The following is a 226,681-nucleotide window of genomic DNA, read 5'->3' on the forward strand; positions in this document are numbered from 1 at the left end:
GGGCCCTCATGTCCGAACCCAAGCTGGTCTTGCTGGACGAGCCGTCCATGGGGCTGTCCCCCAAGCTCGTCGAGGAGGTCCTCGCGAGCCTGCAACGCCTCTCCGAGGCCGGCCTCGGGCTGCTGCTGGTCGAGCAGAACGCGAAGCTCACCTTCGAGGCCACCGAAACCTGCCTGGTCATGGAGAACGGCCAGGTGGCGATGACCGGCAGCTCCGCGGACCTCAGCCACGACCCGCTGGTCCGGCAGATCTACCTCGGCCTCTGACAAGCTCACCCCACGAGAGAGGGCCCCGGCTTCGTCGAAGCCGGGGCCCTCTCTCGTGATCAGCGGCAGAACGGCGCCGCGCCCGCAGCGGACTTGATCCCGCCCACGATCAGCGACTGGAAGTACCGCGCGCCGTCGGAGGTGGTCGAGTTGGTGTAAGCCCAGTCCTCGTGACCGAGCGTCGTCACCCACGACCTGCCACCGTCGTAGTACTGGCACCAGGCCACCGGGTGGTTGGTCCCGTGGCCGGGGTGCCCCATCGAGCCCTTCACGCCCTCGGCCAGGCTCGACTCGTCCACCTTCGCGAGGAAGCGGACGTTGCTGGGGAAGGGATCCAGGTTGTACCACTCGTCGGTGAAGGCCCAGCGGTTCGGCAGGTTCTTCGTCGAGACGTCGTTGCGCTCCACCGTCTGCACGGTGCCGGCCTGCGCGGGGCCGTGATCGTAGTAGTTGGTCCCGCCCAGCAGTCCTTCGTACCAGGGCCAGTTGTACTCGGTGCCGAAGGCGTTGTGGATGGCCACGAAACCACCGCCGCCGCGGATGTACTGGCGCAGTGACGTCTGGGCCGAGTCGTCGAGCGCGTCACGGCTGGTGCTGAGGAAGATCACGGCGTTGTACTTGAACAACGTGTTCGGGCTCGCCAGCTGGGTGACGTCCTCGGTCCAGTCGACCGCGAAACCGTTCTGCTGCCCGAGCTTCACCAGCGCCTTCTGCGCGACGTTGGCGTCGGCCAGCGGCGGATTCATACCGGGGCCGAGCGCGGGGCCGAGGTTGGCGTGGCGTGGCCCCGCCGTGCGCGAGTAGACGAGGACCTTGATCCCCTTGGAGAGGTCGAAGTTGCCCCAGTTGTGGTAGCAGCTGGAGTCGAGGCCGCGGCACACCCCGTACTGGGGATCGCCCAGTTGTTGCGCACCCGTCTTGCCACTGCCGTCGTGGGCCGACGCGGGCATTCCGAAGGCGAGCACGGTCGCGAGTGCGGCGGCGGACGCGCTCGCCAGAGCTGTCAGCACCGTTGCCGAACGTCTCTTCATGGTTCTCCATCCTGTTCTGGACACAGTGGACCTGCCGTCGAAGCCGGCAGGGGAATCGGATTCAGAGTTCGAGCAGTTGCCCGTCGAACGCCACAGCGGCGTTCACCTCCGCCAGCGCGGACGCCTCGTGGGCGTTGGGAAGCACCAGCGGATTGGTGTTGTTGAGGTGGGTGAACAGGTACCGGGGTCCGGGATGCCCGGCGAGGAAAGGCAGAGCCTCGGTGATGGCCAGGTGCCCCATGCCCGACGCCGGACGTCCGGGCCCCATCTCTTCCTCGGTGAGGAAAGTACCGTCGAGCGCGACGACGTCCGCACCGTCGATCACCGTGGCGAACTCGTCGGTCCACGCGGCGAGGCCCGGCGCGTAGACGAAGGCTCGCGTGCCGGGGCCGGAATCGAAGCGGCACGCGCTGACCCACTCGCCCGACGGCGCCGTGCCCGCGTACCTGGGCCTCTTGCTGCTCAGCACGGTCAAGGTGACGCGGAGCCCGCCTTCGAGCTCCACCGGCGTTCCGGGTGCGAGGTGGTGTTCCCGAAGCTGCGTGTACGAGCCGATCGTGGTCTCGATCGGAAACCCGGATCGCAATGCCTTGTGGACGGTCGCGGTGGCGTAGACGTCCAGGCCGCCGGCTTCGCGGAGGGTGAGCAGCCCGAGGGTGTGGTCGAGTTCGGCGCTGGTGAAGACCACCCCGCGGACGGGTGATTCGCGCGATCCCGCGGCCGGTGCCAGCTCCGGTGTCGCGAGCAGTTGCGTCCGCAGGTCGGGCGAGGCGTTGGTGAGGTACCACGACTCGCCGTCACCGCTGACGGCCAGGCAATCCTGGGTGCGCGACACCCCGGCTCGGCGCGCCCGCACACAGGTTGCGCAGCCGCAGTTCCATTGCGGGGCACCACCTCCCGCCGCGGTGCCGAGGAAGCGGACCTTCATCGCATCCGCCGGGGCACGGCCGGCGCCAGACCCGGGTCCTCGACCTGGTCGAGAACCACCTGGTGGTACTCCGAGAGGTCGCAGACCGGATCGGTCGCCGCGGCGTCGCCGGTGACCTGGTACGCCTGGCAGCGACAGCCACCGAAGTCGACTTCCTTGAGCACGCAGCTCCGGCAGGGATCCGGCATCCAGTCAGTACCGCGGAACCGGCGGAACGCCGGCGAGTCGTACCAGATCGAGGCCAGCGCTTCGGTGCGGACCGAGGGCACCTGAAGGTCCGGCAAGGTCTCCGCCGCCAGGCACGGCAGCACCCCGCCGACGGGATTCACCACGAGCTGGCGCGAGCCCCAGCCGTAGTTGCAGGGCTTGGGCCGGGGACTGTAGTAGTCGGCCGCGACGTGCACGATCTCGAGCCCGGCCCCGAACCGGGCCCGCACTTCGGCGACGTCGGCGGCGGCACGCTCCACCTGCTCCCGGCTAGGCAGAAGAGCGCCGCGATTGCGCAGGGCCCAGCCGTAGAACTGGGTGTGCGCCAGCTCCAGCCGATCCGCGCCGAGGTCCACCGCGAGCGCGGCGATCGCCGGGATCCGCCCGACGTTCCCCCTGTGCAGCACCACGTTGATCGTCAACGGGAGTCCGGCTTCGCGCACGGCCCCGGCGACGGCGAGCTTGCGCTCGTGTGCCCGACGCCCCGCGATCGCGTTCGCCGGTGCGGCTTCCGCATCCTGCAAGGACAGCTGGAAGTGGTCCAGTCCCGCCTCGGCGAGCTGCCCGATCCGCGCGGCGTTCATCGAGACGCCGCTGGTGACCAGGTTGAGGTAGAACCCGAGGTCGTGCCCCGTCGCCACCAGCTCGACCAGGTCCTTCCGGAGACCGGGTTCCCCTCCCGACAGGTGCAGCTGCAGCACACCGAGAGCCCTCGCCTGCGCGAACACGTCCTGCCAGCCGGCAGTGTCGAGCTCGTCGCGGTAGTCGCCGAGGTTCAGCGGGTTGGCGCAATAGGTGCACTGCAGCGGGCACCGGTAGGTCAGCTCCGCGAGCAGCCCGAGGGGCGCCGGTGATCGTGGCGCGGCCGCCGTCACCGGCTTTCCGGCGGGTACCGGACGCGCCGCGCGCACGTCCGGCCCGGTGCCCACCAGCCCGCGGGTCTCCAGGTCGGCCAGCGCCCGCAGCACCGAACCATTCGTGACGCCGGAGTACCGCTCGCCCAGACAGGCCACGATCTCCGCCACGGTGCGCCGGGTGTCGCAGAGCTCGACCACGGCGGCCGCGGTGTCGTTGAGCACCAGAACCCCTTCGGGGAACAGGAGAACCCGGCTCTGCCGCACCAGGTCGAGCTCCAGGCGCACGCCCGCGCGCACCCCGGGCCTGCTGCCCGTATCCAGCGTCATGAGCACCTCGCATAGTCCACTGCGTCGAGCACACTCCAGAGGACGTCGCACTTGAACGACAGCGCCCGGATCGCGGCTTCCTGTTCCGCACGGGTGCGGCAATGCGTCAGCACCAGCTCGAGGGTGAACGCGCTGTCGTCGCGAGCGGCCGGAATGCGCCGGTCGAAGTACGCGAACCCGTCCGGCTCAATCCAGCCGTAGTGGCGGCGCCACGCGTCCATGCGGTCGCTCATGTGGTCCGGGGAGAACAGCTCCGTCAGCGCGGCCGCCACGCTTTCCTTCCACGGCCGGGTGCGACAGAAGTCGAGGTAACCGTCGACCGCGAACCGCACCCCGGGCAGCACGTGCCGTTCGTCGAGCACCTCCGCCCTGCTCAGCCCCACCGCTTGCGCCAGCCGCAGCCACTCGTGCATGCCACCTTCGTGCTCGTGCTCCCCGTCGTGGAACACGATGCGGCCCACCCACGCGCGGCGAACCTCGGGCAGCGGGCAGTTCGCGACGATCGCCGCGTTCTTGCGCGACAGGCACTTCTGGTAGTACCAGCGGTTCGCCACCCAGCGGCGCAGGTCCGCCGGCTCGCAGCCCCCGTCGTGCAGACGAAGGTGGAACGGGTGGTGCGCCCAGTAGCGTTTGGACAGACCGAGCAGGGCGTCGGTGAACTCCGCCCTGGTCAGCGGGCGTTCCACGGCCCGCTCTCAAGCGCGTAGGCCGTCACCTCCGGCCGCGTTTCGTATCCCTCCAGCACCGGGTCGGTCCACGTGGGCAGGGCGGACTCGACGAGCTTGGTGCTGGGCGTTTCCGGTACAGCGGACATGGCTTCGCTCCTCTTCACAACAGTGGGACAGAGAAACCAACAGGTCCATGTAGCGGACCGATTGGCCCACCTGGCGCTCCGGACAGTACCTCCTGAACCCAAGGTCGAACAAGAGGCGACTTGGCCGCCGCGCAGTCTTGTGGACCACTCCGGAAGCCTTTAAGCTCAACCGACCAACGGACTTGATGGACCACCAGGTGGACCACGTCCTTCGAGTTGAGTCACTCCTCGCAGCGCTTTTCCTCAATGAAGAGAGGGCAACCGATGGATCGACGCAGATTTCTGTCCGGTGCGGCCACCACTGCGGGCGCGGCGGTGGTGGGCACAGTGCTCGGCGCGGCGCCGGCGTCGGCAGGGGCCCCGGACACGCCGAAGCAACCCGATGCCTTCGGTGCCACCGGTGCGGATTTCCCGAAGGTCGGCGGAAACCTCGCCAACCAGAACCACTCACCGCTCAAGCAGATCAACCGCCACACCCTCGACCGGCTCGGCGGCGCCTGGCACGTGAACCTCGAGGGCGGCGACACCTCCCGCGCGCAGCAGAGCACGATCGTCGCGCAGGACGGCGTGCTCTACGTCCAGACCACCCAGCAGAACGTGTTCGCCGTCGACGGAAAGACCGGCGCCATCCGGTGGAAGTCGAACGTCGGTTCCGAAACCACCAACATGCGCGGCGTCGCACTCGGCCAGGGCAAGGTCTTCTCGACGTCGGGCGCGAACATCGTGTATGCGCTGAACCAGAAAACGGGCGCGATGATGTGGAAGCGCCAGCTGCTGACCGAAGACCCGACCCAGGGCACGCCGGAAGAGTGCGACCCGGCCAACGGACAGTGCGGCGGCGCGACCGGGACGCTCGCGGGCGCCATCGTCTACTGGGACGGGCTCATCTACGTCGGAATGCAGGGCAGCACCGCCGGCGCGCGCGGGCGCGCGTATGCCCTCGATGCGGCAACCGGCAAGATCGCCTGGACGTTCTGGTCCGTGCCGGGCCCCGGCGATTTCGGCAACGACACCTGGGAAGGCGAAAGCTGGAAGACCGGTGGGGCCGTGCCGTGGATCCACCCCGCGGTCGACCCCGACCTCGGGCTCGTCTACTGGACCTTCGGCAACCCCTACCCGCGTACCAACGGATCCACCCGCGGCGGCGACAACCTCTTCGCCAACTCGCTCGTGGCCATCGACGCCAAGACGGGCAAGCGACGCTGGCACTTCCAGTCGGTCCACCACGACATCTGGGACTACGACAACGTGATGGCGCCGGTGCTGATCGACCTGCGCATCGACGGGAAGCTGCGCAAGGTCGTCGTCTACGGCTCCAAAGTCGGCATGTACTACATCCTCGACCGCACCAACGGAAAGCCCGTGCAGGGTGTCAAAGAGCGCCCCGTGCCGCAGGACCCGCGACACAAGACCTCGCCGACCCAGCCGTTCCCGAAGGGCGACCCGTTCGTTCCCCAGGAACCCCGCCTGGACAACTCCACCCGGCCGGTGCCGTTTTACCCCAACGGCGGGCTCTTCGCCACGCACTGGGACCGCGCCACCATCATATTCCCGGGCGCGGGCGGCGGCGCCGACTGGGCGCACGTCTCGTTCAACCCCGAGACCGGCTACGTCTACGTCGGCTACGGCCTCGTCAACTCCGCGTACTCCAACACCACCGGAGGCCGGGTCAACACCGCCCGCCCCTACGGCGAGTACTTCGCGGGCGGCCTCGCGGCGATCGACCCCCGCACGAACAAGCTGGTGTGGAGCAAGGACAGCGAGTGGTCGCTGGCGCACGGCAACGGCATCCTCACCACCGCGGGCGGCGTGATGTTCCAGGGCGGCCCCGACGGCGTCCTACTCGGCATGGACGACACCGACGCCAAGGAACTGTGGCGATTCCAATGTGGAGCGGGCGTGCACACCAGCCCGGTCACCTATGAGATCGACGGCCAGCAGTACCTCGCCGTGTTCGCCGGCGGCAACGGCCTGCCCTACCCCGACATCCCGAAGGGCGACCACCTGTGGGCGTTCAAGCTCGGCGGACGGGTCGCCCCCGCCACCGCGCCCACTCCCCCGTCGAAGCGCAACCAGATTCGCACAGCGGCGGTCACCGCCGCGGCGGCCGGCTACACCGTCACGCTCGGCCGGATCTGGGACGCCGGCGCGGGCACGCCGGGTGCCCAGGAGAACACGGTGGCGCAGAACGCGATGTCACCGCAGAACCTGACCGTCCCGGTCGGCACCGAGATCACCTTCGTCAACCCGGTGGGCAACGCCACCGCGCACGGCGCGGTCTCGTTCTTCGAGTACGAGTTCGACAGCGGGACCCTCATGCCGGGGCAATCCTTCAAGCACACATTCGCGAAGAAGGGCGAGTACTTCTACAACGACCCGATCTACCCGCAGAACACCGGCAAGATCGTCGTGATCTGACCACTCCGCCGCGGCCTCCCGGCGCCATTCAGGGAGACCGCGGCGGAGCCTCATCAGAAGGGACCACAGCGTGCCTGACGAGCGATGGGACCACGAGGTCGACCTGCTGGTACTCGGCTCCGGCGCGGCGGGGCTGTGCGCGGCAACGGTCGGCGCGCACGAGGGGCTGTCCGCCCTGGTGCTGGAGAAAACCGAGTGGCTGGGCGGGACCACCGCCCGCTCCGCCGGGACCTGCTGGATTCCGGGGCACCAGTTCCAAGACGACCCCGTCGCCGATACCGAGGCCGCGGCGTCCTATCTCGACGCGCTGGTCGGTGCCCGCGCAGCCCGTGAACTCCGGGAAACATATCTCTCGCACGGCCCCACTGCGATCGACTACCTGGACCGCATCGGAGTGCGGTTCCGGCATTCCGCGACCGTCGTCGACTACCATCCCGAACTCCCCGGATCCGGCGTGGGCCGAGCACTCGAGCCGCACGTCTTCGACGGCCGGCGGCTGGGCAAGCGCGCCTTCGCCCGGATCCGCCCGCCGATCCCGGAACTCGCGCTCTTCGGCGGCACCCTGATGGTCCGCCGCCTCGAGGTCGACCAGCTCCTCACGATCTTCGATGGTTCGGTGCGGGGCGTGGCCGTCGCGCTGCGTCTCGGCCTGCGCTGGGCGATCGACCGGCTCCGTTATCCACGCGGCACCCGGCTGGTCATGGGCAACGCCCTCGTCGCGAGCCTGTACCACCAGCTGCTTCTGGGTTCGGGCGAGGTTTGGTTCACCGCACACACCACCGACCTCGTCACCGACGACGCCGGCCGCGTCCTCGGCGCAGTAGTCCTTCATCGCGGCCGCACGACCCGGATCGCCGCACGTCGCGGAGTCGTCCTCGCCGGCGGTGGCTTCCCCGCCGACCCGGAGCTGCGAGCTCGGCACCTGCCCCGGCCGACGCCACAGTTCACACCGGCAGCCGAGGGCGCGACCGGCGACACGATCGCCCTCGCCCAAGCAGTCGGCGGCGCGCTCGGCGAACCTCGCGACGACAACGCATGGTGGTTCCCCAGCTCGATCGGCCGTCGCCGAGACGGGTCGACCGCGGTGTTCCCGCACATCTGGGACCGCGCCAAGCCCGGCGTCCTCGCCGTCAACGCCGCCGGACGCCGGTTCGTCGACGAATCCGTTTCCTACCACCGCTTCACCCGCGCGATGTACAACTCGCACCAGTCCGTGCCGACCATCCCCGCGTGGCTCGTGCTCGACTCCCGGACTCTCTCCCGGTACGGGCTCGGCATGATCCGCCCGCACGCGCCCAAGACTGTGCTCCGGCGGCACACCGCCGCCGGCTACCTCCACACCGCACCGACGGTACGGGAGCTCGCCACCATGATCGGCGTCGATCCGGACGGCCTCGAGCGCACAGTCGCGGCCGCCGACCGGCACGCGCGGACCGGCGTCGACGACGAGTTCGGAAAAGGACGAAGCCCTTTCGGGCAGCGTAGCGGCGACCCCCGCCACACACCGAACGCCAACCTCGGCCCTGTTCGAACGGCCCCGTTCCACGCAATCGCCGTCGTTCCCACCCCGCTGGCCACCTCACTGGGCCTGCGGACCGATCCCGACGCGAGAGTCCTCGACGAGCAGGGGACCCCGATCCCGGGCTTGTACGCCTGCGGCAACGACGCGGACTCCCCCATGGCTTCCGAATACCCCGGCGCCGGATGCCAGGTGAGCGCGGGCCTGATCTTCGGCTACCTCGCGGCCCGCCACGCCACAACTTAGACGCTCTGCTACTCACATCCGTTTGGCAGTACCGCGACCAGATCGCGACATCAGCTGTCCGAGCACCGCTTTCTGACCCTCTTTCCGGCCAACTGCCCGTCAGGCAGCTTGTTTCCAGTTCTTCCCCGCTGGCCATCCCCCGTCTTTCCCTATACGAGTAGCACCCCCGCCGATCGTGCTCTCCGAGCTGAAGAGCACTGCCGGTGTTGCCGGAGGTGCTCACTTGGCAAGCACTCTGGCGCACCGAACGTTCTGACGGCCGCTGTCGACCTCGCGCCGGCCTACCTGGGCAGCATGGAAGCGACCGATCTGGTCTTCCTGGCCAACGGCCAGGGCTGGTCCGTGTGGAGCAACGCCCTCAGTTCGGAGCAGGCTGTTCCAATGGTCGACCCGGGCGCAGCGACTGGTCATCTCAGGCCGGCGATACGCCCGAATCGACCACGACGCGAAGTGCCGGGTCGTGGTGGACGAGCGGCCCTGGCACGAGGAATTGACACCGGCTATCGCATCGGTCCTGGCCGCAACGCGGCAGGCGGCGCCGAGACGGTGCTGGCGGTGGATGGGCGCATCAGCTTCAGTGATCGGTTCGCTCTGGAACGTCATGAGCTATGGACAGAGGATGACCCGGCCGGCTGGACGTTGCTCTGACCCTTTCAGTCGGTGGATTCTATGACCTGGCGGTCGTGTTTCCGCTGGCGCGTTGTGTTGTGGTCGGCGGCTATCCGCGCGTGGTGCTTGACCTGTAGCCGGGTGTGGTGCCGAGATCCCGCGTCACGGAGTCATCACTGGGTGGGGTGCAGGAGCAGTTCGGCGATCGTTCGCACGCGGGCACGGGTGATGCCGGTGCGTTGTTCGACTGCCAGTGGGTGGTCGGTGGGCTCGAGTTCCACGGTTGGCCGGACGCCGACGGGCTGGCTGTGCAGGTTGGTTTTCAGGTTCAGAGTTGCAGGCTCGTAAGTGGGCAGTTCGGTGGCGAGCCAGCCGAAGTAGGGTGGCTCCTGCACTCGCTCGGGCTTGTCCCACAGTTCGGTGACGCGGGCGAAGTTGGGCTCGCTGAGCGACACCCACACGCCCCATTCGAAGTCGTCGCCGGCATCCAGGGTCGGCAGGACCAGGCGAGCCCTGATGAAGAAGTGCTTTCCATCGATCACGCATTGCTCGTCACCGAGGATGCTGTCGGGTTTGCCGGCCAGGCCGTCGTGCCAGTAGGCAGGTGCGAATGTGCCATAGCCCAAGGGGAGCTCGTCATGGTGCCGGCCGCAGCAGGAACAGTCGAACCCCAGGTCGATCGTCATGGCGCACAGCATAGGCATGCCTCGCGCGGCCTTGATCGATCAGTCTCGGACTGGCTGAGCTGCGGCCGCGGAGCCGGTTCTCGTGCCGGCTATACGCGAGGTAGTACCCGTAGGCGTGGTGGACGCCAGGCCGACGATGATTGCGCGGACCCGGTCAAGGCTGGCCACCTCGTCACTCGACGTCCGCTGAGCACCGAGGACAGGCGAAGGGCCGCGTGGCCGACGTGTTCGCCCAGAGGAATATCGTGCCCAGGAAGGAGCGTCAACTGTGGAACTCAGCTCAGATCCCGTTTTCGGAGAAGTGGATATCACCGCGACCGCGAGAGAACTGGCGTGCTTGGCAAGCGCGATCGCCGAAGGGACCGGGTTCATCAGCGCCGCGTCCGCTTCTTCACCCAACGGCCACACCCTGACGGGGATCGAAGTCAAGGCGACAACCGACTCCGCCGTCTGCATCCGCCTCGATGCCCCGACGCAGGTCCTCGTGATCAGCGGCAATGCCGATTCCAGGGCCGTCCTGGCCGAAAATGTGCATGCCATAGCCACTGCCGATGACGGCGGCCATCTTCACGTCGACTACTTTCCCGGGCACCCCTACCTGGCTGACGGATCCCTACCCTTGGTGATCAACAGCCCGCACGGAGGAATGCCGACCCGGTGAACGCTCTCGTGTTCCGCGAGCGCGGACGTCTTCGCGTAGCAGCCGACGTGCTGTGGATCTTGCTTTCGGGGGCCGAATGCAGCACCGAAAAAACGATCACATTGAGCTACGCGTTGTCGGTCAGGTATTCGGTGGGGGTGCAGCCGGTGAGGCTGCGGAAATCGCGGTTGAGGTGGGACTGGTCCGCGTAACCGCAGCGGATCGCGAGGTCCGCCCATGAACGTGCCGAGGGGAGGAGGGACACCGCGAGGTGCAGGCGGGCGATCCGCCCGACAGTCTTGGGCGAGAGGCCGATGTCTTCGCGGAACCGGGCCGTCAGGTGCTGCCGCGTCCAGCCGATCTCGGACGCCACCTCGTCGACCCGGACCGGGCCGGACGTCAGCCGCTGCCACGCCGCCTGCACCGACCGGGGTAGGGCCGGGCCGGCCAGCACCCGGGGCCGGAGGAAGTCGTCGAGCAGGTTGAACCGCGCGGACCAGCCGGAGGTCGCGGCGAGCCGTTCGGTCAGCAGGCCCACGTCCCGGCCGAGCAGGTCGGTCGCGCTGACGCTCGCGTTGGCCAGCAGGCGCAGCGGCATCCCGAACAACGCGTGCGCCGCGAACGGTGTCAGTGCGATCGTGATCCCCCGCGCACGTCCGCCTTGCGACACGAGCAGGGGGCGGTCGCGCAGCCCGAGGACCGGCGACGGCGGCAGCGTCCGCACCGGCGCCTCGAGGTCGAGGACCACCGTGATCGCACCCAACGGCGTCACCCGCCACGGCATTGCGTCCGCGTCGGGGAAGTCGTGAGCCGCGTACGTCAAGACTCCCGGGACGCGCGAAGCCCCGAAGACGTGCCGCCCCTGCGCTCTCGTGACCTCCCCGCGTGGCACGACGAGCGACCACTCCGTCATGCCGCCATCTTACTTTCGTCCAAGACTGCCGGGGCCTCGCGAAATAGCGTCCCCGTCATGAAGGGCATCGGCAGGTTCAAGAATCCCGAAGCGCAGCGGCGCTACTTCGACGTCTACGAGCGCGCGATGCGGCAAAATCCGCCACCGGACGAGGTGTACGACGTCCCGTGCCGCCACGGCACCACCCGAGTCTACCGCTTCGGCGCCGGCGAACACCCGATCGTGCTCCTGCCGAGCCTCATGGGCACCTCCGCCTGCTACGCACCGCTGATCCCCGGACTCGCGCAACACGGCCCGGTCTACGCCGTCGACACGCTCGGCGAGGCCGGGCGCAGCGTGCAGACCGCGCCGTTCACGAGCATCGGCGATCGCGCCCGGGGCCTCGACGACGTCCTGACCGCGCTCGGACTGCGCGAGGTCCACCTCGTCGGAGGATCGACCGGCGGCTGGCACGCGGTCAACCAAGCCATCCACGCCCCGGCCCGGCTCGCCGCGATCTCCCTCCTCGACCCCACCACCGTCAGCGCCAAATTCTCGCCCGCCGTCCAGTGGCGCGGCCTCACCTCGGCGGTATTGAACCGCGACAGCGCCTGGCGACGCTTCCTGATCTGGTCGGCGGGACAGGACATCTTCGACCAGCCCGCCGCACAAGTCATCGTCGCCGGGATCCGCGCCTACCGCGCCCAGATCCCGTTCCAGACCTGCCCGAGGGAGGAAGACCTGCGAGCGATCCAGGTGCCGGTGGTGGCGCTGTTCGGCGGTCGCAGCGTCGTCCACGATCCGGCCGCCGCCGCGGCGAACCTCCGGAGACTCCTCCCCCATGCCGAGGTCGACGTCCTACCCGAAGCCGGGCACTACCTGTACCTCGGGCCCAACGATCGGCAGCGGATTCTCGAAGTGATCAACACTGCCCGCCTTCGATGACCAGCAGTCCGGCGTGTCGCGCTGCGGATGGCCGCAGAAACCGACGAGTGACGCGGTGGGCATCGACACGAGCGGCACCGCCGAGCGATCCCGAGCCCGGACGTTCGCCGTGCTCGCCGAGGACCGGCGAAAGTCCCTCCGCCTGGGGAACTCGGACTCTCCAGCGGGGCGGCACGCGAGTGGCAGGGTCAAGCCGACTACTTCACGACTCGACCAGGCAGGCCCGCCATGGAACGTGGACTTCCCGACGACTTCACCGTCAAAGCCGCGGTGGCGATGGCCATTCGCGCGCCATCGGTGCACAACTCCCAGCCGTGGTGGTGGGCGGTGGGCGCCCGGTCGCTGCACCTGTATGCCGATCCGTCCCGGCAGCTCGCGCAAACCGACCCGGACGGACGCGACCTTCTCATCGGCTGCGGTGCCGCCTTGCACCACCTGCGAATCGGCTTCGCCGCGCTCGGCTGGCAGGCCGACGTGCACCGGCTTCCCAATCCCGCCGAACCCGACCACCTCGCCGCGGTCGAGTTCCGGCGGAGCGAGCCCAGCGCATCGGAGGTCGCGCTCGCCGCGGCCATCCCGCGGCGCCGTACCGACCGCCGCCGCCACAGCGCGTGGGAAGTCCCGCGCGGGTACCTCGAGTCGATCGCCGAGGCCGTGGCCGACGAGGGCGTCGTCCTGCGCGTCGCCGAGAACGCCGAGCGCCACTACCTGGTCGCCGCGATCAGCGAAGCGAACCGACGCCACCAAGCCGATCCCGCATACCGGGTCGAACTCGCCGCCTGGAGCGGCCGGCGGGCAGCCCCCGACGGCGTCCCGTCGAGAAACACGCCGGTCCCTGACGTCACGCCGGGGACGCTGCCTACCCGGCGGTTCGCCGACCCCGAGCTCGCCGAACCGGTCGGCGCCACCGGCGAGGACGACGGGACCGTGCTCCTGGTGCTGAGCACGGCATCCGACGACCGGATGTCCCGCCTGCGCGCGGGGGAAGCGACCAGTGCGGCCCTGCTGACGGCGACCCGACTCGGGCTCGCCACCTGCCCGCTGACGGAGCCGCTCGAACTGCCCGACGTCCGGCGCACGGTGGAGAACAAGGTCTCGTCCGGCACGATCCCGCAGATGGTCGTGCGCCTCGGCTGGGCGCCCGTGAACGCGGACCCGCTGCCCGCTGCCCCCCGCCGCGACCTGCGGGACGTGCTGATTCCTCTCGGTACGGCCGAAGCGCCCTTCGGCGCCGGCCACTAGGAGCACTGATCTGAGCGAGGTGGACAAAATGCCGTACTGGCATTACGGATCGACAGCCGGCTGGGTCGTTCCGGCGCTGGTCATCGTCGGGCTGCTCGTGGTGCTGGCCGCCGCCGCGATCGTTGCCGCGCTGCTGATCCGGCGCACTCCGAAGACCACATCGGTCGAAGACCGCGCCATGAGCATCCTGCGCGAGCGATTCGCGCGTGGGGAAATCGATCAGGAGGAATACGAGCGCCGCCGCACGGCGCTCGGGCCCTGACGCCCGGGGCGGAACAGGTCACCGTCGTGAAGGGACTTCCCATGACCGTACGAGGCGGTCGCAGAGCACCTCGCCGCCGTCGCCCGCAAAGTGATCGTCTCCGCGCCGGGCAAGGGCGTGGACGCGCCGATCGTGCTCGGCGTCGACGAAGGCACCTACGATCCGGAAGCGCACCACGTGATCCACACCGCCAAGGTATTCGGCTGGTACGACAACGAATGGGGCTACGCGTGCCGCACCCTCGAGCTCGCCGAGCTGGTGGGCCGTGAACTCACCCGGCGCTGACCGCGCCCGCGGCCGCAAGTGGGCCGATCTCTCCGCCGCCGAACGCCGCGTCGTCGCCGGCGCGGCCGTGGTCCAGGCCACGCTGGCCACGACGGCGTGGTGGGACCTCGCGCACCGGCCGGCGGATCAGGTTCGCGGGCCGAAAGCGTTGTGGGCGGCGGTGATCGCCGTCAACTTCGCCGGGCCGCTCGCGTACTTCGGATGGGGCCGGCTGCCAAGGACCTCCGCGGAGAGGACCTTCGGCTCCAGAGTCATCCACCGTCGCGCACGACACTCGGAGTGATCGACGAACGGAGAGATCATGTCCATCAAACCCGAGCACGAAAAGCCTTCCGACACAAAGGTTCCCACGCCTCACGAGCCTCGGCGGCCCGCGCCGCCCCGCCACCGCCGGGCCGGCGGCGGCCGTGCTCTGGCCCTGCTGCGGATCGCCATGGGCCTCGTCTTCCTGTGGGCCTTCGCCGACAAGCTGTTCGGCCTCGGCTACTCCACTGCCGCCGCGGGTGCGTGGATCCGCGGCGGCTCCCCCACCCGCGGCTTCCTGGGCTCCGTCGACGTGGGTCCGCTCGCCTCGACGTTCCACGCCTGGGCCGGCGCGTGGTGGGCCGACTGGCTCTTCGTGGCCGGCCTGCTCGGCATCGGCATCGCGTTGCTGGCCGGGATTACGCTGCGGATCACCGCCGTCGCGGGCACGGTCCTGCTTCTGCTGATGTGGGCCGCCGAATGGCCTCCGGCGCGGTTCACCGTCGCCGGTGAGGCGACACACTCGACCCACCCGTTCCTCGACTACCACATCGTCTACGCACTCGTCCTCGTCGCACTCGCCACGACGCTCGCCGGCAACACCTGGGGGTTCGGCCACCGCTGGGCCGCCTTCACCGGCGACCGCGCCTGGCTGCGCTGACCCGTCCACCGCGAGGAGGTGCCGGCGACGAGGTCCCCGACCGTGATAACCGAAGCTCTCACGCCGGCGCTGTTCTTGGATTGAGCCCCGCTTTCGCACGGCATCACCACGCGAAGCACGACGGCCACCGTCCGATCAGGACGATGGCCGTCAGCGGCGATGGTTGTCAGCAGCGGGGGTCAGGGGCGGTACGGCGACCGCCTGCCGAACCAGCCGCCGGCCACTGGCTCGTCCGGATGGATGTCGCGATCGTCGCGCTCGGACTTGAGATGCCCGCGCACTTCGACGACCCCGTCAACGCGGCGGACGGGCGCCTCGACAAGCGAAATCATGCCGTACCGCTCGACCGTACCGCTGAGCGACACGATCCCGTCCTGCACCGCGACGTACAGCGACCGAGGCTCCATGCACATCTCCTTCGCGAGCACCTCGTCGCAGACCTCCTCGCGGATGTCCTCGTCCGGGCGTCTTGAACGGGGCACCGAGCGGGACGCTCACGACGTCCGTCGTCATGACGGCACTCACCTTGCGCTGTCCGGTCATCGTCGGCTCCTCACAACAGCGGGCCGGGCTGGTAGGTCGCGACCGTGTCCGCCTCCGGAACCGGTCCCCGTTCCTCCGCCGTGCGCACCGGCACGACGACAACAGGGCAGCGGGACTCCTTGAGGCAGTACGCGGACACGGACCCGACGAGCAGCCGCAGCAAGCGGCCGTGGCCGTGGCTCCCGACGACGAGCATCGCCGCGTTCTGCGAGACTCGTACGAGGACCGGGCCGGGGGCACCATCGACCGGTTCCGCGCGGACCGGCACCGGGTCGGCGCCGGCGAGTGCGTCGGCGACGGACCGCTCCAGCTGCTGCCGATACCGGATTTCCATGCCCGGCAGCGACTGCGTCGCCGCCGACTCCAGATCGGCGGTCGGGTCGAAGCTCCACGCTCTGACTGCCACGACGCGGCGGCCGCTCGCCCTCGCCTCGGCCATGGCCCAGCGCAGTGCCGCGGCGCTGCCCGCCGAGCCGTCGACGCCGACGACGATGTCGTCCTGGTCTGCCGTGGTCACGGTGTTCTCCTCTCCCGACGGGAAACGACGGCGCCGGCGCGCACCTCGCCCCTCGTGCCATCGACCGCCACCAGAGTCCGGTCCGCGAGCACGCGGGTGGCGTCACCGGTCCCGACCACGCAGGGCACGCGCAGCTCGCGCGCGACCACCGCCGCGTGGCAAGTCATCCCGCCTCCGTCGGTCACGAGCGCGGCCGACCGGCGAATGGCGGGCACCAGTCCGGGTTCGTCATCGGCGCGGCCAGCACGTCGCCTTCGAGCAGCTGCGCGGCTTCGGCCGGAGCGAGCGTGCGGATCAGGCCGACCTCGCCGTCGGCCGGCAGCGCCCTCACGGACGGGTTCGCGGTCATGATTCTCCTCCGAAAACGTGATGGCGGGCGCGGCCGCCGCTCGGGCGATGTTCGGCAACGTCGTCCGGTAACCGATGCCGTGACGTCGTCCACGCGGCGCGCCCGGAGAACGGACTGCCTCCACAAGCGACACAGGCCGCGAAGATCGGGTGCGACAGGGCCGAGACGTCGCTTCACGAACCCGAACGGGCATGACCGCGGCTCTTCGGGACTCGTCCTGTCATCGCCGGCCCTGTCGCTCCACGGGCGCCGTGGCCAGCTCGCCGGCGATGGTCCGCGCCCAGGCCCGGATCATCGGCCAGTCACGGTTGTCGCCGTCCGGTACTCGTAACGCGGCGACCACGGCCCGCTCGGGGAAGCGCAGCTTCGCGCGCTCGATCCGGCCACCGAAAAGCCGGTGCTCGCGGGCGCCCGAAGCGACCAGCACATCGGAGACGTCCACCGGATCCTCGCCCGGGTGCGCCTGCTCCCCCGCCGGCCCGCTGGAAAACAGCCACACGGGGACGCGGCGCAGTTCCCCCTGGCGCTCGTGCACGAGGCGACGTGCGCTGTCGAGCCAATGCCCGAAGTAGACCGCGCTGCCGAGCACCACCGCGTCGTACCCCACGAACGACGTGACGTGCTCGGCATCGCGCACCTCGGTCTCCGCCGCGACACCGGTTTCCTCGAGCGAAGCCGCGGCCGTCGCGGCGATCTGCTCGGCGATTTCTCTCGTGGCCCCGTGTCTGGTCGCCACCACGACGAGAATCCTCATGGCAAGCCCCCTTTCGATCGACACTCCTCACCGTCGCGTCCCACCACAGCCCGCGGCAGGGCACGAAGTCACTTCCGGCGATGACGAAATCAGCCACGCACATACCGTCCGCTCCTAGCGCACGCGTTGGGGCGCGCCCAGCCTGGAAACTCCACACCCGCCCGAAGAGGAGGCACCATGACGGATTCCCACCCGCAGGCACCCGATCTGCTCGTCGACCGGTTCGCCCCGCACCCCCACTTCTCATTGGTGCGCCACGAGATCGTCGACGCACCGGTCAAAGAGACGTACGCGGCGGCACGCGACCTCGACCTGACGGATATCCACAGTGGTCTTCTGACGATCGCGGAGCGGCTTCGCGAGCTGCCCGCTCGCTGGCGCGACCGGCGGCATGGGCCGCCACGGCAGCCCACCCGCCTGACGGTCGACGACCTCGACAGCGGTTCCGACTGGGCGCTTCTTGGCGAGCACCCGGGCACCGAGTTCGCCGTCGGCGTCGCAGGGAAGTTCTGGCGCCCGGTCATCACCTGGCGCCGGGTCGACCCGGACGACTTCGCGGCTTTTTCCGAACCCGGATACGGAAAGCTGGTGATCACGTTCGGCGTGCGGCCTTACGGACTCCATCACAGCCTGCTGACCGTCGACTCCCGAGTGCAGATGACGGACCCGCAGAGCTGGCTGAAGTTCCGCCGGTACTGGCGAATCGCCCGCCCCTTCGCCCGGGCGGCCCACACCACGCTGGTGCGGACGATCTCCCGAGAGGCACGGGACCGGGCTCTGGCCGCCTACAGCCGGCCGGAATGAACGGCCGCTCGAGCCGTGTCCCGCCGCGACTCCGGGAACCGGCTCGGGGTCGCCCGTCAGCATCCGGACTCGGGTGCTGATTCGGGCACCACGTCCTTCTCGTTCTCCTCGATCGCGCGCCGTTCACCCACCAGCAGGTACCGGCGGATCGTAGTAGTGCGCCGGCCACGCGCGGAGACCTCGCGCCGCGCGTCTTCCTCGATCAATGCCTGTTCCTTCTCGTCCACGATGCTCCTCCTTCCCACTGCCGGAGACCTTCCCCCGAGGTTGGAAGCGGCCGTGATCGCGGCGCTGCGGCCGTACGTCGGCGGGCCCGGAGTCTTTGGTCCCTCCCTCCGGTGCGGTGCGGCCCTGCTCCGGGCAAGGCGCACAGCCGCACACTCGGGCGATGACCCACGCGCCGCTCCCGCTCGGCGGCGTACGCGTAGGCGCGGCGCCTTGCGGTTCCGGCCGGTTTCGCCGGCGTGATCGCCGTAGTGTGCTTCCACCGCCCGACCGAAGCGCCCATCGGTGCTCCTGCGGACCGGTGACGGGAGCGCCCGGGGACGCCGGACCTCAGCCGCGGCCGGACCCGGTCCGCCGGGCCTGGGCAAGGGACTCGCCCCACTCCCGAGCTCGTGCTCGTTCTCCGTCCACCAGCCGTGTTTCGCCGTCCACCACCTCGACGAAGAAGCTCGTCGCCGGAACCACCGGAGGATGGCCGAGGCGGCGCAAGAACTTGCCGGCCGCCCTCGCGGCGGAGCCGGTCAGCCATACCGGTTTGCGGAGCCTGGTGTCGAACGCGGCCGTGGTCGTTCCCGGAGGCAGGACGTGAAACCCGCCCAGCCACTCGCGCATCCCCGGCTCGTGCGTGCGAGTCCCGCCGGGAGCCTGCTCCACCGCCGCCTTGCGCGTCGACGGCCGGCTCAGGCCGTGGACGTGCGTCGGCGCGCCGACCACGAGCAGGTCGCACCCCATCAGATTGCGTGGCGCGAGGTCAACGGGGACGACCTCCGCCGAATCCAGCCCCTCCGCCACCGCTCGGGCGACCTCTTCGGTGTCGCCGAACATGGACTCGTACACGACGATCGCGTGCATCCCGGCCACCTCCTCACCTGTCGAGCCGAGCAGGCTCGTGGGTGATGCCTTCGATGTCCTCGGCGGCGACGTCCAGCAGCCGGTGCGCGAGCGCGCTCAGGGCCCGGGCGGCGGCGAGCTCGTCCCCGATCTCCGGGACGTCACGGTCAACCGGGTTGAGCCGCGCGGTGCCTGCCGCGTCGAGCGTCGCACCTGACCCGGTGTCCAGCCGGGCCGTGGCGTTCGTCCGCCCTTCGTTCTCGCTGAGGAACACTTCGACGTGCCATTGCCTGGTGTGCATGACTACCTCCTGTTCCACGCACAGTCCGGCCACGATCCTCGAACCCGCGTCGGCACGGGGTCGTCGATCGGTCGCCCCGAGCTCACGAGCGCGCTTTCCTGCTCACGAAGGCGAACCACTCCTGCTGCCACTTCCCCCTGCGGTAGCGGTTCAGTGCGAAGACAGCGATCCCGTAGACCAGCGCCAGTCCGAGGCACACCGCGAACAACAGCCCGGCCGCGGCCGCGGTCGCGTTCACGACGGCGGCGACGGCGCTCAGCGGCGGTTCGACCACGACGCCGGTGTGATCCACCCAGATCTGCACGGTATCGCCACGGTGGGAACCTCCGTTCGCTCCCACTTTCCCGACGTGACGGACGCCGTCGGCGGAGTCCCACGTCGCGTCGGTCGGCATCGGGCTGCCGACTGCGCCGCTGCGGCCACTCACGGAAATCGGCGGGCCATCCGCGAGGAGCATCGCCGTCACCGGCGCGCGCTCGGCGAGTTCCCGCACCGAGACCGCCTTCTGCGAAGCGTAGACCGACGAGCCGACGGCCGCCGAGAACGGGACCGCGGCGAGGGCCACGAGGATCACCACGAGCACCAGACCGGCCTGCAGCCGGTCCGAAGTCCGCGCGACGGAGCCGCGAGTGGGAACGAGCAGGTGCCACCACCGCGGCAAGCGGTTCGCCGACGGAACCATGTCTCGCGCCTTTCGTTTCGACGGACCGGTCCGCTCTTCAGCATGGGCCGCGCGCCGGCTGGTCCGAAGAGGCCTTCTGCCCGATTCGCCGGGTCACCGGTCCTCGGCGCGCGCCCCGCCCGGCGGCCGGCCGGGGACCAAAGACCCTTGGCCCGCCCGGGCCGCCGGCATCAAGGTCGGACGAGGCACCCACACCCGGCCGCCGGAACGGAGAACGCCATGCGAACGCGTGACATCATGACGACCCCCGTGATCAGCGTGACTTTCGACGCTTCGCTCGCCGAGGCCGCTCACCTGATGACGCGACAGGGCTTCACCACCCTGCCCGTGGTCACCCGTTCGGCCAAGCTCGTGGGCCTGATCAGCGAACGGGACCTCGTCCAGGCCGGCTTCCCCGGCGACTCGGCCACCGGGGACCCTGACACGGGCGTCCTGCTCGGCCGCCACCGCACCGTGTCCGCGGTCATGCGCACCCCGGCCCCGACCGCGACCCCAGACCTCGACGCCAACGCGCTCGCGCACCGCATGACCGAATCAGGTGTGCGCGCGCTGCCCGTGGTCGACGACAACGGATCGCTGGTGGGCATCGTGACGTATCAGGACCTGCTGCGCGTCCTGCCCGCCGAGGAGCGGTCTTCATAAGACACCGAGTCCGCACCAGGTGGTCAGCGAGCAGGCACATCAGGGGCGCGCACGGTCGTCACCTCCGCCACCGGACACCGCGCCGTCGTCCGCGCCGGCAAGCCGTGACCGAGACGCGGCAACGTATGCGGCCGGCCGGTGCCGCGGAAGAGGTCGAGCAACGGCGCCCGGGTGCCCCGCGCCTCGAACGGCTGCGACACGAACGACGTGGCGAGGCCTTCCGCGGTCGCGGTCAGCAGGACTCGTTGCTGCCGGGGATGTCCGGCGGCGGGCCGAAGGCGATCGCCGGCACCCCGTCCTGGCTGTCCGGATCACGGCCCGTCCGCTGAGCGGCTTCAGCGCGGAACTCGGCGTCGAGCGACTGTTCGGCCTCCGCTCAGCGAACCAGCGCGGTCACCTTCGGGTATCGGCCTGACGCGTTGAGGAACTCCAGCACGCCCCCCTCACCGCGCGCGGCGGACTTGAGCCGGGCCCGTGCGACCGGCCTGCTCGACGAACGGGGGAAAAGCGCTGTGGTCATCATGGTCTCCTGGTCGAGCCGGCCCGGTTCAGTCCGGAAGCAGATCGGCGAGGAGGCGGCGAGGCGAAGGTGGCACGGGATCCACCGGGTGTCCGTAGCGGAAGATCACCTGTGGCAGTCCGGGCAGTTCCAACCGCTCGGCGAGCAGCTCGCGGAAGCCGCACAGGTGCAGCGGCTGGGTGAGGACCGACCCGGCGAGACCGCGCGCGGTCGCTTCCAGCCACGTCCGGGCGCACCCGGCGCCGGCGGCGAGGTGCTCGCGCCGGTTGTCCCCCTCGGTGCAGAAGACCAGGAGGTGCTCTGCTTCGAGCCGCGCGGTGAGCCTGGCGTCGTCCGGCACCGGCGTTTCGCGGCGCACCAGCCCCGCGGCAGGCAGCGATTCGGGGCCGAGCGCCGCCTCGGGCACGCCGTCCTCGGCGCCCGACGCGTGGGCACCGCTCGTACTCGCGGTCCACGCGCGCAGCTCACGCTGGTAGGCCGGGTCCGCCCGGAAGACCCGGGTGGCGAAACCGAGCATCGCTCCCAGTTCGCCGAGATGCCGTGGCACCACCGCGCGCACGCACGCCTCGCCGCCCGCCGCGGACACCGCCGCCTGGTCCACTTCGGACACAGGCTCGGCCGAGAACCAGCGGCGGTGGGTGCGCCGGCGCCCGATGGCGTGGTAGCGCGCGAGCTCGGCGTGGTCGGGGCTCAAGCCCGGCTCGGCGTGGATGGTGGCCACGACCGCACCATCTGCGGGGTACGACGTGGTGGCCGCCCGGCACAGCACCCGCGCGGCCACCTGCAGGTGCGCGAGCGCCGCGCCGCAGGACACCATGCGGTCGCGGCCCTCGGGATCGTGGTTCGGCAACGCCACGGAGGCTAGCTCGATCAGGTCGATGTCGCTGCTCCGGACGCGCATGCGCCAGGGTTGCGTGTTGTGGACCGACGGAGCCCGACTCATCGCCCGTGCGAGCACCACGATCTCGGAAGCGGCGAGCGCCTCCGCCTGTGCCGAGGTCCGCATATTTCACTCCTGTACCCGGAGACGGTCACTCCGGCGAACTCCATGCTCGCCGTCGTGCGGTCCCGCCGATGCGGCCCAAAGTCACCGCGCCCACGGCAGACGTCCTCGCTCGCACCGGCGACCTCATGCCCTGGCCCCCGCACGACCTCCTCGATGCCGCTCGACCCGCAACCCGAGGAAAGGCGTGTGCGATGAATCCGGCGAACCCGGCTTCCGGCCGCGACGATCGGCAGTGGCGGCTCCCCTCAGAGCGATGCGGCGCCGCGCCGGGTGCTCGGCGTTGCCGCCCAGCCCGATGACTCCGTTCACGCCGTGCTGGTGCGGCCGACGTAAACCCTGTTGCCGGGAACGTCTTTCGCGCTGCAGCCGCACCGTCGGCATCCCGCCGGTGCGTACGCCCCGCACGACGACATCGCGCGCATCCGCGCGGAGTTCCCGTCCGCCGCGGACGTCACTCTCGACGCCGCGGGGCGATCCGGCCACGGAGCTGATCACCGCGTCCACCGACGCCGATCTCCTCGTCGTCGGCGCACGCGGCGCCGGCCGCACGCCGGAACTGCTGCTCGGCAGCGTTTCGCGCGACTCCGTGCGCTATTCGCGCTGCCCGGTCGTGGTCGTCACGCCCGGGGCCGTGCGCCGTCTGGCCCCGGGCGCGTCCGCCTGACCGCTGCGAGACTCCAGACTCGAGGCAACGGCGCAGCCACTGAACCCGCACACCGCGGCCAGGGTACGAATCGAACGTGAACGTGCCGCCTACCGACTCCGCGCGGTCGCGCAGGTTACTCAGCCCGCTCGGCGCGATATCCACCGGCAGGTCCGCTCCGGCGTCGGCCACCGAGAGCACCCGTGGGGCAGCCTCGTTCGTCGAACAGCTCTTTGGGCCGGTACGACCGCAACCAGGTCTCCAGCGCACTGAGGTGCTCGGGATCCTCGCGCCCATGCGCGAGCGGCACCCGGTGGGCACGCCTGGTGCCCTCGCCCGGCTTTCCGTCCACAGTGGCCGGTCCGGTTCAGCCTGGGGTGAGCGCAGCACGATCATCGGCCAGGGCCGCCGGCCGCGACTTCGTCGCAGCGCCGCCGGGTCGGCCACGACCGCGTCGAGAGCGGCCGAACCGGTCACGAACATCGCGTCCAGGGCGTGGGTGAGGATCGCATGGTCGAGGTGGGCATAGACGAAGGTCAGCCCCGGCGAGGTCCCGAGTGCCCGGGCAGGCGCGGCTTCGCCTGCCCGGGCACGAGCGGCTCACGCAGCAGCGTGTTGCTCATGAGGCAGATCTGGCCCACGGCCAGGTAGTTCGCCGCTCGCCACTGTGCGTCGACCTGGGCCGGCTCGACCGGCGAAAGCGTCGAGGCAGCGGCTTCGAGATCCGTCACCGCTTCGGCTCCGGCCGCACCACGAGCACGGGGCAGGACGAGTGGTGGATCAGCGCCTGGGCGGTCGAGCCGAGAAGCATGCCCGTGAAGCCGCCGCGGCCGTGGCTGCCGACCACCACCAGCTGTGCCCGGTCGGACTCAGCGAGCAGCGCGTGCCGCGGCCGGTCCTGGACCAGAGCCCGGCGGACCGCCACTTCGGGGAACTTCTCCTGCCAGCCCGCCAGCCGCTGGGCCAGCAACCGCTCCTCCGTCGGCTCGAGCGATTCCGGCTGGGGCATCAGGCGGGCCGTGCTGTCCGTGGAGTCGTACGTGACGTCGTTCCACGCGTGCACGGCCACGAGCGGCACACCGCGGAAACCCGCTTCCTCGAAGGCCGCCGCGATGGCGGCCTCGCTGTTCGGGGTGCAGTCCACGCCGACCACGACCGGCCCCTCCAGCGGAACCGGGCCATCGCCGTGCCGCCCACGGACCACCGCGACCGGGCACTCGGCATGGCTGGCCACGGTGGCGGCCGTGGAGCCGACCAGCATCCCGGCGAAGCCGCCGGTGCCGGTCCGGCCGACCACGATCAGCCGAACGCGCCTCGACAGGTCGAGCAGGGCGTTGGTTGAAGTCTCGAAGAGCACGCCGGTTCGCACGGTGAGCGACGCGTCCGCGGACAGAGCCAGCTCGCGAGCCGCGGTGACGAGGCGATCACCTTCCCGCCGAAATTGCTCGAACAGCTCGTCACTTCCGGCCAGGCCGCCACCGTAGTAGAGCGCAGCGCCCTGCAAGCAGTTCACGAGTTCCAGCTCGAGCCCCCGTCCGGACGCGAGCCGCGCAGCCCAGCGGACCGCCTCGTCCGCGCCTGCCGAACCGTCGACGCCGACCACCACGGTGTTGCTGTTGTGCGTTGTCATGACCACGGGTCCTCTCTCGACGAAACCGTCTCGGCACCGACGACGCCTGGCACAGCCAGGGCAAGCAGGCTCGCGACGTGGCGATCGGTCTCGTCGTCGTAGCGGTCGACGATCCGCACGACCCCCTCGTGGACCTCGACCTTCCAGCGACCGGTGCCGCCGTAGATCTCCAGCCGATGCCGCACGTCGGCGGAGATCGCACTGTCTTCCCGGGCGAGCACACGGACCACGTCACCACGCGTGACGATCCCGACCAGGCGGCTGCCGTCGACGATCGGCATCGCGCGGATCTTGGCGTCGACGAGGGCCTGGCAGAGATCGGCGACGTCGGTCCCCGACGACATCGCGGTGACCGGCGTGGTCATCACCTGCTCGACCGACGTCTCCGCCACCGAGGGGATTTCCGGGCGCTGATGGGCCGACCGCGCGTCGGCCGGGATGCGCCCGCGGATCAGGTCGGCTTCAGTGACGATGCCGATGAGGCGTTCGTCGTCGTCGACCACCGGCAGCGCGGTGAACCGATGTTCGGAAAGCACTGCGGCCGCCTCCTTCGCCGGTGCCCACGGGTGCACCGTCACCACCGGCGCGGACATCAGATCTCGTGCACGCATGGAGTTCGCCCCTTCCGTTCGCTGCACCGAAAGTAACCACCGGGCAAGGCCGGCGACGCCGGTCCGGAGTCACCACCGCGAAGGACCAACGTCACCGTCTGCGAGCCGATCCGAGTCCCCGGACCACGGCTTCCCGCACCGCCGGTACTGTGCCGGTTCCCGCCACGACTGTCCACAAGAGACGTTTCCCGCCGCACGGGTTCGTGGATCCCAATCACCGCGGACCGGACCGCACGCCGCCCTGAGGGCACGGCGCGAACACCGTCTCCGGCACGGCGAGCGCCCTGGGCGCCGTCGTGCTGCGACGGTTCATGACGGTCGTCTGCCCGGGCGGACGACCGCGACCGGGCACGCGGAGTGCACGAGCAGCGCTTGGCTGGTGGAGCCCAGCAACATCCCGGTGAACCCGCCGCGGCCACGGCTGCCCACCACGACGAGTTGCGCGTCCGCTCCGAGCTCCAGAAGAGTCCGGACCGGCCGTCCTCGGACGACCACGACGTCGATCGGGAGGTCGGGGAATTTTTCGCGCCAGGGCGCGAGCTGCTCGTCGACCCGCCGTCGTTCGGTTGCGGCGACGTCCTCCGGGCGCGTGCCCGCTGCCCGCAACTTTCCCTCCGGCGTGATCTCGTTCCAGGTGTGCACCGCCACGAGTGCGGTGCCGCGAGCCGCGGCTTCTTCGCACGCGTAACCCAGAGCGTCGTTGCTGTCGGGAGACCCGTCGAGCCCGACAAGCACTGGGCCGGCCACCGGCGGCGGGTCGTCCGGCCGACGCCCGCGCACCACGACGACCGGGCACGGTGCGTGGGCGGCGAGTGAGACCGCGGTCGAGCCGATCAGAAGCCCGGTGAACCCGCCCAGCCCGCGCGAGCCCAGCACCACCACTTCGGCGTCCGCACACTCTCGCAGCAGGACTCCCACCCGACCGCCCTCCACGACGGCCCGCTCGATCCGCACCGACGGCCACTTCGCCAGCACAGCCCCCTCTGCCTCGGCCACCCCCGACTCGGCGAGGGACTGGAAGCCTTCGCGCACGGCTGTCACAGCCATGCCCGAGACTCCCGGCGAGGGAACCACGTACGCCTGCACGAGTCTCAGCAACGCGCCCCGGCGCACAGCCACCTCGGCGGCCCAGACCGCAGCGTGCAGAGCCGAAGCCGAACCGTCCACGCCGGCCAGCACCACGCGGTCGTCACGCCGGGACACGGTGTGCACCTCCGCCCGACTGCCGCAGCGCCCGCAACCGCTCGAACCGCGCACGGTCCACTTCGTCACGCGCGGTGATCTCCGCTTCGGTCAGGACGATGGCGTCCGGGCCGGGGAACACGGTCGACACGTGGTCGTCGGCCGGCCAACGGACACTGAACGGAGGGGTGCCGTCCGGCCCTCCGACGGCGAAGATCCGGCCCCGCTGTTCGGGCAGGTCGACTCGAACTCCCTTCACTACGAGCCAGTCGCCTGGTCGTGCCTGCATCACTCCTCCTCGAGATCAGGTTCGGCGCCGGGAATCGCGGCCGCGCAATTCAGTTCTTGCCGGCAAGTTCCACCGCGGTGACGCCCTCGACCGTTTTCGCGAGAGCGGCGACGAGCCCTCGTTCGGCTTCGTCGGCGAAGATGCCCCGGACAGTCACCAGACCTGCAGTGACGGAGACAGACCACAGGTCGCGGTGCCCCGTGTAGTCCTTGAACAAGCCGCGGACCTGCGCGGCGATGGCGTCGTCGTGCCCCACGAGCGGGCGCAGCAGGTCTCGCCGGCTGACAATCCCCGCCAGACCGCCCGCGTCGACGACCGGGATGCTGCGCAGCCGGTCGACGAGCATGCGGGCGGCGATGTCGCTGACATCGGTGTCAAGCTCGACCACGACGACCAGCCTGGTCATCACGGATTCCACGAGCCGGCCCGGCGCGACCGGCTCTCCGGTCAGCACCCCGCTCAGCGCGTCGGCCTCGGTGAACGAACCGACGACGCGGTTTTCCTCGTCGACCACGGGCAACGCGGCGATGCCGTGCTCCATGAGCAGCACGATCGCCTCCCGCACCGGCGTCGCCGGCCCGACCACGACCACCGGCCGCGTCATGATGTCCCGTGCGCGCACGGCTCTCCTCCTGATGTCTCAATGAACGACGGCGACCGGGCACATCGCGTGAGCGAGCAACCGGTTCCCGGTCGAGCCGAGCAGACCGCCCGACACCGACCCCCGGCCGCGACTGCCGATCACGAGCAACTGGGCGTCCTCGAAACCCAGCAACGCGCGCGCAGCCGAGCTTTCGCGGATTGCCCGAGCCAGGATCGTGACACCGGGGCCGGTCCGGGCAAGGTCGTCGCCCCGGCGTCGGAGCGCTCGCTCTTCGCCCTCCGCGGCCGCTTTGACCAGTTCCGGATCATCGAGCAATCCCTCGTGCCACGCGTGCACCAAGATCAACGGCACCTGGCGGGCGCGGGCGGCCTCGACCGCGAACTGCAGCGTGCGACCGTCACCGTCACCGACAACACCCGCAACCACCGGCCCGCCCGGCTTCTCGCGGCCGCGCACGATCACCGCGGGGCAGCGCGCGCTCGCGGCGACTCGCAACGCCACCGACCCGATCGAGGCTCCCCGCAGCCCGCCGATTCCGTGCGAACCCAGCACGATCAGCGCTGCCTCGTCCGACAGCCCGACGAGCAAGTCGGCGGCGAGCCCGAGCCGGACCAGGTACTCGATACGCACGCCCGGCGCGGCCTCCTGCGCGACCTGCGCGACTGGATCCAGCGGCGGGCGCCCTCCAGCAGCAGCGGTTCTTCCCACGACCGTTCGCGGCCGCTGAGGTCGGCCGTGTCGAACAGCCCGGCGTGGAACAGCTGGAGCACGCTATCCCGGCGGACCGCTTCTTCCGCCGCCCACCGGGCGGCGGCCAAAGCCGCCTCCGATTCGTCGACACCGACCACCACCGCGGCGCGGGCTGTCGTTCCCGTCACGACGTGTCTCCGTTCCCGCCACCTCAGACCGGTGACTCACTCCACCGTCGCTCAGCCGCGATGAGCACGGTCAGGGGAGGAAGTCCCTTCCGGGCGGGACGAAAGCGCGGAGTGCTTCATCAGCGTCGCCGCGTAGTCGGGGACCTCGCGCTGCAACCGCCGGTCCGTCCGCGCGTACCCGCCGTCGCTCGGCCGCGGCGGAATGGTCACGGCTTCGCGCGGGATCTCGCGATACGGGACGCCGGCGAGCAGGTGCGCGATCATGTTGATCCGCCCGTGGCGCTTCTGGTCGCTGTCGACCACGTACCACGGTGCTTCGGGGATGTCGGTGTGCACGAACATGTCGTCCTTCGCCCGGGAGTAATCCTCCCACCGCGACACCGATTCCAGGTCCGTCGTGGACAGCTTCCAGCGCCGGAGCGGGTCGTCGATCCGCGCCCGGAACCGGCGCTCCTGCTCGTCACGGCTCACCGAGAACCAGTACTTGTGCAACAGGATGCCGTCGCCCACGAGCAGACGCTCGAAAATCGGGCACTGCTGCAAGAACCGGTGGTACTCGTCAGGTGTGCAGAACCCCAGCACCCGCTCCACGCCCGCGCGGTTGTACCAACTGCGGTCGAACAGCACGATCTCGCCGGCGGCGGGCAACAATTCCACGTACCGCTGGAAGTACCACTGCGTGCGCTCCCGCTCGGTCGGCTTCGGCAATGCCTCGACCCGCGCCACCCGGGGATTGAGGTGCTCGGTCAGCCGCTTGATCGTGCTGCCCTTCCCCGCCGCGTCACGGCCCTCGAACACCACGACGAGCCGCGCGCCCTCCGCGCGCACCCACTCCTGCAACTTCACCAGCTCGATCTGCAGCCGGGCGAGCTCCTTCTCGTAAACCGCGCGCGACAGCCGCGCCGCGGGGTGCTTTCCGGTCATCGGGTCACGTCGTCCCACACGAAGTCGAGGCCGTTGCACACCTCGACCACCCCGGACACCGCTTCGATGCGACTGGTCACGGACGCGATCTCGCTGCGCTGCTCGACCCGGCCCGCCACCGTCACCACACCGGAGTGGACCATCACCCGCGCACGATCCGGCCCGATCCGCAGGGATTCTCTCAGCAGGACCGTCACCTCGCGGGCGATCTCGGAGTCCGAGCGCGAGATCAACCCGACGAGGTCGCGCCGCGCGACAACGCCCACCGGCCGCCCGGCGGCGACAACGAAGAGCCGTCGCAGCCCCGATTCGGCCAGCCGCGCCGCGACGTCGGCAACCGGCGCACCGGCAGCCACGGTCAACGCCGGGCTCGTCATCACGTCCCGCGCCGTTCGCGGCGGCCACGCGTTGCGGCGCCACCAGCCGCGACGGCGATCCGAACGCAGCAGCGGCAGCAAGTCCCGTTCGGACACCACACCGGCGATCGCACCTTGGCGATCGACCACGGCCACCGCGCTGATCCCGCGGCGGACCAGGACGTCCGCGATCTCCTTGACCGGGGTGTCCAGCCTCGCGCACACCGGACTGGGCGTCATCACCGCGGCGACGGGTGTCGTGCTCGTGTTCATCGTTCCTCCCCTGTCGAGGTTTGTCCGTTCCGCTCCCTGCTGACCACCAGCACGGGGCAGTCGCCGTGGTGCAGCAACGCGTGGGTGGTGGAACCGAGCACCATGCCCGTGAAGCCGCCTCGCCCGCGGCTGCCCACGATCACGACGGCCGCGTCCTTGCCGTATTCGATCAGCCGGTCGCTCGGCCGGTCCCGCTCGACGACGAGCTCGACGTCGACGTCCGGAAAGCGTTCGCGCCGACCGGCCAGCCGCTGAGCGAGCGCGCGCTCTTCCGCTTCGCCGACGTCGATCAGTGGGGTCGCGCGGCTTTCCCCGAACGCTCGGCCGCTGCAGCTGTCCTGCCACGCGTGCAGGGCCACCAGCCGGGTGTGTCGCCGCGACGCCTCCTCGAACGCCCATCCGATCGCGGCGTCGCTCGTCGGGCTGCCGTCCACGCCGACGATGACCGGCCCGTCGACCCGCGTGGCGCCACTGCCGCGGACGATCGCCACCGGACAGCCGGCGCGGGCGATGAGGTCGGCATCAGGTGAACCCGCCAGCAAACCGGACAGTGTTCCGGTGGGCGGGCCCAGCACCAGCAACAGCGCGCTCTGGGAGGCCTGCCGCAAAGCGGCCTCGACGCCGACGCCGCTCGTCTCGGTGGTGATCGACACACCGGGCTCGGCCGCCGCCAGCTCGTCACGCGTCGTCCGCGCCACCTTCAGCGCGAGCGCCTCCTTGGCCGCGCGCCACTCGGCGCCACCGACGGACGGACCGTCGACCCCACTCACGGTGAGCACAGTCAGCGACGTGCGCCACCACGCGGCTTCCCGGGCAGCCCAGCGAGCAGCCACCGCGGCCGGTTCGCTGCCGTCGACACCCACGACCATGTGATCGATCACGACCCGCTCCCCCGCTGCCCGATCAGGACTTCACCCAGGCCCCTGCGGACGCTCGGCGGCGCGATGCGCGACGTACGGCCCAGCCGCATCAACGCCTGCGGGAAACCGGGCAAGCCGCGGTCCTCGCACAGCGCCGATCGCACCTCCGGCACGTGCAGCGGCTGCGTCAGCACCGCCACCGCCAGCCCGCGCGCGATCGCCTCGAGCCAGCACTGCTCCAGCGCGTAGCCCGCGTGGACGTGATCGGTGCGGCCGTCATCGGTGGTCAGGAAGAGCAGGAACGTCTCGCCCGCCAGCCTGGATCGCAAGACGGGCAGCTCCGGTAGGTCGGTGGTGCGTCGGACCAGCCCCGCCCACGGGAACTCCCCGCCCGGAACCACGGTGCGGCCGAGCCCCGCTCCGTGACGATGGCTCGCTTCGTCGCGAATCGTCCACAAGGCGATCTCACGTTGGTACGCGCCGTCGTCACGGATCGCGCGCGCAGCGTGGTCGAACAACGCCGCCAGCTCACCGGCGTCGGGCAGCGGCACCGCCTGGGCTCCGGTCGTCACCGCGGCCCGCGCCACCTGCTCGGCCAGCCTCCGCCCCACGGGCGTTCCGGTGAACCGTGCCCGCTGACTGCGCCGGGTAGTGGTGGCGGAAAACCGCTTCAGGTCCGCGTCGGACGGCTGCGCCGGGACTGTCGCATCGATGCGCGCCACCACTTCCGGATGGGCCGTGTCGGGCAGGATCGTGACGTCCGCCCGCCGGCCGAGCACCCGCACCGCCAGCTCGAGGTTCGCCAGTGCCGCCCCACACGACATCACCAGGTCGCGCCGATCGGGATCGTGCCGCGGCAACGCGACATCCGTCCGCTCGCGCAGCACGACCGCTCGCCCGACCGGCTCGACCGTCCAGGGCTGGGTCTTGTGCACTGACGGCGCGCGCAGCACCGCGCGGCCGAGTACCTCCACTTCGGCGCCCGTCCAGGCACCAGCCCGCGGTCCGGGTGCCGGATCGGCTTCGCTGGTCACGGCTTCTCCTGAAGGTGTCGACTGGCCCGACTCCTCAGCTAACCGCCGGCACCGCGTTCGGCGCGCCGGCCACAAGGCATCGCGGCGAAGGACCAACGTCACCGAAGCGGCGATCGAACCTCTCGACCCGCAGCGAAACTCGCGGGCTCTCGCTCCGCACCTCTCCGCCGCGCATACCTGCAGACCGCCGCACAGACCGATACGTCCCCAGCCAAAGGAGACGGTTCCTCGTGACATCGTCGGCCACCCGCACCGCAGATCACCGTGCGACCTCGGCCCTCGATCAGCGGTGTTCCTTCTACCGCAGCGAATGTCGGCTGTTCGCCGCCGTCGACGAGCCGACCCGACGGATCCTCACGCCGGTCGGTGGACTCGTCGGAGCCGTGGTCATGCCCCGCGAGTTCGGACACCGGGTGCCGCCGATGAGGCTGTGGCTGCCGGCGATCCAAAGCCAGGGTGCGTTCCAGGTGCCGCCGCCCATGGTCCAGTCGAGGCAGTTGCGGATGGCGTCGTCGTCGCGGTGGTGGGTCTCGTAGTCGTCGCGGATGCGGGCGGCGTCGGTGTCTGATCCGCCGAGGATGACGCTGGCGGACATCCGCACCCGGATCGTTCAGTTCTCGCGCGCGGCCGCGGCGGATTCGAACCCGGCGGCCTCAGCCGAGCGGAGCCCGAAAATCCCCAGTTTGAGGCCGGTGTCGGCGAATAGCGGCCCGCTCTCGTCGCAGGGCCTGCGGCAACGGCCTCCGACCGTTGACGGGAGCCGTCTGCACCCTCACCATCCGCGGCGGCCACTCCCCCAAGCATCCTCCTGCACCACCGCGACGGCAGCCGCGTCGCCGGCGGAGGCGGCTGACCCACCTCCTGCCCGCGGGCATTTTCCCACTCTGCAGCGTCCTGCCTGCCGCCGTCGCCGCAGACTTCTCGCTCTGGCGCGACATCCAACGCGAATGCGTCGCAGAACTCCTTTGCCACAAAGGGTTCGGCTGCACCTGCGCGGCGAGCGGTGGCACAGGTGCCGGAGGCCAGGACGGCGGCGAACGATGGTGGAGCCGGAATCGCCGATCCTGCCCGCGGCAGTCACGTCGCCGGCGGCAAGGGTGGTGACGGTGGCGCCGAAGGAGACGGCGGCGGCGGTGACCTGAGCTTGTCGTAGATGCGCGTGAGGTGGCTTTCGACGGTGCGGGGGCTGAGGAACAGCCGTTCGGCGATTTCGGGGTTGGTGTGGCCGTCCTGGACGAGGCGGGCGATCTGGGTTTCCTGGGCGGTCAGGGTGCTGTCGGTCTCGGTGCGGTGGGTGCGGACGGTCGCCCCGGTGGTGTGGAGTGCGCGGGCGGCGCGTTCGGCGAAGCCGGCCATCCCCATGGTGGTGAACAGGTCGTGCGCGGTGCGCAGCTGGTCGCGGGCGTCACCGCGGCGGCGTTCGTGGTGAAGCCACTCGCCGTAGAGCAGGTGCGCCCGGGCCAGTTCGGGCCGGACGCGGGTGCGGCCGAGATGTTCGATGGCGTCGCGGTAGGCGTGCTCTGCGCTAGGCCCGTCGGCCAGCAGCGCGCGCGAACGCGCCTCGACGCCCAGCGCCCAGTCGGTGCCGGCGGCCCGCAACAGGGGTGAGAACCAGGCCCATGTCTCGGCACCGGCGTCTCGCGTTCCGGTCCGGACGGCCGCCTCGATCAGCTCTGCCGCACCCCATTGGGAAACGAACCGCTGGCCCGGGTTGTCCGACTCGATGAGGCGCTGGGCTGCGCCGAGCGCGTCGTCGTAGCGGGCCAGCCCCAGATACAACACCACGCTCGTCCACGCCGTCGCGGCCAGCGCGATGCCCTCGCCCCGCGCGGCCGCGCCCGCGACGACCGGTTCGCTCAGGTCGTGGAACTCGGTCTCCCGCCCTTGCCAGGCCCTGAGCAGCAGGCCGCCGTAGGGCGGGAGCTCGATTCCGGTCGCCTCCGCGGCCGCTGCGCTCTCCTCGAGCAGCGGCGCGACCTCGGTCAGCTCGCCGTCGACCACCTGCGCGGACACGCGCGTTTGGAGGGCGAGGGGGAGCGCGGCGAGCGTGCCGGTGTCTCGGGCGATCTCAACGTGGCGGCGCGTGAGCACGTCGAATGTCTCGTCGTCCCACAGATTGCGGGCGGTGACCAGCGCGAACCACGTCCAGCGAAGGGCGTCCTCCGGGGCGAGGTCGGGGCTGCGAAACGCCACGAGCGCACGCTTCAGCGGCGCCACGGCGGCCGCGTATCCCTCCGTGATCTGCAGGATCAGACCGTCGAGCAACAGATCGAGCGGGCGCGGCGGCTCCGGGGCCGGGGGCGCACCCCGCGCGGCTTCCGCGACCTCCCGGATTCCCCCGCCGCTCGCCAGCGGGCCGGCGAAAGCCGCCGCCTCCAGTGCCCCAAGGAAGGTGTCGCGCGACAGGCGCGCGTCGAGTGGCGCGAGCCGGGTGGCGGCCTCGAGCAGCAGCCGCGGGGTGTCGCGGCCGCGCCTGGTGACCAACGCGATCTGGGCGCGCAGCAGCTCGCAGCGGGCACGGCGGAATTCGTCGGACGGACCCGCCTCGACAGTGGCCAGCAGTTCCAGCGCCGCGTCCGGCGCGCCGGCCTGCTGCTTGGCCTGCGCGGCGCCGAGCGCTCGCTCGGCCCGCTGGACGGGGTCGGGAGTCAGACGAGTGGCCCGCTCGAGAAACGCGGCAGCCGCGGCCATACCCCCGCGCGCCTGCGCCCGCCCGGCCGAGTTTTCCAGCTCGGCCGCGACCATCTCGTCCGGCCCCGCGGCAGCGTGGGCGCGGTGCCACGCCCGTCGATCCGGATCCTGCTCCGCGTCGGTGACCGCGCCCAGCGCGGCGTGTACGCGGCGCCGATCTTCGGAAGATGCGGCGCGGTAGACGGCCGAGCGCACCAGCGGATGCCGGAACCACGCTTGTGGATCGAAGCTGACCAGGCCCGTCTCCTTCGCCGGTGCCGCTGCCGTGATCCTGATGCCGAGCCGCTGGGCCGCGCGCCACAGCAGTACCGGTTCGCCGCTCTGCTCGGCGGCCGCGACCAGCAGCAGCAACCGCGTCTCGGCCGGCAGCGGCGCCAATCGCCGGTGAAAACTCTCCTCGATCCGGTTCGGCAGCCCCTCGATGCTCGGCAGCCCGAACCCACCCGCCAACTCGGCCGGGCTCAGCCCGCGCGGGAGTTCCAACAGCGCCAACGGATTCCCCCGCGTCTCGGCCACGACGCGGTCCCGCACCTCCGGGTCCAGCGGTCCCAGCGCTGAGCTCAGCAACTCCCGCGCCTCCTCGGCGGGAAGACCACCGACAACCAGGTCCGGAAGCCGCGCCAGCTCCCCGGTCTCCTGCGGCTCCCGCACGGCGAAGACCATGCCGACCGACTCCGCCGACAACCGCCGCGCCACGAACACCAGAGCCTGCACCGACGCCTGATCCAGCCACTGCATGTCGTCCACCAGACACACCAGCGGCCGCTCGTGGGCGGCCTCCGCCAGGAGGCTCAGCACGGCCAACCCGACCAGGAACCGATCCGGCGGCCTGTCGCTCCTCCCGATCCCCAGAACCGTTTCCAGCGCGACCCGCTGCGGCCCCGGCAATCGAGCCAGCCCGGCCAGCACCGGCGCGCACACCTGATGCAGGCCCGCGAAGGCCAACTCCGCCTCGGCCTGAGCCCCGGCCACGCGCATCACCCGACACCCCCGGGCGACCTCGGCGGCGTACTCCAGCAAGGCCGTCTTGCCCACGCCCGGCTCGCCACGCACCACCAGGACCCGGCTCTGGCCCGCGCGCACGTTTTCGACCAGCCGGTCGAATTCAACCCGCTCCCTGTGCCGGTCCCGCAGCATCTCGCACCACCGCTACCCGCTCCGTCGCCGCCCCCGCCGGCCTGATCGGACAGACCCCGCGGCGACCTCATCGGAGCCTCAAACATAACTCCGGCACCGCGCCCACGCCCGGTCGACCAGTTCCACGTTCACGACCGGGCGCTGTCTCAACGCGGACGTGAGCGCGTTGTCAACGAGCGGTAATCAGCCGACCGAGCGGATTTCGCGAGCATCGTCGAGATCCCACTCCAGTGCCTTATCGACATCGCCGGCCGCGCGGGTGCCGACTCCCACGCACTTGTTTATCGAAGGTCGGTGCGCGGGGGTGGAGCAGCAGAGCAGCGCCTGGCCTGCCGCCGACGACTCCAGCGGCAACGGCGCGTAGCCGACGGAGCCCGACAGGTCCGGCGTGCCGCACGTCTGGCACACGCCGGTGCGACAGCTCCAGCGCGCCGGCACGTCGCACGCGTCGGCGAGTCCCAGCAGCGTGCTGCCTGGGAACGGTGCCGAAATGCCGCTGCGGGCGAACGTGAGGACCGGCCCGGCGCCGGGCGGCCCGGCCGGTGGGTGCAGCGGCCGGGGTGATCCGCCCGACGAACCCGGGGATGATGGCGTCGAGCGCGCCGAACAGCTCTGTGTGGATGTGCGTGGAGTCGAGCCCGGCCGACGTCAACGCAGCGGTCATGTCGGTCACGAACGCGGCCCGGGCCCGCCGTGCGCGTGGCTGGTCGCTCCGAACAGCTGCGGTTCGGGTGGGCGCCCGCGAAACACGGCGGAAGCAACGTGCTTCGCGGTCGCCGAGTCCGGTCGGCGTCGGGGCGGCGGGTGGTCGAGATCGCCGCATGAAGCGGCGAAGGAGTCCGGCCCTCGCAGCGTTCGGCCTGCCGGGGTCAGAGGTGGGTCAGTTCAGTTTGCGCGTGTCCGAGGGCAGGCCGCCGCCCGCGTACACGTCCTCGGCGAGCTTCGCGAGGGCGGTGAGCGCCACATTCTGGCTCCACGGACCGTAGGACACCCGTGAGACGCCCAGTTCCTGCGCACGCGCCAACGGGATCGAGCCTGGGATGCCGATCAGGTTGACCTTGCGCTCGCCGAGTGCGTCGACCAGGCGGGCCACCTGGTCCTCGTCGAGCAGGCCGGGCACGAAGAAGTTCGACGCACCGGCCGCCAGGTAGGCGCGGCCGCGGGCGATGGCGTCGGCGAGCACCTCGTCGGGGTCGCGGTCGCCGGCCTTCACGAAGGCGTCGGTGCGGGCGTTGAGCACGAAGTCGACACCCGAGTTCTGGGCGGCGGCCACGGCGGCCTCGACAGCCTTCACCGAGTCGGCCAGCGGCTTCATCTGGTCCTCGAGGTTGCAGCCGACGGCGCCGACGTCGATCGCCCGCGCCACCGTGCCGCCCGGGTCGCCGTAGCCGGCCTCGAGGTCGGCGGTCACCGGCAGGTCGCCCGCGACTCGCACGATCAGGGCGACCTCGGCGATCATCTCGTCGCGCGGGATTTTCTCGCCGTCGGGGTAGCCGCGGGAAGCCGCGATCCCGTGGCTGGGTGTGGCCAGTGCCTTCGTCCCGGGCGTCTCGGCGACGACCTTCGCCGTGATCGCGTCCCAGACGTTGACGACGAGCAGCAGTTCCGGGGCCGCGTGCAGCTCCTGCAGCAGCGTGGCCTTGTCGCCGGTGGAAGTCATGCCGGTCAATCTATCCGGTCAATCCTCCGGCCGAACGGCAAGGACGATCCCGGCCGACGTTCACTGACTGGCATCAGGCATCGCGGGAGTCGCGCAGCGCCTGGCAGAGTCGGGTCGTCGCTGTCACGCTGCCCGTGGTCAACCGGGAACTGAGCTGGTGAGCACAGCCGACGCCGCTCCGCGAGGTGTCCCGGCGTGCGGGCGAACCTCGTGCTGCGGCCGAGTTCGAGACGGCCGACGCGTGCGCCGATCACATCCGCACGTACCGGGCGATGTCTTCCCGGAACTCGGTCAGGGCCTGTTCGGTGAGGGTGGGCCGGGTGTCGGTGATGGCGGCGAGGTAATCCTCAGTGCCGGCGGGGGCGCCGCGGCCGTGGACGACATCACGTTCGAACGCGGCCTGGGCACCTTTGCGAGCGGCGAACTCGATGTCGGCCGGGGTGAACATCTCGCTCGCCGCAACGAGCCGCTCCAGCTCGACACCTCCGGCAGCGGGGCCGAGGTACCGCCGCCAGATCGCCGCCCGGGCCGCCGGGTCCGGGGGACCGACCGGAAGAACGTAGTCGAACCGGCCCGGGCGCAGGAACGCCGGATCGAGAGAGCGGACGGAGTTAGTGGCGCAGATCAGCAGGCGGTCGTCGTGGTCGCGGAAGCCCGGGATCAGTTTGAGCAGCTCGTTGGTGACTCCGTGGCCAGGATCGACGGCCAGCCCGGACCGGACGCCGGCGATCTCCTCGACTTCGTCGATGAACAGCACAACGGTCTCGAGGTCGGCCAGGTCGGCGAACGTGTCCCGCAGCGAAGTGGCCAAACCTCCGGCTCCCGACGACGCGAGCCGGGAGGGGAACAGCTCCACGAACGGCCACTCCAGCCGGGAGGCGACCGCTTTGGCGAAGCTGGTCTTGCCCGTGCCCGGCGGGCCGAAGAGGATGACCGCCTTCGGCGGCACGACGCCGTACCGGTCCGCCAGCACGGGCTTGGCCAGCGGCAGCACGATCCGCCGCTCGATGGTTTCCTTCTCCCGCTCCATCCCGGCGAGATCGGTCCACAGTCCACGCGGGAGAACCCGCCCGCCGAGCTCCGCGAGCAGGCCCGCGTCGCTGGCGCCGAGGTGCTCGAGCTTTTCGTAGAAGATCAACCCGGGGCGAGCCGGATAGCCGGAGTTTTCCAGGGCCGCGGTTCCCGTCGCGCCGGGCGGGAGCAGCGCACTGATCCGGCGGATCCCGTGCTCCCTCAGCCGCCGCTCGAGTTCGCCGATCAGGGAGCTGCCGATCCCCCGGTTGCGCCACCGCCGCGCGAGCGACACCCCCGTGATCCAGGCCCGCTCCCCCTGGGCCTGCGCGACCGCCATCCCGACCAGGTCATCCCCGACCACCGCTACGACGACAACGCCGGTCCGGGTCGCAGCCATGACCTCCGAAATCGGAAACACCGGAGGCGAATCGTCCGCCTGCCGGTCCTGATCCCAGAGCTGGATGGCGCGGTCCAGATCGTCGTCGTGGAAATCCCGCAAACGCCACGTCGGCACCATCAGCACGGTACCGGCCACCGCGCCTGATGCGCGAGGCCGAACGTCCCGGAGCGGCGGGCTCGGCTGTCCGAACGCTCGCAACACCGCCGGCGCACCGGCAGGGGCGAACTTTCAAGGTACCCAGGCCAACGTCGGTTACCGATCGGTAGTCGTGGCCAAGGTGGGGCAGGACGTGACCCGGTTTCACTTCACCACGGCGTGAGAGCTCCACCGAATCGCCGCCGAGCGCAGGGGCCGACCCGCGGGTCGGGCCTGGTGCCGATCACTTCTCGAACCAACGAGACTTCCGAACGTACCCACGCTGAGGTGCCAGGTCAGGCGGGCATCGGCGTCAGCGGATCCGACCGAGACAACGTCTCCGACAGCGGCAGGCCATCTCTCTCGGCAACGATCCGACGCACCCGCAATTCGGCGCGGGTTCGCGGACGGTACTTAGACTCCTTGTCGCACCCGCATGCCGATCGCCCTTCGTAGCGCAACCCTTCGCCCAAGACCGCTGTCACCACAGACCATCCGCGGACATCACGCCTCGGCGGCGGGGCGAAGTCTCGACCGGCGCCCCTGAGGGGCCGGGCACAGTTCGGGCACAAGTGCTCCTGCCGCTGATCTGCGTGCTGCTTGAAGCTGACACGACACGAGACGCACGCGTAATGCAGCTTGTAGGACGTCTCACCGTAGAAGCACACCAGATCACCGTACTGAGTAGCTCCTCAAGCAGGCCAGGGGTTTCTCCTGGCTGACGGTGAGCGTTCAGAAGCGGCCTCTCAAGAGGGGACCATGCGAGCGGCGAGGGCCTGACGGCGCACGGAGTCGGCGGAGATGTCCCGGGACACGGCGCCGTCCCGTCGGGACAAATGGAGACCTCCCCGAAGGAGTGAGGTTTGAGTCATCAGATGGCGACGAAACGGCCCCGGCTCGCGAGCCGGGGCCGGCCAGCTCACTTGACCGCTTAGTCGAGCGGCAGGTCAGTGGTGAATTTCAACGTGAGGTTATGGCTCAGGTCCGTCTTCGGACACGGGCGATTCACGTCGCTGGTGACATGAACCCGCCCGATCGGCGTCAGGCGTGATCGTCCTGTACGGCGATGCATGGATCAGCGGAGAGGTGCTGGAGGTGTCGGCCCCATCGGGCGGCGGGGTTGGGGATGTGGTCCGGCGTCGGCGAGGCAGTAGCCGTAGGGCGGTCGGCCGCCGAGGTAGCGGCCTTGCTGGGTGGTTAGGTTGTGCATCGCCGCTAGGATTCGGTGCCGGGCGCGAAGGATCCTGCGTTGCAACTGGGTTGCCGGCAGCAAGATCAGTGCCCCGTGGTTGCGGTTGCCGAGATCGACCGGTCCGCCTGTTTCGGGGAGCCACACTTGGGTGCCGTGCCGGGTGCGCACGGTGGCTGCGTCCGAAAAGCGGCATTAACCCCGGGCACAGGCCTGACGTCGCGGCAGAAAGTGCCCCGGCGGCACTGGCCGGGGCACTCAGCCGTCGCACTCGTGACGCTTACCGCCGGCCACGTCGCTGCGCTGACTGCCGGGCGGCGCGCCAAAGACCAGCCGCTGCCGGGAAGCTCGCCAAGACGACGGCAGCGGCGGTTCGTGTCGACAGGAGGAGCACTAGCAGTTCGCCGCCGAACAGCACCGCGCCGCCGACGCAAACCCGCAACAGCACAGTCGCGTTTCGGGTCCGGCTCGCGGAACTAATGATCCACTGGAGCAACTGGGCGATCGAGGTTGGTTTCATGGTTCCAGCAGGCCACACCCTCTTTCGATGAGTCCAGAAGATCGAACACTCTGGAAACACCCCGAACTGAACCGAACGAAGCTGAACACCGCGACAGGTCGATCCAGCTAGCATCAGACGTGCACAGACCGGACGGAGCGCAGTGTCCCCTGATTCCAACGCCGGCGGCTTGTTCCACGACCTGGATCCTGCCCAGGCTCGGACACCCGAGGTTTTCACGCACCTGCTGAGGCAGGTCCGAAGTCGTGCGGGCCACTCATACGCGAGAATCGAAAGGTTCGGATCGCCAGATGTCCCTCTCTCGAAGGGAACCCTTTCCGGCATCTTCGGCGGTAAACGTCTGCCTTCGGTCGATCAGCTCGAGACGATCTTGACCGGCTGCGGCGTTCCGACGAACGAGATACCTGCCTGGATCAAGGTACTGGTGCACCTCAAGAGCACAGAACACGACCGGACCCGCGGCTACCCCGCTCAGGCTCAAATCGAATCGCGTCCAGAAGATGCCGAACGGCTCGCCGAGCGCCGAGCGGAACTGGGGCTCCTACTCAAAGCCGAAGAGGCCAAGGTCCGACATCTAAGCCAGTACGTCGACTTACTGCGCCAAGAGCCGAACCAGGCACAGACGGTGAAACAACTCGAGGCCCGACTCGATCGCGAACGTAGCCACCGCGCCGAGCTCGTAGCCGAGTTCGAGGCGGCGTCCGCGCACTTGGCGGCCATGGTGGATGACGGGCGCCACCTCGACGTGCGTGGCGCCCGGCGTTGTCCTCTGCCGCCGACGGACCGCATTTTCACCGGCCGTGACGCCTTGGTCAATTCCATCGGTACACCGGACTTGTTGTGGCTTTCCGGGCGGCCGGGCGCTGGAACTTCCCAAGTCGCCATCCACTGGGCGCACCAGGTCGCGTCTTCGTACCAGTACGTGCTCTACATGGACCTCCAAGGTATGAGTCCCGGTCGGCGAGTAAGCGCGAGGGAAGCGGCCCGAGAACTGATCGGTGCGCTAAGCCGAGGGCCCGTAGAGCAGGTGGACGACGACAAGCAGCTCTTCGAAATGCTTCAAGCTCGCTTGGGTTCGACGACGGCGCTCGTTGTCCTCGACAATGCTCGGAACGCCGCGCACGTCGAGCCCCTGTTGAAGGTGGCCGGCGCTGGCACCACGGTGGTCGTGACCTCCCGGCACCGGCGCCAGGCTTTCACCCAGGCCGCCATCCATGTACCTGTCCTGGCTCGTGCGGACGCGGTCACGATACTGGCGGGCTTCGCGCCCGGCGCCGAGACGGCAGTGCTCGACACCATCGCCGATCTGTGTGATGACCTGCCCCTCGCCCTGCGTATTGTCGCGGGGCTGATCGTGGGGAAACCGCAACTCGTCGCCGCCATCGCGCGCAACCTCGCAGATGAACGCGAGCGGTTGAACCATCTCACCACGGACCAGCAGGCGGTGCGCAGTGCGATCGTGCTGAGCTACCAGAGCTTGGACAACGGCGCGCAACGCGTCGCGCGCCGTTTGGCGGTGTCATTCGCTGCGATGAACGATGCCGCCGAAATGGCCGTAGGACTTGACACCGAAGAAATCCCTACGACCCTCGAACTGCTCCGCGTCGTTGACGCGAGTCTCGCAGAAGTCGCCGTCGATGGGGACCAGCTGACCTACTCGCTGCCGCCACTCATCTGGCTCGCGCTGGCCGAACGATCCTCAGGGGAAGACACGCCTGCGAGTGTCTCCAGTTATCGGATGCGCACTGCACGGTATGTCGCCGACCTAGCAATCAAGGTGGCCGAGGCCGCAGGAACGGTTGCTGATGTGGCTCGTGCGCGCGTCGTCCTAGAAGCAGCGGTTTCAAGCCAGTGGTGGGAGATCGCCGAAGATTTGGCACTCGCGCTTCGGCGACTGCTCGGAAGCGGGTATAGCCAGGAGCGGACCGAAATCACAGAGGTGCTCATCCGGATCTACCTGGCAGACGGCAGATCCGAGCTGGCTATCAATGCCTCCCTCGATATCGCAAAAGAGCTACAGGACGGCACATATGACCGAGTAGCAGCTCGTGAATGGGCGGAGCGCGCCGGGGCTTTTGCCGAGCACTACGAGCTGCCGCGCTCGCAGATCAAAGCAGGCATGGTACTCAGCCAGATCCTGGCAGGACAAAACGACTTCCAGGCCGCGCTTCGTGTCGCAGAGGGGCTGCTACCCCTTGCGGAACGCCACCTGGTACTCGGTGAACGACACAACCCGCTGTTCAACGTTGTCCGGTTGTATGCAATGTGCGGAAACCATATTGCGGCGAAGGAGTACCTTCAGCGCCTGGTCCGGATTTCTGAACTCGCGGGTGATTCCCAGAATCGGGCCGAAGCGTACTTCTACCTTGGCGACGCGCTCTTTAAACTGGACGAAGTCGCGAACGCCGGAATTTTGTATGGCAAAGCTGCGGAATATTGGGCGGCGACGGGTCAACACCAGAGCGCAGCTGTCGCACACGAGCGCATAGCCGATCTTACGACCGACCCAGACGAACGGATCGCGGCGCAGAAAGAAGCCGTCGCCAACTGGCGCATGACAGGCGACGGCGGTCGGCTTGTGGGCGCGCTGGTGGACCTCGGCGCGCTGTATTACGTAGCCGGACGGCTGGACGATGTCGAGCACGTGCTCGGTCACGCGGATGTTGCGACGGGGACCAGTCCGGAACTCGACCACGAGGTCACTGTCCGGATGGCAGCTCTGGCGATGCTACGTGGGCGTCCTAGCTCACCTCCGCCAGTCTGGACGTCGGCTCACGAATTGGTGGCCGATGCATGCTTGAGCATGAAAACCACGGACGACACGCTTTCCCCGGACCGGCTTTTGCGCCACCGTGTCTTGCACCCGGTGCCGGATAGTCCGTTTTGGCTCTACGACGACTCGTGGATGCCGAAGAACCTAAACGTCCTGGAAGCGTGAACGGTGTCGCTGACGGCGTCCGGCACCCGTGTCCGCCGACAAGATCCCGCTGCGTTGTCTCTGAACTGCACAAACAGCTCGGGAGTGACCCAATGCGCACGGGTTACGTCCTCAGCCGGTTGCTCAGAGTGCTCAGATAGTCGGGCCAGATACCCAGTAGACTGCTGTCGGCCGAGCCAGGCTGGCCGGCTGGCGAGTTCTGACTGTCGCGCCACCGACCGACTCAGCCGCTGCGCGGAGAGGCCGTCACATCGACGGCCTCGTATTGTGAGGTCCCGGTAGAGCTGAGCTAGCTTGGCCGGGTCGCCGCAGGGGAGGGCGGCCCCGAGTCACCGAGCGAGTCGACCATCGCGTAGACGTCTGCTTCGGAGAGCCCGGCTGGCGTGCCTGCCGCCGTTAGCTCGGATTGGGCGACCGCACGGTCAGCCTGTGCCTTGTTGATCCTCTCGACGAGCGCCACCGGGTGGACTCCCGAGGCGATGGCGTCCTGGAATCGTCGCAGCTCGGCTTCGGCAGCGTCCAGCTGCTTCCGGGTGGTTCCGCCGCTCGCCGAGAGGTGCCGGCGCGAAGTACCGGGCGAAGATTCGGCCCTGATCAGCGGCGAACTCGTCGGCCATGTCGCGTTCGAACCTCCGCGACGACCTCGTCGACGACCTGCCGGGCCCAATTCCTCGCGTTCGACCTGCTCCAGCTCAGCACCAGAATCCAGTCCGACGTGCCTACGACGACCGTCATAGCTAGCCGCTCGCGCTGCCGGTGCCCATCGTTTACCGGATCTCTGTGGTCCCCGGGACCACGTTCAACCAGCTCACGGCCAACTGCCAACCCCGACAGACCTGCACCTGCGTACAGGCGGAAGGCTTCCAGGACCTCTTGTAGCCAGACCGTTGGGCAGACCGATTGACCGGTACAACTCCGCCTTGTAAAGGACGCGCCGGCCGCCGCTTCGTCTTGTCTGGATCGTCAGATGTGAACTGCCGTGGCCGGGACCGTCGACAACCTCACCGCGAGCCGGCGAAATCCGGCCTGGCCACTCCTCGCCTCGGCGGGTCTGGCACGACCACCTGGAGGTCATCGAGGGTGCGTTGCACGGTTGGAACGACGATCCGTGCGCCAAGGAAACCTGGCCCCGGCGCACGGACGCCTACTCGACTTCACAAGCGAAGCTGCAGCGTCCGGAGGGCGTGGCCGGCAGCGATCTCGCCGACCTCCGGGCCGGCTTCGTCGATGGCGCCGTCGAAGAAGCCGGCCGGCGCGTGGCGCGGGAGATCACCGCCGACACTGGCGCACGTGCCCGGGGAAGCGGTGTCGGCTACGGAGCCCGATCGAAGACGTCGCAAGTGCCGGGGCCACGGTCCGATGTCTCTGACACCGAGATCGCCATCACCTGATCGAACGGGAGTCCGGTGAACGTGAACGTCGCCCCGGCGTCTTGCCCACCGATCGTCTTGTGCTGCGTGCTGGGGCGCTCATCGAAGGTCTCGGCGAAGACGGTCAAATTCGCGGGGCCCGGGTAGGTGACGTGGACATCGAACCCACCGGCGGTCGCCGTCGCGGTCGCCGTGTACGGGTCGCAGATCAGTTGCTCGAGGTTCTCGACGTGCGCGTGCAGCAGGCCGCCCGCACGCAGAATGGCCGCCTCGCCGGTGCCGCCGTCGGTTGCCGTTGCCGACGACGTCGCCGCATCGTGGGCAGCCGGGGAGGGCTGCAGACTCTCCGCTCGACGAGCGTTCGCGCCGACCCCGACTATCACGACGACCAGCACCGCCCCGAAGATCCACAGCCAGCGCCGCCTCGGTCCGGACGCTGGTTGTGGCGGGACCGACGGGTGTGAGTTGGACACTGGTGCTCCTTCGCTGACATCAACACGACATGGTCGGTCCGACCCCGCCCGGCGTTACCGGCCGCCGCCGGGAATTCGGCTCCCCACGACCAGGCGCCTCCCTCCGGCGAGCAGCGCGTCGGCAGCGGACAACACGAGGCGGCCGTCGTGCAGCCGCCGCCGGCGAACATCGGCGCTGGCTAGAGCACGTTCACGCCAACGGGCAGCACGCACTGACCGCGAGCCAGGCCGTAGACGGCGAGCCGGCGTCGAGTGAGCGGATTCACTGCGCGGTCTCGATCAAGAGGTGTGGCAGATTCGCCTACGCCGAGATTCTTCCCGGCGGCAAAGGCCGACCTGTGCTGCTTCCGCAACCGGACCCAGCCCGAATGGGCCTACCCCCAGGACTCGACGAGTCGCTCGGAGTCCGCTTCGGACATTGGCTGCACGATCTACCTCGGCACGTCACTGGATCACCGTGATGCCCGCGCAGTCGATGGTCGGGCTGACCCCCTTGGGCACGGCCGTCGGAACTCTGAGCGGGCCGGCTGAGAATCTGATCACCGGTGATCGAGGTCGTGTCGCCGGCCGCATCCTAGGAGATCAGCAGGTCGGAGACGGCATCCTGGGGGAAGGCGGCTGCCGTGCCGCAGTCGGCCGACACCGTCTTCTGTTCAGCCGGAACGATCGCAGCTGCTTGAGGCCGGAGATCGGCTGTGTGGCTGTGGCGGATGACGACCACGGATCGCCGATGGTGTCGGTCGAACTCGTCCCCCGCTCAGCGAGTACTACCGCGTCACGGCGCTCCGTTCCCCGGCGAACGCTCCTGCGGATGAGTGGCCAGTGCCTCGACGTTGACGTCCATCCACTTCCACATCGGCAGCGAGGTCAGCGCGTCGTGCAGGGCGGCCGGGTCTTCGGCCTCGTACAGGCCGATGGTCGCGTTGCGGCCCGGCACCCGCCACAGTCGTTTGAGCACACCGGCGGCGCGCAACTCGTGCGCGCGCTCGCGTTCGGCCTTGCGCAGCCGCTCGCGGAGCTCGTCGGGGGTCTCGGGCGGCAGCAGGTTCTCGGTGCGGACCAGGAATTCCACGGTTCCTCCGGTGGGCTACGACTTTGCGATGGCGAGCAGGCGGTCCGCGAGCTCGCCGGGCGCGGTCACCATGGCCTCGTGCCCGGTGGCGATCTCGTGCACGGGCCAGCCGCGGCTCGCGGCCCGCTCCGCGTGGGTCCGGAACACCCGCATCCAGTCCGTGCACTCGACGAACTCCGCGGGCACGCCCGCGCCCGCGCCGGTGAGACGCAGCGGCTCGGTGTAGGTGAGCCACGGCTGCGGCGTCAGGCGCGGGCCGAGCCACACCAGGTCGGCCTCGTCCGTCACGCCGAGCACAGTCAGGGACCGGACGGGGATGAGCCAGCCGAAACCCGGGCCGGCCACCGATTCGCGGTAGTGCCCGGCGACCTGCTCGGGCAGCAGATCGATGGCGGCTTCGCCGTCACCGCCGGCGAACGCGTCGAGGTACACCCGCTTCGCGAGCCGCTCCGGCACCCGATCGGCGACACCGGTGACCACCTGCCCGGCGTAGCTGTGCCCGACCAGCACGACGTCACGCAGGTCGTGCGCCTCGAGCAGGCTCACGACGTCCTGGATGTGCGTGCCGAGCCCCACCGCGGGGCTGAGCAGGTGGGCCCGGTCGCTGAGCCCGGTCAGCGTCGGCGCGAAGACCTCGTGGCCGGCCGAGCGCAGCGCGGGGGCCACCCGCTGCCAGGCCCAGCCCCCATGCCACGCTCCGTGCAGCAGGACGAAAGCGGTCATGCGGGTGCTCCCCCGTTCTCGAACAGCGCCAGCGCGGCCGCGGTGTTGGACGCCGGCACGTGGTAGGTCTCGTGGATCCGCGTGATCCGCTCGTCCATCGCGCCCCGCATCACCAGCCACATGATCAGCTCGATGCCCTCCGTGCCGGCCCGGGCGACGTACTCCTCCCGCGTGAGCCCCGTGAGGGCCTCCGGGTCGGTCTCGATCTTCTCCAGGAACATGCGGTCGAACGGCGTGTTGATCAAACCCGCGCGGGCACCGGCCAGCTGGTGCGACATGCCGCCGGTGCCGAACACCGCGACGTCGAGATCGTCCGGGAACGACCGGATCGCGCGTCCGATCGCCTGCCCCAGCGCGTAGCAGCGGGCGGCCGTGGGCTGCGGGTGCTGGATGACATTGACGAGCACAGGCACCACCGCGCACGGCCACTGCTCCCCCGGATCCGGGCAGTACACCGACAGCGGCACGGTGAGGCCGTGGTCGACGTCGAGGCCGTGGAAGGTCGCGATGTCGAAGGAGTCGTCGATGAGCCGGCGGACGAGATGCTCACTCAGCTCCGGCGCGCCGACGACCGGTGGCACCGGGCGGCGGCCCCAGCCCTCGTCGGCCACTTCGTAGGACTCCGCGGTGCCGACCGCGAAGGTCGGGACCAGGTCGAGGTCGAGCGCGTTGGCATGGTCGTTGTACACGATCACCGCGACGTCCGGCCGGTGCTCGGCCATCCACTCCCGGGCCGGGGCGTACCCGTCGAACAACGGTTTCCAGTACGGCTCGGCGATTTTGCGGTTGTCCATCGCCGCGCCGATCGACGGGACGTGCGACGTGGCGAGACCCCAGATCACCCTAGCCAAGTTTCCGCCCTCCCGATCGCAGCGCCTCGGCGAACTCCTCGGCCGTCATCCCGGTGAACACACCGCCGAGGTACTGCATGGACTTCCCGTCCAGCATCGCCAGTTTGTAGGTGTAGAACACGGAGCCGCCGAGTTCGAGCATCCCGGTCCAGTCCCGCTCAAGGATCGCCTTCTTCTGCTCCGGCGACAGCCCGAACTCGTCGCAGTAGGCCGATTCGTCCTCGGTGAACCGCCGCCGGTTCCGTTCGTCCTTCAGCGACAGGCACATCTTGTTCAGCGCGTACCCCCGCCGGCTCGCGCGCAGGTCGAGCAGGTAGTCGTCACGGGCCTTCGTCATCGCCACTCCCTTCCGTTCCCCGCCTAGAACACCACGGTGGTGGGGCCGTCCCGGACGACGCGGTCGTCGCAGTGCCACGCCACCGCGCGAGAGAGCACCAGCCGTTCGACGTCCGCCCCCTTGCGCTGCAGCTCGGGTACCGAGTCCCGGTGCGACACGCGGATCACGTCCTGCTCGATGATCGGCCCCTCGTCGAGGTCTTCGGTGACGTAGTGCGCGGTCGCGCCGACGAGCTTCACGCCGCGCTCCTTCGCCCGCTGGTACGGCCCGGCGCCGACGAACGCCGGCAGGAACGAATGGTGGATGTTGATCACCGGCACACCGAGCTCGGCGAGGAAATCGGCGGACAGGATCTGCATGTAGCGCGCCAGCACCACCACGTCGACGTTGCCCTTGAGCAGGTTCAGCTGTTCTTTCTCAGCGGCCGCCTTGTCCCCCTTGCCCACCGGCACGTGGAAGAACGGGATGTCGAAGCCGCGCACGTCGTCGCCCAGGTCAGGGTGGTTCGACACCACCATCGGCACCGTCATGTGCACCTCGCCGCGGCGCTGGCGCCACAACAGGTCGAGCAGGCAGTGGTCCGCTTTGGACACCAGGATCGCGGCCCGCTTACGCCGCCTCGCCTCCACCAGCCGGAACTCGAGCCCCAGCTGTTCGCCCAGGCGCGTTTCCAGCGTCGCGTTCAGATCGGCCAGCCGCGAAGGCAGATCCGCCAGGTGGAAAACCGTGCGCTGGAAGAACCGGCCGCCGGACGGATCGCTGGTCGACTGGTCGAGCGAGACGATGTTGGCGCCCTCATCCGTCAGCACGCCCGACACGGTCGCCACGATCCCCGGTCGGTCGGCGCCCTGCACGATCAGGCGCCCGTAGTCGTCGTCCTGGGTGGCCCCGGTCACGCGCGGCCGTCCTTTTCCTCGATCCGGACGAGCAGCTCCTGCCGCCACGCCTCGGTCTTCGCGAGCTCGTTGAACGTGAAGACATGCAGCCCGTGGACGTTGCCGCCGCGCGGCGCCTCGGCGGCGAGCTGCCTGGCCAGTTTCGTCGGTTCGTAGCCACGCGGCAGCAGCAACCGCCACATCAGGTTCTGCTGCTTGCTCAGGAACCGCGCCGACTGCCCCAGCCCGATCCCGGCCGAGATCCGCACGAGCTTCTGGCGGTTCACCGGACCCGGCAGTCCGATGTGGACCGGCAGGTCGATCCCGGAGGCGGAGATTCCCGCGGACCACGCGCCGGTGACCGCCGCGTCGAAGCAGATCTGGGTGATCACGCGGGTCGCGAGCGGAGCCTTCTGCCGCAACGCCCGCTCGAGCGCGGGGGCCGGGATCTTCGGGTGGCCCTCCGGGTAGCCACCGATACCGACGTCGGTGAACGGGTGGCCCAGGTCCTCGATCACCCGCAGCAAGGCGTACGCGTCGGCGAACTCGCCCGCCGGCTTCGGCGCGTCACCCCCGATGACGAATACCGACCGCACCCCGGCCTCGCGCAGGCGGGTTACCATGTCGGCGACGTGGGCGCGGTCGGTGAACTGCCGCGCCGGCAGGTGCGGAGCGACCTGGTAACCGTGACGCAGCAGACGTTCGGTCAGGTCCAGGGTGGTGTCGATACCCTTCGCGTCGGTGACGGTGACCGTCAACGGGACGGCGGTGGGCACGTGCTCGAGCACGGCCGACTCGGTGCCGCGAAACGGCATCACCTCGTAGCTCATGGTCCGCACCAGATCGGCCAGATCCGGCCGCCGGCGCCCCGAGCCCGCAACCTCCTGCTGGATGGTCATGCGCCGCCCTCGTCTCCTCGTACCGCAAGCGCTGCCTGCCGCGCCGACCGGCGCGGCATCGGCCGGCCACCAGTAGAACGGAACGCCGATCGTTTTTCGTCCGGCAGGGAGGCCTAGTTCACCGCGACAAATGACGGGGGCGTCCGCCCCGCGCGATCCGCCTAGGTCGAATGACGTAGCCGAGACCGGCCTGCGGGACCTCACGCTCGGCACCTCCGCGGGCCTACCGTCCAACGGGGCAGCCCAGGACCGGCGAGTGGCCCTCGGCCTTCCGGTGGCGTGCGACCGCCGCCGGAACCCAGACACCAGTCGCACGAGAACGGACCGCACATGAGCGCGAAAAGCCTGCAGGACGTGGTCGATCACGCGGGGAACACGGTGGACCTGCTCCGCAATTCCCAGCTCGGCGCCTACATCTACCCGGTCGTCCCGGCCGAGTTCACCAACTTCCGCCGCGAGGTGATCGCCTGGCGGTCCACGGCCGTGCTGTTCGACCAGACCCACCACATGGTCAACCTCTTCCTCTCGGGCCCCGACGCGCTGAAGCTGATCTCCGACACCGGCATCAACAGCGTCACGAAGTTCCCGGTCGACTCGGCCAAGCAGTTCGTCCCCGTCTCGCCCGATGGCGGGGTGATCGGCGACGGCATCCTGTTCCGGCTGGCCGAGGAGGAGTTCGTGTTCGTCGGCCGCGCCCCGGTGGCCAACTGGCTGACCTTCCACGCGAGCCAGGGCTACGACGTCGAGCTGCGGCTGGACCAGCGGTCGCCGTCGCGGCCGTACGGCAAGCCGGTGACCCGGGACCTGTGGCGCTTCCAGATCCAGGGCCCGAACGCCTGGCCCGTGATCGAGAAGGTCCACGGCGGCCCGGTGGATCAGGTCCGGTTCTTCCGGATGGGACACCTGAACGTCGCCGGCCGGCAGGTCCGGACCCTGCGCCACGGGATGGCGGGCGCGCCCGGCCTGGAGCTGTGGGGCCCGTACGAGACCTACGACGACGTGCGCGAAACCATCCTGGAAGCCGGCCGCGAGTTCGGGCTCGAGCCGGCCGGGGCGCGCGCGTACTCGTGCAACACGATGGAGTCCGGCTGGATCCCGTCGCCGTTGCCCGCGATCTACACCGGCGAGCAGCTGCGCCCGTACCGCGAATGGCTCGGCGCCGAAAGCTACGAGGCGACCAACGCGCTGGCCGGCAGCTTCGTGTCCGACCGGATCGAGGACTACTACCTCAACCCCTGGGAACTCGGCTACGGCTCGTTCGTCAAGTTCGACCACGACTTCATCGGCCGCGACGCGCTCGCCGCGATCGACCCCGCGAGCCAACGGCGCAAGGTCACCCTCGCGTGGAAGGCCGAAGACGTGGGCACCCTGCTCACCTCACCCGTCGATCCGGACGGTCCCGGTTACCAGTTCTTCGACCTGCCTAACGCCAACTACGGCTCGTCGAACTTCGACTCGGTGCTCGACGCCGACGGCAACCGGATCGGGTTGTCGCTGTTCACCGGCTACAGCGCGAACGAGCGCGCCGCCCTGTCACTGGCCACGGTCAACCCCGACGTGCCGCTCGGAGCGGAGGTCCGCGTGGTCTGGGGCGAGCCGGACGGCGGCTCCCGCAAGACCACCGTGCAGCCGCACGAACAGTTCTCCGTCCGGGCCATCGTCAGCCCGGCGCCGTACTCGGCGATGGCACGCGAGAGCTACCACCCCGGCTGGCGCTCGGCCGTGACGGTGTGAGCACGCCGTGACCGTGCTTTCGCCGCGCTGCCGAGGTCGCCAGGGGCGTAGTACGGTGTGCGAGGCCGTCGTCGTCCCCGGGACGGCCTGTTGGCAGGTGACCGCACGGTGGTGATCGCACGTGACCCGACGGGGCGTCGGCTCTCTGGCGAACATCGACCTGAACTTGCTCGTCATCCTGCGGGAGCTGCTGCGCGAGCAGAACGTGACCCGGGCGGCCCAGCGCGTCGGTGTGACCCAGCCCGCCGCCAGCGCCGCGCTGGGGAGGCTGCGCCGGCACTTCGGCGACGACCTGCTCGAACGCACGCGCTCGGGATTCGTCCTCACCCCGCTCGGGGAGCAGCTGGCCGCCGAAATAGAACCGGTGTACCTGGGCGTCGAACGGCTCTTCTCACCCGAACCGGAATTCCACCCTGAAGACACCGAGCGTGAATTCACCGTTCTGACGAACGATTACGTCATCGCCGCGTTCGGCGAATCGCTGTCGCGCGCACTCCACGCGGCAGCGCCTCGGGCGCGGTTGAGCGTGAAAGTGGCGAAAGGTGAGCTGCCCGCGGATCTGCCGGAAACCCTCCGCGGAATCGACGTGATCATTTCCGCGCCGAAGTCCGCGTTCAAGGTCGACGAAATCCGAGGTCGGGAATTGTTCCGCGACCACTGGTCGTGTGTGGTGGCGGCCGAAAACCCGGTGGGCGACCGGCCGCGTCTCGCGGACCTGGAGCGGATGCCGTGGGTGATCCCCAACCACCCCGACGACGGGTACCCGGCGAGTTCACCGCTCGCGCCGGTGCTCGCCCAACTGTCCACGCAGCCGCAGGTCGCCGTGCGGGTGGACAGCTACCAGGCGACGCCGTACTTCGTGGCGGGCACGGACCGGGTCGCGGTGATGCAGCACCGGCTCGCCCGGCAGTTCGCCGACCGCGGCGATCTGCGCATCCTGCCGTACCCGGGTGACGCGCCACCGATCGTCGAAGTTCTGTGGTGGCACCGGAAGAACACCGAGGAACGCACGCACGCGTGGCTGCGCTCGGTGGTCGAAGAGGCCGCGGACGGCCTTCGTGAGCCCGAACGGGGTATTCACGGCGGTTATGCGGCGGGTGCAGACGATTTATTACCGAACCCCGCTCCGTGAGCCACATACTGGCAATCTGCGAAACACGGTGAAGCACTCTGGCCCGAGCGCACAAAGGAGTGTGCCTTGTCGAATTCAACGACGAGCAGACCGATCATCGACGTACTCCCCCTGATCGAGAACCAGAAAGTGGGGAGGTTCTGGACCGCACTCTTCTCCGTATCCTGGCTGGTCGCGTTTCTGGACGGCTTCGACCTCCAAGTCATCTCTTTCGCGGGCCGCTATCTGAAACAATCGTTCGACCTGACCAACACCGAACTCGGCACGCTGGGCACCGTGGGTGTCGTCGGGACTCTGCTGGGCGGGATCGTCATCGGGTACCTGGGTGACCGGGTCGGCCGCAAGCCCGCCATCGTCGTTTCGGTCGCCGGGTTCGGGATCTTCATGGTCCTGGTCGCCTTCGCGCAGGACTACCCCCAACTGGTGCTCCTGCGCCTGATCACCGGGCTGTTCGTCGGTGGCGCGCTCCCGCCGGTGTGGGCGTTGGTCAGCGAGTTCGCTCCGATCCGGCTGCGGTCGACGTCCGTGGTGATCGTGATGGTCGGCTACAGCATCGGCAGCGCGTCGGGCGGCCCGCTCTCGAACCTGCTGATCCCGCGCTTCGGCTGGCAGTCGGTGTTCCTCGTCGGTGGCGCGGCGTCACTGGTCGTGCTCCTCGCGGTGGTGCCGGCGCTGCCGGAGTCGGTCAAGTTCCTGGCGCAGAAGGGCCTCGCCCCGGACCGGATCAAGCGCACTCTGCTGCGCGTGCGGCCCGGGCTCTCGCTGCCGGACAACGCGACTTACGTTGTCGGGACCGACGTCGTCGAGCGCAAGCACTTCACCCCGGTGGCCCTGTTCCGCGGGCGGCTGGCGGTGCTCACCACGCTCGTGTGGGCGTCCTACTTCTGCTCGGCGACGGTCGTGTTCTACCTGACGTTCTGGGGCCCGATCCTCAACGAGCAGATCGGCTTCAGTGTGTCGGCGGCCGCCACCCTCGCCGCGGGAACTTCCGCGGCGGGCGCACTGGGACAGGTCCTGATCGGCCGCTTCATCGACCGCCGCGGCGCCGGGACCATCGCGATCATGCCGCTGCTGGCGGTGCCGTGCCTGCTCGTGATCGGGTTCGTCCACCTCTCGGCGCTGGCGTATGTGTTCGTGCTGCTGCTGTCGAACGTGTTCATCATCGGCGGCCACGGTGGCGTGATCGGCATTTCGGGCATCTTCTACCGCCCCGCGATCCGAGCCAACGGCGCCGGCTGGGCGACCTCGGTGTCCAAGCTCGGTGCGATGCTCGGCCCGTGGCTCGCCGGGGTACTCCTGGATCACGGTCTCAGCGCGCAGAGCACCTTCTTCGTGTTCGCCGTGTTCCCCGTCGTGATGATGACCGCGCTCCTGGTGCTGGGCCGCTTCCAGCGCCGCCTCCCCGCCACCGCGGACGGTGCGCTGCGTCCCGTGGCCACGGCCACCGACGCGGCCCGGCCCACTCGCGAGGAGACCACCACATCCGGCTGAACCACCGGAAACCGTGGACAGCGGAGGGCTTCCCGCGCACTGGGGAAGCCCTCCGCTGCGACGAGGGATCCCCGCCGCAGCGGGGGAATCCCGGTGCCCGACCTCACCCGGGTGGCGGAGTCAGTCCCTCCCGGATCGCCAGCAGCGCCGCCTGCGTGCGTGACGAGAGCTGCAGCTTGCTCAGCACATTGCTGACGTGCGTACGCGCGGTGCGCTCGCTGATCACCAACGTGTCCGCGATGTCCCGGTTGGCGAAGCCCCGCGCCACGAGCACCAGGATCTCCCGCTCGCGCGCGGTCAGCGCCGAGAGCCCGACCCGTGGCGCGGCCATCCGCCGGGTGAGCTGCTTGGCCACGGCCGAGTCGAGGTGGACCTCACCGGCCGCGGCGGCGCGGATGGCCGTGGCGACCTCCTCGGGCTCGGCATCCTTGAGCAGGTAGCCGGCGGCACCGGCGGCGAGTGCGGTGTGCACGCGTTCGGCCTCGCCGAAGCTGGTCAGGACCACGACCTTCACCTCCGGGTGCTCCGCGAGGATCCTCCTGGTCGCCTCCGCGCCGTCCATCCGGGGCATCTGCAGGTCCATCAGCACCACATGGGGCAGCGGCCGCTCCAGCGTCCGCCACTCGCGCAACAGCTCGATCGCCTGCTCCCCGTCCCCCGCCTCGCCGACCACTTCGAGGGCCGGCTCGATCTCGACGAACGCCCGCAGCCCGCGTCGCACCACGACGTGGTCGTCGACGAGCACGATCCGGATCATTTCGGGGCTCATCCGGTGGCCTCTTCCCGCACTCGCCGCAGCGGCACCGCCGCCCGCACCGTCCAGCCCCCGCCGGGGCCCGGCCCCGCCGCGAACCGCCCACCCCAGCGCTCGGTGCGCTCGCGCATGGACACCAGGCCCAGCTGGTCGCGGCTGCCGAGGGGCTCGTCGCCACCGGCGCCGTCGTCCTGGATCCGCACGACGAGGTCGTCGGCCTCGACGCGGAGACCGACCTCGACGGTTGACGCACGGGCGTGCTTCACGACGTTGTGCACCGCCTCGCAGACGATCCGGTACAGGTCCTCCTGCACGTCGAGCGAGCCGGTCATTCCCAGCTCGTCGGCCGCGACCACGTCGATGACCAGCCCGGTCCGCACACGCACGCTCTCGGCGTGCGCGCGAACGGCGGCGACGAGGCCGTGTTCGGCGAGGTCCAGCGGTCGCAGCTCGAACACCAGCAGCCGCAGGTCGGTGAGGGCACCGGCGGACAGCTCGGCGAGCTCCTCGGCGATCGGGCGGATGTGCTCGATCGCGGCGTCGCGACCATCGAGCCGGCCGCGCAGTGCCTTGGCCTGCATGCGCATCGAGAAGAGCTGCTGGACCACCGAGTCGTGCAGATCGCGGGCCAGCCGGCGGCGTTCGTCCGACTGCGCGCGCGTGCGGGTCTGGGCCAGCAATGACGCCGTGTCGATCGCGACGGCGGCGTGGTCGGACATCGCCTGCAGGAACGCGAGCGAGCCCGCGCCCGGATCCTCCCCGGCGCGGTAATAGGCGTTGATCACGCCGACGGTGCGGGCGCGGACCACCATGGGCATCGCGACGAACCCGTCCCAGTCCGGCCGGTTCATGATCTCGTGCAGCGGCTCCCACGTCGGGTCGGCCATGATCGCGGCCTTGCGGTGCACCTGCACCACCGGCTCGCCGCCGACGAACGCGTCGAAGAACCGCACGTGCGCCCCGAGCCGCCGGCACGCGCTGAGCCGGTCGACGAAATCCGCGGCCGGACCAAACCCCGCCATGCCGAGGATGCGCAGGTCGGCGGCCGGATCGTCGAGCGCCAGGATCTGCACGGCGACGATGTTGGCCGTCATCACCATCTCGCGCGCCACCGCGTCGAGCGTGGCCCGCAGCGAAAACGCCCCGGCCACGCTGGACGCGGCCCGCGCGATCGCGGTGAGCCGCTCCTGCTGACGCCGGACATCCGTGCGGTCGCTGAACCAGACCGCCTGCCCGCCGTCGGACAACGGCGACAGCCGGTACTCGAGATCCAGGACCCGTCCGCCCGGCACCGGCCAGCGCGCGGTCTGCCGGCCACCGTCCGGTGCCACGGCGTCGGGCTTCACCGAGCCGTGCTCCACGGGGTCGGGCGCGAACGGCGCCGGCTCGCCGATCAGGTCGGCTGCGGCCGAACCGAGCAGGGCCGCGGCCGAGTCGTTGAGGGCGGCGAAACAACCCGCGGCGTCGAGCACGGCGAGCCCGTCGGCGGACACCGAAACCAGGGCGTGGAGAGCTTCCGACGGCAATTCCGGCCTGCTTCCGCTCGGACTCCGTTGCCCTGGCATGGCCCCATTATGCGTTGCCGCAGTGGAAATCACGCCGACGGCCGCACCGATGTCGCGGAACGGTCTTCCGTCAGGGTCGCGCGCCGGACGCTCAGCCCGATCGCAGCCACCAGGCTCACCAGCGACAGCGCGGCGACGTAGAGCGCGACGACGGTCGACGATCCGCTCGCCCCGAACAGCGCGGTCGCGACGATCGGCGTGACCGCGCCGCCGACCATCCCGCCGAGCTGGTAGGCGATCGAAATCCCGCTGTAGCGCACTCGCACATCGAAGATCTCGGTGAACAGCCCGCCCTGGGCCCCGGCCATGATGCCCTGAACGAGCGCGGCGACGGCGAAGGAGAGGAACGCCGGACCCGCGTCGCCGGTGTCCACCAGCAAGAACATCGGCACCGGCCACAGCACGGCGGTCACCGCGCCGAGCACGTACACCCGCCGGGAGCCGAACCGGTCGCTCGCAAGGGCGGACAGAATGATCGCGCCGATCCAGATCGCGGTCGAGGCCAGGATCAGCCAGAGCAGGGTGGTCCGGTCGAACCCGACCACGGTCGTCCCGTAGGTCAGCATGTAGACGGTCACGGTGTAGCCGATCGCGGGCGGAGCGATCGAGGCCAGGCTCGCCAGGACCAGCGTCACCGGCTGCCGGCGGACCAGCTCGGCGAACGGCGCCCGGCTCGTGGCCCGCTCCCGCTTGGCCTTCGTGAACTCCGGTGAGTCCTGCAGGCGGCTGCGCACCAGCAGCCCGCCCACCACGAGGACGACGCTGAGCAGGAACGGGATCCGCCAGCCCCACGCCAGGAAGTCATCGTCGGACAGGCCGGACACGGCCAGGAAGGCGAGGTTGGACGTGAGCACCCCGACCGGCACGCCGAACTGCGCGAAGCTGCCGTAGACCGCGCGGCGGCGAGGAGTGGCGTGCTCCGAGGCGATGAGGACCGCGCCGCCCCATTCCCCGCCGACCCCGAAGCCCTGCAGCACCCGCAGGAGGACGAGCAGCAGCGGAGCGCCGACGCCGATCGCGGCGTAGGTCGGCAGGACGCCGATGAGCGTGGTCGTGCCGCCGGTCAGCAGCAGGGTGAGCACCAGCATCGACCGACGCCCGATCCGGTCGCCGAAGTGCCCGATCACCGCACCCCCGAGCGGGCGGGCGACGAAGCCGACCGCGAACGTCGCCAAGGCCGCGAGCGTCCCCGCGGCGGAGGAGAATTTCGGGTAGAACACGGAGCCGAACGCCAGTGCCGCCGCGGTCCCGAAAATGTAGTAGTCGTACCACTCGATCGACGTGCCGACGAGGCTCGCGGCGAAGAGGGTCTTCTTCGACGGACGCGTCGACGGTGCTGGTTCGGCCATGGATCCGTACTCCTCGCAGGCGGTTCGGCACGGGTGGCGCACCGAGGAAAGCAGACAAAACCGCGCCGGGCACGGCCGCGGCGACCTGTTCGGCCTACGTCGTTTGTCTCGGTGCCCGCTGATCGGAACCGTCCTTTCAGGACAGTGGCCGGGCACCGGCTACGCCGATCGAGTGCGTATTCACGCCGTTGATGTCGCGTATCCCGAGTTTCTGCTTCCACCGCGGGGAAGCGGCTGCTTACAGTCCGAACCGTGAAGATAGTCGTTTCGCGACTCGACGAGTTCCCGCCGGGCGAGCGCCGGATCGTGCAGGCGGGGCGCAGGTCGATCGGCGTGTTCCGGGTCGGTGACCGCTTCTACGCGATCAACAACCACTGTCCGCACATGGGCGGGCCGCTGTGCCTCGGCCGCACGAAGCCGTGGGTCAGCTCCGCCGGGCCGGGCGAGTACGCGATGGCCGAGGAAGAGGCCCTGGTCGCCTGCCCGTGGCACGGCTGGGAGTACGACCTCGAGACCGGCCAGTCGTTCCTCGGCCCCGGTGAGCCGCGGGCCCGCACGTACACGGTGTCCGTGGAGCCTCGAGTCGAAGAGGGCACCGTCGCGGCCGATCAGATCTCGGCGCCTGAGCCCGGTGCAAAGGGCGGGCGCCGCCCCGGCCCGTACGTCACCGAGACCTACCCCGTCCACGTCGAGGACGCCTACGTGGTGGTCGAGACCAGCCCGCACCCGGCGGCCAAGCCGGGCACAGTCGGAGGTGCGTCATGACAAGCACGCTGCCCACCGGTGCGTCGTCGCCGGGCACCGCGGCCGCGCGGGCCGGGTACACGATCGTCGACACCGACATCCACCCGAGCGCACCGGCTGCGGACATCCGGGCACGGTTGAGCGGCGCGCACCGGGAACGCTGGGACGTGTTCGGCGGCCGGGTGCCGAACCCGCCCGAGTTCTACCCGCGCGTGCGCAACGCCGGCTTCCGGCTCGACTCGTGGCCCGAGGCGGGCGGCATCCCCGGCAGCGACCTGGGTACGACGCAGGCGCAACTGCTCGACGAGTTCGGTATCGACCACGGAGTCCTGATCCCCTTGCAGGGACACACTTTCGGCGCCGAGGAACCGCGGTACTCCGCGGCCCTCTGCGGCGCGCTCAACGGCTGGCTGGCAGAGGAGTGGCTCACGCCCGAACCGCGGTTGCGCAGCTCGATCGCGATCGCCACCGAGTCCCCCGACCTCGCCGCCGAGGAAATCGCGCGGCGCGCCGACGACCCGAGGTTCGTGCAGGTGCTCCTGCCCACCGGCGGCGAGACCGGGTTCGGCTCACGCCGTTACTGGCCGATCTACCGCGCCGCGGTGGAGGCGGGCCTCCCGGTCGCGGCGCACACCGGCGGGATCGAGCAGCACCGCGGCGCCGGGTGGCCGTCGTTCTACCTCGAAGAGCACGTCTGGAACGGCAACGTGATGGCGGCGCTGGTCACGAACCTGCTGTGCGAAGGCGTGTTCGAGGAGTTCCCGTCTCTGCAGGTGATCTGCGTGGAAGGCGGGATCGTCTGGGCCGCGCCGCTGATGTGGGCGCTCGACGAGGCGTGGCCGCGGCTGCGCACCGACGTGCCGCACCTGCGCAAGCCGCCTTCGGAGTACCTCCGCGAGCACCTCTGGTTCACCACACAGCCCATCGAAGAGCCGGACGACCCACGCCACCTCACCACCGCACTGGAGCACGTCGGGATGACCGATCGGATCATGTTCGCCTCGGACTACCCGCACTGGGACTTCGACTCCCCGCGGCTGGCGCCAAGGCTGTTCCCGTCCGACGCGCGGGAACAGATCATGGGGGCCAACGCCTGCCGGCTGTACGGGCTGCCGGCGCGAGCCACGGAGGGGACGCGATGAGCGTGTCGGCTGTGTCGGCTGTGCCGTCCCTGGAGACCGCGATCGGCACCGGCGCCGTCGACACCGACGTGCACTGCGCACCGGCGTCGCTGGCCGAGCTGGCCCCGTTCCTCGACGAGTACTGGCGCGAGTACCTCGTGGACGGTGGGCAGTCGCTGTCGCCGTCGCAGGGCGGGGCGTACCCGCCGCTCGCACCCACCAGTGCCACGCCCGCCGCGCGAGCCGCGGGTCTCCTGCCCGCGACCGAGGTCGAGCAGGTGCGCTCAGCGGTGCTGGACCCGGATTCGCTCAGGCTCGCCGTGCTGAACTGCACCACGTCGTTCCACTGCAATCGCAACCCGTACTACGAGGCCGCACTCACCCGCGCGGTCAACGACTGGCTCGTCGAGAAGTGGTTGAGCCGCGACGATCGGCTGCGGGCGAGCATGGTCGTGCCCACACTCGACCCCGCGGCCGCGGTCGCCGAGATCGAACGCCTCGGCAGCCATCCGCAGATCGTGCAGGTGCTGCTCCCGGTGCGCACCGACGCACCGTGGGGCAATACCCGCCACCGCCCGCTGCTTCGCGCCGCCGCCGAGCACGGTCTCGTCGTCGGCCTGCACGCGTGGGGGCGGATCGGCCAGGCGCCGACCCCGAGCGGGCTCACCCACACCTACCTCGAGGACTACCTCGCCAACTCGCAGATCCTCGTGCAGGCGCAGATCACCAGCCTGATCACCCAAGGCGCCTTCGCCGACCTGCCCGAGCTGCGGGTGACCTTGCTGGAATGCGGGTTCTCGTGGCTGCCGGCCCTGCTGTGGCGGTTCGACAAGGACTGGAAGGGCGTCTGGCGCGAAGTGCCCTGGCTGACCGGCAAACCTTCGGAGGTCGCGCGGCGGCACCTGCGACTCACCACGGCGCCGGCGCACCTGCCGCAGGACCCGCTCCAGGTCAGGCAGGCGCTCGACCTCTTCGACGCGGGCACCATGCTGATGTACGCGAGCGATCACCCCCACGACCACGGCCCCGGCGGGCAGCGGCTGCTGGCGGCACTGACCGACAGCGAACGGGAGCGGGTCCTGGCCGGCAACGCGGACGCCTGGTACTCGTTCGGCCCGTGATCCTCGAGGTATGGATCCCATAGCCGGTGCCGGTCCGTGTCGCAGGGTCAGGGAAGGGGTATGGCGAGCCGGACTGTTGTGCCGGAGTCCCGCGGACTGTGCAGCCACAGATGGCCGCCCAATGCTTCGACTCGGTCGGTGAGGCCTACCAGCCCTGAACCTCGGGAGGGGTCGGCTCCGCCCTGGCCGTCGTCCTGGACTGTGAGCCGCAGTGTGCCGTCATCAGAGGTGAGCAAGATGTCGATCACGGTCGCGTTCGCGTGTTTGGCCGTATTGGCGAGTGCTTCGGCGACGATGTAGTAGGCGGCGATCTCAACCGGTTCCGGGAACCGCGCCTGCGTGCGGATATCCAGATGGACCGGCAGAGCCGCGCGCCGGGCCAACGACTTCAAAGCCGGCTGCAGCCCGCCCTCCGCGAGAACAGCCGGGTGGACGCCACGGGAGATCTCACGGATCTCGTCGAGCACGCTGCCCAGCCCATCCACGACGCCGTCGAGCTGGTGAACCAGTTCGCCGGCGTTCGGCGGCGCGGCAAGCTGAGCTTCGCGCAGCAGAAGTGCCAGAGACACCAAGTGCTGCTGGACGCCGTCATGCAAGTCACGCTCAATGCGGCGGCGTGCGGTGTCGGCCGCGGTCACGATCCGTGCCCGAGATGCTCGCAACGCTGCTTGTGCCTCGGCTTTGGCCAGCGAGGTGCCGACCAGTTCGGTGAACGCGGTCAGGCGTTCCTCGGTGTTCGACGGCAAGCGCTCGGTCCCGGTGGTCGCCACACTGATGACGCCCCAGACCCGTTGTTCGACGTTGATCGGGACACCGACCGCCGAGCGCAATCCCGAGAGCCGTGCGAATGAGGCACCGGAGGCAGACTTGACTGTGTAATCGTCGATTCTCGCCTGCGCGTGAGTCTGGAAAACCTTGGTGCTCAGTGGGCCTTCGAACGTGAGTCGATCGCGTGCGGAGAAGGGCTCGTCGGGACGGGACCGCAACCAGCCGCCCACGACAGTCGCAGCGCCGTCGAGGTCGTACCGGCTCAGAACGGCAAGGTCCACCCCGAGCAACATCCCGACCTCGGTGGCAACGGCGGTGAACATCTCACCCTGCGGTGCGGCGCGAGCGACCAACGTCGCCACGCGACGCAGCGCGGCTTGCTCGTCGGCATACTGACGCAGTTCCAACCGGGCCAGCGTATCCGCCAGGGCTGTCGCGACCAGCTTGGTGAACGCGGTCAACCTACCTTCGGCGTCGGCAGGCAGTGACTGCTCGCGCGAGGACATCACGCTGATGCAACCCCACAGCCGGCCCTCGACGCTGATCGGTGCCCCGGCAGCGGACCGGATGCCGAGCTTCCGGATCAGGTCGGTGGCAGCGCCCGTAGCCTCCCAGTAGTCATCGATCCGGGCGGTTCGACCCGTTCGTGACACCAGAGTCGGAATGTTCGATCCGGCCAGGTCGTACCCGGTGCCGACGGTGGCCAGCCCGGTGCTGTCATCGGTCTGGCACCAGGCGCCGACGATCGTCGCACGATCGGCCGCGTCGAATCGGCTCAGAAACGTGAAGTCGACCTCCAAGACTCCGCCGACCTCCGCCGTGACCGCGGCGAACACGTCCTCAGGCGTCGCAGCACTCGCGACCAGCGTTGCCACCCGGCGCAGCGCGGCTTGCTCGTCGGCATACCGACGCAGTTCGACCCGTGCCTGCGTGTTCGCGATCGCCGTCGCGACGAGCTCGGTGAACCCGACCAGGCGCTCCTCGATGTCGTCTGGCAACGTTCGCGGTTGCAACGACAGAACGACTACGGCACCCCACGGCCTGCCCTCGACGCTGATCGGCACGCCCACCACGGAACCAAACTGCTTGCACGCCCCGGTGGTGGGCGTGTCGACGAGTTCGTTGACGTGGTCGATTCGCGCCGGTTGGGCCGTCTCGTGCACCAATTTCAATACGTCGGAGTCATCCACACTGAACCGGGTGCCAGGACGCGGCGAGTTCGTGGCAGTCCGTGTCCACACGCCGACCGCGACTGCGATTCGATCCGGACCGTAACGGTTTATCGTGATGACGTCCGTGCCCACCACACGCCCGATCTCGGCGGCAACCGCCGCGAACACCTCGCCCGGAGGCACGGCACTCGCCACCAACGCCGCCACTCGCCGCAGCGCCGCCCGCTCCTCAGCGATCCGCTCGTCCGTCCGGTCAGCCGTCAGATCCTCCGCAACGGCGGCGCCACACACTGGACGTCGCCGATACCCCACAGTGCGCCCGACCATGAACGCAGTCAAGGAACCAAGTGCCAGCTCGAGGTAAAAGCCCATCACGGCAGAGAAACGCAGCTCAGGGCCATTTCCGTCGATGTAGTCGGGTCCGAGTCGCCGCTCAAGACGTCGCCGCCGCGGCTCCGGCCGGGGCGGGGAAGCCTCCCACGGCTTGCTCGTAGGTGTGGGCGACGCGAAGGACGGTGGCGTCGTCGAACCGCTTGCCGATGATCATCATGCCGGCGGGCAGGCCGTCCACGAGGCCTGCGGGGACACTGCAGGCGGGGTGCCCGGTCACGTCGAAGGGCGCGGTGTTGCCGATCATCGACAGCGCCGTGTCCAGGTAGTCGGCAAGAGACACGTCCGGCGATGGCAGCTCCCGCGCGACGTAGGGCAGCGTCGGCATGACGAGGACGTCGTACTCAGCCAGTGCGGCGTCGTAGGCGTCGCGCAATTCGTACGAGAGGTTGCGGGCCATGGCGTAGTACTTGCCGCCGCCGAGTTCGAAGGTGTAGCGGCCCGAGAGGCCGACGAGCTGGACCGTCTTGGACAGGTCGCGACCGCGCGCGACCCGGCCCTGGGCGTAGTGCGCGATCAGCTCGGGGTCGTACTGGCCCCAGGTGCCCATTCCGTACCCGTGGCCGTCGATCATCTGGTAGGCGGCGCCTTCGGTCGCGATCACATTCCACACCGCCATGGCGTCGAGGTGCCACGGGACCGAGACCTCGTCCGCGGTCAGCCCCGCTGACCGCAGCACCTCCACCGCGCCCCGGACCGCGTCGTCGACGCCGGTCAGTGACACGGGTGTGCCGAATCCTTCCCGCACCACGCCGACCCGCAGACCAGAAGCGCTCTCGCGCAGAGCCGCGACGTAGTCGACCGGGTCGAGGACCGTCGGCTGGCGGGAGTCGTAGCCGTCGACACCGGCCAGCACGCTCAGCATCAGCGCCGCGTCGCCCACCGTGCGCGTCATCGGCCCGAGGTGGTCGATGGTCTGCTCGATCGGGAAGGCGCCGGTGTAGGGCACCAAGCCGTACGTCGGCTTGTGCCCCACGATGCCGGTGAACGACGCCGGGATCCGCACCGAGCCGCCCTGGTCCCCGCCCACCGCCAAGTCGACGTCGCCGCTCGCCACCAGTGCGGCGCTGCCGCTCGAGGAACCACCCGCGTTGCGCGAGAGGTCCCACGGGTTGCGCACCGGCCCCGGCCACGACGTGAAACTGCCCCCGGAGAAACACAGGTCTTCGCACGTCGACTTGCCGGAAATGGTGGCGCCCGCGGCCAGCAGCCGGCGCACGACCGTGGCGTCCCGCCTCGGCACGAAGCCGTCCATCGACGCCGAACCGTTGACCATCGGAACCCCGGCCACGGCGACGTTGTCCTTCACCACGACCGTCCGGCCCGCCAGCGAGCCTTCCGCCGTCTCGCTGATCGCGGTCCGCACCGACCAGGCGTTGAGCGGATTGTCCGCCGGCAGCGCGAACTCACGCACGGGTGCCTCGGGCGCAGACCTGCGGTAGAGCCGCTCGACCTCCTCCGACGCCGCCAGCGTCCCCTCGACCGCCGGGACGAACTCCCCGACCTCGGCCTGAGTCAAGTCGAATCCGTAGTGCTGCGACAGCGCCGCGAGCCTTACCGCATCGGGCACCGGAATGGCCATGACCGCTCCCTCGAGGTCGGCGATGGGGTCGAACCTAGGGACGATCGGTCAGCACGTCAACGCGTATCGAGCCGGCGCGGCCTGGGTGGGAGCCGGCTCGGGGTGTCGGCAATGGGTTCTGTTGCGGAGCAGGGCAGGCCTACAGAGCGTCGGATCCGCGTTCGCCGGTGCGGACGCGGACGACGGTTTCCACCGGGGTGATCCAGATCTTGCCGTCCCCGATCTTGCCGGTGTGGGCGGTCTCGCGCACCGTGCGCAGCACGGCCTCGACCTGGTCGTCGTCGAGGAGGATTTCCAGGCGGAGCTTCGTGATGAAGTCGATCGCGTACTCGGCGCCCCGGTAGATCTCGGTGTGGCCTTTCTGCCGGCCGTATCCGCGGACCTCGGTGACCGTCATGCCCGCGATGCCGAGTTCCTGCAGGGCCTCCCGGACGTCGTCGAGCACGAACGGTTTGACGACGGCGGTCAGCAGCTTCATCGAGTCTCCTCGCGTGCCGGCCGGTGCGATCCCGGAGCACCGGCGGGCACGCTGCCCCGGCGTCCGGATTGGACTGCCAGCTCGTACGCGCCTTCGGCGTGCTCGGCCTCGTCGACACCGTCGATCTCAGCCTCGCGGTCGAGCCGGAATCCCATGAACTTGTGCATGACCCAGCCGATCAGGAAGGTCACGACCAGCGAGTACCCTAGTACCGCGAACGTCCCGGCCGCTTGGCGCCACAGCTGGTCGAGTCCGCCGCCGTAGAACAGGCCGTCGACCCCCTGTGGATTCACGCTGACGGTCGCGAACAAGCCGATCAGCAGCGTCCCGATCAAGCCGCCGACGCCGTGCACCGCGACCACGTCCAGTGCGTCGTCGAACCCGAACCGGTACTTCAGGCCCACCGCGAACGAACACACCACCCCCGCCACCAGGCCGATCGCGATCGCGCCGAGCGGTTCGACGTAGGCACACCCGGGCGTGATCCCCACCAGCCCGGCCACCGCACCGGAGGCGGCGCCGAGGGTGGTCGGTTTCCCGTCGCGGAACTGCTCGACGAGCAACCAGCCCAATACCGCGACCGCCCCCGCGACGGTGGTGTTCAAGAACGACGTGGCAGCCAAGTTCTTCGCCGCCAGCGCGGAGCCGGCGTTGAAACCGAACCAGCCGAACCACAGCAGCCCGGCGCCGAACATCACGAAAGGCAGGTTGTGCGGCCGCGCGGCCTGCCTCGGCCAGCCGTGACGGCGACCGAGCACGATCGCCAGCGCCAGCGCGGCGGCACCGGAATTCACCTCGACGACGGTGCCGCCCGCGAAGTCCAGCACGTGCAGCTTGCTCGCGATCCACCCGTCGGGCGCGAAGACCCAGTGCGCGACCGGCAGGTACACGAGCGTGACCCACACGACGGAAAACACCGTCCAGGTCCAGAACCGGGCCCGCTCGGCGATCGCACCGGCCAGCAGCGCCACCGTGACGACCGCGAACATCATCTGGAAGGCGACGAACGCGAACAGCGGTACCTTGTTCCCCGCCGGCCCGATCGTCTGCTCCGCGATCCCGCGCAGACCGGCCAGCCGCAGATCGCCGAGCAGCCCGCCGAACCAATCGGCGCCGAACGCGAGCGAATACCCGTAGACCACCCAGACGAGGCCGACGGTCGCGAGACAGATGAACGTCATCGCCATCACGTTCAGCACACTCCGGGCGCGAACCATCCCGCCGTAGAACAACGCGAGGCCCGGCGTCATCAGCATCACCAGTGCCGCGCTGACGAGCAACCACGCCGTGCTTCCCGTATCCACCACGCCCGTACGTCTCCTCGTCTCGCCGACCCGCGGCAGGAAGCTAACCGGGCGGTATTACCGGCGTGTTTCCGCTGTGAGTCCGCCACCTACTCCTAATATGACAAAACGGTTGAAACGGACGAACGGAACCGGCGATCCGCCGTGGACTGTCCGGAAAGGACATACCGGAGGACACGCACGGGATTCCGGCCGCGTGGGCATCGGCCGCAGCCGTGAGGAGTACTTGCAGAACCCGCGTGCCGCAGAAGGTCACGCGGGTCAGGTCGACGATCAGCGCGCTCGGGCGCAACGCGAGCTCGTCGGCCGGCAGCCCGGACAGGCGCTCGGCGACGGCGCCGTCGAGGTCGCCGCCCGCGGCCACCACGGCCGACTCGCGAGTGGTGGTGACGACGAACGTCGCCGTGGTTCGGGGAAACGGGTCGGTCATGATTGTCGGCACCTCCGCGGCTCGCGACGCCCGGTCTGTGCGGGACCGGCGGCTGCTGAGCTGAACCGCGGGTTCGCCCCGAAGACACCCGGATCGGGCGGAGCTCAAGCGCGACCCGCCGTGTTTCGACGCCCGGCTCGTGCCGGTATCGCCGTGGCTCATCTGCCCGGCGCCGGCCGCCGCGTGGCGGCTGCCTCTTGTGCCTGTAACCCCGGGCCTGTTCGACACGGTGCTGCGGCTGCCCCTCCTGGACACGACGCGCGCGAGTCCGAACTGGACTGCGCCCCCGCCGAAACCCTTGGCGAGTTCCTCATCGGCCTGCGCGAAGGCACCGGCGGCGGCGCGCCACAGCTGACCGGCGAAGACCCGAGGGCGAGCGGGTTCACATTCGGTATCGGGCGACGAAGCTGAGTTTTCACTGGCTGGACCCCATTGCGCACAAACGGCCGCGACGATCCACTCGGCGGGGACACCCACTCCGTAAGGGGACTCCCCATGTCCGTCACCGACGAACTCCTGGCCAACAACGCCCGCTACGCCGAGCAGTTCTCCGGCCCCTTCCCCTACCACCGGCCAAACACGTCGCGGTGGTGGCGTGCATGGACGCGCGCATCAACGTCTACGGCGTGCTCGGCCTCAACGAGGGCGAGGCGCACGTGATCCGCAACGCCGGTGGTGTGATCACCGAGGACGAAATCCGCTCGCTCGCCATCAGCCAGCGCCTCCTCGGCACCGAGGAAATCATCCTCATCCACCAGACCGACTGCGGCATGCTCACCTTCACCGACGACCAGTTCAAGAACTCCATTCAGGACGACACCGGCCTCAAACCCGCGTGGGCCGCCGAAGCGTTCGCCGACCTGGACACCGACGTCCGCCAGTCGATCGCCCGCATCGAAAACTCCCTGTTCATCCCCAAGAAGCAGTCCGTGCGCGGGTTCGTGTTCGACGTCGCCACCGGAAAACTCGACGAAGTCCGGTGAATCCCGGCTCAGCCAAACTCGTCCGTCGCCTGATGCTCGGTACGGACGGCATCGACTCCGGGGAGGCGCGTTGCACCAGCCGGCCCGGGCCCGTGCTCGCCGTCCGGTCCCGGGAGGAACTGGAACTCGCCAGGGCCGCGGCGGGCGTGGGTTGATCACCACCCTTGCCTCGCGGTGAGCTGCCGTCAGCTCTCCGCGCGGCGGGCAAGCCGTTCCCGTTGCGGCACCACCACGTACTTTGGGTCCTTTGTGGACTCCACCCCGGCCGCGTACACCCCGAACCGCGTGCACAGCCCGGACGCAAGGTAAGCCGCCCCGGCGGCCACACCCGCAACACGGCTGCGGCGCGCGGCCAGCGACAGCACGGCGCCGACGGCGGTGAGCGACTTGGCCGCTTTGAGCAGCTTTCCCGCGCGGCCCGTGCGGTACGGCTCCGAGACCAGGCCCAGTCCGGTCTCCAGGTGGTGCTCGGCGAGCAGTTCCGCAGCGGCCGCGGCGAGGCCGGCGCGCACGACCGGGCCGTTCTCCGCCGGAGGCACCGAAATCAGAGCCGCCCCGGCGCCGCTGGTCACCGCGCTGCCCGCGAACAGGATCGGCAGCGTGCCGCGGGCCTCGTGCCACGACGGGGTCGCCGTGTCGGCCAGCAGCACGGCCGTGTAGGTGCACATCGCCGGGCCGAGTACGCCCGCGCCCGCCCCGGCGAGGCGACCGACGCGCGGCAGGATGCCGGTCACCCCCGAGAAGGCCGCCACGGCCGCGAGCCCGGAGAACGGGGAGAGGATCCACGACCCCACCGACAGCGGCGAGGTCGGCTTGAGCACGCGCAGCATGTGCAGGAACCGCGTCGGCTTGCCCAGGTCGTGGACCAGCGCCACGACGCTCGCGAGAGAGCCGCCCGAGGCGACCAGTCGGCCCACCCGGGCCAGTGCCGGGCGGCCGGTGAGGTCGGCCAGCGCGGCCATCGACGCCGAGGCTCCGGCGGCGCCGCCGAGGAACAGGTACAGCGGCACGTCCGGCTGCTTCCAGGCCGGTTCCTTCAGGATCGGGCGACCGTAGTACGAGCGGAACTCGACGGGTTCGACCATGGCGCGTTCGCGGCGGGGGCTCATCGGCGCCGGCCCAGGAACGACACGACCAGCGCGGCGGCCACCCCGGCCGCGGTCGTCGCGGCGCGTTTCCACATCGCCGGCAGATCGCGGGTCGTCACGACGGGGTCGGGTGGGAAGCCGTACACCTCGGGTTCGTCCAGCAGCAGGAAAAACGCGCCGTCGCCGCCGACGCCGTCGTCCGGATCGTGGCCGTAGAGGCGAGCTTCCGGCACCCCGTCCGCGTGCAGCGCGTCGACTCGCGACGCAGCCCGCGCGCGGAGCTCGGCCAGCTCCCCGAACTGGATGGAGTCGGTCGGGCAAGCCTTGGCGCACGCGGGTTCCAGGCCGGCGCCGAGCCGGTCGTAGCAGAGGGTGCACTTGAAAGCGCGGCCGTCGCTCTCGCGTTTTTCGATGACGCCGTACGGACAAGCGGGCACGCAGTAGCCGCAGCCGTTGCAGATGTCCTGCTGCACCACGACCGTGTCGAACTCGGTGCGGAACAACGCGCCCGTCGGGCAGACGTCGAGGCACGCGGCGTGGGTGCAGTGCTTGCAGACGTCGCTGGACATCAGCCAGCGCACACCGGGCTCCTGCTCAAGCTGTCGAGGCGCGCCGACCGTCGGCATCCCCAGGTCCACCGCGGGCTGCTCGATGAACGCGACGTGCCGCCAGGTGTTCGCGCCCAGGTCGCCGGTGTTGTCGTAGGACATCCCGAGCAGGTCCAGCCCACCGGACTCCGGGACGCCGTTCCACTCCTTGCAGGCGACCTCGCACGCCTTGCAGCCGATGCACACGGACGTGTCGGTGAAGAACCCCATGCGGGGCTGGGTGCCGTACTCAGCCATAGGCTCGCCTCCGGTAGTCGGCCACGAAGTCCAGGAGGGACGGCCCGCGCGGCCGCCGTCCCGGGCGGATGTCGCAGGTGGCCGCCTTGGCCTCCTGGATGTACACGTTCGGGTCCAGCACGATCGAGAGCAGGTCGTTGGCCGCGTCGCCGCGCGAGAGGCCGTTGGGACCCCAGTGGTAGGGCAGCCCGATCTGGTGGATGGTCCGGCCCCGGACCTTGAGCGGCTTGATCCGATCGGTGACGAGCACGCGGGCTTCGATCGCCGTGCGCGCCGAGACGATGGTCGCCCAGCCGCCGTTCTCCAGGCCGCGTTCGGCCGCGAGCGCCGGGGAGACCTCGCAGAAGAACTCCGGCTGCAGCTCCGCCAGGTGCGACAGCGTCCGGCTCATGCCGCCCGCCGTGTGGTGCTCGGTGAGCCGGTAGGTCGTGAACACGTACGGGTACACCGAACTGCGCGCCGGGTTGTACGGGTTCGACGGGCTGTCCAGCGTCTGGCGCGTCGGCGACTCCTGCCGGCTGTACAGGGCATTGCCGACCGGGCTCTCGAACGGCTCGTAGTGCGTCGGGAGCGGACCGTCGACCAGCCCCGCGGGCACGTAGAGCCAGGCCTTGCCGTCGGTCTGCATGATGAACGCATCTCTGCCGCTGAGCGCCGCCTGTGCCTTCGCCCCTTCGGGCGGGACGTAGTCCGGTGCCTTGGTGGGCTCGAAGTCCGGGACGTCGGGGCCGGTCCACTTGCCCTGCCCGGCGTCCCAGGAGAGCAGCTTTTTCCGTTCGCTCCAAGGCTTTCCGTCCGGGTCGGCCGAGGCGCGGTTGTAGAGGATCCGCCTGTTCGCGGGCCACGCCCAGGCCCAGCCGTTCGCCACCCAGTCCTGTTCGGACCCCGGCTGCCGGTTCGCCGCGTGGTTGTGTCCGTCGGCGCGGACTCCGCAGTAGATCCAGCAGCCACAGGAGGTCGAGCCGTCGTCCTTCAGCTCGGTGTAGGCCGACAGCGGGCCGCCGGGGCCGTGGCCGTTGATCTCCGCGAGCACCGATTCCGCGCTCGGGTCGGCCGTCGGCCCCTCGGTCGGGTAGCTCCAGGTGAGGTCGCGGATCGCCGCGTCACGCGGGTCGTCGCCCACGCGTTCCCGGATCAGGCGGCCCAGGTGGTAGTAGAACCACAGGTCGCTGCGGGCCTCGCCGGGCGGCTCAACGGCCTTGTGGTGCCACTGCAACAGGCGCTGGGTGTTGGTGAAGCTGCCGTCTTTCTCGGTGTGCGCGGCGGCGGGCAGGAAGAAGACCTCGGTGCCGATCTCCTCCGATTTCAGCTCGCCGGTCTCGATCTCCGGGCCGTCCTTCCAGAACGTCGCGCTCTCGATCATCTGCAGGTCCCGCACGACCAGCCAGTCGAGGTTGGCCATGCCGAGGCGCTGGAACTTCCCGTTGGCCGAGCCGACCGCCGGGTTCTCGCCGACCAGGAAGTAGCCCTTGCACTCCCCCTCGATCTGCTGCTGCACCGTTGCGTACGTGCCGTGGTCGCCGGTCAGCCGTGGCAGGTGACCGAACGCGAAGTCGTTGTGCGGCTGGGCGTGGTCACCCCAGTAGGCCTTCAGCAGGCTGACGGTGTAGGCCTGCATGTTGCCCCAGAAGCCGGTCTGGCCCGCGTCCGCCTCGACGAACTCCGCAAGGGTCTGGTGCTGGTGCGCGTGCGGCATCGGGATGTAGCCGGGCAGCAGGTTGAACAGCGTCGGGATGTCGGTGGAGCCCTGGATGCTGGCGTGCCCGCGCAACGCGAGGATGCCGCCGCCGGGCCGGCCGATGTTGCCCAGCAACGTCTGCAGGATCGACGCCGTGCGGATGTACTGCGCGCCGACGCTGTGGTGCGTCCACCCGACCGAGTACACCCACGCCGTGGTGCGCTCGCGCCCGGAGTTCGCGGTGACCGCCTCCGCGATCTCGGTGAACTGCGCGACCGGGATCCCGCAGATGTCGGCGACGGCTTCGGGTGTGTAGCGGGCGAAGTGCCGCTTGAGGACCTGGTAGACGCACCGCGGGTGCCGCAGCGTCTCGTCCGTCTTGGGCTTGGCGCCCACCGCCGCGCCGCCGCTGCCGTACGAGTCGGCGCGGGCGGTGCGCTGATGGCCCTTCCCGCTGTGGTGGGGCTCCGAACCGGGCTCGCCGGGCTGCTCCGGATCGGTCGACCCGGCCGCCGGCACCGTCGGAGCGCCCTCGTAGGCCCACGTCGTCATGTCGTACCGGCGCTTCTCGGGGTCGAATCCGGAGAAGAGACCGTCGAGGTCCTCGGTGTCGGCGAAGTCCTCACGCAGGATCGCGGCCGCGTTGGTGAAGGCCAGCACGTACTCACGGAAGTCGAGGTCGCGATCCAGCACGTACTTGATCAGCCCGCCGAGGAACGCGATGTCCGACCCGGCCCTCAGCGCCGCGTGGACGTGCGAGACCGCGCTGGTGCGCGTGAACCGCGGGTCGATGTGGATGATCTTCGCGCCGCGGGCCTTCGCCTCCATCACCCACTGGAACCCGACCGGGTGGCACTCGGCCATGTTCGAGCCCTGGATGACGATGCAGTCGGCGTTGGCGAGGTCTTGCTGGAACGTCGTGGCGCCCCCACGACCGAAGGAGGTCCCCAGACCGGGAACCGTGGCGGAGTGTCAAATACGCGCCTGATTCTCGATCTGGATCGCGCCGAGCGCGGTGTAGAGCTTCTTCATCAGGTAGTTCTCTTCGTTGTCCAGCGTCGCGCCGCCGAGGCTGGCGAGGCCGAGCGTGCGGTTGAGCTTGCGGCCCTGCTCGTCGACGTCCTGCCACGTGTCGGCGCGCGTCTTCAGCACGCGGTCGGCGATCATGTCCATCGCCTCGTCCAGCGGCAGGCGCTCCCACTCCGTGCCGTACGGGCGGCGGTAGAGGACCTCGGTGACGCGGCTCGGGCTGGTCACGAGCTGTTTGCTGGCCGAGCCCTTCGGGCACAGGCGGCCGCGCGAGATCGGCGAGTCCGGGTCGCCTTCGATCTGGGTGACGGCGCCGTCCTTGACGTACACCTTCTGGCCGCAGCCGACCGCGCAGTACGGGCAGATCGACCGGACGACCTTGTCGGCGTCTTCGGTGCGGGCGTGCCAGGTCTGCGAACCGGCGGACTTGGCCGCGGCGGCGCGGGCCATGCGGTCGGGACCGGTCAGCTGCCGGTACACCGGCCAGCCTTCGATCCACTGCCGCACGCCCATGCCTCGCACGCTAATCGCCGTACCCGGGATTCGCAGCCCCAACCACACTTCTGGTGCCGTCCGCCTTCCGTTCGGTGACGCCGAGGGTGTCCAGGTGTTCCAGCAGCGGGATCATCACGCGGCGGGTACTGTCCAGCGCCCGCCGGGCCTCGGACACGGTAAACGGTTTCCCCAGCGCGGCCAGCGCTTTTCCAGCGCGCCGCGGTGCGTGCGGGCCGAGCACCACGCCGTCCGCGACAGCACTGAGGCGGCCCAGTCGCACGGCGGCGGCCAGCTCGCGGGTGCCCAGGCCGAGCTCGCGCAGTTCGTCCGCTTCCGGCGCCTGGAACGGGTGCTCGGCGAAGCGCTTCTCGAGCACGGCGAGCGCGCGTTCGACGTCCGCGCTCAACCCCGCGCCCGGGCGCCGCACGAGTCCGCCGGCCGCGGCCAGGCCGTCCGCCAGGATCGCCGGGACCAGCTCCGCAGCCGGCAGGCCGAGCCGCTGCCGGAGCACATCGACCGGCATGCCCGCGGCGATCGGATGCTCGCGCGTCCATCCGGCCACCACCCGGGGCGCCTCCTCGCGCAGCCGGGCGAGGTGCGCCGGGTCGGCGTGCCAGTCGCCGAGCCGCTCGCCGGCCTCCGGGAGGCCCAGCGCGTGAAAGTCGTCGTGGCGCACGAACCGTTCGCGGCGCAGCAGATCCCAGCCGGGTTCCGGCGCCGCCAACGCCGTACCCCGCGCTCGCGCCGCGCCACGGCACGCCAGCGGCGGCGGCCGGACGTCGAGGACGTCGAACCCGGCCGGGATCCGGTGCTCCCCCGGGTCGCGCAGCAGTCCCCGATCGCCCACGCGCAGCGGCAACGGTTTCGCGAGCAGAAGCCGCGCGGTGTCCGGGCCGAGGGGGCGGGCACGGGCGGGCACGGCCGCGGAGCCGAGGTGCGCCACCAGGTGCCGGTGCAGCTCGGCGGCGGGTGTCCCGCGCAACCGCACGTCGAGCTCGGCCGTGGTGCGCCACGCGCCGGGCGTGACCAGGGCGTCGCCTCGCTCGGCGGCGTCGCGGGCCACGCCGCGCAGGTTCACGGCGACCCGGGCCACGGCGGACACGCTCTCGTGCGCTTCGCCGAGGGACTGCAGGCCGCGCACCCGGACGAGGGTCTCGCCGAGCGTCAGCTCGTCTCCGACACGCAGCGTGCCGGCCCCGAGGGTGCCGGTGACGACCGTGCCCGCGCCCTTGATCGTGAACGCTCGGTCGATCCAGAGCCGGACGTCCGCTCCCGGGTCGGGCGGCGGCAGGCCGGCGGCAAGCCCGGCCAGCCGGGTGCGCAGCTGGTCGAGGCCCGCACCGGTCGTCCCGCTGACGGCGACGGCGGGCACCTGGCCGAGCGACGTCTTCGCGATTTCCCGCAACGCCGCCGTCGTGGCCGCGGCGGGGTCCGCACGGTCGGCCTTGGTGACGACGAGCAGGCCGTGGCGGACCCCGAACGCGTCGAGCGCGGCCAGGTGTTCCGCCGACTGCGGCATCCAGCCCTCGTCCGCGGCGACCACGAACAGTACGGCCGGCACCGGGCCGATCCCGGCCAGCATGTTCGGCACGAACCGCCGGTGCCCGGGAACGTCGACGAACGCGAGCTCCTCGCCGGCCAGGCGCATCCAGGCGAAGCCGAGGTCGAGCGTCAGGCCACGGCGACGCTCCTCGGCCCACCGGTCCGGCTCCATGCCGGTGAGCCGGCGGATGAGCGTGGACTTCCCGTGGTCGACGTGCCCGGCCGTGGCGATCACCCACATCGGCGCACAGCCTCCCTCAGCATCACGTCCTCGGCCGGGCGCACCGTGCGCAGGTCGAGCAGGCACTTCTCGCGCACGATCCGGCCGACCACCGGAGGCTCACCCCGCCGCAGCGCCGCCGCGTAGCGGACGGGCAAGGAGACGGCCGAGCTCGGCAGTTCGACGCCCGGCGCCCCGCCGCCTCCGACGACCGCCACCGAGTCCACGGCCCGGGCGTCCACTCCGGCCGAGCGCAGAGCCGCGGCCAGCGTTTCGGCGCGCGTCCGGAGTTCTCCGAGATCGGCGCCGAGTGCCGCACGCACCGGTGGCTCCGGGCCGCGCAGGGTGGCTTCGAGCGCGGCGAGCGTGAGCTTGTCCACGCGCAGCGCCCGAGCGGCGGGATGCCGCCGAAGCCGTTCGATCAGCACCGCGTCTCCGAACAGCAGCCCGGCCTGCGGGCCGCCGAGGAGCTTGTCGCCGCTCGCGGTCACCACGGCGGCGCCGTCGGCCAGCGCGGTCGTGACGTCCGGCTCCGCGGGCAGCAACGGGTGCGGGGCCAGTAGTCCGGACCCCACGTCGGCGACCACCGGCACGCCGAGCCCGGCCAGCTCGGCGACGCTCGCTTCGGACGTGAAACCGGTAACGCGGTAGTTCGAGGGGTGGACTTTCAGCACGAACCCCGTGTCCGGGCCGACGGCAGCCGCGTAGTCGCGCGCAGAGGTGCGGTTGGTCGTGCCGACTTCGCGCAGCCGCGCGCCGGTCGACTCCAGCAGGTCGGGGATGCGGAAGCCGTCGCCGATCTCGACCAGCTCGCCGCGGCTGACCACGATCTCCTTGTCCTGCGCCAAAACCAGCGCGCACAACAGCAAGGCGGCCGCGTTGTTGTTCACCACGTGCACCGCCGCGCCCGGCACCGCGGCGGCCAAGGCCGCGAGGGCACCGCGGCCGCGTTTCGCACGCTCGCCGGTCCCGAGGTCGAACTCGACGTCGGTGGTCCCGGCCGCGGCGACGACCGCGTCGAGCGCGGCGGCGGACAGCGGCGCGCGGCCGAGGTTGGTGTGCACGAGAACGCCGGTCGCGTTCAGCACGGGACGCAGCGAAGACCCGGTGGCGGGCAGCCGGGCCAACACGTCGTCGACGACGTCGCCCGGCCCGATCTCCCCGGCTCTCGCCCGCTGCTGCGCCGCCACGACCAGCGACTTCACCAGGTCACGCCCGAGCGCGCCGGCCGCCTTCGCGAGCCGCGGTTCGGCGAGCACGGCGTCGGTGCGCGGGATCGCCCGGCGCGGGTCACCCATGGCGGAGGCGGACGGGAATCGAACCCGCCAGCGGCAGGACCTGCCGCTCAACGGTTTTGAAGACCGCGCCGGTCACCAGGCCGGAAACGCCTCCCTGGGGCATCCCGCCATCCTGCCAACACGGCGGCGCCCGCGCATGATGAGCGCCATGACCATCCGGCTGACCCAGTACGCGCACGGCGGCGGCTGCGCGTGCAAGATCCCGCCCGGTGAGCTCGAATCCGTCGTCGGCGGTCTCACCGGCGCCCGGCCCGTGAACGCGGCCGGTGAGCTGCTGGTCGGCCTGGACGCCGGTGACGACGCGGCGGCTGTCCGGATTTCCGGTGGGACAGCGCTCATCGCGACCACGGACTTTTTCACCCCGGTCGTCGACGACCCGTACGACTGGGGCCGGATCGCCGCGGCCAACGCACTGTCCGATGTGTATGCGATGGGCGGTACGCCTGTGGTCGCGGTGAATCTGCTGGGCTGGCCGCGCGAAGTCCTGCCGTTCGAGCTGGCCGCCGAGGTCCTGCACGGCGGGCTCGACGTGTGCGGCGAAGCGGGGTGCCACCTCGCGGGCGGCCACAGCGTCGACTCCCCGGAACCCCAGTACGGCCTCGCCGTCACCGGGACGGCGGACCCGGACCGGTTGCTGCGCAACGACTCCGGCCGCCCGGGCGTGCCCCTTACCCTGACCAAGCCGCTCGGCATCGGCGTGCTGAACTCCCGCCACAAGGCCACCGGCGAGCGGTTCGAGCACGCCATCGCCACGATGACCACGCTCAACCGCGACGCTTCGGTCGCCGCACTGGCCGCGGGCGCCGTGTGCGCGACGGACGTCACCGGGTTCGGGCTGCTCGGCCACCTCCACAAGCTGGCCCGCGCCAGCGGCGTCACCGCACGAATCGACCCGGCGGCCGTGCCCTACCTCGACGGCGCGCGCGAAGCGCTGCGTGACGGCTACGTCAGCGGCGGCACCCGGCGCAACCTCGACTGGGTCCGCCCGCACGCGGACCTGTCGCGGACCACCGAGACCGAAGCCCTGCTCCTGGCCGACGCCCAGACTTCCGGCGGACTGCTGGTCGCGGGCGAACTGCCCGGCCACCCGGTGATCGGCGAGCTCGTTTCGCGCTCGGACCACACCGTCGTGGCCGGCTGAGGGCCGCGTTTGCGCCGCGCGTCCGGCGGGTAGACCCCGAAATCGGTGACCCGGAAGATCAGCAGGTGTCGCGGTGTCCATGTTGACCGTCCTCTTCGGCGTCGCCGGGCTGCTCGCGCTCGCCGCGGCCGTACTGTCGAAGCTGGTCGCCGACCGGCCGTTCTCGACCCCGCTCGTGATGCTGGTCGCTGGCATCGGGCTCGGGCTGCTTGAGAAGCCGTGCAGCAGCCCGTCACCGAGGGCCACGCCGAGCCCCAGCCACGAAACCGTTTCCGTGCACGAGTTCCGCAACCGCGTACGGCAGGAACGCGAGAGCACCGCGACGCCGGCCATGAGCAGCTCGACGGGCCGTGTTCGTCGCCGCCGTCGCGGTGCGCGCGGAGGAACGGTCCCACGAGTACCGCGGGATGCTGCACGCCTTCGGCCGTCAGCTGGAACGGCTGTTCGTCGCGGCCTTTTGCGCGGTCGGCGCCCGCGTGGCGCGCCGGGCACTGGGCGGTTCGTGGCGCGTGACGGCGAGCTGGGTGACGTGGTCGGCGTGGGTCCCGTGGGCCGCGGTTCGCGAGTCCGCGGCTCCCCGAGCGCGAACCCGTCGGCGCACCGCACCAGGTCACGGACGAAACCGGCTGAACCGCGGACGACCACGCATAGCCTCGGCCCCGACGGGTACGCAGAAAGCAGACCACGTCCAGCCGACGTCGAGGAGTGGCCGCGATGTGCCCCGCGAGCGCCCCGCAGTACCGTCCCCCAGCCACGCTGCATCTCCACGAGCCCGCGCACGTGCCCCACGCGGCCACGCTGCGCCGGGCCGTCGCCCGCTGGGCCGGCGCCCGCGGCTTGGCGCCGCCGCTGGTCACCGACGTGGAACTCGCGGTCTACGAAGCCCTGAGCAACGCCGTCGAGCACGCCTACGCAGCGGGCTCCGCGAGCGGCGGGGTGGAATTGCGGGCCCACCACGAAGAGCGCAGCCTCCGCATCACGGTCACTGACGAAGGCCGATGGCAGCCACCACGCGGCCCCCACCTGTGCCACGGTCTCGGCCTGCCCCTCATCCGCGCCCTCGCCGACGACGTCGCCATCACGCCCACACCTCACGGCACCACAGTCACCATGACCTGGCACCTGACACCCGGTGGTGTCTACGACTGACACCCTGCGGTGCTGAGTCGTTCGGCAAGGAAGCGGGTAAACCTCGCTGCGGGCGCGGCCCGAGCCAAGGCCGCGATCTGATCCGGCCATCTCGTGTTCAACCTCGTCGCGACCGCGGTCTTCGCCGCCTCCTATCGCCGCACCGCCGTGGCGCGGCAGGGGCAAGTTGCTCGGTGTAGTCGGCCTGTTCGTCGTCGGTGTCGGTGGCGCGCTCGGCGGCCAGAGTCAGACGGGCACGGCTCCGGTCACGGTGAATTCGAGGCGTCTGGCCACCGACACGGTCTGGTCGCCGAAGCGCTCGTAGAACCGAGCCAGCAGGGCAGCGTTGGCTGCCGCGGCGGCGCCGCCTTTCCAGTCCTGGCTCGTGATCAGGTCGAGTACTTGAGCGTGCAGGTCGTCCACCGCCTGGTCGGCGTTGTCCAGCTCGGTGAACATGCCCGCGAACGGCGCCGCCATCATGTCCGCGAGCCGGTCGGCCATGCCCGCGGTGAGGTCGCCGAGGCGGCGAAACTTCTCTTCCAGCTCGGCGGAGTCGAGGTGGTCCGGGTGCTGGAAGCGCGCTGTGCCGGCGATGTGCGCGGCGAGGTCACCCATGCGCTCGAGTTTGTCGGCGCAGTACACCGCGGCGAGCACGAGTCGCAGCTCATGGGCGACGGGAGCCTGCAACGCCAGCAGCGCCTCAGCGTGCTCTTCGCACTCGGCGCGCTGCAGATCCAGCTCGACGTCGCTGCCGAGCACCTGCTCGGCCAGCTCCAAGTTCGCGGTGAGCAACGCCGCCGTGGCCTGCCGCATCGCCTCCGAGCACGCGACGCACATCGCCGTCATCTCGGCGCCGAGCCGAGCCAGTTCGTGATGAAATGCGTGTCGCATGGCCATCAAACCCAACCTCTCGCGCGCCTCCCGCCACCGCGTCAGCAAGCCCAGCCGGGCCCTGATCGACTCGTGACGCTGCGCCGCCGCCGGACCTCTGCAGTCGACGCCGGAGCAAACGAGTACCCGGAATGCAGCCGGATAAACGGCCGTGTGCCCACGCAGCGTCGCTACCGCAGCCGGCCATCGCGCCGGGATACTCGCGCTCCCCTGCCAGCACTCCAGAAGGATGAGACCGAGGGCCGGAAACCGAGACCCTCCGCACCGCCGACCTGCGGCAGCCCCGGCCGTCCCTTCTCCGACGCGCGGGCGACGGCGTCGGCCGATTCCACGAGCGCACGGGCACATCAGCACCCCACCACCATCACGCGTCCCACAGGTGGCTGGGTCGAACCACACTGATCTGCGCAGCGAGCCGTCTGACCACGCGATCGGCCTTTCCCGCGGTGGCCGGAGCACCGAAGTGCACCACGTCATCGACGGGAACGCCCACTCACCGGCGTTCGACCCGCTCGGCAACCGCGGCAGGAAACGCCCTAGCGGCCCCTGACCACCCCCGGCACCCGTACCTGTCCGAAGACCGTGCGGTGGCGCAGCCGGAAGCCGAGTGACTCGTACAGCCGGATCGCGTTGTGGTTGTGGGCCGCGGCGTGCATGAACGGGGTTTCGCCGCGGTCGCGGATCCCGGCCGCGACGGCGAGCACGAGCCGGGTTGCCAAGCCGCGGCCGCGGTGGGCGGGGTCGGTGCAGACGGCGCTGATCTCCGTCCAGCCGGGCGGGTGCAGGCGTTCCCCGGCCATCGCGATGAGGGCACCGCGGTGGCGCAGGCCGAGGTACGTGCCGAGCAGGACGGTGCGGGGCAGGAACGGGCCCGGTTGGGTGCGGGCGATGAGGTCGAGCATTTCGGGTACGTCGGCCTCGGTCAGCCGCACCGCCTCGGGATCGGGTTCGGCCGCTACGCCGTGGTCCACGAGTTGCACGCCCGCGGCCTCGCGCAGGACCTCCCAGCCGGGCGGTGGCGTGCCGGCCCGGGCGAGGAGCGGCACCACCGCGCCGGGGCCGGCGAGCGCGGCGAGGTCGCCCCACACCGGCCCGCTCGCCGTGGGATCGATGGCGAGGAACGGGGCCACGTCGACCGGGTACCGCACGATGCGGCCGCGGCGTTCGGCGAAGTGTGCGTGCGGGCCGGTGAGCGAGGCCCACGCGGGCTCGTCCAAAACGGACTCGTCCACAGTGGTCGCCGCGCCCGGCGGCTCGGTGGTGTCCGCTTCGGTCACGAGTTGTCCAGCGGGAGTCCGGGCGGGTTGACCGCGGCCTTTTCGACGGCCTCGTTCTCGAGCCCGTAGGCGGCGAGCCACTGTTTGTACTGGCCGTGCTGGATGAGGTAGTCGATGGCTTCCGACAGCGCCTCGACGAGCCCGTTGCCCTTTTTGGTGGTGGCCGCGATCAGGCCCTGCAGTGTCGCGCCGGCCCCGGAGTACTTGCCCGCGCTGCGCGTCGGGTTCGGCGTGCTCGCGGTCTGCGCGGCGTGGTAGGCGATGCCGGGGTTCGGCGCGAAGTAGGCGTCGATGCGGCCGGAGTCCAGAGCCAGGTAGGTGCTGTTCTTGTCGGCGAAGTTCCGCACGTCCAGCTTCTTGCCTTCGGACTCGAGCCGGTTCTTCCACTCCAGCAGGATCTTCTCCTGGTTGGTGCCGGAGTCGACGGCGACGGTCTTGCCGGCGAGGCTTTCGTAGTTGCCGTCGAAGTTCCACGCGCTGGTGCGCTTGACCTCGAAGCCCAGGTTGTCCTCTCGGTAGGCGGCGAAATCGAAGCCCTGCTGCTTGCGCTGCTCGGTCACGGTGATGTTGGAGAACCCGGCGTCGAATTGCCCGCTTTGCAGGCGCACGAACAGGTTCTGCCACGACGCGTTCTGCACGTCGGGCTCGAGCCCCAGCACGCCGGCCACCAGCCGGCCGAGGTCGGGCTCGGCGCCGGTGAGGGTCCGCTGGTCGGTGCCGACGTAGGCCAGCGGCGGGAAGCCCGAGGGCAGTGCGCCGACACCGATCACGAGCTTGCCGCGGTCGAGGATCGCCTTCGGCACCTTCGCGCGGATCTCGGCGACGGTCGGCACGGTCAGCGTGACCGGGTGCTCGTCGCTGGTGTTGGCGGCGACGTTGACGGTGTGGGTGCCGTCCGGGTTCGTCGCGGCTTGGGTGCTGCCGCCGCAGGCGCCGGCGAACAGGGCGACGGCCGTGACGGCGGCGAGGGGCAGCAAGGAGCGTCGTCTCATGGGATTCCTGCGCTTTCGGTGCGGGTGACCTTCCCGAGGAACTCCCGGGTGCGGTCGTGGCGGGGATGGTCGAGGACCTGCTCGGGCGGGCCCTCTTCGACGACACGGCCGGCGTCGAGGAACACGACGTGGCCGGCGATTTCACGGGCGAAGCGGATCTCGTGGGTGACGACGATCAACGTCGTCCCGGAGCGGGCGAGGTCCCGGATCACCGAGAGCACCTCGCCGACGAGTTCGGGGTCGAGCGCCGACGTGGGCTCGTCGAGCAGGATCAGCTTCGGCTCCAGCGCGAGGGCGCGGGCGATCGCGACGCGCTGCTGCTGGCCGCCGGAGAGCTGACGCGGATAGGCGGCTTCCTTGTCCGCCAAGCCGACGCGGGCCAGCAGCTCCTGCGCCCGGGCCTGGGCTGTCGCCCGGGCGACGCGCTGGGTGACGACCGGGGCTTCGATGACGTTGTCAAGGATCGTCAGGTGCGGGAACAGGTTGAACTGCTGGAACACGAACCCGATGCGGGAGCGCTGGCGCAGGATCGCGCGCTCGCTCAGCTCCTTGAACCGGTCGCCGTGCACCCGCACGCCGACCAGCTCGCCACCAACGCTCACGTACCCGCTGTCGAGGCGCTCCAGGTGGTTGATCGCCCGCAACAGCGTCGACTTCCCCGAACCGGACGGACCGAGCAGCACGGTCACCTCACCCGCGGGCGCGGTGAGGTCGACGTCATCGAGGACCCGCACGCCGCTGTAGGACTTCACCGCGTTGCGCACTCGCACTTCACTCACCGGGCCACCCCCAGCGAGCGCAGCCGGCGCCGGAACCGCTGCAACGGCGTCGGCGGCACCGTCCGCAGCGCGCCGCGGGAGAAGTAGCGCTCGACGTAGTACTGCACCACCGACAGCACGCTCGTGAGGATCACGTACCAGACGGTGCCGACCAGCAGCAGCGGGATGATCTGGCCGCTGTTGGTGCTCGCCTGCGTCTCGACCACGCCGAACAGCTCCAGCAGCGACGTGATGTACACGACCGAGGTGCCTTTCAGCAGGCCGATCAGCTGGTTCGCGTACGCGGGCACGATGGCGCGCGTGGCCTGCGGCAGGATGATCCGCCGGTACTGGCGCCACCGCGGCAGCCCCAGCGCGGCAGCCGCTTCCAGCTGCCCCTGGTCCACCGACAGCACCCCGGAGCGCACGATCTCCGCGGCATACGCGGCTTCGTTGAGACTCAACCCGAGTACGGCCACGACGAAGAAGCTCAGCAGGTCCGTCGCGCTGAAGTGCAGGAATGACGGCCCGAACGGGATGCCGAGGCTCAGCGTGCTGTAGAGCGCCGTGACATTGGCCAGGAACAGCAGCAGCACGATCAGCGGGATCGAGCGGAAGATCCAGACGTAGGCCCAGGAAACGGCCTGCAGCAACGGGTTTCGCGACAACCGCATCAACGCCAGCACGACCCCTCCCACCAAGCCGAACACCGCGGCCAGCCCGGTCAGCTCGAGGGTGAGCACCAGCCCGTCCAGGATCACCGGCCGGAAGAACCAGTAGCCGAACACATTCCACTGGAACACCGGGTTCGTCACGAGCGCGTGCACGAGTTGCGCCAGCACCACCAGCACGACAGCGGCCGCGATCCAGCGGCCGGGCCTGCGCAACGGCAGCACCCGCCGTGCGGCGAGCTCGCGCAGACGGGCTTCGTCGGTGGGCGGTCGGGACGACGGTGTCTCGAGGCGAGTGACCGGAGGAGAACTCACGAGTGACTCCGTGACACACAGGGAAGAAATCGACACGAGAGTTCTCTTGACGCTGCGCAAGCTCACCAGGCTCTCCTCGAACCCCGCACCGGCCTTTCACGCGGAAGCCGGAACGCGCCGCGCGGCCAATGACCAATGTCGTCACCCTAAAGCATGAAATTGCACGGAAACCGCGCTTCCAGCCAGTGGGACCGCCCCGTCTCGGCGTTGACTGAAGGAACTTCTTTGTGCCACAACACTTTTGTACCGGCACCTCCCGGGTACATCCCAACCCTTGAACGTCCTCAAAGGATTGTTCGGTCAGATCATCCGGACCGCCCTACGGCAGTGGGCCGCCCCTGACTGGAAGACTTCCAAGAGGGGCGGCCCACTGTCCACAGTAGATCTGACTTGCGCGATCAGCCGACCTCTGCGACCGGCACAGCACCTTCCGCGCGTCGAGCCGGTGGCAGTTCCAGGTGCTCGCGCAGTGTGGTTCCGGCGTATTCGGTGCGGTACAGACCGCGCTCCTGCAGTGCCGGAACGAGGGCGTCGACGATGTCGTCGAGACCGTCGGGCACCAAATAGGGCGAGACGTTGAAGCCGTCAAGCGCGCCCTCTCGGACGAAGCGGGCGAACTTTTCCGCCAACCCGGCGGGAGTGCCGACATGGCTGCGGGCGCGCTGCCCGAGCTCGATGACCGTCTGCCTCAGTGACCAGCCGTGGGCAGTGGCCTCCTCGCGCCACCGCGCGACGGTCGCGCGCGAGTCGGCCACGCGGGCGGCACCGAAGGCACCGCTGCCGTCCTGTTCGCGCGGTTCGATGGCGGGCAGCGGCCCGTCGGGGTCGTAGGCCGACAAGTCGACGTTCCACAGCAGCGTCGCCTGGGCCAGCGCAGTACCGGGGGTGATCTGCTGCTGCCGCACCCAGCGGGCCTTTTCTTCGGCATCGGCCTCGGTGTCGCCGATGATGATGGACGCACCGGGCAGGATGCGCAGTTCCTCGGGGCCGCGACCGGCCGCGGTGAGGCGTCGGCGGAGGTCATCGGCGAACGCGAGCGCGTCGTCGAAGTCGTAGCCATGAGCGGAGAAGATCACGTCGGCGTTGCGGGCGGCGAAGTCGCGCCCCTCCGACGAGTCGCCGGCCTGGAAGATCACCGGGTGACCCTGGCGGCTGCGCGGCAGCCCGCCGGTGAGCTCGATGTCGACCAGGTCGCTGTGGCGGACGACGGGCGCAATCGAGCCCTCCCGTGCCCACGAATCGGCGTCGGTCGAGGTGGCGAGGGCATCGTCGGCCCAGGAGTCCCAGAGCGCCCGCGCGGCGTCGAGCACTTCCTCGGCGCGCCGGTAGCGATCGGCGTGGTCGAGGTAGCCGCCGCGGCGGAAGTTCTCGCCTGTCCACGCGTTGTCGGTCGTGACGACGTTCCAGCCGGCGCGCCCGCCCGAGAGCAGGTCGAGCCCGGTGAAGCGGCGGGCCAGGTCGGCCGGGTCGTTGTAGGTGACGTTCGACGTCGAGACCAAGCCGATGTGCCGGGTGGCCGCGGCCAGCGCGGACAGCTGGGTGATGGCCTCGGGCCGGCCGGCCACGTCGAGGTCGTGCACCCGCCCGTTGATCTCGCGCAGGCGCAGTCCTTCACCGAGGAAGAAGGCATCGAACAGGCCCCGCTCGGCGGTTTGCGCGACCTGGCGGTAGGACTCGGGCGCGATCTGCGAGCCGCTGCGCGGGTCGGTCCAGATCGTCCAGTGGTTGACGCCCTGGAAGAACACGCCGAAGTGCAGCTTCGCGTGCGGGCGAGGAACGTCGTGCGGATCGGTGCGGGTCATCGGCTCAACCTTCGGTGGTGGCGAACGGGTTGGCGGGCGCGGCGAGGCCGAGCGTCGAGCGCAGCCACTGCCCGGGAACGGGTGCCACGGTGAGGCGTTCGGCGCGCAGCCGCGGCAAGACCGAACTCGCGAGCGTGGGGAGGTCCTCGTCGAGGACAAGCGGGTGAAGGCGCACGCCGTCGACGGTGCGGGCCAGGTCGGCCAGCAGCCGCACGAATCCCTGGGCGTCGCCGACGTAACGCAGGCGCCCGCGGTCGGCCCAGGGCGCGTGCCGCGCCAGGTCCGCGACCCGCTCGGCGCCACTGTGTGCTTCGGTGTCCAGAGCTACCTCGACCTCGGCGAACCGGCGCGGTGCGGCGCTCGCCCGGCTCGACGCCGCGGCCACCGCCCTGACGTCCCGGCCGGAGATCAGGGCGACGTCGGCGTCCGCCGGATCGACCAGCTCCGGCGCGGCGAACACGACCGGGTTGCCCTGCGGCGGCCGCGGCACGATCGCCGGTCCCTTGACCGAGTACGTCTCGCCTTCGAAGTCGATGTAGTGCAAGCGATCGCGGTCCAGGTAGCGGCTCGTGGCCACGTCGCGGACCACCGCGTCGTCCTCCCACGAGTCCCACAGGGCGCGCACCACCCGCAGGCTGTCGGCGGCCTCGCGCCGCAGCGCGGCCTCCCCCGTCACCGCGGGGCGGCTCCAGGCGAGCGCGGCCGCCGGGTTCTCGGTGCTGCCCACGACCCAGCCCGCCCGGCCGTAGCCGATGTGGTCCAACGCGGCGAGGGCGGACGAGACGTGGAACGGTTCGGTGTAGGTCGTCGACACGACCGGCACGAGCCCCAGCACACTCGTCACCTCGGCCAGGAACGCGGCGCGCTCCAGCGACCCGATACGGCCCGCGGGCGCCGGCGCGGGGCCGGGCAGCAAGTCGTCCTCCAGCGTCACCGCTGTGAAGCCGGAACGCTCGACGGTCTCCCCCAGCGCGCGCAGCCGCCCGGGATCGAAGTGCCTGGACGGTGGATGCGCTGCCCTGCGCCACGCCGCGGGATGCGCGCCCGCGCCGTCGATCTCCAGTGTCACCGCGAGGGATGTCATGGACCCGTCTCCTCTTCCCCGTGCGCTACGCGCACCATCTGCCGGACGGCGTCTGCAGCCGCCGCGACGATCGCGGTATTCCGGGTTTCACGGGGTAGGACGGGCGAGGCGAACAAAGTGAAGGCGGCACAAAGGCCCGGGGGGTCCAGGATCCGGGAAGGAACCCCGCGTGAGTGTGAGGGAACCGGGCACGGAATCCCGACGTCTCAGAACGGACGAGTGTTACATTACCGACACGGGATGTCACTCAGCTCGTCGGTGACTTCCGCCTGGCGAGCGGGACTGTGCGGAAGGAAGCTCTGTGGGGTTCGAGGTCGATGTCGAGAACATCAGCAACGCCGCGGCCAAGCTCGGCCAGGGGACGCCGCCGTCGCTCTCCGCGCCGGGGGCGCCGAACGTGGGCGGCACGGATCGGGCCGGTGGCTTCGCGGGCGACTACGAGGTCTGGCTGCTGACCCGGCAGGAAGATCTGCACGCGGCGCAGCAGCAGGTCGACAGTCTGGTCGAAACGATCGGCAACGCCGCGAAGAGTTACGACAGCAGCGACGACGAAGCACGCGGCGTGTTCCTGAAAGCGCTGGACAGCGGTTTCGCACGGATCGACCGGTGACGGCGGTGTTCGACAAGATCCGTGAGCTCGCCGGCAAAGTGGAGAAAGGCAGCACGACCGAACTGGATGATCGGGCCCGGGCGTGCAGAGCCACCAAGGACTCGGTCGAGGACGCCAAGTCGCTCGTGGAAAGCGTCCGCGCCCAGTTGAGCGAGGGCTGGCACGGCGGCGCCGGGGAGTCGGCCCTTTCCTCACTGGACGCCTTCAAGAAGAACCGCGAGGACCAGGCCGAGGACCTCGAAGAGTCGGCGAAATCGTTCGAAGTCGTGCGCGACGCGCTGGCGAAGGCGCAGTCCGACGCCAGGAGCAAACGCGAGGACGCCGAGAAACTGCAGGCGAAACTCGACAACGTGTGGAAGGACCTCTCGCACGGCAAGGGCAACATCGTGTTCGCCTGGGCGCAGGACAAGATCATCAAGGCCGAGGCCCTCGTCTTGCTCGCCGATCTGCAGCGGGTGGTCACGACCTACGACGCGGTCCTGCTCGCCGAGGGCTTGAAGCTCCGCAACAAAACGGGCCAGATTTGGGAGCTCGCCGGCTCCGAGAAGCGGAACCCGGCCGAGATCGCCGCGCTCATCCTGCGCGAGATTCCCGGTCTCGCCGCACTCGTCGCGAAGAACCCGAAGCTCGATCTCGCCCTGCTCAAAGGTGATTGGGACACGATCATGCGCGACCCCGAGGTCGCGCAGAAGATCTATGACTACTTCGGCTTCAAGTACGTCGAGGGCGGCGATTTCTACACCACCGGCGAGCACTCGGTGCAGAGCTACCTCGGCTGGCATGACATCTACGACAAGATGGAGAAGCTCATCGGCGCGGACCTCGACCGCACCAGCGCCCAGGGCGACAACATGGAGTTCACCGATCCCAAAACCGGGAAGCAGTACCGGCTGGAACTGTGGAAGGGCAGCTACGGGTTCGGCGGCGCGTTCGGCGGCGAAGTCGGGTTCTACGCCCGCGACGCCCAGTCCCAGGACCCGTCCGGCTACTTCTCGGCCGCGCAGGGCGACGACCAGATCAAGGTGACCCAGCAGATCTACGACAAGGAAAGCGGCAAGGTCTACTTCACCAACGACGGCCAGGGCGCCGACGGCAGCGACAAACGGCACTTCTGGAACCTGGCGATCCGCTCCGAGCCGGGCGTGCACCCCGACCAGCTCGGCCAGCGAGCCACGATCGAGGTGCGCGACACCGACATGCGCGACCGGATCTACAACGAGATGACGCGGTACGCCGCCGCGCACCCCGAAGAGAACCTCACCGTCACGAAGGTGTCCGACCACCCGCCCGCGCTCAGCTACGACTGGAAAAAGTGACCGGCGGGGTCACAACGAGGTCAGCGGCTTGAACTCCCACGGCTCGTCGTCGTCCTCGCGGCCCCCGCGGCTCCCACGGCCTTCGCGGCTCCGCCGTGCCGGAACCTCGCGGTCGGCGAGACCGGCGAACACCTCCGCGACGTCGATCATCCCGGCGACCTCGTCGGCGATGCCCGAGCCGTGCCGCCCGTCGATCTCTTCCAGCCCTTCGCGCAACACGGCGACCGCGGCGTTCCTGGCTCGGGCGCGCAACGTGCGGGCCAGCTCTTCCGACGTCTCGCCGGCACGTCTCGACTCAGTCATGGGCACACACTATCCGGCCAGGGCGGACGAAAAGGCCCATTTCGCGCGGCGGCCCATGCGGCCCCGCGGCCGAACGATCAGAACACCAGAACCGGCTTGACGGTCTTCCCGGACGCGGCGTCGGCGGCGGCCTGGTTGATCTCCTCGAAGCGGTAGCGGCGCTGGATGCGTTCCAGTGGCAGCGCGCCGCGACGGTAGGCATCGACGAGGAACGGAACGAACGTTTCCAGCTCGCTATCGCCGAGGGTCACGCCGCGGATCGTGCGTCCCGGCGGCAGACTCGGGACATCGAAGCTGCCGCGGCTGCCGGTGCGGGGCGCGCCGACGACGGCACAGCAGCCGCCGACGGCGAGGGCCCGACGAATTCGTCCAGCACCGGCACCACGCCCGTCGTCTCGACGACGTGGTCGGCTCCGCGGCCACCGGTGACGGTGCGCACGTCCTCGCCGAGATCACACCCTCGGGTGTCGATGATGTCGGTGGCGCCCAGTTCGAGCGCGATGTGAGCGCCGACAACGTTGGGGAGGGTGCACGAAATGCCCGATCGGGACGCGGAGAATGAGCTCGCCGTGCGGATGAGTCTGGCCGTTTGGACCGCAGAGGCAGGAAACCCCCAGGCCGCGGCGGAGCTCGCGGAGGCGATCCTGGCCGAACGCAGTCGCTTGTCGGGTCCGGATCACCCCGCCACGCTCTCGACCCGCAGCAACCTCGCCACCTGGGTCGGCGCGGCAGGAGACCTCGGTCGCGCGCGTGAACTGTTCGCCGACCTGCTCGTCGATCAGGCACGGACCCTGGGACCCACACACCAGTTCACCCTGATCACCCGCCACCAGCTCGCACGGCTGACCGGCGAGATCGGTCACGCGGCCGAGGCGCGCGACTTGTGCGTCGTTCTGCTGGCCGACCAGATCGACATCCTGGGCCCCGACCACGAGTGCACCCTGACCACCCGCTATAGCCTCGCGCACTGGACCGGCCGCCTCGGCGACCCCGCCAGGGCCTTCGAGATGTTCGCCGACCTCCTCGTCGACCAGGAACGCCTCACCGGGCCCGAGCACCGCGATACCCTGGCGCTGCGCAGGGAACTCGTCCACACGGCCGGCGAAGCCGGCGACCCGGTCGCCGCACTGGCGCTGGGTGAAGCCCTGCTCCCCGACCAGCTCCGTCTCCTCGGCGCCGACGATCCCGCCACGCTGCTCCTGCGGCACAACCTCGCCTCAGTCAGCGGAGATCTGGGCCGCCCCGGCGACGCCCGCGACCAGCTGGGATCGGTACTGGCGGACCGCGAGCGCGTGTTGGGGCCCGACCATCCCGACGCCCTGCACACTCGCTCCACGCTGGCGCACTGGCAAGGAGAAGCCGGGGACCCGGCCGGCGCCCTCGTCACCTCCGCCGACCTGCTGGCCGACACCCTGCGCGTCCTGGGCACCGACCACCCGCTGACCCTGTCGACGCGTGAACGCCTGGCCCACTGGACCGGACGCACCGGCAACCCCGACCAAGCCCGGCAGCTGTTCTCAGACCTCGTCGCCGACTACCGCCGGCTGCTCGGCACGGATCACCCCACCACCGTCAACGCCTACGGAGCGCTCGTCACCTGGACCGGTCGCAGCGGCGACGCGGCCGGGGCTCGGGATCTGTGCGAAGCGATCCTGCCGGACCTGCACCGAACCCTCGGCGCGACCCACCACCGAACCCTGACCGCGCGGCAGAACCTCGCGTCGTGGACCGAAAAAGCCGGCGACACCGCGCGAGCCAGGGACCTCTTCGCCGCACTGGTCACCAACCAGCGCCAGACACTCGGCAACGACCACCACCACACCCTGGACAACCGCTACCGCCTCGCGCAAACCACCGGCGCCGCAGGCGACCCGGCCCAGGCGCGAGACCTCTGCAGGACGCTCGCCGACGACCAGGCCCGAATACTCGGACCCGACCATCTCGACACCCTGCTCACCCGGCACGCACTCGCCAGCTGGACCGGACGAGCCGGCCACAGCACCACCGCACGCGACCTCTACGAGGCACTGCTGGCCGATTGGCTACGCATCCACGGATCCGAGCACAAGAACATCCCCATCCTCCGCAACAACCTCGCCCACTGGACCCGCCAGGCATCGGCCGACAACACCGACGCCCGGTAACCGGCCATCCGCCAACGCCCCGGAGAAGCCCGGGCGCGCGTTGGCCGGTCAAGGGAACGCGCGCGCGAACCGTTACCGGCGTCACTACGGGAAACTCCACCGAGAAGGGCCGCCACTCCGGCACCCTCACTGGAGAGCTGAGCGCCCGCGACGAGGAGTCGCGCATCGACCCGCGCACAGCCTGACCACCGCCGCTGTCAGGCGAGCCCGACCGCTTCGTCGATCAGTGTCCTGGCGAGGGCTTCGGCGTCTTCGAACGGGCGGGGGTCGTTGAGCGAGGTCGCCAGGGCGCGAGCGCCCTCGAACAGCACGGCGAGGCGCCGCCCCAGGGTTTCCGGGTCGGGGGCGCCCGCCTCGGTGGCTGTGGCGATCAGGCGCGCGGCCAGTTCCCGCTTGTGGCGCTCGACCACCGCCGCGGCTTCCGGCATCGTGCCGGCCGCTTCGACGGCGGTGTTGTGCAAGGGGCAGCCGCGCACGACCGTGGCCGAAGCCGGGCCGGCCGGGCGTTCGGCGAACAGCGCCAGGAGACGCTCGCGCGCGCTGAGGTCGGTGCGGCCCAGGGCGGTCTCGGCGAGGAAGTCGTCGTCGGACTCGATCGACTGCACGTAGGCGCTGACCAGCGCCTCTTTGCTCGGGAAGTGCTGGTAGAGCGTCCGGGTCGACACGTGCGCCACGTCGGTCAGCTTCGCGATGCCGGTGGCGTGGATGCCGTCGCTCGTGAACAGGTCGGTCGCCGCGCGCAGGATGCGCTCGCGCGCCCCGCGGCCGCCCTTGGGGGCGTTGACCGTCGCCTCGATTGATGCCATACCGCAAGTATAGCGATCGTTGTACTTCTCCGATGAAGCCTGCTACGGTCAAGTACAACGATCGATTTACTTCACTCCCGAAGAGGAGCCCGCAACCCATGTCCACACAGAACATCGCCTCGGTTTCCCACGAGGTCGTCCGGTGGTCGATCGACACCGGAACGTCCTTTGAGGACTTCCGGGATCGCTACGAAGCAGCCGTACCGATGCTGGACCTCGATCGAATGGCGCGGCACCGCGCCGAGCATGCGAGCTGGGAAACCGTGCTCGCCGCGGCGACGGAGAACGCGCCGCATGGCTTCATGCGGTTCTGGAGCACCGACGTCGGAGGGCTCATGCAGCTCGCGGGCAATGCGGGATCCTGCGCTGCTTATCTGATGGGAAACCACACCATCGCGGAACGCATGTACCGGCACGACCCCGCGGTGATGCTCCACGCCCCGCTGCGAACGACGATCCACCGGGATCGGCAAGGGGTCACGTTCTTCTCCCTCGACCAGCCCAGCACCCTGTTCGCGAGCTTCGGAATCCCGGAGATCGCGGACGTCGGACGGGAGCTGGACCGCAAGGTCGTCGATCTCCTCCGAGTGTTGGACGTTCCCGTTCTCCCGCAGATGTGACGAATGTCCGCTCAGGACCATTTCGATAGAGAGGTATTCATGCAGGACAAGGATATTGCCGTCGACAGCGTGCCGACGGCCGAGGAGACCGAGCTGGCCGGACTCGGAGTGGCGGCAGCGGCCGCCGCCATCCGGCAGGGCGACCTCACGTCCGAGTCGTACTCGGCCGCGCTTCTGCGAAACGCTCGGAAGTACTCGAACCTCAATTCGTTCATCACCGTGGATGAATCCGCCGTGCTGAGCGCGGCCGCGGAGGCGGACAAGGCCCGCGCCTCGGGTTCCAGCGCCCCGCTGCTCGGCGTCCCGCTCGGAGTGAAAGACAGCTACCTGACACGTGGTCTCCCCACGACGCTCGGGCTGGAAAGCCTGGGAAGTTTCACACCGCACGAAGACGCCGGGGTCGTGGGCGCGATCAAGGATGCCGGTGGCATCGTGTTCGGCAAGAACAACCTCGTCGAAATGTCCTTCGGGCTGACCGGGCACAACAGGCGCTACGGCCAGGTGAAGAACCCCTACGGCCACGACCGTGTTTCCGGCGGATCTTCGAGCGGCTCGGCAGCGGCCGTCGCGGCCCGGATCGTGCCCGCCGCGTTCGGGGGCGACACGGTCGGTTCGATCAGGGTGCCGGCGTCGCTGTGCGGCGTGGTGGGTTTCAAGCCGACCACGGGCCGATGGCCGCGCGGCGGGGTCGCCCCGATTTCACACACGCTCGACACGCCGGGCGTCTTCGCCCGCACCGTCGAGGACTGCGCGCTGATCGACCGAATCGTCACCGGGGAGGCAGGTAATCCCCCGTCCGATCGCGCCGATCTGAAAGGGGTGAGATTCGCTTACGCACCCAGCCACTACCTGCGGCTGATCGATCCGGAGACCGAAGCACAGTTCACGAGCGCACTGCACCGTCTGCGCGACGCCGGTGCCGAAGTCCGTGAAATCGATCTCGGCGACGACTTCTCCGCCCTGGCGGACCGGCTGACGTGGAACCTCTTCTTCCGCGAGGCGCACCAAGCCGTCTCCGAATTCCTCCTGCGCAACAACTTCCCGGTCTCCTTCGAGGACGTCTTCACCGAGCTCAAGCCGGGCCTCAAAGAAGTGTGGAGTCACCTGGTCTTGCCGAGCGGCCAAGGATTCCTCCCTGAGGACGCCTACGAAACCACACTTTCCGTCGACCGCCCGGAACTCCGGCGCCGGTTCGACGAGGTAGTCACCCGGAGCGGGTTCGACGCCCTGATCTTTCCCACGACGCCCTGCCCCGCACCGCTGATCGACGATCGGCCGCGGTTGACGATCGCGGGTGAGGAGGTGGACGAGCTGGTTCTCGCGAGGAACACCGTCCCCACCAGCGGGGCGGGGTTGCCGGGCATCAGCATCCCCCTCGGGCTGACCGGAAACGGCCTGCCTATCGGCATCGAGATCGACGGCGCCCACGGTCGTGACCGCGAGCTGCTCGACCTGGCCCGTCGGGCACAGGCCGTTTTCGGCACGGTGCCCGCACCCGCGTGAAGACGGCAGGAACAGCGCCACGCTACTCGGTGAAGAGATCACCGCTGAGGTACTTGAGTCCGGTGTCGACCGCGATGGTCACCACGCTGTGCCCGGGCCCGAGCTCCCGGGCTAGCTTGATCGCGCCCGACACGTTCACCGCGGATGAAGTGCCGGCGAAAAGGCCTTCACGCCTTGCCAGCCGCAACGCCAGACCGCGCGCCTCGTCTTCGTCGACGACCCTCGCCTCATCGAAGACCGCCGAGGTGAGCAACGGCGGAATCATGCCCGTACCGATCCCTTCGACCCGGTGCGGACCACCGTGTCCCGCCGTGAGCATGGGCGAGCTCGCCGGTTCGAGAGCGACAAACCGCGTGGGAAGGTGATCAGCGCGAAACGCGGCATTGACCCCGGCCATCATGCCGCCGGTCCCGACGCCGGCGCAGAACGCGTCGACGGTCACTCCCCCGGCTCGTGCCTGCTCGAGGATTTCACGGCCCATCCGCTCGTAGCCCGCCAGAGCGTGCGTGTTGCGGAACTGATCCGTCCAGAAGGCGCCCTCTCGCGCGACGATGCGGTCAACCTCCTCACGCATCCGGTCGAACAGCGAAGGCGTGATCCGCCCACCCTCGCTCGGGACCACGGTCAGGTCGGCGCCGAACGCACTCATGGTGCTCAGCTTCTCCGGCGCGAAGGCATCCGAAGTCACAATGGACAGCGGATACCCTTTGACCGCACAAATGAACGCCAGGGAAGAGCCCGTGCTGCCGCCGGTGTACTCCACAACCCGCCGGCCGCGCTGAAGCACACCGGCGCGCTCGGCTCCTTCGATCATGGCGAGTGCCATCCGGTCCTTGTAACTTCCCGTGGGATTCCCACCTTCGAGCTTCACCAGAACCTGTGCCGCCTCGCCGGGCACGACGTGGGTCAGCCGCACCAGAGGGGTTCCTCCGATGGCGTCGAGCACTGACGAAGCGATCCCTGCTCGCATCATCGAACCCCTCTCCCGCCGTGCTCGCGCGCAGCGCGGGCTGTGCCCTCCGAGTGAACGCAGATCGTGGCGATCACCGAAACACGGCTCGGCCCTGAAGTCCACCACCGCCTCTTCACTCACCCCACCGTCGCGATCGGACGGCTGGGCCGCGGTGTCGCCGGCGGACCGGGTCATGACCGGGGAAGCTCGCTGAAAGGCCCGGCCCCCGACGTGCGGGTCGCGGGGCAGACCAATCGGCCGTCACGGTAGTTGCCCGAGGCCTGGGCGGAGGCCGCAACGGCGAACGGCACACCCACTACACGCGTTCCACAGGAAATTTCCGAAAGAAATACCCGCGAAAACGACGGTGGGGCCCGAGAAAATCCTCGGGCCCCACCGTCGTCAGGGTCGGATCAGCTCGGCACCACGAAGAGGTGGGTCATCGCCGAGGTGTGGTTGGGCGTCGATCCGTTCACGCCGGTCTCGTCGGTGAGGCCGGGGGCCGCGCCGCCGACGGTGCCGGGGTTGCCGCCGAGGTGGGTGGTCGTCACCTTGGCGCTGAGCTGCGTGCAGCCGGGGTTCACGGGCACCTTGGTGTAGAGCGGGATGGCGGCGTGGTTGACGCCCCGCACCACGGTTTCCTCGGTCTGGGCCACGGGCGCGTTCGCGCAGTCCGGGCCGCCGGAGGTGGTGACGGTGAGGGTGAAGCGGGCGGTGGAGTAGTGGATCGTGCTGTCCGGGGTCGCTTCGGGGCCGCGGTGGTACTCGACGTCCGCGATGACGGCGAGGTTCTGGTAGCCCGCGGGCATCGTCGCGTTGACGATCGGGGCGACCGTGCTCGTGGTGACGGGCAGGTTCCCGACCGGCAGTGACCGCTGCATCGCGGTGCCGTTCACGTCCCCGCCGACCGCGGTCGAGGCGAACCGCAGGGTTCCCGCCACGGTCTCCTGGGCCACCGACGGCGAGGTCGAGGCGGTCCGCAGGTACAGCGCGCAGTTCAGCGCGCCGGTCTTCGTCGCGGTGACGAGGAACCGGTTGACGATCGTGATGTCGCGCAGCGCCGGGTTGGGGTTGGTGGCGGGGAGGACGTTCTCCCCCATCACGACGTTCGAAGCGCCCGCGCCCGAGCAGCGGATCTCGTTGTCGATGAGGTTCGCCTGGTCGGCGTTCCAGGCGCGCAGCTCCGAGTAGACGTAGGCGGTCGCGCCGGCGCCGATCTGCGTGCTGATGGTGGCCTGGGGCACGACCTTCTGAGTCGGCTTCTCGGGCGGGTTCGCCTGCAGGTCGGGTGCGTGGGGCACGCCGGTGATGACGGTCGGGCCGAAGTCCTGGCTGGTCGCGGCGGGAGCGGCGACCGCCGGGGCGGCACCGAGCCCGGTCAGGGCCACGGCCACGACGGCGGCGGCGTACCGGGTCCGCTGTGCACGGTTTCTCATGCGTTCCTCCGAGGCCAAGGCCGTGGCCGTCCCGGTTGCCAGACGCGGTGCGGGTGGCGGACCGTCCCCCTCGTCGACGGCCCACCACCCGCACCGGAACCACTGGTCACGGAGAGCCGGCACGAGGTGGCCGCATTCGTGAACCCCGAGGAATCTAGGCCGCCGCCCCTACACAGTCCCTACACGTCGCCTACAGCACGCCCCCGACGGCGAGCGCTGAGGGTACGATCTCTGCTACGCTGCGTTGTCGTTTGCTCAGCTTGGGCGGGGAGCTGTGGGGGACACCGCGAGATTCGGGATCTTGGGCCCGCTGCGCGTGACGAACGCCGGCCGGCCGTTGAAGTCCGCGGGACCGCGGCAGCGGGCGCTGCTCGCCGCGCTGCTGGTGCGTACCCGTCAACCGGTCGGGCTCAGTGGCCTGGTCGAGGCGATGTGGGGCGAATGCCCGCCGAACTCGGCCGTCGCGAACGTGCACACCTACGTGAGCCGGCTGCGGCGCGACCTCGCCGAGATCGGTCTTCGAGACCTGCTGGTCACCGACAGTGGCGGGTACCGGTTGCTCGTCGAGCACGACCGGCTGGACAGCCACCTTTTCCAGACCGCGGCCGAGGAAGCGCGCACGGCGCTGGCCTCCGGGGACACCGTGAAGGCGGTGGCCGTCTGGGAGGATGCGTGGACGGCGTGGCGCGGCGACCCGCTGGAGGACGTCCCCTGCGCCGGGTGGCTGGAAGCCGAGAAGGTGCGGCTCGAGCAGACGGCCGCCGCGGCCCGCGAGGACTCCGCCGACGCGCGGCTGGCGGCCGGCCAGCACAGCACCCTCATCCCCGAGCTGGCGGCCCAAGTGCGGCAGCTGCCGTTGCGGGAGGGTTTGTGGCAGCGGTTGATGCTCGCGCAGCACCGTGCGGGCCGTCGCGCCGAAGCCCTGGAGACGTATCACGCGCTGCGCGGGGTGCTCGTCCAAGCGCTTGGCGTCGAACCGTGCGGCCCGGTCCAGGAACTCCACCAGGTGATCCTCAGTGGTGAGCCGTCGGAGGGCGAGGCCGTGCGGCCGATGCAGCTGCCACCCGACATCGACGACTTCACCGGGCGGGACGCCGAAACGGCCGAACTGCGCAGCCTGCTGACCCGGCCGTCGAGGTCGGCGGTGGCGGCCATCACCGGCAAGGCGGGCGTCGGCAAGACGGCACTGGCGATCCGGGTGGCGCACGAGGTCGGCGAGCACTTCGCCGGCGGCCAGCTCTACGTCCGTCTGGGCGGCGCCGGATCGGCGCCGCAGGAGCCGGCGACCGTGCTCGCGAACCTGCTCGTCGCGTTCGGCGTGCATCCGCACGCGGTGCCGGAGGACTTCGAGGCCCGCGCCGCGCTGTACCGGTCCCAGCTTGCCGCCCGGCAGGTGCTGATCGTGCTGGACGACGTCACGAGCATGGGGCAGGTCCGTCCACTGCTGCCGGGTTCGGCCGGGTCCGCCGTGCTCGTCACGAGCCGCGTGCAGCTGGTGGGCGCGCGCACGGTGCACGTCGACGTGCTCGGTCCCGAGGACTCCGTGCGGCTGCTGTCGTCGATCGCCGGTGCGGCGCGGATGACCGCGGAGCCCGACGCCGCGGCCGCGGTCGCCCGCTACTGCGGCAACCTCCCGCTGGCCCTGCGCATCGCCGCGTCCCGGCTGGCCCGCCGCGGCCAGTGGACGGTCGGGCGGCTGGCGGGCCGGCTGGCCGACGAGGGCACCCGGCTCAACGAGCTGCGCATCGACGACCTCGAAGCGCGCGCCAGCCTGGCGTGGAGCTACGACGGGCTGGACGAGCGGCAGCAGCAGGCGTTCCGCTTGCTGGGCCTGCTCGAGGTCCCCGACTTCCCCGCCTGGGTGGTCGCCGCGCTGCTGGAGGTGGACCTGGCGGCGGCCGAAGACATCATCGACAGCCTCGCCGACGTGCACCTGGTGGAGCTCGCCGGCACCGACCCGGCCGGGCAGGGCCGCTACCGCTTCCACGATCTGCTGCGGGTGTTCGCCCGCGAACGCGCGAACGCCGTCGACTCGCCCGCCGACCGGACCGCGGCGCTGCGCCGGGCGTTCGGTGCCTGGCTGGACCGGGCCGTGCGCGCGGAGGCTGGCCTGCCGTGCCGCTTCCTCAAGGTACGCCTGGCTTCCGGGCAACCGGCTTCCGCCGAGGAGTTCACGGCCGATCCCCTCGCCTGGCTGGACGCCGAGCGGGACGCCCTCGTCGCGGTGGTCGAACAGGCCCTCGCCCTGGACATGACGACGCTGGCGTGCGACATCGCCTGCGCCCTGACCACCTTGTTCGACCTGCGCAGCCGCTACGACCTGTGGCGGCACACCCACGAGCTCGCGCTGGCGGCGGCCGTGGCCACCGGGGCGCGGCGCAGCCGGGCGATCCTGCACCAGGGCCTCGGCGCGCTGGCGTTCTACCGCGATCGCTACGGCGAGGCCAGCGAGCACTTCGCGCAGGCGCGGGGAATCTTCGCCGGGATCGGCGAGGTCCGGGGCCGCGCCTACTCGAACCTCGGCCTCGGCAGCGTGCACCTCTACCACGGCGAGCACGACGAGGCCGCGGCCGAGCTGGGACAGGCGCGGAACACCTTCGACCGGTGCGCGGACGCCAGTGGCGGGGCCTTCGCCCTGCAGGCGCTGAGCATCGTCCACCGCAACCGCGGAAACCTCGGGGAAGCCGCGGAGTGCCTCGACCGCGCGCTGACGACGTTCCGCGGCCTGGGCAGCCGCTACGGGCAGGCCTGCGCGTTGTTCAGCCTCGGGCTGCACCACCAGGCCCGGGGCGACCGCGAGTCGACCGAACGCGCGCTGGTCGAAGCCGTCGAGCTGTTCCGCGCGGCCTCCTGCCCGCGTGACGAAGCGCTGGCCCTGCACGTGCTGGCCGCCACCTGCGCCGCGCACGGAGACGCGGATCGGGCGTCGAAGCTCATGTCCCAGTCGCTGACGGTCTTCTCACCGGAAGACGAGAGCGCCGGCAAGGCCTGTTCGCTCTACAGCCTCGGCTGGGTGGCACACCGCAACCAGCGCCTCGACGAGGCCGCCGCCTGTTTCGACGAGGCCTCGCGGCTGTTCGAACGGCTCAGCATGCCGCTGCACAACGCCCGGGCCCTCTCCGCGCTGAGCGACCTGGGGCTCAGCCTCCCGGGCCGGTGAAGCTGATCGTCTTGGTCAGGTGCCGCTGCAGCACCACGAAGACGAGCAGGCACGGCAGCCCGGTGATCGTGGCGGCGGACATCAGCTCGGCGGCAGTCAGGTTCCCCGAATCCAAAGTGGACAGTCCGACCGTCAGGGTGCGCATCGAGTCGGAGCGCGCGATCACCAGCGGCCACAGGAAGTCGTTCCAGTGCCACAGGAACACGAACACCGCGAGCGTGGCGAGCACCGGACGGCACAGCGGCAGCACGATGCTCAGGTACACCCGCCAGTCCCCCGCGCCGTCGACCCGCGCGGCGTCGAAGACCTCGTCGGGCAGGGCGCGGATGAACTGCCGCAGCAGAAGCACGGCCTGGGCGTTGGCGAGCGTCGGGACGATCAGGCCCCAGTAGGTGTCCGACCAGCCGAGCTGGGCGATCACCACCAGCGACGGCATCAGCAGCGCCTGGAACGGCACCATCATCGTGGACAGCATCGACCACAACAGCACGTCGCGGCCGGCGAAGCGTTTCCGGGCGAACACGTACGCGGCCATCGACGACGAGAGCAGCACGGCCACCACGGACACCACCGAGTAGACCACCGTGTTGACCGTCCAGCGCAGGAAACTCTCGGTCGAGAGCACCTCGGCGAAGTTTTCCAGGGTGAGCGAGGTGGGCAGCCGGTACGGGATCGTGGGCGCGTTTCCCGGCGAAAGAGCGACGACCAGCATGACCACGAACGGGCCTACCGCCACCAAGGAGGACAAGGTCAGCAGGACAGCCGGCCACGCACCGCGGCGCATCACGGGTTCCGCTCGAAAGCCCGGCGCTGAGTCAGGGACACCAGCAGCACGATGGCCCACAGCCCCACCCCGATCGCGGCGGCACCACCGACGTCGAAGTACCGGAAACCGTAGTCGTACACCGCGTACGCGAGCGTGTAGCTGGCCCGCACCGGGCCGCCGCCTGTCATCACGTACACGGTGTCGAAGACCTGGAAGGCGGCCATGGTCTCCACCACGACGACGAAGAACACCGCCGGCCGCAGCGCGGGCAGCAGCACGTGGCGGAAGCGTTGCCACGCGCTCGCGCCGTCCACCTTCGCCGCCTCCAGGCAGTCGGCGGGGACGTTCCTGATGCCGGCGAAGAGCACGAGCATCGCGTAGCCGAAGCCTTTCCAGACGCCGATCACGGCCAGCGTGGGCAGGACCAGCGACGGGTGCTGCAGGAACCCGGTGGGTTCGAGCACCCACCGCCAGACGACGCCGCTCAGCACCAGGCTGGTGGCGTAGGGCGCGAACAGTGCCGCGCGGAACAGGCCGCGGCCCCACGGCACCGCGTGCAGCAGCACCGCGGTGCCCAGCGCCACCGCGACGGTGAGCGGCACGTAGACGGCGACGTAGCCGAGCGTGGTGCGCAGGCTGCTCAGGAAGATCTCGTCGTGGGCGAGGCTCCGGTAGTTCGCCGCGCCGACGAACCGCGAACCGCCTCCCGGGTGGTAGTCGGACACGCTCAGGCCCACCGCACCCAGCATCGGCAGGAACCGGAACAGGGCGAACAGCACCAGCACAGGGAGCAGGAAGACGAGCACCGTCAACGGCTCCCGCAACCGCGCCATCAACCGCCGCCGAGCAACGAGTCGACCTCCTCGGCGGCGTCGGTGAGTGCCGCCTCCGGGGTTTTGTCGCCGAGCAACGCGGCCTGCAGGTGTGGTGCCAGCAGGCCCATCACTTTGCGGGCCTGCGGATGGGCGTCGCCGGCCGAGGTGAACGGCAGCGCCCGGGCGAAGCTCTTGTGCACGTCGTCGCTCGACGGTGGCGACGAGTCCGGCCAGGGCGTGAAGAAGCCGGAGTCGGCGCAGAGCTCACCGACCAGCGTCGGAGACGTCAGGTAGGCGAGCAGTTCCCGTGCCTCGACCGGCTTCTTCGTTCCCCGCAGCAACGACAACGCCCCGGGCGTCCCGAACGTCACCTGGCTCCGGTTCCGCAGCGGCGCGCCGATGGCGGTGTTCCGGGCACCGATCGCGGCGATGACGTTGCGGGCCGCGGCCTCCGTCATGACGGGCGACATCGCGGCCCGGCCGGTGGCCATGGCGTCGTCGGCCAAGCCGCTGCGCTTGGTCGCCACGTCCTCCGGCAGGCCGTTCGCGGCTTCGAGGTCGACCAGGAACCGCAGCGCCGACACCCCTTCCGCGCCCGCGAACGCGCTTTTCGTGCCGTCGGCGGTGAACACGTGGCCGCCCGCCTGCCACAACAGCGGGTAGAAGGTGAGGTTCAGCGAATCCTCGGTGGAACCCGAGTAGTCGACGATCGGAATGCCCCGCGCGGCGAGCTTCGGCGCGTCCGCCTCGACCTCGTCCCAGGTCCGCGGGAGCTGGGTGATTCCGGCGTCCGCGAACAGCTTCCGGTTGTACACAGTGGTCGTCACGGTCCGGTACAGCGGCACGCCGTAGGACTGCCCGTCCATCCGCAGCGCGTCGAGCACCTGAGGCGAGTACGCAGGTGCGCCGCCGGCGAGTACGTCGTCGACCGGTTGCAGCGCCTTCTCGGCGACGTACTGGGGAATCATGTCCGACTGCAGCAGGACGACGTCGGGGCCGTCGCCGGCCATGAGCGCGGCGCCGAGCTTCTCCTCCCGGCCTGCCCAGGGCTGCAGCTCGAGGTCGAGGTCGACGCCGTACTCGCGTTCGAAGCCGGTCGCGACCTTCTGCCAGAAGGCCCGGCTCTGCGCCTGGTCCTCGATGACGGGGTACATCCACAGCGTCACCGCGTCGCCGCTTCCCTTCCCGCACGCAGCAAGAGAAGCCGCGGTCAGCATGAGCACCGCCGCTGCTTTCGCAGGGTGGGGTCTCATGCGGTCGGGTCCGTTGCGGCCTCGAGGCCGAACAGGCCCACGGCGTTGCGCCACATCACGTGGTCGTATTCGTCGTCCGTGAGGTCGGCCTCCAGCACGTCCACCAGACCCAGCACGGTCTCGTCCCACGGGTGGACCAGCACCGGCAGCCCCGCCTCGGCGGCCAGCCTCAGCGCGTCGCGGACCGCCGCCGACATCAGCGGCCGGCCCCGGTAGGTCGTGTGCACCTTGACCCCGACGAACCGGCCCGTGGGCCGGTACCTCTCCAGCTCGCGCGCCGCGACGGCGAGATCGTTGGGGTTCACCACGACGTAGCCGAGCAGGCGCGGCTGCGTTTCGAGGACCTCCGCCAGCCAGCTGTTGCCGGACACCATGTCGTAGGTGACCGCCTCCGAGGCGGAGACGACCTGCCGCTCGATGCCGTAGCGGTCCATCAACGCGAGGTTCAGCTCGACGCTCCCCACTTCCGTGCTGAAGAACCACGGTCCGGCGTGGCCGTGGACATCGATGATCATGCCGGGTCCGCCAGCCGGTCGTAGGCGGCCTGCTGTTCCCAGGTGGCTCCCTTGTCCTAGAAGGAATCCGGGGTCCGGTTGACAATCGCCATGGTGAGGAACTCCTCGCCCGTGAACTCGTGCCGTCCCAGCCGGATCCCCGGCGCGCGGTCAGCGAGCGGTGGCGCGGACATCGGAACCCAGCGCGTGGAGGAACCCGTCCGGCACCACGACGTCTTCTCGGCTCAGGTCGTGGACCGAGCGGTGGCCGAGGGCGAGGAGGGTGGAGTCGATGCCATTGCGCAGGACGTCGAGCACGTTCTCGACGCCGGCTTGGCCGTTCGCGGCGAGGCCCAAGAGGTAGGCGCGGCCAATGAGCACTGCGCGGGCGCCGAGGGCGAGGGCCTTGACGACGTCGCTGCCGCGGCGAATGCCGCCGTCGAGCAGGACTTCCACGTCGGAGCCGACGGCGTCGGCGATCGCGGGCAGGGCGCGGATGGTGGCGGGGGTGCCGTCGAGGTTGTTGCCGCCGTGGTTGGACACGGAGATGGCGCTGACGCCGGCGTCGACGGCGCGGCGGGCCTCGTCGACGCGGATGACGCCCTTGACCAGGAACGGGCCGTCCCACTGCTCGCGCAGCCAGCGCACGTCGTCCCACGTGGGCGGGGTGGTCTGCATCCACTGGCCGTACGCGCCGAAGAAGGTGGGCGCGGTGCCGCCGGGCGGGGTCATGTTGGGCACGGACAGGTCGGGCAGCCGGCGGGTGCGGGCGTAGCTGTAGAGCCAGCGCGGGTGCCGCAGGCTTTCCGGCGCGAACCGGAACAGCTCGCGCGGGGTGAGCTTGTCGGGGATGTGCGGGCTGCCCCAGTCGCGGCTGTGGGAGAACGACCAGTCGAGGGTGAGGATGATGCCCACAGCTCCGGCCTCGCGGGCGCGGTCGAGCCGTTGGAGGATGTCGTCGCGCGTGCCCGTCCAGTAGACCTGGAAGTAAGTGTTCGGGTTGGCGGCGATGACCTCCTCGATCGGCTTGCTGCCGAACGACGACAGGCCCATCGACGTGCCGCGCGCGGCGGCGGCGCGGGCGACCGCGACCTCACCGTCGGGGTGGACCGCCTGCACGCCGGTGGGCGAGATCAGCACCGGCAGGGCGACGTCGCGGCCGAGCACGGTCGTGGCGAGCTCGCGCTGGGCGGAGTGCCCGGCGGTGCGCGGGGCGAAACGCAGTTCGTCGAACGCGCCGAGGTTGTCGGCGAGGGTGAGACCTTTTTCGGACCCGGCGAGGAGTGCCGAGTAGACGGAGCCGGGCAGGCGTTTTTTGGCCCTGCGCTGGGCTTCGGCGACGGATTCGAACCAGGTGCTGCTCATCGGTTTTCCTTGCGGTCGATGCGGAGAGGACGCCACGCGACGCGGGGACGCAGGGGCGCGTCCGTGCGGTGGGTGAGGCAGCCGGCCCAGACGCCGGCGCCGTAGGCGAGGTCGTCGGCGACCGCGGCGGCGCTGTAGCGCACCGGGTCGAGGTCAGGCCGGCGGGTGAGCCACCCGGCGAGCGGCGGGCCCAGCAGCAGGGACGCGGCGGCGAGCCGGTTTCGACCACCGGCGACGAGCAGCGCGGCGAGTGCCGGGGCGGCGAACTGGGTGGTGTAGCGGCCGGCGCCGAGCCAGGTCTGGTGGACGGCGGTGGCCATCGCGCGGGTGACGCCGTCGGTGGGAATGTCGCCCTGCTGAAGGGTTTTGCGCATGCTCAGCACCGCCCCGGCGAATCCGGCGGCGGCGACGAGTGGCTTCCTGGCGAGGAGGCCGGCGACCGTCAGTGTCGGCCAGGGGTGCAGGACGAGCGGTGCCATCGCGTCGGGGTGCCGTTGGGTCAGCGGTGCGGCCGACGTGCCGTAGCGGAAGCGACGGGACAGCAGTCCACGCCAGGTGGTGGGTTCTTCGTGATCGACGAGAACGGACGGGTCGTAGCGCACGCGCAGGCCGGCGGCGTGCAGGCGCCAGACCAGGTCGACGTCCTCGCCGACCCGCATCGCCGGGTCGAAAACCGCCCCGCCCTGGGCCACCGCCTCGAGGGCGGAGCGGCGGGCCACGAGTGCGGCGGTCGGGACGTAGGACACCCGGGTCCCCGGCGCGACGCGCGCCTGCTGGTCGCCGAGGTCGAGGCTGCCGGCGGCGCGGGTGTAGCGGCCGGCCGTGGTGCCGGGCGCGAGCGGGCGGATCCGCGGCGCCACCGCGGCGAGCAGCGGGTCCGCTAAGTGGGCGGCGAGCCGGTCTGTCCATTCAGGACGGGGGACGCAGTCGCTGTCGAGGAAGGCGACGAGCTCGGTGGTGACGTGGTCGAGCGCGGTGTTGCGCGCGGCGGCGGGACCGCCGTTGGTGTCGCGGCGCACCAGCTTCGCCCCGTGCGCGGCTGCCACAGCGGCGATCGCGGCCGGGTCGGCGGAGGCGTCGTCGACGACCAGGACGGGGTGGGCTCCGTCGAGCCCGGCCAGGCACCGAGCGAGCTCGTCCGCGCGGTCGTGCACCGGGACGACAATGGTGAGGTCCGGCGGGTTCCGTGGAGGTGGCGGCACGGGGTGCGCGAGGCCGGCGTCGGTGAACCGGCGCGCCAGTGCACCGGTCGCCGGTGAGTCGACCGGGCCGTTTTCGAGGGTGCGCCACGCTTTCTGCCCGGCGGCGGTCAGGCGCAGCACGCGGGCCGGGGAGCCGCCGAACCACAGGGCGTCGGTGAGCTGCTTGGTGCCGGGATCGAGGACGACACGGAAGCCGTGCGGCAAAGGCTCAGTCACAGGGCCAAACCTCCGTCGACCGGTACGACCGAGCCCGTCATCCCGCTGCTGTCCGGACCGGCGAGGAACGCCAGCACCGCGGCGACTTCGTCCGGGTCCAGCAGCCGGTCCATCGGCTGCTGAGTGGCGAACGCGGCGGCCGCGGGCAGGTCGTAGAGCCGGGCGCTTTCGGCCAGGATCGGGGTGTCGGTGGAGCCCGGGCTGACGGCGTTGGCGGTCACCCCGGTGCCGCCCAGTTCCACGCCGAGCGCGCGGACGAGCCCGGCGACACCGGCTTTGGCGGCGCAGTACGCCGCGAGCATGGGCAGCCCCCGCGTCGCCGCGGCGGAGGCCACGGCCAGGAACCGGCCCGAGCGCGGCGCCGGGCGGCGCAGCAACGCCGGGATTGCGGCGCGTGCGAGGTTCACGACGCCCCGGAGGTCGATGTCGAGCACCGCGTCTTCCTGCTCCTCCGGGACTTCCCACAGCGGAACGCCACCGGCGATCACGCCCGCCGCCGCGATGGCCGCGTCGAGGCCGCCCCAGCGTTCTTCGGCTTCGGCGACGGCGGTGGCCAGCGCGGCGCGGTCACGGACGTCCAAGACGCGCGCCACGACGTTCGGATGTTCGGCCACAGTGGACAGTTCGGCGAGAGTGCCCATCCCGTAGGGCAAAGCCGGATCGTCGGCGGCGAGGTCGACGGCCAGAACGGCCCAGCCGTCCGAAGCCAGCCGCCGGGTGGTCGCCGCGCCGATGCCGCGCGCGGCGCCGGTCACGAGGGCGACGCGGGGGCTCACGAGGCCACCACCGGAAGCCAGGCCTCGACGTGCGCGAGGAGCTGAGCGGTCAACGTATCCAGCAGCGCGTGACCTTCGGCCGCCGTGGCTCGGGTCGGGTCGCCGAGGACGCCGGTGTCCGTGACGGCCCGCACGCCCCCGGATCGCAGCAGCGGCAGCACTTCACTCAACGAACGCCGGTCCCCCGCCACGGCCCGCTCCATGCGCACCGCGGCCGGCCGCAAGACGAGCTGCAGAGCGGTCTCCGGAGCACCGGCGTGGGGCTCGCCGCTCCAGCGGGGCTGGAAGACGGAGACGTCGCGGGATTCCGACCTGAGCGTCGCGACGGCGCGGGCGACCGGTTCCGCGTTGCCGCCGTGCGCGGACACGAACAGCACCCGGCCGAACGTCTCCGTGGCCGACCGGCCCAGTTCGACCAGGAGTAGCTCGGTCGCGGCCTGCCCGATGGACAGCGTGCCCGCGAAACCGGCGTGTTCGCCGCTGGAGCCGTACGCGACCGCGGGCGCGATCAGGACCTCGCGCCGCGCCGCCGCGAGCGCCTCGCACAGCGCGAGGGCGATGTCGGTATCGGTCGACAGCGGCAGGTGGGGACCGTGCTGCTCGGTCGCGCCGATCGGCACCGCGAGGACGGCGCCCGCCGCGGCGCGCCGCGCGACCTCCGGGAACGGCAAGTCGGACAGGTGCATCTCAGTGCCCGAACCCGGCCAGCGGGCTCTCGTCGCAGGCGCGCTCCGGCGGGCGCCGCAGGCCGATGGTGACGGGCACCGGGCCGGTGCGGCGCCGGGAGGGGGCGCCGCGGTGCGAGTGATCCAGCGACGGCTTCGGCGCGCTGCCCGGCGCGACCCCGGCCAGCGCCAGTTCCCCCTGCCCCCGCACGCATTCCGGGTCGGGGCCGTCGAGCGGCAGGCCGGTGAAGAACTTCGCCGCCATGCAGCCGCCACGGCAGGAGTCGTACGCGGAGCACGACGTGCACGCGCCCCCGGTCTGGGGACTGCGCAGCTCGGCGAACAACTCCGAATCCCGCCACACGGAGGCGAACCCGCCGTCGGAGCGGATGTTGCCGGCGAGGAACGTGTCGTGGATGGCGAACGGGCAGGCGTAGACGTCGCCGACCGGGTCGACCAGGCACACCACGCGGCCGGCGCCGCACAGGTTCAGCCCCGGCAGGCCGCCGTCGCCGTACCCGGCGAGATGGAAAAACGAGTCGCCGGTCAGCACGTTGGCACCGTTCGCGACCAGCCAGTCGTAGAGCTCGCGCTGCTGGGCAGCCGTCGGGTGCAGCTCGTCCCACACGTCCGCGCCACGGCCCGAAGGACGCAGGCGCGTCAGGCGCAGCTGGGCGCCGTAGCGGTCGGTGAGCTCCTTGAACGCGTCGAGCTGCCCGGCGTTGTGCCGGGTGACCACAACGGACACCTTGAAGTCCGCGAAACCCGCGTCCCGCAACCGTTCCATGGCCCGCACCGCGGTGCGGTACGAGCCCGGGCCGCGCACGGCGTCGTTCACTTCCTCGGTAGCGCCGTCGAGGGAGATCTGCACGTCGACGTAGTCGCTCGCGGCGAGCTTGCGCGCCACCTCGTCGGTGATCTTGATGCCGTTGGTGGAGAACTTCACGCCCACGTGGTGCTCGGTCGCGTAGTCGACGAGCTCCCAGAAATCCGGGCGCACCGTCGGCTCACCGCCGCCGATGTTCACGTAGAAGACCTGCATCCGCTCGAACTCGTCGATCAGCGCCTTGCACTCGGCCGTGCTCAGCTCGCGCGGGTCCCGCCGCCCGGACGAGGACAGGCAGTGCACGCACGACAGGTTGCACGCGTAGGTCAGCTCCCACGTCAGGCAGATCGGCGCGTCGAGCCCGTACTGGAACTCCTCCACCAGCGACATCACACGCTCCTCGGGCGGATCATCCGCGACGCGGCCAGCGTGGCCAGCGCACCGCGGTAACGGGGCAGCTCGGCCGGGGCCACGCCGGCTTCCGCGCAGGCCGCGCGGGCGGTCGGCTGCTCCGGCAGGGCTCGCACCACGGCCAGCAGCGTCGGGTTCTTCAGGAAGGACAAGCGGCGCGTGCCGAAGTGGTACAGCAGCGCGCCGAACCGCTCGGGCCGGACCGACACCTGGGCGTCGAGCTCCCAGGCGCCGTCCAGCTCGAACGGCGCGGGGTCAGTAGACACCGCACATTCCGTCGATCGAGACCTCTTCGACCAGCAGGTCTTCGACCACGTCCGTGGCCTCGACCTCGGCGGTGGTGTCGTCCATCAGGACCTCCTTCGATTTTCGTCACCTCGCGACGAATATCAGGGAGAGTAACGTCACCGCGTGACGAAAGACAAGACTCCCGACGAACGGTCACCCGATGAGCACTGACGCCCCCGCCCCTCGCGCCTCCCGCCGCGGCCGGCCGCCGGGCACGAGCGCCCGCGAGCTCGAGGTCATCGCCCTCAGGCTGTTCACCGAGCAGGGTTTCCACGAGACCACGGTCGAGGAGATCGCGTCCGCGGCCGGCGTCACCAAGCGCACGTTCTTCCGGTACTACGACACCAAAGCCGACGTGCTGTGGAACGAGTTCGACCACGAGGTGGCCACGATCCGGTCGCTGCTCGCCGCGGTGCCCGAAGACCTGACCGTCATGGAGGCCGTGCTCCGCGCCGTGCTCGAGGCCAACCACTACAGCGCCGAGGACGTGCCGGAGCTGCGCAAGCGGATGAGCCTGATCAGTACCGTCCCCGACCTCGCCGCCAGCGCCACCATCCACTACGACGCCTGGGAACGCGCCGTCGCCGATTTCGTCGCCCGGCGCACCGGCCAGCCCACCGACTCCCTGTACCCGCTCACGGTTGGCCGCTCGGTGCTCGCCACCTGCCGCGCCGCCTACGAGCGCTGGTCCGCGCGCGCCGACGCCGACCTCACGGTGTACCTGGAGGCCGCACTGAAAGCCCTGGCCGCCGGGTTCGCCGACCCCGTGCTGACCACCGAGCCCGATCCGCCGGCCGAGCGCGTGTGAGGCGTGCCGAATCCGGCCCGGCACCAGCGAAAACACCCCTATACTCGGCGCCTGTGATCGACGTCCGACCGCCGGCGCCGGAACGAGCTCGGGCGTTCCTGGACGACCGGAGACCCCCGACACCCTGCCTCGTGATCGATCTCGACGCGGTGCGAGAAAGCCATGACCGGCTTCGCGAGGCGCTGCCCGACGCGCGGATGTACTACGCGGTGAAGGCGAACCCGGCACCGGAGATCGTGCGGTTGCTCGTCCGGGCCGGCGCGGGCTTCGACGTCGCCGGCCGCGAGGAGATCGAGCTCTGCCTCGCCCAGGGCGCACGCCCCGAGCTGATCTCGTACGGCAACACCGTGAAGAAGGCCCGAGACATCGCGTTCGCGTTCCGGGCCGGGGTTCGCCGGTTCACGTTCGACAGCGCCGAGGACCTCGCCAACCTCGCCGAGCACGCGCCCGGGTCGACGGTCTCGTGCCGCGTCCTCGTGGACAGCTCCGGCTCGCAGACCCCGTTCGGGCAGAAGTTCGGCTGCGCCCCGGAGATGGCGGTGGACCTCCTCACGCGGGCCGCCGCCCTCGGACTGGACCCGGAAGGCGTCGCGTTCCACGTCGGCTCGCAGCACCTCGACCCGCGGGCGTGGGAGACCGGGGTCGCCACCGCCGCGAGGGTGACGCGCGAGGTGGCGGCGCGCGGTGTTGCGTTGCGCGGCTTGAACATCGGCGGCGGGCTGCCGGGCCGGTACACGACCACGCCCCCGCCGCTCTCCGAGTACGCGGCGGCCATCCGGGCGTCGATCGCGCGGCACTTCCCCGTCGCGCCGGACCTCGCGTTCGAGCCCGGCCGGGCGGTGGTGGCCGACGCCGGACTGATCCGCAGCGAGGTCGTGCTGGTGTCGCGCAAGTCCGTGACGGACGAAAAACGCTGGGTGTACCTGGACATCGGCCGGTACAGCGGGCTGGCCGAGACCGAGAACGAGGCCATCGCCTACCGCCTGGAGACCGCGCTCGACGGAACTCCCGATGGCCCGGTCGTCGTCGCCGGCCCCACGTGCGACGGCGACGACGTGCTCTACCTTCGCACTCCGTACCGCCTGCCGCTCGGGTTGACGGCCGGTGACCACGTCGACATCCTGAGCACGGGCGCCTACACGCAGAGCTACTCGTCGGTGTCGTTCAACGGGTTCCCGCCGTTGAAAACGTACTTCGTCGGCGGAGAACCCGAGGAGATCGGCGAGTTCGCCGGCCGGCACGTGCTCGCCGAGTTCTCGGGTGTGGCGGCCGAGCTGCTCGACGACGTCGAATTCCTGTGCGACAGCTTGGCACGCGCGTTGCGCAAGGCCGGCGCGACCGTGCGCGAGGTGACGTCCACGCGGTTCGACCCGCAGGGGGTGACCGTGGTCGCGTTGCTGTCGGAATCGCACGCGTCGATCCACTCCTATCCCGAACGCGGGTCGGTGTTCGTCGACGTGTTCACGTGCGGGCGCCGCGCGGACCCCGAACTGGCTGTGCAGCTGTTGCAGGACATGCTCGGCGCGACAGCGGCCAGGACCAGCACCATCCACAGAGGACAGGACGCACGGTGAACATCACGGAATCGGTCGGCGCGGGCCTGACGAGAGCCTGGCAGGTCTCGGACGTGCTCGTCGACACCCGCACCGACTACCAGCACCTGGTGATCGGCAAGACCGCCCAGGGCATCTCGTTGTTCTGCGACGACGAGCGGCAGAGCACCGAGCTGAGCCAGCTCGTCTACCACGAGGCCCTGCTCGTGCCCGCGCTGCTGCTGGCCGCCGAGGTGAACCGCGTGCTGGTCGTCGGGTCGAGCGAAGGTGTGGTGTGCCGGCTCGCGGTGCAGGCGGGCGCGTCGGTCGTCGACCACGTGGACATCGACGCTCAGGCGGTGCGGCTGTGCGCGCAACACCTGCCCTACGGCTACTCGGTCGCCGAGCTGGCCGCGGCCGAGCGTGGTGACGGCGCGATCCGCGTGCACTACGCCGACGGCTGGGAATTCATCCGCGCCTCCACCGAGAAGTACGACATCGTGGTGGTCGACCTGCCCGACGAGCAGGACGGCACCGACGCGCAGCACAACCGCTTGTACGGCACGGATTTCCTGCGGTTGTGCCGGAACCTGCTCGCTCCCGGCGGGGTGGTGGCCTACCAGGGTGGCTGCCCGACGCTGTGGCGCAACTCGACGCTGGTGAAATGCTGGCAGCGGTTCACGGAGGCGTTCGCCTCGCCGGTGTACTTCGGCTCGGACGAGCACGAATGGGCGTTCCTCTTCGGCACCGAGCTCGACGCGCCGGTGGACACCATGGTGCGGCGCTGGGCGACCCTGCCGTACCGCCCGGAGACGATCGACGAGCCGACCCTGCGCGGATCCACGGTGCCGCCCGTCAGTCTCCGCCGCTGATCTGCTGGTGCTCCCCCGCCCGCGCGAGGAGGCGCTGGGCACGAAGGACGACCGGCCGGTCGATCATCTGTCCCTCGTGGACGGACACGGAGCCGTCGCCCGAGGCGGCGAGGATCGCCCGGGCCCAGCGAAGGTCCTCTTCGGATGGAGAGAAACCCCGGTTCACCGCGGCGATCTGACGCGGGTGCAGGCACAGCTTCGCGGAGAACCCGAGGGTGACCGCCTCCGCCAGGTCCGCGTCGAGGGCGGCGCTGTCATCGAGCGCGGTCGTCACCCCGTCGATCGGGGCCGGGCGGCCGGTGACCGCAGCGGCCACGACCACGGCGGAACGGGCGTACCGCAGCGCCGTGTGCGAGGTGTGGTCGACGCCCAGCTGCGCGGCGAGGTCGACGCTGCCGAAGGCGGCCCGGACCACGCCGGGCACGGCGCAGACCGCTCCCGCACCGACGATCCCGGCCGCCGTTTCGAGCAACGGGACCAGCCCGGTGCCCGCCGGGAGCAACCGCGCGACCTCGGCGAGCCCGGCGGCGTCCTCGGCTTTGGGGACCATCACGGCCGCCGCCGCACCGACCGCGGCGACATCGTCTTCGAACCACGGCGTGCCCGGGGCGTTGATCCGCACGACGGCCGGGTGACGGGCCGCCAGCCAGTCGTGCACGTGACCGCGGGCCGCCGCCTTGTGGCCGGCGCCGACGGCGTCCTCCAGGTCCAGCACCACGACGTCGGCGCCGCTCGCCTCGGCCTTGGCGAAGCGGTCCGGACGGTGCCCGGGCACGAACAGGAACGACCGTGCGGTCGCGATGCGCTCGTTCACGGCGAGCTCCGCAGCGTGCCGGTCGCGGTCTGCCGGCCGAACCGGTCGCGCACGGACGTGGTCCCGGAGTCCGCCCGGACGATCAGGCCCTGGTGGTCGAACAGCGGGGCGACCAGGCGGTACTCGAAAACCGCGACGCCTCGGCTGCCGCGAGCCCGGGCCGCCTCGGCCATGGCGAGAACCTGCAGGGGCCCGTGTGTCAGCAGCCCGGGGTAGCCCTCGACGTCGCGGGCGTAGTCGCGGTCGTAGTGGATGCGGTGGGCGTTGAACGTCAAGGCGGAGAACCGGAACAGCAAGGTCGGCGTGATGGCGATCGACCACTCGTCCGGCGCCGCCGGCACGACGGGACCGTCCTCGGTCGTCGTGGCACCGCCGAGCGGCCGGTAGACGATGTCCTGCTCCTCGTCGACCACGACCTGGCCGGCTTGCACGATCTGGTGGCCCACGACGACGAAGGTCAACGGCCCGGACCGCCCCTGTTTGTCCTGTGTGGACAGGACCGTCGACCGCCGGGTCGCGGGCTCGCCGCAGCGCAGGGCGCCCCGCGTGCGAACGCGGCCGCCCGCCCACATGCGCCGCCGGCCCGGGGCCGGTGGTGCGACGACGGTGTTGCGGACCGGGTGCCCGTCCGGTCCCAGATCGGCCTGGGCCGGTCGGTCCAGCAGGTAGAGCCAGTGCCACAGCAGCGGAAGTGCCTCGCCGCCGTCGAGGTCGGGCACGGGGACGTCCAGCAGTGCGCCCAGGGCCTCGGCCGGCCCGGGCACGAGGAGTTCGGTTTGCTCGGTCATCTCACCTCGACTGGATCCGGTGGCGGGCGACGAGCTGGCGCGCGATCACCGTCCGCTGGATCTCGTTGGTGCCCTCGCCGACGATCATCAGCGGCGCGTCGCGGAAGTAGCGCTCGACGTCAAACTCGGTCGAGTAGCCGTAACCGCCGTGGATGCGCACGGCGTTGAGCGCGACTTCCATGGCCGTCTCCGACGCGAACAGCTTCGCCATCCCGGCTTCCAGGTCGGCGCGTTCCCCGGAGTCGTAGCGGCGGGCGGCGAAGTGCACGAGCTGGCGCGCGGCTTCCAGCTTGGTGGCCATGTCGGCGAGGTAGTTGCCGATGGACTGGTGCTGCCAGATCGGCCGGCCGAAGGTCTCGCGCTCCTGCGCGTACCGCAGCGAATCCTCCAGTGCTGCGCGGCCGACGCCGAGCGCCCGGCAGGCGACCTGGATGCGGCCGATCTCCAGCCCCCGCATCATCTGCGCGAAGCCGGCGCCCTCGGTACCGCCGAGCAGCCTGGACGCCGGCACGCGGAAGTCGTCGAACGCCAGCTCGCAGCTCTCCACGCCCTTGTAACCGAGTTTGGGCAGGTCTCGCGACACGTGGAACCCGGGGCCCGGCTCGGCCAGCAGGATGCTGATGCCGCGGTGCGCCGGCTCGGCGGCGGGGTCGGTTTTGCACAGCAGCGCGATGAGGCCGGACTTGCGGGCGTTGGTGATCCACGTCTTCGAGCCGTTGACGACGTACTCGTCGCCAACGCGGCGCGCGATCGTGCGCAGGGCTTGCAGATCGGAGCCGCCGCCCGGTTCGGTGAGGGCCATGGTGGCGCGCAGCTCGCCCGTGGCCATTCGCGGCAGGTAGGCGTCCTGCTGCTCGGGTGTCCCGTAGGCGACGAGGAGCTTCGCCACGACGGTGTGGCCGCCCATCGCGCCCGCGAGGCTCATCCAGCCGCGGGCCAGCTCCTCGGTGATCGCCGCGTAGCACCGGGCGGAGACCTGCGACTCGCCCCAGGGCTCGGGGATCGCGAGGCCGAACACGCCCATCGCCTTCATCTGTTCGATGAGCCGCTCGGGGTAGGTGTTGGCGTGCTCCAGTTCCTGCGCGACGGGCCGGACTTCCTTGTCGACGAACTCCGCCACCACCGAGACGATCGCCGCTTCGTCCTCTGTCAGCCCGTCCATCGGACTATCATCAAACAGAATGACCGCAGGACGGAAATAACAGTTCGTGATGCCGCCATCTGTGGCCGGCATGCCTCGGGAGCGCCATGGACCTCAAGCAGCTCAAAGCACTCGTCACCGTGGCCGAGGTCGGCAGCGTGACGCGCGCCGCCGAGCTGCTGCACTTGGTGCAGCCGGCCGTGACCCGGCAGATCAGGACGCTGGAACACGAGCTCGGCACCGCGCTGTTCGAGCGCACCCGCCAGGGCATGCGGCCCACCGAGGCCGGAGCGCGCCTCGTCGAGCGGGCCCGGCGCGCGCTCACCGAGCTCGACCGGGCGCGCGCCGAACTGACGCCGGCTGGCGGCAGCGTGACCGGGATCGTCACCGTGGGCCTGCTCGAGAGCTCCGCGGAGCTGCTGGCCGAGCCGTTGGTGTCGACGATGGTGCGCGAGCACCCGGGCATCGAGCTGCGCGTGCTGACCGCCTACTCTGGGCATCTGCAGCAATGGCTCGACGACGGTGACCTCGACCTGAGCCTGTTGTACAACCTGACCAGCACGCCGTCGTTGAACGTCACCCCGATGGCCCGCGAGCAGCTGTGGGCCGTGGCGCCGGTCGCTTCCGGGCTCCGCCCGGACCAGCCCGTGCCGCTCGCTGTCGCGGCCGAGCACCCGCTCGTCATGCCGGCACCAGGGCACGGTCTGCACACGCTGATCACGACCACGGCGTCGAGGGCGGAGGTCGAGCTCGACGTCGTGATCCAGACGAACTCGATGCCGTTGCAGAAACAGCTCGTGCGGGCCGGGCACGGCTGGACGATCCTGCCCGCCGTCGGCATCGCCGGTGATCTGGACGCGGGAACGCTGAGCGCGGCGCCGTTGTGCACGCCGGAGGTGTGGCGGTCGGTCGTGCTCGGCGTGCCGCGCAGCGGGCGCACGTCGGCGGCGGTGGAGGTGGTCGCGCGAGAGCTGGTGGAGCAGGTGCGGGCGGCTGTCCACAGTGGCCGGTGGCCGTCGGCTCGGCTGCCGGAGGGGCTGTGATCAGCCGTTGGCGGTGAGGCGGTGCCGGGCGCGTTCGGTGCGGTGGCGCAGCAGCACGGCGCAGTCGGGTGCCCCGCACGCCGCGGCATCCGTCGGCCGTTGCTGCGCCCGCGCCGACCAGGATCACGTCGGCTCGGTCGCGGATGAGGTGGTAGACCTCCTGATCCGCGGTAGGGGCGAAGCCACCGGAACGAACGTCCACTGTGGCCGCGCCGTTGACGCCGGCCACGAAGTTCATGCGTGTTGACGGCTCGGTCAGACCCCCGAAGAGCAGCCCCCCGTCCTGGTCGAGGCACGCGACGGCGTCCAGATCATCACCATCAACCGGCCTCACGCCCGCAACGCCCTCACCGGCGCGGCCGCCCAGGGAATCGCCGCCGCGGCCGGTTCGTGCGCCCCGAGAGTAGTAGCGACGAGTACTCACACCGGTGGGGTCACAACCTCAGGAAGGTCGGCCCGCACCCTCCGTCATGGTGCGCCGCAAGCGTTCCCGCTCGCGCTCGTCCGCCACGTCGGTCCGGGGTGGGCGAGGGAGATGGCGGCGGCCCGCGGCCAGCACGAACCGGGGCCGGTGCAAGGTCGACAGGTCTTCGGTCGGGTCGCCGGCCACCGCGATGAGGTCCGCGCTCAGTCCGGGCGACAAGCGGCCGGTGACGGTGGACAGCCCGCAGACCGACGCGGCGACATCGGTGGCGCTCGCCAGGACGCCGCGGGGCGACATGGCGGTTTCGGCCAGCAGGTCGAGGCCGTCGGCGTAGCGGTCGAAGTGGACGAGGGGGATGCCGGCGTCCGTGCCGGCCACGATGATCGCGCCGAGGGCCACCAGCCGGCGGAGGTTGTCGAGCACGGTGTCGCGTTCGTCCCAGGGGCAGAAGTACTCCGCGGCGGTGCAGGCGGAGTTCATGGTGGGGCTCACGGCGATGCCGCCGGCGACGATGCGGGCCGCGATGGCCGGGTCGAAGCAGGTGCCGGTTCGGGTGACCCAGCCGCAGTGTTCGATGCAGTCGACCCCGGCCGTGACGGCGCGGTCGATGCCTTCCACGCCCAGGGCGTGGGTGGTCACCGGGAGGCCGAGTGCGTGGGCCTCGGTCACCAGCGCGGTGAGCTCCGCTGTGGTGTAGCGCGCCTCCGACGGGTGGCTGCCGGGGGTCATGAACCCGCCGGTGGTCATGACCTTGATCAGGTCGACGCCGTCCTCGGCGTGGCGTCGCACCCGCATCCGCAGCTGGGCGACGCCGTCCGCGGCGCCGCCCATGGACTCGGCGTGGCCGCCGGTCACGGTGATCGGCGCGTTCGCGGCGAGGATCCGGGGCGCCGCCTCGGGCAGGGTCGGCAGGAGGTCGCGGATCTCCGTGCCGAGGGTGCCGGGTGCGCCGAGGTCGCGGGCGGTGGTGACGCCGGCGTCCAGCAGCCGGCGGGCGTTGGCGATCATGCGGTGGCGCAGGGCGTCCTCGTCGTCCGGCCCGGCGAGGGTGACGGCGCCCGCGGCGGGGTCGAGGGACAGGTGTACGTGGCAGTCGATCAGGCCTGGCATCAGCGTCGTGTCGCCGAGATCAGTGGCGTCGTCGGCGCGCGGAGCCGAAGCACGGGGCCCGGCGTAGGTGATCAACCCGTCCTTGACGCACACCGCAGCGTCCTCGATCAGCGGCGCCGCCGAATCGGTCAGCAGCCGGGCGGCCGTGTAGATCCCGGTCATGCCGACCGCCGGTACTCCGCCAGCGCCGCGCAGAACGTCTCGACGTCTTCGCTGCTGTTGTAGTAATGGAACGCGGCCCGCAGGATCGACCCGCGCGGCGACGTGACGATCCGCCGCTCGGCGAGGAACCGGCCCAGCGCGTCGGGATCGGCGTCGACCAAGGCGACCTGCGGCCCAGGGCGGGCGTCGGGCATCGGGAGGCTCAGCACCTCGCCGGCCTCGGTCAGCCGCGCGGTGGCCTCCTCGACGAGACTCGCCACGTGCCGCCAGCGGGCCGCCGGGTCCACCTCGGCCAGCACCTGAAGCCCGGCCTGCGCCGCGTACACCGGGGGAATGCCCGGGGTGCCGGACTCGAAGCGGCGCGCCGCGGCCGGCCCGTCGAGCGCCACCGGGTCGAAGCCGAACGGGTCGGTCCGGCCGAACCAGCCGGTCATCGTCGGCCGCTGCTCGTCCTCGACGCCGGCGCGCGCGTACAGCGCGGCGACGCCGGGCAGCCCGAGCAGGTACTTCAACGTGCCGGTCACCAAGTAGTCGCAGTCGATCTCGGCCACGTCGACCGGCACGACGCCCGTCGCCTGGTACGCGTCGACCAGCACGCGCGCTCCGACTTCGCGGGCCAGCTTGGCGATCTCGTTGACCGGCTGCAGCGAACCGTTGGTGTAGAGCGCCAACGGGATCGACACCAGCCGCGTCCGCTCGTCGATCTGCGCGCGGTAAGCCTCGACCACGCCGTGCTCGCGCATCGACGCGTCGTCGACCCAGCGCATCTGCCCTTCGCCCGGGCGGCACGCGTGCAACACCTGGCCGACGCTGGGGAACTCGGCCGCCATCGACACGACGACGTCCTCGTCGGCGAAGCGCAACGCCCCGACGGCCTGGTACGCGGCGTGCGAAGCCGAAGGCACCAAAGCGATCTCGTCCGCGCTCGCGCCGAGGAAGGCCGCGATCGACGCTCGCAGACGCTCCACTTCGGACATCCACGGTCCCCACGGCGCTCCCTGGTCGCGCAGCAGGTACGCGAACTCGGCCAGCGCGGCGGTCACCCTGGTGGCGATGGCGCCCTGGCTGCACGACGCGAGGTGCGTCGTGTCGACGAGACTGGGGAACTGCTCTCGGAACCGCTGCGGGTCCACGAGCCACCTCCGTGCGCAACTTGTGGTCTTGGTCAGTCACAGTGAACATGCGAAAGTCTGGCTGCGCAATACCCGGGATTGCCGATTGACGGAGCAGAGGCCTTCACCCACACTGATGCGAATTCATCGCAGCTGAACACCTCGCCGTGTCCCCTCAGGAGCGCCCATGTCCGAACCCCAGCCCCCGGCCCGGCGCCGGCGGCACTGGTTACTGCTGCTGGTCCCGTTCGTCTGGTGCATCGCCGCCATCCCGCTGGCCAACCGGGTCCACTACCTGTTCGGCTCGATCCCCTTCCTGCTGGTGTGGATGACCCTCGGCGTGCTCGCCGGGTCCGCCGCCATCGGCGCCGTCTACGTCATCGATCGCCGCAACGGCGATCTGGACCGGTTCTAGGAGCACGCGATGGCCCTGATCCTGGCGTTGGTGATCGCGGTCGGCTCGATCGCGTGGGGCACGGCCGCCGCGGCCCGCGGCCGGAAGATGAACCTGCAGGAGTGGTCGGTCGGGAGCCGGCGCTTCGGCACCTGGCTGTTCTGGTTCCTGATGGTCGGCGAGACGTTCACGACCTTCGCGCTGCTGGGCGCGTCCCAGAGCGTGTTCAGCAACGGCGCGCCCGGCTACTACGTGCTGGGCACCATGGTGCTCACCGCGGCCGTGGGCTACTGGGTCGTGCCGCGGATCTGGCGCGCGGGCAAGCAGCACGGTCTGGTCACCATGGGCGACTACTTCACGACCCGGTTCTCCGCGCCCTGGTTCGGCGGCCTGATCGCCGTGTTCGGCATCATTTCGCTGCTGCTCTACGCGCAGGTCCAGTTGACCGGCCTCAGCCTCATCCTGGGCAGCCTGTTCGGCAACAGCCTGCCGTCGCTGGCCTACGTCGTCGCCGGCGGCGTGCTCGTGGCGGTGTTCGTGCTCGTCGGCGGGATGCGCAGCGCGGCGTTCACCGCGGTGGTCAAGGACGTGCTGCTCATCGCGGTGCTGCTGGTGATCGCGGTCGGCGCGGCGAGCGCGGCCGGGGCGAGCGGGCCGATCGGGGTGTTCGACACCCTCAAGGACACTCAGCCGCACGCGGCCACGCTGCCCGGCATCAAGGGCACCGCGGCGACGAACACGTGGTGGTGGATGAGCTTCCTGCTGATCACGCCGCTCGGTTCGTTCGCGCTGCCGCACATGTTCCAGGTGTCCTACACCGCCAAGGACGTGGCGACGATCCGGCGCAACCAGGTGATCCAGCCGCTGTACTCGCTGTTCTACGTACTGATCGTGTTGATCGCGCTGGCCGCGGTGCTGGCCGTGGGGAACCTGCCCGACAAGCAGGCCAACGCGTCGCTGCTGATCTTCGTCCACGACAACTTCCCGAGCTGGGTGATCGGGCTGCTCGGCGGCGCGGGCATCCTCGTCGCCCTCGTGCCGACCGCGGTGCTCGTGCTCACCGCCAGCAGCCTGTTCACCCGCAACGTGGTGGGCGGCATGTCGAAGAAGCTGGCCGGCTCGCTCACGATCTCCCGGGCCGGCGTGGTGGTGTTCACCGCGATCGTGGTGCTGCTCGTGGCGCAGAGCAGCTCGAAGCTGCTCAGCGTCATGACCAACGTGTACAGCGCCGTCGGGCAGCTGGCGCCCGCGCTGTTCCTCTCGATGCTGTGGCGGCGGGTCACCGCGGTCGGGCTGGCGGCGGGGGCGGTGTGTGGCGGGCTGATCGTCGGCGTGCCGCAGCTGGGTGCGCTCTTCGCGCACACGGTGCCGCCGGGCACCGTCATCGGCCTGCCCGCCCTGATGGTCAACCTCGTCGTCACGGTGCTGGTGAGCCTGGTGACGCGACCACCGGCCGCGGCGGCGATCGACGCCGGGACCGGGGACAGCGCTCCTGCCGAGGGCAGGGAGCCCGTCGGTGAGGCCGCGCTGCATTGATGAACGCTCCGGGCACCTTCCGGTCCCGGGCGTGCGCGCCCGGGACCGGACACACCACGGCTCGACTGGCCGGCAGACGATAATGGCCGGATGACCATGACTCGGATCCGTGAGTTCCGCACCCTCCGGGGCTTGACCGTCCGCGAGCTGGCGGACCGGGCCTCGGTGTCCACCGGGCTGATCAGCCAGGTCGAACGCGGCGTCACCGACCCGAGCCTGGAGACGATGCGGCGGATCGCCGAGGTCCTCGAGGTGCCGCTGTTCAGCCTCTTCCAGGACGGCGAGCACGACACCGTCGCCGTCATCCGGCGCGAGAACCGGTACCGCATCTCCTCACCGCACCACGCGATCACCTACACTCGCGTCTCCCCCGGCGGCGCGAAGCTCGAGGTGCTCGAAGGCCAGCTGGAGCCGGGCTCGGTGTCGGCGGACACGCTGCGCTCCCACCCCTCGGAAGAGTGCGTCGTGGTGCTCACCGGCCGCCTCACGGTCGAGGTCGGCGACCAGGTGCACGTGTTGAAGACGGGCGACAGCTGCCACTTCGACTCGAACATCCCCCACCGCTTCCGCAACGACGGTCGGACGAGTGCGCGATTCATGGTGAGCGTGACTCCGCCGAGCTACTGACGAGGGGCTCGCACGTGGAGATCGAACCGCTCGACCCGGCGTCGGCCGGCAGCTCGGTTCTCGAGGGCGTCCACGAGGTGGTCTCGGCCGCCGACCGGCTGGACAAGCCGGGCGCGCCGCCGGTGACGTTCGAGACGGCCATCGGCCGGCTCCGGAACCCTCAGCCGAACCTGGGCCGCGTCCTGCGCTGGGTGGCACGCCGGGACGGGCGCGTGGTCGGGCTCGCCGGCCTGTACTTTCCGGACGCCGAAAACAGCCATCTCGGCCTCCTGGAGCTGACCGTCCACCCAGAGGCCCGTCGCGACCGCATCGGCACCGCCGTCCTCAGCTCGATCACGCCGGAACTGCGCGGGCGCACGGTCCTGGAGTGCTGGAACGTCACCAAGTGCGGCGCCGGCGTCGCCTTCGGCACGGCGCTCGGTTTCGAGGTGGTCGACGAGACGGTGTTCCAGACGCTGTCGCTCGTCGGCGCCGATCGCTCCACGTGGGAAGTCTCGCCGGCAGCCGGATATCGCTTGCACACCTGGCACGGCGTCGCGCCGGAGGAGCTGGTGGCCTCCTACGCCGAGGCGCGGCGCGCGATCGCGGACAGCCCGTTCGGCCGCTCGGCGTACCGGTTTCCGCGGTGGACCGCCGGCCGCGTGCGCGAGTCCGAGGCCGACCGCCGCCGGCGCGGGATCGACCACCGGGTGGTCGCGGTGGTACAGCGGGATTCCGGGCGGGTCGTGGGCTTCACGGAACTGCAGCTGTACCCGCATCGCCGCGACCTCGGCTATCAGGGCGACACCGCCGTGCTGGCCGCGCACCGCGGGCGCGGACTCGGTTTCTGCGCGAAGGCGGCCATGCTGCGCCTGCTGCTCGCCGAGCGCCCCGACGTCGAACAGGTCGTCACGTCGACGGCGGCGGCGAACCCGTACATGGTCAACGTGAACGTGGCGCTCGGCTACCGGACCACGCGGGAAACGGTGATCCTCGCCCAGGACACCGAGAAGCTCGCGCGCCGTCAAAACTAGAGGTCGGTGGCCCGCGGATGGTGGGGTTCGTAGATCCCCACTTGACTGCCACCGGGGAGCCGGAAACCGCTCAACCGCCCCCACCGCTCTTCTTCGACCGGCGCGCACGTGACGCCGGCGGCGGCCAGATCGGCCAGCGTCGCGTCCAGGTCGTCGCACATGAAGTACAGCTCGTGGGACGGCGGGCCGTCGCCGGGGTGGACGGCGAGTTCGGCCGGCGGGAGTTTGAAGATCAGCCAGCCGCCGCCGGCGTCGACGTGGGGGAAGGCGAGGACCTCGCGGAAGAAGGCGCGGTCCGCTTCGGCGTCGTGGCTGGAAACGATCACGTGGGCTCCGCTGATGGGCATGCGGTCACTGTCGCACACCCAGGCGCCGGAAGCCGGACTCCGCAAACGATCAGTCCCGCCGGAAGCCCGCGATCATCTCGTCGTGGTCGAGCACGTCGTCGCCGTAGAGGTCCTGGAGCCAGTTCGTCTGGTAGATCGTGTCGAGGTAGCGCTCGCCGAGGTCCGGCGCGATGGCGACGGCGGTGAGGCCTTGCCCGTCGTGCTCGGGGAGCCAGCGCATGGCGCCGCTGACGACGGTGCCGGTGGAGCCGCCGAAGAGGAACCCCCTGCGGGCCAGCCGGTGGCAGCAGCGGATGGTGTCGGCCTCCTCGACGGCGATCACCTCGTCCACATAGGACTCGTCAAGCAGCGCCGGCCGGACACTCGTGCCGAGGCCGGGGATCATCCGGCGGCCCGGCGCGCCGCCGAAGGTCACCGAGCCGGCGCTGTCCACCGCGACGATGTGGACCGGTCGGGGCCATTCCCGGAAGAAGCGGGCGCAGCCCATGAGCGTGCCCGTGGTGCCCGCGCCGACGAACAGCACGTCGAGTTTCGGGAACTGGCGGGCGATCTCCGGCGCCGTGGTCCGGTAGTGCGCCTTCCAGTTGTCCGGGTTGGCGTACTGGTTGAGCCAGACGTAACGCTCGTCGGAAGCGCACAGCTCACGCACCAGCGCGAGCCGCGCACCCAGGAAACCGCCGTCGGCGGCGGGCTCCGCGATGATGTGCACGCGGCTGCCCAGCGCCTCCATCAGCCGCCGGCTGGCCAAGTTGCAGCGCGAGTCGGTGACGCAGAGGAACTTGTAGCCCTTGCTGGCGGCGACCATGCTGAGCGCCACGCCGAGGTTCCCCGACGACGACTCGACCAGGATCGAGTCCCGCCTCAGCAGCCCCTGCCACTCGGCGGCCTCCACCATCTCGGTCGCGGCCTTGAGCTTGATCGACCCGGCGAAGTTGAAACCCTCGCACTTGAGGAAGAGAGAATGCCCGAAGATCGACTCGAGATCGACGTACAGCTCTTCCTCGTTGAAGTCCGTGGGATCGGATATCACGGTCACGATGACCCCCTCCCTGGTTTATCGTCAGCCGTAGCGGCGCAGTTCGTGGAAGAAGTCCGGGATGACGGTCAGCTCGCCGGCCCGGGCCACTTCGTCGTAGACGTACTTGCCCACCGCGAGGTCGAGGACCCCGAGCCCGAACGGCGAGAACACCACCGGCCGGTCGGCCGGCACAGAGACCCGTCCGGCCAGGACGTCGTCCAATGTGCCGTCGAGGAACTCGCGCCCGCCCGTGAGCTGCTCGGCCAGATGCGGCGACGTACCGGCCTTCAGGCAGTGCTCGACGTCGTCGACGAAATTGGCCGTGCTCAGCAGGAGCTCCGGCGCGAGATCACGCAGGGAAACGTGCAGCACCACCGGATCGTGGTCGAACCACGACCGCTCGGACACGTGCGGCCGGCCCGCGACGGTGGCGAACACGATCAGGTCGCTCGAGGAGATCAGCGACTCCGCCGACGCGTGGACCGTGATCCGCCCGCCGGTCCCCGATCGCTCGAGGTACCCGCGGAACCCCGCACCGCTCTCGGCCGACAGGTCGTGCACGCCGATTTCGTCGAACTCCCAGCCGGTGCCGGCCAGGAAAGTGTGGACGTAACGGGCGATGAGCCCCGTCCCCACGAACCCGACCCGCATCGGCCGCGCCCTGCCCCGGCTGAGCGCCGCCGCGGCGCACGCCGCCAGAGCGGCGGTCCGCGTGGCGCTGATGATGGAGCTTTCCAGGCACGCGAACGGGTATCCGGTGTCGTGGTCGTTGAGGATCAGGACCGCCGACGCCCGCGGAATCCCGGACGCGATGTTCTCGGGGAAGCTCGAGATCCACTTCAGACCGTCCACTCGTACCTGTCCGCCGATCGAGGCCGGCAGCGCGATGATCCGGGACGCCGGGCGGTCGGGGAACCGCAGGAAGTACGACGGCGGGTTCACCGTGTCGCCCGCGCTGTGCAGCCGGTAGGTGGCCTCCACCAGTTCGACGATCTCCTGCTCGCGCCCCGCGAGCGTGCGCCGCACCTGGCCGCCGCCGATCACGGCGAACGGGGGCACCGCGTTCGGCCCGCCGGTTTCGGCGCGGGCCGGGTTGGGTCGGATCGCGGTCATCTCGCACCCACTTCGGTACTCGGCGCGAGGTCGGCCCGCCGCACCGGATCGGCCAGCCCGACGAGCACCTCGCGGGGCCCCTCGAAGGGCTCCCGGCTGTGCGCGGTCCGGATGTTGTCCACCAGCATCAGGTCCCCGGCCTGCCACGGCTCGCGCGCGGTGTTGGCCTCGTAGACGCGGTTGAGCAGCGCCACCACGTCCTCGCCGATCGGGTCACCGCCCCCGAAGCAGGTGTTGAACGGCAGCGCGTCGGCCCCGTACACGTCGACCAGGTACTCGCGGATCTCGGGATCCATCGTCCACTCGTTGAGGAACGCGACCTGGTTGAACCAGCAGCGCCGGCCGGTGACCGAGTGGCGCACCACCGCGCTGCGCCGCTGCCGAGTGCGCAACCCGCCGTCGGGCTGCCACTCGAACTCGATCGCGTTCGTCCGGCAGTAGTTCTCGATCTCCGCCCGGTCGTCGGTGCCGAACGACTCCGCGACCGTCGCGCCGATCTCGTCGTTGTAGCTGCGGGTGAGCAGCCAGCCCTCCTGCTCGAACCGGCGAACGAGCTCCTCGGGCAGCGCGTCGAGCACGGTCGGCGAGTCCGACACGGCCGTGGCGCCGCCTTCGGTGGGCGCGCCGAGGCAGGCGAACAGCAGCAGACCGGGAACCTCGAGCCGGTAGCTCAGCTCGTGGTGCATGCACATCGGCTGGTTCTGCGGCCACGCCGACGACGAGTACACCCCGGCCGAGTAGACCTCGCGCGACGCGAAGGCCTCGCGGTCTTTCATCAGTTCGGTGGCCAGGCGCTCGAACACGGCGGCGACGTCGGCGGCGTCGCTCAGCCCGAGGCCGCGGACGAGCACGGACCCGTGCTCGTCGACGGCGGCGCGCAGCGTGTCGCGGTGTTCGCTCGCCCAGCCCGGTGCACCGGTGCCCGGCTCGGCCGGCAGCAGCGGAACCCCGCCCGGGCTCAGCTGCACTTCGGCGAGCGATGCCGACGTTGAGGAAACCATGACTTGTCCTTTCGGCTCGAATTCACGTGACGAGCACCGGTTCGGCGGCCCGCAGAACGATCCGCGCGGTCTCGGCCGGGTTGGTGCGCGGGAAGTAGTGGCCGCCGCCGGCGATCGCACGCACCTCGACTTGCTCGGCCAGCAGCCGCCATTCGCCGTGACGGTCGCGGAAGTCCACGGTGATCGGGTCGTCGTCCGCGGCGACGACGGTGACGGGCGTGGTCAGCTTCTCGGCCGGCGGGTTCGCCAGAGCGGAGGCGAGGTAGCTGTGCGCGGACACGCAGTCGTGCCGGAACGCCGCGCCGACCTGCTCGGCCCGCTGCGCGTCGAGCTCGCCGAGCGCGGGGTCGCCGCTGTCCGCGGCCAGCTCCGCGGCGATCGCGGAGTTGCTCAGCCGGCCCAGCTCGCTGATCGAGGCGCGCCGTTCGTCGGCGTCGCCCAGCAGCTGCGCGCCCAGGAACACCCGCCGCACATCCACTCCGCGCCCGGCGAGCCGCCGGGCCGTCTCGAAGGCGAACGCGGCACCGGAGGAATGGCCCCACAACAGCACACCCTTCGGCGCAAGGTGATCGATTTCCGCGACGACCTGGTCGACCACCCGCGCCATCGGCGCGAACGCCTCACGGTCGGCGGCCAGGTCGTGGCCGGGCAGCTCCACGGCGTACACCGCGAGCCCGCTCCCCTGCAGCTCCGAGGCCAGCGGCCGGAAGTTCACCGAGTTGCCCCCGGCGTGCGGGAAGCAGACGAGCACGGCGTCCGGTTCTCCAGCCGGCTCGGTGAGCGGCTGCAGCAGCTCGACGGCCTCGGCGCGGGCCTGGTCCGCGAGCAGCGCGGCCTGGTCGGCGAGCACCGGGTGCCGGGTGATCTCGGCGAGCGACACCGCGCGATCCAGGGCGACGGCCAGCTTCACCGCCGAGAGCGAGGTGCCGCCCCGGTCGAAGAAGTGGTCGCGCCGGCCGATCTTCTCCGGCGCGAGGCCGAGCACGCCGGCCCACGCGGCCGCCAGCCGCTGCTCGGCGGGTGTCGCCGGAGCGTCGTGGTCTTCTTCGGCGCCTTCGAGCTCCGTCGCCAGCGCGGTCAGCGCCAACTTGTCGATCTTGCCGTTGGCAGTCAACGGAAGCTGCTCCCGCCAGTGGAACGCCGACGGGACCATGTAACCGGGCAGCGAGCCGCTCAACCGCGCGTGCAACGTCTTGCCGGGCAGCGCCTCGGCGGCGGAGTAGAACGCCACCAGGTGCTTGCCCTGGCCGTCCCGCTCGGCGACCACCACGGCGCCGTCGCCGACGCCGGGCACACGCAGCAGCGTGTTCTCGACCTCGCCGATCTCGATCCGGAAGCCGGAGATCTTCACCTGGCTGTCGCGGCGGCCCAGGAATTCCAGCCGGCCCCCGGGCAGCCAGCGCCCCCGGTCACCGCTGCGGTACAGGCGTTCGCCCGCCCGGTGCGGATCGGGCAGGAACGCCGCGAGGGTCCGCGCGAGGTCGTTCACGTACCCGCGCCCCACGCACACACCGGAGAACACGATCTCGCCGGGCGCGCCCAGCGGCACCGGCTGCAGGTGCTCGTCGACGACGTAGACGTGCACGTTGTTCACGGGCCGCCCGAGCGGGACCCGGCCGGCATCCGGTGGCCGGTCCATGACCTCGTGGTTGGTGTCGTCGGAGGTCTCGGTGAGGCCGTAGGCGTTGACCAGCTTGACGTCCGGGTACGCCGCGAACCAGCGCTGCACCAGCTCCTTCTTCACCGCCTCGCCGGTCACCGACACGCACCGCAGGTAAGGCAGCGGGCGCGGATGACTCTCCACAAAGGACAGAACGGCTTCCAGGTAGGACGGCACGACCTGCGCCACCGCGACCCGGTCCCGCGCGAGCCGGTCGACGAACCGCTCGGCGTCGAGGATCACCTCCTGCTCGACGATCAGCGTCCGCCCGCCGACGAGCAACGGCGCCAGCAGCTGCCACAACGAGATGTCGAAGCACTGGGGCGCGGTCTGCGCCACGACCTGTCCCTCGGCGATCCCCAGGTCGTCGATCTTGGCGTGCAGATGGTTCAGCATCCCCGCGTGCTCGCACATCGCGCCCTTGGGCTCACCGGTGGAGCCGGAGGTGAAGTAGATGTAGGCGAGCTGGCGCGGCGTCACGTCGATCCCGAGGTCGGTCGAGGACCGGTGCTCCGCGCAGGCCGCCTCGATGAGCAGCTGCACCGCGCCGGGCAGCAACTCCAGCGCGTGGTCGAGCGTCTCACTGCTGCCGCGTTCGGTCAGCACCAGTTCGCAGCCGGCCCGCCGCAGCGTCTTCGCGATCCGCTCGGGCGGGAAGTGCGGTTCGACCGGCAGGTACACGCCACCGGCCTTGAACACGGCGAGCACAGCGGTGAGCCAGCCGAGGTTCCGCTCGGTCACCATCGCCACCACGCTTTCCCGGCGCAGGCCGCGGGCGAGCAGCGCCCGCGCGAGCCGGTTGGCCCGCTCGTTGAGCTCGCGGTAAGTCCACGCGTGCTCGCCGTGCACGGCCGCGATCGCGTCCGGGTGCCGCCGCACCCGTTGCTCGAACAGCTCGTGCGCGCGCAGGTCGGGCAAAGGCCGGCTCGGTCCGGCGAGCCCGTCGAGCTGGAACCGCAGCTCGTCGGGTGCGAGCAGGCTCTGCGGCGCGTGCTCGGTGTCCGGGGCCGCCACCAGCCGCGCGAGCGCGGCGACGTGGTAGCCGGCGATCCGGGCCGCGGCGGCCGCGTCGAGCACATCGGCGCGGTAGCGCACATCGAGACGGCGGCGGCGGTTCGCGAACCCGACGCGCAGCACCGTCGTCCCGGTGAGCTCACCGTCGCCGGCGGGGTCGAACACGGTCTCCGTGACGGGGCCGGGCACCTCCAGGTCGCGCCGCAGCTCGTCCACCGGGAAATGCCGGTGCGCCAACAACTGCGACTCGGCCCGGTACGTCTCGGTCACCAGTTCCCGCCAGGTTTCCGGCTCCGTCGTCAGGCGGCACGGCACCGGCGCGCCGGCCGGCGTCGCATAGCCGGTCACGACCTCGCGTTCACCGGTCAGCGCGGCGAGCACCCTTGCGTGCGCAGCGAGCAGCACCGCACTGCCCGGGATCCCCAGCTCCCGCGCCAGCCGGCGCACTCCCGCCGCGACCGGGGCGGGCAGCCGCACGGTCGTCGTGCCCACTCCCGCACCCGAACCCGAGGTCCAGCGCGGCACGGTCGTGGCCCCTCCTGCCACGAGCACGTCGCGCCAGAACCGGAAGTCCGCTCTCGGTAGCTCTCCCACTGTGTTTTCCCCTCCGCTCACCGTGGCCACGGGCTCGGCCGCCACGTTCCGTCGGCGATGATCGCGTGTCCATTGTGTCCGTTGTGTTCTCTGTGTCCATCCGGGACGCGGCGCCGCGGGCTGGGCCGCCGCTTTCCGTCGGTGACGGCGAAGTGCTCGATCGACTTGCCGTTGTGGCCTTCCCGTCGCCGGTGCCGGCCGGTCGCGACGCGACCGTCGGCTTCACGGCCGGACCTGATCTCCCGGGCCGGGTTGCCCTCCCACCGGGTGTGCGGCGGCACGTCCTCGCCCTTCATCAGGAAAGAGTCGGCCGCGAGCACCGAACCCTCGCCCATCGTCGCTCCGTAGTGGACCCACGCGCCGACCCCGACGGTGCTTCGTGCGCCGACGGTGATGCGGTCGGCCTTGAAGGCACCGTCCTCCTGGGAATGGCATTGCACGTGCGTGCCGATGTTGAGGGTGGCCTCGTCGCCGATCGTCACGAGGGTCTTCTCCGGCATCGCCGCGCCGTCGTCGAACACGCGCTTCCCGACCTTGACCCCGAGCAGCCGCCAGGCCAGGTTCTTGAAGGGCGTGCCGTTGAGGGCCTGGACGTGCACTGTGGACGCCGCCGCCTTCCAGAAGCGCTCGTGGCGCCAGAACCGGCGGTCGTAGATCGAGCAGTACAGCGGCCGCAGCGGGTGGATCACGATGGACGCGCGTTCCACCAGCGTGAAATACACGGAGCTGAACAGCAGCGCGGCGACCGAAGCCATCGCCACCGCCGAAACCCCGAAGCGCGGGTAGAGCTCCACCGAGGCCCAGCCGAGCAGCATCACCGCGAAGAAGTAGAACCAGCGCACCAGCAGGAACATCACGGCGGTGCCGGCGTTGTGCCGGTTCTTCGCGGCCAGCCGGCGGCGGAACTCGTCGCCGGTGCGCAGGTGGTCGAACTGGTGGTCGCGGGCCACGGTGCGCGGGATCTCGAAGCTCGGCGAGCCCAGCAGTCCCACGTTCTCGCGGACAGGGCCGTCGACGGGCACGAGGACCTTGGTCGCGAGCAGGCAGTTCTCCCCCGTCCGCCCCTGGGAGGGGTAGACGATCACGTTGCCGAGGAAGTTGTGCGCGCCGATGGCCGCCCGGGACACCTTGAAGGACGTGCTCGAATAGTCGGCGTTCACGATCGAAAGCCCGTCCGCCACCATCGTGCCGCTGCCGACGGAGCTCTGGTACGGCGTCTCGTGCTTGATCGCAGTGCCGAAGTTCGAGCCGGTCTGCTCGACGTCGGGCATCCGGTAGCCGAGGTAGCGCAGGTAGTGCACGATCGCGGAACTGTCGCCGAACACGGTCATGAAGAACTTGAGGTTGGTGATCAGCCGGATCGCCCGCAGGATCGAGTACCGCAAGGTGTAGAGGCGGTAGACCTTGTCCGGCTTGAGCGCGAGGCTGAGCACGCGCGGGACGACGGCGATGAGGATCAGCCCGAGCAGCGAGACGCCGAAGAAGATCACGAACGTGACCGCCAGCGCGTCGCGGTAGAACGCCCAGCTCCCGAGGGAGACCACGGGGGTCGCCAGCATCGTGGTGAGCCGCGGGGCCTTGTCGATGAGCAGGTCCGCACCGCCGACCGCCAACGGGAGGTACACGAGCAGCATGGTCAGCAGCTGCGAGACACCGTAGGTAAACCGGCGCACCCGGCCGCACCTCGCGGGCCCGACCCCTCGGTAGTCCGCCTCCGCGCGAAGCGCCGGCGACCCGTGCCAGCGCTCACCGGCCGGCACCGCCTGCCCGGGGTGCAGCGACGACACGTGCCCCAGCTGGGAGCCGTCGCCCATCGTCGTGCCGATGTCGAGCACCGACAACTCACCCACGAACACGTCCTTGCCCAGCGTCACCGAACCGGTCTGGAGCACGCCGGCTTCGGCCCGGTAGCCGGTGAAGAACGAGTCTTTCCGGATCACCGAGCCCGCGCCGATGGTGAGCAGGTCGGTGCACACGGGCACGTTGCGTGAGAAGATCGCGACTCCCGGGCCGATCTTCGCACCCAGTGCCTTCAGGTACAGCACGTACAGCGGCGAGCCCAGGAACAGCAGTGCCACCGGATTCCGCTGCACCAGCGTCTTGACGAGCCAGAACCGGAAGTAGGCAAGCGACCACACACGAATCCGCTGCGGCTTCCACCGGCCGACGAGCACCCACTTCGCCACGACCGGCAGCAGGCACAGCCCGATCAGGCTCGCACCGCCGAACAGCACGAGCCGCACGTAGACCTCCAGCAGGTTCGCCGAGGCGTAGACCCACGAAGCACCGCGTACCACCAGGAGTGCGGCGATATAGGAATAACCCAGGAAAGTCACGAACTGGAGCAGTCCGCAGAGGACGTACGCCACCGCGCCGGCGCGAGGGAGGTCAGCAGCCTCCACCGCGGTCTGTTGTGCGCCCTGTTCCCGGTCCTGTTCTTCGGCCGCCGGCTCCGCCTCGGCGGGTTCGTCGACGGTGAGCGCGGTCGCGAGACTCCGCGCGGTCGGGTTGGCGTAGACGTCCTTCATCGACACCGACGGCACGTCCGCCCGCTTGCGGACCCGCGCGCAGAAATGCGCCATCACCAGCGAGTTCACGCCCAGGTCGTCGAAGAAGTGGCTCTCGGCCGACACCTGGTCGACCTTCGCCACCTCCGCGAGCACCTCGGCGTAGACGCGCTCCGTCCGGTCGGGGGTGATGGCGTGCCTGCCATGACCCCGTCGAGATTCTGCCCAGGCCCCCGTCAGGAATTCGTCAGATTCCCCCAGGCCCCGGGCTTGGGTCTTCCCACCTGTATTCTCCCACCTCCACGTCCCCGACCGGCCGGACGTACCGGCATCGTCTCGAGGCCGTTCGCCACCCACTGTAATCCCCCTCCGCGTGCCGTCGACCCCAAAACGGTCCTTACGGGCACATTACGTCCCCTGGTTCGGAGTTCTACCGAGAACGTCTTCCGAGGTAGCGGAGAATTTCAACGGCAACCGGGTCGACCGGACGATCCGGCGTGCGCTCTCCTTGATCCACCAGGGGGTTCGCGCACGGTGCCGAGTTAGTCGCGTCGGGTTCAAGTTCAGGACTGACCCGGCTGATCGACCTTTCCCACCGGGCCGTTACAGCGATTCGAGATTTGTTTTTCAAGCGGTGTCGCCGATTTGATCATTCACCGTCGCGAATTTGATCTTCACTGTCCGTAACCGGCCAGTCTGAGCGAGGAACAAACGGGGGAGGAAATACTCCAACCCGCTTGAATCGCACTATTCGCGGTGTTGCACGAATGTAATCCCGGGGGCCGCCCGGGCGTCCGGGGCACGCGTTGTGTCCGCCGTGGACACTGTCCTACGGGGTCAGCAGCACCACACGTCCGTGCACCTCACCGCGTTCGAGTCGCCGATGGGTTTCCGCGGCGTCCGCGAGGGTGCGGTGCTCCACCCGGCGCGGACGCAAGCCGCCCGCGGCGAAGCGGGGGTTCAGGGCCGCAGCGGCCTCGGCAAGGTCGGCGGCCGTCGCGTTCGAGATGGCGAAGCCGAGGACCGAGCGGTCGTGCATGTACAGCTCGCCGGCCGGCAGCACGGGGCGACTGCGGGCGCCGGCCAGCAGCACAATGCGGCCCCGCCAGGCCAGCAGGCGCACCGCCGCCTCAAGGTCGTTGCGGCCGGAGGTGTCGACGAACAGGTCGACCGGCCCGGCGGACGCCAGCCTGTCGGACAACCGCTCGTCGCGGTAGTCGAACACCTCTGCGGCGCCCAGGTCACCGCAGCGGCCGAGATCGGCGGCCGACGCGGTCGCGAGGACCCGGGCGCCCGCCGCGGCCGCCAGTTCGATCAGCGCGCCGCCGACGTTCCCGCCGCCGCCGGCGACCAGCACCGTCTCGCCGGGCAGCACGCGGCCGAAGGTGACCAGAGCCAGGTACGCGGTGGCCGCCGGATGCGCCATCGCGACGACGTCGAGCGGGTCGGCGCCCTCGGGCACGCGGTAGAGCCGGTCGGCGGGCACCACCGCGCGTTCGGCGGTCGCGCCCTGGCGCCCCGCGTGTCCGAGGCTGTTGCACCACACCCACTCACCGGCCCGGAATCCCCGGGCGTCCGCCGCGACGCGCCCGACGAGGTCCCGGCCGAGCACCAGCGGCAGCGGGACTTCCGTCACGTACAGCCCGGAGCGGACAAAGGTGTCGACCGGGTTCACCGACGCCGCAACGACATCCACCGCGACATCACCCGGGCCGGCCACGGGCTCGGGCAGCTCGCCGAAGCGGATCTCCGCCACGCCACCGAGCCGTTCGACGTAGGCCGCACGCACTTTTTCTCCTCCTGAAGGGGTATCGGTGCCGACGCGGGTCAAGACCGGCTCTCGAGCTCCACCGGCCCGGCGAAGTGGAACGCCGTGATGTCCAGCCGGTGGCGGAGGTAGAACCGGTGCGCGTGGGGGTTGGCGACGCCGGAGTCGAGCTCCAGCCGGACGCACCCGCCGCGCCGGCCCAGCGTCTTCAGCTCGCCCATCAACCGGGCGCCGACCCCCCGCGACCGCGCGGCCTCGTCGGTGACCAGGTCGTCGACGAACAGGACGCGGCCCCGGCTCGTCACAAGCGTGCGGTACCCGGCCGCGGCCAGCGGCTGCCCGGCCGGCGAGTACGCGATCAGGTACCGCAGCCCCTGGTCGTGTCCTTCGGTCACCAGCGCTTCGAACAGTTCGCCGGACAACGCGGGCCGCAGCCGCAGCAGCAGCGGCAGCAGGTCCTGGTTCACCCGCGGATCGTCGGCTGGCCCCAGCTCCCGGAAAACCAGCTCGGCTTCGTCCATCGACCTGCAACTCCTCGTTCTTCCAGCCCACCCGGCGCCCGGGTGGGGACGTCGCCGCGCCCGCGGGGCCCGGCCCGGCGCGAACGCGGCGACAAACAGTCGAACCTGATCAGTCCCGGCCCGCGAGCTCGAGCTTGCGCGCAAGCAGAGCCGGGTTGGTGAACATGACCTCGTGCGAACCTTCGAGCGTCACCAGCCGGAACGTGCCGAGCCGGCGGGCGTTGGCCAGGTAGCCGTGTTCGGGGTCGCCCGGCGGAAGAGCCGAGTCCTCGCCGCACAGGACATAGCTGCGGGGAACGTCGGTCGACGCGTAGAACTTCGTGAGGTCCAGCTTCTCCACCGTCGGACCGAGCGGTTCCGGGGTGAGCATCTCGTAGGTCTCCCGGGCCCGGGCAAGGTCGGCGTCGCCGATGAACGCGTCGCGCCAGACCTCGAACGGCAGCATCACCGTGTTGTCGCTCGACTGCGCGGCCAGGATCGGGAAGAGCTCCTGGTAGGCGGGCGGAGCGTTGTCCAGCACGCTCGTCCCGTTCGCGGGGACGAAGGCGTTCAGGAACACCAGCCGCCGCACCCGGTCGGGCACACGCTCGACGACGCGGGCGATGACGCTCCCGCCCCAGCTGTGTCCCACGAGGACGAAGCCGGCGAGGTCGTGCCGGTCGACGTAGTCCGTGATCGAGGCCACGCAGTCGTCGTGGGTCACCTCCCGCGACGCTCCGGCGCCGTGGCCGGCGACAGTCGGGCTGTGCACCTCGTGCCCGAGCTCCTCCAGACGCTCGGCCACCTCGGTCCACGACGACCCGTCGTGCCACGAACCGTGCACGAGAACAAAAACTGACACTCCGGCTCCTTCAGGGGAATGGGCGGCTACACGCCGGCTTCGGACGTGGCCTCGGCGAGGCCGTAGTTGCGCAGCCAGCCCTTGCGGACGTCGGCCTCCGGCACGTGGTCCACCGTGTACGCGGGCGACAGGAGCTCCGCCGCCTCGCTGACCGCGATCTTCACGGCGTGGTTTGTCGGCTGGCTGTCGCTGTGCTTCGACACCAGCCACGCGCGAATCCACTCGAAATCCGGATGTCCCGCGTCGAGGATCTCGGCGGTGCCGCGGAAGCGGAAACCCTTGCGGGCGATGAAGTCCACCACGTTGACCTCGATCGCCGGCTGGTGGCGCAGGTTCTCCACGGTCTGCGGCGAAGCGATGTCCATGAAGATCAGGTGTTCGGGGTCGAGCACGCGCACCGAGCCCTTGGGCGAGACGTTGGGAGTCCCGTCAGGACGGACGGTCGCGACGAACATCAGTTTCGCGGCTTCGATGACGTCGGTCATTTCTTGGCTGATCGTGGGCACGGAAAACACCTCATTACGTATCTCTGGAGCCTGCCCGACACTTAACCGCGTGCCAGTGCGGCGAAGCATGAAATTCTTCTGAGCAGAACCAGCCGGGGATCCCGGCGCCGATTGCCTGTCCGGCCGGCGCCGAGTTCGTCGGCCGCCTCCCGCCACGCTAGCCGGATTCCGGCGCCGGCACCTGGTCCACTTCCTCACCGGCTCCGTGGACCGGTTCGGCGCGCAACCGTTCTGCACACAAGAATTCCCGGTCACGACCGAGTGCCGCGAGGTTAGTGTCCTCGGTCAACGCGACCTGGACCTGGTCGATCCAGGATGTGAACTCTCCAGGTGACCCGAAAGCCGACCGACAAGCCCAGCGAACGAAACCGGGAGATCGCAGTGACCGAGCGCATGAACTACTCCGCCGTCGCTCCGGAGGCGTACAAGTCGATGCTCGCCATGCAGAAGTACCTGGCGACGTCGTCGATCGACCACACCCTGCATGAACTCGTGAAGATCCGGGTGGCGCAGATCAACGGCTGCGCCTACTGCGTCGACGTCCACACGCGCGACGCCCGTAAACACGGCGAAGAGGAGAGCCGGATCTACGCGCTTTCCGTCTGGCGCGAATCGCCGGAGTTCACCGACGAGGAACGCGCCGCGCTCGAACTCGCCGAAGCCATGACGCTCATCGCCGGCCGCGGGGTTCCCGCCGAGACCTGGGAGCTGGCGAGCAAATTCTTCGACGAGCAGCAACTGGCCGATGCCGTCCTCGCCGTCATCACGATCAACGCGTTCACCCGGCTGGCCATCACCACCGGCATGGTCCCCGGCCGGTCCAAGCCGGCCCTCTCGAAGTAGCCGGCCCCTCCGACTCCCCGAAGGAACCACCATGTCCACCTCCGCCGCCGGAACCACCCTCCCCGGCACGAAAGCCGAATCGAGCGGGCAGCGAACAGCACGCGCCGCCTTCTACGGCCTCCTCGTCGACTACTGGGAGATCATGCTCCCGGTGATCGCGCTGGGGCCTGCCATCGAGTACTTCCTCCCGTCCACGCTGCCACCCCAGACGAAGTCGACGCTCACGTTCCTCACGTTCGCCGCCGCGTTCCTGGGCCGGCCGATCGGCAGCGTGATCTTCGGCCACCTCGCCGACACCCTCGGCCGGCGCCGCACGACTGTCGTCTGTTCGGTCGGCATGGGGTTCGCGGTCTTGCTGGTGGCGTTCCTCCCGGGCTACGAGTCCGTCGGCATCTGGGGGCTCGCCGGCGTCCTGCTGCTGCGGCTGCTCGGCGGGATCTTCATGGGCGGGCAATACACCGGGGCCAACCCGCTGGCCATGGAGTCCGCGGAGAAGTCCCGGCGCGGGATCGTGGGCGGGTTCATCGCGTCGGCCTGGCCGGTCTCCTACGTCGCGGTGTCGCTGCTGACGGCGGTGCTCGTGGTGGTGTTCCCGAGCGGCTCGGCGACGTCGGCGTACGCCACCTGGGGCTGGCGGATCCCGTTCCTGATCGGCGCGGTGATGGCGTTCGTCCTGTTCGCCTACGCCCGCAAGACCGCCGAGTCGCAGGCGTGGGCCGCCAACAAGGCCAAGGAGGAGCAGGCGGCGAAGACCCGATCGCCGCTGTGGGAGCTGTTCCGCGGGGAAAACCTGCGCAGCCTCGGGCAGGTTTTCCTGCTCATGACAGGGATCTGGTTCGCCATCCAGATGCTCACCGTCGCGCCGTCCGGCCTCCTGATCTCCTACCTGCACCTGCCCAGCCGGAGCGTGATCTGGGGCATCCTGGCCGCGAACGTGGTGCTCTTCCCCTGTTACCTGCTCCTCGGCGCGTGGGGACAGCGGTTCGGCCGCCGCAGGACCTTGATCGTGTGCGGAATCCTGACGGGAACCGTGTCCGTGGGCTGTGTGATCGGCATGCTGCGCACGCTGGGCTCCGGCGGGCCGTTCTGGCTGGCAATGGTCTTTTTCACCGTCGCGCTGTGCATCAGCGTCGCGCCCAACGCCGTGCTGATCCCGTACCTGTGCGAGCGGTTCCACGTCGGCGTGCGCGCCTCCGGCTACGGCATCGGGTTCACGCTCGCGGTGATCGTCCCCGGGCTGTACTCGTTCATGCTCATCGGGCTCGGGAAGGTCATCCGCTACGAGTACGGCGTGGTGGTCCTGCTGGCCATCGGCGCCGTGTGCACGGTGGCCGGCGCGGTGCTCGGCCCCGAGACCAAGGACGTCGACCTCGACACCCCGGCCGCGTGACGGCCTGACACAGTCCGGGCCGCCGACCACCCGATCGGCGGCCCGGCTGTGTACTCAGGCCTCGGCGAGCTCTCGCGCGATGTCCTCGGCGGTGGCGGTGAGGTGGGCAACCCACTCACGAAGGCGGTCGCGCCGGTACCGGGCGGTGGGCATGGCGATCGAGATCGCCGCCGGGATCGAGCCCGGGGAACCGGCGATCGGGCAGCCGACGGCCGTCAGCCCGACCTCGGTGCGCTGGTCGTTGAGCGCGAAGCCCTGGCGCCGCACCTTCTTCAGGTCCCGCACCAGCGTTTCGACGTCGACGTCCGTCCCGGCGTACCGGGCGCGCACGTCGTCGGAGTCGAGGGCCGCCAGCACCACCCGCCCACCCGACGCGAGGTGAGCGGGGAGCATCCGCCCGGCCCGGTCCCCGACGCGCAGCACCTGGTCGCACTCGGCCGTCGCCACGAACCGCGCCTGATCGCCGACCACGACGATCAAGTTGCTGCTCTCCCGGGTCCGCTCGGTCAGGTTCTGCAGGTGCGGCAACGCGATCTGGCGGAGGTGGTCGACGGGTTCGATCACCGTCGGGCGCCGCAGCACCGAACCCGCGACGTAACGCCGATCCTCGTCCTGCTCGGCGAAGTCCCGGTACACGAGCATGGCCAGCAGCCGGTGCGCGGTCGAGCGGGCGACGCCGAGCCGTTCGGCCGCCTCGGTCAGCCGCAGGGGACCTTCCTGCTGAAGGATCGTCGCGAGGTGCAGCGCGTGGTCGACGGAGTCGATCCCGTAGGTCGGCTTGTTCTTCACATCAGAACTATAAGCACCGCACAGCAGAACTTGTCTAGCGTTGCCCGCATGACAGCGAAGGCGGAACACCGACCGGTCTCCCCGGTGACCCTGCGCGCCACCGCCGGGCCCGGGCAGCCGGAACCCACCCCCGAGCTCCACGAGCTCTACCGCGGCTTCGAGCAGGAACTGCTGATCCCGCTGTGGGCGCAGATCGGCGACCTGATGCCGGCGAGCCCCCGGCCGCTCGCGCAGGCGCACCTGTGGCGCTGGGCGAACCTGCTCGGGCTGGCGGAGCGCTCGGGCGAGCTCGTGCCGGTCGGGCGCGGCGGCGAGCGCCGGGCGATCGCGCTGGCCAACCCCGGCCTGGGCGGGGCGCCGTACGCGACCCCGACGCTGTGGGCGGCGATCCAGTACCTCAAGCCCCGCGAAGACGCCCCGGTCCACCGCCACAGCCAGCACGCGTTCCGGTTCGTCCTGGAGGGCGAGGGCGTGTGGACGGTCGTCGACGGCGACCCGGTCGCGATGCGGCGCGGCGACTTCCTGCTCACGCCCGGCTGGCACTTCCACGGCCACCGCAACCAGTCCGACGTCCCCATGGCGTGGCTCGACGGCCTCGACATCCCGTTCGCCCACCACACCGGATCGGCCTTCTTCGAGTTCGGCCCTGACCAGGTCGAGGATCGCTCCACCCCGGACCGCTCACGCGCTGAGCGGCTGTGGGCCCACCCCGGCCTGCGACCGGTGTCCCAGAACGGGCCGCGGGTGAGCTCACCCATCGCCGCCTACCGGTGGGAGCACACCGACGCCGCGCTGCGCGACCAGCTCGACCTCGAGACCGAGGGCCACCCCGGGGTGCTCGAGCCGGGCCACGCGGCCGTCCGCTTCACCAACCCGACGACCGGCGGCGACGTCCTGCCCACGATCCGCGCCGAAGTGCACCGCCTGCGCGCGGGCACCACCACCGCCGCGCGGCGCGAGGTCGGCTCCGCGGTGTGGCAGGTGTTCGAGGGCGAAGGCACCGTCGAGGTCGGTGCGCGCAGCTGGCGTGTCGGGCGCGGCGACCTGGTCGCGGTGCCGTCCTGGCAACCGGTGACGATCACCGCCGGAACCCGGCTCGACCTGTTCCGCTTCGCCGACACCCCGATCTTCGAACGGCTGCACGCCGACCGCGTCCAGGTGGAAGGAGCCCCGGCGTGAAGCTGACGACCCTGCGCACCCCGGCCGGCACCCGCGCCGCCCGCGTCGATTCCGGCGTGGTGATCGAGATCGACTCGCCCGACGTCGGCACCCTGCTCGCCGACCCCGTCTGGCGGGAGCGCGCGGCGGCGGCCGACGGACCGCGCCACGAGCTCTCCTCGGCCGACCTCGCGCCCGTGCTGCCGCGGCCCGGAAAGATCCTGTGCGTCGGGCTGAACTACCGCGGCCACATCCTCGAGATGGGCCGCGAGCTGCCCGAACACCCCACGCTGTTCGCCAAGTTCGCCGAAGCGCTGGTCGGTCCGGCCGACTCCGTCTCGCTCGACGAGGCCTCAGCGGCCGTGGACTGGGAGGCGGAGCTCGCGGTCGTGGTCGGCGCGCCCGTCCGGCGGGCCGGCGTCGCGGAAGCCGAAGCGGCGATCGCCGGTTTCGCCGTGCTCAACGACGTCACGATGCGGGACTGGCAGTACCGGACCGTGGAGTGGTTGCAGGGCAAGACCTTCGAGGCCACCACCCCGTTCGGCCCGTACCTCGTCACCCCGGACGAGCTGCCCGGCGGCACCCGTCCCGCGCTCGAGCTGCGGTGCACCGTCGACGGCGAACTCGTGCAGGCCGCGAACACCGCGGACCTGGTGTTCGATCCCGTCGCGCTGGTCGCCTACGTCTCGACGATCCTCACCTTGCGCCCCGGCGACGTCATCGCGACCGGCACGCCCGGTGGCGTCGGGCACGCGCGCGACCCGAAGCGCTACCTGACCGACGGCTCCGTGCTCGTCACCGAGATCGAAGGCCTTGGCACGCAACGGAACACCGCGCGCCTCGGCACGTCGGCGCCGGAATGACCCCCGCACCGGATCCCCGGACCTGGGCCGACGCCGGCACCGGGCTTCTGCTCGCCGGGCTCGACACGTTGAGCGACGCCGAGCTGGACCAGCCGTGCGCGCTCGCCGGCTGGACCCGTCGCCACCTGCTCGCCCACGTGGCGTCCAACGCGGAAGCGCTCGGGCGGCTGCTGAGCTGGGCGCGCACCGGAGTCGAAACCCCGATGTACGGCTCCCCCGGCGAACGCGCCGCCGCCATCGAGTCCGGCGCCTCCCGCCCGGACCTCCGGCGCTGGGTCGCCGCCTCCGCCGCCGAACTCGCGGAGGCCGCCGACGCGATGCCCGCCACCGCGTGGGCCGCCGAGGTCGTCACGGCCCAGGGCCGGACCGTCGCCGCCGGCGAGACGTCGTGGATGCGGGCGCGCGAGACCTGCGTCCACGCAGTCGACCTCGGGACCGGCACGACGTTCGACGACCTGCCCGAGGGGTTCCTCGCGGTGCTGGTCGACGACATCGCCGCCTGGCGCTCGGCCCGGCCGGGACCCGCGATCCGGCTCATCACCCCGCACACCGGCCACGAGATCACCGGCGACGGCACACCCGTGCCCGTCGATCTCCCGCTCGCGACGGCCGCCGCCTGGCTGGCCGGGCGCCACCGCGAGGCCGGTTTGCCCACCCTGCCGCACTGGCTGTGAGGAGACGACGATGACCGATTCGATCGTGACCACCGTTCCCGACGTCGGGGACGGCGTCGACGTCGACGCCGTCGTCGTCGGGGGCGGCATTGGCGGGCTCGGCACCGCGCTGGCGCTGGCGCGCTCGGGGCGCGCGGTGCGCGTCCTGGAGCAGGCGGCGGAGTTCGGCGAGGTCGGGGCCGGCCTGCAGATGGCCCCGAACGCGACGCGCGTCCTGCGCGACTGGGACCTGCTCTGCGAAGTCGTCGAACACGGCGTGCGCCCGCGGCGGCTCGTCATGCGCGACGCGCTCGACGGCAGCGAGCTCACCCACCTCGACCTCGCCGACGCCGAACGCCGCTACGGAGCGCCCTACGTCGTGATCCACCGCAGCGACCTGCACGCCATCCTCGTGCGGGCCTGCCGCGACGCCGGCGTCGACCTGGTCACCGGCGCGACCGTCACCGGCGTGGAGAACGGGCCGGACTCCGCGACAGCCGTCGGCGACCACCGTCGCGACACGGGCCACATCGTGATCGCGGCCGACGGCCTCCGGTCCGGCCTGCGCCGCCGGCTCAGCTCCGACGAACCCGTCAGCTCCGCCTACGTCGCCTACCGCGGCGCCGTCCCGCTCGCCGACCTCCCGGACACCGGCGGCCTCGCCCTCGAGGACGTCACCGTCCACGTCGGACCGGGCTGCCACCTCGTCCAATACCCCTTGCGCCGCGGCGAAATGCTCAACACCGTCGCCGTGTTCCGCTCCCCCAAGGCCCTTGCCGGAGAAGAGGACTGGGGCACGCCCGACGAGCTCGACACGGCGTTCGCGGCCACCTGTGAACCGGTCCGTGCCGGTCTGCCGCATCTGTGGCGGGACCGCTGGTGGCGCATGTACGACCGCCGGCCGATCGGCACCTGGGTCGACGGCCGCCTCGCCCTCACCGGCGACGCCGCCCACCCCATGCTCCAGTACCTCGCCCAGGGCGCCTGCCAGGCGCTCGAGGATGCCGCCGGTCTCGTCGAGCAAGCCGACAAGCACGACACCGGTTCCGGCACGGACTGGGACCCGGCCTTGCGGGACTACGCCGCGGCCCGGGCCGTGCGCACCGCGCGCGTCCAGCGCACCGCGCGCGACTGGGGCGATCTGTGGCACTGCGAGGGCCTGTTCCGCGCCACCCGCAACGCCCTGCTGCGCGACCGGGCCGCGGACGACTACCGCTACGTGGACTGGCTCTACGGACACGGTGCGTAGGTGATCCGGGTCACTCGCGCGACGGTTCTGTCACGCCGGGACCCGGCTGTCCCGTCGTTCGGGTGCCCGCAGCACACCGGGAGAACAAGACACCAGGAGAAGGGGAACCACCGTGCCGCAACGCATCGTGATGGGGAAGGTCGCGCCCGAGCCGTACAAGAAGGTGTTCGAGCTGTACACCTACGCCCAGGGCACGGTCGAGGCTTCCCTGCTGGAACTGATCAAGCTCCGGGCTTCGATGGTCAACGGCTGTGCGTTCTGCGTCGACATGCACAGCAAGGACGCGCTCAAGGCCGGCGAGTCCGCGCAGCGGCTGTTCGCGGTCTCGGTCTGGCCCGAGTCGCCGTTCTTCTCGCGGGAAGAACGCGCCGCCCTGGCGCTGACCGACGCGGTCACGAAGATCGGCGAAGACGGTGTGCCCGACGAGGTGTGGGACGAGGCGCGGGAGATCTGGTCGGAGAAGGAGGTGGCCGACCTGGTGATGGCGATCATCATGATCAACGCCTTCAACCGCATCGCGATCAGCACCCGCCAGGCCCCGACGCTGGACGCGTGAGCCCGGCGACCACGACACTCCGGACGGCCCGCCGAACGCGGACCGCCCGGAGCGCTGCTTCCCACGCCGGCCTCGTGGAGACGGACACCGGCGGTGCCGGCGCGGCTTTCGAAGAGCATCGGCCGGTGCTCTTCGGCGCCGCCTACCGGATCCTCGGCAGCCTCGACGATGCCGAGGACGTCGTCCAGGAGGCCTGGCTGCGGTGGTCCGAGGTCGACCACACGACGGTCGAGGAACCGCGCCGGTTCCTGGTCAAGGTGGTGTCCCGGCTGGCGATCGACCGCCTGCGCCTGGCCCATCGGTGGCGCGAGACCTACGTCGGCCCGTGGCTGCCGGAGCCGGTGAGCACCCACGAGGGCGAGCCGCTGGGACCGGCCGACACGGCCGCGCAACGCGACACCCTCTCGCTGGCCACCCTCCGGCTCATGCACCGCCTCTCCGCGCCGGAACGCGCGGTTTTCGTGCTGCGGGAAGCCTTCGAGCTGCCGTACGAGGAGATCGGGCAAGTCCTCGGCCTTGGCGAGGCCCACGCCCGGCAGCTGCACCGGCGCGGCGCCTCGCACCTGGCGACCGGCCGCGACCGCTTCACCCTCGACCCCGACGTGCACCGCAAACTCGTGGACCGGTTCCTCACCGCCGCCCGCACCGGCGACCGGGCCGCCCTGCAAGGCCTGCTCGCCCAGGACGTCACCCTCTGGGGCGACGGCGGCGGCAAGGTCCGCGCGGCCCTGCGGCCGGTGTCTGGGGCCGCGAAGGTCGGCCGGTTCGTCTTCGGCACGATCGGCAAGTACTCCGAGGTCGAGTTCCGCACCGCCGACGTCAACGGCGAAGCCGCGCTGGTCGTCCGGCTCGGCTCGACGTGGCACGTCTGCTCCTTCGAGACCGTCGACGGTCTCATCACGGGAATCCAGTGGATGTCCAACCCGGACAAACTCGCCCGGTTCACGCCGGCCGGGTGACCGGCACCGGGTTTCGAGGGAAGCATCGCTGCGTCCGGCCACTGTGGACACACCCCGACCAAAGCCGACGGTGAACTCATCACGGACTTCACCGGGCAGTGGAAAGAAGATATTGGGGCGCCGCAACCACAATCGCCTTCCGAACCCGCGTCGATCGGCGGGACGAGTTCCCTGGTCACGAAACGTGCGCAGCCTGGCGGCGATACCTAGACTGGGCCGTACCGGTCGGTGACACAACTTGGAACGAGTGACGACGCCACGGCAAGCGTGAGGCAGTGGCCGGTCCACTGCAAGCCAGACCAGGCCTGGACGAACGGAAACCGGTACAGGCCATGGGCTTGCCGTCGAGCGTCGGTGATGGACCAGAGGGGGTCCCCACCATGGGCGATGCGCATCGGTTCGAAGGGAAGGCGGCGAGCCCCGCCGGCGGCGCCGTTTTCGCGGCGTGGGAGCGGTTCGTGCAGGGCGAGGACCAAGTCCCCGGCGTCCGGCCGGTGGTGGCGATCTCCTGGCACCGGTGCCGGGAGCAATACCGCGTGGATCCGCACCTGACCGAGGCTCCGGTCGCCGTCGCCGAGCGTGCCCACAACCCCGAACACGATGTCGTCTTCGCCGAGCTGGGTTTCCGCGCCGCCTCCGTGGCCCATGAAATGGGGAGCCTGCCGGGCGTCGTCACCGTCACCGACGCGGCCGGGCGGATCCTGGGCGACTGGGGCGACCCGGCCACGCTCGCCCGAGCCACCGACCTCAATCTGGCGCCCTGGTTCTGCTGGTCCGAATGCGCGGCGGGCACGAACGGCATGGGCACGGCGCTCGAGGCGCACGGCCCGGTGCTGATCAGCGGCGCGGAGCACTGGTGCCAGGCGTTCCACAACTGGGTCGGCGCGGGCATCGCGGTGCGCGACGTGGTGACCGGGGAGCCCATCGGGGGTCTGAACCTCTCGTGCTGGCGCAGCCAGCTCCCCCCGTCGGCGGGCGGGTGGCTGGCGAACGCGGTCGCCAAGACCCAGAGCGCCTTGAAGCGGCGTGCCCGCGACAGCGGAGCCGAGCTGGTCGCGGCCTTCACCCAGGCGAGTGCCCGCTCCCGTACCCCGCTCGCCGCGGTCGACACCGCGGGCAAGGCGGTGATCGCGGACGACACGGCAAGTGTGCTCATGGGCGTCCCGGCGTCGACTCCGGCGATCGACGCGACGCTGCGCTGGAACCCCGGGCTCCCGGAGCTGATCGCAGCCGCTCGGCACGCCAGCAAGCAGGCCACCCACAACCCCGACTGGGTCGGCTCGACGCAGATCTTCACCCACCTGGCCGACGAGCCGACCGCGATCAGCATCCGGCCCGTCTTCTCCTGCGCTCAGCTGATCGGGCACCTCGTTTCGTTCGGAATCTCCGAAGGTGTGCAGCTGCCCCAGGCGCAGGCGTCCGCGCGCCCTCGGGTGCGGCCACGCCGGGTGGTCGGGATGCGGGACAGCCGGATGGTGCTGCTGCACCTGCCGGAAGTCTCCTTCGCGGAGTCGGAGGGCAACGACGTGTGGCTGTCCACCGCGCAGGGACGCTTGCGGGCCGCTTCGCAGAGCCTGGACAAGCTCGACACCGAACTGGCGGAGGCCGGCTTCCTGCGGGTGCACCGCAGATACGTGGTCAACCTCAGCCGCATCCGGGAGATCGAGCGCGGGCACAAGGGCGAGCTTCGGCTCGTCATGGACGACGGGGCGAACGCCATGGTGCCGGTCTCCCGCCGCAACGCTCCGGCCGTGCGCCGCGCGCTGGACCTCTGAGTTCCCGGCACCACCGCACCGCTGCACCACTTCACCACCGCACCACCCGGAAGGATTCACCGGTGTCTGACAGCCCCGACGCCGTTGTCGGCGAGACGAACGACCGGAGCGCGGGCGGCCTCGGCCTCCCCGGCACGGCCAACCTCGGCAGCCGCCCGGCCGCGCCCTCGAGCAACCGCGACTGGTGGCCGAACCGGCTCGACCTGGGCATCCTCCGGAAACACCCCGCCGCGGCCGGCCCCTTCGGGCGGGACTTCGACTACGCCGCCGAGTTCCGGACCCTCGACCTCGGCGCCCTGGCGAACGAGGTCGACGAGGTGCTGACAACCTCACAGGAGTGGTGGCCCGCCGACTTCGGCCACTACGGCCCGCTCGTGATCCGGATGGTCTGGCACTGTGCCGGGACGTACCGCATCGACGACGGCCGGGGCGGCGCGGCGACGGGCATGCAGCGCTTCGCCCCGCAGAACAGCTGGCCGGACAACCGCAACCTCGACAAGGCGCGCCGGCTGCTCTGGCCGGTGAAGAAGAAGTACGGGCGCAAGGTCTCCTGGGCCGACCTGATGGTCTTCGCCGGCAACCGCGCCCTGGAGACGATGGGCTTCACCACCTTCGGCTTCGCCGGCGGCCGGGCGGACGTCTGGGAGTCCGACGACGACGTGTACTGGGGTCCCGAGCACGCCTGGCTGGGCGACGAGCGGCACGGCGGCGTCCGGGAGCTGGAGAACCCGCTCGCGGCCGCCCAGATGGGCCTGATCTACGTCAACCCGGAGGGGCCCCACACCGTCCCGGACCCGCTCACCGCCGCGCGCGACATCCGCGAGACGTTCCGCCGCATGGCGATGAACGACGAGGAGACCGTCGCACTGATCGCGGGCGGGCACACGTTCGGCAAGACCCACGGTGCCGCCGGGCCGGACACCTACCTCGGCCCCGAACCCGAAAGCGCCGCCGTGGAGGAGCAGGGCCTGGGCTGGAGGAGCGGTTACGGCACCGGCAAGGGTGCGGACACCATCTCCAGCGGGCTCGAGGGCACGTGGACCCCCACCCCGACGAGGTGGGACAACAGCTTCTTCGAAACCCTGTTCGGCTACGAGTGGGACCTGGAGCTGAGCCCCGCCGGTCTGTGGCAGTGGATCCCGCGAGGCGGCGGCGGAACCGGCACCGTGCCCGACGCCCACGACCCGGAGAAAACGCACGCCCCGACGATCCTCACGACCGACCTGGCGCTGCGGACGGACCCGGTCTACGAGCCGATCGCCCGGCGTTTCCTGGAGAACCCGGACCTGCTCGCGGACGCGTTCGCACGGGCGTGGTTCAAGCTGACGCACGTCGACCTGGGCCCGATCCAGCGCTACCTCGGGCCGCTCGTCCCCCGCGAGACCCTGCTCTGGCAAGACCCGATTCCCGCGGTGGACCACGAACTCGTCTCCGCGGCGGACATCGCCGCGCTCAAGAACGAGATCCTCGCCTCCGGGCTGTCGGTCTCCGAGCTCGTCTCCACGGCCTGGGCGTCGGCCTCGACGTTCCGCGTCAGCGACAAGCGGGGCGGGGCGAACGGGGCGCGCATTCGCCTCGAACCGCAGCGGAGCTGGCCGGTCAACGAGCCCGACCGGCTGACGCGGGTGCTGCGCTCCCTGGAGGAGATCCGGCAGTCCTTCACCGAATCCCGAAACGGGGCCAAGAAGATCTCGCTCGCCGACCTCATCGTGCTCGGCGGGGCCGCCGCCGTCGAGCAGGCCGCCGAGAACGCAGGCCACGACGTCGAAGTCCCGTTCACCCCGGGCCGGATGGACGCGACGCAGGAGTGGACCGACGTGGAGTCCTTCGCCGCGCTCGAACCGGCCGCGGACGGGTTCCGCAACCACCGGGGCAACGGCGGCCGGCTCACGCCGGAGCACCAGCTCGTCGACCGGGCGAACCTGCTGAGCCTGAGCGCGCCGGAGATGACGGTTCTCGTGGGCGGTCTGCGGGTCCTCGGGGCGAACCACCGGCAGTCGTCGCTGGGCGTTTTCACGTCCCGACCCGGGTCGCTGACCAATGACTTCTTCGTGAACCTCCTCGACACGCAAGTGGAGTGGCAGCCGAGGACGGGGTCCGGTTCGCTCGCGGAGACCTTCGAGGGCCGCGACCGGACCACCGGCGAGGTCAGGTGGACCGCGAGCCGCGTCGACCTCGTCTTCGGTTCGAACTCCGAACTGCGGGCGCTCGCGGAGGTCTACGCGAGCGACGACGCGGAAGCTCACTTCGTTCGTGACTTCGTTGCGGCGTGGGACAAAGTCATGAACCTCGACCGGTACGACCTTCGGTCGTGATCGGGGCGCGTCCTCGGCCGGCCGAGTTTTTCACCAGGCGCCACCGGCCGTACCCGGGACGGGTTTCGGGTGACCCGGCCCTTGCCCAACGGAGCCGAACCCGGTGCGAACGGTCGTCGATTCGCGGTGAACGGCGCGGGCCGGCCCGCCCACCCCGCGCGCTTGTCGCCGTGTTTTCTCCGGCGTAGCGTGCCTATTGAGCACCGATTTTGAGTCGGACGTCGGACGACGCGGGAAAATTGATCGGATTTCGCAGAATTTCCGTGCGAAAATGCGCATCCCCGCGCCCGAGCACCTTCGATGCGACCGATGCGAAGTCGGCACGACGATCGGGATGAGGAAGGTGAAGGCCGATGACAAGAGCGCCGGAGCGGACCGACTTGCTCAAAGAGCTCGGGCTGGACGTGCAGAACCACGCAACACTGGGTCGCGTGCTGGGCACCGGAAAGATCGGGCGGGCCAGCGAAGGATCGGATGGCCGCATGCAGGCCACCATTCGCATCAACGAGGACGAGCTGATGTGGGATCCCTCCATTCTCGTGATGCCCCACGGAGGGGATATCGACCTCGAACTCGTCAACGACGACAAGAACACCCACTGCGCGCTCCTGCCGAGCAATGGCGACCGGAAATTCATTTGGCTGGTGAATCATTCGCGTGGCCGGGCGACGCTCAACCTCGACGGCCCGGGCTACTACTGGTACAGCTCGCCCACCGGCAACGACGAGGGCCGGGGGCTGACCGGCGCCATCGTCGTCCTGGGCGACGCGCCGCCGGAAGCCCGCCTCGACCGACCCGAGCAGCCGCAGCCGTAGGGAGGAGGAGACCATGACGACGTCGGAAGACTATGTCGACGCGGGTGAGGCCATCGACCAGGGAAACCTGAGTGGCAAGATGCCAGGCGGAGAGGTCGCCCCGCCGGTGACGGCCTCGGTGACCTACGAGCGCATCCTCAACGCCCGCAACGAACCGCACAACTGGCTGACCTACTACGGCGCCTACGACGGGCAGCGCTACAGCCCGCTGGACCAGATCAACACGGAGAACGTCAAGCGTCTCGTCCCCGCGTGGGTGTTCCAGGCCGGGACGACCGGCCTGATCGCGGGCGCGTCGACCTACTCGTTCGAGGCCGCTCCCATCGTTGTCGACGGGATCATGTTCCTGACCGGCTGGGACGGCTGGATCTGGGCCCTGGACGCGAAAACGGGGGTGGAGATCTGGCGGTACAAGCACGCCGTACCGTTCGACGTGTCGCTGTGCTGCGGGAACGTCAACCGCGGCTGCGCGGTGGCGCAGGGCAAGGTTTTCTTCGTCGCGGCGAACGCCCGCCTCATCGCGCTCGACGCGACCACCGGGAAAATGGTCTGGGCCAAGACGTACGGCGACGTGCGAGCCGGTGAGAGCGCCACCGTCGCCCCGCTGATCGTGAAGAACATGGTCATCGTGGGCAGTTCCGGCGGCGAGTTCGGCGTGCGCGGTCACCTGGACGCGTTCGACCTCGAATCCGGCGAGCACCAGTGGCGCTGCTACATGGTGCCGAAGCCAGGCGAACCCGGCTCCGAGACCTGGCCCGCCGACGGCGAGGCCTGGGCGCGGGGCGGCGCGAACTGCTGGGTCACCAGCACGTTCGACCCCGAGACCAACCTGCTCTACGTGGGCACCGGCAACCCGGCGCCCGACTTCGACGGCGAGGTCCGGGAAGGCGACAACCTCTACACCGACAGCATCGTCGCCGTCGACGCGGACAGCGGGCAGATCCGCTGGCACCACCAGTGCACGCCGCACGACCTGTGGGACTACGACAGCATCGCCGAGTGCATCCTGTTCGAGAAGGACGGCCGCAAGCTGCTCGGGCACTTCGACAAGAACGGCTACTTCTACGTCGTCGATCGCACGGATGGTGAGCTGGTGTCGGTCACGCCGTTCGTGGACCGCATCACGTGGGGCGCGGTCACGCGGGACGGCCGGGTCACCGCCAAGCTGTACCCGGAGAAGGAGGGCGAACCGGTCCACTTCTACCCGGGTCCGGCCGGCGCCAAGGAGTGGACGCACGCGTCCTACAGCCCGAAGACCGAGCTCTTCTACGTCCCGGTCCAGGACACGGGGGCCACGGCCACCCGGCGCCGCCGGGAGTTCAAGGAGAGCATCCCCTATTGGGGCGCCGGGGTTCAGGTGGACGCCGAGGACATGGCCGGATCGATCAGCGCGTTCGACGGCAACGGCGAGGAGAAGTGGCGCTGGCGCAACGAACTCCCGATGTGCGCCTCGACGCTGGCCACCGGTGGCGACCTGGTGTTCGCCGGCGAGGCCACAGGCGAGTTCAACGCGCTCGACGCGCGCTCCGGGGAGCTGCTCTGGCAGTTCCAGTGCGGAAGCGGCCACCACAGCAACCCGACCACATACACGGTCGACGGGCGGCAGTACATCGCCGTGCCGGTCGGCTGGGGCGGGTGGGCCGAGGGGTTCCTCCCCGGCATGCTGGGTGCGGGGCACGGAAGCGCCCTGTTCGTCTTCGCTCTCCCGGAACCCGCGTGACGCTCGAGAAGAACCCGCCGAGAACCGGGCAGAGGAGGTGAGTCCATGGAGTCTCGACTCGATGTGTGGGAGACGCCCGAGTTCGACGAGATCGGAGTCGCGCCCGAGGTGACCATGTACATCGCTCAGCTGGACGACTAGAGGACGTGGGTGGCGCCGGGCTTCGGCCCGGCGCCCTCCGCCCGCTCGGACGACCACGGACGGAGTGCCGGGATGTGGCTGCGGGTGCTGGGCTCGGCTGCGGGAGGCGGCTCCCCGCAGTGGAACTGCGGCTGCCCGGTCTGCACCGCCGTCCGGTCCGGGACCGGGCCCGCGCGCACCCAGTCCTCGGTCGCGGTGAGCGCCGAGGGCCGGTCCTGGTTCCTGATCAACGCCTCCCCCGACGTCCGCACCCAGATCGAGGCGTTCCCAGGGCTGCGGCCACACGGTGATCGCGCGTCGCCGCTGGAAGCGGTGCTGCTCACCGATGCCGAACTGGACCACACCCTCGGCTTGCTGCTGCTGCGCGAGGCCCGCGGTCTGCGGCTGCACGCCACGCCGGCGGTGTACAAGACGTTGCGCGACGGCTCGGGGGTGCTCCGCACGCTCGAGCTCTACTGCCCGGTCGAATGGCGGGCGGTGGTCCCCGGGGCCGACGTGCCGCTGGCCGACGGGCTGTCGTGCCGCGCGTTCGACGTGCCCACCACCAAGCGGCACCGGTTCGGACCCGGGGCGGACCACGGTCGCGTGGTGGGCTACCGGCTGACCGACGACCGCAGCGGAGGACGTCTGGTCTACCTGCCGGGGATGCAGGCGCTGACGCCGCAGCTGTGTGCGGAGATCGCGGGCTGCGAATGCCTGCTGATCGACGGCACCTGCTGGCGTGACGACGAACTGGTGCGGCTCGGCCTGGCCGGCAAGACGTCGCGCGAGATGGGCCACCTGCCCGTCGACGGCCCGGACGGCACGCTGGCCCGGCTCCCGTCGCTGAACGTCGGGCGGGTGATCTTCGTGCACATGAACAACACCAACCCCATCCTGCTGGAAGACACGGTCGAGCGGCATCTCGTGGAGGCCGCCGGCATGGAGGTGGCCGTGGACGGACTCGAGGTCGAGGTGTAAAGCATGACAACGACAACCGGGACCACCGCCGCGACGACCGACGAGTTCGTCGAGACGTTGCGGGCCCATTCGCGCCGGTACCACGACCAGCATCCGTTCCACGTCCGCATGAACGCCGGCCGGCTGAGCCGCGGACAGATCCAGGGCTGGGTGGCCAACCGGTTCTACTACCAGGAGAACATCCCCCGCAAAGACGCGGCGATCCTCTCCGGCTGTCCCGACCTGGAAGTCCGCCGCCGCTGGATCCGCCGGATCATCGACCACGACGGCCGCCATCCCGGGGAGGGCGGCATCGAGGCGTGGCTGCGCCTCGCCGAGGCCGCCGGGCTCACCCGCGAGGAAGTCCTGGACCACCGGCACCTGGTCCCGGGGGTGCGGTTCGCGGTCGACGCCTACGTGAACTTCACCCGGACCCGCCCGTGGGTGGAGGCGGTCGCGTCGTCGCTCACCGAGCTGTTCGCCCCCGACCTGATGGCGGAGCGGCTGGCCGCGTTCGAGCGGTGGTACCCGTGGATCGACCCCGAGGGCCTCGCCTACTTCCGCGCCCGCCTCGAGCAGGCGCCGCGCGACTGCGAGCACGCCCTCGAAGTGGTCACCGCGCACTGCCGGTCCGCCGAGTCCCAGGCCCGCGCCGTCGACGCGCTGTCGTTCAAGTGCGATGTCCTGTGGAGCCTGATGGACGCGATCGATCGAACCTATCCGGAGTGAGCCCCATGGACTCGACAACCCGCAGCGAAGTGTCTACATCGGACCGACCGCGACTGGCGCGCCACGTCCGGTTGGCGTTCAACACAGCCCGGCAGCAGCACGTCCTGCAGCTCCCCGAGACAGTGGTGGTGCTGAACCGCAGCGGCGCGGCCATTCTCGAGCTGTGCGACGGGCAGCGCACCGTGGCCGAGATCGTGGCCGAGCTGGGTGAGCGGTACGAGCGCGTCCCCGACGACGAGGTCCGGCGGTTCCTGACCCGGCTCGTCGCCCGGCGCTGTGTGGAGCCGGCCGATGGATAACCCCTTCGGACTGCTGGCCGAGCTCACCTACCGCTGCCCGCTGGCCTGCTCGTACTGCTCCAACCCGCTGAACCTGGCCGACTACACCGACGAGCTGACCACCGACGAGTGGCGGCGGGTGCTGCTCGAAGCACGGGACCTCGGGATTCTGCAGTGCCACCTGTCCGGCGGGGAACCGCTGCTGCGGCGCGACCTGGTGGAGATCGTGGCGGAAGCCCACGAGCTCGGCCTCTACACCAACCTCGTGACCAGCGCCCTCGGCCTCTCGCGGCCGAGAGCGGAGCAGCTGCGGGCAGCCGGTCTGGACCACGTGCAGATCAGCGTCCAGGCCGATGAACCTCATGCGTCCGACCGCATCGCCGGGACCCCGTCCTTCGGGCGCAAGATCGAGGCCATGGGTGTGGTCAAGGAGCTGGGGTGGCCGCTGACCGTGAACGTGGTGCTGCACCGGCAGAACATCGACCGCGTCGCCGACGTGCTCGGGCTGGCCGAGCAGGTGGGCGCCGATCGGGTGGAGCTGGCCAACACCCAGTACTACGGCTGGGCGTTGCGCAACCGGGCAGCACTGCTGCCGACCCGGGACCAGCTCGACGCGGCCGAGCTCGTCGTGCGGGCCGCCCGCGAGCGGCTGCGGGATCGCATGGACGTCATCTACGTCCTGCCCGACTACTACAGCCGCTACCCGAAGCCGTGCATGGGCGGCTGGGCGTCCCGTCAGCTGACCGTGACACCGAACGGCGACGTCCTGCCGTGTCCGGCCGCCCAGTCCCTGCCGTTGCCGCGGGCGAACGTGCGGGAGGACCCGTTGCAGCGGATCTGGTCCGAGGCCCCGGTGATGACCGCGTTCCGGGGTACGGACTGGATGCCGGATCCCTGCCGCAGCTGCGATCGGCGGGAGCTCGACTTCGGCGGGTGCCGCTGCCAGGCGTTCCAGCTCACCGGCGACGCGGCACGCACCGACCCGGTCTGCCACCTCTCGCCCGACCACCACCTCGTGGCCAGGGTGGTCGAGACCGCGAACGCCGATTCGCGGACCGATCTTCCGTTGATCCCCCGTCCGCACCGCGCCGGACATTCCAGCGTGTGACGCTCAATCCGATTCGATCGGTGCTCCGCCGAACACGGCGAAGCTGACGGCCCAGTAGGCGATGTAGAGCGCGAGCAGCACGAACCCGTGCCAGCGCTTGAGCCTGCGGGTGTAGAGGAAGTACGCCGCGAGCGCGGTCATGCCGACGAGGACCGGGAGGTGCCAGGAGAGCACGTTCTCGTCGACGTCGATACTGCCGCCGGCGAGCAGGACGATGCCGAGTTTCGCGGTCACGCCGAAGACCACGCTGCCGATGACGTTCCCGACACCGAGCTCGGGCGCGCCTTTGCGGGTGGGTTCGACGGTCAGGAAGATGTCCTCGAGGGTGAGCACGAGGGTGGCGATCGTCGCACCGAAGAGGGCACCCTGGATGTGGTAGTCCTCCAGGATGCCCTTGGTGCCGTAGCTGGTGATGGCGGCGCCGGCGACGAGGCCCACCAGCGCGAGCACGGCCAGCGCGATCGCGACCCAGCCGGGGATCGGGCGCTCTTTGTTGAAGGGCATCGTCACGACGAACGGGGGCTTGTCGGTGGGCACGTCGGCGGGGTCTTGCTTCGAGGTGCTTGCGGTTGCGCTTGCGCTTCCGCTGGGGCCCGCTCCGACCTCCAGCTTCTCGAGGATCTCCGCATTGCGGAAGACGGGCGTGCTCCGCTTGAGCTCCCGGGTGGCCACGTACCCGATGAAGAACACGAACAGCAGCACGAGCACCACGCCGTAGATCGGGGTGAGAGGCGCGAAGACGATGAAGGGAATCAGCACCAGCGGCGCGGCGGCGAACAACGCGAGGTACGGGCGCGGAATGTTCACCTTCGTCGGCGAAACGATCGCGGCGAGGGCGAGCACTATTCCGATCATCGAGATCGCCGTGCCGAATACGGTCCCGAGAGCGACGTCACCGAGATCTTCGACGTTCAGCGCCACTCCGAGCGCGACGTCGTCGAATTCGATTCCGGTGAAGACGATCGCGAGCAAGAACACGGAGACGCGCAGGCCGGCCGCCGCACCGACGACGTAGGTGATCAGCTTCTCCGCGCTGTAGATCAGCAACGCCGCACCAGCGACGAAGATGAGGATCGACATAGTACCGGCATTCCTTTCCGAGAGGGCCGAAAAGGTCAGTGCTCGGGTCGACCGACAGCCGGCCACTGCCCCAGGCATCCGATCGTCGCAGGTCGCCGTCGATTCGGCTACGCTGACTCACCCACGTGAAATTATGGCGAACAATTTGCCCGTTCGGCGGTGGAATTCGCCGGTTTCCCCTACGACCGCGCGCATTGCCGGCGGTGCCGCCGGGACAGGCGTTCGCGGGTGGCAGGATGCGGCCCATGCGAGTGACGCGCTACGACGCGGCCCAGGAGGTTCGGGGGCGGGTGGACACGAATACCGTGGCCCGGCTGGACGAGATCGGCGGGTTCGCCGAGGTGCTCGACGCGCTCGGGCAGCTGCGTGGCGAAGATCCGACCGCGCGGATGCTGTGCACGCTCGACGACGTCGACCAGTGCTTGTACACGAGCGTGCACGCGACGGAAGACGATCGGCTCTGGTTCGACGACGGCACCGACAACGGCACCGACGACGAGGACCCTGCCGTGCGGCGGAAGGTGGACGACGCGCGGGCGGCGCACGTCGCCGCGGCCCTCGAAGATCCCGGGTCCAGGGTGGAGTGGGAGGAACTGCCGGGGCAGCGCATGGGCGGCGAGGTCGACGTCGCGGCGCTCGTCGCGGTGAACCGGAAGCCGGACGGGTTCCTGGACGACGTCGTGCTCGTGCAGCGGGTGCCGGTGGGCCGCGACGACCTGGTCATCGCGGGGATCCCGAACGGCTACTTCACCAGCGACTGGAGCGTGTTCCAGAACCACGCGATCGTCCGGCGGATGGCGGCGCACAGCTATCGCCACTTCGGAATCGGGGCTTCGCTGCTCGGGTTCGATCGGGCCGCTGCCCCGTCGACCGAGGAGGCGCACGCGGTCGTCGCCGATCTGACGCACCTCTACGGCGCGCCCGGCGTGACCGCGTGGGACGAGCTGGCCGGGCTGCTGCCCGAGCGCCGCCTGCTGCTGCTCGGCTACACGGAGAACTTCCCCGATATGGTCGGCTAGCTCGTCTGAACCGCCGCACGCGCTCGGGCCCGTGGGCGAACCGTGAAGCCGCTCGGCTTGAGCGTCAGGGACTCGGCGATCTTCAGCTCGTACGCCGGGTCAGCCTCGAAGTCGTAGCGCTGCAACACCATTCCCAACGCGAGCACCGCCTCGTGCAGCGCGAACTGCCGGCCGATGCACGCGCGTTCCCCCGTGCCGAAAGGTTTGTAGGCCTGCGCCGGGCGTTTCTTCACCGCGGCCGGCTCGAAGCGGTCCGGGTCGAACTTCTCCGGGTCCGGCCCCCACACCGCCGGGTCGCGGTGGACCAGCGGCAGGGGCACGATCACCCAGTCGCCCTTGCACATCCGGTACTTCCCGCCGAGCAGCACGTCTTCGCGGGCCTCGCGCGAGTAGCCGGGAGCGGTCGGCCACAGCCGCATGGCCTCGTCGAGCACGCGGCGCACGTAACGCAGCTTCGCGACATCGCTGAACTCCGGCTCTCGATCGCCCCACACCGCGTCGACCTCGGCGCGCGCCTTCGCCAGCACGTCGGGGTTGCGCGTGAGGTAGTACAGCGCGAACGACAGCGCGCCGGAGGTCGTCTCGTGGCCCGCGACGACGAACGTGATGGCCTGGTTGCGGATGTTCACGGGGTCGAGGCGCTCGCCCGTCATCGGGTGGCCTTCGGTGAGCATGAGGCCGAGCAGGTCGCGGCTCTCGCCACCTTCGCGGCGCCGGGCCTCGATGACCTCGTCGACGAGGTTGTTCATGGTCGCGATGTCGGCCTGGTTCTGAGCGGGCGACCCGGCGAACGCGCGCCGCACGAACGGGAGCTTCACGTTCTGCAGCTGCGCGAACCGCAGCGCGCGGATCATCGCCGTGACGAAGGGGTGCGGCTCGGCGCGCTCGAACGAGCCGAACCGGTAACCGAAGCCGGCGCGCCCGATCGTCTCCAAGGTCAGACGGGTCATGTCGGCGGCGACGTCGACCGGGCCGCTCGCGCGGTCCCACGCGTGCGTGAGGTCGTGCGCGACCTCCAGCATCACCGGGTGGTAGCGGCGCATCGCCTCGGCGGAGAACGCCGGCTGCAGGATGTCGTGGGCCAGCCGCCAGTTCGGTTCGTGCGTGTGGGCGGTGAACAGCCCGTCGCCCGCCAGCGCGCGCAGGTTCTCGATGCCGAGGCCGACGTGCTTGCCGAACTTCGTCTCGTCGTTGAGCTGTGTGACCACGTCGACGCCACCGGCGAAGACGATCTCGAAGCCGAAGATCTTGCGCGTGAATATGGGCCCGACCTGCTGCCCGACGCGCAGGGTGTCCTGCAACGGCGTGCGCGGGTTCGACCCGAGCAGGTCGCCGATCACCGGCAGCCGGCCCGGCCGGTGCGGAATCCCGGTGGTGTCCACGTTCGCTCCCCTATTGAACCCAGATCCAATAACGTCACGATCCCCCGCTACTGAACCCGTGTCAAGTAAACTCGCGTGATGCGGACACGGCTGAGCACGCAGCAGCGGCGCGAGCAGCTCCTGGGCATCGGCGCCGGGCTGTTCGCGAACCGGCCGTACGACGACGTGTGGATCGAGGAGGTCGCCGAGATCGCGCAGGTCTCGCGCGGCCTGCTCTACCACTACTTCCCCACGAAAAAAGACTTCTTCGCCGAGATCGTCCGCCGGCAGCGCGACCAGCTCCTGGCGATGAGCGAGCCCGACCCGGCGCTGCCGGTCAGCGAGCAGCTGAGCGCCGGACTGGACGTCTACCTCGAGTTCGCCCGCACGCACCCCGACGGCTACCGCATCGTGCACCGCTCCGCCGGCGACGCCGACCGCGAGATCCGGGAGATCCGCGAAGCCGGGATGGCCGCGAACACCGAACGCATCCTGGCCGCGCTCGCCCTACTGAGGCCGATCACCGAGACCACGCGACTGGCCGTGCGCGGCTGGCTGGCCTTCGTCTCCACGCTGATCCTCGACTGGCTCGACCAGCCGAAGGTCACCCACGAGGAGCTGCGCAACATCTGCGTCCGGACACTCTTCGCAGCGGTCGACGTCACCGTGTGACGCTCCCGGTCAGTCCACAGTGGTCGTGATCTCGTTCACCGGGGAGACCAGGCGTTCGCCCCGCACCACGCGCGCGACGTCGGCCGGCGCTTTCGCTTTGATCTCAGCGAAGGACTCCTCGGCAGAAACCCGCTGAACGGGTCAGACCTCCTTCTGCTGACCGGTCAGGGTGATGTGGCCTTCAGCGCGGATTCGCTCGATCATGTGCGGGTAGTGCAGCTCGAAGGCCGGGCGCTCGGACCGGATCCGGGGCAGCTCGGTGAAGTTGTGCCGCGGCGGCGGGCAGGATGTGGCCCATTCGAGGGAGTTGCCGTAGCCCCACGGGTCGTCGACCGTGACGATCTCGCCGTAGCGGTAGCTCTTGAACACGTTCCACAGGAACGGCAGCATCGAGGCGCCGAGGAGGTACGCGCTGATCGTCGACACGGTGTTGAGCACGGTGAAACCGTCCGTGGACAGGTAGTCGGCGTAGCGGCGCGGCATGCCTTCGGCGCCGAGCCAGTGCTGCACCAGGAACGTGCCGTGGAACCCGAGGAACGTGGTCCAGAAGTGCCACTTGCCGAGCTTCTCGTCCATCATCCGGCCCGTGATCTTCGGGAACCAGAAGTAGATGCCGGCGAAGGTCGCGAACACGATCGTGCCGTAGAGCACGTAGTGGAAGTGCGCCACCACGAAGTAGCTGTCGGACACGTGGAAGTCGATCGGCGGCGCGGCCAGCATCACGCCGGTGAGGCCGCCGAAGAGGAACGTCACGATGAAGCCCATCGAGAAGATCATCGGCGTCTCGAAGGACAGCTGGCCCTTCCACATCGTGCCGATCCAGTTGAAGAACTTCACTCCCGTGGGCACGGCGATGAGGAACGTCATGAACGAGAAGAACGGCAGCAGCACCGCCCCCGTCGCGTACATGTGGTGCGCCCACACCGCGGCCGAGAGCGCCGAGATGGCGATGGTCGCGAAGACCAGGCCGCGGTAGCCGAAGATCGGTTTCCGGCTGAACACCGGGAAGATCTCCGACACGATCCCGAAAAACGGCAGCGCGACGATGTACACCTCGGGATGGCCGAAGAACCAGAACAGGTGCTGCCACAGGATCACCCCGCCGTTGGCCGGGTCGAACACGTGCGCGCCCAGGTGCCGGTCCGCCAGCAGCCCGAGCAACGCTGAGGTGAGGATCGGGAACGCGACCAGGATCAGGATGCTCGTGATGAGGATGTTCCAGGTGAAGATCGGCATCCGGAACATCGTCATGCCCGGGGCGCGCAGGCAGACCACGGTGGTGACCATGTTGACGGCGCCGAGGATGGTGCCAAGGCCACCCACCACCAGCCCGGAGATCCACAGGTCGGCGCCGACGCCCGGCGAGTGGATCGCGTCCGACAGCGGCGTGTAGGCGAACCAGCCGAAGTCGGCCGCCCCACCGGGCGTCAGGAATCCGGAAAGAACGATCAGGCTCCCGAAGAGGAAAAGCCAGTAGGAGAAGGCGTTCAGCCGCGGGAACGCGACGTCGGGAGAACCGATCTGAAGCGGCAGCACGAAGTTGGCGAACCCGAACACGACCGGCGTGGCGTAGAGCAGCAGCATCACCGTGCCGTGCATGGTGAACAGCTGGTTGTACTGCTCCTGCGACAGGAACTGCAGCCCCGGGCGGGCCAGCTCGGTGCGCATCAGCATCGCCATCGCGCCGCCGATGAGGAAGAACCCCATCGAGGTGACGAGGTACATAACGCCGAGCTGCTTGTGGTCCGTCGTACGCAGCAACCGGAGGACCAGTGAACCCCGGGGCGCGTCGCGGCGCGGGTGCGCGCGGACCGCCACGGGAACGGGGGCGACCCGCGCGGGCGAATCAGTGCTCATGACAGGCTCCTGACCAGATCGTGGACCGACACGCGCTGTCCCGTGAAGAACGGCGTGTCGAGGCGGACGTGCATGCGGGCCTCGGTCGCGCGGAACTCGCGCATCAGATCGACGATCCGGTCCAGGCGATCCGCTTCCAGCGCGAGAATCCACTCGTAGTCGCCGAGGCCGAAGGCGGCGAGGGTGTTCGACAGGACGTCGGGGTAGTCGTGGGCCGCGGCCCCGTGGTCGGCGAGCATCCGGCGCCGTTCCGCCGCGGGCAGCAGGTACCACTCGTACGAGCGCACGAACGGGTACACGCAAGCGAACCGCGCCGGCGCCTTCGCCTCCAGGTAGGCCGGCAGGTGGCCGGGGTTGAACTCGGCGTCGCGGTGGGTCCCGGCCGAGCTCCAGACCGGCCGGGACGCGGCGCCCCACGTGGTCCTGCGCAGCGCGAGGTAGGCCTCCTGCAGAGCCTCGGGGGAAGCCGCGTGCCACCAGATCATCCAGTCGGCGTCCGCGCGCATCCCGGACAGCCGGTAGACGCCGCGGACCGTGGCATCGCCGGCCAGCGCCTGCTCCACCTCCTGCGAGACGGCCGCCTGGTCACACCCCGACGCCGCCGGGCCGGCCGCGAAGACCGACCACATCGCATAGGCGTGCTGGGGTTCGCGGGCGTTCATCGCGGCAGGACGGTGAACGCGACCGTCAGCACGAAGACCAGCGCGCACACCACCACCAGCGCCAAGGCGAACGACCGCGGCCCGGCGCCGGGCGGCCCGGCCACCTCGGGGCTCGGCTCCGGCATGAACTCGTCCATCACCACTCCTTTACGCACGCCTGACCGCCCGGATGGATAGTACGCTGATAATTAGCACACTAATCAACGGGGCGAGACATACCTCACGACCCCCTTTTCGCCACCGAGGGTGAGCGGGCGACGCCGGTACGCCTTCATGCGTGGCAGGTGATGCGCCGGCGCCGAGCGGCTGGTGCTGTTCGCGGCATCGGCAGCGAGCGAAGGAGTCAGCCATGTCCGACGTCGAGGTCAAGCGCGAGGAGAAGCTGTCGCGCGAGGACGCCGCCCAGCGGCTCGCCGCGCTCGCTGCCGCGCTGGCGGAAGGCGGCAAGGTGGAGCTCGCGCTCGGCGCCAGCACCGTGAAGGTCCACGTGCCCGACGAGGTGGAGATCGAGGTCGAGATCGAAATCGACGGCAGCGAGGTGGAGCTGGAAGTGGAGCTGAAGTGGGCGACCGGGAAACCCGCCCGCGCAGTGGCCACCAGGCGGACCGGCCGGCGATCCGCCGCGGCCGCGAAATGACTCCGGCGGCCGGCCGACACCGGTGACGGTGGCGGGCAGCCGTACCGGGTCGATACCGGCCAGCCGGTACGGACGCTACCGGCTGGCTGGTATCGACGTATTCCCGGCAGCACCGGGCCCGCAACGGCCGCTGGCGGCAATGTGCGAGGGCGGCGCCGCTGCGAGTCTTGGTTTCATGAAATCGAACGAGCGGTCCGGGCGCTCCGAGCCTGAGGACCTCACCACGGTGACCGGGCATACCGGCACGTCGTACCTTTGCCCGGATCTGCCCGCGGTCGACCAGCACATCACCTTGCTGTACCAGGAAATCGAGCGCACTCCCCCATCCAGCCGCCCCGAGGTCGAGCGGACCGTCTGGGCCGACATCGACCTCCTGCTCGACCGCCGGAAGTGGCTCGAGGTGACCACCCTTACCGCGGCGCGATGACCTGACGGTCACCGTTGCCCTTCACCTGACCGGCGGGCCCGCCTCCGCCGTCTCGCCGGATCAGCCCGCCAGGCGCGGGAAGAGCACCTCCGCGTTGCCGCGGTCGATCGCGGCGGCCTCGCCTTCGGCAAAACGCGGGTACTGCTCCAGGTACCGGTTGTAGTAAATGCCGGCCCGTTCAGGAGCGAACGGCCAGTCGCTGCCATAAAGGACGTGCCCCGGTTCGGCGAACTCCGGCAACGCCGGCAGCGCGCTGGGACTGGCCGAGAGGGCCGTGTCGAAGTAGAAGCGCTTGAGTTCACGGATCACGTCGTCGGCGTCGCGTGTGGTGTCCACGACGGTCGACGTCAGCCCGGAGAACCGGTAAGCGGCGTACGGCAGGAACCCGCCGCCGTGCGAAAGGATCACGCGAACGTTCGGGAATCGGCCGAGCATGCCCGTGAGCACCAGGTTGAGCGCGGCTCGCGTGGTGTCGAAGACATAGTCCGCCAACGGCGCCGGCGTGCCGGCCAGCAGCGGCATCGGCGGCTGCGCCGGGTGGACGAACACGACGGCTCGCCGCCGGTCCAATTCCGCCCACAGCGGCGCGAAATCGGGGTCGCCGAGGTAGCGACCATCCACATTCGACATCAGGACGACGCCGTCGGCGCGCAGGGTGTCCAAGGCGTGCACGGCGTCCGCAACGGCCCCGTCGACGTCGGGCAACGGGATACTGGCGAAATGCCCGAAGCGGTCCGGGCGCTCCTTGACGAGCTCGGCGCAGTACTCGTTCACCGCGCGCGCCAGGGTGCGTGCCTCGGCGTCGTCACCGAAGTGCGTGCCGGGCGCCGTGACGGACAGGACGCCCGTGGCGATGCCCTGGCGATCCATCATCGCGACGGCGTCACCGGCGCTCCAGCCGGGGATCGCCCAGCCACCGGAGTCGAGACCGCGCCCGGCGAGCGCCTCGGCCCAGAGCGGCGGGACGACGTGCTGATGGACGTCGATGCGGCCGGTCATGGCTTCACCTTTGTTAGCTTGCTAAGTATATTTGTTTAGTAAGCTAACAACCATGACGCCGAAGGACAAGCGCGTGATCGACGACGTGGAGGCCCTGGCCCAGGCCGCCGACCGGCTGTTCTACGCCATGCGCCGCTCCCGCACGACCATCGGCAACCGCGCCGCCGGCGGCCTGTCGCTGGCCCAGCTCGCCCTGCTCGATCCCCTGGCCGAGGACGCCAACGCCGCCGGGCTGCCCGTCAGCCGGCTCGCCGCGGGCGCCGAAGTCAGCGTCCCGACCGCGACCCGCATGCTCCAGCAGCTCGAGGCCAAGGGCCTGATCACCCGGCACCGCTCCCCGGACGACGAGCGGAAGGTCCTCATCTGCCTCACCGCCGACGGCTCGCGCCGCCTTCTGGCCCTGCGCACCGAGCTGCGCGCCCGGCAGTTCGAGGCGCTGTCGCGGTATTCGGCGCGCGAGCGGCGCGAACTGACCGCGCAGCTACACGGGCTGGCCGACGTCATCGGCGGGAGGATGACCGATCCGTCGCGCTGAGCCGGTTGGGTGAAGACCACGAGGTGGGTTGGATGGGGCGCATGTCTGCCACTCCCGAGGTCACCAACGACTACGACAGTTTCGCCGAGGCCTACACGGCCGAGAACGAGACCAGCCTCATCAACGCCTACTACGCGCGGCCCGCGATCCTGGACCTGGCCGGGGACGTGGCCGGCCGGCGGATACTCGACGCGGGCTGCGGGTCGGGCCCCGTGCTGGCCGCGCTGCGCGATCGCGGCGCCGACGTGACCGGCTTCGACGCCAGCGTCAAGATGATCGAGCTCGCCCGGCACCGGCTCGGCGCCGACGCGGACCTGCGGGTCGCCGACCTGAGCAAGCCGCTGCCGTATCCCGACGCGGAGTTCGACGACGTCATCGTGTCGCTGGTGCTGCACTACCTGGAGGACTGGTCCGCTCCCCTGGCCGAGCTGCGGCGCGTGCTGAAGCGCGGCGGCCGCCTGATCCTGGCGGTCAACCACCCGATCATCTTCAAACTGCTCAACCTCGAGTCGAACTACTTCGCGACCACCCGGTGGTCGGAGGAGTACGACTTCGCCGGCCAGAAGGCCACGCTCACGTACTGGCACCGGCCCCTGCATGCGATGACCGACGCCTTCACCGCGGCCGGCTTCCGGACGACCGTGATCAGCGAGCCGTACCCGGCGCCGGGCGCGCGCGAGCGGTTCCCCGAGGAGTTCGGGGACAAGCACGCGTTCCTGTGCTTCCTGTTCTTCGTCCTCGAGGCCGCCTGACTCACGACCCGGGTGCCTTGTACTCGGCGAGGACCTCGTCCAGCGAACCGTGCGCGCGGACGCGGCCCTCGTCCAGCCAGAGGGCCGTGGTGCACAGCTCGCGCAGCAGGTCGTCGGCGTGGGAGGCGAACACCAGCGCGCCGGAGCGGCGGGCGAGGTCGACCAAGCGGCCGCGAGCTTTGGCCAGGAAGGCCGCGTCGATCGCACCGAGGCCCTCGTCGAGGATGAGGATCTCGGGGTCGATGGTGGTCACCACGCCGAGCGCGAGCCGGACGCGCATGCCGGCGGAGTAGGTGCGCAGCGGCAGGTGGAGGTAGTCGCCGAGCTCGGTGAACTCCGCGATGTCGTCGAGCCGGCGCTCCATCTGCCTGCGGCTCATGCCGAGGAACAGCCCGCGGATCAGGATGTTCTCGCGGCCGGAGACCTCGGGATCCAGGCCCACGCCGAGGTCGAACACCGGCGCGATCCGGCCGACGACGCGCGTGCTGCCGCGGGTCGGCTCGTAGATGCCCGACAGCAACCGCAGCAGCGTCGACTTGCCGGCGCCGTTGTGCCCGACCAGGCCGACACGGTCGCCGTCGCGCAGGGACAGCGTGATGTCCCGCAGCGCCTCGATGACCGGGACCTTCGCGCCGGTACCGATCTTGCCGCCGACCTTGCCGAGCACCTGCTTCTTCAGCGAGCGCGTCTTGGCGTCGAAGATCGGGAAGTCGACGGAGGCACCCGTCACCTCGATGCTCACCATTCCGCCGCTCCTTCTCGTCTCGAATGCGAATGAAAGTTACCATTCACATTCTGGCGCCGACCGCGCGCCCTGGAGGGCGAGGTAACGTGCGGCCGGTGAGTCAGCGATCCGTCGAGCAGGGCTTCCGCCCGCCCCAGCAAGCCCGCAGCCGGGAGTCCCTGCAGAAGGTGCTGGCCGCGGCCGAGCACGTGCTCGCCGAAGGGGGCATCGAGGAGTTCACCGTCGGCGCGGTTGCCGACCGGGCGGGGCTGTCGGTGGGGGCGATCTACCGCCGGTTCTCGGGCAAGGACCAGCTGCTGTACGCGGTGAAGGACGAGCTGCTCGGCCGGCTGGAGACCACCGTCGACGACGCGCTCCGCTCGCCGGCGCCCGGGCTTCGCGGGACCGTCACCGCGTTCACCGAGGCCCTGGCGCAGACGTTCACCCGCCACGGCCGCGTCTTCCCCGAGCTGCTCGACGCCCAGCGCACCGAGAGCCGCGACCGCGGCCTCCAGGCGCTGGCCGCGATCCAGCGGACGTTCGTCGACGCCGCCGAACCCTGCCTCGCCGAGATCCGCCACCCGAACCGCGCGCTCGCCCTCCGGATGGCCGCGCGGACGATCATCGGCTCGTGTGTCCACCGCGCCGCCTCCGGCCGCTTCTGGCCGGACGACTTGACTTGGGGCACGTGGGCGACCGAAACGGCCGAGATGGCGCTGGCTTACCTGACGTCGCCGGGAAATCCGGAGCCCGGCCGCGGTGAGTGAGTCCATTCAGGACATCACCGTCTTGGGCCGGCGACTGCAGCCGAGCCCGGTTTTCGACACGTATTGGCGGTTTGCCGCCGCCCGCCAGGAGGTCTACTTCGCGCGGTTGCGGAACAGCGAGCCCGCGGCGAGTGATCCGATCCTCGCCGCCCACCGGTTCACGAACTGCTACCGCGCGGCGGACCGGGTGAGCCAGTTCGCCATCCACGACGTGGGCTATCAGGGCCCGCAAGAAGCGCGCGACGTGGTCTTCCGGATGGTGCTGTTCAAGTTCTTCAACAAGATCGGCACCTGGCGGCTCCTGGAGGCCGAGCTCGGACCCGTCACGTGGGCGTCGTGGCGGCCGGCGGCGGCGCGCGCGGTCCTCGACGCGGCCTGGCACGCCGGGCGCACGCTCTACTCCCCCGCCTACGTCATCCCGCCGTCCCGGCTGGGCGGGACCCGCAAGCACCACGACCACCTGCTGCTCGCCGAGACCATGATCCGCGACGGCCTGGCCGAGAAACTCCAGGACGCCCACGGCCTGGCGCAAGTGTTCGCGCTGCTGCGCGCCTATCCGGGCCTGGGGAATTTCCTGGCCTTCCAGTTCGCCATCGACCTCAATTACACGTCCGTGCTGGACTTCTCCGAAAACGACTTCGTCGTCGCCGGCCCGGGCGCGCGCGACGGCATCAGGAAATGCTTCGGCCCCGGCGCCCGCGGTATCGAAGACGCAGTGATCGGGTACATGACCGACACGCAGGAAGCCCACTTCACCCGGCTCGGGCTACGCTTCGCCTCCCTGGGAGGACGCCGCCTGCACCTGATCGACTGCCAGAACCTGTTCTGCGAAGTCGACAAATATGCCCGCGTCGCGCACCCGGACATCGCCGGCATCTCCGGGCGGACCCGGATCAAGCAGCAGTACCACCGAAGCGGTGAACCGATGCCGGCGCCGTGGTTTCCCCCGAAGTGGGGCATCACCGAGGCCGTGCGGGCGCAAGCTTCCGCTATGGTCGTGCCGCGGTAAGTTACCGCCATGACCGCCTGGCCGCCCGCCCCGATCCGGACCGAGCGGCTGGTGCTGCGCCAGTCCGAGGCCCGGGACCGCGCGACGATCATCGAGTTGTTCGCCTCGCCCGAGGTCTCGACCTTCCTCGGTGGCCCAGGATCGCGGGACGAGCTGGAACGCACCGCGCCCGAGGTGCCCGGGCGGCGCTTCGGTTTCTTCGTCGTCGAGCTCGACGCGGCGATGATCGGCATGATCACGCTCGACCGGCGCGACGCGACGCGTCCGGGCCGGCTCCGACCAGGCGCCGAGGCAACCGAGATCGGCTACCTGTTCCTGCCGCGGGCCTGGGGATTCGGGTACGCCGCCGAGGCGGGTGCGGCGGTGCTCGGCTGGTTCGCCGGCGCGATGCCCGGCGAACCGGTGGCGCTCTGCACCCAGACCGCCAACGAGCGCTCGATGCGGCTCGCGGCGAAGCTGGGGTTCACCGAGATGGAGAAGTTCGAGGAGTTCGGCGCCGAACAGTGGTTCGGGGTGTGGCATTCGGCCGCCGAGTCCGATTGAGCCCGCTGGTCGCGCCGGCCGATCAAGTGACCGTTCTTACCCTGAAAGCCGCCGACTCGGATCCGCGCGGCGGCGTAACGTGATCATGGCCGGACGCCTCGTACGGCCACTGTGGACAGACCGCATCGACTGCTGACAAGGGGAGCTCTCAGCCATGAAGCGCACAGACCTGGACCATCGCGAGAATCCGGACACCACGGGATCCCCGGCGCGGCTGACCCGCCGGTCCTTCGCGGGCATCGCCGCGCTGAGCGCCACCGGGCTCGCGCTCGCCGCACCGGGTTCGGCGAGCGCCGCCACGCGGCCCGCGCCGCGGCGGTCCGTCGTGCTCGTCCACGGCGCCTACGCCGACGGGTCGTGCTGGGCCGACGTGATCCCGCGCCTGCAAGCCGCCGGCATCACGGTCACGTCGGTGCAGAACCCGTTGACCTCGCTGGCCGACGACGTTGCCGCGACGCGGCGCGAGCTCGACCTGCAGAGCGGGCGGACCGTCCTGGTGGGCCACTCCTACGGCGGTTCGGTGATCAGCCAGGCCGGTGACCACCCCGCCGTCGACTCGCTCGTCTACCTGTCCGCACGGGCACCGATGGCCGGCGAGGACTACCCCGCGCTCACCGCACGGTTCCCGGCCGCGCCGGCCGGCGCGGGTCTCGTGTACCAGAACGGTTTCGGCCACCTCACCGAAGACGCGTTCCTCAACGACTTCGCCAACGGCGTCCCCACCACCAGGGCGCGAGTCCTCTACGCCGCCCAGGGCCGCGTCGCGCAGGATCTCTTCTCGACCAAAACCACCGCCGCCGCCTGGGAAACCAAGCCGAGCAGCTACGTGATCACCACCGCCGACCGCACGACCTCGCCCGAGCTCCAGCGTTTCGTCGCCGCCCGGATGAAGGCGCGCACGACGGTGATCAACTCGGGACACCTGTCTTTCATCACGCATCCCGAAACCGTCACCCGCGTCATCCTCGAGGCCGTGCACCGGGGCTGAACCTACGAGCGCTCGGCCGCGGCGCTCAGCGAGTCTGCGGCGGTCACGAGGGACGCGCCGAGGAGCACCCCGTCCTTCAGAAGGGCCTCGCCGAGCACGGACAGCTGGGTCATCGGGTGGCCCTCGCGCCACACTCCAGCCCGTACCGCATCACCGGCACCGCGGCCGCGGCGAGCACGGCCGGGGCACGCGGCTCGGTTGAGCTCACCGCACGGCCTGGACCGCGCTCGCGATGAGCCCCAGCACGTCGTCGGGGTGGGAGACCATCGCGACGTGGTTCGACGCGACCTCGACGGTCGTGGCCTTCATCCGCGCGGCGAACAGGCGCTGGGCCTCGGGCGGGATCGCCTGGTCGCCGTCGGCCACCAGGAACCACGCCGGGTGCGACTTCCACGCCGGGACGCCCATCACCTCGTCGAGGGCCGACAAGGCCAGCGGCTGCTGCACGGCGAACATGACCCGCGCCTTGACCGGGTCGACGTCGGCGGCGAAGTGGTTCACGAAGTCGTCCTCGGGCAGCCACGCGAAGCCCTGCTTGTCGACGTCGAGGTGCGCCAGCGCCGGGGTCACCGGCCCCTGCGCCAGCAGCTTGCCGATCGTCTCGCCCTCGTCCAGGCCGAACGCCGCGACGTAGACCAGCCCGACGACGTTCGGCGCGTCCGTCCCCAGTGCGGTGACGATCTGACCGCCGTACGAGTGCCCGGCGACGATCGTCGGGCCGTCCTGGCGGGCCAGCACCTGGCGCAGCCGCGCGACGTCGCCGGCCAGCGAGGTCTCCGGGAACTGCGGTGCGGTGACCCGGTAGCCGTCGGCCTGCAAGCGCTCGATCACCGCGCTCCAGCAGGAACCGTCGGCCCACGCGCCGTGGACGAGGACGATGTTCGGTCGCTGAGCCATGTTGGTTCCTCCCCGGGCAGCTGTTTCAGACCTCTTGGAGACTGGCGTGGCGGGCGCCGTCGCCTCATCACCCTTGGCGAGTGAACCCTCGCGCGGGCCGAGCCACGCGGCCAGCACGTGGGCCACGACCACCGCGACGATCACCAGCGGCATCACGGCCAGCCCGTCGGACGAGAGCAGGAGCGTGGCGAGCAGGACGGACGTCAGCGGCAGCCGCAGCATGACGACGCACATCGCGCCGATCCCCATCGCCACCCCGGCGACGAGCGGCAGGCCCGGCAGGTGCGACAGCGCGATGCCGCCGGCGGCGCCGAGGAACATCGACGGGAAGACGGGCCCGCCGCGGAACGCCGACAGCGTCACGCCGTACGCGAGTCCCTTGCAGGCCAGCAGGAGCAGCAACGTAGGGACCGCGTACGCCGCGCTGTTCTCCAGGAGCGCCGGCAGCGCCGTCTCGCCGGAGAACAGGACGTCCGACAGGCTTCCGCCCGCGGCGGTGTAGGCGATCGCGAGCCCGGCGATCACGAGACCCGCCACGGGAGTCAGCAGCAGGACGTGGTTTTCGACGCGCGAGTGCAGCAGCAGCGACAGCCGGCGGATACCCGTGCCCAGCACCGCCGCGGCCGCGCCGATGCCGAGCGCCCAGCCGAACTGCGCGACGTCGGGGTGGGTGAACGGTGGCAGCTCGGGCAACGCCAGCGACGCCGGGCCCAGGCCGGTCAGCGAGTCGAGGCCGATGAAGAGCAACGTGCCGATCCCGGCGGCCAGCAGCCCCGGCAGCAGCACCAGCCCCATGGTCGCGCCGGCCAGCCCCGACGCCTCCATCAGCAGGAACGCGCCCAGGATCGGCGACCCGAGCAGCGCGCTGATGGCGGCGAAGCTCCCGGTCGCCGCCACCACCGCACCGACCTGCTTCGGCGCGTGCGGACGCGCGAGCCGGACCGCGCACACCCCGAGCCCGGCACCGAGCGCGATCAGCGGCGCCTCGGGCCCGAGGACGGCCCCCAGCCCGAGCGTCGCCAGCGCGGCGAGCAGCACGCCCGGCAGCTGGCTCGGCGTGGGCTGCTGGCCCGGCTTGAACCCGCCTACGGGCGAATGGCCGCCCCCACCAGGCAGATACCGCACCGCGACCGCGACCAGCAGACCACACAGAACCAACGGCGGCACGGGCCACCACAACGGCGGCCCGGCGAACCCGAGCGCGCGCGGCAGATCGGTGTAAACCCACTCTTGAAGCGCGCCGACCAGCTGGAGGAAGAAGTAGGCCGCGGCGGAGATGGGCACCCCGATGATCGCGGCGATCACCAACAGGCGCAGGTAGGCAGGTGAGCGGAGCCGCGCTGCCAGGTCCGGCTGGCCCGGCTGGTCTCGTTGGCCCGGCCGCTCCGGCTGGCGCGGCTGGTCCGGCCCGTCCGCGGCGCCGCCGGCCGGCGCAGGCGTGGCCGTGTCCGCCATGCTCCGCCCTCCTCGTCGTTCGGCCCTGCCGCGTCGGCACCCCTCAAGCCGACGTAGGAGGACGACGCCACGGTGCCCGCTGCCGGCCCGCGAAACATCGCCCGTCCCAGGTGAGCCGGATCGCGTTTCGCCGCGTCGGGCCCAGGTCGGGCCGGAGAACGATGGCCGTGAAGTCGCAGTGCGTGGCGGTGATGACCGGCCGGACGGCCGCCGAAAACTACCCGGCGTTCGCTCGCCGAGCCGTGCTGAACCGGCGCTGGTACGCCGCCGGGCTGATCGAGAGTTTCCGCGCGAACACCCGGCGCAGGGCTTCGTAGCTGGGGAAACCGGCGAGGGTCGCCGCCTGGGTCGCGGTGTGGCCTTGGTCCAGCAGGGCCCGGGCCAGGTCGAAGCGGATGTTCTCCACGTAGCGGGCCGGAGTGGTGGACAGTTCGTCGTGGAAGAGGCGCGTGAGCTGGCGGGTGCTGACGTTCAGGTGCTTCGCGAGATCGCCGAGCGAGTGCCTGGCGCCGGGGTTGGCCGTGACCAGGTCGGTGATCGTGCGCAGGGCCGGGGAGCGCGGCGGAGGGCCCTGCAGCGGGGCGGAGAACTGCGACTGCCCGCCCGAGCGCTGCAGGTACACGACCAGGGAACGGGCGACGTCGCGCGTCAGGTCAGGACCGTGGTCCTCCTCGACGAGGGCGAGGGCCAGGTCGATGCCGGCGGTGACGCCCGCGGAGGTGTAGGTGGTGCCGTCGCGGACGTAGATGGCGTCGGGCTCGACGCGGCACGTCGGGCAGCGGGCGGCGAGCTCGTGGGTGACCTTCCAGTGCGTGGTCGCGCGCTTGCCGTCGAGCAGGCCGGCGGCGGCGAGGATGAACGCGCCCGTGCAGATCGAGGCGACGCGGCGGGCGCCGGCGGCCGGCACGCGGGCGGCTTCCGCCAGGTCGCACGGCACGGGCGTGCGCGGGTAGAGGTCGGACCCGGCCACCAGATAGGTGTCCGGCGCGGGCTCGGAACACACGGAGCCCTCGACCGCGACCTTGAACCCGAGGTTCGACACCACGTCCTCGCCCGTCGGCGAGACGAGCACGATCCGGTAGTCGGCACCGAGCCGCGTGGCCTCCTTGAACACCTCCGCCGGGCCCGCGACGTCCAGCAGGGTCACCCCGTCGAAGACCAGGATCGCCACGACGCGCGCGGGGGAACCCGGCCGGGCGTTCGCAGAGGCGGAAGACGGGCGCACAGGGCATTGGTAGCACACCGTCACCACAAAAGTGCACCGGCCGAGTTTAGTTACAACCCTTCACCGTAATGTCACCACTCGCTGCATTCCCTTCGACACAGGCCCGACCGAGAACAGGTCCGGCTCTGGCTGCAGGCCCTCTGGCAACGAAGCCACAGGCAGGTGAGCCGGACCATGGTGGAGACGTACGTGCTGGTTCCGGGCGCGTGGCACGGCGCGTGGTCGTGGCGGCCGGTCGCCCAGCGGTTGCGTGCCGCGGGGACAACGTGGTCGCACCGACGCTGCCGGGCCTCGCGGACGGCGACGATCCCCGTCGTTTCACCCTCGAGGACACAGTCGACTTCCTCGTCGATTTACTCGACGGCCACGACCTGACCGACGTCACGCTGGTCGCCCACAGCTGGGGCGGTTACCCCGTTTTCGGTGCGGCCCACCGGGTTCCGCACCGGGTGCGCCGCCTGGTCTTCCACAGCGCGTTCGTGCCGGAGAACGGCGTGCTGCTCGTGGAGGACGTCCCGCCGGGGCACGCCGCGCTCTTCCGGCAGCTCGCGCAGGAGTCGGGCGACCATTCCGCGCTGTCGACGCTCGGCCTGCCGGTCAGCTACCTGTCCGGCGAATGCGACCTGGCCATGCCGCCGGGCGACTACGCTTGGTGCCCGCGGTTCCCCGCCCTGCTCGGGGTCGAGCCGATCACCGTTCCGGGCGACCACGAGGCGTTCCTGACCCGCCCCGACGCGTTCGTGGCGGCACTCCTGCACTCACACACCGTCGACGGCTGAACCGCGCGTCCCGATCTGAGTGGTTCCTGGCCGGACAAAGGCGGCACGACGGGTGCCGCGATCGGCACCATGGAGACGGAGACAATCCGTCGAGAAAAGAACGGAAGCGCAGCAGTCATGTCAGAGATCATCGCGGGTGTGGAGGTCCCCGAGACGGCGGCGGTCGTCGAGGCGTCGCGTCTCATCCAGGAAACGACCAACCCCCTCATCTACCACCACTCCCGCCGGGTTTACTTCTTCAGCCAGTTCCACGCGCAGCGGCTCGGGGTGAAACCGGATCCGGAACTGCTCTACCTGGCCGCGATGTTCCACGACACCGGGCTCATCACGCCGTTTTCCGACGTGGAGCAGCGGTTCGAGGTCGACGGCGCCGACCACGGGCGCAAGTTCCTGCTGGACCGGGGTTTCTCGCCCGCGGCCGCGGACACCGTGTGGACGGCCATCGCCCTGCACACCACGCCGGGAATTCCGGGGCGCATGGGCCCGGAAATCGCCACGACCCACCTCGGCGTGCTGACCGACGTGCTCGGTTTCGGTTTCGACGGCCTGGACCTCGCCCAGGTCGAGGAAATCCTCGCCTTCCACCCGCGCGGCGATTTCAAGAACGATTTCCTGCGCACCTTCGTCGACGCGCTGAAGCACCGCCCGGAAACCACCAACGGAACGGTGAACTCCGACATCCTGGAGCACTTCATCCCCGATTTCTCCCGCACGACCACCGTCGAGCGCATCACCGGCTCGCCATGGTCGAGCTGACCCGGCCACCGAAATGGACGACCGACACAGTCTGAGCCGGGGCGCCTCCTTCGCCCTGCTCGTCTTCGCCAACGTGCTCCTGATGGCGTCGACGAGCGCGCCCTCGCCGATCTACCCGGTGTACCTGCAGCGGTGGGGCTTTTCGGTGACGATCCTGACGGTCGTTTTCGCCGTGTACGTCGCCGGGCTGGTCGGCGCGCTGCTGACGGTCGGTTCGCTGAGCGACCACGTCGGGCGCCGGCCGGTGCTGGTCGCGGCGCTCCTGGTGGCCGCGGCCGGCACGGCGATCTTCTGGGCAGCCGGCGGGGTCGGCGCGCTCGTGACGGCCCGGATCGTGCAGGGCCTCGCCACCGGGATGGCGACGGGCGCGCTGGCCGCCGGGCTGGTCGAGCTCTCCCCCGCGGATCGCCCGCACCGCGGACCGATGATGACCGCCGTGGGGACGAGTTTCGGCCTCGCCGCCGGTGGCGGTGTGACAGGCCTGCTCGTGCAGGCCGGCCCGCACCCCGACGCGGTGGTCTTCCCGGTGCTCACCGTGGCGTTCATGGCCGTCGCCGCGCTGGTCTTCGCCATCCCCGAGACGGCCCGCCCACGGCCTGGCGTGCTGACGTCGCTGCGCCCGCGCGTCCGCGTGCCGCGCGAGACGCGCCGGGCGTTCTTCGGCGCGGTGCCCGCCATCGTCGCGGGGTGGTCACTGACCGGGTTGTTCCTCGCGCTCGCCCCGTCGCTCGTGACCGAGGTCCTGCACGTGCGGTTCGGCGCCGCGGGCGGCCTCGCCATCGCGGTGCTGTTCCTCGCCAACAGCGCGGGCGGCCTGTGGGCGGCGCGGCACACCGCCCGGATCGCGACCCTGATGGGCGCGGTCCTGCTGGTCGTGGGCGCGGCGGTGCTGGCAGGTGCCCTGGGTTTCGGCTCCGCGGCCGGCTTCCTCGGCGGGTCGGTGATCGCCGGGCTGGGCGTCGGCCTGACGTTCACCGGGACGCTGCGCGGCATCAGCGCGGCCACCACCACGAAGACGCGGTCGGAAGTGTTCTCCGCGGCCTACGTCGTCAGCTACGCGGCGCTGAGCCTCCCGTCGCTGGCGGCCGGGCTGGTGGAGCCGTACTGGGGGCTGGAGACGACGGGCTACGTGTACCTCGCGTTCGTCGGGGTGCTGTCCGTGAGCGCCGCCGTGCAGTCCTCTTCGGCCCGGCGAGTTGCTGAACTCGTTGCACCCCAACACCACTGACTGTCCTGAAAGGACCCCAAATGCAAGCCATCACCGCACAGGACCAAAGCGTTGGCGTCGGCGGCCTCAAGCTCGCCGACGTGCCCCACCCGCACGCCGCCGAGAACGACGTCATCGTGCGCGTCCACGCCGCCGGCTTCACCCCGGGCGAGCTCGAGTGGCCCGGCACCTGGACCGACCGCGCCGGCCGCGACCGCACGCCCAGCGTGCCCGGGCACGAGCTGTCCGGCGTCGTCGCCGAGCTGGGTTACGGCACCACCGGCCTGAGTGTCGGGCAGCGCGTGTTCGGCCTCACCGACTGGCTGCGCGACGGTTCCCTGGCCGAGTACACCGCCGTCGAGGCCCGCAACCTCGCGCCGCTTCCCGCGGACATCGACCACACCGTGGCCGCCGCGCTGCCGATCTCGGGGCTGACGGCGTGGCAGGCGCTGTTCGACCACGCTTCGCTGTCCGCCGGCCAGACCGTGCTGATCCACGGCGCAGCCGGCGGTGTCGGGTCCATCGCGGTGCAGCTCGCCCGCGAGGCGGGCGCCCACGTGATCGGCACCGGCCGCCCCGCCGACCGCGACTTCGTGCTCGGCCTCGGCGCGCACTCCTTTGTGGACACCGCATCCTTCGAGTCCGCCGGCCCGGCCGACGTGATCCTCGACGTCATCGGCGGCGAGGTCCTCGAGCGCTCGACGAAGCACATCCGCCCCGGCGGCACTGTCGTGACCATCGCCGCGCCCCCCGAGGTGGGCGGTTTCTAGGGGTGGTTGCAACACCTGAGTTGTTCAGGAGTTGCGCGGGTGTCCAGATCGGAACGAGACCGAGCGTCGGGAAGCAGATCTCGAAGCGTTGATCGGCGTGGCCGGGCTCTGCGTGAGGAGCGGGCGGCCTATTTTGCGCTGGTGGAAGCAGGTTTAGGCAGCAGAGAAGCGGCCCGGCGGGTCGGGATCAACTATCGGACTGCGAAACGGTGGCGGGTCACCGCGGCCTCGGCTGCGGCACCGGTGGTGCCGGCGGTGGTCTCGTCGCGGTTTCTGAGCCTGGGCGAGCGGATCCGGATCGCCGACCGGGTCCGCCAGCCCGGGATCTCGCTGCGGACGATCGCGGCCGAGCTAGGTCGCCCGGTCTCGACGATCGCGCGGGAGTTGCATCGCAACCGGCAATCGGGTGGGACCTATCAGCCTCATGCTGCGCACGAGTTGGCCGCTGGGCGTCGGGCCCGTCCGAAAGTGGGCAAGCTGGTCGCCGATCCGGTGTTGCGGGCCGTCGTTCAGGATGGGCTGGACCAGCGGTGGAGCCCGCAGCAGATCGCCCGCAGGCTGCGCCGCGATCACCCTGACCGGTCGGAGTGGCACGTGACCTGCGAAACCATTTACCAAGCCCTCTACGTTCAGGCCCGGGGCGGTCTGCGCCGGGAGGTGGCCGGCTGGCTGCGCAGCGGCCGCGTCACCCGCCGGCCCCACGTCCGTCCGGATCAGCGGCGGCCGCGGATGGCCACCGAGATGCTGATGATCAGCGACCGGCCACCGGAGGTCGCGGATCGGGCGGTGCCCGGGCACTGGGAGGGCGACCTGATCATGGGCGCGTTCAACCGGTCGGCGATCGGCACCCTGGTGGAACGCGCCACCCGCTACGTGATGCTGCTGCACCTGCCCGACGGCTACGCTCCCTCCGCCGTTCGTGATGCTCTGATCGCGAAGATCGCCACCCTGCCCGCCCAGCTACGCCGGTCGCTGACCTGGGACCAAGGCAGCGAAATGCACCTGCACGGCCAGTTCACCCAAGCCACCAGCATGCCGGTCTACTTCTGCGACCCGCACGCCCCCTGGCAACGCGGGTCCAACGAGAACACCAACGGCCTGCTCCGGCAGTACTTCCCCAAGGGCACCGATCTGGCCGTCCACACCGCCGAACATCTGAATGCGGTTGCCGCCGAACTCAACGACCGCCCCCGCATGACCCTCAACTGGGACAGCCCAACCGAACGCATGACACAGTTACTCACCACCGACCACCACCAGCAGTGTCGCAACGACCCTTAGAAACCGCCGTGCAGCCGGCCGACGGGCGCGCCGTTTTCTTCGTGGTGGAACCGGATCGCGTGCGCCTGGCGGACCTGGCCCAGCGCGTCCGCGACGGACGGCTCAAGCCGATCGTCAGCAACGTGCGCCCGCTCGCCGAGACCGCCGAAGCGTTCGCGCGGCGTCAGCGGACTCAGGGCAAGACGATCATCCAGGTGGCCGAGTGATCAACCCGCGTGTCGCCGGCGGCCTGCTGCTCACCGCGGTGGCGGTCGCCGGCTGCTCGTCCGCAGCCGAGTCCCAGCCCGCGGCTCCTACTTCGGCTCCGGTCTCTGCTTCCGGTCATCCTGCCGAGACGCTGACCCCGCTTCTCGCCCAGGCCCTGCCGAACATCCCGGGCAAGACGTTCACCTCGTCGATCGTCTCGTTCCCGCCGTCTGCCAGCGCGGCCCCCCACCGCCACGGCGACGCTTTCGTCTACGCCTACGTGCTCGAAGGCACGGTCCGCAGCCAGCTCGAAGGCCAGCCCGCCCACACCTACCACCAGGGCGAAAACTGGACCGAACAGCCGGGCGCGCACCACGTCGCCACGGACAACGTCAGCGCGACCGAACCGGCGAAACTGCTGGTCGTGTTCGTGGCGCCGACCGGAGAACAACTGAAGGTGGACGACCCGCACGGCTGAGCCGCGGGGAACCCGGTCTGACCCGACAACCTCACCGCTTCGCGATCAGCGATCAAGAAGCGGTGAGGTTGTCGAGCATCAAGGACAGGGTGAAGTCGAACCGGTCGTGACCGGACCCGGACGTCAGCTCGGCCGCGTGGCGCCGGGTGTGGGGAAACCGCTCGGCCGGCAGAGCACCGAGCCGCTCGACGAGGTCCTCCCGGCTGAGCACCCAGTCGTCGTCCTCGTTCTTCCGGCGCTGGTGGACCAGCGACCGCTCCCAGGCATACGCGGTGACGTACAGCGTGAGTGAGTCCAGCGCCCACGCCGCGGTCTGCGCGGGGACACCGCCGGCCAGCAAGAGACCCAGGATGCCCTCGCTGACACGCAGGGTTTCCAGGTGGGTGGGGACCAAGGCGAGCGCCGCACGAGAGACGCCGGGGTACTTGAGGTACTGGTCGCGCATCTGGGCGTAGACGTCGTGGATCTGCTGCCGCCACGTGGCGGGGTCCGGCTCGGGCAAGGAGATTTCCGAACAGAGCCGGCCGATGAGCAGGTCGTCGAGGTCGGTCTTCGTGGTGATGTGGGCGTAGAGCGACGACGGGCCGGTGCCCAGCACGGCGGTGACGCGGCGGATGGTCAGCGCGTCGTAGCCCTCGGTGGCAACGACCTGCAACGCGGCGTCCGTGATGCGCTCGGCGGTGATGGGCGGCTTGCGGGAAGCGGAGGGCTCGGAGCGCTGAGCACGGCGGGAGGCGGCGGGCATGTGCGCCACCCTACCTTGACACGAACTTAGTTCGTCATTTAGAACTTAGTTCGTGTCTACTGAACTTAGTTCGTTAACCGCGCCACGAACGTCGCAGCTCCCCCTCCGCCAGGCCTGGCTGGTGCTGGTCGTCGTAGTCGTCGCCGAGCTCATGGACCTCGTCGACACGAGCGTCGCCAACCTGGCCGGACCCTCGATCCGAGCGGACCTCGGCGGGGGGCCGATGACGCTGCAGTGGGTGCTCTCGGCCTACACCGCGGCGTTCGCGCTCGGCCTCATCACCTCGGGCCGCCTCGGTGACCTGCTCGGCCGCCGGCGGCTGTTCCTGCTGGGCATGGCCGGCTTTACCGTCGCGTCGCTGGCCTGCGGCCTAGCGCCCAGCGCCGGGCTCTTCATCGCCACCCGCGTGTTCCAGGGCCTGTTCGGCTCCGTGATGATCCCGCAGGGTCTCTCACTGGTGAAGATCGTCTTCCCGCCCGAGCACCTGCGCAAGGCGCTCATGCCCTTCGGCCCGATCATGGGCCTGGCCACGGTCGCCGGCCCGGTCCTGGCCGGTTGGCTGCTGCACCTGGACCTCTTCCGCAGCGAATGGCGCTCGATCTTCCTCATCAACGTCCCGTTCGGCGTTCTCGCCGGCGCGCTCGCCTGGTGCGTCCTCCCCCGTCACAGCGGCGAAGACCGCACCGCGCGCCTCGACCTGCGCGGCGTCGGCCTGCTCACCGCCGGTTCGGCGTTGCTGATCGTGCCGCTCATCCAGGGCCGCGACCTCGGCTGGCCCGTGTGGACGTACGTGATGATCGCCGCCGGGCTGGTGGCCTTCGGGCTGTTCGTCGCGTCCGAACGCCGCAGCCCGCACCCGGTCATCGCGCCGTCGTTGTTCCGCAAGCGCAGCTTCGTGGTGGGTCTGCTGATCGTCGGCGGGTTCTACGCCGCGCTCAGCGCGTTCGTCCTGGTGCTCAACCTGCTGCTGCAGTCCGGCATGAACTGGTCACCGTTGCAGACCGGCTTCGCCCTGATCCCGTGGGCAGCCGGCACGGCGGTCGCCACGCTGTTGTCCGGTGCGGTCCTCGCCGCGAAGCTCGGCCGCTTCAACCTCGACCTGGGACTGGCCGTCGCGGTCGTCGGCCTGCTCGGTCTCTGGTGGTCGATCTCCCACTGGGAGGCCGCCATCACCGTGTGGCAGCTGGCCCCGGCCCTGCTCGTGACCGGGCTCGGTTCCGGGCTGTTGTTCGTGCCGCTGTTCGATTTCATCCTCGGCGACGCCACCACCGAAGAGGTCGGCACCGGCGCCGGCGTGCTCAACGCCGCTCAGCAGTTCGCCAACGCTATCGGCGTCGCCGCGCTCGGCACCGTGTTCTTCGCCCGCGTCGGGCAGCCCTCGGCGGCAACATACATGTGCGCTGCCGAGCTGGTGTTCGGCCTCTGCGCCGGCGTTTACGTGCTGGTGCTGCTGCTGGTCCGGTTCCTGCCGAAGCATGCCCAGCGGTGAAGCTCAGTCGCCAAGGCCGTAGCGGCGGATGCGCTTGTACAGGGTGCCGCGCGACATGCCGAGCCGGTGCGCCGCCGCGGTCTTGTTGCCGCGGCAGGCGATCAGGACCTCGCGGATGATCTCGGCTTCCGCGTTCTGGAGCGGGTTTTCGTGCTCCGACAACGAACCCGCGCTGAAGATCAGGACACAGCCATCCTCGAACCGGCCGGGGGTGACGGGGCGGACGGTGGCGACGCGGCCGTCGGCGAGGGGCAGGTGCGTGGCCGAGGGGCCGGCTTCGCGCAGCATCCACCACAGCGTCGCGCGGTCGGGCAGGGTCGCGGTGGGGCCGCCGTCGCTGATCATGATCTCGCCGTCGAGCGTGATCACGGTGGTGCCGGGCAGGGAGCGGAACGTCATGTGCGCGTCTACCAGCCGGCGCTGCCGGGGCGTGGCCGCGTCTCGCAACGCCGAACGCAGGCGCTCGGCGAAGGCCACGACGGCGGCCATCACGAACCGGTTGGTGTGCTCGGCGCGGCAGCACACGTTGACCGAGCCGAGCAGCAGTCGCGTGGTCGGGTCGACGATCGGAGCGGTCGCGCAGGTGTAGGGGTGCCAGGCCTGTTTGTAGTGCTCGGCACCGACCACCATCGACGCGGAGCGCACCGCCATCGAGAGCCCGACCCCGCAGGTGCCGACGCCGTCCTCGACGTAGCGGTGCCCGGGCTCGACCTCCACCTGCTGCAGGTCACGGCGCAGCGCGGGGTCAGACTCCCAGCGCCAGGTGAGCGTGCCGCGCGGGTCGACCAACGCGACCGACGCGGCGTCGCCCACGAGCAGATCGGCCGTGCCGGGGATGACGCGGCCGCCGACCGCGACGAGCAGGGTTTCGGGGTCGAACTCGGCGGGCGCGAGGTCGAGCCGCTCGGGATCGACGCCGGACTGCCGCGACCGCACCCACGACTCCTCGATCTCCGGCCGCGCCGCCCCGCGGCGATCGGCCTCGAGGAACTGCTGCCAGACGTCCGAGGTGGGCACGGGCGGCTCCTCTCCTGGCGTCGGCGCCGGGAACCCCGAGTGTGCAGGATCGGCGAAGCGCGCTGCCAGCCCCCGATCGGGCGGGGTGTTCATCTTTTGAACGCTTCCGCCTCGAGCCCGGTGTGGCGCGGCACACCGGCGTTACCGTCGATCACCCGGCCGGCGAAGTCAAGGAGGACTCATGCGTTTCGGCGTCTTCATGGCCCCGTTCCACGCCTCACCGATCAAGAGCCCGGTCGCGGCCCTCGCTCGCGACGTCGAGACGATCAAGCTGCTCGACCGGCTGGGCTACGACGAAGCGTGGATCGGCGAGCACCACTCCTGCGGCGTCGAGCTCATCGCGAGCCCGGAGATCTTCATCGCCCACGTCGCGGCTCAGACGAAGACGATCAAGCTCGGCACCGGCGTGCTCTCGCTGCCGTACCACAACCCGTTGTGGGTGGCCGACCGCGCGATTCTGCTTGACCACCTCACGCGCGGCCGGTTCATGCTCGGCCTCGGCCCGGGCTCGCTGCCGACCGACGCGTCCATGATCGGCCTCGACCCCCTCAGCCAGCGCGGCGCGCTGGAAGAGGACACCGACGTGCTGATGCAGCTGCTCAACGGCGCCGAACCCGTGACGGCCAAAACCGACCGCTACCAGCTGCGTGACGCACTGTGCCAGCTGCGGCCCTTCACCCAGGGCGGGCTGGAGGTCGGCGTCGCCGCGATCGCGTCGCCGTCGGGGCCGCGCATCGCCGGCAAGCACGGGCTCAGCCTCCTGTCGATCGGCGCGACGCTGACCGGCGACCTCGACCTGCTGGCCCAGCACTGGGACGTCGCCGAGGAACGCGCCACGCAGTTCGGCACCACGATGAACCGCGACGGCTGGCGCCTTGTCGGACCGATGCACCTGGCCGAGACGAAGGAGCAGGCCTACGCCGAAGTCGAGCACGGCCTCGACGACTGGTGCGACTACCTGCAGCACGTCGCCGCCGTCCCCCACTTCGAACCCGGCGGCGCGACCTTCACCGAGCGCGTCGACTGGATCAACGCCAGCGGCATCGGCGTGATCGGCACGCCGCAGGACGCGATCCGCCAGATCGGCAACCTCGAGGCGCAGTCGAAGGGCGGCTTCGGCTCATACCTGATGATGGCGCACGAGTGGGCGACCCCGGCCGCCACGGCGCGGCACTACGAGCTGTTCGCCGAAGCCGTCGCCCCGCACTTCCAGCAGCGGCTCGACCGCCTCGCCGCCACCGAGGCGCAGGCGAAGAAGCTGCGGGCCGAGCTGCACAGCCGGCAGGGCCAGGCCCTGGAGGAGGCGAAGGCCCGGCACGAAGCGGAGAAGTCCGCCTGATCGGCGCGGGCGCGGCGGCACCGGTTCCGGTTCCGGCTCCGGTGCCGCTGTGGACGTTTCCGTTGGTCAGGTGGGCATCGCGCGCGAGTGGGCGGCGCGGAGCTCGGCGAGCTCTCCGGCCTCCGCCTGGGTTCCGACCATCGAGATGTCGCGGACGTCAGGGCCTGGTTCGCGGTCCAGCGACGGGATTTCGACATCTGCGCGGTCGAGGAGAACCATCGCCGTGGCGAGGAAGCCTTCCACCATCGACCGCAGGATCAGGTGGGTCGAGCGCTGGTAGCGATCGACGAGGGCATCGACGAAGGCGGTGAAGACCGGCAGGTCGATCGCCCACTCGTCGGCGTTCGCGATGTGGTCCGCCGGGCTGATCCCGGTGGGCAGGTCCACGATCGGGGCCACCGCGTCGGCGGAGCGCACAAACGCAAACCGACGCCGTTCGACGGGTTCCACACCACGGTGTCACCAACCCAGGAGTTCTGACTCATACGCTCACTCCCCCATCTGGTGCTTTGAGGCCGCGTGAGCGTACTGAGCGCATCCGGCCGTCGGCGATCGCTTTTGCCGGAAAACGAAGCGACAGCCCGCCCGCGCGTGAATACCTTCGGGCGCATGGACACCACGTCTCTCACCTGGCAGCCGCTCACCCGCGCCGACGCCCAGGCAGCGGCCGATCTGCTCAACGCCATGGAGACCGTCGACCGGATCGGCGAGCACTACACCGCGCAGGACACCCTCCAGGAGCTGGTCGACCCCTACGCGGATCTGGAGCGCGCGAGCCTGACGGCTTTCGACGGTGACGTGATGGTCGGGTACATGAAGATCCGCTACAAGCGGTTCGCCGAAGAGGTCCACCGCGTGTTCCTCGACGGCGGCGTGCACCCGGACCACCGGCGCCGGGGTATCGGCACCGCGCTCGTCGAGGCCGGGGTGGCGGCGGCGAAAACGCTGCACGCGCTGCACCACCCGGACCTGCGGCTCGCGATCGACGTCCACAAGGCCGGGCACATCGCCGGCCTGGCCGAACTCCTGGGCCCGCAAGGCTTCGCGCCCGTCCGGCACTTCCAGCACATGGAGCACCCGCTCGGCGCCGCGCTCCCCGAAGCGGAGATCCCCGACGGGCTGCGGATCGAGCAGTGGTCGGAGGACAACGACGAGGACTTCCGCGTGACCCGCAATAAGGCGTACGCGGACCACTGGATTCCGGCGCCGGTGCCCGCGGACAACTGGAAGAACAAGATCGCCAACCACACCTTGCGGCCCGAGGCCAGTTTCCTGCTGCGCGACGCGGCGGACGGCACCGCGGTGGGAGTGCTCGTGGGCAACCACTGGGAAGCCGACGCAGCGGTCACCGGTGTCCGCGACGTGCACTTCATGGTCATCGGGACGATCCCCGCCTACCGCAACCGCGGCGTCGCCGGCGCGCTGATCGGGCAGGCGCTGCGGGCGGCCGCCGAGCACGGCTTCGACCGGGCCAGCGTGAACGCGGACTCGGCGAGCCCCGCGGGCCCGTCCGGGATCTTCGCGAGGGCCGGCTTCACGTCGAAGCGGCCGTACGTCCGCTGGGCGCTCGAAGTCTGACGCGCGGGGCAAGCTCACCTCTCGCAGATGAGGCCGTTCACGACCCGCGCCCAGATGCTCGCCATGAGGGACGCGACGCAGAACGGAGGCAGATTCATGACGATCGGACCCATCCAGCTCGTTGTGCTGGGATTTCCGGACCCGGACTTCCACGGCGCGATCATCACCGAGCTCGAGCGCCTGAGGGAGAGCGGCACCGTCAACGTGGTCGACGCGCTGGCCGTGCACAAGGATTCAAACGGCGAGATCGAGGTCGCCCACCTGAGCAACCTCAGTGACGAAGAGGCCATCGAGCTCGGCAGCAAGGTCGGCGCGCTGATCGGGCTCGGGATCGACGGCGAGGAAGGCATGGAGGCCGGCGCTCTCGCGGGTGCCGAGAAGGCCGCCGAAGGCGTCGAGGTGTTCTCCGACGAAGACGCCTGGGACGTCCTGGAGGAGATCCCGGACGGTTCCGCCGCCGCTCTCGTGCTGCTGGAACACCGCTGGGCCATCCCCTTGCGCGACGCCATCGCGGAGGCGGGCGGGTTCCGCATCTCCGACGGCTTCATCAGCCCGCTCGACCTGGTCGCCATCGGCCTGGTCACGGCGGAGGAAGCGCAGCAACTGCACGCCTTCGAGACCGCCACACCCAGCCGCACCTGAGACAGGAGGCAGACCATGTTCGGATCCCGCAGGGTCGCCCGCCGCACCTCGCGGCGCACCGCCCGGCGCGTTTCCCGGCGCCGGCGCTGAACCACCGGGGCCGCGTCGACCGGGAATGCCCGCGCGGCAACGACATCGGCCGAGCTCGACGGCCGTCCCGGCGCTGTCCGATGTGGACACCGCCGGAGTGCCGCGATCGTCGCGTCGACGCGACCCGGCCCCTACACTCGACGGATGCCGGACAACGACCGTCCCGCGTGCGTCGAGGACGTGCACGAACTCGCGCTCGCGATGCCGCACGTCAAGATCTGGCCGGGGACCGAAGGCAAACCCGTGTACCAGGTCGGCGGCAAGTCGTTCGTCTTCTTCCGCAACCCGCGACCGGACGCCTTCGACCCCGACACGGGTGAGCGCTACCCCGACGTGATCGTCTTCTGGGTCCCGTCGGAAGCCGACAAAGAAGCACTCGTGCAGGACGAGGCCACGCCGTTCTTCACCACCCCGCACTTCCGCGGGCACCTGTCGGTGCTGGCGCGGGCGGGCCGCCTCGGCGAACTCAGCCGGGGCGAGCTGGCGGAGGTGGTGCAGGAGGCGTGGCTCTCGCGCGCCTCCGCCCGCAGGGCGGCCGCGTGGCTCGCCGAACACCCGCCTCCGGCCGGCTGACGCGCGAGGCCCGCTCTCCCGACGATCAGGAGACCCAGTCGTAACCCGGCCGAGTCTTGACCGGGTGACTGTTATCGCTAACACTATGCGCCGGAAAGAGTGACGCGGACCACCCGGACGAGGAAGGCGGTGACGTAGTGTCAGCAGGAGCGGCCGGAGATCGGCAGGCGAGCCTCACCGACGTGGCCGGCCTCGCGGGCGTCTCCCACATGACTGTCTCGCGGGTCATCAACGGCACCGGCCCGGTCCGCCCCGAGACCCGCGCCCGGGTGATGGCCGCGGTGGAGGAGCTGGGTTACCGGCCCAACTCCGCGGCCCGCGCGCTCGTCACGGGCCGCTCCGGCACGCTCGGCGTCGTCGCGCTGGAGTCCAATCTGTACGGACCCGCGAGCACCCTGTACGGCATCGAGAACGCCGCCCGGGAAGCCGGTTACGCCATCACGATCTCGAGCGTGAGCCGTCCGGGCCGGTCGTCCATCGCGGACGCGGTGGAGAGCCTGCGGCGCCAAGCCGTGGAGGGGATCGTCGTGATCGCCCCGCACGTCACGGCCGGGCAGGCGCTGGCCGGAGTGCCTTCGGCGGTCCCGGTGGTCGCCGTCGGCGGCGGCGAGGGCGCGCCGGTTCCGGTGATCTCCGTGGACCAGTACGACGGCGCCCGCCGCGCGACCGAGCACCTGCTCGCGCTCGGGCACCGCACGGTGTGGCACGTCGCCGGGCCGGAGGACTGGCTGGAGGCGCTCGAGCGCGAGCGCGGCTGGCGCGAGACGCTGGAGCGCCACGGCGCAGAGGTGCCGCCCGTCATCCGCGGCGACTGGAGCCCGGCGTCGGGCTACGCCGCCGGGCGGACGCTGGCCAAGAAGGTGTCCGCCGGAAACGGCGGGCTGGACGCGGTGTTCGCCGCCAACGACCAGATGGCGCTCGGGCTGCTGCGCGCGTTTACCGAGACCGGCATCGGCGTGCCGGCGGACGTGCACGTCGCCGGCTTCGACGACGTCCCCGAGGCCGCGTACTTCACGCCGCCGCTGACCACGGTGCGCCAGGACTTCATCGAGGTCGGCCGGCGCACGTTCGGGCTGCTGACCGAACGGATGGGCGGCGGCGACCAGCACGTGCGGTACCTGGTCGAGCCCGAGCTGATCGTCCGGGAGAGCACCGGACCACGCTGAGCGCGGTCCCCACCGAAGGAGAATCCCGTGTCCCCGCACTCCCCGAATGTTAACGCTAACATTCACGAGCCTCTCGTGATCGGCGTCGACTTCGGCACGCTCTCGGGCCGCGCCGTCGTGGTGCGGGTCTCCGACGGCGCCGAGCTGGGCACCGCCGTGTACGAGTACCCGCACGGCGTCGTCGACCGGACGCTGCCCGTGACCGGCGAGCCGTTGCCGCCGGACTGGGCGCTGCAGGTCCCCTCGGACTACGTCGGGGTGCTGCGCACCGCAGTGCCCGCCGCGCTCCGCGACGCCGGCGCTGATCCCGCCGACGTCGTGGGCCTCGGCACCGACTTCACCGCGTGCACAGTGGTTCCGACCACTGTGGACGGAACGCCGCTGTGCGAGCTGCCGGAATTCGAGCGCGAGCCGCACGCGTACGTGAAGCTGTGGCGCCACCACGCCGCCCAGCCGCAGGCCGACCGGATCACCGAGCTCGCGCGAGCCCGCGACGAGAAGTGGCTGCCCCGCTACGGCGGGCGGATCTCGTCGGAATGGGAGTTCGCCAAGGCGCTGCAGGTGTGCGAGGAGGCGCCCGCCGTCTACGCGGCGACGGCGCACTGGGTCGAGCTGGCCGACTGGATCGTCTGGCAGCTGACCGGCCACTACGTCCGCAACGCCTGCACCGCCGGGTACAAGGGCATCCTGCAGGACGGCGAGTACCCGGGCGCCGATTTCCTGCGCGAGCTGAACCCCGGGTTCGCGGACTTCGTGCCGGACAAGCTCGACCGGCCGCTCGGGCGCCTCGGCGACCGGGCCGGCTCGCTCACCGCCGAAGCGGCGGCGTGGACCGGTCTGCCGGAAGGCATCGCCGTCGCGGTCGGCAACGTCGACGCGCACGTGACCGCGCCCGCCGCGCAGGCCGTCGAACCCGGCCGGATGGTCGCGATCATGGGCACCTCGACGTGTCACGTCCTCAACGCCGAAGAGCTGCGAGAGGTCCCGGGCATGTGCGGGGTCGTCGACGGCGGGATCGTGCCCGGGCTATGGGGCTACGAAGCCGGGCAGAGCGGGGTCGGCGACATCTTCGGCTGGTTCGTCGAGCACGGCGTGCCGCCCGGCTACCACGAGGACGCGCGACGAGCGGGCGTCTCGCTCCACGAACACCTCACCGCGCTCGCGTCGGCGCAGGAAATCGGCGCGCACGGGCTGGTCGCGCTCGACTGGCACAGCGGCAACCGCTCGGTGCTGGTGGACCACGACCTGACCGGCGTCGTCGTCGGCCAGACGCTGGCCACCCGTGCCGAGGACACCTACCGGGCGCTGCTCGAGGCCACCGCGTTCGGCACCCGCACGATCATCGAAGCCTTCCGGGACGCGGGCGTGCCGGTCACCGAGCTGGTCGTGGCCGGCGGGCTCGTCCGCAACGCCTTCCTGATGCAGCTCTACGCCGACGTGGTGAACCTGCCCCTGTCGGTGATCGGGTCCGCGCAGGGGCCGGCGCTCGGCTCTGCCATCCACGCCGCCGTGGCGGCCGGCGCCCACCCGGACATCACCGCGGCTTCGCGCGCGATGGGCTCGGTCCACCGGGACGTGTACCGGCCGGTGCCCGCCCACGCCCGTGCCTACGACGAGCTCTACGCCGACTACCGCGAGCTGCACGACCACTTCGGCCGCGGCGGCAGCGACGTGCTGCACCGCCTCGCGGCCCGCCGCCACGCCACCGCCACCGCCGGCGAAAGGACAGTCCTGACATGTCGCTGACCGACGAGCTGCTCGGCACCGTCGCCGAGCTGCGCCGCACCGTCGCGGACCTGCACGGCGAGCTCACGCGCAACGAGCTGGTCGCCTGGACCGCGGGCAACGTCTCGGCGCGGGTGCCCGGGCGCGAACTGATGGTGATCAAGCCGTCCGGGGTCTCCTACGACGACCTGTCCGCCGACACCATGGTCATCACCGACCTGCACGGGCGGCTGCGCCACGGCGACCTCGCGCCGTCGTCCGACACGGCCGCCCACGCCTACGTCTACCGGCATCTGCCCGACGTCGGCGGGGTCGTGCACACGCACTCCACCTACGCCACCGCGTGGGCCGCGCGCGGCGAGCCCATCCCGTGCGTGCTCACGATGATCGCTGACGAGTTCGGCGGGGAGATCCCGGTCGGGCCGTTCGCGCTGATCGGCGACGACTCCATCGGCCGCGGCATCGTCGAGACGCTGAGGGCCAGCCGCTCCCCTGCCGTTCTCATGCGCAACCACGGACCGTTCACCGTCGGGCGCACCGCCCGCGACGCGGTGAAGGCGGCGGTGCTGGTGGAGGACGTGGCCCGGACCGTCCACAAGGCATTCGAGCTGGGCGCGCCCAAACCGTTGCCGGCCGAGGACGTCGACCGGCTCTACGCGCGCTACCAGAACGTCTACGGCCAGCGCTGAGCCCGGCCGGCCCACACGACGAGGAGACAAATGGCTTCGCAGAACAAACCCCAGGTCTGGTTCCTCACCGGGAGTCAGGCGCTCTACGGCGAGGACACGCTGGCGCAGGTCGCCGGCCAGTCGCTGGAGATCCAGCGGCTGCTCGCCTCGACGGGACGGCTTTCGGCCGAGCTCATCGGGAAACCGGTGCTGACCGAGGCCTCCGCGATCCGCCGGCTGCTGCTCGAGGCCAACGCCGACACCTCCTGCGTCGGGGTGATCGCGTGGATGCACACGTTTTCGCCGGCGAAGATGTGGATCGGCGGGCTCGACGCGTTGCGCAAACCGTTGCTGCACCTGCACACCCAGCTCAACGAAGCCCTGCCGTGGCGCAGCATCGACATGGACTTCATGAATCTCAACCAGGCCGCGCACGGCGACCGCGAGTTCGGCCACGTGCTGACCCGGCTGGCCGTGCCGCGCAAGACCGTCGCCGGGCACGCGGGCGACCCCGTGGTCGCCGACCGGATCGACGCGTGGGCGCGGGCCGCGATCGGCGCGGACCACCTGCGCGAGCTGCGGCTGGCGCGCTTCGGCGACAACATGCGCGACGTCGCCGTGACCGAAGGGGACAAGGTCGAGGCCGAGCTGCGCTTCGGCGTCTCGGTCAACACCTACGGCGTGAACGACCTCGTCGAGCTCGTCGACAGCGCGTCCGAAAAGGACATCGGCGAACTGGTCGCCGAGTACGCGTCGGCCTACGACGTGGCGCCGGAGCTCGCCGGAGACGGCGCCCGCCACGATTCCCTGCGGTACGCGGCGAAAGTCGAGCTGGGGCTGCGGCGGTTCCTCACCGAGGGCGGTTTCGGCGCGTTCACCACGAACTTCGAGGACCTCGGCGGCCTGCGGCAGCTGCCGGGGCTGGCCGTGCAGCGGCTGATGGCCGACGGCTACGGCTTCGGCGGCGAAGGCGACTGGAAGACCTCGGCCCTGCTCGCCGCGGTGAAGGCGATGGGGACGGGCACCGGCCGCGGCACGTCGTTCATGGAGGACTACACCTACCACTTCGGGCCGGGTGAGCCGAAGATCCTCGGCGCGCACATGCTCGAGGTCTGCCCGAGCATCGCCGCGGCCCGCCCGTCGTGCGAGATCCACCCGCTCGGCATCGGCGGCCGCGAGGACCCGGTACGGCTCGTGTTCGACGCCGCCCCCGGTCCCGGCGTGGTGCTCGGTCTGGCCGACCTCGGCGACCGGTTCCGCTTGGTGGCCAACGAGATCGAGGTCGTCCCACCCGACGAGCCGCTGCCCAGCCTGCCGGTCGCGCGCGCGGTCTGGCAGCCCGCGCCGTCGCTCGCCACCTCCGCCGAGTCGTGGATCACCGCCGGCGCGCCGCACCACACCGTGCTGACCCAGGCGGTGCCCGTCGAGACCCTCCGCGACTTCGCAGACCTGCTCGGCGTCGAGCTCCTCACCATCGACGCAGGCACCACCACCTCCGGGTTCGCCGACCGGATCCGCTGGAACCAGGCCTACCACCGGCTCGCCCAGGGCTTCTGAAAGGAGCACGAACAATGAAGTTCATCCGAGGGATCCGAGGGGTCACCGTCGCCGCACTGGCACTGACGCTGGCCGCCTGCGGTTCGAGCGTCAAGACGGCCGACCAGCAGCCGGCCGCCGGCTCGTCGGCCGGCGCGCTGATCGGCGTCACCATGCCGACGAAGTCGTCGGAACGCTGGATCCACGACGGCGACAACATCAAGGCAGCGCTGGAGAAGCTCGGCTACAAGGTCGACCTGCAGTACGCCGAGAACGACATCCCGACCCAGGTCAACCAGATCGAGAACCAGATCACCAAGGGCGCCAAGCTGCTGGTGATCGCCTCCATCGACGGCACCGCGATCACCACCCAGCTGCAGGAGGCGGCCGACCACAAGATCCCGGTGATCGCCTACGACCGGCTCCTGCTCAACAGCCCGAACGTCGACTACTACGCCACTTTCGACAATTACAAGGTCGGTGTGGAGCAGGCGGATTCTCTGGTCAAGGGACTCGGCACCGGTCCGGGTCCGTTCAACATCGAGCTGTTCGGCGGCTCGCCGGACGACAACAACGCGACGTTCTTCTTCAACGGCGCCATGTCCGTGCTCAAGCCCCTCATGGACAGCGGCAAGCTCGTGGTGAAGAGCGGCCAGACGACGTTCGCGCCGACCGCGATCCTGCGCTGGGACCCGGCCACCGCGCAGCGGCGCATGGAGGACCTGCTCACCAAGACCTACGGCGGTGGCGCGAAGGTCGACGGTGTGCTCTCGCCGTACGACGGCCTGTCCATCGGCATCCTCTCGGCGCTCAAGAGCAACGGCTACGGCACCGCGGGTCAGCCCTACCCGGTGGTCACCGGCCAGGACGCCGAGGTCGCGTCGGTCAAGTCCATCATCGCCGGCGAACAGTACTCGACGGTGTTCAAGGACACCCGCAAGCTCGCCGACGTCACCGTGAAGATGGCCGACTCCGTCCTCAAGGGCGGCAAGGCGGAGGTCAACAACACCACGGACTACAACAACGGCAAGAAGGTCGTGCCCTCCTACCTGCTGCAGCCCGTGGTCGTGGACAAGACCAACTACCAGAAGGAACTCCTCGACTCCGGCTACTACACGGCGGGGCAGCTGAAATGACGGAACTGCTCGGCATGCGCGGGATCACGAAGACCTTCCCCGGGGTCACCGCGCTCGCCGACGTCACCCTTTCCGTGCGCCGCGGGGAGATCCACGCGATCTGCGGGGAGAACGGCGCCGGGAAGTCGACCCTGATGAAGGTGCTCTCCGGGGTGCACCCGCACGGCAGCTACGCCGGGGAGATCCGGTTCGACGGCGAGGCGTGCGAGTTCGGCTCGGTGCGCGACAGCGAACGCCGGGGAATCGTGATCATCCACCAGGAGCTGGCGTTGTGCGGGCAGCTCTCGATCGCGGAGAACATCTTCCTCGGCAACGAGCGGGCCCGGCGCGGGTTCATCGACTGGAACCGCACCAACCACGAGGCCGGCGAGCTGCTGCGGCGCGTCGGCCTCGCGGAGAACCCCGTCACGCCGGTGCGCGACCTCGGCGTCGGCAAGCAGCAGCTCGTGGAGATCGCCAAGGCGCTGTCGAAGCAGGTGAAGCTGCTCATCCTCGACGAGCCGACCGCCGCGCTCAATGACGACGACTCCGCGCACCTGCTCGACCTGTTGCGCGGGCTGCGCGACGACGGCGTGACGTCGGTGATCATCTCCCACAAGCTGGGCGAGGTGATCGCGATCGCCGACACCGTCACGATCCTGCGCGACGGCCGGACGATCGAGACCCTCGACGCGGCCGGGCTCACCGAGGAGCGGCTGATCACCGGCATGGTCGGGCGCGATCTGGAGCACCGCTTTCCGCCGCGGGAGCCCGACATCGGCGAGGAGGTGCTGCGGATCGAGGACTGGACCGTGCACAGCCCCACCCAGCCGGGCCGGGTCGTGGTCGAGGGCGCCAACCTGACGCTGCGGCGCGGAGAGGTGGTCGGCCTGGCCGGGCTGATGGGCGCGGGTCGCACCGAGCTGGCGATGAGCGTGTTCGGGCGTTCCTACGGCACCGGTATCTCCGGGCGGCTGGTGAAGGACGGCGTGCCGATCGAGGTGCGCTCGGTCCGCGACGCCGTGCGCCACGGCATCGCGTACGCCACCGAGGACCGCAAGCGTTACGGGCTCAACCTCATCGAGGACGTCCAGCGCAACGTCTCGGCCGCGGGCCTCGGAAAGCTGGCGCGCCGCGGCTGGGTCAACGAGCACGCCGAGCACGACACGGCCGCGCGCTTCCGCCGGGACCTGCGGATCAAGGCACCGACCGTGCGCAGCGTGACCGGGAAACTCTCGGGCGGCAACCAGCAGAAAGTCGTGCTGGCCAAGTGGATCTTCACCGATCCGGACGTGCTGATCCTCGACGAACCGACCCGCGGCATCGACGTCGGCGCGAAGTTCGAGATCTACTCGATCATCAACTCCCTTGCCGCGCAAGGGAAAGCGGTGCTGGTCATCAGCTCCGAGCTGCCGGAGCTGCTCGGCCTGTGCGACCGGATCTACGCGCTGTCCGCGGGCCGGGTGACCGGCGAGGTCGCCCGCGAGGACGCCACCCAGGAGCTGCTGATGCAGTACATGACGAAGGAACGCCCATGACCACAACGGACACGGCCCGGCCCGCCGCGCCCCCGGCCGCCACCCCGGGCAGGCGGATCTCGATCAACCCGCGCCAAAGCGGAATCTACGTCGCCTTCGCCCTCATCGTGGTGCTGTTCGAGGTGCTCACCGGCGGCGCGCTGCTCGAGCCTCAGAACATCTCGAACATCATCGTGCAGAACTCCTACGTGCTGATCCTCGCGATCGGCATGATCCTGGTGATCATCTCCGGCCACATCGACCTCTCGGCAGGCTCGGTGGTCGCGATGACCGGCGCCGTCTCCGCGGTGCTCATGGTGAACCTGCATGTGCCGTGGCCGCTCGCGGTGCTCATCACCCTGGTGACGGGCGCGGTGATCGGCGCGTGGCAGGGGTACTGGGTCGCCTACTTCGGCATCCCGGCCTTCATCGTGACGCTGGCGGGAATGCTGGCATTCCGCGCGCTGACGCTGACCGTGCTGGGCAACCAGGGCATCGGCCCGTTCCCCGACGCGATCCGCACGCTGTCCAACGGCTTCACCGACGGCTACCTCGGCAACATCGGCCTCGGCCCGCTCGGCGGCGCCGACCTGGTCAGCCTGATCGTCGGCGTGCTCACCGTCGCCGCCATCGCGATCACCCAGCAGCGCAAGCGCTCCGCGCGGCTCGGGTACGGGCAGGACGTAGACCCGTACCCGGTGTTCGTCGCGAAGGTCGCCGGCGCGGCGATCCTGGTGCTCGCCGTGGTCGTGCAGCTCGCGCGGTTCAAGAACCTGCCGTGGGTGCTGATCCTGCTGGCCGTGCTCGTGGTCGGCTATTCGCTCGTCGCCGGCCGCTCGGTGTTCGGCCGCCACATCTACGCGGTCGGCGGCAACCTCCAGGCCGCGACGCTGTCGGGCGTCAAGGTCAAGTCGGTGGCGTTCTGGATCTTCGTGAACATGGGCGTGCTGGCCGCGCTCGCCGGGATCATCTTCGCCGGCCGGCTCAACCAGGCCGGCCCGACCGCCGGCGTGAACTTCGAGCTCGACGCGATCGCCGCGGCGTTCATCGGCGGCGCCGCCGTGCAGGGCGGCGTGGGGAAGGTCGTCGGCGCGATCACCGGCGGGCTGATCATGGCGGTGATCAACAACGGCATGTCCCTGATCGGTGCTCCGAGCGAGCGCGTGATGCTGGTCAAGGGCGTAGTCCTGCTCGCGGCGGTCGCGTACGACATCTGGACGAAACGACGCGGTACGGCTTAGGGGCGCGGCCGCCGGCGATTCAGCCGGCCCTTAGGCCCCGGGTCTAAGGCCGGCGGAAGATCGTGATCGAGTGGCCGACCTCGTCGATCGGGGTGCTGGTGGCCAGCAAGGCCTTCAGGTGGGCGTCCGCCTTGGCGATGGAGGAGTCGGAGACCGCGAGCAGGCCGTGGACCTGGTCCGGGGGCACGCGGAGGGGGTCGGCGGCGTCGATGCCGTAAAAGGCCGGCACGCCGCTGCCCTTGTAGACGAGCCAGCGGTGTTCGTCCGGATAGCGCGTTTTCAATCGGTCGGCGAGACGGCCGAGGTCCTGGCCCCAGTCGACGTTCGAGTCGTGCAGTCGCAGGTGGGTCTGCGCCGGGCCGCCGAAGGCCTCGTTGGAGTAGGGCAGGTAGTACGGGAACGTCAGCAGCGAGCTGACGGCCGTGAAGACGACCAGAGCCGCCGCGGTGACGTGGGCCCGGCGGCGGCGCAGGAGGACGAGACCGGCGGCCGCGACGGCGAGGAACATCGGGAGGAAAACCGTGTACCGGACGCCGAAGTCGCGGCTGCCGGTCATGGCGGCGGCCAGCAGCACCGCGGACGGGACGAGAAGGTACGGCGCCGCGGGGCGCAGCCGGGGAATCGCGAGCAGCACGACGATGCCTGCCAGCCACAGCGCCAGCGTGCCGAGCGGGGTCTTCACGAGGATCGCGGCCGGGAGGTAGTACCAGAGGGCGCCGAAGTAGAGGCGGCCGAACAGGAAGCCGCTCCACACCTGGTCTTCGAAGCCGAACTGGAGGTGCATGCCGTCGCGGTACGGCGCGGGCACCGGGAGCCAGTCGGCGAGCGCGCGCAGGCCGTGGAGGGTCGGCAGGCCCGGCGGTGCCTGCCAGCGCAGGCGTGGATCGACGGCGAGGTAGGCGGCCCAGAGGACCGCGACGGCGATCAGCCCCACGCCGATGACCGTCGCGACGAGCTCGAGGGCGGTCCGTTTCCGACCGAGGCCACACGCGCGACGGAAGTGCCACACCGACAACGCGGCCAGGAACAGGACCACCGGAACCGCGGGCAGTGCGCTCATCTTGGTCGCGATCGCTGCGCCGAGGGCGAGTCCCGCCGGCGGGAGATACCGCAGGGGCCGGCGCCGGGCCCGCCACACCAGCCAGGCCGACGTCAGCAGGAACCCGGCCATCGGCACGTCGAGTGTGGCGAGCGAGCCGTATGCGATGACGTCGGGCGAGAAGGCGTAGAGCGCGAGCGCCATGAGGCCGCCGACCGGGCCGGTGAGATCACGCGCGAACGCGAAGACGACCAGCCCGAACAGCAGCGTCAACACGATCATCGGCAGCCGCGCCAGGAACATCAGGTGGCCCGGATCGCTGCCCGACTCGTACAGCACGCGCCGGCCGAGCTGCGTTTCGTCGCCGGCGAAGGCGGGGTCGAGGTGCACGTCGGCGAAGGCCAGGCCGGACGCGATGATCAGCTTGCCCAGCGGCGGGTGCTCCGGGTTGTACCGCAGGCTGTGCTGGTCGAGGTAGACGACGGCCGTGCCTACGTACACCGGCTCGTCGATCGTCGGGGTCTGCTCGACAGCCGTGGTGACCATCGCGAACGCCATCTGCGCGAGCAACGCGAACCCGACGAGCGCGAACGCCCACCGCCGGTGCCGCCGCAGCCACTCGAGCCGGCCCGGCGGGGCCGGGGTCGGCGCCGGGTCCGCCGGGGTCGCCTCGCCCGCGCTCGACAGCTGGCTCGTAGGCGGCGACAACCCGAAGTTCCTTCCACGCGAGAGAACACGTCCGCGCCCATGCTACGTCCCGCCCGACGCCGCGATCGGCTCGTGACCACCGGCGGCGGTCCAGGTGAGCGTGTCCGGGTCGTCCTGCCCGGCGCCCAGCACGGGCCGGGAGAGGCGATCGGCGCAACCAGAGTCTCGGTGAGCCGCGCACCGCGGACGCCGAGCACCTCGTCCGCGTCGAACCGGCGCCGTGGTGGTCCTCGCGCCGGAGTTGCTCGCGCACCGCGCAGCGGGGGCTCAGCTGACCGCGGAGGCCGGGCGGTAATTCGGTTGACCCGGCCCCGGGGCGCCGCTGCACTGTGGCGCGACAGCCACGACACCCGGGGAGACCGCCGCAGTGGAAATCCGCGCCACGACCGAGCAAGACTTCGACGTCTTCGTCGACACCGTCCACGCCGCGTTCGCGCGGTTCCCCGAGACGCCGGCCGAAGGCGGCGGCGGGTTGTGGTGGTCGGCGCTCGAGATGGACCGCGGGGTGCTGGCCGTGGCGGACGGGCGGCCCGTCGGGACCGCTGCGGCCTACTCGTTCGAGCTGACGCTGCCCGGCGAGGTCGTGGTGCCGGCGGCCGGGATCACGTCCGTCGGGGTGCTGCCTTCGCATCGGCGCCAGGGGGTGCTGAGCGCGATGATGCGGCACCAGCTGGCCGAACTGCGGGCGCGCGGGGAGTTCCTGTCCGTGCTGCTGGCGTCGGAGGCCACGATCTACGGCCGCTTCGGCTACGGGCCGGCGACGTACACCGGGCAGCTGACGGTGCCGCGGCATCAGGCCGCGTTCGCCGCGCCGCGGGCTCAGTCGCCGGCCGACGCGGGCTCGATCGAGGTGCTGAAGCGGGACGAGTGCGTCGAGCTGCTGGAAGACGTCTACGACCGCTACCGCCGCGCGCAGCCCGGCGCGTTGTCGCGGCCGCACCGGTGGTGGGCGTTGCGCGCGGGCCAGCCGCCGGTCACCGCGGCGCCGCGGTACCTCGCCGTGCACCGGGACGCCGACGGGACCCCGGACGGGTACGCCAGCTATTCACTCGTCGAGCCCGGCACGCTGACCGTCGATGAAACCATCGCCACCGACGATGCCGTCTTCACGGCCCTGGCCCGGTTCGTGCTCGGCCACGACCTGGTCACGCGCGTGGTGTTCAAGCACGTCCCGCCGTGGCATCCGCTGCGCTGGCAGCTCGCGGACTTCCGCGCCGGCACGGCGAGCGACGACGACTGGCTGTGGGTGCGGCTGCTGGACGTCCCGCGCGCGCTGACCGCCCGCGGCTGGTTCACCGACGGCGAGCTGGTCCTCGACGTCACCGACCCCTTCCTCGACGAGCGCGGCCGCCACCTCCTGACCGTCCGCGACGGCAAGGCCGAGTGCATCCCCACGGACCGCGCGCCCGACCTGTCCCTCGACGTGCGCGACCTCGGCTCCCTCTACCTCGGCGGCACCACCCCGAGCACCCTCGTGCGCGCCGGCCACGTCCGCGCGCACCACCCCGAAGCCGCCGCTGTCGCCGACGCGCTGTTCCGCGCGGAGCGAGAGCCGCACTGCCTGCACTGGTTCTGACCGCGCGGGCGGACCGGGCCGTTCGGCGGCGACACTAGTTCCAAGGTTCGCGGTTCGGATCCTCGCCGAGCATCCGGGCCGCGTCCTCGCAGAGCCGCTGCCCGGCGATCTGGTTCGTGCTGTGCGGCAGTCCGAGCCGCGCGGGCACGGCGGTCACGAGAGAGGCGATCCGCCGCCACGTCGCCTCGTCGAGGCCGCGCCAACGCCGGATCTGCTCGGCAAGCGCGCGATCCACCTCGACCGTCCACACGTCCACGGCGGTCATCCTCGCGCATCGGCCGGCCGGACCCAGCAGCTCACCTACGGGAAAGTCCGGGCTCAGCGGTTGAGTGCCTTCGCGAGCGCCGCGACGTCCACCTGCCGTGGCTTGGGCAGCCACGCCGGCTGGTCGGCGCCGCGGGGCGAGAGCACGTTCAGGTAGTGGTGCGGGGTCCGCGAGAGCGTGACGTTCTCCGTGACCCCTTGGTACAGCCCGAGCGGCGTGAGCGACGTGAACAGCTGCGGGTCCAGCAGCTCGTGCTCTCCCCCGCTGCCGACGGCGCGGTGGACGTAGTCCCAGTCGAAGAAGCCGAGGGTGGTCGCCCACATCGCGGCGCGCGTGAGGGAGACGTGGACGCGGTAGCTGCCGCCCTCGGTGGCGCGGCGGATGAGCGCGGCCAACGCGCCCGTGGCGCCCAGCCAGGCGACGAGGTAGTCGTTGATGATCGACGTCGGCGGGAGTTTCGGCTGGTCCAGCGTGCCTTCGGCGGCGACCATGCCCGTGACGGTGCCGGCGACCTGGTCGAAGCCCACGCGGTTCGCCCACGGGCCGGTGTCGCCGTGGCAGCTGGCGGTGACGTGGACGAGGCCGGGGCGCAGGCCGATGGCCTGGTGGGCGTCGACACCGAGCTCGGTGAGCAGGCCGGGGCGGCGGTTGGCGTAGAAGACGTCGGCGTCGCGCAGGAGGGCGTGCAGCGTGGCCTGGCCGTCGGTGCCACGGACGTTGAGGCGGGTCGAGCGGACGCCGACGTTGGCAGTGGCGACCAGCGAGTCCATTTCGAACTCCAGGACGCGCCAGACGTTGAGCACGTCGGCGCCCAGCGCGGCCAGCGAGCGGCCGATGCCGGCGCCCGCGATGACGTGGCCCATGCCCAGCGCGCGGATGCCGGACAGGGGGTGCGTGCCCCAGTCGGGCAACGGTTCGGGCGGGGTGTCCGCGACCTTCTCGATCTCGATCAGCGGCCGTGAGGCGAGGTGCTCGAACACCGGCTCGGCCACGAACTCCTCGACGCTGCGGACCTTCGCGAACACGATGCCGTGCCGCTCCCCCAGCTCCTCCAGCTCGTCGGCGGTGTGCCGGGCGATCGCGCGGCCGAGCGCTTCGGGGCTGTCCGCGCAATCCAGGACGGCGAGCATCTTCGACTTCAGGCCGGGGTAGATGTTCGCGGGGATGACGTGGCGTCCGTCGCGCGTCGGGTAGAAGCCGAGGTAGGAGCCGACGAGCCGGTCGGCCATGTCGGCGGGGTAGCCGTTGAGCGTCTCCCACCGCAGCTCCGACGCCGGGGCGAGCCGGCGAATGGCCTGGCCCAGGTCGACGGTGATGTCCTGACCCAGCCCCGTGCGCATGCGCCACAGCTTCGCGGCCAGCACCGACTGCTGGGTCAGCGCGACAGCCGCCGCTCCGCCGATGCGGATCGAGCTGGGCAGGAGCGGGTCGCGTTTGAGGAAGGTGATGGCGCCACCGCTGTCCTCGGGCGTGAAACCCAGTGGTGCCAGCACTTCGCGCAGCTCGGCGTGCGGGTCGAACGCGTCGTCTGAAGCACGGTCGCGCACCGCCCGGAGCATGGCGTCGCGCATCGCCCGCGGATCGCTTGTTTCCACAGTGGACACTCCAGGGTCGGGACCTCGACGTCCGCGACACGGGCCACGAGCTCGCCGGTGCCAGGGCGCCGTGGTGCGGCGGGCAGCGAAGCGCGTCGATCGTAGCGACGGCAGCGGGCCCGCCGGGCCGACTTCGGAGAATCCGTTATTCGTCCTGCGACGCCGCCGGACGGTCTCCGCGCACGACCAGGACCGGGCACAGCGCGTATGAAATCAGGCTCTGGCTGGTCGATCCGAGCGCCAGGCCGGCGAGCCCGCCGCGCCCGCGGCTGCCGACGACCAGCAGCTGCGCGCGATCGGCCCAGTCGAGCAGGCCTTCGGCCGGCTTCTCCTTCACGACCAGGCGCTCGACCTGCACGTCGGGGTACTTCGCCTGCCACCCGGCGAGCCGCTGCGCGAGCAGTTCCCGCTCATGGGCCTCGATCGCGTCGGCGTCGGCGGACGAGCCGGACTCCTCGAACACCGACGCGAGGAACCCTTCCTTCCAGCAGTGCACGGCGACGAGCGGGGTCCGGCGCCACGACGCCTCCTCGAAGGCGACGCCGATCGCGTCCTCCCCGATCGGCGTGGCGTCCACACCGACCACGACCGGGCCGTCCACCGGCGGCGCGTCCTCGGCGACGTGGGGACGCACGAACGCGACCGGGCACTCCGCGTGCGAAGCGAGCGAGACCGACACCGAGCCCAGCACGAACCGGCCGAGCCGGTGCAGCCCCGTCGACCCGAGGATCAGCATCCCCGCCGACGCCGACTCGGCGCGCAGGGCCGACGCCGGCTGTTCCGGCCGCAGCACGGCCTCGGCGGCCAGCTCCGGCGCCACCTCCGCGACGGCCGCCCGTGCCCGGCTGAGCACCCGGTCGCCGCGCTCGCCGACGACCCGCTGCGCGTCCTCGTAGGTCGGCGCGTCGTGCGGGTACGTCACGGGGATCTCGTCCACGGCGTGCACGAGCCGCAGGCCCACGCGGCGCTCGCGGGCCATCCGCGCGGCCCAGCGCGCCGCCATCAGCGACGACTCGCTCTCGTCGACCCCGACGACCAGATCGGTGGACGCGCTTGCCATGGGTTCCCCGCCTTCGTCGGTCTGCCGGCACCTCGGACTGTAATCGCAGCGGACCTGCGCGCGAGACGGCCAACAGACCCCCGTCCGGGTGACTTTCGTCCAGCGGTGCCTGCCCCTTTGAGCCGCTGTCGATTTTCTCTGCATACGGACGACATCGTGGCCCCGGTCGGCCACTACCCCAGGACATCTCTTCATCTCGATGCTTGACAGCGGACCTCGGCCGGTCCGATTTACATCCGCATGCTGACGATTCTCGCCGCGGCAGCGAGATACGTTGGCAGCACTCGATCTTCCGCAGCGGCCCCGGTCGCCGACCGGCCGGTGGTCCTGGTCCACCGGCTCGATGGCACGCGGTGACTCGTCCGGGTCAGTCCGGGCAGCCGTCGAGGGTCGGCACCGGGTACTTCGGGTCGTAGTAGCCGGGCGCGTCCTGGTCGCCCGCGGGCGCCGGGCCGACGGGCGGGTTGGCGTAGCCGGGTGCCAGGAAGCCCGTCTTCGCGGCGGCGCAGCCGACGGAGGAGAACGCGCTGTGCTCGCCGTCGATCCAGAGCCCCTGGCTGGTTTTGCTGAAGCTCGTGCCGCTGCGGACCACGTAGTTCTCGTCCACGCGCACGAAGCTGACGATCTGCGCCGGCCCGGTCAGCTCGCCGGGGTGGGGATCGTCGAACGCGTAGGCGACCACGTACTTCGCGTCCACGGCCAGCTCCCCCGGCTTCGCCCCGGGGTGCGCGGTCAGGGTGCCGAAGGTACGCGGGCCCGCGTCGAGCAGGCGGTATCCGTCGGCGATCTCGGTCACGTACGGCAGCAGGCCCTTGTCGTGCTCCGCCACCTTCGACGCGATCCACGGCCGCGCGTCCGGCGCCAGCTGCGCCAGGAAGGCCCTGGGGTCATGCCCCGCCACGACGGCGGGTTCGAGCCGCGCGGCGAAGATCGCGCGCTTGACCTGTGCGTAGGCCTCCGCGACGACTTCGGTCTTGACCGCCCCGGTCGCGGTGGTGGCGATCCCGTCGAAGCCCTCGGCCCACTTCTCGGCAGGCGTCCGGTCGTACGGCCGCGCCAGATCGACGCGCGCGAGCACCGGCACCGCCGTCGGATTGGGCGCCGCCACCTCGGCTTGAGGCCGGCTCCCCACGAGCACGATCGCCGCCGCCGTCACCCCGAGGACGAGGAGGACGAGCGTCGCGCCCCACCACCGCCCCCTCGGCCGCCGCAGCGGTGCGCGCCGTTGCTTGCGCACCTTCCGGCGGTCCTTCCTCGCCCCCACCCGCGCGCCGGCCTCCGCCCGCTTGCGCCACTCCGGATCCACCAGATCCGGGTGGGAGTCGAGCAGGTCTTCCTCTTCCACGTGCTTGCCCCCAGAAAACGTCGTCGCCTCCTCATCGACGATCCGCGGACATCGTTACCGCGTGCGGGGGCTTGCCGCGCGGTTCACCCGAGCGGCGCCGGGTCAGTGGCTGTCGCGGGCAGGTGGGTCAAGGGTGGTGATCGTGGTAGCGCGGGTGAGGGCGTAGGCGGCGAAGAGGGCGGGCAGGCCGAGGACGGCGAGCAGGAGCCAGGTGCTAGTGGCGTTGGCGATGACGGCCCACTGGACCGTGACGAGGAGGCCGGCGTTGAGCAGGACGCGGCCGGTCAGGGAGACCAGGCGGGTGCGGGTTCGGGAGGCCTCGGCGGCCGCCCGGGCGCGGCGGGCGCCGGACCACCAGGCCCAGACGAGTGCAAGCAGGATCGTGACGGCGACGAGGATTTGGGTGGGCGTGAGGGTGTTCATGGTTCACCCCGATCGGATTCGCGTGGTGGGCGAAGAATGGTCGACAGAAGGGGCTGAAACGCGTCGGTGGTTCCGGTGCGGTGGGCCCTTCCGGCTTGCCTGATCAGGATGGCGTTGACCGCACCGGGGTCGCAAAGTTTCCGACCAAGTCCGATCAGCGCCGCTCAGCGGCACGATCTCGGCTTGGCCGGGGTGTCGGGCATCATGGCACAACGGCGGGCGCCGCGCCCGGGGTGAGGAGGGGCCGGCTGTGACGACTTCGCCGTTCGGGGAGCCGCCTGCGCCGGGGACGCCCGGATCACTGCCTGAGTTCGCGGTCCGGTTGCAGGCTTTGCGGGAGTGGTCGAGTGTGCGGCTGCGCGCGTTGCCGGCGCTGGTGGAGAGGGAAATGGCGGCGCGTGGGGTGCCGGCCGAAGCGGTGAGGTGTGCATACGGGACCGCGCGGGAGATTTTCCGGGACGAGCCCAAGCGGTACAACGAGGCGTTGCTCTTCGACGTCATCCGGGCGTTGCTCAGGAAGGCGCATCCGTCGGCGGAGGCGCTCGAACGGCAGGTGGTGCGGTGGCGCGAGAGTTATCACCACGCCCGGCGGCGATCGCGGGAGAAGGCGGTGTTTCCCGGGTTCTCGATCGGGCCGCTCAGCACGAGTGTTCAGCTACTGGAAGGCAACGGGGAGCGGGAGATCGCGGAAAGCGATGTGCACGTTCTCGTCACGCCCCGGGCAGTTTCACTTCCGGCCATAGTCGCCTATCGAAGGGAAAAACTCCGCAAGGAGCAGGAAGACCGCCACAAAAAGGGGCTCGAGTACCACGAGGCCTTGCTTCGCTACGCGGTCCACGATTTCGTGGTGAACCGCCGCGGCCCGGAAGAACTCCCCGAGGTCACGATCCACTTCACCTATTCCGACTACCTCACTTTCCTCGCCACCCAGCAACTCGACGAACCTCTCCCCGGAGGCGACACCCTCCGCAGCCTCTACCTCGACGGCCGCGACCCCCAGGACATCCCGGACTTCATGCGCTCCAGCTTCGGCCTCAACGTCGCCGTCGTCACGGCCGACGGGTGGCTCGTCGTCGCGCGGCGCAGCGGGCGGGTCGGGGTGGGGAAAGGCGAGTGGAACTCATCGGCCAACGAAGGGCTGCAACGGGAGCTCGACGGGCGACACGGGCCACCCAACCTCTTTCGCGCCGCCGAGCGCGGGTTGAAGGAAGAGCTGCGGCTCAGGCCCGATCACTACGACCTCAAGCTCCTCGCGTTCGCCGTCGTCACGTCGAACTCCCAGTGGTGCTGCCTGTTCCTGGCGAACCTGCGCACGATGAGCCGCCAGCAGTTCGAGAACAACCTCGGCCGCGGCGTCCAGGACGCCTGGGAGCACCGGGGATTCGAGTACGTGGAATTCGAGCCGCAGCCGACGATCGAGTACCTGCTCCGACCCGACCGCCGCGACTCGTGGGCTCCCGCGGCGCCGGTGTTGTTCTACCTGTCGCTGGTGCACTTCCACGGCGAGGAAGCCACGGATCGCGTCGTGGAAAAGCTTGAAGCACAACAAGAAACGGGCGAGGACCGCTAGCGGGGTCCCCTCACGCCGGCGTGAGCGAAGGCGGCAACGCGGCCGCGCCCCAGGACTGGTTCGGCGTCGCGCTCATGCGGAGTACCAGTTCGCCGCCCCGAATCACCTCGTCGTGGGTGATCCAGGCGCGGTGCAACGGCTTTCCGTTCAGTGTCGCCGACGTGATGTAGACGTTCGACGGCGAGTTGCCGATCGCGCGCACGGTGAACGTCCGGCCGTGGCCCGTCGTGAAGCGCGCGCGGTCGAAGACGGGGCTGCCGAGGATGTACACGCCGCTCGCGGGCGACACGGGGTAGAAACCCGCCGCGGCGAGGACGTACCAGGCCGACATCTGGCCGGCGTCGTCGTTGCCCGCGAGGCCCGTCGGACCGGTGCGGTAGGCGTGTTCGCAGACGTACCGCGACCACTTCTGCGTGAGCCACGGCGCACCCGCGTAGGTGAACATGAAGGGCATCTGCTGCACGGGCTCGTTGCTGTGGTTGTAGAACTCGTTCCACTTCATCATCGCCTCCGGCGGCGTCTTCTCGAAGATGCCGTTGAGGCGCTCGACGAACGCCGCCCGCCCGCCCGTGAGCTTCACCAGGCCGCCGACGTCGTGCGGCACGAACCAGCCCTGCTGCTCCGGGTTGCTCTCGATGCAGCCGTCGCCGTCGCCCATCCAGGTGCCGTCGGCGTTGCGGCCGCGAAACCAGCCCGCGTCGGCGTTGAAGAGGTTTCGGTAGTTCTGCGAAGTCGCGTAAAGGCGCTTCGCGTCTTCCTTCTTGCCCAACGCTTCGGCGAACCGTGCGAGGGCGTAGTCGGTGTACGCGTTTTCCAGCGTCGAGGAGAGGCTGTAGGTGACGCAGTAGCCGAGCGAGGTCCAGTTCGCGAAGTCGGTGCGGTTGGAGCGTTCCGCCGGGCCCAGCGCGACTTCGCGGCAGAAGCGGTAGGCCTTCTCGGCGTCGAACCCGCGCAGCCCCTTGAGGTACGCCTCGGCGATGACGTTGATCGCGGCGTCACCGATCATCGTGTCGGTGTCCTTGCCCAGCAGCTCCCAGCGGGCCAGCCCGCGCACGAGGCCGGCGTCGGTGAGCGACACCAGCGACGTGATCGTCTCCTGCACCACGTCCGGGTCGATGATGGTGAGCAACGGGAACTGCGCGCGGAACACGTCCCAGCCGCTGAACAGCGTGCGGTGCGTAACACCGTCGCGCACCGGCGCGGTGTCGCCCACGCGGTGGCGGCCGTCGACGTCGCCGAACAGCCGCGGGTCGATCATCGAGTGGTACAGCGCGGTTTCGAAGATCTCGCGCTGCTCGGCCGTGCCGCCTTCGACGGCGACCTTGCCCAGCGCGTCCGCCCACGTGCTGCGGGCCCCTGCGGCCACGGCGTCGAAGCTCCAGCTCGGCAGGTCGTGGCGCAGGTTGCGGCGGGAGCCGTCGAGGTCGACGAACGACACGCCGGCACGCACCGGCACCTGCTGCCCGGCGCGGACGGGGAACTCGGCGAAGAAGCCGAGCCGGGTGCCGTCGCGCTGCCCGAGGTCGGTGCGGACGTCGGCGCCGTCCCACGTGCCGAACACGGCGATCGGCTGGTGGAACTCCATCGTGAAGTACACGGTGTAGGCCGGGCTCTGCGCGCCGCAGCCCCAGCCGCCGCCGGTGTGGTCGCAGCGGATCCAGCCTTCGACGGTCGTCGCGTCGACCTGGCGCACGTGCTGCGCGATCGAGTGCGAGCCGTCCGGGCCGATACGACGGGTGAGGTCGACCTTGACGCGGCCGGTGCCGGCGTCGTGGAAGGTGAAGCGCAGCATGCCCGCCCGCTCGGTGGCGGTGAGCTCGGCGCGCACGCGGTAGCGGTCGAGCTCCACGGCGTAGTAGCCGGCGCGCGCGGTTTCGGTTTCCTTGCGGTACGGGCTCTTCGCCTCGTCGCGCCCGGTCACGAGCGGGCCGGTCTGCGGGAGCACCTGGAGGTTGCCGAGGTCGCCGTAGCAGCCGACGCCCGACATGTGCAGGAAGCTGAAGCCCTCGATCGTGGTCATCTCGGCCGAGTAGCCGCTGCCGTTGTCGCCGCCGGAGACCGTGTCCGGGCTCAGCTGGACCAGGCCGAACGGCGCGACCGCGCCCGGGAACGTCTTGCCGCACGCCGTGTCGGCTGCCGTGGTGACAGATCCGATGATCGGATCGACGGAGTCCACCGGTTGCGGCCGGGCGGCGGCTGCCACCGCAGTGCGGGGCAGGGCCGCCGCGGCGGCCACCCCGCCCGTTCCGACCAGAAACCCGCGCCTGGACAGAGAACCCGCGTCGGTCATGCTTCATCGCCTTCCGGACGCTCGTGCAGTTGTCGCCGACAACACTGGGCGAACGAGCGGTCCAGGTCAAGCAAACATCGGATGTGTGGCCGTTTCTGTCCACTCGTTTGTCCGGCCCGGGAATTCCACTGTGGACGTCGCCGCGCGAGCAGCCGCCGGACTCGCGGCACCACGTCGCGGGTGAATGCGGCGACCTGAGCACGGGAATTGTCTTCGGGCATGAAGACGAAACCGGTGTACGGCAGCTCGCTGCCGAGCTTCGCCAGCAGCTCCGCCCATTCCGCGGCGCTACCCCGCACGGGGTCGGCACCCAGATCCAGCCGCGGCGCGCCGGGTGCTTCGGTGACCGTGCCGACGATCTGGCCGATCCGGCGCACGACGCGCGGATCCCGGCCCGCGGCGACGGCCGCGTCGTCGATGACGCGGTTGGCCGCGGCCCACTTCTCGTACGGCAGGTAGGTAGCGATCGGGGCGGCCCACCCGTCGGCGATCCGGCCGGTCAGCGCGAGGGATTTCGGGCCCTGCGAGCCGACCCAGATCTCGATCGGGTGCACTGGCGCCGGACCCGGGCGCGCGCCCGAGACGGAGTAGTACTCGCCCTGGACCCGCACCGCCGGGCCGCCGTCCGCCCACAGCGCGCGAAGGATCGTGACGGCTTCTTCCAGCGCGACGTTGGATTCCCGCGGGCTTCGGCGCGGCACCGCGAGCTGCGTGATCGCGTCCCAGTAGCCACCCGCGCCGAGTGCCAGCTCGAACCGGCCGCCGGACACGATGTCCAGCGCGGCCGCGGTCTTCGCCAGTAGCACGGGCGGCCGCAGCGGCAGACTCGCGACGTCCGGGAAGACGCTGATCTTGTCCGTCTGCGCCAGCAGATCACCGGCCAGCACGAACGTGTCCAGCCGGTCCGGCGCGAACGGCGCGTCCTGGATCCCGAGGAGGTCGAGGCCGCCGTCGTCCGCGGCCACCGCGAAGGCACGGTCCGTCGCCAAGTCGGTGGTGGGTGTCAGCGCAACGCCGAACAGCAGGTCGTCGCGCAAGGCGTTCCCCTCGAAGTCAATAGACATTACCGTCAATGATCATGCCGAGATCCGGCCCGCGCCGCCATCCGGCGGAGAGTCGTTTTCCGCCGGAATCGGATCAGGGAGATCCGGCGCGGATGAGGGCACCGAACCTCCCTGTCGATCACGTCCGGCGGTTACGCTCGGAGCCGATCGGCGTCAGTCGACCGGCGGCCACACGGGGATCGGCCCGCGGCCCGACGGGAACCGGACGTTCTTGGCCCGCACGAACTCGTGCAGTGTCTCGGCCGCGTTCTCCCGGCCGAAACCGCTTCCCTTCACGCCGCCGAACGGCGAGCCGAGGAAGGAGCGGCGGACGTAGTTGTTCACGAAGACCATGCCGGACTGCAGGCCGCGCGCGAGGTTCGAGGCACGGAAGTGATCGCGCGTGATGAGCGCGGCCGTGAGCCCGTACGCGGTGCCGTTGGCGATGCGCACGGCTTCTTCGTCGGTGTCGTAGACCAAAATCGACGCGACCGGACCGAAGATCTCCTCCTGCGCCACCGTGTGGTCCGGCTGCACGCCCGTGAGCACGGTCGGCGGGACCCAGAAGCCGCCGGCCAGGCGCGCGTCGACCGGAGTTTCACCCTGGTACGCGATCTTCGCGCCCTCGGCCACGGCGGTGTCGACGTAGGCGAGCACCTTCTGCTGCTGGCGCGCGTCCACCATCGCGCCGATGTCGGTGGCCGCGTCGAGCCCGTCGCCGACCTGGAGCTTCTCGGTGGCAGCCACGAAGCGCTCCACGAATTCGTCGTGCAGCGACCGGTGCACGAGGATCCGCGCGGTGGACGTGCAGGCCTCGCCCTGGTTGTAGAACATGCCCTCGATCGCGACGTCGACGGCCACCTGCAGGTCGGCGTCGTCGAGCACGATCAGGGCGTTCTTGCCGCCGAGCTCCATCGTGGCGAAGGTGAGGTTCTCGGCAGCGGTGCGCAGCACGGCCTGGCCGGTCTTGGTCGCGCCGGTGAAGGTGATCCGCTCGACGCCTCCGTGCCCGGCCAGCGCGGGGCCCGCGGACAGGCCCGACACGGCGTTCACGACACCCGGCGGCAGGACCTGGTTGACGATCTCCACCAGCCGCAGCACGGCCAGCGGCGCCTGCTCCCCCGGCTTGATGACCACGGTGTTGCCCGCGGCCAGCGCCGGCGCCGTTTTCTTCGTGAAGTGCAGCGGCGGCCAGTTGAACGGCAGGATCGCGGCCACGACGCCGTAGGGCTCGTAGTGCACGCGCGCCTCGATCGGGCCCTGGTCGAGCACGTCGCCGTGCAGCGTGTCGGCGAGGCCGCCGAAGTAGTCGAACCCGGCCGAGCTGAACGACACGTCGAACCGCAGCGCGTCGCGGCGGGGCTTGCCGACCTCGCGGGCCTCCAGCTCGCCGAGCTCCTCGGCGTACTCCCGGATCAGGGCCGCGACCTTGCGCAGCAGCCCGCTGCGCTCGCGCGGAGTGAGGCGGCCCCACTCCCCCTCGTACGCCCGGCGCGCGTCGCGGACGGCCTGGTCGACGACGTCGTCGCTCGCTTCCACCACGTCGGCCAGCCGGCCACCGGTGGCCGGCTCGAGAACAGCGAAGGCCGGCGCGTCTTCGGGCGTCACCCAGTTGCCGCCGATGAACGAGCCCCAGCGGGCGCGCGGCAGCGGGCCACGGCCGTCGGCCGGAAGGACGGGTTCCAGGGCGTCGGACATCGTGAGATCCCTTCGGTGGACTGTGAACGATTGCGGTGGATCGCAGCCGCGGCCGCCATTGACCACAGACTACTCAGCTCTTACGATAATGCAATCGTTTGCGGCCAAGTACGCCGCGCTTGCAGGTCTTGCGACGAGGCACAGTTCGGCAGGAGGCAGTCGGATGAGGACTTTGCTCAGCGGAGGCGCGGTGGTCGCGCCGGGTCGTCCGGAACTTCTCGGCGGAGGAGACCTCCTGATCGACGGGACGACCATCGCCGAGCTCGGCCCGGTGGGGTCGGTGAGCCGGGAAGGCGTGGACCGCGTCGTGGACACGACGGGCTCGATCGTGCTGCCGGGGCTGGTCAACGCCCACCAGCATCGACTGGTACCTCTACGGCAAGGGGCTCGGCTGCAACGTGCTGCTGGAGCAGTGGATCACCGGCTGTCTCGTGCCGCTCAAGGACAACCTCGACGTGGACGACCTGCGCGTGGCCGGCGAGCTCGCCGCGCTCGACATGCTGCGCGGCGGGACCACCAGCTCCGTCAACCACCTGGTGAACGAGACGACGATCGCCGACGAGGAGGCGATCCTGGGCCCGGTGGCCGACGCCGGGGTCCGCCAGTTCTTCGCGAAGGTCATCCGCCCGCACGACGCGCGCAACGGCTACGCGGGGGCGCGCGAGTCGTTCGAGAAGTGGGACGGCGCCGCCGAAGGCCGGATCCGTGTCGGCTTCGTGCTCGAGGCGACGGCCCACTGGGTCGCGCTCGGCACGAGCTCCGAGGAGATGGTGCTCGGCGGCCACGAGCTCGCCGTGGAGAAGAACACGTTCGTCACCTCGCACATCGCCGGCGGCACCATGTCGCGCGACGAGGGTTACCTCAAGTGGGTGCTGGAAACCGGCCGTACCGACGTGCAGTTCCTGCACCGCCTCGGCGTCCTCGACGACCGCTGGATCCTCGCGCACACCATCCACCCGCGCGGCAACGACCTCGACCTCATCGCGGCCTCGCGCAGCACCGTCGCGCACACCCCGAGCTCCGAAGCCGCCCGCGGCGCCGGCATCACGCCGGTGAAACACATGCTGGACAACGACATCCGCGTCGCCCTCGGCACCGACGGCCCCATGGTCGACCTCACCAACGACATGGTCGAGCAGATCAAGTGGACGCGCCTGCTGCAGAACCAGCTCCACGAACACCCCGGCTCGATCGACCTCGGCAAGCTCGTGACGATGGCCACCGAGGACAGCGCGCACGCCGTCCGCGCCGGCAACTACCTCGGCGCTTTGCGGCCGGGCTACGCGGCGGACATCGCGGTCTTCGACCTCGACACCCTGCACGCGGGCCCGGTGCACCGCCCGCTGACGACCTTCGTCCACGCGGCGCGCGGGACGGACGCGAAGCACGTCTTCGTGAACGGCGAGCAATTGCTGGACAACGGCCGGTTCACCCGGGTGGACGAGCTGCACGTCACGGATCTGATGCGCCGGGCCGGCGACCGGGCCCGCGCGCTGGGGCGGCGGGCGGGGTTGCTGCCGGAAGACTGAGTCACTCAACAGCGAAAAGCCCGATGCCGCAACGGAAAACCGTTGCGGGACCGGGCTTTTCCTTGCACTTCAGTCGGAATGCAGCCAGTCCACGCACCGGTTTCGTCACGGCACGACTGTGCGCCCGGCGGCGATGCGTTCCGCCTGCGGTCCCGCGGTGTGGCCGGCCGGCGCCGACCGTGCCAGAGCGGTGATCGTCGCGCTACCGGGCTTTCGTTGTGCCGCAGCCGAAGCGGGCGTCAGCTCTTCGCCGCGGCCGTCGAGTCACGGCGGACCAATTCGACCGGCAGCACCACGCGTTTGGCCGGTGCGGTCGGAGAAGCGATGTGTTCCAGCAGCAAGCGGGCGGCTTCGCGGCCGATGTCGTAGTGCGGGATGCGCACGGTGGTCAGCGACGGGCGCTGGCGGTCGACGAACGGCATGTCGTTGAAGCCCGTCACCGACACGTCGCCGGGGACGGCGCGGCCGAGCTCGTCGAGGGCGGAGTAGCAGCCGAGGGCGATGAGGTCGTTGCCGGCCAGCACCGCCGTCAGCGAGGGGTGCGCGGCGAGCAGGCGCAGGGTCGCGGCGTGGCCCGCGGTTTCGGTGAACGCGTCGGCGAACTCGACCGCCTCGGTGGCCGCTTCGAGGCCCAGAGACGTGGTCGCGTCGAGGTAGCCGCGGTAACGCTCCCAGCCCGTGGACAGGTCGCGCGGGCCGGCGACATGGCCGATGCGCGTGTGGCCGAGGCCTGCGAGGTGGCGCACGAGCAGGTGGATGCCCGCGGCGTTGTCGGCGGTGACCGAAGGGATGCCGCCGTTGTCGGTGCGGCGGTTGACCAGCACCGTGGGCACCGAGGACTCCAGCTCGTCGGAGCGGCGGCTGGTGGCCAGGATGAACCCGTCGATCTGGCGGCCGCGCATTGCGGTGACCAATTCGCGTTCGCGGTCCGGGTCGCCGTCGGTGTTGCCGACGAGCGCCATGTACCCGGCGTCCCGCAGACCGTCCTCGATGCCGCGGACGATCGGCGGGAACACCGGGTTGCGCAGGTCCGGGATGATGACCCCGGCGACCGACGACGTGCGGGTGCGCAGGCTGCGCGCGGCGGAGTTGGGCGCGTAGCCCAGTGCGCGAGCGGCCTCGGCGACGCGGTTCGCCGTCCGCGCGTTGACCATCCCGCGCGTGGCGGGGTTGAGCGCCCGGCTCGCGGTCGCGGCGTGCACCCCCGCCCGCTCGGCGACGTCCTTGATCGTCGGCGGCCTGTTCATCGTGCCAGCATAGAGTGACCGGACGTCACCAAGAGACGGCGACGTACTTGGACTCGGTGTACTCCAGCAGCCCTTCGTGCCCGCCCTCGCGGCCGAGCCCGCTCTGCTTCACACCGCCGAACGGGGCGGCCGGCTCGGAGACCAGACCTCGGTTGAGCCCGACCATGCCCGACTCCAGGGCCTCCGAAAGCCGCAGGCCGCGCGCGAGGTCGCCGGTGTACACGTAGGACACCAGGCCGTGCTCGGTGTCGTTGGCCAGCCGGACGACCTCGTCCTCGCTGTCGAACGTGACGATCGGCGCCACCGGGCCGAAGATCTCCTCCGCGAGCACGGGCGCGCCCGCCGGGACGTCGGCCAGGACGGTCGCCGGGTAGTAGAACCCCGTACCCTCCGGCCGTTTCCCGCCGACCAGCACGCGCGCGCCGGAGTCGACCGTGCCGTCGACCAGCTCGGTCACCTTGTCCACGGCGGCCTCGTTCACGAGCGGGCCGAGCTCGATCCCGGCGTCGGTGCCGGGGCCGACGCGCAGCGCGCCCATCCGCTCGGCCAGCCGCCGGCCGAACTCGACGGCCACGCCGCGCTGCACGAAGAACCGGTTGGCGGCCGTGCAGGCCTGGCCGCCGTTGCGCATCTTGGCGACCATCGCGCCGTCCACCGCCGCGTCGAGGTCGGCGTCGTCGAAGACCAGGAACGGCGCGTTGCCGCCCAGCTCCATCGACGTGCTGACCACGGTGTCCGCCGCCACGTGCAGCAGCGCGCGGCCGACCTCCGTCGACCCGGTGAACGACAGCTTCCGCACGCGCGGGTCGTGGACCATCGCCCCGACGACCTTGCCGGACCGCGTGGACGGCACCACGTTCACCGTGCCCGCCGGCGCGCCGGCCTCTTCGAGGATCGCGGCGATCGCGAGCGCGGTGAGCGGGGTTTCCGACGCCGGCTTGAGGATCACGGCGCAGCCGGCGCCGAGCGCGGGCGCGATCTTGCGCGTGGCCATCGCGGCCGGGAAGTTCCACGGCGTCACCAGCACGCTCACGCCGATCGGCTGCCGCAGCACCAGGATGCGGTTGGCGCCGCCCGGCGCGGTCTGCACGGTGCCCGCCACGCGCACGGTTTCCTCGGCGTACCACCGGAAGAACTCGGCGGCGTAGTTCACCTCGCCGCGCGCGTCGGGCAGCGCCTTGCCGTTCTCGCGCACGATCAGCTCGGCGAGCTCCTCTGCGCGGTCGTGCATGAGCGTGAACGCGCGGTGCAGCACGTCGGCCCGGGCCCGGGGCGCGGTCGCGCCCCATGCGGGCAGCGCCGCGGCGGCGGCGTCGACGGCGGCCAGGCCGTCCTCGACGCCGCCGTTCGCGACCGTGGTGATGGGCTCGGCGGTGGCCGGGTCGATCACGGTGATGCGGAACCCGTCGGACGAGGGCCGCCACTCACCGCCGATGAACAACTCTTCGGGGACCTTCACGGTGACTCCTCAGTACGGGTTGGCGACGAACAGGTCCTGCGCCGGGAACTTCGTCAGCACCTCGACGCCGGTCTCGGTGACCACGACTTCCTCTTCGATGCGCGCGGCGGAGAACCCGTCGGTGGCCGGGCAGTAGGTCTCGAGCGCGAACACCATCCCGGGGCGGATCTCGACCGGGTTGCCGAGGCTGTTGAGCCGGGAGATGATCGGCCGTTCGTGCAGGCCCAGCCCGAGGCCGTGGCCGAACTGCAGGCCGAACGCCGCCATCTCGTTCGCGAAGCCGAACTCGGTCGCGGCGGGCCAGACCCGGGCGACGTCGTCGGTCCCGATCCCCGGCTTCACCGCTTCGATCGCCGCGTCCATCCACTCGCGCGCCTGCCGGTACGCGCCGCGCTGTACATCGGTGGCGCTGCCGACGCTGAACGTGCGGTAGTAACACGTCCGATAGCCGTTGTAGGACTGGATGATGTCGAAGAACGCCTGGTCCCCGGGCCGGATGAGCCGGTCGGAGAAGTTGTGCGGGTGCGGGTTGCACCGCTCCCCCGACACCGCGTTGATCGCCTCGACCTGGTCGGAACCCATTTCGTAGAGTCGTTTGTTGGCCAGCGCGACGATCTCGTTCTCGCGCACGCCGGGCTTGAGCGCCTCGACGATGTCCTGGTACACGCCGTCGACCATCGCCGCGGCCTGGGAGAGCAACGTGATCTCGTCGGACGACTTGATCTCCCGCGCGTCGAGCATCGCCTGCTGCGCGTCGACGACCGTGAGGCCTTGGCGCTGCATCTCGAACAGGAACGGCGGCTCCACGATGTCCACGCCGACCGGCGAATCCGCGACGCCGGCTTGCGTGAGCAGGTCCTTGATCTGCGTGACGGCGTCACGCATCAGGCCCGCCTCGGGCGAGATCGCGCCGCGCAGGCCGAGCATGCCGGCGCGGCAGTTCTCCGGCTCGAGCCACGGCGAGTACAGCTGGTGGTGCTTCGCAGCGGAACCGAAGTCCCACAGCATCGGCTCGCCGTCGCGGGTCAGCAGCGCGTAGCGGGTCATCTTGTCGCCGAGCGCGCCGCCGATCCACGTCTGCGTGGTGTAGCGGATGTTGTAGAAATCGAAGAGAAGGAACGCGCCGCACTCGCCCGCGTCGAGCGAGGCCCGTGCCCGGGCGAGGCGGTAGTCGCGCAGCCGCGCGAAATCCACGCGCTCCTCGAAGTCGACGGCGTTGTGTCCCGGCGCAGGGATCGGCCGACCGTCAGACATCGGTGGGCTCCAGACCGTCGGAGACCTCGGCGTTCTCGGACACGAGCGTGATGCCGGACCGGCGCGCCTGCTCCTCGATCAGCACGGCGAAGTCCTGCTCCACCAGCCCGGCGCCGATCGCGCCGGCCACGATCTGCGCGGTCGCCGAAGCCACCGGCATCGGCGCGTCCAGCTCGCGGGCCGCGGCCAGGCCGAGGTCGAAGTCCTTGCGCAGCAACGGCATCGTGAACGTCGGCGTGAAGTCCAGGTTCACCAGCGCCGGCGTCTTGTAGCGGGAGAAGACCGAGCCCATCACGGAGTCGTTGAGGAAGGTCATGAACGCCTCGCGCGTCACGCCGCCCTTCTCCGCCAGCACCGTGATCTCGGCCAGCGACTGGATCACCACGCCGAGGAAGACGTTGTGGCAGATCTTCACCAGCCGCGCCACCTCGTCCTCGCCCACGTAGGTCACGCCGCGGCCGAGGGTGTCGAGCATCGGCCGCACCTCGTCGAACACCGCGCGCGGACCCGAGACGGCGAGCGTCAGCTTGCCCGAGCTCACGACCTTCGGGTTGCCGCTCACGGGGGCCGCGAGCAGCTCGGTGCCGCGCTTGGCCGCCTCCACGCGCACGGTGGCCGAGGCCTCGGCGGAGACCGTGGAGGAGTCGATCACGACCTTCGGCGCCTTCGCCGGGTCCGTGAACAGGCCGCCCTCACCCGACGTCACATGCTGCAGGTCCGCCGAGGCCGAGACCATGGTGAACACCACGTCCCGTCCGGCGAGGTCCACCGGCTGCTCCGCGACGGTCGCGCCGGCGGCGACCAGCTCTTCGGCCTTGGCCCGCGTGCGGTTGTAGACGGCGACGTCGTAGCCGGCCGCGAGCAGCCGGCGCACGAGCGCCGCACCCATGCGGCCGGCACCGATCCAGCCGATCGTGGGTCGGTCGGTGAGGGTCACCATGGTCAGTACCTCCGAATGTTTGCAATCGTTTGCAACCATCATGCGATGCCAGCTAGGATCCGTCAAGTAGCGAAAAGAAAGCCGAGCTGCGAACGTCCGCAGCCGGCAGCGCCCGAAACGGCTGTGAGACTCTGAAAGGCGGCACCGGCGTGCGTTCGATCAAGCTGGGCACGTTCAGCCCGTCGGTCCTCTTGTCGGTCGCCGCCGCCACCGGCGCGCTCGCCGAGGCCGGGCTCGAGGTCACGGAGGTGCCGGCGAAGACGTCGGCCCACCAGTTCGAGGACCTCTTCGAAGGCCGCCTCGACGCCGCGTTCACCAACCCGGACAACGCGCTGGCCTACCGGTGTGTCCCCGGCAACCCGCTGGGCCGGACCGGCGACGTGCGCGTCCTCGGCGCGGTCGACCGCGGCCTCGGGCTGGGCCTGTTCGCCGCACCCGGCGTCGCCGGACCCGAGCGCGGCGGCCGGCTCGGCGTCGACGTGCCCGGCTCGGGCTTCGCGTTCATCGCGTTCGAGCTCCTCGCGCGCGCCGGCCTGGTCCACGACACCGACTACGAGGTCGTCAGCCTCGGCTCCACCCCGAAACGCGCGCGGGCCCTGGTCGAGGGCGCTGTGGACACCACCGTGCTCAACGCCGGCAACGACCTCGTCGCCGAAGCCCAGGGTGCCCGGCGCGTCGCGTCGGTCACCGAGATCGGCCCGTACGCCGGGACCGTCCTGTGCGCCACCGCCGACGGGATCGCCGCGCACCGCGACGCACTCACCGCCCTGCTCACGGTCACCTCGGCCGTCGCACGGGAGCTCGCCGCGGGCCGGCACCGGGAAGTCGCACTGGCCGCGGTCACCGACCGCCTCGGCCTCACCGGCGCCAGCGCCGAGCGCCACCTGGCGATCCTGACCGATCCCGCGGTGGGCCTGGTCCCCGACGCCCGCCTGACCCGCGCGGAGCTCGACACCGTCATCCACCTGCGCAACCGGCACTCCTGTGCCGGGACGCCGGTCACCGCGGAGGAGGCGCTGCGGAGCGGCCTCGTCGACTCCTCGCTGCTTCCCCTAAACGGGGAGTGACTGCGATCGTTTGTCATGGCGTTGCGCCGCTGAACACCCAGCGATAGAGACGTTCTAGCTGCATCTCTTACGCAGCCGGCCATCGATCAACATTGACCTCAAGCCCTCCGCCGCCTACATTGCTGCAATCGATCGCAGCTGTGACGCTCGTCTCCGGTGCCCGGGAAGGCTCCCCATGAACAGCTCTCAGAGAACCACCGCGCCCCAGGTCCCGACGGCACGCCGGGTTCCGCTCGCCGTGTCGATCACCGGCTGGACGCTGCTCGTCCTCTCCTACCTGATCAACGCCATGGACCGGCAGGTGTTCTACCCACTGCTCCCGGAGATCAGCGCCGAGCACGGCTTCAGCCTGTCGCAGGGCGGGCTCCTCGCGACCGGCGTCACCCTCGGCATCGCCCTGGCGGGCCTGCCGGCCGGGTACCTCGTCGAGAAGCTGCCCCGCAAGACGGTGCTCGTGATCAGCGTCTTCTTCTACTCCGCCGGCACCCTCGCCACGCCACTCGCGTCCGGTTTCGCAGACATGGCCGCCTACCGGCTGATCTCCGGGGCCGGCGAAGGCATGCAGGCGACGGCGCTGTATGCGGTGGTCGGCTCGTTCTTCGTGCTGCGCCGGTCGTTCGCCTTCGGCGTGCTGGGCGCGGTGTTCGGCACCGGCGTGTTCCTCGGACCGCTGGTCGGCACCGCGATCGCGCAGAACCTCGGCGGCTGGCACACGCCGTTCCTGTTCTACGGCATCGCGGGCCTGGTCCTGACCGTCCTCATCGGACTGCTGGTCCGGCGCGGCGTGACCGACCTCGACGCCGGTGTCGTGCGCGGAGCCGAGATACCGACCGACCACGTGCCGAGCTCGCCGTTCAACCGCAACACCGCGATGCTGTGCCTGGCCTGCATCGCCGGCGGTCTCGTGTTCTACGGCTACCTCGGCCTGTACCCGACATACCTGCGCCAGCAGCTGCACTACACCGCGTCCGAGGCCGCGCTCGCGACGAGCGTGATCGGCGCCGGAGCCGCGACGTCGATCCTCACCGGCTGGCTCGCCGACCGCTTCAACCCGCGCACGATCCTGCTCGTCACCTACGCGGGCGTGGCCGTGAGCGCGTGGCTGGTCTTCAACGGCTCCGCGAGCCACGCCTGGCAGTACACGACGTCGTTCATCCTGGCCGTGTTCGTCGCGGGTTCGCTGTTCACCACGCTCAACGCCACCATGCAACGCGCGGTGCGCCCGAACTACGTCGGCCGCGCCGCCGGGATGTTCGTCTCGTTCTACTACGTGGCGGCCGCGTTCTCCGGGCTCCTCTTCGCCTCGCTCGTCGGCTCGCTCGGCTGGCACGGCGCAGCTTTGTGGCAGCTGACCATCCTGCCGCTGGCGACGCTGATCCCGTTGTGGTTCATCGACTCCCGCAAGCTCATCGACCCGCGCCGCGACCGCTGAAAGCGCGGACGCCGGTCACGCGACCCCAAGCCGCGTGACCGGTGTCCTAAAAGGACTCATCGGCGAACGAGCTTGCGCCGGAGCTGCTTCTCGAGGTGCACCTCGATGAACACCCGCAGGTACGGGTCGTTCTCGTAGCCGGTGAAGGCCGCCGCCAGCTCCGGCTGCTCCTGCTCGGTCAGGAAGACGATGCGCCACATGTTGAGCGGGTCCTCCTCCGAGCCGCCGACTGAGTGCTCGACGTGGAAGATCGGCTGCCCGGTGCCGGCGGTGAACACCCTGCCGTCGGGCGCCTCGAAGCGCTCCGCGCCGACGAAGAACGCCCGCCGGCTCTCGTGGTCGAGGCGGACGTGCTCGATGATCAGGTCGTAGTTGTCGGGGTCGGCCCATCGCCGCTGCTCCGACACGCGGGTGAAGTCCTCGAACTGCCCGTTGTGGACACTCGGGAACTTCTCGGCGCTGCCGGGCTTCACGACCGTCGGGATGTACACGCCCGGCGCCGCGGCCTTGCGCTTTTCCATGTCCCACAGGTCGGTGCCGGTGTACTGGAACGGCGGCGTCACCTCGTAGCGCTCGCACAGCACCTCGTTCACCCGCACCGGTGTCAGCTTCGCCGTGGTGCTGCCCGGCGCGTCCCACGCCTGGGTGATGATCGCTTCGTGGTCCATCGGTTGTCCTTTCAGGGAAAGAGAATCCTCAAGCGGGTTGTGCGCCCAGCAGCAACCGGACCTCGGGTGCCACTTCCTGCGCGAAGGCGGCGACCTGGTCGATCGCCTGCTCCTCCGGCCAGAACACGAACGTCGTGAACGGCTGTTCTTCGCCGAGGCGGGCCAGCAGCTGCGCCCATTTCCGCGCCGTGCCCCGCACGGGGTCGGCACCCTCGTCGATGCGCGGCCGGCCGGGGTTCGCGGTGATCGTGCCGACCACCTGGGCGATCCGGCGGACCGCCGAGGGATCCCGGCCCGTGGTCTCGGCCGCGTCGTCGATGACGCGGTTGGCCTCGGCCCACTTCTCGTACGGCAGGTAGGAGGCGATCGGCGCCGCCCACCCGTCGGCGATCCGGCCCGTCAGCGCGAGCGCCTTCGGGCCCTGCGAACCGGTCCAGATCTCGATCGGGTGCGCCGGAGCCGGTCCAGGGTGGGCGCCGGCGACCGAGTAGTACTCGCCGTCGAACCGGATCGGCTTGCCGCCGTCGGCCCACAGCGCGCGCAGCACCGTGATCGCTTCCTCCAGCGCGACGTTGGCCTCGCCGGGAGTCCGCCGCGCCACCCCGAGCCGGGTGATCGCGTCCCAGTAGCCACCGGCCCCGAGCGCCAGCTCGAACCGGCCGCCGGACACCAGGTCCAGCGCCGCCGCCGTCTTCGCCAGCAACACCGGCGGACGCAGCGGCAGGTTCGCCACGTCCGGGAAGACGCTGATCTTGTCCGTGTGCGCCAGCAAGTCGCCGGCGAGGACGAACGTGTCGAGGTAGCTCGGCACGTACGGGTGGTCCTGGATCCCGATCAGGTCCAGCCCGCCCGCCTCCGCCGCCCGGGCGAACTGGCGGTTGCCCACCACGTCGTCGATCGGCGTCAGTGAGACGCCGAACTGCAGGTCCTTGCTCATGCCACGTGCTCCCGGACGAACGCGCCGATGCGGTCGACGGACGCCGCCGCTTCGGGGAGGAACGAAACGAAGTGCTGCCAGATGTGCGGGGCGCCCTCGGTCTCGACCAGCTCCGAGGCCACACCCGCCGCCAGCCCGCGCTGGTGGAAGCCGCGCGAGTCGTCGATCATGACCTCTTCGGTGCCGACCTCGAGGTGGATCGGCGGCAGTCCCGTGAGGTCGCCGAACAGCGGCGACGCGAACGGGTCGCGCGGGTCGTGGTCGCCGAGGTAACCGGCCGCGAAGCCACGCAGCACTTCCCGGCTGACGAACGGGTCGCGGTCGGCGCGTTCGGCGAACGAGGGCGCGGAGACCGTCAGATCCGTCCACGGCGACACGGGCACCGCCGCCGCGGGCAGCGCCGCGGCGAGATCCTTGAGCTTCAGCAGCAACGCCAGCGCCAGCCCGCCGCCGGCGGAGTCGCCGCCGACGGCGATGCGGGTCGCCGGCACCGTGTCGAGCAACGCCCGGTAGGCCGCTACCGCCGCGTCGAGCGCCGCGGGAAAGCGGTGCTCGGGCGCCAGCGGGTAGTCCGGCAGATAGACGGTGCCCTGCGTGGCGGTGGCCAGCCGGGCACCCACTTCCCGGTGGTTGTACGCCGAACCCTCGGTGTAGCCACCGCCGTGGAAGTACAGCAGCGCCCGGCCGCCGACGGAGGCCGGCGTGGTCACCGCGAGCCCCGGGAAGCCCGGGGCCGCGGTGACGAGCGTGTCGCCGGGGACGGGAAACTGCTCGCTCCAGCGCCGGTAGGCGTCGCGGTGCCGCACGTGTTCCGGCCGGTCGTCGACGGGCAGGTGCTCGCCCATCGTCGCCAGCAGGTGGTGCGCCTCGGCGAGCTCGGCGCTCAGCGAGATCATCCGTTCTCCTGCGGCAGCAGCACAGGCTTCGTCGCGGTGCCGTCCTTCATGGCCTCCGCCGCGCGTTCGACCTCGCCCAGCGGAAAGGTGGTCACGAGCCGCTCGACGGGCAGCCGGCCGGTGGCGGTGAGCGTGGCCAGCACCGGCAGGAAGGTCGGCGGGTTGCTCTGCCCTTCGACCACCCCGATCACGCGCTTGCTGTTGTTGACCACGTCGGCCACGTCGATCGGCGCGGTGACGCCGAACGGCGGCACGCCGACCACCGCGGCCGTGCCGCCGCCACGCAGGCTCGTGATGGCCTGCACCAGCACCGCCGGCACGCCGCTGCTCTCGACGACGTGGCCGGCACCACCGCCGGTGAGGTCCCGGATCGCCTCGATCGGGTCGGCGGTGCGGGAGTTGACCACGGCGGTCGCGCCGAGCTCACGGGCCAGCTCGAGCCGCGAGTCCAGCACGTCGACCACGATCAGCTGCTCGATCGGCAGCAGCGCGGCGGCCATCACCGCCGAGAGCCCGACCACGCCGGCCCCGAACACGGCCACCGCGGAAGCGGCGCCCGGCTGCAGCACGTTGAGCACCGCGCCCGCGCCGGTCTGGATGCCGCAGCCCAGCGGTGCGAGCACCGACGAAGGCACGTCGGCCGCCACCTCAGGCACGAGAACAGTGTTGCGCACCCGGGCGAGGGCGTAGGTGGCGAACGAGGACTGGCCGAAGAAGTTGCCGTGCACGATCTCGTCGCCGTCGTGCAGGCTCGGGCTGCCGTCGGGCCGGGCGCCGTTGGTGAAGTTGCGCGGCAGGAATTCCACGCACTGCGAGGGCAGCCCGGAGACGCAGCCCACACAGTGGCCGCAGGAGTCGAACGTCAGCATGACCCGGTCCCCCGGCCTCACCGAGGTCACGCCCGAGCCGACCTGCTCGACGATCCCGGCACCCTCGTGCCCGGCCACCCCCGGCAGCGGAAAGGGGAACTCCCCCGCCCGCACGGCGATGTCGGCGTGGCACATGCCCACCGCCTCGATCCGCACCAGCACCTCGTCCGGCGCCGGGTCGGCCAGCTCCAGCGAACGCCGCGTGAACCGCTCCCCCGCCGAGGCGACGGTCATCGCGGAGGTGGTCGTGGGCATCAGGACTCCTCGCCGGCCGGGGCGGTCGCCTGGATCTGCAACGTCAACTCGGTCGCGTCGCCCATGAGCAGCGGGCCGCCAGGCCGGGCCACGTTGCCGGCGACACCGAACGCGGAGCGCGAAACCCGTGTGGTGGCACGGAAGCCGACGCGGAAGTTGCCGTAGTGGTCCACGCCGTCGCCGGTGAAGTACAGGTCGAGCGCGACCGGCAGCGTCGTGCCGCGGATCGTGAGGTCGCCGCGCAGCGTGAACCGGTCACCGTCGGTCTCCAGGCTCGTGGAGGCGAAGGTCGCCTCCGGGTGGCCGGCGACGTCGAAGTAGTCCGCGGCGCGCAAGTGCTCGTCACGCGCCTCGGTGCCGGTGTGCAGCGACGCGGTGTCGATGGCCGCCGTCACCGACGACTTGGCCAGGTCCTCGGCGACCTCGACGGTGCCGGAGAAGGCGCCGAACGTGCCGCGCACGCGGGCGGCGACGAAGCGGGTGGAGAACTCGACAGAGGAGTGCACCGGGTCGATCTCGTAGCGGCCGGCCTTGATCTCAATGCTCATCGTGGTGGTTCCTTTTCTCGGTGTGGGAACGGGGAAGTCAGTGGAAGACGCCGTCGTGGACCTCGGCGACGTAGCCGCCGGGGAACTGCAACAGGACGCTCATGCGGTCGTTGTTCCGGTACGGTCCGGAAAGGACGGTCGCCCCGCCGGCCGCGGCCTTCGCGACCGTGGCGTCGACGTCGGAAACCGTGTAGCCCGTGGTGTCGCGGCCGTAGGGGTAGTTCCAGTCGCCGTTGCCGGCCAGCACCACGGTGTTGCCGAACGGGGTCTTGATCCGGACGCGGTGGTAGGTGGTGCCCGGGGCGCCGATCTCGCCGCCGTCGGCGGTGCGGACGTCGGAGATCACCGTGCCACCGGTGAAGCGCAGGTAGGAGGCGAGGAACCCGTTGACCGTGTCCTCGGACAGGTACACGCGGAACTCCGGCTGCGTGGTCAGCGGGGTGAAGCCCGACATGTCGAACTGCTTCCAGATCTGGGAGCTGAAGCCGCCCGGGAACCGGACCACGGCCTCGCGCCCGACCGGACCCGTCCACGCGGAGACGGGCACCGTCGCGCCTGCGCGGTGGGCCACCTTCGCCACTTCGTCGGGGTCCTTCACGCCGAAGCCGGTCTGCTCCGAGCCGAACGGGAACGGCACCGGCGTCTGGTAGTCGTACGCCGCCAGCAACCCGACCGGCGAATGGATGATCGAGGCCAGCGCCTTGCTCGGCGTCGGGGTGATCCCGAAGACGTTCTGACCGTTGTCGGTGCCGCCGAAGGTCGCTTCCCAGCTCTTGATGAAAGCGGGCAGCTTGCCGTGCTGCACGTACACGTGCGACGCGTCGTACTCCACGCCGAACGCCTGGGCCGGCGCGCCGAACCGATCCTGCGCACCTTCGGCGCTGCCGCTCGAGATCGCCACCACGACCCCGGTGACGGCCGCGGCGACCACGCCGAGGATCCCGGCGCGCTTCACGATCCTGCTCGTCATGACGTTTTCTCTTCCCCCGTAGGTGGTCAGTTCTTGGCGTAACCGGCGGCGATCTGCCCGACCAGCACGGCGAACGGCATCTCCAGCGCCGCGTACACGTAGCCGGCCTGCGGGTCGCTGTTGTCGGCGAGGACCTCGACCATGGCGGTGGCGTAGTCGATGGGAATCACGCCCGCCTGCTGCATCCGCAGCAGGCCCGCTTCGCGCTTCGTCCGCGAGAACGTGCCCGACGCGTCGATGGCCGCGTACGCGTCGAAGCCCTCCGCGGTGACACTGATGGCCGGGAACGCGAGGCACACCTCGGTGGACACGCCGGCGAAGATCACCTTCTTGCGGCCGGTCGCGCGGATCGCGCCCTGCACGTGCTCGTCGTCCCACGCGTTCACGGTCGACCGGTCGAGCACCGCCACGTCGTCGGGCAGGCCCGCGGCCAGCTCGGGGATCAGCGGACCCCACATGCCGTCGGCCTCGGTGGTCGTGACGACGAGCGGGAGGCCGAGCACCTGCGCCGCCTTCGCCAGGCCCACGACGTTGTGCTTCAGCTCCTCCACCGCGATGTCGCGCACGCCGCTGTACAACCCGACCTGGTGGTCGACCAGCACGACCACCGCGTTGTCCCGGGTCAGCCGCTCGGTGAACTTGCTCTCAACCATGGGAACTCCTCCTGAGGTTACTCGGTAAATATACATGATGGTCAATTTTTTTGACTAGTTGACCGCGATGACCTTTCGGCGGCCCGGGATGTCGAGCTTCCGGGCGACGGGCCTCAGCGAGAGACCGGCGATCACGGCGATGAAGACGGTGAACGCGCCCGCGAGGACGCCCGTGCAGCTCCGCCAGCCCGCCGGCGCCAGGAGCAGAAGCCACTTCTCGGTCAGCGACACGCTCGCGGCCAGGGGAACGTGAAGGACCAGAAACCCAGCGAGAAGGGCAGCTTCCGGTAGCGCGGCAGCAACATCACCTGCACCAGCAGCACGAGCACGCCGACGCCGGCGATCGCCTGGCCGATCGCGTCCACCTCGAACCCGTGCATCGTGAACCACGCCAGCCCCGCGACGGGCGGTGGTGCGAGCAGGATCGCGGTGGTCGGCCGCAGCGTCTCGGGAAGCGGGCTGTGGAAGCTCAGGCGCTGCACGATGATCGGCGTCATCACCACCGAGAAGAACGCGCCGACGGCGAACAGGCCCCACGCCAGCCCGTGGTAGCCCAGCACGTGGGCGACGTCGGCGCCGATCAGGCCCGGCGCGACCGTCGGTAGCAGGTAACCAGCGTGGACGGCTTCCAAGCCGAGGCGTCCTTCGAACCACGACGCGAGGATCCAGGCGGCGAAGACCGCCGACGTGACCAGCGCGAACAGGAACAGGACCCGCCCGGCCACGGGAGACCACGTGAACAGGTCGGAGGCCAGCAGCATCGCGACGACCGGGGCCAGCGAGGCGATCGGCCCCTGCGCGGGGTGACGCAGGTGGTCGATCAACTGCTGCTCGCTCTTCGCACCACGCACGACGTGGGCGATCATCAGCCAGACCCACGCGATCGCCGCGACGGCCCAGAACGCCTGCGGTACCGCGCCGGGCAACCCGAGTGCCGGCGCCGCCCTCGTCCACACCCCGGCTAGCCCGACCAGACCGAAGCTGATCGCGAACGTCGTGAACGGGTAACGGGCCGGCGCGGTTCTGACCGGCTGGCTGCCGGCGGGGTCGGCCGACGGCATGGCAGGGACGGCGGTGCTCGTCAACGGGTACTCCAGGGAAGGGTGGGATTGCGGGCCGCCCCCTCGACGGCCCGCAATGTGCCGGAGCCGGTGTCGTGGCCCGGCGGATCCGGCGTTCGTGCTGAGAGTCATCGTGCTCGGATCGGCTTCGCTCAGTGCCCGTCAGATGACGGGTCCGGAGACGGTCACCCGTCGCCGTTGATCGACTGGGCCCGATGTGATGACCCCCGGTCGGGCGACAGACGCGTCCGGCGCACTGCTGCCATGACCGCTGCGCCGACGGAGTGCCTCGACCGGCTGACCGAGGTGACGATCGGCCCGATCCGCCTCGTCGCGCCGGTCGGCGCAGGCGTGCGCCGGCGCGACGTGCTCGCACCGCCGCGGAGGGCGGCCGCACCCCGGTGGGCCGGCGCGAGGCCCGGCCTGGTGCTCGGCCGGCGCCACGGGTACGCGGCGGACCGGGCGCGCCTGGTCGAGGTCGTGCGCCTCGACGGGGTACGGCGGACGGTGAACGTCGAGCGCGAGCCGGAGCTGTTCCGGGCCCTGTGCCGCGGCGAGGCGAGCGCCGTCGTCACGGCAATGGTGGTCGCGCACGGTTCCCCGGCCGGCCTCGAACTGCACGCGCTCGGCGGCGCCTACGACCGTGTGCCGCGCGTGCCGGACGCCGTCCCAGGGCGCGGCGCGGCGTTCCGGCTGAACCACCTACCGGTGACCGAGCCGGCCGGTGCCTCCGCCGAGGAATCCGGTCGCCCTGCCGAGCATCGAGCCGGCCCGGAGCCCCAGCAGCCGCTGCGGTGCCGGCTTCGGTGGCACCAAGCGGAAAACGGGTCCTTCGGCGGGCGCGCCGGGATAGGCTGTGAGGTCCCCGCGAGCCGGCGCCGCGCAGTCGGCGACCCGCCCCTCGGCGGTCCCGACCAGCAGCCGTCCGGTGCCGGCGAGCGCCAGTGCCAAGCCCGTCGACGGGAGCCCGGCCACGACCAGGGGATGCGTCCAGAGGGCATCGCCGGTCGTGGCGTCGAGCGCCACGAGCAGGCCGGAGCTCAGGCTCAGGTAGACGATCGCGGCATCGGCTTCGAGCGCCAGGACCTGGGCCCCGACCACGAACTGCCACCCGACCTCGCCGTCCGGCAGCCGGCGCCGCGTCACGAGGGTGGCGCTGTGCCGCGCATCGGCCACGGGACCGTCGACGTCGAGCTCCGGCCCGGTGCGCGACCACGAGGTCGCGTAGATCAACGCACGACCGTCGAGCTCGACCGCGGCCCCGATTTCCGTCAAGTCCGCGGCTTCTTCCGACGGAGCCACGGGAAACAGTGGCCGTACGGCCGGCTCGTCACGGTCCGGGTCCGCCACCGCGACCCAGCGCACCGTGTCGTCGCCGGGCACTCCGGTGACGTACGACGACAAGGCGCGCCGGACCGGCAACGCGGTCCAGCCTTCCGGCCGCTCTCGTCCGTCCGGGGTGAAGGAACCAAGCAGGGAACGGGACTCCGGGCGATCGGGCCGCCGCGAGCCGTCCACAGAGGACCACACGGTCACCGCCCCGCCTTCCGACGAGGCCACGACCGCGCCGTCGGCAAGGGCCTCGACACTCCACACCGCACCGTGTTCACGCCACCCGGCGCTCAGGGCCTCGAGGTGCTCTCGCGCACGGGTTTCGTCGCGGGGATCGTCACTTTCGCGGCAAGGCCCGTCGAGCTCCCGCCACGAGATCTCGCCGTCGCGAACCGCGAGCCAGTCGTCGCGTTCGAGCATCGCGTCGTAGCCGACGGTGTGGGACTCGCGGCCGAGCTCCTCCTCGTCGGCGGGAGCGACGGCGAGATCCAGCACCCGGCCTTCGCGCCACCGGCGCCAGCGCACGGAACGGATCTCCCGGGTGTCGGCGAGTGCGGACACCACGCGGCCGGAGCCGAAGTGCCACAGCAGCAGCTGTCCCTTGTAGAAGAAGCCACCGTCGTACCGCCCGGTCCCGATGGCCAGCACCGGCAGCCGCGGGTGGAAGTCCACGGCGTGCACCGGAAAACGGCTGCGCAAGAGCAGGCGGCAGGTCAGATCCCGCGGGTCGTAGAGGCCGACCACGTGCGGGGACAGCCGGGTGCGCCGCTCCCAGTCCCGCCACCCCTGCCGGCCGGCCACGGCGACGAGGCCGTGCTGCTCGCTGTCCGCGACCGTGACCGGGCGGCCGATCTCGGTGAACGGGCCGGCGCCGAACACCCGCCGGACGGTCACCACCGCGCGGTCCCGTGGAGGATCAGACGGACGGCGGAAGGGCGTCGAGCCACGCGCGCGTGAGCTCGGACCGGTCCGAGGTCCGCAGCAGCGCCGACGGGCCGCGCGCGGCCTCGTGGAAGATCGTGCGGGTCCCACCGCTCGGGGCGTCGAGCAGGAGCCACGACTGGTAGAAGCTCAGTCCGTCGCTCACCGCGGCCCAGCCGAACCGGCTCGGCACGACCAGCTCGCCCACGATCCCGTCGAGGGTGTGCGGCGCCGCCACGACGACGAACCGGCCGCCGACGATCAGCTCCTCGGACACCTCGACCCGGTCCACCCCACGTTGCCACGCCGGCCACTCTGCCACCGCGACGAGCCGGGTGAACACCGCGTCGGCCGGTGCCGCCACGTGACGTTCGTGGGTGACGAAGCTGTCGCAACGGTCCGGCCCCCAGCCGGGCGGCCAATGGACGTCCGGGTGCAGTCCTGCGCTCATAACCCCGAGAGTGGACTTCGCGGGCGGACACAGCACCCGTCACATGACTGGCTTGTCCGACCGGTCCCGGTCGTCGTACGCGGTGAGGGCGTCGCGCAGCGCGGCGCGGGACGTGATGCCCAGCTTGGGGAAGATCTTGTACAGGTGATCGCCCACGGTCCGATGGGAGATGAACAGCTTCTGCCCGATCTGCTTGTTGGTCAGGCCGGCGCCGGCCAGCTCCGCGATCTCGCGCTCCTGCGGCGTCAGCGGCGACTTGGCGTCCGGCGCCGACTGCCGCGTGAGCCCGGTCGCGCGCAGCTCGTTGGCGGCGCGGTCCCGCCACGGTACGGCGCCGAGCGCGGCCAGCGTGTCGTGCGCGATGGTCAGCTGTTCCCGCGCCGCGCTCGTGCTTCGCAGGCGGCGCAGCCGTTCCCCGTACGCGAGGCGTACGCGGGCCAGGTCGAACGGCCACCGGTCCAGCGCCGGACCGGACAACGCCGCCTCGAACCGTTCCCGGGCGGTGTCGTCGTCCGCCGTCAGCGCGGTCGCCGCCGCCGTGACCAGACGCAGGCGGGGCGACAGCTTGCCCAGCCGGGCCTCGCGCAGTGCGGCCGCGTGCGCGCTCGCCTCGGCGCGGCGCCCGGTGAACACTGCCGCCTCGACGAGGTCCGGTGCCGCCCAGAGCGCGGTCGGCCGGTACCGCGCGAGCTCTCCCGGCGGGCTGACCTGCGTCGCGTGGTGGTACGCGTCGTCGTACTCGCCGGCACCGATGTCGGACAGCGCGCGGGCCTGCCACGCGAAGTACGTGATGCCGGCGGCCTGGTGCGCGACGGCCCACCGCGTCATGTCGCCGGTCAGCTGCCGCGCGGCCTCGACCTCGCCGCGGCCGGCGGCGACGAGAGCCTGCACCCAGTGGAAGTACCAGTGGAAGAAACGCAAGCCGTGCTCGGTGCAGACCGCGAGGCCCTCGTCGGCGAACTGCCACGCCTCGTCCCAGCGGCCCGACTGGAAGCCGTCGATCCCCAGGTGCATGAGCGCGCCGAGGTGGCGGCGGGCCGGCCCCTTGCCCGCGTGGCGCGACTGCGCGAGGTGCCGTTCCGCCTCCCGCAGCCGGGGCAGCCGGTCGGCGAAAACGGCGGCGGTGCCGATCCGGATGAGCCGGGTCGGGTCCTCGTCACCGCCCACGGTGTCGATCACGGCGTCGAGCTCGGCGACGTCCTCGTCGGTCGCGCGGGCCGGGTCGGAGAACACGGTCGCGTTCACGCGCAGCAGCGGCGGTGGCTCCGGCTTCAGCCGCCCGACCAGGCGGTGGAAGGTCTCCCACGCCTGCTGCGTGCCGACGTACCAGCTGATCAGGAGCAGGTTGAGCAACGCCTCGGCCAGCACGGCGTCGTCGGCGTCGAACCCGTGGTCACCGGCCTCGACG

The 226,681-nt window shown here is 70.5% G+C and carries 216 protein-coding genes, 1 tRNA gene and 5 pseudogenes (2 of these 222 cut by a window edge); 91 read left to right on the forward strand and 131 right to left on the reverse strand.

The window, feature by feature from the left end; genetic code table 11:
• Positions 1–266, forward strand: the end of a protein-coding gene (locus ABZU76_RS08295; RefSeq protein ID WP_354866375.1) for an ABC transporter ATP-binding protein. It extends 493 nt beyond the left edge of the window; the window shows 266 of its 759 coding nt (coding positions 494–759); the start codon falls outside the window, past its left edge; it ends in the stop codon at positions 264–266.
• 59 nt (positions 267–325) lie between these two features.
• Here the strand turns inward: ABZU76_RS08295 and ABZU76_RS08300 are convergent, their stop codons facing one another.
• The 5 genes from ABZU76_RS08300 to ABZU76_RS08320 form a co-directional block, all read right to left on the reverse strand.
• On the reverse strand, positions 326–1,297 hold the full coding sequence (locus ABZU76_RS08300) for a ThuA domain-containing protein (RefSeq protein ID WP_354866377.1): 972 nt from the start codon (positions 1,295–1,297) through the stop codon (positions 326–328).
• Between the two features lie 61 nt (positions 1,298–1,358).
• Complete coding sequence (locus ABZU76_RS08305) at positions 1,359–2,132, reverse strand: MBL fold metallo-hydrolase (protein ID WP_354866379.1); 774 nt, start codon at positions 2,130–2,132, stop codon at positions 1,359–1,361.
• An 89-nt stretch (positions 2,133–2,221) separates the two neighbouring features.
• Positions 2,222–3,616 carry a pyrroloquinoline quinone biosynthesis protein PqqE gene (gene pqqE, locus ABZU76_RS08310; RefSeq protein ID WP_354866381.1) on the reverse strand — a complete coding sequence of 465 codons (1,395 nt, stop codon included), beginning with the start codon at positions 3,614–3,616 and terminating at the stop codon, positions 2,222–2,224.
• Positions 3,613–4,302, reverse strand: a complete 690-nt coding sequence (gene pqqC, locus ABZU76_RS08315; protein WP_354866383.1) for a pyrroloquinoline-quinone synthase PqqC — start codon at positions 4,300–4,302, stop codon at positions 3,613–3,615. Before pqqC (ABZU76_RS08315) ends, pqqE (ABZU76_RS08310) begins: the two co-directional genes overlap by 4 nt.
• Positions 4,287–4,430: a hypothetical protein gene (locus tag ABZU76_RS08320; protein WP_354866385.1), complete on the reverse strand. Its 144-nt coding sequence runs from the start codon at positions 4,428–4,430 to the stop codon at positions 4,287–4,289. The genes pqqC (ABZU76_RS08315) and ABZU76_RS08320 overlap by 16 nt, the downstream gene beginning before the upstream one ends.
• 264 nt (positions 4,431–4,694) lie before the next feature.
• On the opposite strand from ABZU76_RS08320, the gene ABZU76_RS08325 reads away from it, so the two are divergent.
• The 3 genes from ABZU76_RS08325 to ABZU76_RS08335 all read left to right on the forward strand — a co-directional run bounded on the left by ABZU76_RS08325 (position 4,695) and on the right by ABZU76_RS08335 (position 9,261).
• On the forward strand, positions 4,695–6,848 hold the full coding sequence (locus ABZU76_RS08325; RefSeq protein WP_354866387.1) for a PQQ-binding-like beta-propeller repeat protein: 2,154 nt from the start codon (positions 4,695–4,697) through the stop codon (positions 6,846–6,848).
• A gap of 70 nt (positions 6,849–6,918) precedes the next feature.
• On the forward strand, positions 6,919–8,613 hold the full coding sequence (locus ABZU76_RS08330; protein WP_354866389.1) for an FAD-binding protein: 1,695 nt from the start codon (positions 6,919–6,921) through the stop codon (positions 8,611–8,613).
• Positions 8,614–8,907: 294 nt separating this feature from the next.
• Positions 8,908–9,261 (forward strand): hypothetical protein, encoded by a 354-nt coding sequence (locus ABZU76_RS08335; protein WP_354866391.1) that lies wholly within the window; start codon positions 8,908–8,910, stop codon positions 9,259–9,261.
• Between the two features lie 134 nt (positions 9,262–9,395).
• Here the strand turns inward: ABZU76_RS08335 and ABZU76_RS08340 are convergent, their stop codons facing one another.
• Entirely contained in the window at positions 9,396–9,908 is a 513-nt protein-coding gene (locus ABZU76_RS08340) for a DUF2199 domain-containing protein (RefSeq protein ID WP_354866393.1), read from the reverse strand.
• A gap of 268 nt (positions 9,909–10,176) precedes the next feature.
• On the opposite strand from ABZU76_RS08340, the gene ABZU76_RS08345 reads away from it, so the two are divergent.
• Positions 10,177–10,569: a hypothetical protein gene (locus tag ABZU76_RS08345; RefSeq protein WP_354866395.1), complete on the forward strand. Its 393-nt coding sequence runs from the start codon at positions 10,177–10,179 to the stop codon at positions 10,567–10,569.
• 106 nt (positions 10,570–10,675) lie between these two features.
• Here the strand turns inward: ABZU76_RS08345 and ABZU76_RS08350 are convergent, their stop codons facing one another.
• Positions 10,676–11,461, reverse strand: a complete 786-nt coding sequence (locus ABZU76_RS08350) for an AraC family transcriptional regulator (RefSeq protein WP_354866397.1) — start codon at positions 11,459–11,461, stop codon at positions 10,676–10,678.
• Positions 11,462–11,518: 57 nt separating this feature from the next.
• On the opposite strand from ABZU76_RS08350, the gene ABZU76_RS08355 reads away from it, so the two are divergent.
• From ABZU76_RS08355 to ABZU76_RS08380, 6 genes are all read left to right on the forward strand, one after another.
• Positions 11,519–12,385 (forward strand): alpha/beta hydrolase, encoded by an 867-nt coding sequence (locus ABZU76_RS08355; protein WP_354866399.1) that lies wholly within the window; start codon positions 11,519–11,521, stop codon positions 12,383–12,385.
• Between the two features lie 228 nt (positions 12,386–12,613).
• Complete coding sequence (locus ABZU76_RS08360) at positions 12,614–13,627, forward strand: NAD(P)H nitroreductase (RefSeq protein WP_354866401.1); 1,014 nt, start codon at positions 12,614–12,616, stop codon at positions 13,625–13,627.
• Positions 13,628–13,655: 28 nt separating this feature from the next.
• Positions 13,656–13,889, forward strand: a complete 234-nt coding sequence (locus ABZU76_RS08365) for an SHOCT domain-containing protein (protein ID WP_354866403.1) — start codon at positions 13,656–13,658, stop codon at positions 13,887–13,889.
• Positions 13,890–13,979: 90 nt separating this feature from the next.
• Positions 13,980–14,174: a hypothetical protein gene (locus tag ABZU76_RS08370; protein WP_354866405.1), complete on the forward strand. Its 195-nt coding sequence runs from the start codon at positions 13,980–13,982 to the stop codon at positions 14,172–14,174.
• A complete protein-coding gene (locus tag ABZU76_RS08375) occupies positions 14,155–14,457 on the forward strand; it encodes a PLD nuclease N-terminal domain-containing protein (protein WP_354866407.1) in 303 nt (100 codons plus the stop codon). The genes ABZU76_RS08370 and ABZU76_RS08375 overlap by 20 nt, the downstream gene beginning before the upstream one ends.
• A gap of 18 nt (positions 14,458–14,475) precedes the next feature.
• Positions 14,476–15,078 (forward strand): hypothetical protein, encoded by a 603-nt coding sequence (locus ABZU76_RS08380; RefSeq protein ID WP_354866409.1) that lies wholly within the window; start codon positions 14,476–14,478, stop codon positions 15,076–15,078.
• Between the two features lie 179 nt (positions 15,079–15,257).
• Here the strand turns inward: ABZU76_RS08380 and ABZU76_RS08385 are convergent, their stop codons facing one another.
• The 4 genes and pseudogenes from ABZU76_RS08385 to ABZU76_RS08400 all read right to left on the reverse strand — a co-directional run bounded on the left by ABZU76_RS08385 (position 15,258) and on the right by ABZU76_RS08400 (position 17,241).
• Entirely contained in the window at positions 15,258–15,560 is a 303-nt protein-coding gene (locus ABZU76_RS08385) for a BON domain-containing protein (protein ID WP_354866411.1), read from the reverse strand.
• 71 nt (positions 15,561–15,631) lie between these two features.
• Positions 15,632–16,138 (reverse strand): universal stress protein, encoded by a 507-nt coding sequence (locus ABZU76_RS08390; protein ID WP_220239731.1) that lies wholly within the window; start codon positions 16,136–16,138, stop codon positions 15,632–15,634.
• A 32-nt stretch (positions 16,139–16,170) separates the two neighbouring features.
• A pseudogene (locus ABZU76_RS08395) lies at positions 16,171–16,448 on the reverse strand (PEP-utilizing enzyme); the annotation flags it as partial.
• Positions 16,449–16,707: 259 nt separating this feature from the next.
• A complete protein-coding gene (locus ABZU76_RS08400; RefSeq protein ID WP_354866413.1) occupies positions 16,708–17,241 on the reverse strand; it encodes a flavodoxin domain-containing protein in 534 nt (177 codons plus the stop codon).
• A gap of 177 nt (positions 17,242–17,418) precedes the next feature.
• On the opposite strand from ABZU76_RS08400, the gene ABZU76_RS08405 reads away from it, so the two are divergent.
• Entirely contained in the window at positions 17,419–18,045 is a 627-nt protein-coding gene (locus ABZU76_RS08405; RefSeq protein WP_354866415.1) for a hypothetical protein, read from the forward strand.
• Positions 18,046–18,101: 56 nt separating this feature from the next.
• On the opposite strand, the gene ABZU76_RS08410 is transcribed toward ABZU76_RS08405, so the two are convergent.
• From ABZU76_RS08410 to ABZU76_RS08425, 4 genes are all read right to left on the reverse strand, one after another.
• The gene (locus ABZU76_RS08410) at positions 18,102–18,272 is read right to left on the reverse strand and encodes a hypothetical protein (RefSeq protein ID WP_354866417.1); all 171 of its coding nucleotides are present in this window, start codon (positions 18,270–18,272) and stop codon (positions 18,102–18,104) included.
• A gap of 328 nt (positions 18,273–18,600) precedes the next feature.
• Complete coding sequence (locus ABZU76_RS08415) at positions 18,601–19,122, reverse strand: flavodoxin (protein WP_354866419.1); 522 nt, start codon at positions 19,120–19,122, stop codon at positions 18,601–18,603.
• Between the two features lie 13 nt (positions 19,123–19,135).
• Positions 19,136–19,402, reverse strand: a complete 267-nt coding sequence (locus tag ABZU76_RS08420) for a dsRBD fold-containing protein (RefSeq protein WP_220247625.1) — start codon at positions 19,400–19,402, stop codon at positions 19,136–19,138.
• An 82-nt stretch (positions 19,403–19,484) separates the two neighbouring features.
• A complete protein-coding gene (locus ABZU76_RS08425) occupies positions 19,485–20,084 on the reverse strand; it encodes a hypothetical protein (RefSeq protein WP_354866422.1) in 600 nt (199 codons plus the stop codon).
• 219 nt (positions 20,085–20,303) lie between these two features.
• Between ABZU76_RS08425 and ABZU76_RS08430 the strand changes: the two genes are divergently transcribed.
• On the forward strand, positions 20,304–20,726 hold the full coding sequence (locus ABZU76_RS08430) for a CBS domain-containing protein (protein ID WP_354866424.1): 423 nt from the start codon (positions 20,304–20,306) through the stop codon (positions 20,724–20,726).
• Between the two features lie 125 nt (positions 20,727–20,851).
• Positions 20,852–21,055, forward strand: coding sequence for a hypothetical protein (locus ABZU76_RS08435; protein WP_354866426.1), 204 nt, complete (start codon positions 20,852–20,854; stop codon positions 21,053–21,055).
• 47 nt (positions 21,056–21,102) lie between these two features.
• Here ABZU76_RS08435 and ABZU76_RS08440 read toward each other — a convergent pair whose 3' ends face one another.
• Together ABZU76_RS08440 and ABZU76_RS08445 are read right to left on the reverse strand one after the other, a co-directional pair.
• Positions 21,103–21,246: a hypothetical protein gene (locus ABZU76_RS08440; RefSeq protein WP_354866428.1), complete on the reverse strand. Its 144-nt coding sequence runs from the start codon at positions 21,244–21,246 to the stop codon at positions 21,103–21,105.
• A gap of 28 nt (positions 21,247–21,274) precedes the next feature.
• Positions 21,275–22,252 (reverse strand): nitroreductase, encoded by a 978-nt coding sequence (locus ABZU76_RS08445; RefSeq protein WP_354866430.1) that lies wholly within the window; start codon positions 22,250–22,252, stop codon positions 21,275–21,277.
• A 388-nt stretch (positions 22,253–22,640) separates the two neighbouring features.
• Between ABZU76_RS08445 and ABZU76_RS08450 the strand changes: the two genes are divergently transcribed.
• The gene (locus ABZU76_RS08450) at positions 22,641–22,916 is read left to right on the forward strand and encodes a universal stress protein (RefSeq protein WP_354866432.1); all 276 of its coding nucleotides are present in this window, start codon (positions 22,641–22,643) and stop codon (positions 22,914–22,916) included.
• Positions 22,917–23,100: 184 nt separating this feature from the next.
• On the opposite strand, the pseudogene ABZU76_RS08455 reads toward ABZU76_RS08450, so the two are convergent.
• The 17 genes and pseudogenes from ABZU76_RS08455 to ABZU76_RS08535 all read right to left on the reverse strand — a co-directional run.
• Positions 23,101–23,626, reverse strand: a pseudogene (locus ABZU76_RS08455) (hypothetical protein); the annotation flags it as partial.
• Positions 23,623–24,525, reverse strand: coding sequence for a universal stress protein (locus ABZU76_RS08460; RefSeq protein WP_354866434.1), 903 nt, complete (start codon positions 24,523–24,525; stop codon positions 23,623–23,625). The pseudogene ABZU76_RS08455 and the gene ABZU76_RS08460, both read right to left, overlap by 4 nt.
• Positions 24,522–25,136: a CBS domain-containing protein gene (locus ABZU76_RS08465; RefSeq protein ID WP_354866436.1), complete on the reverse strand. Its 615-nt coding sequence runs from the start codon at positions 25,134–25,136 to the stop codon at positions 24,522–24,524. Before ABZU76_RS08465 ends, ABZU76_RS08460 begins: the two co-directional genes overlap by 4 nt.
• A 309-nt stretch (positions 25,137–25,445) precedes the next feature.
• Entirely contained in the window at positions 25,446–26,339 is an 894-nt protein-coding gene (locus ABZU76_RS08470; protein WP_354866438.1) for a universal stress protein, read from the reverse strand.
• Entirely contained in the window at positions 26,326–26,607 is a 282-nt protein-coding gene (locus tag ABZU76_RS08475; RefSeq protein WP_354866440.1) for a DUF1918 domain-containing protein, read from the reverse strand. Before ABZU76_RS08475 ends, ABZU76_RS08470 begins: the two co-directional genes overlap by 14 nt.
• 49 nt (positions 26,608–26,656) lie before the next feature.
• Positions 26,657–27,229 (reverse strand): CBS domain-containing protein, encoded by a 573-nt coding sequence (locus ABZU76_RS08480; RefSeq protein ID WP_354866442.1) that lies wholly within the window; start codon positions 27,227–27,229, stop codon positions 26,657–26,659.
• A gap of 18 nt (positions 27,230–27,247) precedes the next feature.
• On the reverse strand, positions 27,248–27,841 hold the full coding sequence (locus tag ABZU76_RS08485; protein ID WP_354866444.1) for a universal stress protein: 594 nt from the start codon (positions 27,839–27,841) through the stop codon (positions 27,248–27,250).
• Positions 27,766–28,089, reverse strand: coding sequence for a universal stress protein (locus tag ABZU76_RS08490; protein ID WP_354866446.1), 324 nt, complete (start codon positions 28,087–28,089; stop codon positions 27,766–27,768). The genes ABZU76_RS08485 and ABZU76_RS08490 overlap by 76 nt, the downstream gene beginning before the upstream one ends.
• A 51-nt stretch (positions 28,090–28,140) precedes the next feature.
• Positions 28,141–29,013: a polyphosphate kinase 2 gene (gene ppk2 / locus ABZU76_RS08495; protein WP_354866448.1), complete on the reverse strand. Its 873-nt coding sequence runs from the start codon at positions 29,011–29,013 to the stop codon at positions 28,141–28,143.
• Complete coding sequence (locus ABZU76_RS08500) at positions 29,010–29,642, reverse strand: CBS domain-containing protein (RefSeq protein ID WP_354866450.1); 633 nt, start codon at positions 29,640–29,642, stop codon at positions 29,010–29,012. The genes ppk2 and ABZU76_RS08500 overlap by 4 nt, the downstream gene beginning before the upstream one ends.
• Positions 29,639–30,523, reverse strand: coding sequence for a universal stress protein (locus ABZU76_RS08505; RefSeq protein WP_354866452.1), 885 nt, complete (start codon positions 30,521–30,523; stop codon positions 29,639–29,641). Before ABZU76_RS08505 ends, ABZU76_RS08500 begins: the two co-directional genes overlap by 4 nt.
• Positions 30,520–31,536 (reverse strand): nitroreductase, encoded by a 1,017-nt coding sequence (locus tag ABZU76_RS08510; protein ID WP_354866454.1) that lies wholly within the window; start codon positions 31,534–31,536, stop codon positions 30,520–30,522. The genes ABZU76_RS08505 and ABZU76_RS08510 overlap by 4 nt, the downstream gene beginning before the upstream one ends.
• Positions 31,537–31,834: 298 nt before the next feature.
• Positions 31,835–32,131, reverse strand: coding sequence for a hypothetical protein (locus tag ABZU76_RS08515; protein WP_354866456.1), 297 nt, complete (start codon positions 32,129–32,131; stop codon positions 31,835–31,837).
• 482 nt (positions 32,132–32,613) lie between these two features.
• Positions 32,614–35,364, reverse strand: a complete 2,751-nt coding sequence (locus tag ABZU76_RS08520; protein ID WP_354866458.1) for an AAA family ATPase — start codon at positions 35,362–35,364, stop codon at positions 32,614–32,616.
• Between the two features lie 183 nt (positions 35,365–35,547).
• Entirely contained in the window at positions 35,548–35,802 is a 255-nt protein-coding gene (locus tag ABZU76_RS08525) for a hypothetical protein (RefSeq protein WP_354866460.1), read from the reverse strand.
• A gap of 442 nt (positions 35,803–36,244) precedes the next feature.
• Positions 36,245–37,024 (reverse strand): isocitrate lyase/phosphoenolpyruvate mutase family protein, encoded by a 780-nt coding sequence (locus ABZU76_RS08530; RefSeq protein WP_354866462.1) that lies wholly within the window; start codon positions 37,022–37,024, stop codon positions 36,245–36,247.
• 250 nt (positions 37,025–37,274) lie between these two features.
• The gene (locus ABZU76_RS08535) at positions 37,275–38,552 is read right to left on the reverse strand and encodes a bifunctional GNAT family N-acetyltransferase/ATP-binding protein (protein ID WP_354866464.1); all 1,278 of its coding nucleotides are present in this window, start codon (positions 38,550–38,552) and stop codon (positions 37,275–37,277) included.
• A gap of 1,872 nt (positions 38,553–40,424) precedes the next feature.
• Here ABZU76_RS08535 and ABZU76_RS08540 point away from each other — a divergent pair.
• Positions 40,425–43,220, forward strand: coding sequence for a hypothetical protein (locus tag ABZU76_RS08540; RefSeq protein WP_354866466.1), 2,796 nt, complete (start codon positions 40,425–40,427; stop codon positions 43,218–43,220).
• 1,312 nt (positions 43,221–44,532) lie between these two features.
• On the opposite strand, the gene ABZU76_RS08545 is transcribed toward ABZU76_RS08540, so the two are convergent.
• The 7 genes from ABZU76_RS08545 to ABZU76_RS08575 all read right to left on the reverse strand — a co-directional run bounded on the left by ABZU76_RS08545 (position 44,533) and on the right by ABZU76_RS08575 (position 49,820).
• On the reverse strand, positions 44,533–44,985 hold the full coding sequence (locus ABZU76_RS08545; protein WP_354866468.1) for a hypothetical protein: 453 nt from the start codon (positions 44,983–44,985) through the stop codon (positions 44,533–44,535).
• 853 nt (positions 44,986–45,838) lie between these two features.
• The gene (locus tag ABZU76_RS08550) at positions 45,839–46,135 is read right to left on the reverse strand and encodes a muconolactone Delta-isomerase family protein (protein WP_354866470.1); all 297 of its coding nucleotides are present in this window, start codon (positions 46,133–46,135) and stop codon (positions 45,839–45,841) included.
• 15 nt (positions 46,136–46,150) lie between these two features.
• A complete protein-coding gene (locus tag ABZU76_RS08555; protein ID WP_354866472.1) occupies positions 46,151–46,858 on the reverse strand; it encodes an alpha/beta hydrolase family protein in 708 nt (235 codons plus the stop codon).
• The gene (locus ABZU76_RS08560) at positions 46,855–47,709 is read right to left on the reverse strand and encodes a class III extradiol dioxygenase subunit beta (protein WP_354866474.1); all 855 of its coding nucleotides are present in this window, start codon (positions 47,707–47,709) and stop codon (positions 46,855–46,857) included. The genes ABZU76_RS08555 and ABZU76_RS08560 overlap by 4 nt, the downstream gene beginning before the upstream one ends.
• Complete coding sequence (locus tag ABZU76_RS08565) at positions 47,702–48,046, reverse strand: protocatechuate 3,4-dioxygenase (RefSeq protein WP_354866476.1); 345 nt, start codon at positions 48,044–48,046, stop codon at positions 47,702–47,704. Before ABZU76_RS08565 ends, ABZU76_RS08560 begins: the two co-directional genes overlap by 8 nt.
• Positions 48,047–48,069: 23 nt before the next feature.
• A complete protein-coding gene (gene purU / locus ABZU76_RS08570; RefSeq protein ID WP_354866478.1) occupies positions 48,070–48,942 on the reverse strand; it encodes a formyltetrahydrofolate deformylase in 873 nt (290 codons plus the stop codon).
• Complete coding sequence (locus ABZU76_RS08575; RefSeq protein WP_354866480.1) at positions 48,939–49,820, reverse strand: methylenetetrahydrofolate reductase; 882 nt, start codon at positions 49,818–49,820, stop codon at positions 48,939–48,941. The genes purU and ABZU76_RS08575 overlap by 4 nt, the downstream gene beginning before the upstream one ends.
• 330 nt (positions 49,821–50,150) lie before the next feature.
• On the opposite strand from ABZU76_RS08575, the gene ABZU76_RS08580 reads away from it, so the two are divergent.
• The 3 genes from ABZU76_RS08580 to ABZU76_RS08590 all read left to right on the forward strand — a co-directional run bounded on the left by ABZU76_RS08580 (position 50,151) and on the right by ABZU76_RS08590 (position 54,177).
• On the forward strand, positions 50,151–51,554 hold the full coding sequence (locus tag ABZU76_RS08580; RefSeq protein WP_354866482.1) for an aminomethyl transferase family protein: 1,404 nt from the start codon (positions 50,151–50,153) through the stop codon (positions 51,552–51,554).
• 121 nt (positions 51,555–51,675) lie between these two features.
• On the forward strand, positions 51,676–52,686 hold the full coding sequence (locus ABZU76_RS08585; protein WP_354866484.1) for a LysR family transcriptional regulator: 1,011 nt from the start codon (positions 51,676–51,678) through the stop codon (positions 52,684–52,686).
• A gap of 66 nt (positions 52,687–52,752) precedes the next feature.
• A complete protein-coding gene (locus ABZU76_RS08590) occupies positions 52,753–54,177 on the forward strand; it encodes an MFS transporter (protein WP_354866485.1) in 1,425 nt (474 codons plus the stop codon).
• Between the two features lie 103 nt (positions 54,178–54,280).
• Here the strand turns inward: ABZU76_RS08590 and ABZU76_RS08595 are convergent, their stop codons facing one another.
• The 3 genes from ABZU76_RS08595 to ABZU76_RS08605 all read right to left on the reverse strand — a co-directional run bounded on the left by ABZU76_RS08595 (position 54,281) and on the right by ABZU76_RS08605 (position 57,845).
• Positions 54,281–54,946 carry a response regulator transcription factor gene (locus ABZU76_RS08595; RefSeq protein ID WP_255637872.1) on the reverse strand — a complete coding sequence of 222 codons (666 nt, stop codon included), beginning with the start codon at positions 54,944–54,946 and terminating at the stop codon, positions 54,281–54,283.
• Positions 54,943–56,457: a GAF domain-containing sensor histidine kinase gene (locus tag ABZU76_RS08600; protein WP_354866488.1), complete on the reverse strand. Its 1,515-nt coding sequence runs from the start codon at positions 56,455–56,457 to the stop codon at positions 54,943–54,945. Before ABZU76_RS08600 ends, ABZU76_RS08595 begins: the two co-directional genes overlap by 4 nt.
• Positions 56,458–56,525: 68 nt before the next feature.
• Positions 56,526–57,845 carry an MFS transporter gene (locus ABZU76_RS08605; protein WP_354866490.1) on the reverse strand — a complete coding sequence of 440 codons (1,320 nt, stop codon included), beginning with the start codon at positions 57,843–57,845 and terminating at the stop codon, positions 56,526–56,528.
• Between the two features lie 252 nt (positions 57,846–58,097).
• Here ABZU76_RS08605 and ABZU76_RS08610 point away from each other — a divergent pair, with 252 nt between their 5' ends.
• The 3 genes from ABZU76_RS08610 to ABZU76_RS08620 are packed head-to-tail and all read left to right on the forward strand — an operon-like array spanning position 58,098 to position 60,831.
• The gene (locus ABZU76_RS08610) at positions 58,098–58,610 is read left to right on the forward strand and encodes a Rieske 2Fe-2S domain-containing protein (RefSeq protein WP_354866492.1); all 513 of its coding nucleotides are present in this window, start codon (positions 58,098–58,100) and stop codon (positions 58,608–58,610) included.
• Positions 58,607–59,731, forward strand: a complete 1,125-nt coding sequence (locus tag ABZU76_RS08615) for an amidohydrolase family protein (RefSeq protein WP_354866494.1) — start codon at positions 58,607–58,609, stop codon at positions 59,729–59,731. Before ABZU76_RS08610 ends, ABZU76_RS08615 begins: the two co-directional genes overlap by 4 nt.
• Positions 59,728–60,831, forward strand: coding sequence for an amidohydrolase family protein (locus ABZU76_RS08620; RefSeq protein ID WP_354866496.1), 1,104 nt, complete (start codon positions 59,728–59,730; stop codon positions 60,829–60,831). The genes ABZU76_RS08615 and ABZU76_RS08620 overlap by 4 nt, the downstream gene beginning before the upstream one ends.
• Before the next feature lie 47 nt (positions 60,832–60,878).
• On the opposite strand, the gene ABZU76_RS08625 is transcribed toward ABZU76_RS08620, so the two are convergent.
• From ABZU76_RS08625 to ABZU76_RS08645, 5 genes are all read right to left on the reverse strand, one after another.
• Entirely contained in the window at positions 60,879–63,143 is a 2,265-nt protein-coding gene (locus ABZU76_RS08625; protein WP_354866498.1) for a GAF domain-containing sensor histidine kinase, read from the reverse strand.
• A 61-nt stretch (positions 63,144–63,204) separates the two neighbouring features.
• Positions 63,205–64,743, reverse strand: a complete 1,539-nt coding sequence (locus ABZU76_RS08630; RefSeq protein ID WP_354866500.1) for an amidase — start codon at positions 64,741–64,743, stop codon at positions 63,205–63,207.
• 139 nt (positions 64,744–64,882) lie between these two features.
• Positions 64,883–65,221 carry a P-II family nitrogen regulator gene (locus ABZU76_RS08635; RefSeq protein ID WP_354866502.1) on the reverse strand — a complete coding sequence of 113 codons (339 nt, stop codon included), beginning with the start codon at positions 65,219–65,221 and terminating at the stop codon, positions 64,883–64,885.
• Positions 65,218–66,528, reverse strand: a complete 1,311-nt coding sequence (locus ABZU76_RS08640; protein WP_354866504.1) for an ammonium transporter — start codon at positions 66,526–66,528, stop codon at positions 65,218–65,220. Before ABZU76_RS08640 ends, ABZU76_RS08635 begins: the two co-directional genes overlap by 4 nt.
• Before the next feature lie 40 nt (positions 66,529–66,568).
• The gene (locus tag ABZU76_RS08645) at positions 66,569–66,955 is read right to left on the reverse strand and encodes an STAS domain-containing protein (RefSeq protein WP_354866506.1); all 387 of its coding nucleotides are present in this window, start codon (positions 66,953–66,955) and stop codon (positions 66,569–66,571) included.
• 495 nt (positions 66,956–67,450) lie between these two features.
• On the opposite strand from ABZU76_RS08645, the pseudogene ABZU76_RS08650 reads away from it, so the two are divergent.
• Positions 67,451–67,938: pseudogene (locus ABZU76_RS08650) on the forward strand (carbonic anhydrase).
• Between the two features lie 185 nt (positions 67,939–68,123).
• On the opposite strand, the gene nrfD reads toward ABZU76_RS08650, so the two are convergent.
• The 6 genes from nrfD to ABZU76_RS08680 all read right to left on the reverse strand — a co-directional run bounded on the left by nrfD (position 68,124) and on the right by ABZU76_RS08680 (position 76,227).
• Complete coding sequence (nrfD, locus tag ABZU76_RS08655; protein WP_354866508.1) at positions 68,124–69,047, reverse strand: NrfD/PsrC family molybdoenzyme membrane anchor subunit; 924 nt, start codon at positions 69,045–69,047, stop codon at positions 68,124–68,126.
• Entirely contained in the window at positions 69,044–69,871 is an 828-nt protein-coding gene (locus ABZU76_RS08660; RefSeq protein ID WP_354866510.1) for a 4Fe-4S dicluster domain-containing protein, read from the reverse strand. The genes nrfD and ABZU76_RS08660 overlap by 4 nt, the downstream gene beginning before the upstream one ends.
• Positions 69,864–73,091: a formate dehydrogenase gene (gene fdh / locus ABZU76_RS08665; protein ID WP_354866512.1), complete on the reverse strand. Its 3,228-nt coding sequence runs from the start codon at positions 73,089–73,091 to the stop codon at positions 69,864–69,866. The genes ABZU76_RS08660 and fdh overlap by 8 nt, the downstream gene beginning before the upstream one ends.
• 10 nt (positions 73,092–73,101) lie before the next feature.
• On the reverse strand, positions 73,102–74,856 hold the full coding sequence (gene selB / locus ABZU76_RS08670) for a selenocysteine-specific translation elongation factor (protein WP_354866514.1): 1,755 nt from the start codon (positions 74,854–74,856) through the stop codon (positions 73,102–73,104).
• Positions 74,847–76,133, reverse strand: coding sequence for an L-seryl-tRNA(Sec) selenium transferase (selA, locus tag ABZU76_RS08675; protein WP_354866516.1), 1,287 nt, complete (start codon positions 76,131–76,133; stop codon positions 74,847–74,849). Before selA ends, selB begins: the two co-directional genes overlap by 10 nt.
• A tRNA-Sec gene (locus tag ABZU76_RS08680) sits at positions 76,133–76,227 on the reverse strand. Before ABZU76_RS08680 ends, selA begins: the two co-directional genes overlap by 1 nt.
• Before the next feature lie 54 nt (positions 76,228–76,281).
• Between ABZU76_RS08680 and selD the strand changes: the two genes are divergently transcribed.
• The gene (gene selD / locus ABZU76_RS08685) at positions 76,282–77,274 is read left to right on the forward strand and encodes a selenide, water dikinase SelD (RefSeq protein ID WP_354866518.1); all 993 of its coding nucleotides are present in this window, start codon (positions 76,282–76,284) and stop codon (positions 77,272–77,274) included.
• A 714-nt stretch (positions 77,275–77,988) separates the two neighbouring features.
• Positions 77,989–78,423 (forward strand): ATP-binding protein, encoded by a 435-nt coding sequence (locus tag ABZU76_RS08690; RefSeq protein ID WP_354866520.1) that lies wholly within the window; start codon positions 77,989–77,991, stop codon positions 78,421–78,423.
• 225 nt (positions 78,424–78,648) lie between these two features.
• Here ABZU76_RS08690 and ABZU76_RS08695 read toward each other — a convergent pair whose 3' ends face one another.
• The 7 genes from ABZU76_RS08695 to ABZU76_RS08725 all read right to left on the reverse strand — a co-directional run bounded on the left by ABZU76_RS08695 (position 78,649) and on the right by ABZU76_RS08725 (position 86,192).
• Complete coding sequence (locus ABZU76_RS08695) at positions 78,649–79,299, reverse strand: PhoU domain-containing protein (protein ID WP_354866522.1); 651 nt, start codon at positions 79,297–79,299, stop codon at positions 78,649–78,651.
• A 530-nt stretch (positions 79,300–79,829) separates the two neighbouring features.
• Positions 79,830–80,570 carry a GNAT family N-acetyltransferase gene (locus tag ABZU76_RS08700; protein ID WP_354866524.1) on the reverse strand — a complete coding sequence of 247 codons (741 nt, stop codon included), beginning with the start codon at positions 80,568–80,570 and terminating at the stop codon, positions 79,830–79,832.
• A complete protein-coding gene (locus ABZU76_RS08705) occupies positions 80,567–81,562 on the reverse strand; it encodes a transporter substrate-binding domain-containing protein (RefSeq protein WP_354866526.1) in 996 nt (331 codons plus the stop codon). Before ABZU76_RS08705 ends, ABZU76_RS08700 begins: the two co-directional genes overlap by 4 nt.
• Positions 81,559–82,332, reverse strand: coding sequence for an amino acid ABC transporter ATP-binding protein (locus ABZU76_RS08710; protein ID WP_354866795.1), 774 nt, complete (start codon positions 82,330–82,332; stop codon positions 81,559–81,561). Before ABZU76_RS08710 ends, ABZU76_RS08705 begins: the two co-directional genes overlap by 4 nt.
• Positions 82,333–82,337: 5 nt before the next feature.
• Positions 82,338–83,306 (reverse strand): amino acid ABC transporter permease, encoded by a 969-nt coding sequence (locus ABZU76_RS08715; RefSeq protein ID WP_354866528.1) that lies wholly within the window; start codon positions 83,304–83,306, stop codon positions 82,338–82,340.
• Between the two features lie 398 nt (positions 83,307–83,704).
• Entirely contained in the window at positions 83,705–85,108 is a 1,404-nt protein-coding gene (locus tag ABZU76_RS08720; RefSeq protein WP_354866530.1) for an NtaA/DmoA family FMN-dependent monooxygenase, read from the reverse strand.
• Positions 85,109–85,112: 4 nt separating this feature from the next.
• Positions 85,113–86,192 (reverse strand): LLM class flavin-dependent oxidoreductase, encoded by a 1,080-nt coding sequence (locus tag ABZU76_RS08725; RefSeq protein ID WP_354866532.1) that lies wholly within the window; start codon positions 86,190–86,192, stop codon positions 85,113–85,115.
• A gap of 301 nt (positions 86,193–86,493) precedes the next feature.
• Here ABZU76_RS08725 and ABZU76_RS08730 point away from each other — a divergent pair, with 301 nt between their 5' ends.
• Together ABZU76_RS08730 and ABZU76_RS08735 are read left to right on the forward strand one after the other, a co-directional pair.
• Positions 86,494–86,802 (forward strand): hypothetical protein, encoded by a 309-nt coding sequence (locus ABZU76_RS08730; RefSeq protein WP_354866534.1) that lies wholly within the window; start codon positions 86,494–86,496, stop codon positions 86,800–86,802.
• Positions 86,799–88,118, forward strand: a complete 1,320-nt coding sequence (locus tag ABZU76_RS08735; RefSeq protein ID WP_354866536.1) for a DUF4474 domain-containing protein — start codon at positions 86,799–86,801, stop codon at positions 88,116–88,118. Before ABZU76_RS08730 ends, ABZU76_RS08735 begins: the two co-directional genes overlap by 4 nt.
• A gap of 9 nt (positions 88,119–88,127) precedes the next feature.
• Here ABZU76_RS08735 and ABZU76_RS08740 read toward each other — a convergent pair whose 3' ends face one another.
• Together ABZU76_RS08740 and ABZU76_RS08745 are read right to left on the reverse strand one after the other, a co-directional pair.
• Complete coding sequence (locus ABZU76_RS08740; RefSeq protein WP_354866538.1) at positions 88,128–88,421, reverse strand: hypothetical protein; 294 nt, start codon at positions 88,419–88,421, stop codon at positions 88,128–88,130.
• 77 nt (positions 88,422–88,498) lie between these two features.
• The gene (locus tag ABZU76_RS08745; RefSeq protein WP_354866540.1) at positions 88,499–88,672 is read right to left on the reverse strand and encodes a hypothetical protein; all 174 of its coding nucleotides are present in this window, start codon (positions 88,670–88,672) and stop codon (positions 88,499–88,501) included.
• A 285-nt stretch (positions 88,673–88,957) separates the two neighbouring features.
• Between ABZU76_RS08745 and ABZU76_RS08750 the strand changes: the two genes are divergently transcribed.
• Positions 88,958–90,565 carry a tetratricopeptide repeat protein gene (locus tag ABZU76_RS08750; protein ID WP_354866542.1) on the forward strand — a complete coding sequence of 536 codons (1,608 nt, stop codon included), beginning with the start codon at positions 88,958–88,960 and terminating at the stop codon, positions 90,563–90,565.
• Between the two features lie 197 nt (positions 90,566–90,762).
• Here ABZU76_RS08750 and ABZU76_RS08755 read toward each other — a convergent pair whose 3' ends face one another.
• The gene (locus ABZU76_RS08755; protein ID WP_354866544.1) at positions 90,763–91,371 is read right to left on the reverse strand and encodes a TetR/AcrR family transcriptional regulator; all 609 of its coding nucleotides are present in this window, start codon (positions 91,369–91,371) and stop codon (positions 90,763–90,765) included.
• A 98-nt stretch (positions 91,372–91,469) separates the two neighbouring features.
• Here ABZU76_RS08755 and ABZU76_RS08760 point away from each other — a divergent pair, with 98 nt between their 5' ends.
• Together ABZU76_RS08760 and ABZU76_RS08765 are read left to right on the forward strand one after the other, a co-directional pair.
• The gene (locus ABZU76_RS08760) at positions 91,470–91,991 is read left to right on the forward strand and encodes a DUF302 domain-containing protein (protein WP_354866546.1); all 522 of its coding nucleotides are present in this window, start codon (positions 91,470–91,472) and stop codon (positions 91,989–91,991) included.
• A 39-nt stretch (positions 91,992–92,030) separates the two neighbouring features.
• Entirely contained in the window at positions 92,031–93,494 is a 1,464-nt protein-coding gene (locus tag ABZU76_RS08765) for an amidase family protein (RefSeq protein WP_354866548.1), read from the forward strand.
• 22 nt (positions 93,495–93,516) lie between these two features.
• On the opposite strand, the gene ABZU76_RS08770 is transcribed toward ABZU76_RS08765, so the two are convergent.
• Together ABZU76_RS08770 and ABZU76_RS08775 are read right to left on the reverse strand one after the other, a co-directional pair.
• Positions 93,517–94,641, reverse strand: a complete 1,125-nt coding sequence (locus tag ABZU76_RS08770) for a cysteine synthase family protein (protein ID WP_354866550.1) — start codon at positions 94,639–94,641, stop codon at positions 93,517–93,519.
• A gap of 218 nt (positions 94,642–94,859) precedes the next feature.
• Positions 94,860–95,882: a hypothetical protein gene (locus tag ABZU76_RS08775; protein WP_354866552.1), complete on the reverse strand. Its 1,023-nt coding sequence runs from the start codon at positions 95,880–95,882 to the stop codon at positions 94,860–94,862.
• A 301-nt stretch (positions 95,883–96,183) separates the two neighbouring features.
• Here ABZU76_RS08775 and ABZU76_RS08780 point away from each other — a divergent pair, with 301 nt between their 5' ends.
• A complete protein-coding gene (locus ABZU76_RS08780) occupies positions 96,184–99,042 on the forward strand; it encodes a BTAD domain-containing putative transcriptional regulator (protein ID WP_354866554.1) in 2,859 nt (952 codons plus the stop codon).
• On the opposite strand, the gene ABZU76_RS08785 is transcribed toward ABZU76_RS08780, so the two are convergent.
• From ABZU76_RS08785 to mftA, 11 genes are all read right to left on the reverse strand, one after another.
• Positions 99,023–99,826 carry a carbohydrate ABC transporter permease gene (locus ABZU76_RS08785; protein ID WP_354866556.1) on the reverse strand — a complete coding sequence of 268 codons (804 nt, stop codon included), beginning with the start codon at positions 99,824–99,826 and terminating at the stop codon, positions 99,023–99,025. The two genes, ABZU76_RS08780 and ABZU76_RS08785, sit on opposite strands and share 20 nt — an antisense overlap.
• The gene (locus ABZU76_RS08790) at positions 99,826–100,641 is read right to left on the reverse strand and encodes a sugar ABC transporter permease (protein WP_354866558.1); all 816 of its coding nucleotides are present in this window, start codon (positions 100,639–100,641) and stop codon (positions 99,826–99,828) included. Before ABZU76_RS08790 ends, ABZU76_RS08785 begins: the two co-directional genes overlap by 1 nt.
• A complete protein-coding gene (locus tag ABZU76_RS08795) occupies positions 100,641–101,876 on the reverse strand; it encodes a sugar ABC transporter substrate-binding protein (protein ID WP_354866560.1) in 1,236 nt (411 codons plus the stop codon). Before ABZU76_RS08795 ends, ABZU76_RS08790 begins: the two co-directional genes overlap by 1 nt.
• A complete protein-coding gene (locus tag ABZU76_RS08800; RefSeq protein ID WP_354866562.1) occupies positions 101,873–102,391 on the reverse strand; it encodes an amidohydrolase family protein in 519 nt (172 codons plus the stop codon). Before ABZU76_RS08800 ends, ABZU76_RS08795 begins: the two co-directional genes overlap by 4 nt.
• Before the next feature lie 150 nt (positions 102,392–102,541).
• On the reverse strand, positions 102,542–103,735 hold the full coding sequence (gene mftD / locus ABZU76_RS08805) for a pre-mycofactocin synthase MftD (RefSeq protein ID WP_354866564.1): 1,194 nt from the start codon (positions 103,733–103,735) through the stop codon (positions 102,542–102,544).
• Entirely contained in the window at positions 103,732–105,153 is a 1,422-nt protein-coding gene (gene mftF / locus ABZU76_RS08810; RefSeq protein ID WP_354866566.1) for a mycofactocin biosynthesis glycosyltransferase MftF, read from the reverse strand. The genes mftD and mftF overlap by 4 nt, the downstream gene beginning before the upstream one ends.
• The gene (locus ABZU76_RS08815; protein WP_354866568.1) at positions 105,150–105,929 is read right to left on the reverse strand and encodes a mycofactocin-coupled SDR family oxidoreductase; all 780 of its coding nucleotides are present in this window, start codon (positions 105,927–105,929) and stop codon (positions 105,150–105,152) included. Before ABZU76_RS08815 ends, mftF begins: the two co-directional genes overlap by 4 nt.
• Complete coding sequence (mftE, locus tag ABZU76_RS08820; RefSeq protein WP_354866570.1) at positions 105,926–106,615, reverse strand: mycofactocin biosynthesis peptidyl-dipeptidase MftE; 690 nt, start codon at positions 106,613–106,615, stop codon at positions 105,926–105,928. Before mftE ends, ABZU76_RS08815 begins: the two co-directional genes overlap by 4 nt.
• 1 nt (position 106,616) lies before the next feature.
• A complete protein-coding gene (gene mftC / locus ABZU76_RS08825) occupies positions 106,617–107,810 on the reverse strand; it encodes a mycofactocin radical SAM maturase (RefSeq protein WP_354866572.1) in 1,194 nt (397 codons plus the stop codon).
• Entirely contained in the window at positions 107,810–108,097 is a 288-nt protein-coding gene (mftB, locus tag ABZU76_RS08830) for a mycofactocin biosynthesis chaperone MftB (protein WP_354866574.1), read from the reverse strand. The genes mftC and mftB overlap by 1 nt, the downstream gene beginning before the upstream one ends.
• A complete protein-coding gene (mftA, locus tag ABZU76_RS08835) occupies positions 108,087–108,182 on the reverse strand; it encodes a mycofactocin precursor MftA (protein WP_354866576.1) in 96 nt (31 codons plus the stop codon). The genes mftB and mftA overlap by 11 nt, the downstream gene beginning before the upstream one ends.
• Positions 108,183–108,279: 97 nt before the next feature.
• On the opposite strand from mftA, the gene mftR reads away from it, so the two are divergent.
• From mftR to ABZU76_RS08855, 4 genes and pseudogenes are all read left to right on the forward strand, one after another.
• The gene (mftR, locus tag ABZU76_RS08840) at positions 108,280–108,927 is read left to right on the forward strand and encodes a mycofactocin system transcriptional regulator (protein ID WP_354866578.1); all 648 of its coding nucleotides are present in this window, start codon (positions 108,280–108,282) and stop codon (positions 108,925–108,927) included.
• A gap of 131 nt (positions 108,928–109,058) precedes the next feature.
• Positions 109,059–110,048 (forward strand): annotated as a pseudogene (locus tag ABZU76_RS08845) (type III PLP-dependent enzyme); the annotation flags it as partial.
• Between the two features lie 60 nt (positions 110,049–110,108).
• Entirely contained in the window at positions 110,109–110,501 is a 393-nt protein-coding gene (gene speD, locus ABZU76_RS08850) for an adenosylmethionine decarboxylase (protein ID WP_354866797.1), read from the forward strand.
• Complete coding sequence (locus tag ABZU76_RS08855; protein ID WP_354866580.1) at positions 110,498–111,331, forward strand: spermidine synthase; 834 nt, start codon at positions 110,498–110,500, stop codon at positions 111,329–111,331. The genes speD and ABZU76_RS08855 overlap by 4 nt, the downstream gene beginning before the upstream one ends.
• Here ABZU76_RS08855 and ABZU76_RS08860 read toward each other — a convergent pair.
• Genes ABZU76_RS08860 through ABZU76_RS08870 form a run of 3 tightly spaced genes read right to left on the reverse strand, consistent with a single transcriptional unit; the run spans position 111,315 to position 114,095 of the window.
• Entirely contained in the window at positions 111,315–112,145 is an 831-nt protein-coding gene (locus ABZU76_RS08860) for a CoA ester lyase (RefSeq protein WP_354866582.1), read from the reverse strand. The genes ABZU76_RS08855 and ABZU76_RS08860 overlap by 17 nt on opposite strands.
• Entirely contained in the window at positions 112,142–112,933 is a 792-nt protein-coding gene (locus tag ABZU76_RS08865; RefSeq protein ID WP_354866584.1) for a MaoC family dehydratase N-terminal domain-containing protein, read from the reverse strand. The genes ABZU76_RS08860 and ABZU76_RS08865 overlap by 4 nt, the downstream gene beginning before the upstream one ends.
• Before the next feature lies 1 nt (position 112,934).
• Positions 112,935–114,095, reverse strand: a complete 1,161-nt coding sequence (locus tag ABZU76_RS08870; RefSeq protein ID WP_354866586.1) for an acyl-CoA dehydrogenase family protein — start codon at positions 114,093–114,095, stop codon at positions 112,935–112,937.
• Positions 114,096–114,181: 86 nt separating this feature from the next.
• Between ABZU76_RS08870 and ABZU76_RS08875 the strand changes: the two genes are divergently transcribed.
• Complete coding sequence (locus tag ABZU76_RS08875; protein ID WP_354866588.1) at positions 114,182–115,117, forward strand: LysR family transcriptional regulator; 936 nt, start codon at positions 114,182–114,184, stop codon at positions 115,115–115,117.
• Positions 115,118–115,559: 442 nt separating this feature from the next.
• On the opposite strand, the gene ABZU76_RS08880 is transcribed toward ABZU76_RS08875, so the two are convergent.
• Together ABZU76_RS08880 and ABZU76_RS08885 are read right to left on the reverse strand one after the other, a co-directional pair.
• Positions 115,560–116,813, reverse strand: coding sequence for an amidohydrolase family protein (locus ABZU76_RS08880; RefSeq protein WP_354866590.1), 1,254 nt, complete (start codon positions 116,811–116,813; stop codon positions 115,560–115,562).
• Positions 116,810–117,946, reverse strand: a complete 1,137-nt coding sequence (locus tag ABZU76_RS08885; protein ID WP_354866592.1) for an aminotransferase class V-fold PLP-dependent enzyme — start codon at positions 117,944–117,946, stop codon at positions 116,810–116,812. The genes ABZU76_RS08880 and ABZU76_RS08885 overlap by 4 nt, the downstream gene beginning before the upstream one ends.
• A gap of 166 nt (positions 117,947–118,112) precedes the next feature.
• On the opposite strand from ABZU76_RS08885, the gene ABZU76_RS08890 reads away from it, so the two are divergent.
• The 4 genes from ABZU76_RS08890 (at position 118,113) to ABZU76_RS08905 (ending at position 121,495) form a co-directional block, all read left to right on the forward strand.
• Positions 118,113–118,340: a DUF3311 domain-containing protein gene (locus ABZU76_RS08890; RefSeq protein ID WP_354866594.1), complete on the forward strand. Its 228-nt coding sequence runs from the start codon at positions 118,113–118,115 to the stop codon at positions 118,338–118,340.
• A gap of 9 nt (positions 118,341–118,349) precedes the next feature.
• Positions 118,350–119,855 carry a sodium:solute symporter family protein gene (locus tag ABZU76_RS08895; RefSeq protein WP_354866596.1) on the forward strand — a complete coding sequence of 502 codons (1,506 nt, stop codon included), beginning with the start codon at positions 118,350–118,352 and terminating at the stop codon, positions 119,853–119,855.
• 90 nt (positions 119,856–119,945) lie between these two features.
• Positions 119,946–120,482 (forward strand): XRE family transcriptional regulator, encoded by a 537-nt coding sequence (locus ABZU76_RS08900; RefSeq protein ID WP_220239646.1) that lies wholly within the window; start codon positions 119,946–119,948, stop codon positions 120,480–120,482.
• A gap of 14 nt (positions 120,483–120,496) precedes the next feature.
• Positions 120,497–121,495, forward strand: a complete 999-nt coding sequence (locus tag ABZU76_RS08905) for a GNAT family N-acetyltransferase (protein WP_354866599.1) — start codon at positions 120,497–120,499, stop codon at positions 121,493–121,495.
• On the opposite strand, the gene ABZU76_RS08910 is transcribed toward ABZU76_RS08905, so the two are convergent.
• From ABZU76_RS08910 to ABZU76_RS08955, 10 genes are all read right to left on the reverse strand, one after another.
• Positions 121,492–121,842: an extradiol dioxygenase gene (locus ABZU76_RS08910; RefSeq protein ID WP_255637863.1), complete on the reverse strand. Its 351-nt coding sequence runs from the start codon at positions 121,840–121,842 to the stop codon at positions 121,492–121,494. The two genes, ABZU76_RS08905 and ABZU76_RS08910, sit on opposite strands and share 4 nt — an antisense overlap.
• 49 nt (positions 121,843–121,891) lie before the next feature.
• Complete coding sequence (sbnA, locus tag ABZU76_RS08915) at positions 121,892–122,878, reverse strand: 2,3-diaminopropionate biosynthesis protein SbnA (RefSeq protein WP_354866601.1); 987 nt, start codon at positions 122,876–122,878, stop codon at positions 121,892–121,894.
• 24 nt (positions 122,879–122,902) lie between these two features.
• Entirely contained in the window at positions 122,903–123,973 is a 1,071-nt protein-coding gene (gene sbnB, locus ABZU76_RS08920; RefSeq protein ID WP_354866603.1) for a 2,3-diaminopropionate biosynthesis protein SbnB, read from the reverse strand.
• Positions 123,970–124,974, reverse strand: a complete 1,005-nt coding sequence (locus ABZU76_RS08925) for a TauD/TfdA family dioxygenase (protein ID WP_354866605.1) — start codon at positions 124,972–124,974, stop codon at positions 123,970–123,972. The genes sbnB and ABZU76_RS08925 overlap by 4 nt, the downstream gene beginning before the upstream one ends.
• Before the next feature lie 22 nt (positions 124,975–124,996).
• Positions 124,997–128,242 (reverse strand): amino acid adenylation domain-containing protein, encoded by a 3,246-nt coding sequence (locus tag ABZU76_RS08930; protein ID WP_354866607.1) that lies wholly within the window; start codon positions 128,240–128,242, stop codon positions 124,997–124,999.
• Between the two features lie 17 nt (positions 128,243–128,259).
• Positions 128,260–130,989, reverse strand: a complete 2,730-nt coding sequence (locus ABZU76_RS08935; RefSeq protein ID WP_354866798.1) for a Pls/PosA family non-ribosomal peptide synthetase — start codon at positions 130,987–130,989, stop codon at positions 128,260–128,262.
• Between the two features lie 589 nt (positions 130,990–131,578).
• Positions 131,579–132,538 (reverse strand): zinc-binding dehydrogenase, encoded by a 960-nt coding sequence (locus ABZU76_RS08940; RefSeq protein WP_354866609.1) that lies wholly within the window; start codon positions 132,536–132,538, stop codon positions 131,579–131,581.
• 38 nt (positions 132,539–132,576) lie between these two features.
• A complete protein-coding gene (locus ABZU76_RS08945; protein ID WP_354866611.1) occupies positions 132,577–133,038 on the reverse strand; it encodes a GNAT family N-acetyltransferase in 462 nt (153 codons plus the stop codon).
• A gap of 109 nt (positions 133,039–133,147) precedes the next feature.
• On the reverse strand, positions 133,148–133,879 hold the full coding sequence (locus ABZU76_RS08950) for an alpha/beta fold hydrolase (protein ID WP_354866613.1): 732 nt from the start codon (positions 133,877–133,879) through the stop codon (positions 133,148–133,150).
• A gap of 26 nt (positions 133,880–133,905) precedes the next feature.
• The gene (locus ABZU76_RS08955; protein ID WP_220239637.1) at positions 133,906–134,385 is read right to left on the reverse strand and encodes a pyridoxamine 5'-phosphate oxidase family protein; all 480 of its coding nucleotides are present in this window, start codon (positions 134,383–134,385) and stop codon (positions 133,906–133,908) included.
• A gap of 381 nt (positions 134,386–134,766) precedes the next feature.
• On the opposite strand from ABZU76_RS08955, the gene ABZU76_RS08960 reads away from it, so the two are divergent.
• Entirely contained in the window at positions 134,767–135,228 is a 462-nt protein-coding gene (locus ABZU76_RS08960) for a carboxymuconolactone decarboxylase family protein (protein WP_354866615.1), read from the forward strand.
• Between the two features lie 31 nt (positions 135,229–135,259).
• Positions 135,260–136,618, forward strand: coding sequence for an MFS transporter (locus ABZU76_RS08965; RefSeq protein WP_354866617.1), 1,359 nt, complete (start codon positions 135,260–135,262; stop codon positions 136,616–136,618).
• Positions 136,619–136,672: 54 nt separating this feature from the next.
• On the opposite strand, the gene ABZU76_RS08970 is transcribed toward ABZU76_RS08965, so the two are convergent.
• Entirely contained in the window at positions 136,673–137,407 is a 735-nt protein-coding gene (locus ABZU76_RS08970) for an IclR family transcriptional regulator (RefSeq protein ID WP_354866619.1), read from the reverse strand.
• A gap of 48 nt (positions 137,408–137,455) precedes the next feature.
• Between ABZU76_RS08970 and ABZU76_RS08975 the strand changes: the two genes are divergently transcribed.
• From ABZU76_RS08975 to pqqE (ABZU76_RS09045), 15 genes are all read left to right on the forward strand, one after another.
• The gene (locus tag ABZU76_RS08975) at positions 137,456–138,586 is read left to right on the forward strand and encodes a cupin domain-containing protein (protein ID WP_354866621.1); all 1,131 of its coding nucleotides are present in this window, start codon (positions 137,456–137,458) and stop codon (positions 138,584–138,586) included.
• Positions 138,583–139,428 (forward strand): fumarylacetoacetate hydrolase family protein, encoded by an 846-nt coding sequence (locus ABZU76_RS08980; protein WP_354866623.1) that lies wholly within the window; start codon positions 138,583–138,585, stop codon positions 139,426–139,428. The genes ABZU76_RS08975 and ABZU76_RS08980 overlap by 4 nt, the downstream gene beginning before the upstream one ends.
• On the forward strand, positions 139,425–140,102 hold the full coding sequence (locus tag ABZU76_RS08985; RefSeq protein WP_354866625.1) for a maleylpyruvate isomerase family mycothiol-dependent enzyme: 678 nt from the start codon (positions 139,425–139,427) through the stop codon (positions 140,100–140,102). The genes ABZU76_RS08980 and ABZU76_RS08985 overlap by 4 nt, the downstream gene beginning before the upstream one ends.
• A gap of 10 nt (positions 140,103–140,112) precedes the next feature.
• The gene (locus ABZU76_RS08990) at positions 140,113–141,330 is read left to right on the forward strand and encodes an FAD-dependent monooxygenase (protein WP_354866627.1); all 1,218 of its coding nucleotides are present in this window, start codon (positions 140,113–140,115) and stop codon (positions 141,328–141,330) included.
• Positions 141,331–141,442: 112 nt separating this feature from the next.
• Entirely contained in the window at positions 141,443–141,886 is a 444-nt protein-coding gene (locus ABZU76_RS08995; protein WP_255637858.1) for a carboxymuconolactone decarboxylase family protein, read from the forward strand.
• A gap of 74 nt (positions 141,887–141,960) precedes the next feature.
• On the forward strand, positions 141,961–142,845 hold the full coding sequence (gene sigJ, locus ABZU76_RS09000; RefSeq protein ID WP_354866629.1) for an RNA polymerase sigma factor SigJ: 885 nt from the start codon (positions 141,961–141,963) through the stop codon (positions 142,843–142,845).
• Positions 142,846–143,225: 380 nt separating this feature from the next.
• Positions 143,226–144,620 carry a LytTR family transcriptional regulator DNA-binding domain-containing protein gene (locus tag ABZU76_RS09005; protein WP_354866631.1) on the forward strand — a complete coding sequence of 465 codons (1,395 nt, stop codon included), beginning with the start codon at positions 143,226–143,228 and terminating at the stop codon, positions 144,618–144,620.
• A 62-nt stretch (positions 144,621–144,682) separates the two neighbouring features.
• Positions 144,683–146,935: a catalase/peroxidase HPI gene (gene katG / locus ABZU76_RS09010; protein ID WP_354866633.1), complete on the forward strand. Its 2,253-nt coding sequence runs from the start codon at positions 144,683–144,685 to the stop codon at positions 146,933–146,935.
• Between the two features lie 353 nt (positions 146,936–147,288).
• Complete coding sequence (locus ABZU76_RS09015) at positions 147,289–147,750, forward strand: MSMEG_3727 family PQQ-associated protein (protein ID WP_354866635.1); 462 nt, start codon at positions 147,289–147,291, stop codon at positions 147,748–147,750.
• A gap of 13 nt (positions 147,751–147,763) precedes the next feature.
• Positions 147,764–149,470 (forward strand): PQQ-dependent dehydrogenase, methanol/ethanol family, encoded by a 1,707-nt coding sequence (locus ABZU76_RS09020; RefSeq protein WP_354866637.1) that lies wholly within the window; start codon positions 147,764–147,766, stop codon positions 149,468–149,470.
• A gap of 45 nt (positions 149,471–149,515) precedes the next feature.
• Positions 149,516–149,611 (forward strand): pyrroloquinoline quinone precursor peptide PqqA, encoded by a 96-nt coding sequence (gene pqqA / locus ABZU76_RS09025; protein WP_220239625.1) that lies wholly within the window; start codon positions 149,516–149,518, stop codon positions 149,609–149,611.
• Positions 149,612–149,683: 72 nt separating this feature from the next.
• Positions 149,684–150,571 (forward strand): pyrroloquinoline quinone biosynthesis protein PqqB, encoded by an 888-nt coding sequence (pqqB, locus tag ABZU76_RS09030; RefSeq protein ID WP_354866639.1) that lies wholly within the window; start codon positions 149,684–149,686, stop codon positions 150,569–150,571.
• 3 nt (positions 150,572–150,574) lie between these two features.
• A complete protein-coding gene (gene pqqC, locus ABZU76_RS09035) occupies positions 150,575–151,279 on the forward strand; it encodes a pyrroloquinoline-quinone synthase PqqC (protein WP_354866641.1) in 705 nt (234 codons plus the stop codon).
• Between the two features lie 5 nt (positions 151,280–151,284).
• Positions 151,285–151,578, forward strand: a complete 294-nt coding sequence (gene pqqD, locus ABZU76_RS09040) for a pyrroloquinoline quinone biosynthesis peptide chaperone PqqD (protein WP_354866643.1) — start codon at positions 151,285–151,287, stop codon at positions 151,576–151,578.
• Positions 151,571–152,665: a pyrroloquinoline quinone biosynthesis protein PqqE gene (gene pqqE, locus ABZU76_RS09045; RefSeq protein WP_354866645.1), complete on the forward strand. Its 1,095-nt coding sequence runs from the start codon at positions 151,571–151,573 to the stop codon at positions 152,663–152,665. The genes pqqD and pqqE (ABZU76_RS09045) overlap by 8 nt, the downstream gene beginning before the upstream one ends.
• Positions 152,666–152,668: 3 nt before the next feature.
• Here the strand turns inward: pqqE (ABZU76_RS09045) and ABZU76_RS09050 are convergent, their stop codons facing one another.
• A complete protein-coding gene (locus tag ABZU76_RS09050) occupies positions 152,669–153,745 on the reverse strand; it encodes a sodium:proton exchanger (protein ID WP_354866647.1) in 1,077 nt (358 codons plus the stop codon).
• A gap of 245 nt (positions 153,746–153,990) precedes the next feature.
• On the opposite strand from ABZU76_RS09050, the gene ABZU76_RS09055 reads away from it, so the two are divergent.
• Positions 153,991–154,764, forward strand: a complete 774-nt coding sequence (locus ABZU76_RS09055) for a hypothetical protein (RefSeq protein ID WP_354866649.1) — start codon at positions 153,991–153,993, stop codon at positions 154,762–154,764.
• Here ABZU76_RS09055 and ABZU76_RS09060 read toward each other — a convergent pair.
• Complete coding sequence (locus tag ABZU76_RS09060) at positions 154,761–156,146, reverse strand: cytochrome P450 (RefSeq protein WP_354866651.1); 1,386 nt, start codon at positions 156,144–156,146, stop codon at positions 154,761–154,763. The genes ABZU76_RS09055 and ABZU76_RS09060 overlap by 4 nt on opposite strands.
• A gap of 78 nt (positions 156,147–156,224) precedes the next feature.
• Between ABZU76_RS09060 and ABZU76_RS09065 the strand changes: the two genes are divergently transcribed.
• A complete protein-coding gene (locus ABZU76_RS09065) occupies positions 156,225–156,797 on the forward strand; it encodes a TetR/AcrR family transcriptional regulator (protein ID WP_354866653.1) in 573 nt (190 codons plus the stop codon).
• Between the two features lie 141 nt (positions 156,798–156,938).
• On the opposite strand, the gene ctaD is transcribed toward ABZU76_RS09065, so the two are convergent.
• From ctaD to ABZU76_RS09080, 3 genes are read right to left on the reverse strand one after another with little or no spacing between them, the layout of a single operon-like run.
• Positions 156,939–158,654 carry a cytochrome c oxidase subunit I gene (ctaD, locus tag ABZU76_RS09070; RefSeq protein ID WP_354866655.1) on the reverse strand — a complete coding sequence of 572 codons (1,716 nt, stop codon included), beginning with the start codon at positions 158,652–158,654 and terminating at the stop codon, positions 156,939–156,941.
• A complete protein-coding gene (gene hemQ / locus ABZU76_RS09075; protein WP_354866657.1) occupies positions 158,651–159,316 on the reverse strand; it encodes a hydrogen peroxide-dependent heme synthase in 666 nt (221 codons plus the stop codon). Before hemQ ends, ctaD begins: the two co-directional genes overlap by 4 nt.
• The gene (locus tag ABZU76_RS09080) at positions 159,313–159,453 is read right to left on the reverse strand and encodes a hypothetical protein (protein ID WP_354866659.1); all 141 of its coding nucleotides are present in this window, start codon (positions 159,451–159,453) and stop codon (positions 159,313–159,315) included. The genes hemQ and ABZU76_RS09080 overlap by 4 nt, the downstream gene beginning before the upstream one ends.
• 212 nt (positions 159,454–159,665) lie before the next feature.
• Here ABZU76_RS09080 and ABZU76_RS09085 point away from each other — a divergent pair, with 212 nt between their 5' ends.
• Both ABZU76_RS09085 and ABZU76_RS09090 read left to right on the forward strand, forming a co-directional pair.
• The gene (locus ABZU76_RS09085) at positions 159,666–159,953 is read left to right on the forward strand and encodes an amphi-Trp domain-containing protein (protein WP_354866661.1); all 288 of its coding nucleotides are present in this window, start codon (positions 159,666–159,668) and stop codon (positions 159,951–159,953) included.
• Positions 159,954–160,128: 175 nt separating this feature from the next.
• Positions 160,129–160,380: a hypothetical protein gene (locus tag ABZU76_RS09090; protein WP_354866663.1), complete on the forward strand. Its 252-nt coding sequence runs from the start codon at positions 160,129–160,131 to the stop codon at positions 160,378–160,380.
• Positions 160,381–160,440: 60 nt separating this feature from the next.
• On the opposite strand, the gene ABZU76_RS09095 is transcribed toward ABZU76_RS09090, so the two are convergent.
• Positions 160,441–161,379: an amidohydrolase family protein gene (locus tag ABZU76_RS09095; protein ID WP_354866666.1), complete on the reverse strand. Its 939-nt coding sequence runs from the start codon at positions 161,377–161,379 to the stop codon at positions 160,441–160,443.
• A 52-nt stretch (positions 161,380–161,431) separates the two neighbouring features.
• On the opposite strand from ABZU76_RS09095, the gene ABZU76_RS09100 reads away from it, so the two are divergent.
• On the forward strand, positions 161,432–161,914 hold the full coding sequence (locus ABZU76_RS09100) for a MarR family transcriptional regulator (protein ID WP_354866668.1): 483 nt from the start codon (positions 161,432–161,434) through the stop codon (positions 161,912–161,914).
• 41 nt (positions 161,915–161,955) lie between these two features.
• Positions 161,956–162,666 (forward strand): class I SAM-dependent methyltransferase, encoded by a 711-nt coding sequence (locus ABZU76_RS09105; RefSeq protein ID WP_354866670.1) that lies wholly within the window; start codon positions 161,956–161,958, stop codon positions 162,664–162,666.
• A 1-nt stretch (position 162,667) separates the two neighbouring features.
• Here ABZU76_RS09105 and ABZU76_RS09110 read toward each other — a convergent pair whose 3' ends face one another.
• Positions 162,668–163,411, reverse strand: coding sequence for an ABC transporter ATP-binding protein (locus ABZU76_RS09110; protein ID WP_354866672.1), 744 nt, complete (start codon positions 163,409–163,411; stop codon positions 162,668–162,670).
• A gap of 95 nt (positions 163,412–163,506) precedes the next feature.
• Here ABZU76_RS09110 and ABZU76_RS09115 point away from each other — a divergent pair, with 95 nt between their 5' ends.
• The 4 genes from ABZU76_RS09115 to ABZU76_RS09130 all read left to right on the forward strand — a co-directional run bounded on the left by ABZU76_RS09115 (position 163,507) and on the right by ABZU76_RS09130 (position 166,697).
• Positions 163,507–164,157 (forward strand): TetR/AcrR family transcriptional regulator, encoded by a 651-nt coding sequence (locus ABZU76_RS09115; protein ID WP_354866674.1) that lies wholly within the window; start codon positions 163,507–163,509, stop codon positions 164,155–164,157.
• Complete coding sequence (locus ABZU76_RS09120) at positions 164,150–165,166, forward strand: nucleotide kinase domain-containing protein (RefSeq protein WP_354866676.1); 1,017 nt, start codon at positions 164,150–164,152, stop codon at positions 165,164–165,166. The genes ABZU76_RS09115 and ABZU76_RS09120 overlap by 8 nt, the downstream gene beginning before the upstream one ends.
• A gap of 9 nt (positions 165,167–165,175) precedes the next feature.
• Positions 165,176–165,709 (forward strand): GNAT family N-acetyltransferase, encoded by a 534-nt coding sequence (locus ABZU76_RS09125; protein ID WP_354866678.1) that lies wholly within the window; start codon positions 165,176–165,178, stop codon positions 165,707–165,709.
• 154 nt (positions 165,710–165,863) lie between these two features.
• Entirely contained in the window at positions 165,864–166,697 is an 834-nt protein-coding gene (locus ABZU76_RS09130; RefSeq protein ID WP_354866680.1) for an alpha/beta hydrolase, read from the forward strand.
• Positions 166,698–166,901: 204 nt separating this feature from the next.
• On the opposite strand, the gene ABZU76_RS09135 is transcribed toward ABZU76_RS09130, so the two are convergent.
• The gene (locus ABZU76_RS09135; protein ID WP_354866682.1) at positions 166,902–169,049 is read right to left on the reverse strand and encodes an alpha/beta fold hydrolase; all 2,148 of its coding nucleotides are present in this window, start codon (positions 169,047–169,049) and stop codon (positions 166,902–166,904) included.
• A gap of 217 nt (positions 169,050–169,266) precedes the next feature.
• Entirely contained in the window at positions 169,267–170,274 is a 1,008-nt protein-coding gene (locus ABZU76_RS09140) for a GlxA family transcriptional regulator (protein WP_354866684.1), read from the reverse strand.
• 266 nt (positions 170,275–170,540) lie between these two features.
• On the opposite strand from ABZU76_RS09140, the gene ABZU76_RS09145 reads away from it, so the two are divergent.
• The 7 genes and pseudogenes from ABZU76_RS09145 to ABZU76_RS09175 all read left to right on the forward strand — a co-directional run bounded on the left by ABZU76_RS09145 (position 170,541) and on the right by ABZU76_RS09175 (position 175,731).
• Entirely contained in the window at positions 170,541–171,053 is a 513-nt protein-coding gene (locus tag ABZU76_RS09145) for an alpha/beta fold hydrolase (RefSeq protein WP_354866686.1), read from the forward strand.
• A 117-nt stretch (positions 171,054–171,170) separates the two neighbouring features.
• Positions 171,171–171,809, forward strand: a complete 639-nt coding sequence (locus ABZU76_RS09150) for an HD domain-containing protein (RefSeq protein WP_354866688.1) — start codon at positions 171,171–171,173, stop codon at positions 171,807–171,809.
• Positions 171,810–171,822: 13 nt separating this feature from the next.
• Positions 171,823–173,037, forward strand: a complete 1,215-nt coding sequence (locus tag ABZU76_RS09155) for an MFS transporter (RefSeq protein ID WP_354866690.1) — start codon at positions 171,823–171,825, stop codon at positions 173,035–173,037.
• Between the two features lie 20 nt (positions 173,038–173,057).
• Positions 173,058–173,768, forward strand: a pseudogene (locus ABZU76_RS09160) (NADP-dependent oxidoreductase); the annotation flags it as partial.
• 261 nt (positions 173,769–174,029) lie between these two features.
• A complete protein-coding gene (locus ABZU76_RS09165; RefSeq protein WP_354866799.1) occupies positions 174,030–175,067 on the forward strand; it encodes an IS30 family transposase in 1,038 nt (345 codons plus the stop codon).
• Positions 175,068–175,075: 8 nt separating this feature from the next.
• Positions 175,076–175,273 (forward strand): zinc-binding dehydrogenase, encoded by a 198-nt coding sequence (locus ABZU76_RS09170; protein WP_354866692.1) that lies wholly within the window; start codon positions 175,076–175,078, stop codon positions 175,271–175,273.
• Positions 175,270–175,731, forward strand: a complete 462-nt coding sequence (locus ABZU76_RS09175; protein WP_354866694.1) for a cupin domain-containing protein — start codon at positions 175,270–175,272, stop codon at positions 175,729–175,731. Before ABZU76_RS09170 ends, ABZU76_RS09175 begins: the two co-directional genes overlap by 4 nt.
• Positions 175,732–175,783: 52 nt before the next feature.
• Here ABZU76_RS09175 and ABZU76_RS09180 read toward each other — a convergent pair whose 3' ends face one another.
• Entirely contained in the window at positions 175,784–176,476 is a 693-nt protein-coding gene (locus tag ABZU76_RS09180) for a TetR/AcrR family transcriptional regulator (RefSeq protein ID WP_354866696.1), read from the reverse strand.
• Between the two features lie 121 nt (positions 176,477–176,597).
• Between ABZU76_RS09180 and ABZU76_RS09185 the strand changes: the two genes are divergently transcribed.
• Positions 176,598–177,965: an MFS transporter gene (locus ABZU76_RS09185; RefSeq protein WP_354866698.1), complete on the forward strand. Its 1,368-nt coding sequence runs from the start codon at positions 176,598–176,600 to the stop codon at positions 177,963–177,965.
• 3 nt (positions 177,966–177,968) lie between these two features.
• Here the strand turns inward: ABZU76_RS09185 and ABZU76_RS09190 are convergent, their stop codons facing one another.
• Positions 177,969–178,982, reverse strand: a complete 1,014-nt coding sequence (locus ABZU76_RS09190) for a helix-turn-helix domain-containing protein (RefSeq protein WP_354866700.1) — start codon at positions 178,980–178,982, stop codon at positions 177,969–177,971.
• 181 nt (positions 178,983–179,163) lie between these two features.
• Between ABZU76_RS09190 and ABZU76_RS09195 the strand changes: the two genes are divergently transcribed.
• A complete protein-coding gene (locus tag ABZU76_RS09195; protein ID WP_354866702.1) occupies positions 179,164–180,321 on the forward strand; it encodes an LLM class flavin-dependent oxidoreductase in 1,158 nt (385 codons plus the stop codon).
• 66 nt (positions 180,322–180,387) lie between these two features.
• Here ABZU76_RS09195 and ABZU76_RS09200 read toward each other — a convergent pair whose 3' ends face one another.
• The gene (locus ABZU76_RS09200; protein WP_354866704.1) at positions 180,388–180,738 is read right to left on the reverse strand and encodes a DUF6086 family protein; all 351 of its coding nucleotides are present in this window, start codon (positions 180,736–180,738) and stop codon (positions 180,388–180,390) included.
• Between the two features lie 192 nt (positions 180,739–180,930).
• Between ABZU76_RS09200 and ABZU76_RS09205 the strand changes: the two genes are divergently transcribed.
• The 10 genes from ABZU76_RS09205 (at position 180,931) to mmsB (ending at position 192,172) form a co-directional block, all read left to right on the forward strand.
• On the forward strand, positions 180,931–181,899 hold the full coding sequence (locus ABZU76_RS09205; protein ID WP_354866706.1) for a GNAT family N-acetyltransferase: 969 nt from the start codon (positions 180,931–180,933) through the stop codon (positions 181,897–181,899).
• Between the two features lie 96 nt (positions 181,900–181,995).
• Positions 181,996–182,541, forward strand: a complete 546-nt coding sequence (locus tag ABZU76_RS09210; protein WP_354866708.1) for a hypothetical protein — start codon at positions 181,996–181,998, stop codon at positions 182,539–182,541.
• A gap of 234 nt (positions 182,542–182,775) precedes the next feature.
• Entirely contained in the window at positions 182,776–183,204 is a 429-nt protein-coding gene (locus ABZU76_RS09215; RefSeq protein ID WP_354866710.1) for an MmcQ/YjbR family DNA-binding protein, read from the forward strand.
• Between the two features lie 137 nt (positions 183,205–183,341).
• Entirely contained in the window at positions 183,342–184,370 is a 1,029-nt protein-coding gene (locus ABZU76_RS09220) for a LacI family DNA-binding transcriptional regulator (protein ID WP_354866712.1), read from the forward strand.
• A 60-nt stretch (positions 184,371–184,430) separates the two neighbouring features.
• Positions 184,431–186,116, forward strand: a complete 1,686-nt coding sequence (gene araB, locus ABZU76_RS09225) for a ribulokinase (RefSeq protein WP_354866801.1) — start codon at positions 184,431–184,433, stop codon at positions 186,114–186,116.
• Positions 186,107–186,784 (forward strand): L-ribulose-5-phosphate 4-epimerase, encoded by a 678-nt coding sequence (locus ABZU76_RS09230; protein ID WP_354866714.1) that lies wholly within the window; start codon positions 186,107–186,109, stop codon positions 186,782–186,784. Before araB ends, ABZU76_RS09230 begins: the two co-directional genes overlap by 10 nt.
• A 30-nt stretch (positions 186,785–186,814) precedes the next feature.
• Positions 186,815–188,320, forward strand: coding sequence for an L-arabinose isomerase (araA, locus tag ABZU76_RS09235; protein ID WP_354866716.1), 1,506 nt, complete (start codon positions 186,815–186,817; stop codon positions 188,318–188,320).
• A gap of 14 nt (positions 188,321–188,334) precedes the next feature.
• Positions 188,335–189,435, forward strand: coding sequence for a multiple monosaccharide ABC transporter substrate-binding protein (chvE, locus tag ABZU76_RS09240; protein WP_220239592.1), 1,101 nt, complete (start codon positions 188,335–188,337; stop codon positions 189,433–189,435).
• A complete protein-coding gene (gene mmsA / locus ABZU76_RS09245) occupies positions 189,432–190,952 on the forward strand; it encodes a multiple monosaccharide ABC transporter ATP-binding protein (protein WP_354866718.1) in 1,521 nt (506 codons plus the stop codon). Before chvE ends, mmsA begins: the two co-directional genes overlap by 4 nt.
• Positions 190,949–192,172, forward strand: coding sequence for a multiple monosaccharide ABC transporter permease (gene mmsB, locus ABZU76_RS09250; protein ID WP_220239590.1), 1,224 nt, complete (start codon positions 190,949–190,951; stop codon positions 192,170–192,172). Before mmsA ends, mmsB begins: the two co-directional genes overlap by 4 nt.
• A gap of 43 nt (positions 192,173–192,215) precedes the next feature.
• Here the strand turns inward: mmsB and ABZU76_RS09255 are convergent, their stop codons facing one another.
• On the reverse strand, positions 192,216–193,919 hold the full coding sequence (locus tag ABZU76_RS09255; protein WP_354866721.1) for a phospholipid carrier-dependent glycosyltransferase: 1,704 nt from the start codon (positions 193,917–193,919) through the stop codon (positions 192,216–192,218).
• A 367-nt stretch (positions 193,920–194,286) separates the two neighbouring features.
• Here ABZU76_RS09255 and ABZU76_RS09260 point away from each other — a divergent pair, with 367 nt between their 5' ends.
• Positions 194,287–195,495: a GNAT family N-acetyltransferase gene (locus ABZU76_RS09260; protein WP_354866723.1), complete on the forward strand. Its 1,209-nt coding sequence runs from the start codon at positions 194,287–194,289 to the stop codon at positions 195,493–195,495.
• 34 nt (positions 195,496–195,529) lie between these two features.
• Here the strand turns inward: ABZU76_RS09260 and ABZU76_RS09265 are convergent, their stop codons facing one another.
• The 5 genes from ABZU76_RS09265 to ABZU76_RS09285 form a co-directional block, all read right to left on the reverse strand.
• Positions 195,530–195,751 carry a hypothetical protein gene (locus ABZU76_RS09265; RefSeq protein ID WP_354866725.1) on the reverse strand — a complete coding sequence of 74 codons (222 nt, stop codon included), beginning with the start codon at positions 195,749–195,751 and terminating at the stop codon, positions 195,530–195,532.
• A gap of 62 nt (positions 195,752–195,813) precedes the next feature.
• The gene (locus ABZU76_RS09270) at positions 195,814–197,355 is read right to left on the reverse strand and encodes a CoA transferase (protein WP_354866727.1); all 1,542 of its coding nucleotides are present in this window, start codon (positions 197,353–197,355) and stop codon (positions 195,814–195,816) included.
• A 145-nt stretch (positions 197,356–197,500) separates the two neighbouring features.
• Positions 197,501–198,415 (reverse strand): universal stress protein, encoded by a 915-nt coding sequence (locus tag ABZU76_RS09275; RefSeq protein WP_354866729.1) that lies wholly within the window; start codon positions 198,413–198,415, stop codon positions 197,501–197,503.
• 367 nt (positions 198,416–198,782) lie between these two features.
• Complete coding sequence (locus tag ABZU76_RS09280) at positions 198,783–199,760, reverse strand: hypothetical protein (protein WP_354866731.1); 978 nt, start codon at positions 199,758–199,760, stop codon at positions 198,783–198,785.
• A gap of 102 nt (positions 199,761–199,862) precedes the next feature.
• A complete protein-coding gene (locus tag ABZU76_RS09285; RefSeq protein ID WP_354866733.1) occupies positions 199,863–200,183 on the reverse strand; it encodes a hypothetical protein in 321 nt (106 codons plus the stop codon).
• A 250-nt stretch (positions 200,184–200,433) separates the two neighbouring features.
• Here ABZU76_RS09285 and ABZU76_RS09290 point away from each other — a divergent pair, with 250 nt between their 5' ends.
• The gene (locus tag ABZU76_RS09290) at positions 200,434–201,753 is read left to right on the forward strand and encodes a hypothetical protein (RefSeq protein ID WP_354866735.1); all 1,320 of its coding nucleotides are present in this window, start codon (positions 200,434–200,436) and stop codon (positions 201,751–201,753) included.
• A 10-nt stretch (positions 201,754–201,763) separates the two neighbouring features.
• Here ABZU76_RS09290 and ABZU76_RS09295 read toward each other — a convergent pair whose 3' ends face one another.
• The 3 genes from ABZU76_RS09295 to ABZU76_RS09305 all read right to left on the reverse strand — a co-directional run bounded on the left by ABZU76_RS09295 (position 201,764) and on the right by ABZU76_RS09305 (position 206,784).
• The gene (locus ABZU76_RS09295) at positions 201,764–204,043 is read right to left on the reverse strand and encodes a GH92 family glycosyl hydrolase (RefSeq protein WP_354866737.1); all 2,280 of its coding nucleotides are present in this window, start codon (positions 204,041–204,043) and stop codon (positions 201,764–201,766) included.
• Positions 204,040–205,107: an LLM class flavin-dependent oxidoreductase gene (locus tag ABZU76_RS09300; protein ID WP_354866739.1), complete on the reverse strand. Its 1,068-nt coding sequence runs from the start codon at positions 205,105–205,107 to the stop codon at positions 204,040–204,042. The genes ABZU76_RS09295 and ABZU76_RS09300 overlap by 4 nt, the downstream gene beginning before the upstream one ends.
• A 153-nt stretch (positions 205,108–205,260) precedes the next feature.
• The gene (locus ABZU76_RS09305) at positions 205,261–206,784 is read right to left on the reverse strand and encodes an aldehyde dehydrogenase family protein (RefSeq protein WP_354866741.1); all 1,524 of its coding nucleotides are present in this window, start codon (positions 206,782–206,784) and stop codon (positions 205,261–205,263) included.
• 398 nt (positions 206,785–207,182) lie between these two features.
• Between ABZU76_RS09305 and ABZU76_RS09310 the strand changes: the two genes are divergently transcribed.
• Positions 207,183–208,313 (forward strand): amidohydrolase family protein, encoded by a 1,131-nt coding sequence (locus tag ABZU76_RS09310; RefSeq protein ID WP_354866743.1) that lies wholly within the window; start codon positions 207,183–207,185, stop codon positions 208,311–208,313.
• Between the two features lie 239 nt (positions 208,314–208,552).
• Here the strand turns inward: ABZU76_RS09310 and ABZU76_RS09315 are convergent, their stop codons facing one another.
• Genes ABZU76_RS09315 through ABZU76_RS09330 form a run of 4 tightly spaced genes read right to left on the reverse strand, consistent with a single transcriptional unit; the run spans position 208,553 to position 213,213 of the window.
• Positions 208,553–209,560 carry a LacI family DNA-binding transcriptional regulator gene (locus tag ABZU76_RS09315; protein WP_354866745.1) on the reverse strand — a complete coding sequence of 336 codons (1,008 nt, stop codon included), beginning with the start codon at positions 209,558–209,560 and terminating at the stop codon, positions 208,553–208,555.
• Between the two features lie 25 nt (positions 209,561–209,585).
• A complete protein-coding gene (locus tag ABZU76_RS09320) occupies positions 209,586–211,019 on the reverse strand; it encodes an NAD-dependent succinate-semialdehyde dehydrogenase (RefSeq protein ID WP_354866747.1) in 1,434 nt (477 codons plus the stop codon).
• Positions 211,020–211,028: 9 nt separating this feature from the next.
• The gene (locus tag ABZU76_RS09325; RefSeq protein ID WP_354866749.1) at positions 211,029–212,273 is read right to left on the reverse strand and encodes a M24 family metallopeptidase; all 1,245 of its coding nucleotides are present in this window, start codon (positions 212,271–212,273) and stop codon (positions 211,029–211,031) included.
• Positions 212,266–213,213, reverse strand: coding sequence for an NAD(P)-dependent oxidoreductase (locus tag ABZU76_RS09330; protein WP_354866751.1), 948 nt, complete (start codon positions 213,211–213,213; stop codon positions 212,266–212,268). The genes ABZU76_RS09325 and ABZU76_RS09330 overlap by 8 nt, the downstream gene beginning before the upstream one ends.
• 149 nt (positions 213,214–213,362) lie before the next feature.
• Between ABZU76_RS09330 and ABZU76_RS09335 the strand changes: the two genes are divergently transcribed.
• Complete coding sequence (locus ABZU76_RS09335) at positions 213,363–214,280, forward strand: ABC transporter substrate-binding protein (RefSeq protein WP_354866753.1); 918 nt, start codon at positions 213,363–213,365, stop codon at positions 214,278–214,280.
• A gap of 175 nt (positions 214,281–214,455) precedes the next feature.
• Positions 214,456–215,712 (forward strand): MFS transporter, encoded by a 1,257-nt coding sequence (locus ABZU76_RS09340; protein WP_354866755.1) that lies wholly within the window; start codon positions 214,456–214,458, stop codon positions 215,710–215,712.
• Between the two features lie 56 nt (positions 215,713–215,768).
• Here the strand turns inward: ABZU76_RS09340 and ABZU76_RS09345 are convergent, their stop codons facing one another.
• The 12 genes from ABZU76_RS09345 to ABZU76_RS09400 all read right to left on the reverse strand — a co-directional run.
• The gene (locus tag ABZU76_RS09345; RefSeq protein WP_354866757.1) at positions 215,769–216,380 is read right to left on the reverse strand and encodes a hypothetical protein; all 612 of its coding nucleotides are present in this window, start codon (positions 216,378–216,380) and stop codon (positions 215,769–215,771) included.
• A gap of 28 nt (positions 216,381–216,408) precedes the next feature.
• A complete protein-coding gene (locus ABZU76_RS09350; protein ID WP_354866759.1) occupies positions 216,409–217,317 on the reverse strand; it encodes an LLM class flavin-dependent oxidoreductase in 909 nt (302 codons plus the stop codon).
• Positions 217,314–218,213 carry an alpha/beta hydrolase fold domain-containing protein gene (locus ABZU76_RS09355; RefSeq protein ID WP_354866761.1) on the reverse strand — a complete coding sequence of 300 codons (900 nt, stop codon included), beginning with the start codon at positions 218,211–218,213 and terminating at the stop codon, positions 217,314–217,316. The genes ABZU76_RS09350 and ABZU76_RS09355 overlap by 4 nt, the downstream gene beginning before the upstream one ends.
• Positions 218,210–219,337 (reverse strand): NAD(P)-dependent alcohol dehydrogenase, encoded by a 1,128-nt coding sequence (locus ABZU76_RS09360; RefSeq protein ID WP_354866763.1) that lies wholly within the window; start codon positions 219,335–219,337, stop codon positions 218,210–218,212. Before ABZU76_RS09360 ends, ABZU76_RS09355 begins: the two co-directional genes overlap by 4 nt.
• On the reverse strand, positions 219,337–219,885 hold the full coding sequence (locus ABZU76_RS09365) for a YceI family protein (protein WP_354866765.1): 549 nt from the start codon (positions 219,883–219,885) through the stop codon (positions 219,337–219,339). Before ABZU76_RS09365 ends, ABZU76_RS09360 begins: the two co-directional genes overlap by 1 nt.
• A 37-nt stretch (positions 219,886–219,922) precedes the next feature.
• Positions 219,923–220,855 carry a hypothetical protein gene (locus ABZU76_RS09370; RefSeq protein WP_354866767.1) on the reverse strand — a complete coding sequence of 311 codons (933 nt, stop codon included), beginning with the start codon at positions 220,853–220,855 and terminating at the stop codon, positions 219,923–219,925.
• A gap of 26 nt (positions 220,856–220,881) precedes the next feature.
• Positions 220,882–221,508: an isochorismatase family protein gene (locus ABZU76_RS09375; RefSeq protein WP_354866769.1), complete on the reverse strand. Its 627-nt coding sequence runs from the start codon at positions 221,506–221,508 to the stop codon at positions 220,882–220,884.
• A 54-nt stretch (positions 221,509–221,562) separates the two neighbouring features.
• Entirely contained in the window at positions 221,563–221,739 is a 177-nt protein-coding gene (locus ABZU76_RS09380; protein ID WP_354866771.1) for a hypothetical protein, read from the reverse strand.
• Positions 221,730–222,593: a hypothetical protein gene (locus ABZU76_RS09385; protein WP_354866773.1), complete on the reverse strand. Its 864-nt coding sequence runs from the start codon at positions 222,591–222,593 to the stop codon at positions 221,730–221,732. Before ABZU76_RS09385 ends, ABZU76_RS09380 begins: the two co-directional genes overlap by 10 nt.
• A gap of 678 nt (positions 222,594–223,271) precedes the next feature.
• A complete protein-coding gene (locus ABZU76_RS09390; RefSeq protein WP_354866775.1) occupies positions 223,272–224,795 on the reverse strand; it encodes a hypothetical protein in 1,524 nt (507 codons plus the stop codon).
• 22 nt (positions 224,796–224,817) lie between these two features.
• Entirely contained in the window at positions 224,818–225,273 is a 456-nt protein-coding gene (locus ABZU76_RS09395) for an SRPBCC family protein (protein ID WP_354866777.1), read from the reverse strand.
• A gap of 39 nt (positions 225,274–225,312) precedes the next feature.
• Positions 225,313–226,681 carry the end of an AAA family ATPase gene (locus tag ABZU76_RS09400; RefSeq protein WP_354866779.1) on the reverse strand. 1,394 nt of this gene lie beyond the right edge of the window, so the window shows 1,369 of its 2,763 coding nt (coding positions 1,395–2,763); the start codon falls outside the window, past its right edge; it ends in the stop codon at positions 225,313–225,315.

Origin of the sequence: Amycolatopsis sp. NPDC005232, assembly GCF_040607795.1 — a bacterium.
GTDB lineage: Bacteria > Actinomycetota > Actinomycetes > Mycobacteriales > Pseudonocardiaceae > Amycolatopsis.

Bases quoted from the DNA above. Each gene is read 5' to 3' on its own strand.
- ABZU76_RS08580 (WP_354866482.1), top strand. From the start codon at position 50,151: ATGAGCGCGAAAAGCCTGCAGGACGTGGTCGATCACGCGGGGAACACG.
- ABZU76_RS09295 (WP_354866737.1), bottom strand. From the start codon at position 204,043: ATGACCGACGCGGGTTCTCTGTCCAGGCGCGGGTTTCTGGTCGGAACG.
- ABZU76_RS08900 (WP_220239646.1), top strand. From the start codon at position 119,946: ATGACCATGACTCGGATCCGTGAGTTCCGCACCCTCCGGGGCTTGACC.
- ABZU76_RS08695 (WP_354866522.1), bottom strand. From the start codon at position 79,299: ATGGCCATGCGACACGCATTTCATCACGAACTGGCTCGGCTCGGCGCC.
- pqqA (WP_220239625.1), top strand. From the start codon at position 149,516: ATGGAGTCTCGACTCGATGTGTGGGAGACGCCCGAGTTCGACGAGATC.
- ABZU76_RS08320 (WP_354866385.1), bottom strand. From the start codon at position 4,430: ATGTCCGCTGTACCGGAAACGCCCAGCACCAAGCTCGTCGAGTCCGCC.
- mmsB (WP_220239590.1), top strand. From the start codon at position 190,949: ATGACCACAACGGACACGGCCCGGCCCGCCGCGCCCCCGGCCGCCACC.
- ABZU76_RS09370 (WP_354866767.1), bottom strand. From the start codon at position 220,855: ATGACGAGCAGGATCGTGAAGCGCGCCGGGATCCTCGGCGTGGTCGCC.
- ABZU76_RS08440 (WP_354866428.1), bottom strand. From the start codon at position 21,246: ATGACCACAGCGCTTTTCCCCCGTTCGTCGAGCAGGCCGGTCGCACGG.
- ABZU76_RS09095 (WP_354866666.1), bottom strand. From the start codon at position 161,379: ATGACCGGCCGCATCGACGTCCATCAGCACGTCGTCCCGCCGCTCTGG.
- ABZU76_RS08500 (WP_354866450.1), bottom strand. From the start codon at position 29,642: ATGAACACGAGCACGACACCCGTCGCCGCGGTGATGACGCCCAGTCCG.
- ABZU76_RS09230 (WP_354866714.1), top strand. From the start codon at position 186,107: ATGTCGCTGACCGACGAGCTGCTCGGCACCGTCGCCGAGCTGCGCCGC.
- ABZU76_RS08625 (WP_354866498.1), bottom strand. From the start codon at position 63,143: ATGGGCTTTTACCTCGAGCTGGCACTTGGTTCCTTGACTGCGTTCATG.
- ABZU76_RS09065 (WP_354866653.1), top strand. From the start codon at position 156,225: ATGCGGACACGGCTGAGCACGCAGCAGCGGCGCGAGCAGCTCCTGGGC.
- ABZU76_RS09275 (WP_354866729.1), bottom strand. From the start codon at position 198,415: ATGGCAAGCGCGTCCACCGATCTGGTCGTCGGGGTCGACGAGAGCGAG.
- ABZU76_RS09330 (WP_354866751.1), bottom strand. From the start codon at position 213,213: ATGGTGACCCTCACCGACCGACCCACGATCGGCTGGATCGGTGCCGGC.
- ABZU76_RS09210 (WP_354866708.1), top strand. From the start codon at position 181,996: ATGACGATCGGACCCATCCAGCTCGTTGTGCTGGGATTTCCGGACCCG.
- ABZU76_RS08975 (WP_354866621.1), top strand. From the start codon at position 137,456: ATGACAGCGAAGGCGGAACACCGACCGGTCTCCCCGGTGACCCTGCGC.
- ABZU76_RS08620 (WP_354866496.1), top strand. From the start codon at position 59,728: ATGAGCGTGTCGGCTGTGTCGGCTGTGCCGTCCCTGGAGACCGCGATC.
- selA (WP_354866516.1), bottom strand. From the start codon at position 76,133: ATGGGTGACCCGCGCCGGGCGATCCCGCGCACCGACGCCGTGCTCGCC.
- ABZU76_RS08775 (WP_354866552.1), bottom strand. From the start codon at position 95,882: ATGAGAAACCGTGCACAGCGGACCCGGTACGCCGCCGCCGTCGTGGCC.
- ABZU76_RS08690 (WP_354866520.1), top strand. From the start codon at position 77,989: ATGTGCCCCGCGAGCGCCCCGCAGTACCGTCCCCCAGCCACGCTGCAT.
- selD (WP_354866518.1), top strand. From the start codon at position 76,282: ATGACCATCCGGCTGACCCAGTACGCGCACGGCGGCGGCTGCGCGTGC.
- ABZU76_RS09105 (WP_354866670.1), top strand. From the start codon at position 161,956: ATGTCTGCCACTCCCGAGGTCACCAACGACTACGACAGTTTCGCCGAG.
- ABZU76_RS09360 (WP_354866763.1), bottom strand. From the start codon at position 219,337: ATGCCCACGACCACCTCCGCGATGACCGTCGCCTCGGCGGGGGAGCGG.
- ABZU76_RS09005 (WP_354866631.1), top strand. From the start codon at position 143,226: ATGGGCGATGCGCATCGGTTCGAAGGGAAGGCGGCGAGCCCCGCCGGC.
- ABZU76_RS08635 (WP_354866502.1), bottom strand. From the start codon at position 65,221: ATGAAGCTGCTGACCGCCGTCGTCAAACCGTTCGTGCTCGACGACGTC.
- ABZU76_RS08360 (WP_354866401.1), top strand. From the start codon at position 12,614: ATGGAACGTGGACTTCCCGACGACTTCACCGTCAAAGCCGCGGTGGCG.
- ABZU76_RS08925 (WP_354866605.1), bottom strand. From the start codon at position 124,974: ATGGTTTCCTCAACGTCGGCATCGCTCGCCGAAGTGCAGCTGAGCCCG.
- ABZU76_RS08475 (WP_354866440.1), bottom strand. From the start codon at position 26,607: ATGCAGGCACGACCAGGCGACTGGCTCGTAGTGAAGGGAGTTCGAGTC.
- ABZU76_RS09205 (WP_354866706.1), top strand. From the start codon at position 180,931: ATGGACACCACGTCTCTCACCTGGCAGCCGCTCACCCGCGCCGACGCC.
- ABZU76_RS09395 (WP_354866777.1), bottom strand. From the start codon at position 225,273: ATGAGCGCAGGACTGCACCCGGACGTCCATTGGCCGCCCGGCTGGGGG.
- ABZU76_RS08520 (WP_354866458.1), bottom strand. From the start codon at position 35,364: ATGCTGCGGGACCGGCACAGGGAGCGGGTTGAATTCGACCGGCTGGTC.
- ABZU76_RS08465 (WP_354866436.1), bottom strand. From the start codon at position 25,136: ATGCGTGCACGAGATCTGATGTCCGCGCCGGTGGTGACGGTGCACCCG.
- ABZU76_RS09100 (WP_354866668.1), top strand. From the start codon at position 161,432: ATGACGCCGAAGGACAAGCGCGTGATCGACGACGTGGAGGCCCTGGCC.
- ABZU76_RS09080 (WP_354866659.1), bottom strand. From the start codon at position 159,453: ATGGACGAGTTCATGCCGGAGCCGAGCCCCGAGGTGGCCGGGCCGCCC.
- ABZU76_RS08765 (WP_354866548.1), top strand. From the start codon at position 92,031: ATGCAGGACAAGGATATTGCCGTCGACAGCGTGCCGACGGCCGAGGAG.
- ABZU76_RS08725 (WP_354866532.1), bottom strand. From the start codon at position 86,192: ATGACATCCCTCGCGGTGACACTGGAGATCGACGGCGCGGGCGCGCAT.
- ABZU76_RS08645 (WP_354866506.1), bottom strand. From the start codon at position 66,955: ATGACCGACCCGTTTCCCCGAACCACGGCGACGTTCGTCGTCACCACC.
- pqqB (WP_354866639.1), top strand. From the start codon at position 149,684: ATGTGGCTGCGGGTGCTGGGCTCGGCTGCGGGAGGCGGCTCCCCGCAG.
- ABZU76_RS08800 (WP_354866562.1), bottom strand. From the start codon at position 102,391: ATGATCATCGATGTCCACGGCCACGCCGGACCGTGGTTCTTCAGCACG.
- ABZU76_RS09365 (WP_354866765.1), bottom strand. From the start codon at position 219,885: ATGAGCATTGAGATCAAGGCCGGCCGCTACGAGATCGACCCGGTGCAC.
- hemQ (WP_354866657.1), bottom strand. From the start codon at position 159,316: ATGAACGCCCGCGAACCCCAGCACGCCTATGCGATGTGGTCGGTCTTC.
- ABZU76_RS09355 (WP_354866761.1), bottom strand. From the start codon at position 218,213: ATGATCTCGCTGAGCGCCGAGCTCGCCGAGGCGCACCACCTGCTGGCG.
- ABZU76_RS08790 (WP_354866558.1), bottom strand. From the start codon at position 100,641: ATGGCGCGGTTGCGGGAGCCGTTGACGGTGCTCGTCTTCCTGCTCCCT.
- ABZU76_RS08795 (WP_354866560.1), bottom strand. From the start codon at position 101,876: ATGAGACCCCACCCTGCGAAAGCAGCGGCGGTGCTCATGCTGACCGCG.
- ABZU76_RS09055 (WP_354866649.1), top strand. From the start codon at position 153,991: ATGCGAGTGACGCGCTACGACGCGGCCCAGGAGGTTCGGGGGCGGGTG.
- mftR (WP_354866578.1), top strand. From the start codon at position 108,280: ATGAGCACTGACGCCCCCGCCCCTCGCGCCTCCCGCCGCGGCCGGCCG.
- ABZU76_RS08770 (WP_354866550.1), bottom strand. From the start codon at position 94,641: ATGACCCGGTCCGCCGGCGACACCGCGGCCCAGCCGTCCGATCGCGAC.
- ABZU76_RS09015 (WP_354866635.1), top strand. From the start codon at position 147,289: ATGACAAGAGCGCCGGAGCGGACCGACTTGCTCAAAGAGCTCGGGCTG.
- ABZU76_RS09125 (WP_354866678.1), top strand. From the start codon at position 165,176: ATGACCGCCTGGCCGCCCGCCCCGATCCGGACCGAGCGGCTGGTGCTG.
- ABZU76_RS08530 (WP_354866462.1), bottom strand. From the start codon at position 37,024: ATGACTTCCACCGGCGACAAGGCCACGCTGCTGCAGGAGCTGCACGCG.
- ABZU76_RS08865 (WP_354866584.1), bottom strand. From the start codon at position 112,933: ATGACCGAGCAAACCGAACTCCTCGTGCCCGGGCCGGCCGAGGCCCTG.
- ABZU76_RS08445 (WP_354866430.1), bottom strand. From the start codon at position 22,252: ATGCGGACCTCGGCACAGGCGGAGGCGCTCGCCGCTTCCGAGATCGTG.
- ABZU76_RS09180 (WP_354866696.1), bottom strand. From the start codon at position 176,476: ATGCCCGCCGCCTCCCGCCGTGCTCAGCGCTCCGAGCCCTCCGCTTCC.
- ABZU76_RS08630 (WP_354866500.1), bottom strand. From the start codon at position 64,743: ATGGCCATTCCGGTGCCCGATGCGGTAAGGCTCGCGGCGCTGTCGCAG.
- ABZU76_RS09130 (WP_354866680.1), top strand. From the start codon at position 165,864: ATGAAGCGCACAGACCTGGACCATCGCGAGAATCCGGACACCACGGGA.
- ABZU76_RS09285 (WP_354866733.1), bottom strand. From the start codon at position 200,183: ATGAACACCCTCACGCCCACCCAAATCCTCGTCGCCGTCACGATCCTG.
- nrfD (WP_354866508.1), bottom strand. From the start codon at position 69,047: ATGAGCCCCCGCCGCGAACGCGCCATGGTCGAACCCGTCGAGTTCCGC.
- ABZU76_RS08435 (WP_354866426.1), top strand. From the start codon at position 20,852: ATGCGGCCGGCCGGTGCCGCGGAAGAGGTCGAGCAACGGCGCCCGGGT.
- ABZU76_RS09350 (WP_354866759.1), bottom strand. From the start codon at position 217,317: ATGAGCAAGGACCTGCAGTTCGGCGTCTCACTGACGCCGATCGACGAC.
- ABZU76_RS08985 (WP_354866625.1), top strand. From the start codon at position 139,425: ATGACCCCCGCACCGGATCCCCGGACCTGGGCCGACGCCGGCACCGGG.
- mftA (WP_354866576.1), bottom strand. From the start codon at position 108,182: ATGGACGACACCACCGCCGAGGTCGAGGCCACGGACGTGGTCGAAGAC.
- ABZU76_RS08910 (WP_255637863.1), bottom strand. From the start codon at position 121,842: ATGCCCATCAGCGGAGCCCACGTGATCGTTTCCAGCCACGACGCCGAA.
- ABZU76_RS09090 (WP_354866663.1), top strand. From the start codon at position 160,129: ATGAAATCGAACGAGCGGTCCGGGCGCTCCGAGCCTGAGGACCTCACC.
- ABZU76_RS08415 (WP_354866419.1), bottom strand. From the start codon at position 19,122: ATGCACGCGATCGTCGTGTACGAGTCCATGTTCGGCGACACCGAAGAG.
- ABZU76_RS08340 (WP_354866393.1), bottom strand. From the start codon at position 9,908: ATGACGATCGACCTGGGGTTCGACTGTTCCTGCTGCGGCCGGCACCAT.
- ABZU76_RS08405 (WP_354866415.1), top strand. From the start codon at position 17,419: ATGACGGATTCCCACCCGCAGGCACCCGATCTGCTCGTCGACCGGTTC.
- ABZU76_RS09340 (WP_354866755.1), top strand. From the start codon at position 214,456: ATGAACAGCTCTCAGAGAACCACCGCGCCCCAGGTCCCGACGGCACGC.
- araA (WP_354866716.1), top strand. From the start codon at position 186,815: ATGGCTTCGCAGAACAAACCCCAGGTCTGGTTCCTCACCGGGAGTCAG.
- pqqE (WP_354866381.1), bottom strand. From the start codon at position 3,616: ATGACGCTGGATACGGGCAGCAGGCCCGGGGTGCGCGCGGGCGTGCGC.
- ABZU76_RS08300 (WP_354866377.1), bottom strand. From the start codon at position 1,297: ATGAAGAGACGTTCGGCAACGGTGCTGACAGCTCTGGCGAGCGCGTCC.
- ctaD (WP_354866655.1), bottom strand. From the start codon at position 158,654: ATGAGCACTGATTCGCCCGCGCGGGTCGCCCCCGTTCCCGTGGCGGTC.
- ABZU76_RS08515 (WP_354866456.1), bottom strand. From the start codon at position 32,131: ATGTCCGCCAGCGTCATCCTCGGCGGATCAGACACCGACGCCGCCCGC.
- ABZU76_RS09215 (WP_354866710.1), top strand. From the start codon at position 182,776: ATGCCGGACAACGACCGTCCCGCGTGCGTCGAGGACGTGCACGAACTC.
- ABZU76_RS09150 (WP_354866688.1), top strand. From the start codon at position 171,171: ATGTCAGAGATCATCGCGGGTGTGGAGGTCCCCGAGACGGCGGCGGTC.
- pqqD (WP_354866643.1), top strand. From the start codon at position 151,285: ATGGACTCGACAACCCGCAGCGAAGTGTCTACATCGGACCGACCGCGA.
- ABZU76_RS08890 (WP_354866594.1), top strand. From the start codon at position 118,113: ATGTCCGAACCCCAGCCCCCGGCCCGGCGCCGGCGGCACTGGTTACTG.
- ABZU76_RS09135 (WP_354866682.1), bottom strand. From the start codon at position 169,049: ATGGCGGACACGGCCACGCCTGCGCCGGCCGGCGGCGCCGCGGACGGG.
- ABZU76_RS08460 (WP_354866434.1), bottom strand. From the start codon at position 24,525: ATGACAACGCACAACAGCAACACCGTGGTGGTCGGCGTCGACGGTTCG.
- ABZU76_RS08660 (WP_354866510.1), bottom strand. From the start codon at position 69,871: ATGGCTGAGTACGGCACCCAGCCCCGCATGGGGTTCTTCACCGACACG.
- ABZU76_RS09325 (WP_354866749.1), bottom strand. From the start codon at position 212,273: ATGTCTGACGGTCGGCCGATCCCTGCGCCGGGACACAACGCCGTCGAC.
- ABZU76_RS08355 (WP_354866399.1), top strand. From the start codon at position 11,519: ATGAAGGGCATCGGCAGGTTCAAGAATCCCGAAGCGCAGCGGCGCTAC.
- ABZU76_RS08755 (WP_354866544.1), bottom strand. From the start codon at position 91,371: ATGGCATCAATCGAGGCGACGGTCAACGCCCCCAAGGGCGGCCGCGGG.
- mftC (WP_354866572.1), bottom strand. From the start codon at position 107,810: ATGTCGCTGGTGGAGGAGTTCCAGTACGGGCTCGACGCGCCGATCTGC.
- ABZU76_RS09050 (WP_354866647.1), bottom strand. From the start codon at position 153,745: ATGTCGATCCTCATCTTCGTCGCTGGTGCGGCGTTGCTGATCTACAGC.
- ABZU76_RS08720 (WP_354866530.1), bottom strand. From the start codon at position 85,108: ATGACCCGCACCGATCCGCACGACGTTCCTCGCCCGCACGCGAAGCTG.
- ABZU76_RS08760 (WP_354866546.1), top strand. From the start codon at position 91,470: ATGTCCACACAGAACATCGCCTCGGTTTCCCACGAGGTCGTCCGGTGG.
- ABZU76_RS09195 (WP_354866702.1), top strand. From the start codon at position 179,164: ATGCGTTTCGGCGTCTTCATGGCCCCGTTCCACGCCTCACCGATCAAG.
- ABZU76_RS09300 (WP_354866739.1), bottom strand. From the start codon at position 205,107: ATGTCTATTGACTTCGAGGGGAACGCCTTGCGCGACGACCTGCTGTTC.
- chvE (WP_220239592.1), top strand. From the start codon at position 188,335: ATGAAGTTCATCCGAGGGATCCGAGGGGTCACCGTCGCCGCACTGGCA.
- sbnB (WP_354866603.1), bottom strand. From the start codon at position 123,973: ATGACCGCGATCCGACCCAACCCGGCCCGCGCCGAAACCGGCGGGCCG.
- ppk2 (WP_354866448.1), bottom strand. From the start codon at position 29,013: ATGACCGGAAAGCACCCCGCGGCGCGGCTGTCGCGCGCGGTTTACGAG.
- ABZU76_RS08875 (WP_354866588.1), top strand. From the start codon at position 114,182: ATGGACCTCAAGCAGCTCAAAGCACTCGTCACCGTGGCCGAGGTCGGC.
- ABZU76_RS08365 (WP_354866403.1), top strand. From the start codon at position 13,656: ATGCCGTACTGGCATTACGGATCGACAGCCGGCTGGGTCGTTCCGGCG.
- ABZU76_RS09315 (WP_354866745.1), bottom strand. From the start codon at position 209,560: ATGAACAGGCCGCCGACGATCAAGGACGTCGCCGAGCGGGCGGGGGTG.
- ABZU76_RS08870 (WP_354866586.1), bottom strand. From the start codon at position 114,095: ATGGACGGGCTGACAGAGGACGAAGCGGCGATCGTCTCGGTGGTGGCG.
- ABZU76_RS08605 (WP_354866490.1), bottom strand. From the start codon at position 57,845: ATGGCCGAACCAGCACCGTCGACGCGTCCGTCGAAGAAGACCCTCTTC.
- ABZU76_RS08595 (WP_255637872.1), bottom strand. From the start codon at position 54,946: ATGAGCCCCGAAATGATCCGGATCGTGCTCGTCGACGACCACGTCGTG.
- pqqE (WP_354866645.1), top strand. From the start codon at position 151,571: ATGGATAACCCCTTCGGACTGCTGGCCGAGCTCACCTACCGCTGCCCG.
- ABZU76_RS08945 (WP_354866611.1), bottom strand. From the start codon at position 133,038: ATGGACGAAGCCGAGCTGGTTTTCCGGGAGCTGGGGCCAGCCGACGAT.
- ABZU76_RS09085 (WP_354866661.1), top strand. From the start codon at position 159,666: ATGTCCGACGTCGAGGTCAAGCGCGAGGAGAAGCTGTCGCGCGAGGAC.
- ABZU76_RS08325 (WP_354866387.1), top strand. From the start codon at position 4,695: ATGGATCGACGCAGATTTCTGTCCGGTGCGGCCACCACTGCGGGCGCG.
- ABZU76_RS08880 (WP_354866590.1), bottom strand. From the start codon at position 116,813: ATGACCGGGATCTACACGGCCGCCCGGCTGCTGACCGATTCGGCGGCG.
- ABZU76_RS08740 (WP_354866538.1), bottom strand. From the start codon at position 88,421: ATGACTGAGTCGAGACGTGCCGGCGAGACGTCGGAAGAGCTGGCCCGC.
- selB (WP_354866514.1), bottom strand. From the start codon at position 74,856: ATGTGGGTGATCGCCACGGCCGGGCACGTCGACCACGGGAAGTCCACG.
- ABZU76_RS08705 (WP_354866526.1), bottom strand. From the start codon at position 81,562: ATGAGACGACGCTCCTTGCTGCCCCTCGCCGCCGTCACGGCCGTCGCC.
- mmsA (WP_354866718.1), top strand. From the start codon at position 189,432: ATGACGGAACTGCTCGGCATGCGCGGGATCACGAAGACCTTCCCCGGG.
- ABZU76_RS08990 (WP_354866627.1), top strand. From the start codon at position 140,113: ATGACCGATTCGATCGTGACCACCGTTCCCGACGTCGGGGACGGCGTC.
- pqqC (WP_354866641.1), top strand. From the start codon at position 150,575: ATGACAACGACAACCGGGACCACCGCCGCGACGACCGACGAGTTCGTC.
- ABZU76_RS09020 (WP_354866637.1), top strand. From the start codon at position 147,764: ATGACGACGTCGGAAGACTATGTCGACGCGGGTGAGGCCATCGACCAG.
- ABZU76_RS09155 (WP_354866690.1), top strand. From the start codon at position 171,823: ATGGACGACCGACACAGTCTGAGCCGGGGCGCCTCCTTCGCCCTGCTC.
- ABZU76_RS08400 (WP_354866413.1), bottom strand. From the start codon at position 17,241: ATGAGGATTCTCGTCGTGGTGGCGACCAGACACGGGGCCACGAGAGAA.
- ABZU76_RS08575 (WP_354866480.1), bottom strand. From the start codon at position 49,820: ATGACCATCCAGCAGGAGGTTGCGGGCTCGGGGCGCCGGCGGCCGGAT.
- ABZU76_RS09110 (WP_354866672.1), bottom strand. From the start codon at position 163,411: ATGGTGAGCATCGAGGTGACGGGTGCCTCCGTCGACTTCCCGATCTTC.
- mftD (WP_354866564.1), bottom strand. From the start codon at position 103,735: ATGAGCAGCACCTGGTTCGAATCCGTCGCCGAAGCCCAGCGCAGGGCC.
- mftE (WP_354866570.1), bottom strand. From the start codon at position 106,615: ATGCACCTGTCCGACTTGCCGTTCCCGGAGGTCGCGCGGCGCGCCGCG.
- ABZU76_RS08965 (WP_354866617.1), top strand. From the start codon at position 135,260: ATGTCCACCTCCGCCGCCGGAACCACCCTCCCCGGCACGAAAGCCGAA.
- ABZU76_RS09345 (WP_354866757.1), bottom strand. From the start codon at position 216,380: ATGGACCACGAAGCGATCATCACCCAGGCGTGGGACGCGCCGGGCAGC.
- ABZU76_RS08335 (WP_354866391.1), top strand. From the start codon at position 8,908: ATGGAAGCGACCGATCTGGTCTTCCTGGCCAACGGCCAGGGCTGGTCC.
- ABZU76_RS08615 (WP_354866494.1), top strand. From the start codon at position 58,607: ATGACAAGCACGCTGCCCACCGGTGCGTCGTCGCCGGGCACCGCGGCC.
- ABZU76_RS08565 (WP_354866476.1), bottom strand. From the start codon at position 48,046: ATGACGAAGGCCCGTGACGACTACCTGCTCGACCTGCGCGCGAGCCGG.
- ABZU76_RS08380 (WP_354866409.1), top strand. From the start codon at position 14,476: ATGTCCATCAAACCCGAGCACGAAAAGCCTTCCGACACAAAGGTTCCC.
- ABZU76_RS09375 (WP_354866769.1), bottom strand. From the start codon at position 221,508: ATGGTTGAGAGCAAGTTCACCGAGCGGCTGACCCGGGACAACGCGGTG.
- ABZU76_RS08750 (WP_354866542.1), top strand. From the start codon at position 88,958: ATGCCCGATCGGGACGCGGAGAATGAGCTCGCCGTGCGGATGAGTCTG.
- ABZU76_RS08425 (WP_354866422.1), bottom strand. From the start codon at position 20,084: ATGGTTCCGTCGGCGAACCGCTTGCCGCGGTGGTGGCACCTGCTCGTT.
- ABZU76_RS08555 (WP_354866472.1), bottom strand. From the start codon at position 46,858: ATGACCGCTTTCGTCCTGCTGCACGGAGCGTGGCATGGGGGCTGGGCC.
- ABZU76_RS08420 (WP_220247625.1), bottom strand. From the start codon at position 19,402: ATGCACACCAGGCAATGGCACGTCGAAGTGTTCCTCAGCGAGAACGAA.
- ABZU76_RS08785 (WP_354866556.1), bottom strand. From the start codon at position 99,826: ATGCGCCGCGGTGCGTGGCCGGCTGTCCTGCTGACCTTGTCCTCCTTG.
- ABZU76_RS09305 (WP_354866741.1), bottom strand. From the start codon at position 206,784: ATGTCCGACGCCCTGGAACCCGTCCTTCCGGCCGACGGCCGTGGCCCG.
- ABZU76_RS08895 (WP_354866596.1), top strand. From the start codon at position 118,350: ATGGCCCTGATCCTGGCGTTGGTGATCGCGGTCGGCTCGATCGCGTGG.
- ABZU76_RS08350 (WP_354866397.1), bottom strand. From the start codon at position 11,461: ATGACGGAGTGGTCGCTCGTCGTGCCACGCGGGGAGGTCACGAGAGCG.
- ABZU76_RS08430 (WP_354866424.1), top strand. From the start codon at position 20,304: ATGCGAACGCGTGACATCATGACGACCCCCGTGATCAGCGTGACTTTC.